This is a genomic window from Streptomyces pilosus, from assembly GCF_014649835.1.
GTDB classification, from domain to species: Bacteria; Actinomycetota; Actinomycetes; order Streptomycetales; family Streptomycetaceae; genus Streptomyces; species Streptomyces pilosus.
On record NZ_BMTU01000004.1, the window covers coordinates 57,672 to 282,324 of the forward strand.

Below are 224,653 nucleotides of genomic sequence, written 5' to 3' on the forward strand. Positions count from 1 at the left end.
GTTTCGACGCTCCCAACCGGCGCGCCTTCCTCGCCGACTGCCTGCGGGACCTCGACGCGTCGCTGCGCCGCCGCGGCGGCCGGCTGGTCGTGCGCTCGGGGCCGGTCGCCCGGGAGGTCCGCGCGGTCGCGGCCGAGTGCGGGGCCACCGAGGTGCACATGGCGGCGGGCGTCACGGCCTACGCGCGGCACCGCGAGGAGCGGCTGCGGGAACGGCTCGGCGACGGCGGCGTGGCCCTGCACGCGCACGAGGCGGTGATCACCGCCGTCGCCCCCGGCGCGGTGACACCCGCCGGCTCCGACCACTTCGCGGTGTTCACCCCCTACTTCCGCCGCTGGGACCGCGAGCCGCTCAGATCGCCCCTCCCGGCGCCCCGCGCCGTGCCCGTCCCCGAGGGGGTGCGCGGCCGGCCGCTGCCCGGACGCGAGGACGTGTCCGGCACGTCCCGGGGCCTCCCGGAGGGAGGGGAGACGGCGGGACGGGAGCGGTTCTCGCGCTGGCTGGAGGCGGGACTCGCCTCGTACGGGGACCGGCACGACGACCTGGCCGGTGACGGGACCTCCCGGCTGTCGCCGTACCTCCACTTCGGGGCCCTGTCGCCGGTGGAACTCGTCCACCGTGCCCGCCGGCGGGGCGGGCCGGGCGCGGAGGCCTTCGTGCGCCAGCTGTGCTGGCGGGACTTCCACCACCAGGTGCTGGCGGCGCGGCCCCGGGCGTCCGTGGCGGACTACCGCACGCGCCACGACCGCTGGCGCGACGAGGAGGACGCCGCCGACGACATCGCCGCCTGGCGGGAGGGACGTACGGGGTATCCGATCGTCGACGCCGCCATGCGCCAGCTGCGGCACGAGGGCTGGATGCACAACCGGGCGCGGCTGCTGGTGGCGAGCTTCCTGACCAAGACGCTCTACGTCGACTGGCGGATCGGCGCCCGGCACTTCCTGGACCTGCTCGTGGACGGCGACGTCGTCAACAACCAGCTCAACTGGCAGTGGGTGGCCGGCACCGGCACCGACACCCGTCCGCACCGGGTGCTCAACCCCCTCGTCCAGGCGAAGCGGTTCGATCCGGACGGCGCCTACGTGCGCCGCTGGGTGCCCGAGCTCGGACCGGTGGAGGGCACGGCGGTGCACGAGCCCTGGCGGCTCCCGGCGGAGCAGCGCGACGCGCTCGGCTACCCCGACCCGCTGATCGACCTCGCCGACGGGCTCGCGCGCTTCAAGCGGGCCCGCGGCCGTGACTGAGGGAGCCCGGCGCGCACACCGATGACGGAAGGGTGACATATCATCACCAAAGGGGCATCGCTGGGCCGCTGGGGTGAGTCGGTCCGGAAGCCCCGCCGTTCCGGGCAGACATCAGCGCATCCGCAACAGGGCACTCGGCGGAAGCACTGGTGTGCAGATAACCGATTGTGAGAAGGGGCCGCGCATGCTTGGACTGCCGCCGATCGTCGCCCTACCCGACGAACCGGCCGACGACCCCCTCACCGCGTCCGACGCCGCCGCCGGTGCCGCCGCCGTCCTCGAACAGGTCCTGGAGACGCGGCTGCGCGACTCCCGGGCCGTCGACGCGGTCTTCGCCCGGGACCTCGCCGACCGCGTGGGCGCGCTGGTCACGCGGGGCGGGAAGCGGCTGCGCACCGCCTTCGCGTTCTGCGGCTGGCGCGCGGCCGGCGGCACGGGCGACGCCACCGCCGTACTGCGCACCGGGGCCGCCCTCGAACTGCTCCAGGTGTGCGCCCTCGTGCACGACGACGTGATGGACGGATCACTGCGGCGCCGGGGAGGCCCGGCGCTGCACGTGGACATGGCCCGCGGTCACTGGGCGGCGGGCATGCACGGCTCCGCGGAGCGGTTCGGCTCCTCCTCCGCGGTGCTCGCCGGTGACCTCGCCCTGGCGTGGGCGGACGACCTGCTGACGGAGACCGCGCTCGGCAGCCCGCACGGCCGGCGTCTGCACGAGGAGTGGCGGGCGATGCGCACCGAGATGGTCGCCGGGCAGTACCGCGACCTGCACGCCCAGGCCACCCGTTCGTCGCACGTCGACGAGGCCCTGGACATCGCCACCCTGAAGAGCGCCCTGTACACCGTCGCCCGGCCCCTCGCCCTCGGCGGGTCGCTGGCCGGGGCCGGCGAGGGGACCCTGGACGCGCTGCGGGCGGCCGGCCGGAACGCCGGCCTGGCCTTCCAGCTCCGCGACGACCTCCTCGGCGCCTTCGGCGACCCGGCGCTGACCGGCAAGCCCGCCGACGACGACCTGCGTGCGCGCAAGCTCACCTACCTCCTGGCCGTCGCCCTGCGCCTCGCCGACGCCGCCGGGGACCACCACGCCGCCGCCACGCTCGCCCCGGACGCCGACCCGCGCTCGGACCGGGCGGTCGAGCGGATGCGGGCGGCGCTGGAGCGCACCGGTGCCCGGGAGGTGGTGGAGGCGAAGATCGTGGAGCTGACGGACCTGAGTGTGCGGCACTTCGAGCGCACGGGAGCCGCTCCCGCCGTCCGGCAGGAGTTCGCCGCGCTGGTCGCACGCGCCTCGGACGCGGCTCCGCGCCGTGCCGAGGGGGTCGCGTGAGGCGGGTGCCGGGGCCCACCGACCACGTGGTCGTGGTGGGTGCCGGTCTGTCCGGGCTGGCCTCGGCCCTGCACCTGCTGGGCGCGGGCCGCAGGGTCACGGTCGTCGAGCGGGACGACGGGCCGGGCGGCCGGGCCGGCCGCGTGCGGCTGGGCGGCTACCAGGTGGACACCGGGCCCACGGTGCTGACCATGCCGCACCTGGCCGACGAGGCGTTCGCGGCGGTCGGCGACAGCCTGTACCGCCGTGTCGAACTGACGGCACTGCACCCGGCCTACCGGGCGTCCTTCGCGGACGGCTCCTCCCTCGACGTGCACACCGACGGCGAGGCGATGGAGGCGGAGGTACGGCGTTTCGCCGGACCGGCGGAGGCGGCCGGATACCGCGACCTGCGGCAGTGGCTGGAGCGTCTGTACCGGGCGCAGATGGGCCGTTTCATCGACACGAACTTCGACAGTCCCTTCCAGCTGCTGCACCCGGACCTGGCCCGTCTGGCGGCGCTGGGCGGGTTCGGGCGGCTGGACGGCCGCATCGGCCGCTTCCTCTCCGACGACCGCCTGCGCCGTGTCTTCACCTTCCAGGCCCTGTACGCCGGGGTCGCGCCGGCCCAGGCGCTCGCGGCGTACGCGGTCATCGCGTACATGGACACCGTGGCCGGCGTCTGGTTCCCGAAGGGCGGCATGCACGCACTCCCCCGGGCGATGGCCGACGCGGCGGCCGACGCCGGCGCCGACCTGCGCTGGGGGGACGAGGTGAGCACGCTGGAGCGGTCGGCGGGCCGGGTGCGGGCCGTCCGGCTGGCCTCCGGCGAGCGGATCCCGTGTGACGCGGTGGTGCTGACCTGCGAACTGCCCACCGCGTACCGGCTGCTGGGACGCCGGCCCAGGCGTCCGGCACCGCTGCGCCACTCGCCGTCCGCGGTGATCCTGCACGCCGGGACCGACCGGACCTGGCCCCAGCTGGCGCACCACACCCTGTCCTTCGGCGCCTCCTGGGAGCGCACCTTCGACGAACTGACCCGCACGGGCGAGCTGATGAGCGACCCGTCGCTGCTGATCACCCGTCCGACCACGCACGACCCCGGCCTGGCACCGCCCGGCGGCCACCTCCACTACGTGCTCGCCCCCTGTCCGAACACGGCGGTCGGGCCCGGCGCCGCGGCCTGGCGGGATCTCGGCCCCCGCTACCGGGACAGCCTGGTCGGTGAAATGGAGCGCCGGGGCCTGACGGGGTTCGGGGACAGCGTGCGGGAGGAACTGCTGGTGACCCCGCTCGACTGGACGGCGCAGGGGCACGCGGCGGGCAGTCCCTTCTCGGTCGCCCACACCTTCGCCCAGACCGGCCCCTTCCGGCCGCGCAACCTCGTGCGGGAGGTGGAGAACGTGGTCCTGGCGGGCTGCGGGACCACCCCGGGCGTCGGCGTGCCCACCGTGCTCATCAGCGGCAAACTCGCCGCCGACCGTGTCACCGGGGGTGCCGCCCGGCGCCCCGCACCCGCGCGCACCCCCCTGACCACCGTGCCCGCGCCCTCCACCACCACCCCTACTCCGGCAGGTGCCGATGACGCGTCGTGAACTGGACGCGGCCGGGATCGGCGATCCCGCGCTGCGCGCCGCCTACAGCCGGTGCCGGCGGCTCAACGCCCGCCACGGCAGGACCTACTTCCTCGCCACCCGTCTGCTGCCGCTGGAGCACCGCTCGGCCGTGCACGCCCTGTACGGTTTCGCCCGCTGGGCCGACGACATCGTGGACGACCTCGACCGGCACCGCACGCCCGACGAACGCGACCGGCTGCTGCGCCGTCTGGAGCAGGACCTGGCCGACGGGCTGCGGACCGGCGGCGGGGACGAGCCGGTGGTCCGGGCCGTGGCCGACACCGCCCGCCGGTACGACATCGAGCACGAGCTGTTCGCCGACTTCCTGGCGTCGATGCGGGCCGACCTGACCGTCACCGACTACCCCACCTACGCCGACCTGCTGGGCTATGTGCGCGGTTCGGCCGAGGTGATCGGCCTGCAGATGCTGCCCGTGCTGGGCACGGTCGTGCCCCGGGAGGAGGCGGCGCCGCACGCGGCGGCCCTCGGTGTGGCCTTCCAGCTCACCAACTTCCTGCGGGACGTGGGCGAGGACCTCGACCGCGGCCGTGTCTACCTGCCCGGGGACCTGCTCGCCGCCCACGGCGTGGACCGGCCGCTCCTGGAGTGGAGCCGGCGCACCGGGCGCCACGACCCCCGGATCCGCGCGGCCTTCGTCGCGGCGGACGCCATGACGAGGGAGGTGTACCGGGAGGCGGAGCCGGGCATCGCCATGCTCGATCCGCGGGTACGTCCCTGCATCCGCACCGCGTTCACCCTGTACGGCGGCATCCTCGACGCGGTCGCGGCGCAGGACTACACCGTGCTGCACCGCCGCGCGGTGGTGTCCCGCCGGCGCCGGGCGGCGACGGCGGCGGCCGGTGCGCTGGGTGTGGCCGCCGCCCGGTGGGACGCCCGCGCCCCGCGCCGGACGGCGGCGGCGCCCGGGCCCGTGGTGCCGCGGAAGGGGACGGTGCGATGAGCGGGCGACGGGGCGGGGCCCGCTGGACCCCGCCGTTGCGGCGCCGGCGTTCCGGCCCGGACTGGGCGACGCAGACGCCGACCTGGCGCCAGGCCCGGCCGGCGCTGATCGCGGAGGCGCTCAAGCGCGCGTCCGCCCGCCCGTCGGGCAACTGGTTCGTGGTCGGCGCGTCCCGCGGCATCCGCGCCGCGGGGGGCCCGTACGGCAGGACGGTCGGGGGCACGGAGGTCGTGCTGTGGCGCTCCGACACCGGTGAGCTGCGCGCGGGACCGGGCGTGTGCCCGCATCTCGGCGCTCCCCTGCGGGACAGCCGGGTGGTGTGCGGCACGCTGGTCTGCCACTGGCACGGACTGGCCCTGGACGGCTCGCCGTACGCCGGATGGCAGCCGTTCCCGGTGCACGACGACGGCGTGCTGGTCTGGGTACGGCTGGACGAGGTGGGCGGCGAGGAACCCACCAGGAGTCCCGTGGTGCCCCCGCGGCCCGCGGCGGGCAGCGGGGTGGACGCCGTGTACACCGGGGTGGGGCGGTGTGAGCCGCAGGACGTGGTGGCCAACCGGCTCGATCCGTGGCACGGCTCGTGGTTCCACCCCTACTCGTTCGTCGACCTGACGGTGGCGCGCGAACCCGAGGGGGAGGAGGACGACGCCTTCGTCGTCGACGTCTCCTTCCGGGTGGCCGGGCGTCTCGTGGTGCCGGTGCGGGCCGAGTTCACCGCGCCGGAGCCGCGCACGGTCGTCATGCGCATCACCGACGGCGAGGGGGAGACGTCGGTGGTGGAGACCCACGCGACGCCGTTGACCGGTGCGGGCGCGGAACGGCCGAGGACTGCCGTGGTCGAGGCGGTCGTCGCCGCCTCCGGCCGGCGCGGCTTCGCCCTGGCCCGGTTCGCTGCCCCCGCGCTGCGCCCGCTGATGCGCCGGACGGCCGGGCGCCTGTGGCGCGACGACCTGGCCTACGCCGAGCGCCGCTGGGAGCTGCGCAGCACCGGACGCTTCCCCGGCTGATCCGCGCGGCCCGGGACCCGCGGCCCGGCGGCACCCGGTGGGGTGCGGCCGGGCCGCCGCCGGTCAGCGGGCCGGTCAGCGGGGAGAACGGTCACCGGCGAGCGCCCCGAGCGCGCGGAGCACCGGCGAACGGCCGGCCCGCGGCACGGTCCACAGCACCTGTCCCCGTACGCCCCGGTCGCCGAGGAGGGCGTTGGCCGCGAGGAAGCCGGTGGTGGCGGCCCGTTCCATGAGGGCGACCGGCAGGTCGCAGCGGATCGCGTCACCGGCCAGGACCAGCCACGGGTGCGGAGTGCGCACGGTGGGGCGCCGGGCGTGCGACCCGACCGGGAAGAGCGGGCAGTCCGCGCGCCACTCGTGCCGTGCGTCGACCACCCGCGCGTCCACGGTCTCCGGGTAGATCCGGTGCAGCCGGTCGACGAGCATGTCCTGCACCCGCTTGCGTTCCGCCCCGGGATCCACGGCGTAGGCGTGCAGCTCCACCACCGAGCCGCCGGTGCGGGCCGCCCAGCGCGCGGCCTCGCCCTCGTACCGCTCCAGGACGCTGATGTTGTCCAGGCCGTCGTAGCCGCTGGTGCCGAGGAAGCCGTGGCGGTCGGAGCGGACCGGGCGGTCCAGCCAGAGCCGGGAGACGAGGAACGGCGGGGCGGTGCGCAGGGCCGCGACGTCCTCGCGCCAGGCGGAGGTGCCCAGGGCGGGTGAGGCGTCGACGATCCGGCGCAGCCCCCCGGTGTCGGCGGCGAGCACCACCGCCTGGTGGCGGTCGGCGCCCGCCCCGGTGCGCACCTCCGCTCCCCCGCCGTCCAGCGGGGTGATCTCCCGGATCTCCGTCCCGGTGCGGACGTCGGCGCCGAGACGCCGGAGGTAGTCGCCGAGCGGCTCCCAGAGCGCCTGGGGGAAGGGCTCGTCCGGTACGTCGAAGAGCAGTCCCTCGGACGATCCGAGGAAGTAGATGTGGAACATCAGCAGCAGTTCGGCGGCGGACAGTTCGCGCGGGTCGGCGAAGAAGCTGCGCGAGAACACCTCGAAGGCGAGGTGGTGCGCGGCTTCGGGGAAGCGCACCCGCTCCAGGAAGTCGGTGGCGGAGACGTCGTCGAAGCGTTCGTACACCTCGGGCACGCGCACGTCGAGGAGCGGCAGCGCCGCCCGGGCGTCCAGGGCAGCGAGGTCCCGCCAGCCGAAGGTGGGGCTCAGGGCGACGAATCCGAGGGCGCTGAACGGCGGGGTCCGCGGGACGCGGGCGAAGCTGTCGGTCAGGCCCCCGCTGTGCCGCAGGGGGTAGTCGGGCATCGCGGTGAGCCGGGCGAGGGCGGGGTCGGTGCGGCGGAGCAGGCCGCGGAGGTTGTAGTACTGCCGGAAGAAGGCGTGGAAGCCGCGGGTCATGGTGACCGGCGAGCCGTCCGTGAGCCGGGTGGGGTGGCCGGCGAGCCGGCCGCCGAGGGACTCCTCCCGCTCGTAGAGGGTGACGCGGGCGCCGCGCTCGGCCAGCAGGGTGGCCGCGGCCAGACCGGCGATGCCGCCACCGACCACGCCGACGGACGGTTCCTCGCCGCGCCGGAACCGGGGCCCGCCGGGCGGGGGTGGGAGGATCTCGGCCCTGCGGTCGCGGCCCCGCCGCGCGGCTCCGCCGCCACGGGTGCTCACCGGCCGTACCCCTCGGCGGTGAGGGAGGGGCCGTGGGCGGCGCGGACGGCCCCCGGCTGCCGTCCGGCGACGGCGGCCGGGCCCGGAAGGGTCACGGGCGACGGGTCCGGAAGGGGCACGGGCGACGGGTCCGGTCCAGGGCGTGCGGGGCGCCGCGTGCCCACCGGGGCGTCCACGGCCGTGACGCGGGTCCGGGGCACGGCCGCGGGACGCGGTCCGGCCCCGGCGGCGCGCCCGGGGCCGGGGCCGTGCGGACCGGCCGGCCGGGAGGGGCGGGCCGGGCCCGGAGGGCCGCCGGTGCGGGGGGCGTGGGCGCGGGGGAGGGTCATCGGTGGTTCTCTCCGTTTCGAGCGGGGGGCCGGGAGCGGCGGGGCAGGAAGGGGACTTCGACCGCCGTGCGGAGCATGGGCAGCATGGGCGTGCGCAGTCCGATGCCCCACTCCTCCAGCGGTGTGGTGGTGCCGTCGAGGAAGCGCAGCAGACGCCGGGGCGGGACGCGGCGGAACAGGCCGGTGAAGAAGTCCGGTCCGTCGATCCGCCCGGTGTCCAGGGCGCGCAGCAGGACCGCGTCCATGGCCAGGGCCCGCCGCCCGTGGGGGGCGGGAAGCGCCCCGCGCCCCTCGCGCAGGGCGGCGGCGACGGCCCGGCTCTGCCGCTGCACCGCGGCGAAGGTGTAGCCGGTGGACGGACGGGTCGCGCCGCCCGCGGTCCCGATGCGGAAGACGGCCTTCCCCGCCCGGCGCGGGAAGCGGGCGTCGGTCATGGGGATGACGCCCTGCTCCGTCCGTTCCACGGTGAGCGCGCCGAGCCCGAGGACGTCGCGGCAGTAGTGGCCGAGCGCCGCCTCGTAGGCGTCGGTGGTCAGGACGGTGCGCGAGAACTCGGTGTACTCCACCAGCGCCCGGTCCGGGGCCAGCGGCAGGACGTAGCCGAAGGCGAGCCCGTGCGCGGGCTGGGGCACCCGGAAGTCCATCAGGTCGGCGACCCGGGGATCGAACCGTTCGGTGTCGGTGCGCACGAACCAGCCGCGGAAGTGCTGGAGCAGCTGGGTGCGGGCCGGTGGCAGGCCGCGCGGCGGCCGCGAGTCGAACACGTGCCGGGCGCGCAGGTGCAGCGGCCGGCCCGTGGGCAGCGTGCACCGGACCACCGCGCCCCCGGGCACGTCGTCCACCGAGTCCGCCGTCGCCCGCAGGAGACGGCCGCCCGGGGAACGGTCCAGCAGCGCGTGGACGTGCCCTTCGAACGCGGTGGAGCGCACCATGCGGTAGGTGAACGGGGCGGGGTCGACGGTGACCGCCCGGCCGTCGGCACCGTGGACGCGCAGCACGGGCCAGGAGGCGCAGACGACCTCGTCGAGGTCCCCGCCGCCCCGGTCCCAGTAGCACCAGGTCCGTTCGGCGGGGCGCAGCGGTCCGTCCGGCGGCTCGACCACGGTCACGGTGAGCGCGTCCGTCCCGGTCAGCCGGTGCGCGAGGCTCAGGCCTGCCGCGCCGCCGCCGAGGACGACCACGTCGGACTCCTCGGTCGCCGGCTCCGGCTCCGGCTCCGGGTCCGCCGCTCGGCGCTCAGGGCCGCTCACTTCCACGCTGCACTCCGGGGAGGGGTCGACGGGGCACTTCGGGTCGTCACTGCTTCGGGCCGACGGCCCGTCATGGATGCGCGGCGCGGTGACCGGTGCCGTGCTGTGCTCCCGGCCGTCCCAGGTCGGCGAGGACCTCCCGTGCGGCGCGGGTGCCCGACGCCAGGGCGCCCTGCACCGATCCGGTCGCCCTGTGGTCCCCGCACACGTACCGGCCGGGGCCGAAGCGGGTGGTGCGGCTCAGCGGCCAGGGCGGGAGCATCGCCGGGAGCGCGCCCTCGACGGTGTGCGCGGCGACCTGGCTCCAGCCGCTCGTGTCGGTGCCGTACAGGTCGGCCAGCCGGCGGCGCACCCGGTCCGCCGTGCCGGGCAGGTCCTCGCCCAGGACCGAGGTGGACACCAGAGCGGTGCCGCGCGGCGCGTAGGTGGGGGCGACCTCGCTGAGCACACAGGTGTTCAGGACCGCCCGGGTGCTGTCCGTCATCAGGGTCGGCTCCGCCAGCGGGGTGCGGTCCGTCGCGTGGTGGTAGGTGGTGACGGTGCGTCCGTCCGGGACGGGCAGGCCCGGCAGCAGGCGGCCCGCGGTCGCCGCGTCCGTGGCGACCACCACGGCGCCGGCCGCCAGCTCGCTGCCGTCCCCCAGCAGCACTCCCGCGTCGGTGACTTCGGCGACGGGCGTCTCCGGCCGCAGGACGCCGTCGGGCAGGTCGCCGGCGATGCGGGCGGGGACCGCGCCGATGCCCGCGGCGGGCAGGCACAGGGTTCCGCGGGCCATGGTCCGCCACACCAGGTGGAAGAAGCGCGCGGACGTCTCCAGACGGTCCTCGAGGAAGACCCCGGACAGGAACGGCCGCAGGACCCGCTCGATCACCTCGTCCGACAGGAGGGCACGGGACAGGGCCGCGGACGTCGGGCCGTCGGCGCGGCGTTTCAGAACGTCCGCGGGCGGCACCACGTCACGGGCGGTGAGCACGGCCAGCGCGGCCAGGTCACGGGCCGTCAGCCCCTTCCCCGGCAGCAGCGCGCGTGCCGCGCCGGGACTCCGGGTCGGGTCGGCGAGGCGCAGCGGCCCGCCCGGCGTGTGGGCGACCACGCCGGCGGTGAACGGCCGCAGACGCAGGCTTCTCAGGTCCAGGCGCCGTTTCACCTGCGGATAGGCGGTGTTGAAGACCTGGAAGCCGCGGTCCAGCAGGAACCCGTCCCGCCGGTCGGTGCGCATCCGGCCGCCCGGCCGGTCGGATCCCTCCAGCAGGGTCACCCGCAGTCCGGCGCGGCACAGGTCCAGCGCACAGGCCAGGCCGGCCAGGCCCGCGCCGACCACGACGGCGTCCGGTGTCCGGCGGTGTGCGTGGGTCATGCTGCTCCTCCTTCGGCGGCGGACCGCGGACGGGGACCGCCGGCCCAGCGGACCACGTTCCCCGGTCCGATGCCAGGCACCACGACCGGGTGCCCCGGACGACGGCGTCTCACCGGGCGACGACCGACTCCAGGGCGGTGACGGCCTCGGCGAGACCCGCGGGGCGCGCCACGCCGGCCACCGCCCGCCCCGCCCAGCCCGGGCCGAGGGTGAGGACGACCGGTTTGCGACGGGCCCCGCGCACCCCCCACTCCATGCCCGCCACGTGCTGGGCCAGCGGCCCGCTGGCGGTGGTGCGGGACTGGGCCCACAGCCCCACGGCGGCCGGTCCGGTCCTGCGCACCGCCGCGACGAGCGACTCGACCGGCAGGGCCCCACCGAACATCCGTACCGGGATGCCCCGTTCCGTCAGTGCGGCGGACAGCACCTCCAGCGCGAGCGTGTGCGTCTCCCCCGGTACGCAGGCGAGCACCGTGGTGGCGCCGGGGCGGTCGGCGACCGTGTCGGGCGCGACGCGGCGCAGCGCGCCGGAGACGTGCCAGGACAGGAAGTGCTCGACCTCGACGTACTTCTCGCCCGACGTCTCCCACTTGCGGCCGACGGCCTGCAGCGTGGGCACGATCACCTCGGTCCAGGCGGCGACCAGCCCGTGTTCGGTGATCGCGTCGAGCAGCAGCCGGTCCAGTGCGGCGGCGTCGAGCCGCAGGGCCGCGCGGGCGATGCCCTTGCACTCCTGGCGCGCGTCACCGAGCCGGAGCCCGCTGCCCGCCCGGCTGCGGGCCGGCGGACGCCGTGGCGTGACGGCCCGCGGACGGTCCGGTGCCGCCCCGGCCGGCTCCTCGCTGCGGGCCAGGCGCGCGGCCTCGGCCGGCGGGAGCCCGGTCGCCGTCAGCGCGCACATCCGCTCCAGGCGCGCCACGTCCGCCGCGGTCCAGCGCCGGTGCCGGCCGCCGGTGTGCGCGTCGGGGCCCAGCCCGTAGCGGCGGTCCCACGTGCGGACCGTGGTGGGGGCCACGCCCAGGCGCCTGGCGACCTCCCCGGTGGTCAGCCCGCCGCCCGGCGGGGTGTCCCCGCCGTCCTGGAGCCCGGTGCTCTCCGTCATCTCGCTCATGACCCCACTGTACGACGCACAAACGACGCATGTTGTCTGCGTCGTTTGTGCGTCCAACACTGGACGCACGCCCTCGGCAGGAGGAGTCAGGCCATGAGCACCCATACGCGACCCACCACCGCCCTTGTCCCACCCGTGGAGGAGACCCGGTACGAGGAGGAACTGGCCCGGGGACTCGTCGCCGCCGACGAGGAGGCGTTCGCCGCGATCTACCGGCGCTGGGGCTCACTCGTGCACACCATGGCCGCCCGGTCCCTCGGTGACGCCCACGAGGCGGACGACGTGACCCAGCAGGTCTTCATCGGCGCCTGGCGCGGACGGCACGGGTTCCGCCCCGAGCGGGGCCCGCTCGGCGCCTGGCTGGTCGGCATCACCCGCCGCAAGATCGTCGACGCGCTGGCGGCCCGGACCAGGCGCCTCTCCCTCGCCGACTCGGCCGCCCAGGGCACCGCACCCGCCGGACCGGCCCCGGGGGCACCCGACGAGGTGCTGGACCGGGTGCTGGTCGTCCAGGCCCTGTCCCGGCTGCCGCACGCCCAGCGCGAGGTGCTGTGCATGGCGTTCTACGAGGACCTGACCCAGGCCCAGATCGCGGAGCGCACCGGCGTACCGCTGGGAACCGTCAAGAGTCACGCCCGCCGCGGTCTGCACCGGCTGCGCCGGGTGATCGAACAGGGCCGGGCGACGGACGCGGCCGCGTGACCATGCCGGGGAAGCCGAGGAATTCGTGCCCCGGGCGCATCCGCCGCACCCGCCGGCCAGGAAACAGGACCGAGACTCCGCAGCGTGCGAAGACTCCTTCGAAAGGGATGATCCCCATGACCTCCCGGACCCCCCTCGTCATCGCCGCCTCGGCCGGTGCCTGCGCGCTCGCCCTCGGAGTGGCAGCACCCGCCGTGGCGGCCCCCGGCGCCGCTCAGGAGACGGCCATGGTGTCCGTCTTCCACGGCATCCCCGGGATGACGGTCGACGTCTACGCCAACGGCGACGAGCTGCTCAGCGACTTCAAGCCGGGCACGGTGACCGACCCGCAGTCCCTCGACGCCGGGACCTACGACATCCAGATCTTCGAGGCGGGCCAGAGCCCCGACGGCACGCCCGCCCTCGAGAAGGAGGTGAAGGTGCCCGAGGGCGGCAACGCCACGATCGCCGCCCACCTCTCCGCCGACGGCCAGCCCCGGCTGACGGCCTTCACCAACGACGTGTCCAAGGTCGACGCCGGCAAGTCGCGGCTGACGGTCCGCCATGTCGCCGCGGCGCCCGCCGTGGACGTACGGGCCGGTGGACAGCCCGTCTTCACGGGCCTGACCAACCCGAACCAGGACAGCGCGCCGGTCGACGCGGGCACGGTCGAGGCGGACGTCGTCCTCGCCGGGACGGACACCGTGGCCATCGGACCGGCCGACCTCGACCTCCAGGAGGGTACGAGCAACGTCGTGTACGCCTGGGGCAGCGCCGACGACAAGAACCTGGCCCTGGCGACCCAGACGTTCAGCGGCATGGAGTCGACCCCGAAGGGCGTGCACGCGGGCGGCAACGGCGCGGCCGTCGCGCCGAACGACTCCGACGCGTGGCTGGCCTGGACCGCCGCGACCGGAGCGGTCGCCGTGACCGGCGTCCTGGTGGCCCGCCGGATCGCGGGCCGGCGTGCCTGACACCGTGCGGCGCCCGGCCGTGGCGGCTGCCGCGCTGGCAACCGCCACGGCGGCCGTCCTCGGCGTCGTCCTTCTGCCGTCGGGGACCGAAGCGGCCCCGGCGGCCGGCTTCGGCGCCGCGCCGCCGGTGCGCACGGCCGCGGTCGCCACCGCGCCCGGTCCGGCGCGGCAGGGCACCGACCCGGTGCGGGAGGCACCGCCCGAGCGGGTCCGGGTGGCCGGCATCGGTCTCGACGCCCGGGTCGAGGCCGTCGGTGTGAACCCGGGGGGCGACATGACCGTCCCCGACGACCCCGCGGTGGCCGGCTGGTACCGCTACGGCCCGGCCCCCGGCAGTCCCCAGGGATCGGCCGTGCTCGTGGGGCACGTCGACAGCGACACGGGGGACCTGGGCGAGTTCGCCGCGCTCCGCGAGGTGTCCCGGGGCGAGACCGTCGAAGTGCGGCGGGCGGGGGCGGATCCCGCGGTCTACCGCGTCGTCGCGCGCACCACCGTCCCGAAGGACGAGCTGCCGCCGTCCGTCTTCAGCCGGACGGGCGCCCCGGTCCTCACGCTGATCACCTGCGCCCCGCCGTTCGAGCCCGAACGGGGAGGCTACACGGCGAACCTCGTCGTCACCGCGGAGCCGGTGAACGGCTGACGGCACCGTTGGTGAGTCCGACCAGGCCGTACCCGCCGCGGTACGGCACCCGAGACCCCGGAGGTCGCGGTGGACCATGTGGATCCGGCGCACTTGGTGGAACTGGCGCTCGGTCATGCGACCGGTGACGAGGACGACGCCGGCGCCTGGCGGCACATCGCCGTGTGCCCGCGCTGCCGGGAGGAGCTGAGGCGTACGGCCCGCGTGGTGAGGTCGGCGCGCGGCGCCGAGGGAGCGGACCTGCCGGCCGCTCCGCCCGACCGTGTCTGGCAGCGGATCGTCGGGGAACTGTCGCACGGGACCACCGCACCCCCGCGCCCCGGAGGGCGGTCCGCGGGCGGCACCGCGTGCGCGGGGCCGGGCACGCGGCCGCCCGGCACCGGCGGGTGGGCGGGGCTGCTCGCGCTCCTCCTCGTCGCCGGTGCCGTCCTGCTGCGCCGGTTCAGGAGCCGGCGTTCCGCAGCCGCGCCGCGAGGGACTCGACGGCCGCCGGGTTGCGGGGGCTCTCCACGAGGTCGGCGTGGTCGAGGACGACGATCCGGTCGTTCCTGACCGCGGAGACGTTCGCGAGCGGCTCGTAGGACTTGAGAAAGGCGCGCTTTCTGTTCCGCGGTGACGTCCCCCGCGTCGGGCCGTGCGCCTGGCGGGGTCGTGGGGGCGGCTCCGGGCGCGGTGCGCCGTCCACGGCGATCGTCGGGAGCTTCGCGACCGTGGGTGATCGGGTTCGCGGATCCCTCCCGGGGGATCCGCCCACCGTTGCGGGTCAGCGCCGGACTTCGACCTGACTTCCCCCACGAGGCGCTCGCGGCACTCGGCTGCGCCGGTCGTTCAGTCCCCGCCCTCGGGGGCCGGGTGCCCGCCGAGCGGGACGCGGTGGTGCGGGGGGGGGAGGGCTCCCCGGGAGATGGCAGCATGCGGCGTCCGCCTTCCCCGGGGTGTCCGCGCCCCGGGCGGTATGCTCGCCGCCGTGCCCGCGGCTCCCGGCCTCTCGTCGAGCCGTTCGACGACCGAGAGCAGTGAGAAGAACACCGTGACGACGTACGCCTACGAGAAGGACGGAGCGGCCATCTACCGCCAGTCCTTCGCCACCATCCGCGCGGAGGCGGACCTCGCGGGCCTGCCCGCCGACGTCAGCCGGGTCGCGGTCCGGATGATCCACGCCTGCGGCATGGTCGACCTCGTGCGCGACCTGTCCTTCTCCCCCGGTGTCGTCGCCCGCGCCCGCGAGGCGCTGCACGCCGGGGCGCCCGTCCTCTGCGACGTGCAGATGGTGGCCAGCGGTGTGACCCGCGGGCGGCTGCCCGCCGGCAACGACGTGCTGTGCACCCTCTCCGATCCGGCCGTGCCGGAGCTGGCGGCCGAGCTGGGCACCACCCGCAGCGCCGCGGCGGTGGAGCTGTGGCGCGACCGTCTCGACGGTGCCGTGGTCGCCGTCGGCAACGCGCCCACCGCGCTCTTCCGTCTCCTGGAGATGATCGGGGAGGGGGCTCCCCGTCCGGCGGCCGTCATCGGCGTTCCCGTCGGTTTCGTCGGCGCCGCCGAGTCGAAGGACGCGCTGGCCGCGCACCCGTCCGGGCTGGAGCACCTGGTGGTGCGGGGCCGCCGCGGCGGCAGCGCCATCGCCGCCGCCGCGGTCAACGCGATCGCGAGCGAGCAGGAGTGAACGGCGAGCCGTACGGGGTGAGGGAGCCGGGAGCGTCCCGCCGTCGTCCGGCGGCGTGAGCGGGACGTCGGTTCAGCCGCCGTCCGGGAGCGGCCGCCGCGCGTGCGCGTCCCGCACCCACCGGAGCGCCTGCTCGGGCCCGGCCACCGCGCGCACCCCCGCGGGAACCGGCGGCCGGCGCACCAGGACCACCGGCAGTCCCGCCTCGCGGGCGGCCGTCAGCTTCGGCGCGGTGGCCGCGCCTCCGCTGTCCTTGGTGACGAGGACGTCGATGCGATGGCGGCGCAGCACCTCCCGTTCCCCGTCGAGGGTGAACGGGCCGCGGTCGAGCAGCGTCTCCATGCGCGCCGGGTGCGGGCCCGCGGGGGCGTCCACGGACCGTACGAGGAACCACTGGTCGCGCAGCTCCGCGAAGGCCGCGAGGTCCTTCCTGCCGGTGGTCAGGAACACCCGCCGGCCCAGCCCGGGCAGCAGCGCCGCGGCCTCCTCCGGGGAGCCCGCCTCGTGCCAGCGGTCCCCCTCGACGGGCACCCAGCCGGGGCGGCGCAGCGCGAGCAGGGGAACATGGGCGGTGGCGGCGGCCCGCGCCGCGTTGTGGCTGATGGTGCCGGCGAAGGGATGGGTGGCGTCGATGAGCAGGTCCGCCCCGTGCTCGCGCAGCCAGCCGGCGAGCCCGTCGGCACCCCCGAAGCCGCCCACGCGCGCCTCGCCGGACGGCAGCCGGGGCGCGGCCACCCGGCCGGCCAGCGAGTTCGTCACGCGCAGCCCCGGCAGGGCGTCGGCGGCCAGCAGTTCCGCGAGACGGCGGGCTTCCGCCGTCCCGCCCAGGATCAGCACGTGCACGGCGGATCCGTTCCCTTCATCCGGTTCCCTCTTCCCGAGCGAGGCATGAGCAGCGAGGCCAAGGGCGGTCGCAGCGCCCAACTCAAGCACACCGGTCTGCGGCCCGGCTGGACCACCGGCGCCTGCGCGACCGCCGCCACGACAGCCGCGTACACCGCGCTGCTGACCGGCCGGTTCCCCGATCCGGTGACCATCGCGCTGCCCAAGGGGCAGACTCCGTCGTTCGCGCTCGCGGTGGAGGAGCTGACCGGCGCGTACGCCATGGCGGGCATCGTGAAGGACGCCGGTGACGATCCCGACGTCACGCACGGGGCGCTGGTCCGGGCGACGGTGCGGCGGCTGCCGGCCGGGAGCGGAGTCGTCTTCAGGGCGGGGCCGGGGGTGGGTACGGTCACCCGGCCCGGTCTGCCGCTGCCGGTGGGCGAACCCGCCGTCAATCCCGTCCCGCGGCAGATGATGCGCGACCACGTGGCCCGCGTCGCCGAGCGGTACGGAGGCACCGGGGACGTCGAGATCACCCTCGGCGTCGACCACGGCGAGGAGATCGCCCGCTCCACCTGGAACCCCCGGCTCGGCATCCTCGGCGGTCTGTCGATCCTCGGCACCACCGGGGTCGTCGTGCCCTACTCGTGCTCGGCGTGGATCGACTCGATCCGGCGCGGGGTGGACGTGGCGCGGGCGGCGGGCCGCACGCACGTCGCCGGGTGCACCGGCTCGACGTCGGAGAGGACGGTCGTCGCCGAGTACGGTCTGCCCGAGGACGCCCTGCTGGACATGGGTGACTTCGCGGGCGCCGTGCTGAAGTACGTGCGCCGTCACCCCGTGGACCGCCTGACCGTCTGCGGGGGTTTCGCCAAGCTCTCCAAGCTCGCGGCCGGCCACCTCGACCTGCACTCGGCCCGCTCGCAGGTCGACCGGGGGTTCCTCGCAGGACTGGCACGGCGCGGCGGCGCGGACGAGGCGCTGGCCGCCCGGGTCGCGGAGGCCGAGACCGGTCTCGCCGCGCTGCGGCTGTGCCGGGCGGCGGGGGTGCCGCTGGGCGACCTGGTCGCGGTGGCGGCGCGCGACGAGGCCCTGGCCGTGCTGCGCGGGGCGCCCGTCGCGGTGGACGTGATCTGCATCGACCGGGCGGGGGCGGTGGTGGGCCGCAGCGCGGTGGCCTGAGCAGCGGTCTCCCGGTGCCGGGCCCGGCACCTGATCAGGCCGGCGCGGAGGGCTTCTCGGCGGCCCACTGGGTCACGGGCATCGCCTGCCGCCACCCGGTGAAGCCGCCGACGGGCACGGCGTGCGTCACGGCCAGCCGCACCAGTTCACCGCCGTACCGGCGGTGGGCGTCGGCCAGCAGTGCCTCGGACTCCAGGGTCACGGTGTTGGCGACCAGCCGCCCGCCCGCGGGGAGCGCCTGCCAGCAGGCGTCCAGCAGTCCGGGTTCGGTGAGCCCGCCGCCGATGAACACGGCGTCCGGCCGGTCGAGTCCGGCGAGGACACCGGGCGCGGTGCCGGTCACCACCCGCAGCCCCGGCACACCGAGCCGGTCGGCGTTGCGGGTGATGCGTGCCGCCCGCCCGGGGTCGCGTTCGACGGAGACCGCCCTGCACGACGGGTGGGCGCGCATCCACTCCACGGCGACGGAACCGGAGCCCCCGCCGACGTCCCACAGCAGTTCGCCGGGGGCGGGGGCGAGCACACCGAGGGTGGCGGCGCGGACGTGCCGCTTGGTGAGCTGTCCGTCGTGCTCGTACGCCGCGTCCGGCAGCCCGGGCACGGCGCCGACGCGGAGGGCGCCGGGTGCGCGGCGGCAGTCGACGGCGACGACGTTGAGCGGGTCGCCCGGCGGGTACGGCACCGGCCAGTCGTCGGCGGTGACCGCCTCGGCCGTCCGCTCCCCGGCGCCGCCGAGCTGCTCCAGGACCCGTATCCGGCTCGGCCCGAAGCCCCGGTCGCGCAGCAGGGCGGCGACGTCGGCGGGGGTGGTGGCGTCCGCGCTGAGCACCAGCAGACGCCGGCCGTGGTGCAGGGCGGCGGCGAGGCGGGCGGTGGGACGGCCCACGAGCGTGACGACCTCGACGTCCTCCAGCGGCCAGCCGAGGCGGGCGCAGGCCAGGGAGACGGACGAGGGGTGCGGCAGCACGTGCACCGAGCCGGGGCCGAGGACCTCGGTGAGCGCGCGCCCGATGCCGTAGAACATGGGGTCGCCGCTGGCCAGCACGGCGATGCGGCGGCCGGCGTGCGCGGCGAGCACCCCGGGGACCGCGGGCCGCAGGGGCGAGGGCCAGGTCACCCGCTCCGCTCCGCACCCGGGCGGCAGCAGCGCCAGCTGGCGCGGGCCGCCGATCACGACCTGCGCGTCGAGCAGGGCGGCCCGCGAGGCGTCCGGGACGCCCTCCCACCCGTCGGCGCCGATCCCGACGACGGTCACGGCTGCGGTCGGGGTGGATCGGGCGGCATGCACGGCTCAGTACCTCGAGTTCGGAAGGATCTTCGGGAGGCACTGTACGGGGCGGTGGCGGGAGCGGTGCGGGTCGGGTGCGCGCCGTCGAGGTTGTCCGGAAAGCGCTTCGCTCATGTGGGGCCCGTGCTCGTACGGGCGTGCGGGACCGGGTCCACGGCCGCCACCCCGGCCCCTTCGGTGCTCCCGGCCCTCCCCGCGTTCTCCGCCTTCTCCGTGCCCTGCGTGCCCTCCTTGTTCTCCGTGTCCTCCATGCTCTCCGTGCTCTCCGTGCTCTCCGTGCTCTCCGTGCTCTCCGTGCTCTCGCCGAGGAAGCCGCCCGACTGGTGCCGCCACAGCTTGGCGTAGGCGCCGTCCGCCGCGAGGAGTTCCCCGTGGCTGCCCTGCTCGACGACGCGTCCGCGGTCGAGGACGACGAGGCGGTCCATGCCGGCGACGGTGCTCAGCCGGTGCGCGACCACGAGAGCGGTGCGCCCCTCCATCAGCCGCCACAGGGCGTCCTGGACGAGGAGTTCGCTCTCCGAGTCCAGGGCGCTCGTCGCCTCGTCGAGCAGCAGGACCGGGGCGTCGCGCAGGATCGCCCGGGCGAGGGCGACGCGCTGGCGCTGACCGCCCGACAGCTTGACGCCCCGCTCCCCCACCAGGGTGGCGAAGCCGTCGGGGAGCTGGCCGGCGAACTCCGTGACGTGCGCGGCCGCGGCCGCCGCGTGGATCTCCGCGTCGGTGGCGCCGGGCCGGGCGAAGGCGATGTTGTCTCGCAGGCTGCGGTGGAACATGGCGGGTTCCTGCGGGACGTAGGCGATCAGGGAGCGCAGGTCGCCCTGGCGCAGCCGACTGATGTCCTGCCCCCCGATGAGGATGCGTCCCGCGTCGATGTCCGACATCCGCAGCAGGAGCCGGGTGAGCGTGGTCTTGCCGCCGCCGGACCTGCCCACCAGCCCGACCCGGGCACCCGCGGGCACGTCCAGGTCGAGCCCCCGGAAGATGGGCTCCGCCCCCGCGTGGGCGAAGGTCACGGCCTCGAAGCGGACGCCGGTGTCGCGCGGCGCGAGCGGTTCGGGTTCCGCCGGGTCGAGCACGGTGGGTGGGTCGAGGAGCAGCTCCGTGAACTGCGCGGCCTCGGTCATCGAGCTCTCCAGACGCCGGTAGATCTGGTTGAACTCGAACATGATCTGGGTGGCGTTGGAGTAGTAGGTGAAGGCGACGACGATCTCCTCGACACCCTGGCCCGCGCCGCCGAAGGCGACGGCGACCAGCAGGCCCAGCACGTTGGTCAGCACGGACATGGGGGCGATCAGGACGTCGACGCGCAGGTTGCCGTAGTCCCAGGACCTCAGCATCAGGCGCCGGGAGTCGGCGACGCGGTCGCGGTGTTCGTCCGCCTCCCGTCGCTCGGCCGCGAACGCCCGGATGGTCTCCATGTTGGTGAGGCTGTCGGCGACGTGCCCGGAGACGCGGGCGATCGCCGCCTCGCGCTGGTCGACGAGCCGCTGCCGGCGGCGGATCAGCGGTGTCGCGGCCACCACGGTCAGCGCGATCATCAACAACAGGCCCGCGACCAGCATCGGTTCGTAGCTCCACAGCACCACGGCACCGAACGCCAGCGGCACGAGACTGCCCACGATCCGGTACGTCAGCGTGTCGACGAAGTCCTCGAACCGCTTGCCGAAGCTGAGCACCCGCTTGGTCAGGGAGCCGGCGAAGTTGTCGTGGAAGAACGCCGCGTCCTTGGCGAGGAGTTCGTCCATGCCGCTCACGTACAGGTGCTCCATGCCGAGGGCGTCCACACGGTTCAGGCAGTGCAGCCCGATCCGCCACAGCACCTCGGCGAGCAGCAGCACCGCACCGAAGGCCAGCACGTACGGCAGCGCCGAGTCGAGGGTGAGGCCCCCGTCGTCGGCGGCCTGGCCCGCCAGTTTGGCGATCAGCAGGGGGGCCACGTACCGGATGCCGATGTTGCCCACGGCCGGCAGCAGCAGGGCGGGCAGGGCGAGGGCGCGCAGGCGCAGGAGTTCACTGCCGTAACGTCGCAGTGCCAGGACGACCGCGCCCCTGCCCGGCGCCGGCCCGCTGGTGTCTGTTGTCCCCATCACACTCCCGGAGGTTCGGAGGCCGGAAGTCTCCCGTCCGTGACGCTCACCGGTCCACGCATTTACCGCGCACTGGCGAGAACCGGACACCGTCGCGTTCGCGTACGCAACGGGAACGGATGTGCGCCGGCACGGTGTCGTCGACACATGCGGCACGCCCGTATGCGTGAGTCGCGCGCACCGGTCCGGCGGAGGATCACGGCACCTTTTCGAACCGGTTCCGGTGACGGAGCGACCACACGGCGCAGATGTTCGATCATCGGCGGTCATCCCCGGAAACCCGTGCCCCCGGGAGCGGGCCGCCTGCCTACGGTGCCACCGCGGCCGAGAGCGAGGGGTGCTGCCGCGTCCGGCCGACGCAACCCACGATTCGACTGAAGAGGGAGACGTCCATGGCAACCGTGGAAGTGTCGCTGAAGGACATCATGACCGCCATCGAAGGGGCCGTCGGAGCGGCCCTCGTCGACTACTCCAGCGGCATGGCGCTGGGGACACTGGGCGGGGGGAAGGACCTGGACCTGACCGTCGCGGCGGCCGGCAACACGGACGTGATCCGCGCCAAGGTGCGCACGATGGAACTGCTCGGTCTGAGCGGCCAGATCGAGGACATCCTGATCACGCTCGAAACCCAGTACCACCTGATCCGGCTGGTCACCGGCCGCAGCGGCAACGGCCTGTTCCTGTACGTCGTCCTGGACAAGTCCCGCTCGAACCTGGCGATGGCCCGCCACCAGCTCAAGCGGATCGAGGAACAGCTGGAGGTATGACCGGTCCGCGGAACCGGCCGACGCATGCCCGTGATGTGAAGACTTCTTCAAGTCACCACATCAACATGGTCCCAAGCCATGGGCGTGCGCCGCGGCGAGCGAGAAGGATCGGTGGCGAGGAACGGCACATCGTGCGGCGGCGCGTCCTCGGGGCGCCGCCGCGCCTTGCAGAACATCCCCGATGCGGCAGGGAGCGCGCACCCATGCAAGTCCCCCTCTACCAGGTCAAGGCGGAGTTCTTCCGGATGCTGGGACACCCCGTCCGCATCAGGGTCCTGGAGCTGCTCCAGCACGGGCCCGTGCCGGTGCGGGACCTGCTCGCCGACATCGACATCGAACCGTCCAGCCTCTCCCAGCAGTTGGCCGTGCTCAGGAGGTCCGGCATCGTCGTCTCGGTCCGGGAGGGCTCCACCGTCCGCTACGCCCTCGCCGGCGGTGACGTCGCCGAACTGCTGCGCGCGGCGCGCCGGATCCTCACCGAGCTGCTGGCCGGGCAGAGCGAACTGCTGGCCGAACTGCGGCAGACGGACGCGCCGGTGCCGTCGGTACCGGCGGTGTCGTCAGCGCCTCGGGTGCCGTCGGTGCCCAGGAGCGGGCAGGGCTGAGCGCGCCCGCACGGGCGGGCCCGTCACAGGTCGCCGGGTGTGTCCAGGCCGGTCAGCGCGCCCACCGGGTCCACGTCGGGGGTGCCGCGGGGCCACCAGTCGTCCTGGCCCGCTTCGGACTCGTAGGCGTACCAGAGGTGGTCGCGGCCGAGGCGGAGCTGGACGTGGCCCCGGGGATGGGTGAGGCGGTTGCGCCAGGGCCGGAAGGCCGGGAGGTCGGCGGCCAGGAGGAGCGGGCGGGCGCGGTCGAAGCGGCCGGCCGGCGGGTCCCAGGAGTCCTCGAGGACGGCGAGGCCCGTGGAACCGCCCTGGCGCCAGGCGGCGACCGCGCGGGCCAGTTCGGCGGGGGTGCGGCCGACGGCCCGGGCCAGGGAGGTGTACAGCGCGCGGGTCGCGGCGGTCAGTCCGGAACCGGGGCGCGCGGCGGCGAGACGCACCGCGTCGTGCCACAGGGTGAGCCCGCCGACGGGGTCCCGTCCGGTGGTGAGCAGGGTGTGCGCGCGGGCGGCCGCGTCGGTGGCGAGCTGGTCCAGCGCGAACGGGTCGGGGCCGCCGGGGGAGGCGGGATAGACGGGCGGCTGCTCGGGGTGCGGCGGCATCGGCAACGGGGCGGGCAGCGGCGGGAGTTCGCGGTGGGCCAGCGCCTCGGTGGCGCGGACGCCGGGCAGGGGCTCGGGTTCCCTGTCCCGGGCGGCGCGGGCCGCGCGGGCGGCGCTCAGCCTCGACAGCGCGTCGATCACCTCGCGCTCACCGCGTCCGCGCAGCAGGAGCAGCACGAACGGATCGGCGTCGAGCAGCCGGGCGGTCTGGTAGCAGAGGGCCGCCGCGTGCTTGCAGGGGTGACCGGAGTCGGGGCAGCTGCACCGCGGGGCGAGGTCGCCGGGGCCGGGCAACAGGGGGACCCCGCAGTCGGCGAGGGACTGGGGCATCTCGTTGTCGAGCAGGGCCGCGATGTGTCCGGGCCGCTCGGCGGCGGCGTCCAGGAACCGCTCCCAGTCGGCGTCCCCGAACGTCCGCAGCCGCACCTGCACCCGGTAGGGCCGGGGCCGGCTGCCCCGTACGTACGCGAGGACCAGTCCCGGTGTGACGGTGATGGCGTCGACGTGTCCCTGCTCGGCGTACCCGCGTCCGCGGGCGAGCCGCGCGGCGTCCAGCGCGCCGTCCTCCAGCGCGGTGACCCACGCCCTGCCCCACCACGTCCCGGCGAAGCCCTCTCCGCCGTCGGTGCGCGGCGGGAACGCGGGGAAGGTGCGGCGCAGGTCGCCGTCGCGGGCGGGGGCGGCCATGGTGCGGGGCGTGGCGTACGGGGCGGGGGGCGTCTCCGGTGGGGCGGGCGGGGCAGGAGGAGTCGGAGCGGCGGCCGGGCTCTCCCGGCGGGGGCGCGCTTCGGACACCGGGTCCGGCCGCGCTTGGGACACCGGTTCCGGGCGTACCTGCGACACCGGTTCCGGGCGCGCTTCGGACACCGGGTCCGGCCGGGGCGTGTCCTCGTCGGCGGGCATGCGGAAGGCGTCGGCCAGTGCCGCGCGTACCTCACGGGCCCGCTCCTCGGCGACACGGTCGCCGCGCGTGGTGCGGGGAACGCGAGGTGCGGGCGCGGCGCGCCGCCGCGCGGACCCGCTCCGGTCCTCCGCCTGCGCACGGGCGCGCTCCGCCTCCGCGCGGGCCGAACGCAGGGCCTCCCGCGCGACGTCCCCGGGCCGCCGCCCCGCGCGACCGCCCTCGCCCTGACCGGTGCTCGCCGGGTCACCGGGCCCGGAGGAGGACCTCTCCCCTGCGGCCCCCGCACCGTGCGTGCCCACCTCCGGCAAGGGGCCGGACCCCGGGGAAGGTGGGCTCACGGAGCCGGTCGGCGCCGGGGTGGCCTCGGTCGCCGCGGCCCGCGCCGCCTCCCGCGCGGGCCGTTCGGCACGGGGTGGTCCGGGCCGTACGGCACCCCCGGCGTCATCCACCGCTTCGGCAGCGGCCGCGCCGCCGGACGTTTCCCCGGCAGGTCCCGCCTCGGCCGAAGCGGCGTGCGCCACTCCCCCGGTGGCCGGTGTCCCGGGCCGGGCAACGCCGGGCGGCTCGTCGTCGCGCTTCGCCCCCTCGGCGGGCAGGGCGCTGCCGGCGTCCGCCGAGGCGCCGGACGGGCCTGTCCCGCCGTCCTCCCCTGCCGTCGGCGCCTCCCCGGGCCCGGTTTCGCGGCGGGCGCGGCGGAGCGCCTCCCGGGCCGGGTCGCCCGGACGCCGTGACGGGTCGGCGGGCGGACCTGCCGGGCCGGCCGCCGGCTCGCGGGCCGCCCGGGCACGTGCCGCGCGCAGTGCCTCGCGGGCCTCGTCGGACGGGCGGGGGTTCATGCCGGCCTCCGCAGGGAGACGAGGGCGGACAGGTCGCGGTCGGAGAGCTCCGTGAGGGCCGATTCCCCCGAGCCGAGGATCGCGTCGGCGAGGGCCCGCTTGGACTCCAGCATGTCGGCGATCCGGTCCTCGACCGTGCCCTCGGTGACGAGACGGTGGACCTGGACGGGCTGGGTCTGGCCGATGCGGTAGGCGCGGTCCGTGGCCTGCTCCTCGACCGCCGGGTTCCACCAGCGGTCGAAGTGCACGACGTGGCCCGCCCGCGTGAGGTTCAGTCCGGTGCCCGCGGCCTTCAGGGACAGGACGAGGACCGGGGTCGCGCCGCTCTGGAAGCGGTCCACCATGCGCTCCCGCTCCGGCACCGGCGTACCGCCGTGGAGCAGGTCGACGGGGACCGCCCGCTCGGCGAGGTGCGCGGTGATCAGCCGGGCCATCCCCACGTACTGGGTGAACACGAGGGCCGAGCCGTCCTCGGCGAGCACCGTGTCCAGCAGCTCGTCCAGCAGGGCGAGCTTGCCGGAGCGGGCCGCCTGCCGGTCGCCCCCGGCACCCGCCCGCTCCTCCTTCAGGTACAGCGCCGGGTGGTCGCAGATCTGCTTCAGCGCGGTGAGCAGTTTCAGCACCAGTCCGCGGCGCCCCATGCCCTGCGCGGTCTCGATGGCGGCCATCGACTCGCGCACCACCGCCTCGTACAGCGCGGCCTGCTCACGGGTGAGCGGTACGGGGTGGTCGGTCTCCGTCTTCGGCGGCAGTTCGGGGACGATGCCGGGATCGGACTTCCTGCGCCGCAGGAGGAAGGGACGGACCAGGCGGGCGAGACGCTCGGCCGCCTCCTCGTCCTCGCCGGTCTCCACGGCGCGGGCGTGCCGGGCGCGGAAGGACTTCAGCGGGCCGAGGAGCCCGGGGGTCGTCCAGTCGAGGAGGGCCCACAGCTCGGAGAGGTTGTTCTCCACGGGTGTGCCGGTGAGGGCCACCCGGGCGGGCGCCGGGATGGTGCGCAGCGCCCTCGCGGTCGCGGAGTGCGGGTTCTTGACGTGCTGTGCCTCGTCGGCGACGACCATGCCCCAGGCGTGCCCGGCCAGGGCGGGCGCGGCGGAGCGCATGGTGCCGTAGGTGGTGAGGACGAACCCGCCGTCCGTCCCGTCCAGCGTGCGCTCGGGGCCGTGGAAGCGGCGCACGGGGACGCCGGGCGCGAACCGGGTGATCTCCCGCTGCCAGTTGCCGAGCAGTGAGGCGGGGCAGACCACGAGTGTCGGCTCGCTGCGGGCCCGCTTCAGGTGCAGCGCGATGAGGGTGATCGTCTTGCCGAGTCCCATGTCGTCGGCGAGGCAGCCGCCGAGGCCGAGGGAGGTCATGAGGTCGAGCCAGGCCAGGCCCCGGAGCTGGTAGTCGCGCAGGGTGGCGTCCAGTCCGGGCGGCGGCGCGGCGGGCCCTGTCCCGGCGGTCAGGCGGTCGCGGAGGGCGGCCAGGGCCCCGGTGGGCACCGCCTCGACCGTCTCGCCGTCGATCTCGGCGCGGCCGGTGAGGGCGACGGAGAGCGCGTCGACGGGGTCGAGCAGCCCGAGCTCCCGCTTGCGGGCCTTGCGGACGAGGGCGGGGTCGACCAGCACCCACTGGTCGCGCAGGCGGACGACGGGGCGGTGGGCCTCGGCCAGGGCGTCCATCTCGGTCTCGGTGAGCGGGTCGCCGCCGAGGGCGATCTGCCAGCCGAAGCGCAGCAGGTCCTCGCTCTCGAAGAATCCGGTGCCGTCGGTGGCCGAGCCGGGGGCCGGGCGGACCACCGCCGTGGCGGTGAGGTCCTGGGCGAGGTCCCGGGGCCAGTGCACGGCGACCCCGGCGGCGGCGAGCCGGGTGGCGGCCACGCCGAGCAGGTCGTTCAGCTCGTCCTCGGACAGGGCCAGTACGTCGGGCACGTCCTGGCCGCAGAGCCGGTCCAGCGGCGGCCAGACGCGGGCCGCGCGGCGCACGGCGAGAGCGGTGTCCACACGTGCGCGGGGGCCGAAGGCGTCGTCCGCGCCGCCCGTCCAGAGGGCGGCGGCGTCGGTGACCAGAGTCGGGTCGGCGAGGCTGTGCACCTGCACGACCGCCGCGCCCGCGCCCCGCGCGCCGCCCTCCTGCCCGCCCGCTCCCCCGCCGGCGTCGAAGAGGTCGTACGCGGACAGGTCGAGGCGCAGCGAGACGCGTACCCCGGCGTCCATCCCGGCGGCGACCTCGGCGGCCCAGTCGTGGGCGGCGGGCAGCCGCTGCGGGGGCCGCGCGGCGAACGGCAGGCCCGACGCGTACGGCGCGGCCGGGGTGCGGGGCAGGGTGTCGGCGACCGCGTCCAGGAAGGCGCGCACCAGGGCCTCGGGCCGGGGCAGCCGGAGCGGGCCGGGTCCGGGCAGCGGCACGGCGTGCCCCTCGTGGGGCAGGGCGGCGGCCACCGCGCGCAGGTGCGCCACGTCGTCCGGGTCGAGCGGGCCCGCCCGCCAGGCGTCGTGGCCGGTGGCGGTGAGGCCGGGGAGGAGCCGGCCGCGGGCCGTGAGCCGCAGCGCCTGCAGGGCGGCGGCGCCCCAGCAGGCGGTGGCCGGGTGGGCGGCGGGATCGTGCCGGGCGCGGACCAGCAGGGGCAGCGCCTCGTCGACGGAAAGGGCGAGGGCGGTGACCGGCCTGCGGCGCACCCCGGCGCCGTGCGGGCGGACGACGGTGAGGTCGGTGCGGTGCGCGGACGTGTCGCGCCCTTCGGGGGACGGCGGGAGGTCCGGCCCCTCGGGGTCGTAGAAGGCGACCCGCCCGTCGCGTGGGAGCGGCGCGGGCAGGAAGACGGCCGCGAGCCGGACGGGGACGTCCGCCGCGTGCGCGCCGCCGGGCCCGGTGGCCGTGTCCGGTCCCGCCGCCCGGGTCCGCCCGTCCATACGTCCTGCCACCTCCCGTCCGCGTGCCGGCCTGCGTCGTCTTCGACTCTACGGGCGTGGTACGACAACCCGCCCCGGCGGCCGGCGGGCGCGGGATCAGGGCACGGTGCGCGAGACGACGTACACCCTCGGGTAGCCGGGCTTGTCGTGGTTGACGACGACGTCGTGCGTGGGTGCCGGGTCCTCCTGCGCGTGGACCAGTCCGGACCAGGTGCCGGGACCGTCGAAGGTCCAGCCGGTGACCTCCCGGTCGCGCCGGCCGATGGTGAGGTCGCCCCGCTTCAGCTCGCTCTCCTGCACCCCGATGCCGGTGAGGAAGGCGCTCAGGCCCGCGTCGGTCGTCTCGAACTCGACGTAGAGGCGGCTGGTCTTCCAGTTGTTGGTCTCGTAGTAGGCGACCCACCAGGCCGGGTGCGGCAGGGGCACCTGGTAGATGCGGCGCTGGAGCTTGGACGGCCAGCCCTCGGTGAGGCCGGTCGCGGAGTACTTCGCCTCCTTGTCCTTGCCGCTGGCCCGGCTCTGGTTCGCCGAGATCACCAGATAGCCGGCCGGGACGCCGATGAGCAGCACGATGATCAGCAGGGTGAGTGCCCTGCGGCGGATCCGGTGGCGCCGGTCCTCGGCCGGGCCGGGTTCGCCCCGTACGCCCGGCTGCTGGGAGAGGTCACCGGTCACAGGGACTCCTGGGTGGTGCGGCGGGCCTCCGCGTACCGCTCGTAGCGCTCGTAGCGTTCGACCCGGCGGCGCTTGGCGCGGCGGAAGCGGCGGGCGACCAGACGGGCGAGGTCGGCGGCGCCGACCATGCCGGCCTCGGGGCCGAGCTGGGCGCGGACGATGTGGGCCTCGGGACGGTAGCCGCGGCCGGTGAGGTGGCGCTTGAAGGCGTCCCGCGCGGGCCCGATCAGCAGGTCGTCGGCGGCGGAGACGCCCCCGCCGATGACGAAGCACGACGGGTCGAGGGCGGCGGCGAGGTTGGCGATGCCGACGCCGAGCCACTGGCCGATGTCCTGGAGCAGTTCGATGCACATGGCGTCGCCCTCGCGGGCCAGCTCGGTGATCATCGGGCCGCTGATGTCGGCGATGTTCCCCTTGACGTGCTCGATGATCCCGTAGGCGACGGGCGAGTCGGCGGCGGCCAGCTCGCGTGCCTCGCGGACCAGCGCGTTGCCGGAGCTGTACTGCTCCCAGCAGCCGCGGTTGCCGCAGGGGCAGCGGTGTCCGCCGGGGACGACCTGCATGTGCCCGAACTCGCCGGCCACCCCGTACTTGCCGCGCTTGACCTGGCCGTCCTCCAGGATCGCGCCGCCGATGCCGGTGCCGAGGGTGATCATGACGAGGTGGTCCTCGCCGCGTCCGGCGCCGAAGCGCCACTCGGCCCAGGCGGCGGAGTTGGCGTCGTTGTCGACCAGGACCGGGACGGCGAGCCGGCCGGCGAGGCGGTCGCGCAGCGGCTCGTTGCGCCAGGACAGGTGGGGGGCGAACAGCACGCGGTTGCGGTCGGCGTCGACCCAGCCGGCCGCGCCGATGCCGACGGCGTGCACGTCGTGCCGGTCGGACAGGTCCAGCACCAGTTCGACGATGGTGTCCTCGACGACCTTCGGGCTCTTGGACTTGTCCGGGGTCTCCGTGCGGAGCCGCTCCAGGATGTTGCCGTCGGCGTCGACGACGCCCGCCATCACCTTGGTGCCGCCGATGTCGATGCCCACCGTCGGGACGCGGGGCGCCGTCAGGTGCGAGCGGCGCTCGCGGGTGCCGACGGTTCTCAGGACCGGGGCGCGGCGGGAGCCGATGGGGGCGGTGAAGTCGCGGTAGGTGCTCATCGTGTGCGATTGTGCCGCACCGGTGTGCTGAATGTGGTGCGGGGCAGGTGGGGGGTGGTGCGGATCATCGCCGGGTGCGGGCTCGCCGGCGCCGGTCGCGCGGTTCCCCGCGCCCCTGGGGCGCTGCGGGTTCCCGGCGTCGATCGCCGAGGTCGGTTTTCCTCCGTGAGCTGACGCCGGTCTGATTGTCCGGACATTGCGACGAAGGCGGCCCGCGCGGTCAGGACCGCACGAGGAGCTGGAACTCGAAGGAGTAGCGGTCGGGGCGGTAGGTGTGGGTGCCGAACTCCACGGCGCGGCCGGTGTCGTCGAAGGTGACGCGCTGCATGGTGAGCAGCGGGGCGCCGGTCCGCTCGCCCAGCCGCTCGGCCTCGGCGGCGGTGGCGGCCCGGGCGCCGATGGTCTGGCGGGCGCTGTGCAGGGTGATGCCGGCGGCCCGCATGAGCCGGTACAGGCCGGTGGCCTCGAGTTGTCCGGTGTCCAGGTCGAGCAGCCCCGGCGGCAGGTAGTTGCACAGGTACGCCATCGGCTCCCCGTGGGCGAGCCGCAGCCGTTCGATCCGGTGCACCTCGCTGTCCTCGGCCACGGCGAGCGCGGCGGCGACGTCGGCGGTCGCGGCGACGACGGTGTTGACCAGCACCCGGGTGGCCGGGCGCTGACCGGCCGACTCCAGGTCGTCGTAGAGGCTGCTGAGTTCCAGCGGGCGCTTGACCTGGCTGTGCACCACCTGGGTGCCGACCCCGCGGCGGCGGACGAGCAGGCCCTTGTCGACGAGCGACTGGATGGCCTGGCGGACGGTCGGCCGGGACAGACCGAGCCGCGCGGCGAGCTCGATCTCGTTGCCCAGCAGGGTGCCGGGCGTCAGCACGCCGCGCTCGATCGCGGACTCCAGCTGCTGGGACAGCTGGAAGTACAACGGCACGGGGGAGCCGCGGTCGACGCTCAGCTCCAGTTGTACGGTCGGGTCCACTTCTGGTTTCGGCACGGGCCGAGCGTAGCCGCGTGCGCTGTTGACGGGAAGTCGTGTAGTTCGGTTGTCCGGACATACGGATTGACAGGGGCCGGTGCGGGGCCCACCTTGATTCCATGCGCATCGGGGTCATCGGTACGGGCCGTATCGGCACCATCCACGCCCACACACTCAGCAGGCACCGCGACGTCGGCTCCCTGATCCTCACGGACGTGGATCCGGCCCGGGCCCAGGCCCTCGCCCACCGTCTCGGCGAGACGGCGGCACCCGGGGTGGACGAGATCTACACCTGGGGGGTGGACGCCGTGGTGATCACGGCGGCCACCTCCGCCCACGCCGACCTGATCGGCCGGGCGGCGCGCGCGGGACTGCCGGTGTTCTGCGAGAAGCCCGTCGCCCTGGACCTCGCGGGGACGTTACAGGCGATCACGGAGGTCGAGACCGCCGGGACGGTGCTGCAGATGGGCTTCCAGCGGCGGTTCGACGCCGGTTACACGGGCGCGCGTGAGGCGGTGCGCTCGGGCAGGCTCGGACGGCTGCACACGGTGCGGGCGATGACCAGTGACGCGGAGCCGCCGCCGGCCGGGTACCTGGCGCAGTCCGGCGGTCTGTACCGGGACACCCTGATCCACGACTTCGACATGCTGCGCTGGGTGACCGGCCGGGAGGTCGCCGACGTCTACGCCTGCGGTTCCGACGCCGGGCCCGCGATGTTCCGGGACGCCGGCGACGTCGACACGGGTGCGGCGCTGCTCACCCTGGACGACGGCACGCTCGCCACGGTCACCGCGACCCGGATGCACGGCGCCGGCTACGACGTGCGGATGGAGCTCGCCGGTGAGCGGGACCAGATCGCGGTCGGCCTGGACGACCGTACGCCGATCGCGTCCACGGAACCGACCGGACCGCCGGCCGCGGACAAGCCGTGGACGGGGTTCCTGGAGCGGTTCGGGGCCGCGTACGAGGCGGAGCTGATCGCGTTCGTCGAGGTGGTGCGGGGCGAGCGGGCCAATCCCTGCGACGGGCGTGAGGCCCTCCGGGCGCTGCTGATCGCGGAGGCCTGCGAGAAGTCCCGGCGGGAGCGCAGACCGGTCCGTCCGTCGGAGCTGCTGAGCGGGTCCCAGGAGGCGGCGCTGACCTGACGCGCCGACGCCGGCTCGGGGGGCCCGGACCGGCAGGACCGTCCCCTGGGCGACCGCGCACGGGGTCTCCGTGCCGTCCTCGGCGAGGATCGGGGTGACGGCGGGTCACGGTGTGTCGGTCTCCTCCATGAGACCGGCGTCGTGGGCCAGCAGGGCGATCTGCACCCGGTTGTCGAGGTCGAGCTTGGCCAGGATCCGGGAGACGTGGGCCTTGACGGTGGCGACGCTCAGGTAGAGCTCCGCGGCGATGTCGGCGTTGGCCAGGCCGCGGCCGACGGCGACGGCGACCTCGCGTTCACGGTCGCCGAGGCGAGCGACGCGCTCCCGCGCGTGCCTGCGCCGGGTGTCGCCGCCGGCTCCGGCCGCGTGCGCCATCAGCTGCCGGGTGACCGCGGGCGACAGCACCGGTTCGCCGGCCGCGACCCGGCGGACGGCGGCGACGATCTCGGCTGGCGGGGTGTCCTTGAGGACGAACCCGGCGGCCCCCGCGCGCAGCGCGCGCAGCACCTGCTCGTCCGCGTGGAAGGTGGTGAGCACCACGACCTGCGGGGCGTCCTCGCGGCGGCGCAGCGACTCGGTCGCGGTGAGACCGTCCACGGCCGGCATCCGGATGTCCATCAGGACGACGTCCGGGCGGTGCGGTCCACGAGCGCCCCCACCTCGCCGCCGTCGGCCGCCTCCCCGACGATCTCGATGTCGTCCGCGCCGCCCAGCATGAGGGACAGCCCGGCTCGCACCAGCGGGTCGTCGTCGACGAGGAGCAGTCTGATCGCGGTCATGGGCGGTACGTAATCACGTCGGCGCGGGACGGGGACACCGGGCCGCCCGGCCGGCCAGCGGAGCGGGTTCAGCCCCACGGCAGCCGCGCCCGTACCGCGAACCCTCCGTCGGGGCCGGGCCCGTGGTCCAGGGTGCCGCCCGTGAGGAGGGCCCGTTCGGCGAGGCCGATCAGGCCCTGACCGGCACCGGGGACGTGCGGTACGTCCCCCTCGGGCGCCGGATTGCGCACCGTCACGGTGAGTCCCTCCCCCGGCCCGCCGGTGACCGTCACGGTGACCTCCGTGCCGGGGGCGTGCTTGCGGGCGTTGGTCAATGCCTCCTGGGCGATCCGGTAGGCGGTGCGGCCGACGGAGGCGGGCACGGTGGCCGGGTCGGTGACCCGCTGCTCCAGCGTGACCCTCATGCCGGCCTCCCGGGACTCGGCGGCCAGTGCGGCGAGCGCGGCGAGCGTCGGCTGCGGCCGGCCCGTGTCCTCGGACTCGCCGGCCCGCAGCACGCCGATGATCTCCCGCAGGTCCTGGAGCGCCTCGTGGGCGCTCTCCCGGATCACACCGGCCGCCCGGGCGACCTCCTCGCGCGGTGCGTCGGGCCGGAACTCCAGCGCGCCCGCGTGCACGCTGAGCAGCGTCAGCCGGTGCGCCAGCACGTCGTGCATCTCCCGGGCGATGGCCTCCCGGGCGAGGCGCTGCGCCTGCTCGGCCCGCAGCCGCGCCTCCGTCTCGGCGCGCCGGGCGCGGTCCCTGAGGCTCAGCACGAGCTGCCGCTTGGAGCGGACGAACATGCCCCAGCCGACGATGGCGCCGGTGAGCACCACGAGGAGGACGACCGAGGCGAGGAACGGCAGGTCGGGATCGGGACGCCACCAGAAGTAGAGCGGGACGAGCGCCGTCTGGACCCCGGCCACCCAGGCCACGTAGCGGAAGGGCCGGTGCACGGCGAGCGTGAACAGGGCGATCACGGCCACCCCGCCGGAGGTCTCGGAGACGAAGCTCACGGGGACCATCACGGCGGCCAGCCCGAGCGGCCACCGCCGCCGCAGCCAGACCGCGCCGCAGGACAGCGCGCCGATCAGCTGGTCGGCGGCGACCAGTGCCGGGGAGAGGTGGGGGCTGTTGCTGAGCGTCTCCGCGCCGAGCAGACCCATCAGGACGGCCAGCAGGAAGCAGGCGAAGTCGACGATCCAGTCCCGCGCGGTACGCCGGGGCCGCCGGCCGGAGCGGCTCGCGTCGGGGTCGAGTTCGTGGAGGAGGGCGGACGGGAAGAACCATCGGCGCCCCGCGAACACCGGGGCGGTCTGCGCCGCCTTGTCACCAGTCACGGTCGGCCAATCTACGCACGCCGGCCGGGCGCGCGGTGCCGCGCGGGACGGATCCGCTACCGAAGTCGCGGCGGCGCAGACTTCCGTCGCGGCCGCCGGTGCGCCGCACCGTCCTCCGGCGGACCGGCTCCCACCCCGCGGCCGATGCGGAGGGAGTGGCCGCGGGACGAGGGTCGTCGGCATGAAGCAGACGCTGGAGGTCCTGGGGTTCCTCGCACTGGTGCAGGGCGTGGCCGGCCTGGTGACCGAGTTCACCGACTGGAACTGGGGGCTCGTGCACCGGTGGGGGTTCCTCGACGGTCGCGAGATCTACGCGAGCGTCGCCCTGCTGGTGCTGGCCGGCGCCCTGTTCGCTGCCGCCGGGAGCCGGAGGGCCCGCTGATCCCTCAGTTCCCTTCGCCGGTTCCCCGCACCACGGCGACCGGGCAGTGCGCGTGGTGCAGCAGGGCCTGGCTGACCGAACCGAGCAGCAGTCCGGTGAATCCGCCGCGCCCGCGCGCGCCGACGACGAGGAGCTGCGCGGACCGGCTGGCCCCGATCAGCTCCTCCCGCGCCCCGCCGCGCACCGTCCGGTGTTCGACCGCGACGTCCGGGTAGCGCTCCTGGAAGCCGGCGAGCGCCTCGGACAGCAGGCTCTCCTCCTCGCCCACCAGTGCGCCGGGCTCGCTCGCGTACGGCGCGGACGCCTCCTGCGGGGCGGGCAGCGGAGCGTTCCAGTCGGTCCAGGTGTGCAGCGCCACCAGGGGTGCCTTGCGCAGGGCGGCCTCGGCGAAGGCGAACTCCACCGCCCGCCGGCCGGCGGCCGAGCCGTCGACGCCCAGCACGATCGGGCCGTCGGCCCGTCCCTCCTCGCGCACCACCAGGACCGGGCAGCGGCCGTGCGCCGCCAGGTGGACCGCGGTCGAGCCCACCAGCAGGCCGACGAAGCCGCCCATGCCGCGGGTGCCGACCACCACCAGCCCGGCTCCGCGCGACTGCGCCTCGAGCACGGTGAGGGCGTCACCGGTCACCACGACCGGGTCGACGGTGACCTCGGGCGCCGTCTCGCGGGCGCGGTCGACGGCCTCGTCCATGAGCCGGTCGACCATGTTCCGCAGCCCGCCCTCCGGCGGCCCCATCGGGGACGGCCCCATCGGTACGTGCATGGCCGGCCAGACGCAGGCGTGCACCACCCGCAGTCCCGCCTTGCGCGACGCGGCCTCCCTCGCGGCGACCTCCACCGCGGCGAGACCCGACGCCGAACCGTCCACGCCCACGACCACGAGACCGCTCACCATGACTCCTCGATGTTCTCGTGCTTCCATTCCGTCTCTCACCCTCAGCATGGCCGCCGTGCCGCGGCGTCGTCTTGGGCCCTTCGGCCCTGTGGCCAGGGACGTTCCGGCCGGGTCGGGGGTGCGGCCGGAACGGGGCGGGCCCCTCGGCGCCGGCCGGTCCACGTCGACGTCCGTTCGCCGCCAGCGCGGGGGTGGCGGGCGGGCTGGGATGGACACATGACGCATCGGACGACACAGCACACGGAGAAGAACCTGCTCGGCAGGGTGGCCCTGGTCACCGGCGGCAGCCGCGGGATCGGCGCGGCGACGGCACTGAGGCTCGCGCGGGAGGGCGCGGACGTGGCGGTGACCTACGTGAACGGCAAGGAGGCGGCCGGGGACGTCGTACGGGCCGTGGAGGCGCTGGGGCGCCGCGCGGTGGCCGTACGGGCGGACGCCGGGGATCCGGAGGACGCGGCGGGGGCGGTGACGGTGGCCGCGCGGGAGCTGGGCGGGCTCGACGTCCTGGTGAACAACGCGGGTGTCGGGCTGCTCGGCCCGGTGGAGACCCTGACCCCCGCCGACGTCGACCGGGTGCTCGCGGTGAACGTGCGCGGGGTGTTCCTCACCTCCCGCGCGGCGGTCGCGGTCATGCCGCGCGGGGGGCGGATCATCACCGTCGGCACGTGCATGACCCAGCGGGTGCCCGGCCCCGGCGGGACGCTCTACGCGATGAGCAAGTCGGCGCTGGTGGGGCTGACGAAGGCGCTGGCCCGGGAGTTGGGTGAGCGGGGCATCACGGCGAACATCGTGCACCCGGGGCCCGTCGACACGGACATGAATCCGGCGGACGGGCCGTACGCGCCGGGTCAGGCGGCGATGACCGCGCTGGGCCGCTTCGGGACGGCGCAGGAGGTGGCGGAGACGATCGCCCACCTGGCGGGGGCGTCGTACGTCACCGGTGCGGAGTTCTCCGTGGACGGAGGGCACGCGGCGTGACACGGGTGTCGTCGCACCGGCGTCGCGGGGTGCCCCGACGGGGGTGAGCGGAGGGCGGTCACCTGTGCAGGGTGGCCGCGCCCGCTTCCGTCAGCGTGCCGAAGAGGCGCAGGCGGGAGATGCCGCCGTCGGGGTGGATGTCCAGGCGGGCGTGGGTGGCGGTGGCCGGTTCCGGGAGGACGAAGCGGTGGGCGGTGTCCGGCTGCAGCCGGGTCCGCGGCAGGATCTCCCGCCAGTCACCGTCCGCGCCGTCCCGGACCGACACCGACGCCCAGCCCGCGCTGTTGCCCTTCAGGTACGCCGTGTCGATCTCCAGGGCGCTGATCCGCGCCTGGGCGACCAGCACGTAGCGGATCCAGTCGTGGCCCCGGTCGCGGCGGCGCCGGGTCTCCCAGCCGTCGTCCATCTTCCGGGAGCGGCCGGGCTGGATGGTGTGGACGGCCGGTGAGTAGAAGCGGTCGGAGACGTCCTCGACCCGGCCGCCGTTCTCCAGGGCGACGACGTCGAAGGCGCCGAGCGCCGCCAGCCACGCCGGGTCCGGGACGACCTCGCCGTACACGCGCAGCCGGGCGACGCCCCCGTCGGGGTACTGCTTGAGGCGCAGGTGGGTGAGGCGTTCCTCCGCCGTGACGGCGAAGCCGTTGGCCGCGTGGCCGCCCACGGGGGTGCGCGGCACCAGCGTCGTCCACGTCACCTCGTCCGAGAGCAGCTCCTCGGGGGACGGGGCGCCCGCGACGGAGGTGCCCTCGACGGACACGGCCTGCGGGTGGTTGCCGCGGAAGTGGGCGGTGTCCACGACGACGCCGCGGACGATACCGGGCGCCCCCAGCCGGATCAGCGCCCAGTCGTGGTCCTCGTCCGCCGGCCAGGGGTGCTCGGCGGAGGTGCCGCGCCGGCGCCGGGTCTCCCAGCCGTCCATGACCTTGCCCTTGTGTCCGAAGAGTCCGGGGTCGAACACGGCGCGCCCGGGCAGCAGCAGGTTCTCGCGCTGGGCGAAGAACTCGTCGTTGGCGGCGACGACCCCGGCGCCGAGCCCGCGGTCGGCGAGGTCGACGTGGTGGGTGAAGGGGAAGTCGGCGGTGCGGTAGTCCGCGTACGGGTCACCGCCGCTGTACGGGCGCGCGTCGCCGGTGAATCTCTCGATCGCCGTCACGGTGGTCCGCTCCTGCCTCTCTCGATGTCGGTGTCGTGGTCAGGGGGAACGGGTGAGCAGCCGTCCCCGCGGCGCGGTGAACTCGCCGTCGGCCAGGATGCGCCGGCCGCGCAGCCAGGTGGACCTGACGACGCCGTACAGGGTTCTGCCCGTGTAGGCCGTCACGCGGTTGCGGTGCTGCAGCGCCGCGGGGTCGACGGTGAAGGTCTCGTCGGGGGCGAGGACGGCGAAGTCGGCGTCGCGCCCGGGTGCGACGGCGCCCTTGCGTGCGCCGAGGCCGGCGAGGCCGGCGGTGCGCGCCGACATCCAGCGCACGACGTCCTCCAGGCCGTGGCCGCGCCCGCGGGCCTCGGTCCAGACGGCCGGCAGGCTGAGCTGGAGGCCGGAGATGCCGCCCCAGGCGGTCGCGAAGTCGTCCGTCTTGAGGTCGGCGGTGGACGGGGAGTGGTCGGTGACGACGCAGTCGATGGTGCCGTCCGCCAGGGCCCGCCAGAGCAGCTCCCGGTTGGCGGCCTCGCGGATGGGCGGGCAGCACTTGAACTCGCTGGCGCCGTCCGGGACCTCCTCCGCGGTGAGGGTGAGGTAGTGGGGGCAGGTCTCGACCGTGACGCGTACGCCGTCGGCCCTGGCGGCGGCGATCACCGGCAGTGCGTCGCCGGAGGACAGGTGCAGGACGTGCACCCGTCCGTCCAGGTGCGCCGCCCGGTCGACGAGGTGGGCGACGGCGGTGTCCTCGGCGCGGCGCGGGCGGGAGGCGAGGAAGTCGGCGTACCTGGGTCCGCCGTGCCGCGGGGCGGCGGCGAGCTGGTGCGGGTCCTCGGCGTGCACGATCAGCAGTCCGTCGAAGGCGGCGATCTCCTCGAGTGAGCGGTCCAGTCGCTCCCGGTCGAGGTGCGGGAACTCGTCCACGCCGGAGGGCGACAGGAAGGCCTTGAAGCCGAAGACGCCGGCCTCGTGCAGGGGGCGCAGGTCGTGGACGTTGTCCGGCAGGGCTCCGCCCCAGAAGCCGACGTCGACGTGGACCCGGCCGGCGGCGGCCCGTTGCTTGGCGCGCAGGTGAGCGACGGTGGTGGTGGGCGGGAGGGAGTTGAGCGGCATGTCGATCAGGGTGGTGATGCCGCCGGCCGCCGCCGCGCGGGTGGCGGTCCAGAAGCCCTCCCACTCGCTGCGTCCGGGGTCGTTGACGTGCACGTGGGTGTCGACGAGGCCGGGCAGCAGGACGTCGTCGCCGAGGTCCTCCAGGCGGGCGCCGCCGGGGACGGGCGCGTCGTGCGCGGTGACGGCCGTGATGGTGCCGTGGGCGACCTCGACGGAGGCGGGCCGCGTCCCGTCGGGAGTGACGACGCGCGTCGAGCGCAGCACCAGTTCGGTGTCGGACACCCGGATCCTCCTGGACTTCCGCACGGGCTCGGGCACGGGGCACGGGCACGGGCACGGGCACGAACGATTTCAACGTTCTGTTGAAGGAGTGTTCCCCCCGGGTTCCACCCCGTCAAGGGCACACTGCCCGGCCGGACGGCCCTGCGGACACCGGGCCGGACGTTTCCACAAGGCAGAACGGCGGTCCCGCTGGACGGAACGCGGCCGCGCACCAGCAAGCGGGTTACCGGGCGCCGGGTAGGCTCTGCCCGTCCCGCCAGCCCCGAAAGGAACGCGCCGTGCCGACGTCCAGCGCCAGCACCACCGAGTCCGCCCGGTCCGCCGCCGGCGGCGGCGTGCAGTCCCTCGAGCGCGCCTTCGACCTGCTCGAACGGATGGCGGACGCGGGAGGCGAGGTCGGCCTCAGCGAGCTGTCCGCGAGCAGCGGACTGCCCCTGCCGACGATCCACCGTCTGATGCGCACCCTCGTCGCCTGCGGCTACGTACGCCAGCAGCCCAACCGCCGGTACGCGCTCGGCCCCCGTCTGATCCGGCTGGGCGAGTCCGCCTCCCGGCTGCTGGGCACCTGGGCGCGGCCGTACCTGGCCCGGCTGGTGGAGGAGACCGGGGAGACGGCGAACATGGCGCTGCTCGACGGGGACGAGGTCGTGTACGTGGCGCAGGTGCCGTCCAAGCACTCGATGCGGATGTTCACCGAGGTCGGGCGGCGCGTCCTGCCGCACACCACGGGCGTGGGCAAGGCCCTGCTGTCCGGCTTCCCGCCGGAGGAGGTGCGGGCGCTGCTCGGCCGTACCGGCATGCCGGCCGCCACCGACAGGACCATCACCACGCCGGAGGGCTTCCTCGCGGCCCTGGAGGAAGTGCGCCGCCAGGGCTACGCGATCGACGACAACGAGCAGGAGATCGGCGTCCGCTGCCTCGCGGTGCCGGTGCCGGACTCCCCCACGGCCGCCGCGATCTCCATCTCGGGTCCGGCCGGCCGGGTCACGGAGGCGGCGACGGAGCGGATCGTCCCGGTGCTCCGGCAGGTCGCCGTGGAGCTCTCGCAGGCCCTCGCCACCCCGGGCGCCGCGCCGACCGCCTGACGGCACGCGCGGCGCCCCCGCGCGGGGCGTGCGCCGCACCCCCGTGCGGGGCGTGCGTCACCCGCGTGGCGCCGGGCCGAACAGGTCCACCGCCTCCCGCAGTTCGCGCACGCCCGGCCCCAGGGCGCTGACCGAGCCGATGGCCCCGGCGACCAGCAGCAGGGAGCGGCGCAGCCGGGGGATGTCGGGGTGGTCGCCGGCGGCCAGGTCCGCCAGCGCGGCGAGTTCCTCCTCCGCGACATCCCGGTCCCGGAACTCCGCCGGGTGGGCGGCGAGTTGACGACGTAACCGGGCCACGGCGGAGCGCAGCCCCGCCACCCGTGGATCCACCTGACCGCCGGGCACACGCCTGCGCTCAACGCTCCGCAACACGATCCTCCCCCTCGCCTGCCGTCGCGCCTCCCCGGCGGCCTGCCCCAGCACCCCACCGCCGGTCGGTGCGCGCCAGTAAACGCCACCCCGGGGCCTTTGCGCCAGTCCGCTGCGTCATCGACTTGTTCCGGAGCGTGACAGCCATGGCCCGGGGCGCGACAGCCGCGGCCCGGGGCGCCCGTTCCCCGCGCCGCACCGGCGGCGCGCCCCGGGTGGGGTATGCAGGACCCATGACGGACGACGAGGACGGGATCGTGGGGATCCTGCTGGCGGCCGGGGGCGGACGGCGTCTCGGCGGACGCCCCAAGGCGCTGCTCCCCCACCGCGGGCGGCCACTGGTCGAGCACGCGGTGGGCGTGCTGCGCGCGGGCGGCTGCCCCCGGGTGCACGTGGTGCTCGGCGCCCGGGCGGACGAGGTGCGCGCCCGCGCCGCACTGCCCGGCTGCGTCCTCGTCGGCAATCCGGCGTGGGAGCGGGGCATGGGCGGTTCCCTGCGGGCCGGGCTGGACTCCCTGGCCGGCACGGGCGCGCGGGCCGCGCTGGTGCTCCTGGTCGACCAGCCCGGGATCGGGCCGGAGGCGGTGTCCCGGGTGCTCGGCGCGTACGAGTCGCCCGCGTCCCTCGCCTCCGCCGCCTACGACGGTGTGCGCGGTCACCCCGTCCTGTTCGGTGCCGCGCACTGGCCGGGGGTCGCCGCAGCCGCGACGGGCGACCGGGGTGCGCGCGCCTACCTGGGGGAACACGCGGACCGGGTCGTGCTCGTCGAGTGCGGTGACGTCGCCGAGGCGTACGACATCGACACCGAGGCGGATCTGGCGCACCTCGAGTGAAGCCTCATCGAGTGAGGCACCAGGACATTGAACTTCCACCATGAGGAAACTACTATCCACCGCCCAGGAGGCCCCGGGTCCGTCAGGGCGTCCCGCGCCGCCTCCGGGCCGTCCGGCACCCCGTGCCCCGCACGCCGAAGGAAGTGACAGCCGATGTCCGCTCCAGCGCCGTCCCCGCTGGTCATCGTCGACGCCGAGCCCCTGCCCCGGCAGGAGGAGGTCCTCACCGAGCCGGCGCTCGCCTTCTTGGCCGCACTGCACCGGCGGTTCACGCCCCGGCGTGACGAACTGCTGGCCCGCCGCGCGGAACGCCGCGCCGAGATCGCCCGCACCGGCACGCTCGGCTTCCTCCCGGAGACCGCCGCGATCCGCGCGGACGACTCCTGGCGGGTGGCGCCCGCCCCCGAGGCCCTCGACGACCGCCGTGTCGAGATCACCGGCCCCACCGACCGCAGGATGACCGTCAACGCCCTCAACTCCGGTGCGCGGGTGTGGCTGGCGGACTTCGAGGACGCCTCGTCGCCCACCTGGGAGAACGTGGTCACCGGCCAGCTCAGCCTGATCGACGCCCACACCCGGACCATCGACTTCACCGACCCGGTGTCCGGCAGGTCCTACGCCCTGCGACCCGACGGGGAACTGGCGACGGTCGTCGTGCGCCCGCGCGGCTGGCACCTGGACGAGCGGCACCTCACGGACCCGGACGGCACCCCGGTGCCCGGCGCGCTCGTCGACTTCGGCCTGTACTTCTTCCACAACGCCGAGCGGCTGGCCGAGCGCGGCAGGGGCCCGTACTTCTACCTCCCCAAGACGGAGTCCCACCTGGAGGCCCGGCTGTGGAACGAGGTCTTCGTCGTCGCCCAGGAGTACCTGGGCATCCCCCGCGGCACCGTCCGCGCCACCGTCCTGATCGAGACGATCACGGCCGCCTACGAGATGGAGGAGATCCTCTACGAACTGCGCGAGCACGCCTCGGGGCTGAACGCGGGCCGCTGGGACTACCTCTTCTCCCTCATCAAGAACTTCCGCGACGGCGGGCCGAAGTTCGTCCTCCCGGACCGCAACGCGGTCACCATGACGGCCCCCTTCATGCGCGCCTACACCGAACTCCTCGTACGCACCTGCCACAAGCGCGGGGCGCACGCCATCGGCGGCATGGCGGCCTTCATCCCCTCCCGCCGGGACCCGGAGGTCAACAAGGTCGCCTTCGAGAAGGTCCGCGCCGACAAGGACCGCGAGGCGGACGACGGCTTCGACGGCTCCTGGGTCGCCCACCCCGACCTGGTGCCGATCGCCATGGAGTCCTTCGACCGCGTGCTCGGCGACCGGCCGCACCAGAAGGACCGCCTCCGCGAGGACGTCGACGTCCGCGCCGAGGACCTCATCGCCGTCGACACCCTGGACGCCAGGCCGACGTACGCGGGTCTGGTCAACGCGGTGCAGGTCGGCATCCGCTACATCGAGGCCTGGCTGCGCGGACTGGGCGCGGTCGCCATCTTCCACCTGATGGAGGACGCCGCCACCGCGGAGATCTCCCGCTCCCAGATCTGGCAGTGGATCAACGCGGAGGTGGTCCTGGACAACGGCGAGCGGGTCACCGCCGAGCTGGTCCGCGAGGTCGCCGCCGGGGACCTCGCGGACATCCGCGCGGAGCTCGGCGAGGAGGCGTTCGCGGCGGGCGACTGGCAGCAGGCCCACGACCTGCTGCTGCAGGTCGCCCTGGACGAGGACTACGCCGACTTCCTCACCCTGCCGGCCTACGAGCGGCTCAGGGGCTGAGCCCCGCGGCCGGGCGGGGCGGCCCGCCGGGTCACCCGCCCGGGCGCGGCCGTCCGCCCAGGTGGACCGACCAGTCCTGTTCCGCCGCCGGCTTGCCGTGCAGGTCAGGGACGCGTTTGAGCCAGTCCGGCCGCCCCCGCCGGGTCCGCGCCGCCCGCCGGGCGTTCTCCTCGGCGAGTTCCCGCGCACCGGGGAAGTCGGTGGGCAGCCAGGACGCCGAGGACCGTACGCGCGCGTGCAGGTAGGCCACGTACGCGTCCCTGACCTCGTCGGGCGTGGCGAAGCGCGGGTCGCCGGCCAGCCAGTCGTCGGGCACCTCCGCGGCGACGGACCGCAGCAGCCCCTCGGTCACCTTCGGCGCCAGCTCCGCGTCCGCCGCCCGGACGTCGGGCCCGTACCGGCCGAGGGCGTGGTGCCGGAAGTCGTACGCCTTGGCGGGGTCGGAGCCCTCCCAGCGGTGGTGGAACACGAGCGCGGCACCGTGGTCGATGAGCCAGAGCCGCGGTGGCGCGACACCGAGCGTCGGCCACACCACCAGATTGGAACTGTGGACGGTCCGGTCCACGTTGACCGTCAGCGCGTCCAGCCAGACGATCCGCCCGGCCTCCAGCGGGTCCACGGGGAGGTCCCGGGCGACCTCCGGGGTGAAGTCCCGGGCCCCGGGCAGGTGGTCCATGCCGAGGTTGACCCCGGCGCTGGCGGCGTGCAGGTCCCGCACCTCCTGGTGCGGCTCGGTGTCCGCGACCGCCGGGTCGAAGTGCACCAGGACCAGCTCGGGGAAGCGCAGTCCGAGCGCCCGCGCCAGCTCCCCCACGATGACCTCGGCGACCAGCGCCTTGCGCCCCTGCGCCGACCCGGTGAACTTCACGACGTACGTGCCCAGGTCGTCGGCCTCGAACAGGCCGGGGACGGAACCGCCGGAGTGCAGGGGTTCGAGGTAGCGGACGGCGGTGACCTGCTTCAGCATGCTCCCGGTCCACCCCGTCCTCGTCCGGCGTCGAAAGGGGCATGGTAACCGGGCATGACGGGCGGACGGGCGGTCAGGCGGGGGGACCGGCCTCTTTCCGGCGGGCGTCGGGCGCGGTGTGCGCGGCGCGCGGCGGGTGCGCGGGCACGTACTCGGGGACGTAGTGCTCGCAGTCGGGGTTGTGGCAGGGGCCCGCGGTCCACTGCGGGACGTACATGCCGAAGGTCTTGTGCCGTTCCACGACGGTGTCCACCGGGTGCCGGCACGAGCCGCACACATGCCCGGCGGGCCGGTCCCCGTCGCGGTTCATCCGGTCGCTGCTCATATCAGCACTTTACGCCCGCTTTGCACTCTTCGTACAGGGGGCCGGTGCCGGTCACTCGTGCTCGGCCTTCTCCGGCGGGGGGCGCAGCACGCTGATCGTGACGGACGCGGCCAGCACGACGACGATGACGGCGAGGCTGACCAGCGACGGGATCTCGGGCACGGACGTGCTGATCGTCTTGTGGGCCGCCTGGAGGGTGAGCTTGACGCCGATGAAGGCGAGGATCAGGGCGAGGCCGACGCTGAGGTAGTGGAAGCGGTCCAGCAGGCCGGCGAGCATGAAGTACAGGGCGCGCAGGCCGAGGATGGCGAAGGCGTTGCTGGTGTAGACGATGAAGATGTCACTGCTGACGGCCAGGACGGCGGGCACGCTGTCGACGGCGAAGACGAGGTCGGCCGCCTCGATCGCGGCCACGACGGCCAGCAGCGGTGTCCCGACCCGTTTGCCGGCCTCCTTGACGAAGAAGTGCGGGCCCGCGTACTCGTCCTGGACGGGGATGACCTTGCGCAGCAGCCTGACCGCGAGGCTCTTGCCCGGGTCGAAGCTCTCGTCCTCACCCTTGAGGATCTTGTAGGTGCTCCAGAAGAGGATCGCCGCGAAGACGAACAGCACGGCGGTGAATTGGCTGACCACGGCCACACCGGCGGCCAGGAAGAGACCGCGGAAGACCAGGGCGCCCAGGACACCGAGGAACAGCACGCGGTGCTGGTAGGCCCTCGGCACCTTGAAGTAGCCGAAGATGAGGGCGAAGACGAACAGGTTGTCGACGGACAGGCTCTTCTCCAGCAGCCAGGCGGTGGTGTACTCCACCCCGGCGTCCGTGCCGACCACGAGGAAGACGACGCCTCCGAAGAGGAGAGCCAGCCCGATCCACAGCGCGCTCCAGGCGGCGGCCTCACGGAAGCCGATGACATGCGCCGAGCGGTGCGCCAGGAGATCGACCGCCAGCGACACCAGCACGGTGACACCGAACACCACCCACAGCCAGAACGGCACGTCATGCACAAGCACGCCTCCTCGGGCGCGGTCTGCCGGAAACGTCCTCTCAGAGTCTGGGGCATCCGGCGGGTTGCCGCCTGTTCGCCCTCATCCGGCGGCCAGCGGGCTGGGCAGCGGCCGGTAGCGGGCGTCGGCGCCGTCCGCCCCGGTCCAGCGCAGCAGGAGGTTGGTCTTGGCGGGGAGGGTCGGGGCGGCGAGGAGGGCGGGGATCTCGGGGAGGTCGTGGCGGGCCAGTTCGCGGCGGACGGCGGGCCAGGGGTCGAGGCCGGGGTGGTGGTCGGCCAGGGCGGCGGCGATCTCCATGAGGTGGTTGACGACCAGGCAGTACACCAGCCGCTCCCAGCCGTCCGCCCGGGACACCGTGGGCAGCGGCGCCGCCCCGGCGGCCCCCGGGAGGAGCTTGACGCCCTCGGCGTCCCGGAAGAGGGCCTGGACGGGCATGCCGTCCGGGCCGGTGGCGATCAGGGTGTTCTGGAGGTGGGCCTCCAGGACGACGCCGTGCTCGGCGAAGGCCGTCAGGGCCGGGGGCACCACGTGCTCCAGATATCTCTCCCACCACTGGGCCGGGTGGGGGGTGCGGGCGAGCGGGCTCCCGTCGAAGCCCTCGGCCAGCGCCGCCGCGAGGCAGGGGGTCGCACCCGGCACGACATGACCGCGCAGTCCGTCGCGCACGACGACGGCCAGTTGTTCGAAGGCGAAGTCCGCGGTGCGGTGACCCCGGTCGCTGAGCCAGGCGGGGGCCCCGGGGCCGTCGAAGGCGGCGAAGGCGCGGCGGACGGCCGTGTCGGTCCCGTGCAGTCTCCGCAGGTCGTGACGCCACAGCCGGCGGATGTCGTTGGTGATGCGCACATCGAGGCTGAACTTGAGGAACAGGTCGTCGCCGGGCGCGTACACCGTGCGGATCGCCGCGGTGGGCCACACCGGGGAGGTGGTCGTGCCCAGCTCGATGAGGCGGCCGTCGGCGAAGGCGGGGGCGAGGTCGCGGGCGGCGAGGCCGAGCTGCCAGGGGTGTGCGGGCAGCAGGCGGTAGCCCGGCGGGGCGGTGCCCAGGCGGTCGAGGGCGGCGGTGTCGCCGTCCTCCACCACCGTGTCCTCGCGCACGGCCAGCAGCGCCAGCGGGAAACGGGCGTGCGCCTCGGGCGCGTAGGGCAGCCAGCCGGCCGCGGGGCCGCCGCCCCTCGCCTTCGGGGCGGGGTGGTGGGGGTGGCCGGTGAGCAGGGACTGCTCGGAGCGCACGTAGGGGTCGTCGGGCGGGGCGGTCCGGGCGCGGGCGTCGAGCAGGGCGGCCACCGCGTCCCGGCTGTCGAGCATCTCGGCGGGCAGTTCACGGTTGGCCAGGCCGGTGTGCCGGCGCAGTTCCTCGGCGACGAGGGCGACCAGTCCGGGGTGGCCGAGGCGGTGCCAGGCGCCCGCGGTGAACACCTCGGGCGCCGCGGGGCGGCGGGTGCCCCGCACCCTCAGCAGCCGGCCCGTACCGGGGAGCCGGTACGTGCTGCGGGCGTGCGGGTCCCGGTCCGGTCCCGGCCCGGGCAGCGGCTCGGCCACCTCGCGCAGCAGGCAGTTCAGCAGCGGCACGGCCGCATGGGCGTCGGCCCGTGCGGCCGGGCCCGCGGGGCTCGCCGCGTGGTCGTCCGCGGGCGGGGGCATGAGGTCCACGCGTTCTGGTTCCCTACGGTCTGTACGGCGGAGACGATCAGTATGTCTGCCGCCGTCCCCCCGTTCGTCCCGTCCTGTACGTACCCGAGGAGACCGCCCGTGCACCGACCCCCGACCGCCGAGGCCGAGATCGCCGACGAGCTGGCCTCGGTACGGCCCGGTCTCGCCGCCGGGTACGCGGAAGGGCTCCCCGGTGCCCGCGCGGCCGTGCTGACCCGGCTGTGGCGCGGTCTCGCGCACGAGCCGCTGCCCTGGGTCACCCGGCGGGAACCGGGACGCGAGGGGCTCACGCTGCGCCTGGCGGACGGGCGCCGGCTGCACGGCCCGCGGGCCGACCCGTACACGACCGCCGGCCATGTCACGACCGTACGGCTGGACGGGGCGGCGTACGGCGACCCGGCGCGGCTGATGACGGAGCTGGCCGTACCGCACTCGGCGGTGTTCGCCGCCGAACTCGGGCACAGCGTCGCGTCGTTGGCGCTCTCGCGGGCGGGGCGGCATCGTCACCCGGAGGAGTGGCCGGCCCGGGACTGGGAGTGGGAGCAGCGGGTGACCGACGGACACCCCTTCCACCCCAACTGCCGTTCCCGGCCCGGATTCTCCGTGGCGGAGCAGCTCGCTTACGGGCCCGAGCACCGGCCGGTGGTGGAGCTGGAGCTGATGCCGGTGCCGGCCGGGGAGTGCCTGGTGACCGGGGAGTGGCCGCGGTGGCTGCGGGAGGCGGGACGGCTGCTCGTCCCGGTGCATCCGTGGCAGGCGGCCCACGTGCTGAAGCGGACGGGTGAGGGGCGGCTCGCGGCGCATCCGCTGATGGCGCTGCGCACCCTCGCGCTGCCGGACGGACCGCACGTCAAGACGGCGCTGAGCGCCCGGCTGACGTCCTCGGTGCGGGACATCTCGCTGGGTTCGGTCGCCGCGTCCGCGGTGCTGTCGGACTTCGGGGAGGCGGTGGCGGCGCGGACGGACGGACTGCTGCACATCACCCGCACCCGCGGCGCGGTGGCCGCCGGGTCGCCCGATCTCGCGGCGGTGCTGCGCGAGTCGCCGCGGGCTTACGCGGCGGACGGGGAGCGGGTGGTGCCGGTGGCGGCGCTGGCGACCACCGGACTGCCCCGCTCACCGGCCTGGTTGAGCCGCTTCACCGCGCTCGCCCTGACCGTCGGGCTGCGGCTGCTGGAGCTGGGGGTGGCGCTGGAGGCACACGGCCAGAACCTGCTCGTGGTGCTGTCGGAGGACGGGGACCCGGTGCGGCTGGTCTACCGCGACCTGGCCGATCTGCGGGTGGGCCCGGCGCGGCTGGCCCGGCACGGCGTCCCCCTTCCCGCGCTGCCCGAGCGCATGGTCACGGACGACGAACGCGTGCTGCGGCGCAAGCTGTTCGGCTCGCTGGTGGCGGGCGCGCTGGCGGGGACGGCGGGGTCCGGGCCGGCGCTGCGGGCGGCGCTGGAGAGCGTCGTGCGGGAGCTGCCGCGCACCCCGGACCTGGCCGCGCTGACCGGTGAGCCGCTGCCGGCGAAGGCGCTGACGCTGATGCGCCTGTCGCCGCGCACATCCGGGGACCAGTGGGCGGACCTTCCCAATCCGCTGCGCGACGACGCCTGGTGACACCCCGTTTTGGAACCCGGCACCCCTGATCAATAGGATCCGCCGATGATCAGAAGAAAACGGCCGGTGGCAGGCGCCTGCGCCCTGCTCGCCGCACTGACGGCCGGGCTCGCCTTCCCGGCCGGGGCGGCCGCCGACGAACCCGCGGGCCGGGACGCGCCCAAGGTCAATCTGCTCCTCGACGTGAGTGGCTCGATGCGGGCCAAGGACATCGACGGCCAGTCCCGGATGGCGGCGGCGAAGCAGGCGTTCAACGAGGTGCTGGACGCGACGCCGGAGGAGGTCGAACTGGGCATCCGGACGCTCGGCGCCGACTACGCCGGCGACGACCGCAAGGAGGGCTGCAAGGACACCGCGCAGCTCTACCCGGTCGGCCCCCTGGACCGCACCGAGGCCAAGACCGCGGTGGCCACCCTGGCGCCGACCGGCTGGACGCCCATCGGCCCGGCGCTGCTGAAGGCGGCCGACGACCTCGGAGGCGGCGACGGCTCCAAGCGCATCGTTCTGATCAGCGACGGCGAGGACACCTGCGCCCCGCTCGACCCGTGCGAGGTGGCCCGGGAGATCGCGGCCAAGGGCATCGGCCTGACCATCGACACCCTGGGCCTGGTGCCCAATGCCAAGCTCAGCCGGCAGCTCAGCTGCATCGCGGAGGCGACCGGCGGCACCTACGCCTCGGTCGAGCACCAGGACGAACTCACCGACCGGGTCAACGAACTGGTGGACCGGGCGGCCGAACCCGTGGTCACTCCGGTGGCCGTGCAGGGTGCCGACGCGTGCGCTAAGGCGCCCACGGTGGAGTCCGGCCTCTACACCGACCGCGAGGAGTTCGGTCAGCAGCGCTGGTACCGGGTGGAGCTGCTCGCCGGGCAGGAGCTGCGGGCCTCGGTGAGCGTGGCGGCGGACCGCGCGGTGCGGCCGGACCACGGCGTGCTGCTGCGGGCCGTCACGGTGCACGGCCGGGAGATCGTGCGGGGCGAGGCCGCGGGCAACGGCCGTACGGACGTCCTGTCCACCGGTCTGCGGTACCCGAAGCCCGAGCGGGACGACGACGACGGCGACAAGCCGGCCGCCGAGGTGGTGTGCCTGGCGGTGACCCACTCCTTCTCGGCGGACGCCGGGGTGAAGACCACCCCCGGTCTGCCGCTGGAACTGACCGTCGACGTCGTGGACGGCCCGGACGGCGCGAGCGACGTGGCGTCCTTCGGTCTCGGCCGGGGCTGGTGGCTGCTCGGCGCGCTGGTCGTGACCGGTTTCGTCGCCGGTCTGCTCTGGGGCTGGCTGTCCCGCTGGCGGTTCGCTGTCTGGAGGACCCACTGATGCGCGCGATACGTGTACTGGGCACGGCCCTGCTGACGCTCGGACTGGCCGCGGCCCCCGCTGCGGCCGACTCCTCGCCCTCGCCGGAGGCGTCCGGGGAGGCTGAGGGCCCCACCCGCGCGGGCACCTCGTTCCGTACCGCGACGGAGGTCGAGCAGGGGCTGACCGCCACCGCGCGCGCCTCCACGGGCGACTACCTGTACTGGTCCTTCCCCGCGGACGCCGGACAGCGCCCCACGGTGCGGGCGACGGTGAAGCTGCCGGAGAGCCACGCGGCCGAGACCTGGCAGGTCGACGTGTACGACGGTCTGCGCCGCCGCCAGGCCTGCCAGTACGGGGCGCAGACCCGCACAGCGGCCCCCGGCGCGCCCTCGGTGGAGCTGGAGTGCGTGCTGCGCACGGTCCGCGCCTGGTCGGAGCCGTGGGCCGACGACCCGCTGCCGGGCACGTACTACGTGCGGCTCACCGCGCTCAGGCTGTCGACGTCCGACCTGGGGCAGCCGGTCTCCGCCGAACTGCGGGTGGAGTCCCAGGACATGGGCGGCGCGGCGGCGGTGGACGGCACGCTGTCCGAACCGCTGGTGCCGGGCATCGCGATCCGTGCGGAGCAGGACCTGGCGGAGGACGACGACTCGCCCACCGCGGTCCTGGCCGGCCTGGAACCGGAGGACGGCTGGACGTCCGGCTGGTGGTCCGACCGCTGGATCTGGACCGCCGCGGGCGGCGCGCTGGCCGCGCTCGCCGGTGTCGCCGGCTACCGCCTGACGAGGGGTTCCGGGCGTCCGCCCGGAGTGCCGCCGACGGCGTGACACCCTCCCGGAAGGCCCGCCCCGTGCGGGCCTTCCGCCGTTCCCCTCACCCCTCCCGCAGCTCCTTGGCCAGCGGGGACCCACCCGTCACCTCGACCCGTCCGGCGCGGACGGCGTCGGTCAGGCTCAGCTCGCCGCGACCGACCGCCGTACAGGTGGCGGTGTCCAGGGACAGCCGCGCGTCGGGCTCCCCCGGGGCGGGGCCGTCCCCGTAGACGGGTCCGGCACCGGCACCGGCGTGCAGGTGGAACACCCCTTCGTCGAGCCGGACTTCGACGAGTCCCGTCGTGTCACCCAGGGCCCGCAGCAGGGGCAGCGCGAACCAGTGGGCGCGCACCGCGTCCGTGGGACGCCGATCCCCGAGTTCGGCCTCGCCCCAGGCGCCGAGGGCCTGGAGGACGGGGAGCAACGCGCCGCCGCGGGCGGTGAGTTCGTAGACGTAGGCCGCGCCGGGCGGGGGGAGGCGGCGGCGGGTGGCGAGACCGTCGCGTTCCATGTCCTTCAGCCGCGAGGCCAGCATGTCCGTGCTGACGCCCGGCAGGTCCGCGTGCAGGTCGGTGTAGCGCCGCGGGCCGGCGAGGAGTTCGCGGACGATCAGCAGGGTCCAGCGGTCGCCGACGGTGTCGAGCGCACGCGCGGCGGAACAGTACTGGTCGTAGCTTCGGCGTGGTGACATGCGACGCAGTCTAGACATGTTGTTGGACTTTCCAAGCTCCCACTTGGTAAAACCAAGCAACACCAGAATCCGGAGGGGCGCATGGAGTTCCGGCAGTCGAGCAAGCTCAGCGAGGTCTGTTACGAGATCCGCGGTCCGGTGATCGAGCACGCCGACGCGCTGGAGGAGGCGGGGCACAGTGTGCTGCGCCTGAACACCGGCAACCCGGCCCTGTTCGGCTTCGAGGCACCGGAGGAGATCCTCCAGGACATGATCCGGATGCTGCCCCGGGCGCACGGCTACACCGACTCCCGCGGTGTGCTCTCCGCCCGCCGCGCGGTCGCCCAGCGCTACCAGACGCTGGGCCTCGAGGTCGACGTGGACGACGTCTTCCTCGGCAACGGCGTCTCCGAGCTGGTCTCGATGGCCGTGCAGGCACTGCTGGAGGACGGCGACGAGATCCTCGTTCCCGCCCCGGACTTCCCCCTCTGGACGGCGGCGACCACCCTCGCCGGCGGCAAGGCGGTCCACTACCTGTGCGACGAACGGGCCGACTGGTACCCGGACCTGGACGACATGGCCGCGAAGATCACGGCCCGCACCAAGGCCGTGGTCATCATCAACCCCAACAACCCGACGGGCGCCGTCTACCCGAAGGAGGTCGTCGAGGGCATCCTCGACCTCGCCCGCCGCCACGGCCTGATGGTGCTGGCCGACGAGATCTACGACCAGATCCTCTACGACGACGCCGTGCACCACTCGGCCGCCGCGCTCGCCCCCGACCTGGTGGTCCTCACCTTCTGCGGCCTGTCCAAGACCTACCGCGTGGCGGGCTTCCGCTCCGGCTGGCTGGTGGTCACCGGCCCCAAGCAGCACGCCAGGGACTACCTGGAGGGCCTGACCATGCTGGCCTCCATGCGGCTGTGCGCCAACGCGCCCGCCCAGTACGCCATCCAGGCCGCCCTCGGCGGACGGCAGTCGATCCGTGAACTGACCGCGCCGGGCGGCAGGCTGCGCGAACAGCGGGACGTCGCCTGGGAGAAGCTGAACGAGATCCCCGGCGTGAGCTGTGTGAAACCCAGGGGCGCGCTGTACGCGTTCGCGCGCCTGGATCCGAAGGTGCACCGGATCCACGACGACGAGAGGTTCGTCCTCGACCTGCTGCTCCGGGAGAAGATCCAGGTGGTCCAGGGCACCGGCTTCAACTGGCCGTCCCCCGACCACTTCCGCATCCTCACCCTCCCCCACGCGGACGTCCTGGAGACGGCGATCGGCCGCATCGGCCGCTTCCTGAGCGGCTACCGGCAGTGAGGCGCCCGGGGGGAACCGACGGGACGGTGATCGCGTCGGATCAGGGCATGAGGGAACACAGAGCGGGCTGCTTCGGGCTGCTCCTGGCAGCCGCGGGCGCCGTCATGGCGGTGCTCGCCTGGGCACCGAAGGCACGGGTCAGCGTCCACGGCGGCTTCGAGGGCATGCACCGGGATCTGAGCGTCCTCTACGTCGACCTGCCCCTCATCGCCGCCGGCGGCGCGCTCGTCCCGCTCGCCGCCTGGCTGCTCGCCCTGCGTGCGCTGCGCCGCCCCTGGCTCGCGGCCCTGATCGCGGCGGGCGCCTTCGCACTCGGCGTCTGGGGCCTGCTCAGCTGGTGGATGCCCTATCGGCGACCCGAGTTCATGGGCTAGGGACACCGCCGGCGCCGGTACGCGGGGTCACGCGCCCCCGCGGTCCGGCTCCGTCCGGGTCGCGCCGCGCGGGGAACCGTGTGGCATCATCCGGGCCCAGGCCCTCACACCCCGTGAGTCGCCGGCGTTGGCCGAGAAGGCGCTGGGAGGAACCCGATGACCGACCGTCCGTCAGGGCACCGTCCCGCCTTCGCCCCCCATCAGGGGGCCGCCTCCCTCCCCCACCGGGGGGCCGCCTTCCTCCCCCACGCCCCCGGACGCCGATGAGCCGGCCGCCCACCGCCGCGCAGCGCCGTCTCGTCGAGGCCGCCGATCCCGTGACCGGGCGGCTCAAGGGGACGCCGGCGCAGCTCGCCGCGCTGGTGCGGCACGGGCTGGCGTTCCGTCACCCGAGGCCGCCGCACGACCACTTCCTGACCCCGGCCGGGCACCGGATCCGGGAGGCGGAACCGGAGGCCGGGCCGTCGGGTCCGCCCGCCACGGCCGGTGGGTTCGCGGCCCGGGCGGGCGGCGAGGAGACGGCGCCCGCGGACGGTCCCGCCCGGCTCCGGGAGGTGCGCGGCGCCTGGCAGGGCATGCTGGAGCTGCGCCGGATGACCAACCCCGACGGGGCGACGGACCGGCCCTGCGGCTGGGAGCGCTCGCATCTGGTGCGGGCCGCCGCGCTCGCCCTGGAGGCCGCCGGGCACCGCCCGGCCGGCGCGGACCCCGGGGACGGCGGTTACCGCGTGCGGGAGACCCCGCAGCCGGAGGCGGTCGCCGTGTACGAGCCGGACGGCGAGGCGCTGCGGGCCTGCGCGGCCACCCTGGAGCGGGCGGGCTGGCAGGCCGGGGAGTACACGGAGCCGAGGACGCGGGCACGCTATCTGCTGGCCTCGCCGCGGCGCGTGTGAGGCCCGTGCCAAGATCGGTGGGTCGGGCAGGGCAGTCGAACAGGCATGAAGGGGACAGCCGCGATGAGCGAGCCGTTTTCCGTCCGTGTGACCGTGCGCGGATACGAGACCGACGTGCAGGGCCACCTCAACCAGGCCGTGTACCTCAACTACGCCGAGCACGCGCGCTGGTCGCTGCTCCAGGCGGCCGGGATCACCCAGTCCGGCCTGATCTCCCAGGGCGTGGGACCGGTCGCCCTGGAGACCACCATCCGCTACCGGCGGGAACTGCTCGCCGGTGACGAGGCCGACGTGAGCTGCGCGTTCCTCTGGAGCGGCGGCAAGATCTTCACCATGGAGCAGACGATCACCCGGGCCGACGGCACCGTGGCCGCCGAGCTCACCGGCGTCGGCGGGCTGATGGACCTGAAACTGCGCAAGCTGGTGCCGCGTCCGGAGGACGTCTTCCGGGGCCTGGCGAAGGATCCGGCCCCGTTCGGGCTGTAGCCGGGGTTTCACTCTTTGAAAGTTTCCGCCGCCCGGATCCCAAGTTTCCAGGCCATCCGCTCCTACAGTGGACCAGACCACCAGCGAGGAACGAAGGCTCTTTACAGGCCCGGAATCTACGTGCGTAACTAATGACGCGCGCACGTCAAATGCGAGTCCCGCAGCACGGATCTGCCCAGGTGGCAGCGGCCGACGTCACCTCCTTCGCTCATCCCCACATGTGTCCAGGAGGCAGCCCCATGTTCTCTCTCCCCCGCCCCCCGCACGGCACCCGCAGACGCACCGTCACGGCACTCGGCGTCCTCGGTGCCGCCCTCGCCCTGACGGTCACCACCGTCGGCGGCGCGACGGCCGCACCCCGGCCGGACCGGGACCGCGTCACCGTCGAACCCGGCGAGGCGTACATGGGTGCGGGCGCCCGCGTCCACGGGGCCGTCCCCGCCGGTGAGCCGTCGCGGGGCGTCCTGGCCCCGACCGACGGCGTCCAGGGCATCGACGTCTCCCACTGGCAGGGCGCCATCAACTGGACCTCGGTACGCGGCTCCGGCATCCAGTTCGCCTGGATGAAGGCGACCGAGGGCACGGGCTACAAGGACCCGCGCTTCAACACCAACTACCCCGCCGCCCACGCCGCGGGCGTGATCCGCGGCGCGTACCACTTCGCCCTCCCCAACGCCTCCGGCGGCGCCACCCAGGCGAACTACTTCGCCACCAACGGCGGCGGGTGGTCACGCGACAACCTGACCCTCCCCGGCGTGCTGGACATCGAGCACAACCCCTACGGGGCCATGTGCTACGGCCTGTCCACCACGCAGATGCGCACCTGGATCAACGACTTCTACACCACCTACAAGGCGCGCACCAGCCGTGACGTCGTCATCTACACGACGGCGAGCTGGTGGAACACCTGCACCGGCAACTGGACCGGCATGTCCGCCAAGAGCCCGCTGTGGGTGGCGCACTGGACCTCCGCCTCCGCCCCGGCCCTCCCCAGCGGCTTCCCCACCTGGACGGTGTGGCAGTACACCAGCACCGGTTCGGTCGGCGGCGTCGCCGGTGACGTGGACCGCAACAAGTTCAACGGCTCCCGCGACCGGCTCCTGGCGCTCGCCAACAACACCTGACGGCACCGGGCCCGCCCCGCACACGCTCGGGGGAGCCGGCGGCGGTCCGCCGTCCGCTCCCCCGCGCCCGCTTCCCCCCACCTCTCCCCTCCGACGAGGAGCGACCGTGCACCCCGAGAACGCTTCACGACGCCGCCTGCTGATCGCCGGCGCGGCCGGTCTGGCCGCCGCCACCGCCCTGCCGGGCCTCGCGCACGCGCGGGGGACCGACGCCGTCGAGCCGGACATCGACTCCACCGCGGACTGGGGCGCACGCGCCCCGCGGGGCACGATCAGCCTCCTCCCGTACCGGCCGAGCAGGATCGTCGTCCACCACACGGTGAGCACCAACTCGAACGACTTCTCCCGCGCCCAGGCCCACGCGCACGCCCACTGGGTGCAGGACCTGCACCTGGACAAGAACCGCTGGGTGGACACCGGGTACCACTTCCTGGTCAGCCGGGGCGGCTGGATCACCGAGGGCCGGCACGGCAGCCTCCGGGCGCTGACCGGAGGCCGGAACTTCGTCCTCGGCTCCCACACCTCCGGACAGAACGACTACGCCGTCGGGATCGCGTGCGAGGGCGCCTACCACGCGGGCGCGGTACCGCCGGGCGCCCAGTGGGACGTCCTGGTGGCCCTCTGCGCGTACACCTGCGCGCGCTACGGCATCCCCTCCACACAGCTCTACGGCCACAAGGACTACGGCGCGACCCTCTGCCCGGGCGTGTACCACGACCTGCTCCCCCGGCTGCGGGAGGAAGTGGCGGCGGCCCGGGGGGCGCAGCCGTCCACGCGGACGGGGCTCAGGCCTCCGCGGTGATCCGGGACAGGCGACGGGCCTCCGCGCGGGTGGTGCGGGCCATCTCGTCCTCGTCGGCGGTGAGCAGGCGGCCGTTCTCGACGATCTGGCGGCCGTCGACGAAGGACGCGGTGACCGGGGCCGCCGCGCCGAGGACCAGCGCGGTCACCGGGTCGGCGATGGAGGCGTGGGCGAGGGTGTCCATCCGCCACAGCACCAGGTCGGCGAGCTTGCCCGGCTCCAGGGAGCCGATCTCCCCCGCGCGGCCCAGCACGCGGGCCCCGCCGTGGGTGCCCAGGCGCAGTGCCTGACGGGCGGTCAGGGCGGCCTCGCGGTGGGCGCCGAGACGGTTGACGAGGAGGGCGTTGCGCAGCTCGGTGTGGAGTTCGCCGGACTCGTTGGAGGCGGTGCCGTCCACGCCGAGGCCGACGGGGACACCGGCCGCGAGCATGTCGGGGACGCGGGCGATGCCCGCGGCGAGGCGGGCGTTGGAGGAGGGGCAGTGGGCGACGCCGGTCCCCGTACGGGCGAAGGCGGCGATGTCGGAGTCGTTCATGTGGACGCAGTGCGCCATCCACACGTCCTCGCCGAGCCAGCCGGTGGACGCGAAGTAGTCGGTCGGGCCCATGCCGAACAGCTCGTGGCAGAACTTCTCCTCCTCCACGGTCTCCGACCCGTGGGTGTGCAGCCGCACACCGAGACGGCGTGCCAGTTCGGCGCCCTCGCGCATCAGGTCGGTGGAGACGGAGAAGGGGGAGCAGGGGGCGACGGCGACCTGGGTCATGGCGCCGAAGGAGGCGTCGTGGTACCGCCGTACGGTCTCCTCGGTGGCGGCGAGGGCGTCGTCGAGGCTCTCGACGGCGAAGTCCGGGGGGAGCCCGCCGTCCTTCTCGCCGCGGTCCATGGAGCCGCGGGCGAGGGTGAAGCGGACCCCCATGTCGCGGGCGGCGGTGACGATCCCGGCCGACAGGTCGCCGGAGCCGCGGGGGAAGACGTAGTGGTGGTCCATGGCGGTGGTGACGCCGCCGCGGGCCATCATGGCGAGCGAGCCGCGGGCCGCGGCGCGCACCATCGGCTCGTCGATGCGCGCCCAGGTCGGGTAGAGCGCGACGAGCCAGTCGAACAGGTTGTGGTCGGTGGCCAGGCCCCGGGTGATCCACTGGTAGAAGTGGTGGTGGGTGTTGACCAGGCCGGGGGTCGCCAGGTGCCCGGTGGCGTCGATCCGCCGTGCGACGTCGCCGAGTCCCCCGGGGGCGGGGCCCGCGCCGAGCGTTTCGATGCGGTTGCCGGCGAGGACGAGGTGCCCGGACGCGTACTCGGTGCCGTCCGCGTCGACGGTCGCGATCGCGCAGTTCTCGATGACGATGCGCCGGTCTGCTGCCATGGTCCGTCCTTCTCGCTGCTGCTGCCGAAAGGGGGTGCGGTCAGGGGCTGGTGAGGTCCACCGGGATCCGCGCCTCGCAGCCCTCCCGCAGGACGGTGCCCTCGATCAGGCCGTAGGGCCGGTCGGCGGCGACGTACACGGCTCCGTCGGCGGTGTCGTTCTCCAGCCCGAACGGCTCCAGGTCCACCAGGAAGTGGTGGCTGTTGGGGAGGGAGAAGCGGACCTCGTCTATCTCTCCGCGGTGGTCGAGGACGCGGGCGCCCATCCGGTGGAGCGTCTGCTGGAGCGAGCGGGAGTAGGTCTCGGCGAAGGCCTCCAGCAGGTGCCGTCGGACCTGCTCGTAGGAGTCGTCCCAGTCGGGGGCCGGCTGGTCGTCGCCGGTCCAGTTGAACCGCCAGCGGCCGGAGACCGAGGTGGCGAGGATGCGGTCGTAGGCCTCCTCCAGCGTGGTGTACCTGTCCTTGACGTAGCCCCGGAACTCGGAGTCGGTGGAGTTCAGGACGGTCAGGTCCTTCAGGCCGGAGACCACCTCCCACCGTTCGCCGTCGTAGGTGATCTGCGTCAGGCGGGTCTCCTGGCCCTTGCGGACGAAGGAGTGTCCGGCCCTGCCGGCGTCGGGGACCGCGATGCGTTCCCAGGCGTACTCCTCGACGCGGACGCGGGCCCGGTGGATGGCGTCCTGGGAGGTGACGAAGTGGCGGGCGAGGTGGATGCCGAACTGCTCGGCCGACTCGACGCCGTGCTCCTTGGCGAAGGCGAACACGGTGTTCTTGGTGGTGTCGGTGGGCAGGACGTTCGCGTTCGATCCGGAGTAGTGGACCTCCTCCATGTCGCCGGAGAGGGCGATGGAGACGTTCAGGTCCTTGATGTGGTGGGTGGCGCCGTCCCGCGTGATCTTGACGACCCGGTTCTCGGCCTTGCCGTACTGGTTCTGTCCCAGGATCGTGGGCATGGTGTGCTAGCTCCCTCGGTAAACGGAGTAGCCGAACGGGCTGAGCAGCAGCGGCACGTGGTAGTGCTCGCCCGGGACGACGGCGAAGGTGACCGCCACCTCCGGGAAGAACGCTCCGGTGCCGCCGTCCCGGTCCGCGGGGGCGTCCTGCCGCGCGTCGGCCCGCCCCTCGGCGCCCCTGGCGTCGAAGTACGGCTCCACGGCGAAGTCCAGCCGTACGTGGGTGGTTCCCTCCGGCAGGGCCGGCAGGTCCGCGCACCGCCCGTCCGCGTCGGTGGCGGAGCCGCCGAGTCTCCGCCAGCCGGCCTCCCGGCCCGGGCGGGCGGAGAGGTGGACGGCGACGCCCCCGGCGGGGCGTCCGACGCTGGTGTCCAGGATGTGCGTGGACACGGAGGCGGTGGTGTCGGTGCTCATGTGCGTCAGTCCTCTTCGACGTCGACGAGGCGGGCCAGCCGGATGCGGTTGATCTTCCCCAGTTCGGTGCGGACGATCCCGCGCTCCTTCTCCGGCGCGTTGCCGAGGCGTTCCCGGACGGCGTCGCGCATCTGCTCGCCGGTCCGGCCGGTGGCACAGACGAGGAACACGTGGCCGAACCTCTCCTGGTAGGCCAGGTTCAGTTCGAGCATCTCGGCCCTCAGCTCGTCCGGGGCCGCGGCCATGCCGCTCTGCTCCCGCGCGGAGGCCCGGTCGCCGGGCCGGGGGCGGCCGATCGGCGGGTGCGCCGCCATCGCCTCGTCGAGGTCCGCGGCGGTCAGCCCGGCCGTGGCGGCGTCACTGGCGGCGTACAGCTCGTCGGCGGTGGCACAGGGGCGGGCGGCGAGCACCCGGCGGACCCAGGCGTCGGCGGCGCACACCTCGCGGAGTACGGCGAGCGCCGCGGGCTCCGCGAGGGCGTTGAACCGGGCCAGGCCCGGGGGCGTGGGTGTCGACGTCACGGGAGCCTCCGTGGCCGCGGACGGCCTGATGCTGCGAACGGGCGTGCCGACAGTGAACGCCGTCACGGACCACGCGTCAACAGTTTGTTGAAAAGTGGCGGGCGCGGAGGAGGACCCCGCCCGGGGAGGGTCAGGCGCCCTTGTCGCGGTTGAGGTAGTTGTAGACGGTGAAGCGGCTGACCCCCAGCGCGCTCGCCACGGTCTCCACGCCGTGCCGCACGGCGAAGGCCCCGCGCGCCTCCAGACCGCGCACGACCTCCTGTTTCGCCCTGCGGTCCAGGTCCGCCAGCGGCACGCCCCTGCGGCGTTCGAGGGCCGCGAGGATGTGGTCGAGGGAGTCGCCGAGCTGCGGCAGCCGCACGGCGACGACGGCGGCGCCCTCCCAGGAGAGCACGACGTCGTCGGTGCCCGCCTCGTCCGGCGGGAGCATCTCCCCGCCCATGGCGTCGACCAGCGGCTTGACCGCCGCGATGAAGGCGTCCTCGCCGGCGCCGGTCACCGGTCGTCCTCCCCGACCACGTTGACCTGCAGCGAGATGCGGGTGGCGCCGGCCGTCAGGCTCCGGCGCAGCAGCGCGTCCACGGCGGTGAGCACCGCGTCGGCGCCCCCCTCGCCGGTGTTGCCGAACGGGCCGACGTCCACCACGTCCAGTTCGGCCGCCTCGATCACCTGCCGGGCCACCACGGCGTGCGCGGGCGCCTCGTCCAGGTCGAAGGGCTCGGTCGTGAACTCCACTCTCAGTCGCACGGGGCCCAACCTAGCCGCTGCGGCGCGGGCGGGGGAGCCACGTCGCGCCCACCGCTCCCGGCCGCGGGCGGGCTTCCGGGGTGCGCGACGGCGCGCGGCGCAGCAGCCTGGAACCATGGCAGAACCGACGGAGCACCCCCACATCGTGGTGCACTCCCCCGCGCTGGACGGGTCCCGGCGGGTGACCTCGGGCGACGAGACACTGGGCCTCGCCACGCACGCCGACGACGTGGGCGAGATCCTCCGGCTGGCCGACCTGTACGTCACCGACGTCGAGGGGAGCGACCTCATCGAGTGGCAGGGCGGCGGCCCCGACGACTGGCCCGGACTGTCGGAGCACCACGAGCCGTGAGCACCGGTACGGCATCGGCCGTAGCCCGGCTACGGCACCCTCAAATCAACCTCTGAAGACGGCCCCGAAGGGCTTCGGCCGTCCCCGCCGAGGGGCACACTCCTCCCACACGGGGCCCGCCGGCACGGGGGCGGCGGGCCCCTGTCGACGGGGGGGGCCTGCCATGGCCGACACCGGGCGCGTCCGGGGGACGCCGCACGAGATCGCCCTGCTGGCCGGCGGCCCGCGCGCCGCGGTCACCGTCGCCGTCGTCGCCCTGCACCTGCGGGGCGCCGTCGAGGCGGGCGCGCCCGGCACGGTACGCGCGGTCGACGGCGAGGCGGGGCGGGCCCTGCCGCCGCTCCCGGCACCGGGAAGCGAGCCGGGGGCCCTCACGGGAGCGATGCGGGCGGCGTACCTGGAGAGCGCGGTGTACCACCGCCTGGCGGAGCCGTCCGCGATACGGGAGCTGGTCCGGGACCTGGACATCCGGTGGGCGGTGGCCGAGCTGCGCGTCGGGCTGGCGGAGGCGGGGATGCTGCGCTACCCGCTGCTGGGGTCCACCAGGGCGGCCCGGCGCCGGCTCCAGGTGCTGCGCAAGGCGTTCCCGCTGCCGGCGAGCAGGCGCGACCTGCCGGACGACGAGCGGCTGCTCGCCGTCGCCCTGCACGGCGAGACCGCGCTGCGGGTCCTCGTGCCCCGCTTCGCCCTCCGGGCGGGACTGACCGAGCGGGTGAGCCTCCGCCACCGGCGCCTGCTCCGCCACTCGCCCCGCGGTGACGCCTACGGCAGCGCCGGGCACCTCTCCTGCGGCGGCGGCTCCGGCGGGGGGTGCGGGGGCGGCGGCCCGGACTGAACCCGGCGGGCGCCGGCCGCCGGGTTCAGTCCGGGCAACCGCCGGACAACGGGGGCCTCGTGGAGGACGATGGGCAGCGCCTCGAGAACACGGGAGTGGGGTCATGCCCGAGAGCGTGCCGGTGCGCTGTCCCGCCTGTCGGCGCGCGCACCGCTTCACGGCACCGTCGTACCCCTGCGCCTGCGGTGCGCCCGTCGCGCCGCCGCTGGACCTCGACGGGGTGCCCGGCACCGTCGGCCACCGCGCCTGGCGGGAGGAGTGGATCACCCTGCGCTGCGGCTGCTGCGGGCTGCGCGGTGAGTGGCCCCGGCCGGAACTGGGCTGCCCGTGCGGCACCGTGCTGCGGATCCCGGTGGCGGGCCCGGAAGCCGCCGCCGTCCTCACCGGCCGGCCCGCGCGCCCCGCCTTCCGCCCGGTGCCGATCCGCACCGCCCGGGACGCGGTCACGGCCGCCGTGCTGCATCTGCGGCGCCTCGGCCACGAGGACGTCCGGCGCGCGGACCAGCGGCCCCCGTCCGGCATCGGGCTGGCGGGCCGGGGCGTGCTGGCCCACGTGGACCCGTCGGACCGGCCGGCGACCCCGCGGGACGTGGAGTGCCTGTGGCTGACGGCGATGACGGAGTCGTCGGCGTGTCTGCACTTCTCCCTCGCCGGGTACGCCGAGGAGGCCCGGGCCCGCGCCGACACCCTGGGCGTCCCGCTGTTCCTGCTCGGCCTCGACGGCGCCGCGCGGCCGGTGAACGCCGCCGCCGACGCGCTGGACGCCGACGGGGCGTGAAATCCCGGCGACGCGGCCGCCGCCGGCGCCCGATACTCGGCGGATGCGCATCCGTCCCGCCGCCCCAGGCGACCTGCCCGCCCTCCAGGAGATCGAACGGGCGGCCGGCGCGCCGTTCCGCGACCTCGGCATGCCGGAGGTCGCCGACGACGCTCCCCCCGCGCTGGACACGCTGGAGCGCCACCGGCGGGCGCACCGCTGCTGGGTCGCGGTCGAGGACGGGCGCGAGGACCGCCCCGTCGCCTATCTGATCGCCGAACCGGTGGACGGCGCGCTCCACGTCGAGCAGGTCTCCGTCCACCCGGCCGCGGCCCGCCGGGGCGTGGGCCGTGCCCTGCTCGCCCGTGCCGCGGACCGGGCGCGCGCCGACGGCCTGACCGCGCTGACGCTGACCACGTTCGCCGAGGTCCCGTGGAACGCCCCGTACTACGCGCGGCTGGGTTTCCGCACCCTCTCCGAGGCCGAACTCACGCCGGGGCTGCGGCGGATCCGCGCCGAGGAGGCCGCGCACGGTCTCGACCGGTGGCCGCGCGTGTGCATGCGCGCCGCCGTCCCGCCCGCCGGCCGGGGCGGCGCGGAGCTGCCGGAACGGCGGCCGGACGCACAGGTCCCGCCGGGCCCGGAGCCGGGCTCCGGTCAGGACTACCGGAGGCAGGTGCGCTGACCGGCACCGCGGCGGCGGCACCGGGGGGCCGTCGGACCGGTGCCGTCGGCGTGCGGCGGGGGCCCGGTCAGCGGAGGTCCTCCTCGCGGTACTCGCCGGTGGAGCCCGCCGCCGTGGCCTCGCGCAGCGCGATGCGCCGGATCTTGCCGGAGACGGTCTTGGGCAGCTCGCCGAACTCCAGCCGGCGGATCCGCTTGTACGGGGCGAGCACCGAGCGGGAGTGCTCGAAGATCACCTTCGCGGTGTCCGGGCCGGGCTCCCAGCCCTCCGCGAGCACGACGTACGCCTTGGGCACGGCCAGCCGCAGCTCGTCCGGGGCGGGGACGACCGCCGCCTCGGCGACCGCCGCGTGCTCCAGCAGGGCGCTCTCCAGCTCGAAGGGGCTGATCTTGTAGTCACTGGCCTTGAAGACGTCGTCGCTGCGCCCGACGTACGTCAGGTACCCGTCCTCGTCGCGCGCGCCGATGTCACCCGTGCGGTAGTAGCCGCCGGACATCACCTCCGCCGTGCGGTCCGGGTCCCCGTGGTAGCCGGTCATCAGGCCCACCGGCCGGCCGGAGAGGTCGAGGGCGATCTCTCCCTCGGCGGCGCCGGGCGCGCCCGTGACCGGGTCGAGGAGTTCGACGCGGTAGCCGGGGCCGGGGCGGCCCATGGAGCCGGGCTTGAGGACCTGGCCGGGACTGTTGGACACCTGCACGGCCGTCTCGGTCTGCCCGAAGCCGTCCCGGACGGTGACGCCCCAGGCGCTCCTGACCTGCTCGATGACCTCGGGGTTGAGCGGCTCGCCGGCGGCGACGACCTCGCGCGGCGGGGTGCGCAGCCGGCCGAGGTCGGCCTGGACCAGCATGCGCCACACCGTGGGCGGGGCGCAGAAGGTGGTGACGCCCGCCTTGTCCATCTCCGCCATCAGCCGGGGCGCGTCGAAGCGGGTGTAGTTGTGCAGGAAGACGGTGGCCTCGGCGTTCCACGGGGCGAAGAGGTTGGACCAGGCGTGCTTGGCCCAGCCGGGCGAGGAGATGTTGAGGTGCACGTCGCCGGGGAGCAGACCGATCCAGTACATGGTCGCCAGGTGCCCGACCGGGTACGAGGTGTGGGTGTGCTCGACCAGCTTGGGCCGGGCGGTGGTACCGGAGGTGAAGTACAGCATCAGCGGATCGTCGGCGAGGGTCGGCCCGTCGGGCGTGAACCGCTCGGCGGCGGCACGGGTGTCGGCGTACGGCAGCCAGCTCCCGCCGGCTCCCTCCCCTACGGCGATCCGGGTGTAGTCGCCGGGGACCTCGTCGAACTTCGCGGTGTCCGCGGCGCGCGCGATCACGTGCGCCAAGCCGCCCCGGTCGACCCGGTCCCGCAGATCGGCGGGGCCGAGCAGCGGGGTGGCCGGGACGACGACGGCGCGCAGCTTCATCGCGGCGAGGGCGGTCTCCCACAGCTCGGCCTGGTTGCCGAGCATGACCAGCACCCGGTCCCCGGCGGTCACGCCCCGCTGCCGCAGCCAGGTGGCGACCTGGTCGGAGCGGCGGGAGAGCGCGGCGAAGCTCAGCCGGGTCTCGTCGCCGTTCTCCTCCACGAGGTGCAGGGCGGTGCGGTCGCTGCCGTCCGCGATCACGTCGAACCAGTCGAGCGCCCAGTTGAACCGGTCGAACCGGGGCCAGGCGAAGTCACGATAGGCGGTGGTGTAGTCCTCCCGGTGTTCCAGCAGGAAGTCCCGGGCCCTGCGGAACGCGTCCGTCCCCGTTGTCATGTCTCCTCCTCGTGCCCGACCATGGCCGGGCGGCTCCCGGTCATCGTGCATTCCGTGACCCTGGTCTCACCACCCCCGGACGGGCGGAGTGCGTCGCGCGGACGCCGCATGGGAGGGGCGAACAGGTGAACGCCGACCCGACGAGGGCGGGGGCGGGCGGCGGCCGCGGCCCGGCGGGCGGGGTGGTTGCCCCGGTTTCGAGCGGTGATGACCCGTACTGGGCATTACCAGGGGTACATGTTTGGATTTATCGTTGCCGCGCCCGCTGTAATTTGCCTCACTGCACCGTCCGTCCGGAATTAAGGAGCCTGTTGCCTAATATTGGCCAGGACACGCCACACGGAGGGGAGCGGTGACCGTGCGACGGGACTTCAAGGAGTCTGCCAGGTACCGCCCCGACCTGGTCATCGGCAGGGAGGAGCTGTTCTCCGACGCGCGGGAGCAGCTCGCCCGAGGGGGCAGCGTGCTGCTCCACGGGCCCGCCGGAATAGGAAAGTCGACCGTGCTGCGGGCACTCGCGGCGGAAAACGCCGGGGCGGCGCGCACCGTGCTGCGCTGTTCGGCCACCGAGTCCGAATCCCATCTTCCGTTCCTGGCGCTGGCCGACCTGTTCGGCCTGGTCCTCGACGAGGTGGCCCCCCGGCTGCCCGCCGCCCAGCGCACCGCCCTGGAGTCGGCGCTCACCGGACGCGGCGAGTCCACCCTCCAGCGGGACGGGCTCGCGCTGCGGCTCGCGGTGCTGTCCACGCTGCGCGCGCTGGCCGACGAGGGGCCGGTCCTGGTCGTCGCCGACGACCTTCAGTGGCTGGATCCGGCCAGCGCCGAGCTGCTCGGCTTCGCCGCGCGGCGGCTGGGCGACAGCCCGGTCCGGATGCTGTGCGCGGTGCGCACGGACGGCGAGGAGTACGACCGTCACCTGCGCGCCTGCCCGCCGGACACGCTCGCGGTGCGGCTCGGCCCGTTCTCCCGCACGCAGGTCTCCGCGCTGCTGGACCACCGCGGCTACACCGGCCTGTCCCGCTCCACAGTGCGTGACATCCACCGCACCAGTGCGGGCAACCCGCTGTTCGCGCTGGAGCTGGGCCGCGCCCTCGCGGAGAGTTCCGCCCGGCCCCGCCCGGGCGAGCCGCTGCCGGTGCCGACGTCGCTGCGGGCGCTGGTGCTGAGCCGGCTGGAGATGCTGTCGGACGAGGCGCGCCGCACCCTGCTCGTGGCGAGCGCGGGTGCCCGCCCCACGCTGGCGCTGCTGCACGCGGCCGGCCGGGACAACGCCGAGGCCGAGACGGCCCAGGCCGCCGCCCTGGGACTGCTGGCGACGGACCCGGAGGAGCCGGCCGTACGGTTCGCCCATCCGCTGATCTCGGCCGCCCTGTACGCGGAGGCGCCCGCGCAGGAGCGGCGGGCCGTGCACGCGGCGCTGTCCACGGCGGCGTCCGACCCCATCGAGCGGGCCCGCCACCTGGCGCTGGCCGCGACCGGCGCCGACCCGGAGGTCGCGGCCCGGCTCGCGGAGGCCGCCGCGCTCGCCCGGGACCGCGGTGCGCCGTCGGTCGCCGCCTCGCTCGGGCTGCTCGCCGCCCGGCACACCCCGGCCGACGGCGAGCCGGGCCCGGACGAGCGGCGGCTCCAGGCCGCCGAGGACGCGATCACCGCGGGCGAGGCCGACCTGGCCCGGGACATAGCCAGGGAGGTGCTGACCCGGGCGACGGTGCCGGCGGAGCGGGTGCGGGCCTGGATGGTGGTCATCGAGGCCGCCGGGCAGGCGCTCGGCGAGGTCGACGCCGTCTTCCCGCAGGTGCTGGCCGACGCCGGCGAGGACCCCCGGCTGCTCGCACTGGTCCACTACCAGCTGGCCTGGCGCGAGGTGGTGGTGGACGGCGACTTCGCCAAGTCCCGCCAGGAGGCCGCCCACGCGGCGGAGCTGGCCGCCCGCGGCGGCGACCGGCGCACCGAACTGATGGCGCTGGCCTTCCAGTCGTCCACCGAGACGCTGATGGGCCACCCGGACGCCCCCCGGACGATCCAGCGGGCGCTCCAGGAACCGCAGGACCCCGATGTGGCCTCCCACCACAACGGCGCCGCGATGGCGCGGTTCCGCTGGCTGCTGATGAGCGACCAGTTGCCCGAGGCCCGTACGGCCATCACCGCGCTGCTGCGGGAGGCGCGGCGGCGCGGCATGGTCGAGAGCGAGGTGCACTTCTCGCGGCTGCTCGCCGACACCGAACTGCGCTTCGGGCACTGCGGGCGGGCCCTGGACGTGGCCGGGGAGAGCCTGCGGCTGGCCCGTGACTCCGGCATCGGCGAGAGCGCCTCGGCCATGCTCGCCTCGCTCGCGGAGGCGTCGGGCGGTGACGTGGACCGGGCACTGGCGCTGGCCCGCGAGTCCGCGGACCACGCCGAGGTGGACGGCGACCAGTTGTACCTCTCGCTGTCCCTGGCGGCCCTGGGCTACGCCCAGTTGGTGGCCGGGGACGCGCAGGCGGCCGTGCGGTCGCTGCGCCGGGTGCGGGAGCTGGAGCACGCCATGGGCATCAGCGACCCCGCGCGGGGCCGCTGGCAGGGCGACCTCGCCGAGGCGCTGGTGCGGATCGGGGAGCCCGGCGAGGCGCAGGAGCTCATCAACGTCACCCGGGTGCACGCGGTGCGGCTGAACCGGGCGAGCGTGCTGGCGGTGCTGGACCGCGCGGAGGCCCTGGTGCGCGCCGCGCGCGGTGAACACCAGGCGGCTCAGGCCCAGTTGTTGTCGGCGCAGGACCGGCTCGCCAGGCTGGGCCACGGTCTGGAGGAGGCCCGGGCCGCGTTCGCGCTGGCCCGGCTGCGCTCCCGGAACCCGGGGCCGGGCGGGTACGAGGAGGCGGCCCGGCTGTTCCGGCGCTGCCGCGCGCTGCCCTGGCTGCGTCAGGTGGACAAGGCCGTGGCCGCCGGCCCCGCGGAGGCGGAGCCCGTGCCGGCCGCCACTCCGGCCGTGCTGGACGGGCTCGCCGCGATGGAGCGCCAGGTCGCCGCGCTGGTCATGGAGGGCGCCACCAACCGGGAGATCGCCGGCCGGCTGTTCATCAGCGTGAAGACGGTGGAGGCGACGCTCACCCGCGTCTACCGCAAGCTGGGCATACGGTCCCGGGTGGACATCGTGCGGCTGGCGGCGGGCCGCCGCTCGACCTGACGTCCCCTTCCCGGGGAGGGGACCGAGGGTTTTCCCTGCCCCGCATCGCTTAGGGGGTTCCCTCATTGGGAGGGCTCGCGCCGCGGTCGTAGCGTGAACGCCGTGCCGCCCGCCGGGCACACGGAGGCCGGAGCCCCCGGGCTCGACCTCCAGACCCGCGCGACCCCCCACCGGCAACCCCGTGAGGAGACCCATGTCAGGGCTCGCCCGCGCACCACAGGCAGCCGCCGTGACCGCCCCGGCCGCCTCCTTCGCCCCGCGGCCGACGCGCGGGGCCCGCTCTCCGCGCCACCGCGTTCCCGGCCGCCGGGCGAGCGTTCCCACGAGTTCCTGAGTACCCCTCAGGTCGCAGGCCAGGGGGCGTTGCGGGCTTCCACGAGCAGCCCGCAACGCCCCCTCTCCATGTCCGGCGTCAGCCGCGGACCGTCCCGAAGCGGATGTCGCGGGCCGTGTCCGGGTGCATCACCCGCAGCATCCGCTCGGCCTCCGCCGTGACCTCCTCCCGCCGCGCCCGGCCGAGCGGGGCGAACGGTTCGACGACGAGGGCGTCGGCGTCCAGCCGCCACAGTCCCGCCAGGAACCCGTCGACGAGGAGCGTGCGGTGGGCGACGTTGCCGTTCCAGCTGCGGCCCCGGTACTCGGCCGGTACGACGCGGGTGCGGTCGGCGTGGGAGAGGAGCAGATTGTCGAACTCGGGCAGGAAGCGGGGCGGGGCCGGGGTGTCCGGGTCGGGACGGGGTGCGTCCGGGAGGTCGAAGAGCTCGGTGCCGCCCTCGTCCCGGAAGGTGACGAGCCGGGGACGCAGCCGTTCGAAGGCCTCGCGCAGCCGGGTCAGTCCGGACCAGGTCTGCATGTCCTTCACGGACGCGGGTCCGAAGGCGGCGAGGTAGCGCAGCACCGTGTCGTCGGGCGTCACGGGAGCCGGTTCGGCGGGACGGCCCAGCCAGTGCTCGGCGGTGGTCAGCACGACCTGCCCGCTGTGCCCCCACAGTCCGCGCGGGGTGATCTGCACGAGGGGCAGCCGGCAGCGGGCGGCGATGGCCAGGGCCTGCGGGTCGGCGTCCGGCCACTCGGCCAGCAGGGCCTCGCGCAGCTGTCCCATCGTGCGCGGTTCGGTCTCGACGAGCTCACGGGCGAGGGTGGCGAGCCGGTCCAGGTCGACGCCGGTGAGGCCCGCGCGGAACTGGTGCACCTCGCGGTCACGGGCGGGCTGCACGAGGGGCCGCAGGGTGAGGCAGTCGCGGGCGGTGTGGGTGTGGATCGTCGAGCGCATGGTGACGATGCGGACGACCTCGCGGTCGGCCATCGGCCGGGACAGCGCCTCGGGGGTGAAGTCGTCGAGGCGGGCGGCGAGCGCGTAGTAGGGCGGCTTGACGTTCTGCGCCTGGAGGCCCAGCAGATGGGCGGTGGCGTCCACGGCGGACATCGGGGAGCGGCGCAGCAGCAGCTGCCGCTCCAGCGTGGCCCGGTTGAGGGCCCGGACTCCGAGCACGCCGGCCGACGGGGTGGCGCTCCGCTTGGTCTTCGTCATACCGGCACGTTAGCGGGGCTTGCGGCCAGGTCCTGTCCGCGATGCCGGAACACGTACGCCCATTCGGGACATCCCGCGGCCGGGAGTAACGCCGCGGCGGCCGGACGGCGCTGTCCTCTACGGGCCCGTGCCTCCGTCCCGGTCGTCGCCGGACGGACGGACCGCGCCCGGCACGTCTCCCCCACACAGAAGGACAGGCACTCCGTGACATCCCCTCCCCCCGCCACAGATGATCTGCCGGTCTACGACGGTCTGGTCCGCGAACGCGGTGACGTCGTGGCCGAGGTGCGCGAGGTCGCCGAGCGGGCCCTGGACCAGGCCCGGCGCGGCCTGGCCGGTCACCCCGGCTCCTCCCCCGGCCCGCTCCGGGAGCGGGCGGGGCGCTGAACCCGCGCGGCCCGCGGCCCGGCCGGTTGCGTCGCGCCGGAGCGGGGCACTCGGGGCCGCGTGGACGAACGAGAACGCTCCGGGCCGGGAAGGGTCCTGCTGACCGGGTGGTTCAGCTTCCGCGACGGCGAGGCCACCGCCGGTGACGTGCTGGCGCTGCGCCGGGTGGAGGAGGTACTGCGGGGCTCCGGGACGACGTACGACGTCGCCTGGAGCCCCGGCTTCCTGCCGGACGCGCTGCACCTGGACGCCGTACGGCCCCGTGACTACTCGCATCTGGTCTTCGTGTGCGGGCCGCTGCACGGACCGCAGATCGAGGAACTGCACCGGCGCTTCGCGCACTGCGTGCGGATCGCCGTGGGGACGTCGGTGGTCGACCCGGCGGACCCGGCGGCGACCGGTTTCCACAGCGTGTTGGCGCGGGACGCGCCGGGCCGCGCGCCGTCCGAGGACCTGGCGGCCCGCGCCCCGGCGGTGCCCGCGCGGCCCGTGGTCGGGGTGATCCTCACCCACGGGCAGCAGGAGTACGGGGAGCAGCGGCGGCACGGGCAGGTCGCGGACGCGGTGACCCGCTGGCTGGCCGGGAAGGACTGTGCCCGGCTGGAGCTGGAGACCCGGCTGGACACCCGTGACTGGCATCTGAGCGCGACGCCCGCGCAGGTGCAGTCCGTACTGGCGCGCCTCGACCTCGTGGTCACCGACCGGCTGCACGGGCTGGTGCTCGCGCTGCGGGTCGGCACACCCGTGCTGGCGGTGGACCCGGTGGCGGGCGGCGCCAAGGTGAGCGCGCAGGCCCGGGCGTGCGGCTGGCCGGCGCTGCTGGCGGCGGAGCAGGTGGACGAGCGCCGGCTGGAGCGCTGGTGGGACTGGTGCCTGACCTCGGGGCGGGTGGCCGCGCGGCAGGTCCGTGACGCGTTCCGGGACGGCCGGGCGCCGGACGGGGCGGACCGTCTGCTGGAGGTGCTGGCACCGCACACCTCCGCCGGTTAGCCGCGGGGCCCGTCGGGCACTCAGGCGTCCCGCGGCCGTCGCGGCCCTCGCGGCCGTCGCGGTCCTCCCGGTCGTCCCCAGAAGGAGAGACGGTGTCGCCCGCTCGGCTTTCCGCACACGAACAGCGCGTCCTCGACGGCATCGAGCGGGTCCTGCGCCGCGACCGCCGGCTCGACCGGCGGTTGCGCACCATGACCGTCCACCCGGGCCCCGGCGTGCGCGGCCTCGTGTGCTGCCGCCCCCGCGGGCGGACCGTCGCCGTCCTCCTCGCGGTCTCCGTCACGCTGATGGTGACGGCGATCGCCACCTCGGCGCCGTGGGCGATCTGCTCCTTCGCCGTCCTGTGGCCGTTCACGCTCTTCGCGGCGGTCCGGCTGCTGTGCCGGTGGTCCGGCGGCTGACCGTCCGGGCCCGCGGCGCGCGGCCGGCCTGTGGAGCGGCGGCACGGGCCGGCCGGTGGAGCGGCGGCGCGGGTCAGCCGGTGGAGCGGCGGCGCGGGCCGGCCGGTGGAGCGGCGGCGCGGGTCAGCCGGTGTAGCGGCGGGCCGTGGAGCCGCGCTGGGAGGGTTCCAGCAGACGCAGCCTGGACTCCACCTCGTGGGGCAGGACGCGGCGTTCGCGCAGGACCCAGGGCAGGGCCGCGGCCGCCTCGGCGAAGGCGAGCAGGGAGACCGTGTCGCGCGGCACGGTGCGCGCCAGGTTCAGGGTGCGGCGCAGCGCGGGCCCGGCCGGGCGGCGCAGCCAGGTGAACCACAGGGTGTTGCGGATGCCGTGCCTGCGGCGCAGGGTGGGGTCCCGCGCCGTGGAGGCCTGGTGGTGGACCGTCAGCGCCTCGGCGTAGGTCAGCCACCAGCCGTCGGCCGCGAGGTCGGCGGCCAGCAGTTCCTCCTCGCCGCCCAGCCAGAGCCTCGGGTGGAAGCCGCCGGCGGTGCGGAAGGCGTCGGTGCGCAGCACGGTCGCGGCGGCCAGGAACGAGCCGAGCGCCGGGCCGGGCAGCCAGGACGGGCGGGGCAGGGGCGAGTCGCGCAGCTCGCGGACGATCGGGTCCTCGGTGCCGTCGGGTTCGACGATGATCCGCGCGGTGACCGTGCCGAGCGCCGGGTGCCGGTCGAGCAGGTCGGCGGCGCCGGCCAGGGAGCCGGGCGACCACCAGGAGTCGTCGTCGCAGAAGGCGACGTAGGGGGTGCGGACCTCGCGCACGGCCAGATTGCGGCCCACGGCGCCGAGGTTGCGGCCGGGCCGCAGCAGCCGCATGCCGGGGTGGTGGCGGGCGACGGCCTCGGCGGTGCCGTCGGTGGAGCCGTTGTCGGTGACGATCACCCGCGGCTTCTCGGGGAGCCGGGCGAGGTGGCCGAGGGTGCGCAGGAGTTCGGGACGCCGGTTGTGGGTGATGACGACGACGGTGGTGCGCGGGTCGGTCATGCGGTCGTCCCCTCCAGGAGTCGGGCGGCCCGCTCCACCTGCGGGGGAAGGGGCCTGCGCTCGCGCAGGGCGGCCGGCAGCCGGACCAGGACCTCGCGCAGGGCACGCCGTGCGTGCCGGTCGCCGCGGGCGTCCGCGGCGAGGGCCCCGGTGCGGGCGAGGGCGTAGGGGACGGGGCGGCGCAGCCAGGCGGTCAGCGTCGCGTTGCGGAGCTGGAGCACGGGACGGCCTTCGCGGGGTGCGGGGGACGGGTGGTGGTGGGCGACGACCTCGGGGCAGTGGGTGACGCCCCAGCCGCGCGCGGCGAGGTCGTAGGCGAGCAGCGTCTCCTCGCCGGCGAAGAACAGCAGGCGGTGGAATCCGCCGGCGTCGAGGTAGGCGTCGCGGCGGACGACGGCGCCGCAGGCGAGGAAGCCGAGCACCTGGGTGCCGGGGAGGTCGGTGGCCGGGCCGAGCGGTGAGCCGGCGAGGACGTCGTTGAGCGGGTCGGGGGTCTCGGCCGGGCCGACGAGCGTCCGGGCGGCGATCAGGCCGAGCCGGGGATGCGCGTCGAACAGTTCGGCCGCCCGGCCGAGGGATCCGGGCGCCCACCAGGAGTCGTCGTCGCTGAACGCCACGTACGGGGTGGTGAGGGCGCGGGCGCCGTGGTTGCGGGCCAGGGCGCCGTGGTTCACGGGGAGCGCCAGGAGGCGCACCTCGGGGAAGTCGCGGGCGACCATCTCCCGGGTTCCGTCGGTGGAGGCGTTGTCGGCGACCAGGATCTCGGGCCGCTCGGGCAGTTCCAGCAGCCGCCGCAGGGTGCCGGCGAGCCGGTCGCGGCGGTCGCGGGTGGCGATGACGACGCCGAGGGGGCGGTGGCCGGTCATGGGGTGCTCCCCTCGGGCAGGCGGGTCAGGGCGTGGAGGACCTCGTCGGGGGTGATGCGCAGGAGGGCCGGGCCGGGGCGGTCGCCGTGGGGGTCGCCCGGCGGGCCGTGCCACAGCGCGGTGTGGCGCGGCAGCGCGGGCGGCCCCCACTGGCTGGGCGGGACCGGGCCGAACAGGGTGACGGTCGGGGTGGCGTGGGCGACCGCGAGGTGGGCGATGCCGGTGTCGCCGCTGACGACGGCGCGGGCGCCCGCGACGAGGGCGGAGAGCCGGGCGAGGGGGAGGCCGCCGGCGAAGACGTCGGTGTCGGGCAGCGACGCCCGTTTGGCCAGGCGGGCCACCAGGTCGTCCTCGGCCGCTCCGCCGGTGACCACGACGCGCCGGCCTCGGGCGCGCAGGGCGGTCGCGACGGCGGCGTACCGCTCGACCGGCCAGCAGCGGGCGGGGGAGCCGGCGCCGGGGTGCAGGACGACCGCGCCGGGAGCGGGTGACGCGGTGGGCGGGCGGGGCAGCAGCAGATCGGTGGGGTCGGCGTCGATGCCGTACCAGCGCAGCAGCCGGCACCAGCGGTCCCGCTCGTGTTCGCCGGCGTACCAGACGGGACCCGCGATGTCCGGGGTCCCGGGATGGGCGAACGCCAGCAGCCGCGGGGGGCGCAGGGCCTGCAGCAGGCGGTGGCTGGGGGGTCCGTTGCCGTGCAGGTCGACGGCGACGTCCGGGGGCGGGCCGGTCCAGTCGAGGGTGCGCGGTACGGCACGGGAGGGCGCGGAGGCGGGCAGCAGCCGGTCGACGGCTCCGGAGGCCTCGGCGACCGGCGCGAGCGCGGCGGGGGCGGCGAGGACGAGCTCGTGGCGGGGGTGGGCCCGGCGCAGCGCCCGCAGGGCGGGGACGCCGGCCAGCAGGTCCCCGAGACCGAGGGCGCGCAGGACGAGCAGGCGCGCCGGGGGCGCGGGGGCGCCGGTCCGGGCCTCCGTGGCGGACCCCGTGCGGCCGCTCACCGCAGGACCTCCACGAGTTTGTCGACGGCGGCGACGACGTCGTACGCGGTGACCTCCTCCAGGCACGGGTGGCCCGGCACGGGGCACTGCCGGGCCCTGGTGCCGGCGCAGGGTGCCCGCTGGTCGCCGAGGAGGACGCAGGGCACGCCGTAGGGGCGCCAGCGTTCGGCGGGGACGACCGGGGAGAACAGGGACACCACCGGGGTGCCGACGGCGGCGGCGAGGTGGGCGGGGCCGGTGTTGCCGGTGACCACGCAGTCGGCCCCGGCGAGCACCCCGGCCAGTTCGGCGGCTCCGGTGCGGCCGCCGAGGTCGACGGCACGGCCGCCGGCCACGTACGCGGTCAGTTCCCGCTCCCCCGCGCCGCCGGTGACCACGACCCTGCGCCCGGCGGCGGCGAGGGCGCGCACCGTCTGCGCGCACCGGCCGGGGCTCCAGGCGCGGGCGGGCACGCTGGCGCCCGGGTGGAGGACGACGTATCCGCCGGGGCCGGTCAGTGCCCCGGTGGGGGGCGGCGGGAGGACCCGCAGCCGCGTGTCGCCGGGCCGGGGGAAGCCGGCGGCCGCGGCGAGGTCGAGGGCGGCCTCGGCCTCATGGGCCTGCGGGGCGCGCTGGTGCCGCACGTCGAGGAGGGAGCCCGGGTAGTCCTCGCTGTCGGCCGCGATGAAGCGGACCCCGGCCAGGCGCAGCAGCAGGGCGGTGGGCAGGGGCGACTGGTGGAAGGAGGTGAGGACGAGCGCGGTGTCGGCGTCGACGGCGGAGATCAGCGACTCGACCGCCGCGCGGCTGACCGCGGGCGGCTGGAACCCGGTCCAGGGGGACTCCCAGACCAGCACCTCGTCGACGCCGGGCAGCAGCCGGGCGGCGGGTTCCCCGTGCGGTCCGCAGAGCAGGGTGACGTGGCGGGCCCGGGCGGCGACGGCCCGCACGGCGGGCCCCGCGAGCAGCACGTCGCCGAAGCTGTCGAGCCGGGTGACGAGGGCCTTCACGTGGCCCTCCCCCGCGGCTCGGCGTCTCCGGTCCGGTGGCCGGTCCCGCCCCGGGCGGACGCCGCGGTGCTCAGGTCGCCGCCGCCCTCCGTGACGGGCACCGCCCGCTGCGGGGCCGGACCGGAGATCCGGGTGGCCGCGGGCGGTGTGCCGTCGCGGGCGCCGGGGCCGGAGGGGGGTGGCGTGAGGGGGGCACGGCCCCAGGGCGGGGTGTCGAGGACGAGGCGGACCGCTGCCGGGAGGTCCGGGGCGACGTGGGGGGCCGCGGCCGTCTCCTCGGGACGGGTCTGCGGGGTGGGGACGAGGATGCCGTGGGCGCCGGCCCGGCGGGCGGCCTCCATGTCGGCACCGATGTCGCCGATGACGACGCAGTCGGCCGGGGCCGCCCCGATCCGGCCCGCCGCCCAGAGCACCATGCCCGGCCGGGGTTTGCGGCAGGGGCAGCCGTCGTCGGGGCCGTGCGGACACAGGGCCCACACGTCGAACGGGCCGAGCAGTTCGTCGACGCGCCGGTTGACGCGGTGGGCGTCGGCCTCGGTGAGGAGCCCGCGGGCGATGCCGGACTGGTTGGTGACCACGCCGGTGCGGATGCCGCGGGCGCGCAGGGCGTCGAGCGCCGCGCGGGCGCCGTCGACGGGCCGGACGCGGGCGGGGTCGGCGTTGTAGGGGACGTCGTGGACCAGGGTGCCGTCGCGGTCGAAGAGGACCGCGTTCACCGGGCTCACCGGGTCCCCGCCGGCCGGGCGGGGGTGCGGCGGTGGCGCCAGGCCCCGGCCAGCCGGTGCCAGGTCGCCGCGGGCGGTATGGCCACGCTGGTGGCCAGCACCGTGGTCACCTCGTCGGGGGTGCGCGGTCCCGGGCCGATGCGGGCGCGGGCGAACTCGGCGGTTCCCGCGGCCCAGCCGAGCGCGCAGACGGTGGCCGCCCGGCGGTGGCCGGTCGCGCCGAGCACGCAGGCGGCGGTGCCGGCGGCGGTGATCGCGGCGTGCCGGCGGATGCGGCCGCGCGGTGCGACCGCCTTGTCCCACCAGTCCGGTCCGTGCAGGCGGCACATCAGGGCGTCGTCGGCGTTGCCCCGCTGCTGCACCACCGACGCCCAGCGGGAGGCCGGGCGTACGGGGCGCAGGGTGGTGCGGTGGCCCCGGCGGATGCGCCAGCCCGTGTCGAGGAGGCGCAGCGCGAGGTCGGCGTCCTCGTGGAAGGGCCGGGCGAAGCGTTCGTCGAATCCGCCGGCCCGCTTCAGCGCCTCGGCGCGGTAGGCCATGTCGGCGGTGGTCCAGCGGGCCCGGGCGAGCCCGTCCTTGCCGCGTTCCCAGTCGGTGGGGCGGCGCCCGCCGGGCATCGGCACGGTGATGACGCCCTGGACGCCGGCGGTGTCGGGGGACGCCTCCGCGAGGTCCCGCACCAGTTCGGCGCACCAGCGCGGCCCGACCTGGACGTCGTCGTGGAGGAACGCGACCCAGGGGGCGGTGACGGCGCGCAGCCCGCGGTTGCGCGCTGCGGCGGGCCCGCGGCCGTCGCCGGCCAGGACGGTGGTGCGCTCCCGCAGGTCGCCGAGGACGCCCAGCGCGTGACCCATCACGTCCGGGGAGGGCAGGGGTCCGGGCCGGTCGTCGACGAGGACGATCTCGTCGGGACGCGGTCCGATCGCCGCGGCCAGCGCGGCGAGGCAGTCGGGGAGGGTGTCCCGCACCAGGGTGGGGATCACGACGGCGTACGACGTCACGCGGACGCCCTCCCCCGGACTCTGGTACCAAGGCTGCGCATCGGGGCTGTGCTCCGTCCACGAGAGGCCTGCGGACTACCGGGACGCGAGTGCCGCATTCGCGGTTGTCTCAAACACTTGGACCCAGCTTGTCCCATTACGGACGGAACCGTGGACTTTTCGGCGTCGATTCAGGTCACCGCCGCCCGCTCGCGTGACGACTCTCACATCCACCGCGTCACCCCACGGAGGGCACACGAAAGGGACTATACATCTCACGTATAGACAAAATGTACAGTCCGGCCATGCCTTTTCTGACCAGGAAGATGAGAAGACCGGCGGCCGCGTTCCGGGGGGCGTCGGCACTGGCCGCGGTCGCGGCGCTGACACTGCCGCTGAGCGGCTGCGCACGGCTGGAGACCACCGCTCCCAGCGCCGTCCGCACCACCGACGTCCAGGCCCGCTTCGGCACCGTCGACTGCCGTGAGGCCAAGTGCATCGCGCTCACCTTCGACGCCGGCCCCGGCGAGAACTCCGCGCGGCTGCTGGACATCCTGAAGGACGAGCAGGTGCCGGCGACCTTCTTCCTCCTGGGCGAGCGGCACATCGACACCTACCCGGAGCTGGTGCGGCGGATGGCCGACGAGGGTCACGAGGTGGCCAGTCACACCTGGACCCACCGCATCCTGACGGAGCTGGAACCGGACGAGATACGCGAGGAACTCCAACGCACCAACGAGGAGATAGAGCGCCTCACCGGCCGCCGCCCCACCCTGATGCGCCCGCCCCAGGGCCGTACGAACGACACCGTGCAGGCCATCAGCCGCGAACTGGGCCTGTCGGAGGTCCTGTGGAGCGTGACGGCCAAGGACTACCGGACCACCGACTCGGACCTGATCACCCGCCGTGTCCTCGCCCAGGCCTCGCGCGACGGCATCATCCTGCTCCACGACATCTACGACGGGACCGTCCCCGCCGTGCCGGGCATCATCGACGCGCTGAAGAAGCGGGGCTACGTGTTCGTGACGGTGCCGCAGCTCCTCGCGCCGGGCCGGGCCGAGCCGGGGAAGGTGTACCGGTGACCCTCACGGGCCGCTGGGCCGTACGGGTGAGCCGTCCCGCGGGAGACCGCCGGGCGGCCGGGGTTTCCTAGGATTCTCCCGTGGCCACCTTCCAGCTTCAGCGCACGGCGCCCCTCCCCCTCGACGAGGCCTGGCGCAGGCTCACGACGTGGCCCCGCCACGGCGACGTGGTGCCGATGACCCGGGTCACGGTGACCACTCCCCCTCCCACCGGTGAGGGCACGCTCTTCGTCGCCCGCACGGGTCTGGGCCCGCTCTCCTTCGACGACCCGATGGAAGTGACGGTGTGGCGGCCGCCCGCGGGCGACTCGCCGGGGCTGTGCCGCCTGGAGAAGCGGGGCCGCCTCGTCACCGGCTGGGCGGAGATCGAGGTGCGGCCGGGTCCCGGCGGCCGGGCGCGGGTGGTGTGGCGGGAGGACATCCGGGTCCGCTTCCTGCCCGCCTTCGGCGACGCCGCCCTGGCCCGCGCCGGCCGCCACGTCTTCGGCCGCGCGGTGAACCGGCTGCTCCGGCGGGCGTGAGCCGGGACGGCGGTCACGGCGCCACGGGCGGGTGTTTGGGCACGCCCGGGTCGTCGTGGTGGATCGGGGTGTGGGCGCCGGTGAGCGGGATCCCGCTGCCGCCCCGGCGGTCGGCGACGATCTCCGCGGCGATGGACAGGGCCGTCTCCTCCGGCGTGCGGGCGCCGAGGTCCAGGCCGATGGGCGATCTGAGACGGGCCAGCTCCCGCTCGGTGACGCCGGCCTCGCGCAGCCGGGCGCCGCGGTCCAGGTGGGTGCGGCGGGAGCCCATCGCGCCGACGTAGGCCACCGGCAGGCGCAGGGCGAGCTGCAGCAGCGGTACGTCGAACTTGGCGTCGTGGGTCAGGACGCACAGGACCGTACGGGCGTCGACGGACGTGCGCTCCAGGTATGTGTGCGGCCACTCGACGACGATCTCGTCGGCCTCGGGGAAGCGGGCCCTGGTGGCGAACACGGGGCGCGCGTCGCACACGGTGACGTGGTGGCCGAGGAACTTGCCGGCCCGCACCAGCGCCGACGCGAAGTCGATCGCACCGAAGACGATCATCCGGGGCGGGGGGACGGCGGACTCGACCAGAACGGTGAGCGGGGCCCCGCAGCGCGAGCCCCGCTCCCCGATCTCCAGGGTGCCGGTGCGGCCGGCGTCCAGGAGGGCGCCCGCCTCGGCGGCCACCGTGCGGTCCAGTTCCGGGTGGGCGCCGAAGCCGCCCCCGGACGAGCCGTCGGGGCACACCGTGAGGGCGCGGCCCCTCAGCTCCGCCGGACCGCTCACGATCCGCGCCACCGCCACCGCCTCCCCCCGCGCCGCCGCGGCCAGGGCGGACGCCAGCACCGGGCGGGCGGGATCCGCCGCCCGCACCGGCATGACCAGGACGTCGACGACTCCGCCGCAGGTCAGGCCGACGGCGAAGGCGTCCTCGTCGCTGTAGCCGAAGCGTTCCAGGACGGGTTCGCCGTCCCTCAGGGCCTGCTCGCACAGGTCGTAGACCGCGCCCTCCACGCAGCCGCCGGAGACCGAGCCGACGGCCGTGCCGTCGGTGTCGACCGCGAGCGCGGCGCCCGGGGGGCGGGGCGCGCTGCCGCCGACCGCCACCACGGTGGCGACCGCGAAGTCACGGCCCTGCCCCACCCACCGGTCCAGTTCCTCGGCGATGTCCAGCATGTCTCGGTCTCCTCGGCTCCGGTTGCACGGGGGAAGCACGACTGCCCGCCGGCGGCGCGGTCACCCCGTGCCCGTGAGATGTTCCGGGCGGACCGGGGTCCTGTCGAGTGCCAGGCCCGTGGCGTCGCGGATGGCCGCCAGGACCGCCGGGGTGGACGACAGGGTGGGTGCCTCGCCGACGCCGCGCAGGCCGTACGGGGCGTGGTCGTCGGCGAGTTCGAGCAGGTCGACGGGGATGGTCGGGGTGTCGAGGATGGTGGGGATCAGGTAGTCCGTGAAGGACGGGTTGCGCACCTTGGCGGTCCCCGAGTCGACGAGGATCTCCTCCATGACGGCCATGCCGAGGCCCTGGGTGGTGCCCCCCTGGATCTGGCCGATCACGGACAGCGGGTTGAGCGCCTTGCCGACGTCCTGCGCGCAGGCCAGTTCGACGACCTTGACCAGACCCAGCTCGGTGTCGACCTCGACGACGGCACGGTGCGCGGCGAAGGAGTACTGCACATGCCCGTTGCCCTGGCCGGTGCGCGGGTCGAAGGGCTCGGTCGGCCGGTGCCGCCACTCCTCCTCGACCTCCACGGCCTCCTCGCCGAGGACGTCCGCCAGGCCAGCGAGGACCTCGCCGCCGTCGGTGACGACCTTGCCGTCCTCCAGGAGCAGTTCGGCGGTCGCCCAGGCCGGGTGGTACGACCCGAACCGGCGCCGGCCGAGCTCCAGCACCCGCTCACGGACCAGCTCGCAGGCGTTCCTGACCGCGCCGCCGGTGACGTAGGTCTGCCGGGACGCCGAGGTCGAACCGGCCGAGCCCACGCGGGTGTCGGCGGGATGGATGGTCACCCGGGCGACGCCCAGTTCGGTACGCGCGATCTGCGCGTGGACGGTGATGCCGCCCTGGCCGACCTCCGCCATCGCGGTGTGCACGGTGGCGACCGGCTCACCGCCCACGACCTCCATGCGGACGCGGGCGGTGGAGTAGTCGTCGAAGCCCTCGGAGAAGCCGACGTTCTTGATGCCGACCGCGTAGCCGACACCCCGGACGACGCCCTCGCCGTGCGTGGTGTTGGACAGTCCGCCCGGGAGCTGGCGCACGTCGGCGCCCTCGCTGGACTCCCACTGGCGCTCCGGCGGCATGGGCATCGCCTTGACGCGCCGCAGCAGTTCGGCGACCGGCGCCGGGGAGTCGACGCGCTGCCCGGTGGGCAGGAGCGTGCCCTGCTCCATGGCGTTGAGCTGCCGGAACTCCACCGGGTCCATGCCGAGCCGGGCCGCCAGTCTGTCCATCTGCGCCTCGTAGGCGAAGCATGCCTGGACGGCGCCGAAGCCGCGCATGGCGCCGCAGGGCGGGTTGTTGGTGTAGAGGGCGACGGCCTCGATGTCGACGTCGTCGACGACGTACGGGCCGATGCCGAGCGAGGCCGCGTTGCCGACCACGGCCGGGGAGGCGGAGGCGTAGGCGCCGCCGTCGAGGACGATGCGGCACCTGACGTGGGTGAGGCGGCCGTCCGCCGTGGCGCCGTGCTCGTAGCGCAGCCTGGCCGGGTGGCGGTGGACGTGGCCGAAGAAGGACTCGAACCGGTTGTAGACGATCTTGACGGGTTTGCCGGTGCGCAGGGCCAGCAGGCAGGCGTGGATCTGCATGGACAGGTCCTCGCGCCCGCCGAACGCGCCGCCGACGCCGGCCAGGGTCATCCGCACCCTGTCCTCGGGCAGGCCGAGCACGGGGGCGATCTGGCGCAGGTCGGAGTGGAGCCACTGGGTGGCGATGTAGAGGTGGACGCCGCCGTCCTCCTCGGGGACGGCGAGGCCGGACTCGGGGCCGAGGAAGGCCTGGTCCTGCATGCCGAAGGTGTACTCGCCCTCGACGATCACGTCGGCGCGGCGGCGGGCCTCCCCGACGTCGCCGCGCACGATGGGCTGGCGGTGGACGATGTTGGGGTGCGGGACGTGTCCCGCGTGGCCGTCGTCGCGGTTCTCGTGGACGAGGACCGCGCCGGGGGCGGTGGCGGTGGCCTCGTCGGTGACGACCGGGAGTTCGCGGTAGTCCACCTTGATCTTGGCGGCGGCGCGGCGCGCGGTCTCCGGGTGGTCGGCGGCGACGATCGCGACCGGTTCGCCGTGGTGGCGGACCTTGCCGTGCGCGAGGACCGGGGTGTCCCGGATCTCCAGGCCGTAGTGCCTCACGTCGGTGGGCAGGTCGTCGTAGGTCAGTACGGCGTACACACCGGGGGTGGCCAGGGCCTCGCCCGTGTCGATCGACAGGATCTCGGCGTGCGCGAAGGTGGAGCGGAGGATGTGCCCCCAGAGCATGTCCTCGTGCCACATGTCGGAGGAGTACGCGAACTCGCCGGTGACCTTGAGGGTGCCGTCCGGGCGGAGGGTGGACTCGCCGATGCCGCCCCTGGTCCCCGAGCCCTGCGTGAGCCTGGTGGGTACGCCGTTCGTGGGCATGGTCAGACCCCCTCGGACCGGCGGGCGGCCGCGAGGCGGACCGCGTCCATGATCTTCTCGTATCCGGTGCAGCGGCACAGGTTGCCCGACAGCGCCTCGCGGATGTCCGCGTCGTCCGGGTCGGGGTTGCGCTCCAGCATCTCGTCGGCGGCGACCAGCAGCCCGGGGGTGCAGAAGCCGCACTGCACGGCTCCGGCGTCGATGAACGCCTGCTGGACGGGCGAGAGTCCGCCCCCTTCGCCGGTCCGCGAGTCGGAGCCGTGGGCCTGCCACTCCTGTGCCTCGTCCAGGGAGGTGCCGCGGGCGCCGGTGCCGCGGGAGCGCTGCCGGGCGAAGTCCGCCAGGCCCTCCACGGTGACGACGTCGCGGCCCTGGACCTGGCCGGCGGCGACGAGACACGCGCACACGGGCACGCCGTCGAGCCGCACGGTGCACGAGCCGCACTCGCCCTGCTCGCAGGCGTTCTTGGAACCGGGCAGGCCGAGCCGCTCGCGCAGCACGTACAGCAGGGACTCGCCCTCCCAGACGTCGTCGGCCTCCTGGCGGCGTCCGTTGACGGTGAAGTCGATGCGCATTACGCGGCTCCCTCCGTGGTGCGGCGGGCGCCGCGGTACGACTCCCAGGTCCAGGTCAGGGTGCGGCGGGCCATGACGCCGACCGCGTGGCGGCGGTAGCCCGCGGTGCCGCGCACGTCGTCGATGGGGTTGCAGGCGGCGGCGCACAGATCGGCGAACCGCTTGGCGAGCGACGGGGTGATGACCTTCCCGCTGTCCCAGAAGCCGCCCTCCTCCAGGGCCGCGTCCAGGAACTCCTCGGCGGCCCGCGCCCGGACCGGTGTCGGGGCGGCCGAACCGATCCCCGTGCGTACCGTCCGGGTCTCCGGGTGGAGGGCCAGCCCGAAGGCGCACACGGCGATCACCATGGCGTTGCGGGTGCCGACCTTGGAGAACTGCTGCGGGCCGTCGGCCTTCCTGATGTGGACGGCGCGGATCAGCTCGTCGGGCGCCAGCGCGTTGCGCTTCACGCCGGTGTAGAACGCGTCGATCGGGATGCGGCGCGACCCGCGCACCGACTCGGCCTCGACCTCGGCACCGGCCGCGAGCAGGGCCGGGTGGGCGTCACCGGCCGGGGAGGCGGTGCCGAGGTTGCCGCCGACGCCGCCCCGGTTGCGGATCTGCGGGGAGGCGACGGTGTGCGCGGCGAGGGCGAGCCCCGGCAGTTCGGCACGGAGGTGCTCCATGATCCGGGAGTACGGGACGGAGGCGCCGAGCCGTACGCTGTCCGCGCCGACCTCCCATTCCTCGAGGTCGCGGATGCGGTTCAGGTCCATGAGGTACTCGGGCCGGCGGTGGTCGAAGTTGATCTCGACCATCACGTCGGTGCCGCCCGCGATCGGCACAGCGGCGGGGTGCTCGGCCTTCGCGGCGAGCGCCTCCTCCCAGCTGGCGGGGCGAAGGAAGTCCATGACCGGCTCTTTTCCTCGTCTCGTGGGGCGTACAGATGGAGCCAATCCGTGTGCGGCGGTCCCGGCTCGTAGATGCGGTGTTCACGCTGCGTGGGCCCAGTACACCGCCGCGTGCTCCGCATGGGTCAGTCACGGAAACCATGAAGGAGTTGGCTGGCCAGCGCAGGCATCTTGTAGATTCATATGAAAGGAGGCCTTCCGTAACCTCCTCCTCTTCCTCCGGAAACGGGGGGCACCGTCCGGGGACCGGCCGACACGCTGATCAGCCAGGCCGCGGACCCCGTCGGACGTTCCTCCGGCGGTTCCGCACAGACATCGAGACAGAGAACGGCGGCGACGAGAATGCGGCTGCGCGCACTGCTGGACACCGACGCGCTGGGCCTGAAGCTGCTCGGCGGCGAGGAGGAGCTGGACCGCGGTGTGCGGGGCGTGATGACCACCGACCTGAGGGACCCCAGCCGCTACCTCTCCGGCGGCGAGCTGGTCCTCACGGGCCTGGCCTGGCGCCGGGACGCCGCCGACTCCGAGCCGTTCGTACGGCTGCTGGTGCAGGCGGGGGTGGCCGCGCTCGCGGCCGGCGAGGCCGAGCTGGGCGATGTGCCGGAGGACCTGGTGGCGGCCTGCGCCCGGCACCGGCTGCCGCTGTTCGCGGTGCACGAGTCGGTGGCCTTCGCGACCATCACCGAGCACGTCGTCCGGCAGGTCTCCGGCGAGCGCGCCGGGGACCTCGCGGCCGTCGTGGACCGGCACCGGCGGATGATGACGTCCGGCCCGGCGGGCGGCGGCCCCGACGTGGTGCTCGACCTGCTCGGCTCCGACCTGGACCTGCGGGCCTGGCTGCTGTCGCCCACCGGCCGGCTGATCGCGGGGTCGCGGGCCGCCGGGGCGCCGGGGGACGGGCCGGCGCTGCCCGCGGACGTGTGCGCGCGGCTCGCCGCGGAGCAGCAGGCGGCCGCCCGCACCGGCCGGCTCGGACCGCACCGGGTGACGCTCGGGCAGACCACGTACAGCGTGTTCCCCGTGCGGGGCAGCGGGCGCGCCGCGGGGGACGCCCGGGACGTGCGCGGGAAGGTGCTGTCCGACTGGCTGCTGGCCGTCGAGGCGGACGCCGGGGACTGGGCCGAGGAGCGGCTGGACCTGCTGCACGGCGTGACCCAGCTGATCGCCGTGGAACGGGACCGCCGGGACGCGGCCCGCACGGTGAGACGCCGGCTCGCGCAGGAGGTGCTGGAACTGGTCCAGGCGGGTGCCGCGCCCGCCGAGATCGCCGCACGGCTGCGGGTGGCCGCGCCGGTGCTGCTGCCCGGGCTGGGAACGGCACCGCACTGGCAGGTCGTGGTGGCCCGCGTCGACTGGGACGGCGGCGAGACCGACGGCGGCCCGGTGGCCCAGGCCCTGCTGGAGGAGATCCTGGTCGACCCCGCCGCGACGGGGACCGAGCACGCCGACCGCATCGCGGTGGCGCACACCGGGGACGAGGCGGTCGCGCTGGTGCCGCTGCCCGCGGTGAGCGGTGACGACGGCCACCCGGGTACGGGGGTGCTCGCCGAGACCCTGCTGGAGACGGTGCGCGACCCGCTCACGGCCGGCCTGGACGGCGACGGCCGGCTCACCCTCGGCGTCTCCGCCGCCGTGCACTCCGCGGAGGGGCTGCGCGGCGCGCTGGAGGAGGCACGGCACGCCCGGCGCGTGGCCGCGGCCCGCAAGGGCCGGGTCTGCGCGGCCGGCCACCAGGAACTCGCCTCGCACGTCCTGCTGCTCCCCTTCGTCCCCGACGACGTGCGCCGCGCCTTCACCGCCCGGCTCCTGGACCCCCTGCGCGCGTACGACCGCCGGCACCGTGCCGAGCTGATCCCCACCCTGGAGGCGTTCCTCGACTGCGACGGCTCCTGGACCCGCTGTGCCTCCCGCCTCCACCTGCACGTCAACACGCTGCGCTACCGCGTCGGACGCATCGAGCAGTTGACGGGCCGCGACCTCTCCCGGCTGGAGGACAAGCTGGACTTCTTCCTTGCCCTGCGCATGAGTTGAGCTGAAGAGGACGCGTCCGGGCGGTTCGGACCCGCGAGCCATGACTTTGTGAAATCCTTCACCCACCCTCTTGGCCGGGCCGTGCGGTTCGTGCTGAGATGCGGCCACCACTCAACAGCTCGATGGCGTGCTCGGGGAGGGCAACGTGGCGCATACCGCCATGTCCGGTGACGGAACGACCGCCGATGACGATCCTCTCCAGACGGCGGTGTGGCGGTTGCGCTCCCGTGCCTGCTGGGCCGACGCCGCCGCGCTGCTCGCCCCCGCCACCCCGGACACGGCACTGCAGCGGGCTTCGCTGCTGGTCGAGCGGTGTCTCTACACCGAGGCGGGGTGGGAGGAGGCCGAGGACGCCCTGCGTACGGCCGAGGCACTGGCGGACAGCGACGACGAGCGCGGGGCGGCCGCTTGTGAGCGCGGGTACTTGGCGTACGCGGCCACGCTGTTCCGGGTGCGCGACCGGGCCGACGAGGCGCGGGCCGCGCTCGGACGGGCGGCGGCGCTGATCGCGCCCGGAGCGCCTGGGCGGGCACTGCTGGACTTCCGGCGCGGGCTGATCGCGGAGAACCTCACCCGTTCCCCCCAGGCGGCGCGGGCCGCCTACCGCCGCGCCCACGCGGGCGCCACCGCGCACGCCGACCCGCTGCTGCTGTCGGCCACCTGGCGCCACCTCGCCGGACTCGCCCTGCGGGAGGGGGAGTTGGCGGAGGCCAGGCAGGGCTTCGCCGAATCACTCCGCATCCGGGAGGAGTTGGGCTACCTCGTCGGGACCGCCCCCGCGCTGGTCTCCCTCGCCGAGACGGAGACCGAACCGGAGGCCTCCCGCCTGCGCGAGGAGGCCCGCCGCCTCTTCCGCCTCCTCGGCGGCGTCCCCACCTGGCTGACCACCCAACTGGCCCCGCCCACCCCAGGAGCGGCAACGGCATAGCCACAACCCGCCCCCCACTCGACGACGAGCCCCCGCCCCCCAGCCGGCCCGCCCGTCCGCCACTCGGCGACGAGCCCCCCAGCCCGTCCGGCGTTTGAGGACGAGGCCCGTTCAGGGCCGAAGGGGGGTCCGGGGGCACAGCCCCCGGGGACGGGACGGGAAGGGGCGGCGGGGGCGAAGAACCCGGCACCACCCCGCACGCGCCCCCCTCACCCCGCCCCGCTGAAGTGCTCCCCCACCAGCGCCCGCACCACCTCCAGATCACCCGCGATCAACGCGTCCAGCAGCGCCGTGTGCTCGTGCGCGTCCGCGACCAGCTCCCCCCGGCGCCCCCGCCCACCGGCCCCGGCGCCCGCTGCGCCCCCCACCAGCGGCCACTGGGCCCGCCGATGAAGGTCCTCGGCGATCCGCACCAACTGCTCGTTCCCCGCCAGAGCGAGCACCGCACGGTGAAACGCCCGGTCGGCCTCCGCGTACGTTGCCCGGCACCCGGAGGACGCCGCCCGCACCGTCGCCTCCGCCAGCGGCCGCAGTTCGGCCCACCGCTCCGCCGGAACCGTACGGGCCAGCCGCAGCATCACCGGCATCTCGATCAGCGCCCGCACCTCCGCGAGCTCCGCCAGTTCCCGCGCCCCGCGCTCGACGACCCGGAACCCCCTGTTGGGCACGACCTCGACCGCGCCCTCCAGCGTCAGCTGCTGCATGGCCTCCCGGACGGGCGTCGCGGAGACACCGAACCGCTCGCCCAGCACCGGCGCCGAGTACACCTCACCGGGACGCAGCTCACCCCTCACCAGCGCGGTGCGCAGCGCGTCCAGGACCTGTCCGCGCACGGAGGACCGCTGCACGGCCGCCCGGGGGCGGGGTGGGGCGAGAGGCGGAACCGCCGGCTCACCGTGGGTGTGCTCACCCCGCGCGGCACCGTCCCGCGCGCCACCGCCGCCCGGCCCGCCCCTCCCAGCGCCCGCCTGCCGCTCACCCGGCCGGTCACCCAGCCGGTCACCCGGCCGCGCCGCCGTCGCCCGCTGGACGGGAACCCGCGGGGGCCGCGCCTGCGCCGCCCCCTCCACGGGGCCCTGCGTGTCCTGCTTCACCAGGTCCTCCTGCGGACGTGTCGGTACTTGCGGCCATTACGGCGGGTTGTCGCCTCACCGTCAAGCACGATAGGCGCACCGGACACCAGTTCACATCCCGGAGATCTTCGGTAAGGTGAGGCTTACCTTTTTTGATCCGGCTCCACGAGACGTGAAGGGTGGCCCCATGCCTGTGCCCGGTTCGGCCGTCGCGGACGCGTACGCCCGCCTGGCGGAGGCCTTCCCCGCGCTGGCCGTCACCGAACTCGGCGCGGACGAGGAGGCCCCGCGGGGCGGCGGCTGGGTCGCCGCGTCCGATCTCGCCGAGGGCGGAAGCGCCCTGGAGACCTTCCTGACCTGGGACGACACCCAGGTCCTGCGGGACTACGGCCGGCAGGCCCGCCCGGACGTGATCGCCAGCTTCGGCCTGCACCGCTACGCCTGGCCCGCCTGCCTGCTGATCACCGTCCCGTGGTTCCTGCACCGCCGGGTGCCGCGCTACCCCGTGACGCACGTCTCGTTCGACCGTACGGCCACCGGCCTCGCCGTCGGCCGCATGGCCGTCCGGCCCGACGGGTTCGCCTGCCTGCCCGACGACCCGGTCGCGGCACTGCCCGGCGCCCGGGTGGTGCCCGACGAGGAGGCGCTGCGCGCGGAGGTGCGTGCGGCGGTCGCCCAGCACCTGGAGCCCGTCCTGACCGGTTTCGGGCCCCGGATGCGCCGGCGCGGCCGCGCCCTGTGGGGCATGGCGACCGACGAGATCGTCGAGAGCCTGTGGTACATCGCCCAGCTGCTCGGCGAGGAGGAGCGCGGACTGCGCGAGCTGGAGCAGCTGCTGCCGGGAGCGACCCAGCCGTACGTCGGCGCGGCGGCCTTCCGCCGGCCGGCCGGACCGGACGCGGAGCGGGAGCGCGCCACCCGGGACCGGGTCAGCTGCTGCATGTTCTACACCCTGCGCCCCGCGGACATCTGCGCCACCTGCCCCCGCACCTGCGGCAGGGAAGGCACCACCGAGCGGGCCACCGCCCTGGTGGCGCAGGCGAGTTGACGTCGCGTCGGACACCGGCACCCGCCTGCGGGCCGTAGGATCGCCCCCGCGAGCCCTCGCTCGCCCCCGCGGAGGTCACGGGTGATTCACAATTCCCTCACCCGTCGCGGGAAGTGTCCACGGAACCACCCGTACGGGTAATGTTATTCGAACTCAACTCCCGCCCCTCATGCGGCAGTTCGAGCAGATCGCCGCCCCGTGCACCCCCCTCGCACTTCCTTGGCGGCCTCTTGCCCCGAAACACCCTGAGGGCCGCTGGGATTGGGCCACTATGGCGGGCGTTACGCCCTATCCCAATGCAAGGGACCCCTAGATGAGACTGACCGACATATCGCTGAACTGGCTGCTTCCGGGCGCCGTGCTGCTCCTCGGCATGCTGGCGGCGGTGGCGGTGCTGGCGCGCGGGAAGCGCTCCTCGGTCAAGGACACGAGCGCGGACGACTCGTGGGAGCGCAGCGAGGAGCGTCGCCGGCGCAAGGAGGCCGTCTACGGCACCGTCTCCTACGTTCTGCTGTTCTGCTGTGCGGCGGTCGCCGCCGCACTCTCCTTCCACGGTCTGGTCGGCTTCGGCGAGCAGAACCTCGGCCTGTCCGGCGGCTGGCAGTACCTCGTCCCCTTCGGTCTGGACGGCGCGGCGATGTTCTGCTCGGTGCTCGCCGTGCGCGAGGCGAGTCACGGTGACGCGGCGCTCGGCTCGCGCATACTCGTGTGGACGTTCGCCTTCGCCGCGGCCTGGTTCAACTGGGTCCACGCCCCCCGGGGCATCGGCCACGCGGGCGCCCCGCACTTCTTCGCGGGCATGTCCCTGTCGGCGGCGGTCCTGTTCGACCGCGCGCTGAAGCAGACCCGGCGGGCCGCGCTGCGCGAGCAGGGCCTGGTCCCGCGTCCGCTCCCGCAGATCCGTATCGTGCGCTGGCTGCGCGCCCCCCGGGAGACCTACCGTGCCTGGTCGCTGATGCTGCTCGAGGGCGTGCGCAGTCTGGAGGAGGCGGTCGAGGAGGTCCGTGAGGACAAGGCCCGCAAGGACGAGGCGAAGCAGCGCCGGCGGGACCAGCAGCGGCTGGAGCGGGCCCGGCTGAAGGCGATCAGCCGCGGTCACCGGGGTCTGCCCGGCCGGGGCGGCGGTGGGCGGGAGCTGGAGACGGCGACCGTGGAGCGGGAAGCCGACATGGTCTCCGCGGAGCCTGCCATATCGGCGTCGGAGGCCCTGCCCGTCCGCGCGCGTCACTCCCTGCAGCCGGTACGCACCGGTGGCGCTGACCCGCTGACCGTCGACCTCACCGCCGAGGACGACACCCAGGCGCTGCCGCGCCTGGACTCGCTGGAGCGCAAACTCAAGGATCTGGAGCAGCAGTTCGGCTGACGTCGCTCGCCGGACCGACGGGGGTGCGGCCCGCCCGGGGCCGCACCCCCGCTTCGCGTCGGTGACCCTTCAGGCGGCGTCCGTCTCGAGTTCGAACCAGACGGACTTGCCCACGTCGTGCTTCCTGACGCCCCACTCGTCGGCGAGGGACTCGACCAGCACCAGACCCCGGCCGTTCGTGCCCTCGTGCGCGTCCGGCAGGCGCGGCCGGGGATCCCGGGCCACGAAGTCCCGTACCTCGACCCGCAGTCCACGGGGTCCGACGGTGGCCGTCAGCACCGCCCCGTCGTCGGTGTGGACCAGCGCGTTGGTGACGAGTTCGCTGGTGAGGAGCTCCGCGACCGCGGACCGTTCCGGTGTGCCCCAGTGCGCGAGCAGTTCGCGCAGCGCCCTGCGGGACTCCGGCACCGCCCGCAGATCCGCCCGTCCCAGTGTGCGCCTCAGCTGAGCCGCCGAAGCCTTACTCTTCATGGCCCCCGCCCGCGTGCCGATGTCGGTTCCCCCTGCTGCTCGAACGCGTTCACGGGAATCATTGCCCGGTCACCCGCGCGGCAGTCATACCGCTCGTCGACGAACCGTTGTTGGCCGAAGTGCAGTGGCCACGTATGCGTGCGGGGCCGTCCTCCCGACCCCCGTGGCGAGAGGACGACCCCGGTGTCACACGGTGGTCGTGGTGGACGTGCGGGCTCAGTACAGCTTGTCGACCGCCTTCTTGGCCGTCTTCTTGAAGGCCCCGACCGGCGCGTCGCCGAAGTCGCCCATCTGCCCCCAGCCGACGACCGTCACCGTCCTGCCGTCCCGTCCCACGGACAGCAGGTGGACGTCGGAGGCGCCCCAGGATGCCTCGGTGTGCAGTCCGTGCACCGTCGCGCCCTCCTCGACCGGCAGCGTGCCGTAGAAGCGGCCCTCGGCCTCGACCTCCGGGTCCGCCGCCTCGATCCGGTCGGCGCAGGAACGGATCTCCTTGTCGAGCAGGGCGGCCAGCGCCTTGCCCTTGGCGGCGGAACCGGTGACGACGGTGACCTGGACGGCGCCCGTGTCGAGGTCGGTGTGGAAGGCGCGGTGCCGGTAGTCGTAGGCCGGTACGCCCTCGCCGAGGCAGTACGCGAGCTCCACCGGGAAGCCGTCGGTGACCGGGCCCGCGGTCCAGGCGGACGAGGGGTGCGCAGGCAGCTCGGAGGCGGAGAGGAACTTGGGCGGGGTGGCCTTCGGCGCGGCGCCGGCCGGCGCGGTGAGTACGGTGCCGGCCGCGAGCGCGGCGACGGTGAGCGCGGCGAGTGCGGTGGCCCGGGTGCGGATGGGCATGGGTGTCCCCCGTGAGGTGTGCGTGATGGAAGGTCGGAGCCGTGCGCCGGGACGGCCGGGTCGGTCGTCCGGCGGCCGTCGGGGCGGTGCCAAGAGCATCCGCCGCGGCCCGAGGCGGACGCAAGCGGCGTCGCCGGATTCGGCGGCATGGAACCATCCCAGCCCCTCCGACGTGCAGGTACAGGGGATGCCTGGGACGCCGTCCCGGGGCCCGGTTCGGGGTCGGAGCGAGTGCGGGGTGACGGTGTCGGTGTCGGCACAGGACGACGTGGCGGAATTCGCGGCGCTGCTGCGGGGGCTGAAGGAACGCACGGACCGCAGCTACGGCTCGCTGGCCCGCCGCCTGAACATGAACACCTCGACGTTGCACCGCTATTGCGCGGGCGACGCGGTCCCCGTCGACTTCGCCCCCGTGGAGCGCTTCGCCGCCCTGTGCGGCGCGTCGGCCGAGGAACGCCTCGACCTCCACCGTCACTGGCTGCGCGCGCTGGAAGCCCGCCGGCGCCCCCACGACACGGCCGGCCCGGCGGGCGCGGACCCGGATACCGGCCCGGCTTCGGACCCCGGCCCGGATGCGTCCGCCCGTCCGGATCCGGCCCGTGGTGACGCCGGCGGCGATCCGGTCCGTCCGTCCGGGCGGGCCGACGGGTCCGGGTCGCCGTCCGCCGGCGTCCACGCGGGTGCTCAGCCGGCCGGTGCGGGCGTCGTGAACGGCCCCCCGCCGCCGGGGGCGGAGGGCCGGCGGCCCTGGTACCGGCGGCGGAAGCGGGTGGCCGTCGCCCTGGCCGCCGTGTGCGCGCTGCTGGCGACCGTGGGGAGCCTGTCCGCGTTGCCGGAGGACCGGGAGACCAGCGCCTCGGGGGGACGGAGCACGGGGGCACCCCCGGCCACCCCCACGGCGACCGGTCCCGCGGCCCCGCCCCGCGACTCCCCCTCAACCCCCACGGGGTCCGCCGCCCCCTCCACGCCCCCCGGGGCCGGCCCCACCTCGGCCGACGGCCGGCGCGCCCCCTCCGCACCGCCGGAGTCCGGGCGGCGGGCGACCGCCGGACCGCCGCCCCTCACCTGGTCCGCCGACTCGCACGCGTGGGAGTACGGGTGCGGTCACGACTACGTCGTCGCCAGGCCCCCCGGGCAGGTCCCTCCGCCCCCGGCCCCGCAGGACGCCCGCACCTGGGCGGGGACGCAGGCGGCCGTGCACGGGGGCGAGACGAGGGTGGAGCTGTCGGTGCAGGGAACGTCCCAGGCGGCCGTCGTCCTCACCGCGCTGCGGGTGCGGGTGGCCGGCCGCGCCGGACCCGCGGCCGGGAACGCCTACGCCATGGACGACGAGGGCTGCGGCGGCGCGCTCACCCCCCGGTACTTCGACGTGGACCTGGACAAGGACCGGCCCCTCGCCCGTGCGGTCGCCGGGAACGACGCCGGTACGCCGGTCCCGGCCGTGAGGCTGCCCTACCGCGTCTCCGCGAGCGACCCGGAGGTACTGGTGGTCACCGCCAGGACCGCGCGCTGCGACTGCCGCTGGTACCTGGAGCTGGACTGGGCCTCGCAGGGCCGCACCGGCACGGTCCGCGTCGACGACCGCGGGCGGCCCTTCCGCACCAGCGGCATCGAGGGCCTGCCCCACTACGCGTACGACACCTCCGCGCGCGAGTGGCGGCCGCGCGCCCAGTGAGCCGGCGTCACGGCCGGGGCACGTTGCGCAGGTTCGAGCGGGCCATCTGCACCATCCGGCCGACCCCGCCGTCCAGCACGATCTTGGAGGCGGACAGGGCGAACCCGGTCACCATCTCCTTGCTGATCTTCGGCGGGATGGACAGCGCGTTGGGGTCGGTGACGACGTCGACGAGGGCCGGACCCTTGTGCTTGAACGCCGACTTCAGCGCCCCGGCGAGGTCCTTCGGCTTCTCCACCCGCACCCCGTAGGCGCCGCAGGCGCGGGCGACCGCGGCGAAGTCGGGGTTCTTCATCGCCGTGCCGTGCGAGGGCAGGCCCGCGACCAGCATCTCCAACTCCACCATGCTGAGCGAGGAGTTGTTGAACAGGACCACCTTCACCGGCAGGTCGTACTGCACGAGGGTGAGGAAGTCGCCCATCAGCATGGTGAATCCGCCGTCGCCGGACATCGACACGACCTGCCGGCCCCGGTCGGTGAACTGCGCCCCGATCGCCATCGGCAGCGCGTTGGCCATCGAGCCGTGGGAGAAGGAACCGATCACCCGGCGGCGGCCGTTGGGCGAGATGTAGCGGGCCGCCCAGACGTTGCACATGCCGGTGTCGACGGTGAACACCGCGTCGTCGTCGGCCATCTCGTCCAGTACGGAGGCCACGTACTCGGGGTGGATCGGCACGTGCTTCTCCACCTTGCGGGTGTACGCCTTCACCACCCCCTCCAGCGCCTCGGCGTGCTTCTTCAGCATGCGGTCGAGGAACCTGCGGTCGTCCTTGGCGCGGACCCTGGGCGTCAGACAGCGCAGGGTCTCCTTCACGTCCCCCCAGACCGCGAGGTCCAGCTTGGAGCGCCGGCCGAGGATCTCGGGCCGCACGTCGACCTGGACGATCTTCACGTCGTCACCGGGGAGGAAGGCGTTGTACGGGAAGTCGGTGCCGAGCAGGATCAGCAGGTCGCACTCGTGGGTGGCCTCGTACGCGGCGCCGTAGCCGAGCAGCCCGCTCATGCCGACGTCGTACGGATTGTCGTACTGGATCCATTCCTTGCCGCGCAGGGCGTGCCCGACCGGGGCCTTGATCTTCCCGGCGAACTCCATGACCTCCGCGTGCGCGCCCTTCGTCCCGGCGCCGCAGAACAGGGTGACCTTCCCGGCCCGGTCGATCATGTCGACGAGGCGGTCGATCTCGTCGTCGCCGGGGCGGACCGTGGGGCGGGAGGTGACCAGGGCGGTCTCGGGGGCCTGGTCAGGGGCGGGCTCGTCGGCGAGGTCGCCGGGGAGGGAGACGACGCTGACGCCGGAGCGGCCGACCGCGTGCTGGATGGCGGTGTCCAGCAGCCGGGGCATCTGCTTCGGGCTGGAGATCAGCTCGCTGTAGTGGCTGCACTCGCGGAACAGCTGGTCGGGGTGGGTCTCCTGGAAGTAGCCGAGGCCGATCTCGCTGGAGGGGATGTGCGAGGCGAGGGCGAGGACCGGCGCCATGGAGCGGTGGGCGTCGTAGAGACCGTTGATGAGGTGCAGGTTGCCGGGGCCGCAGGAGCCGGCGCAGGCGGCGAGTTTGCCGGTGACCTGCGCCTCGGCGCCGGCGGCGAAGGCGGCGGTCTCCTCGTGCCGGACGTGGATCCAGTCGATGGCGGAGTTGCGGCGCACGGCGTCCACGACCGGGTTGAGACTGTCCCCGACGACGCCGTAGAGGCGTTTGACTCCCGCGCGGGTGAGGATGTCGACGAACTGTTCCGCGATGTTCTGTTTGGCCATGGGTTCCGTCTGCCCCTCCGGTGCCGAAGATGCCTGACGGGTTCCATCAAGTCACACCGGGCGCGCTCACGCCTCCCACACGGCGACGGCCGTACGGTCGTCGGCGTAGCCCTTGACCCGTACCTGGGTGTCGGCGAGGAAGGCGGCGAGGCCGGGCGGTTCGGGGCGGTTCCACCGGCCGGCCAGGTGGGCGCGGAGTTCCGCCTCGCCCCGCATCGGGTCGGCGAGGCCGGTGCCGCACATCAGCAGGGTGTCACCCGGCCGGGCTACGGAGGTGCGGAAGCGGAAGGGTTCGCGGGGCGGCTCGGGGGCGGGCTCGTACGGGCTCGGGGGCGTGGGGATGCCCAGGTCCATGGTGAGGCGGTCGCCGTCGGGGGTCTCGGAGGGCGGTGAGCCGAAACCGAGCACGGGTTCGCCCCTGGCCTCGGCGACCTCGGGCTCGATGTCCTGCCACTCGCCGTCCCGCAGCCGGAACAGCCCGCCGGGGCCGACGCCGAAGAAGACCCGGGTGCGGCACTCGGGGTCGGCGGGCAGCAGGAGAACGCGCAGGGTGGCCGCGTGGGCGTCGGGTTCGAGGCCCCGTTCGGCGGCGGCGGCGCGGAGCCCGCCGAGGCTGCGGTCGGTGAGCCGGTGCAGGCCCGACTTGAGTTCGCCGCGCCGGGCGGCCCTCAGGTCGTCGACGAGGCGGGCGTGGCTGCGCCCCACCTCGCGGCCGATCCGGCGGCAGGCCTCGGCGGCGGCCAGATGGGCCCCGGGTGCGGCACGGGTGCCGGTCGCCAGGGCCACGAGGAGCAGTGCCCGCTCGCCCGTGCCGAACCGGGCGGTCAGCAGGGCGTCGCGGCGGGACTCGCCCCGGTAGCGCGCGGAGTCCCCGCGTACGGAGGTGGCGCGCAGGGTGCAGGCGCCGTACCGGGCACCCTCCAGCACGGTGTCCGGCACCAGGCCGTCCAGCTCGTCGGGGTCGGCCTCGGGGAGGGCGGTGGGTTCGGCGTCGTAGGTCGGCGGCCGGGAGCCGACGTGGCCGCGGGAGGGGGGTGCCGGGAGCGGTGCGACGCGCGGGTCGGCCGGGGGCGGTGCCGCTCCGGGCACCGGGATGACGCCGTCGGCGGCGGGGCCCTGTTCGTCGGCGGCCGAGGCGGGGAAGGGCGTCCACGTGCCGAAGGCCATGGGCGGCAGGGGCGGAGCCGCGTCCTGCGGGCCGCCCGTTCCCGGCCGGCCGGTCCTGAGGGGGCCGCCCCGGGAGGCGTCCGCGCCCCGGCCGGGCGGGGCGCCGGGGCCCAGCGGGGCCTCCCGTCCCGGCTCCTGCCGGGCGTTCCGGCCCGCGCCGGACGGACCGCCCGGGCCCTGCCCGGTGTCCCACCCGGAGCTCCGCGGCGCATCCCCGCCCACGGCCTGCCCGGCGTCCCGGTCCGCGTCGGGCGGGGTGGCCCCGCCGGGCCGCTGCGGGCTGCCGCGGTCCGCGTCCCGCGGGGCGTGGGCGGCGGGTGGGCGGTGGGGTTTCGGGGGGAAGGTCGCCGGGGGCGCGGGGGTGGCCGGCGGGGGCTCCCACGGGGCGCGGGACGGCGGGGCGTGCCGGGGCGGGGGGACCCTCGTCGTGGGCGGCGGGGCCGGCCGGGCGCCGTCCAGCGCGCCGGACGCCGAGGCGAAACGGTCGTCGAGGGAATCGGGCGCCGGCGCCGGACCCGTGTCGTCGGCGGCGTCGTCGTAGAGCTGCGCCCACCAGTCGTCCTCAGGACCGGTGGGCCTTCCCCCCTGCTGACTCATGCCCCCAATTCTCGCCCCCGCGGGCCGGATGAAAACGGCGCATCCGGAAAATCCCCGCCCGTGGACGCGCGCCGGGGGGCCGCCCGGGTGAAGGGCGGGACGGCTGCGCGGCAGGAGACGGGGTGGGCCGCCGGCGGGGGCCCGGCCGCCCGCTGTGCGCCGGTCCCCCGCCTCCTGCACCCTGGACAGATGGGAGCGTGGGACCTCCTGCTGGCCGGACTGGTGCTCCTGCTCGGCCTGTGCGGAGTGCTGCTGCCAGGGGTGCCCGGGTCGTGGCTGGTGTGGGCCGCGGTCCTGTGGTGGGCGCTGAAGGACCCCCGGCCCGTCGCGTGGTGGGTGTGCGTGGGGGCGACCGCGGTGCTGCTGCTGTCGCAGGTGGTGCGCTGGGCCCTGCCGCCGCGCCGGCTCCGCGCGGGCGGCGCCGACGCGCGGATGCTGGCGTACGGGGGCTGCGGCTCGTTCCTGGGGTTCGTGCTGCTGCCCGTGGTCGGCGCGGTGCCGGGTTTCCTCGGCGGGATCTACCTCCACGAGCGGCTCCGGCTGGGCCGTCGCGGCGAGGCGGTCGCGGCGACGCGCACGGCGATGCGGTCGGGCGGCTGGAGCCTGCTGACGGAGCTTTTCGCCTGCCAGCTGATCGCCGCGGCCTGGCTGGGGGCGGTGTTCTGGGGCTGACGGAACGGACCCGCTCAGGGCCGCAGCACCCCCTCGTGGGTCAGCAGCCGCACCTTGCGCTCCAGGCCGCCCGCGTAGCCGGTGAGGGAGCCGTCGGCGCCGATCACCCGGTGGCAGGGGCGGACGATGAGCAGCGGGTTGGCGCCGATCGCGCCGCCCACGGCGCGTACGGCGGGCCGGGTCGCGCCGATCCGCGCCGCGATCTCGCCGTAGGAGACGGTCGCCCCGTAGGGGACGTCGTCGAGGGCGGCCCACACCTTCTCCCGGAAGGGTGTGCCGACGGCGCGCAGGGCCAGCCGGAACTCCGTGCGCTCCCCGGCGAAGTACGCGGCGAGCTGCCCGGTGGCCTCCCGGAACGGCCCCGCGTCGCGCCGCCAGCCGTCGAGCACGGTGCGCCCGCCCTTCTGGCCGGGCACGGAGAGCGAGGTCAGCTCGCCGGTCGGGGCGGCGGTCAGCAGCAGCCGGCCGACGGGGCTGTCGACCTCCGTCCAGTACGTCACGGTCTCCATGATCACTCCAACTCCCCTGCGGCACGCAGGTGGTTCAGGGCGTACGAGCGCCAGGGGCGCCAGTCGTCGGGGACGTCCGGGCCGGGCGGGGCCACGTCCGGGTCGCCCAGGGCACGGGTGCGGATCGCCGCGATCGTACGGTCGTCGAGGCCGGGGACGGCGGCGAGGGCGTCCCGGGCCGCGTCCCGGTCGGCGCCGGGACCGAGGCGTACGGTGCCGTCGGCGAGGGCGGCGGTGAGCGCGCCCAGGGTGCCGTCCGGCTCCGCCCCGGCGAGCACTCCGGGTTCGGGGAACAGGTGGGTGAGGCTGCCGCAGGGCGCGTCGAGCCGCTTGCCGTAGCGCCGGACCAGCTCCGCGGCCTCCTCGGGGCCGACCAGGGCGCGCACCGCCAGTTCGTCGGCGTCGGCGGCTCCCGGCGAGCGCAGTCCGGGCCGGGCGGCGACCAGCGGGGCGAGCCGGGCGTCGGCGCCGAGGCGTTCGTCGACGGCGTACGGGTCGGCGTCCAGGTCGAACAGCCGCCGCAGCCGCTGGACGGCGGTGGTCAGGTCGCGCGGGTCGGTGAGGTGGAGCCTGGCGTCCAGCCAGCCTCCGGCGTGGGCGCCGGAACCGGTGTGCGTGCGCTCCCCGACGGCGGCGATGCCGGTGCCGTGCGGGAGCCGCAGGGTGCGCCGGTAGGTGCGGGCGCCGGGGGTGCCGCCGACCTCCTCGACGCCCCGGACGGCCTCGCGCTCCAGCAGGTCGAAGACGGGCCCCGCCCGGTAGGGGCCGCGGTGGGCGAGACGCAGGGGGATCCCGGCGGACGGGGTGCCGCCGCGGGCCCGACCCCGGCGGGACGGCGCGGCGGCGCGCAGGGCGCTGGGCGTGCCGGCGTACACGGCGCGCACGGTGTCGTTGAACTGCCGCACGCTGGCGAATCCGGCGGCGAAGGCGATCTCGGTGACCGGCAGGCCGGTGGTCTGCAGCAGCACCCGCGCGGCGTGCGCCCGCTGGGCGCGGGCGAGTGCGACGGGTCCGGCGCCGAGCTCGCCGGTGAGCTGGCGCTGCACCTGGCGGGTGCTGTAGCCGAGCCGGGCGGCGAGCCCGGCGACGCCCTCGCGGTCGACGACGCCGTCGGCGATCAGCCGTACGGCCCGGCCCACGACGTCGGCCCGGACGTTCCACTCGGCGGAGCCGGGCACGGCGTCCGGGCGGCACCGCCGGCAGGCCCGGAATCCGGAGCCCTGCGCGGCGGCGGCGGTCGGGAAGAACCGCACGTTGGGCCGTTTGGGGGTGACGGCGGGGCAGCTGGGCCGGCAGTAGATGCCGGTCGTCGTCACGGCGAAGAAGAACACCCCGTCGAACCGGGCGTCCCGGCTGCGCACCGCCTCGTACCTGCTGTCGTCGTCCTTCACACCCTCCAGTCTCCGCCGGCCGGGGAGTCCCGGCTGGCGGAAATCGGACACGGCGGTGGGTTACCGGAAACGGCCGCGCTTGGCCTCCATCGCCGCCTTGCCGATGGCGCCCTTGCGCTTCCAGTCCTTGCGGATCTCCGCGCGCAGCCGGGCGTCAGTCTTGGCGACGATGTACTGGTTCTCCCGCAGCAGCTTGCGGTAGCTGTCCAGGCGGCGCTGCGGCAGCCCACCGGTCTCGACGGCTTCGAGGACCGCGCAGCCGGGCTCGCTCTCGTGGGCGCAGTCGTGGAAGCGACAGTTCCCGGCGAGTTCCTCGATCTCGGAGAACACCTGGCCGACGCCGGTTCCGGCGTCCCACAGCCCGACGCCCCGCAGCCCCGGGGTGTCGATGAGGACTCCCCCGCCGGGCAGGGCCAGCAGGTTGCGGGTGGTCGTGGTGTGGCGGCCCTTGCCGTCGACGTCCCGGATCTCCCGGACGTCCATCACGTCCTCGCCGAGGAGCGCGTTGGCCAGGGTGGACTTGCCGGCGCCGGACTGTCCGAGCAGCACCGTGGTGCCGCCGGCGGTGATCGCGGCGAGCACGTCGAGTCCCTCGCCGTCCCTGGCGCTGACGGTGAGCACCGGCACGCCCGGGGCGCTGGTCTCCACGTCGTGGACGAGGTGTCCCCGGGTGACGGCGTCCGGTACCAGGTCGGCCTTGGTGAGGACGACCACCGGCTGTGCCCCGGACTCCCAGGCGAGCGCGAGGAAGCGTTCGATCCTGGCGAGGTCGAGTTCGGCGGCGAGGGAGACGGCGACGACGGCGTGGTCGACGTTGGCGGCGAGGATCTGCCCCTCGGACCGCTTGGAGGAGGTGGAGCGCACGAAGGCGGTACGGCGGGGCAGGTACGCGCGTACGTAGCGGGGGTTCCCGCCGGGTTCGACGGCGACCCAGTCGCCCGTGCACACGACCCGCAGGGGGTCGTGCGGGGTGACGAAGGCGGTGTCGGCGCGCAGCAGCCCGCCGGCGGTGACGACGTCGCACTGGCCGCGGTCGACGCGGACCACGCGTCCGGCGAGGAGACCTTCGGCCTCGTACGGGGCGAACGCGTCCGCCCAGGCGTCGTCCCAGCCGTACGGAGCGAGCGCGGTGGAGACGGATGAGGAGGGGAGGGAACTCAAGGGGGTGACCCTTCGGGTGGGTCGTGGCCCCGGCGGCCGCGCGGGCGCGGGCAGAAGGAGTGAGTCAGCCGGTGGCCACGGAGGTGGACGTGACGGAATCCTGGATGCGGGCAGCGCCCGGCACAGTGACAGCCATCGGTCGACACCTCCTCACTCCGTGAACGTTCCGGTACGACGGCGCGGGGCCGTCGTGCGGTCTGTGGGTCACAGTAGCCCGCGACCGTCCCCGCCCGTCAACCTGTTTTTCCGGGCGCCCCGCGTCACGCCGTCACGCAGGTGCGGCCGTTGAGGGTGAAGGCGGTCGGCGGGGTGTTGGTGCCGCGCCAGGAGGCGAGGAAGCCGAACGCGAGTTTCCCGCCGGCGGCGACCGTCCTGTTGTAGTCGGCGGCGGTGGCGGTGACGCGGGAGCCGTCCTGGTGTGCCGAGGCGTCCCATGCCTGGGTGACGCGCTGGCCGTCCGCGAAGGTGAAGCCGACCTGCCAGGAGTCGAGCGGCTGCGGCGCGGTCACGGTGACGGTGGCCTGGAAGCCGTCCGGCCACTGGTTGACGAGGTCGTAGTGGACCCGGCAGGGGGCGGGGCCGCCGCGGGCGGCGGTGGTCTCGGGCGCGGCGGTGGCGGACGAGGTGCCCTGGGGTTCCGGGTCGGGGTGCTTCCCCTCCGGGGTGTGCTCGGGGGTGCGCCCGGCGGACGGGTCCGGGGAGCCGGGGGCGGTGTCGTCCGGCCCGGCGGTGGGGGCGGGGGGCAGGGAGGGGCCGGAGTCGGCCGCCGGCGGGCGGTCGGTGTCGGGGCGGGCGGCGCTCTCGGCGGCGCCGTCCCCGAACGGCATCAGGGAGACCGCGAGCGCGAGGAGGGAGACGAGGGCGGCGGCGGCCAGCAGCCCGTGCCGGGCGACCCGGGCCCTGCCGTCGCCGTGGGCGGGGTCGTCGGTGTCGGGCAGGTCCGGGCGGCCGGCTCCGAGCCGCACCTCGGCGGCGCGGCGGCGGCGTTCCAGGTAGGCGAGGCCGCCCCAGCCGATCACCCCGCCGGCCAGTGCTCCGGGCAGGCCGCCGCCGTGCAGCCGCAGACAGGCGGCGGCCTCGGCGCACGGCTGGCAGGTGGCGAGGTGCCGGGAGAGGTCGCCGGGGGTGTCGGCGGCGGGCGAGCGGGTGACGGCGTCGAGGAGCCGGGCGTAGCTGCGGCACTCGGCGTCCAGCGGGGAGTCGAGGTGGTTGCGGTGGCAGCGGTCGCGGAACAGGCGGCCGACCTGGGCGAGTTCGTCGGCCGCCGTGTCGGGGTCGAGGCCGAGCCGGCGGGCGACCAGGGGCAGCGGCAGGGCCTCCACCTCGGCCAGCCACAGCAGTTCGGCGTCCGCCTGCTGGAGGTCGCGCAGTCCGCGTACGGCGACGGGGCGCTGCAGCGGCGGCCCGGTGTAGCGGGCGGCCTGCCCGGAGTGCAGCCACAGCCGGAGGTCGGGGTCGAGCTTGTGCCCCTGTCCGGCTTCCTCCCAGGCGGCCGCGGTGGTGCGGACGGCGGTCAGCAGCAGGGGTATCCGGGGCAGCCGGGAGGAACGCCGGCCGGTGCCGCGCGGGGAGCCGGTCTCCGCGGCGCGGAGTTCTCCTGTGCCCCGGGTGAAGGCCTCGCGGGCCAGTTCCGCGGCGGCGGCGGAGCCCGCCGTGCACAGGTCGGCGTAGGAGAGCACCGCGTCCCAGCACTCGGTGAACAGTGCCACCTCGGTGGCGTCCTGGGGGCTCGGCAGGTCGGGCATGAGACTCCTGCATCCACGAACGAGGTCAACTCGCCTTATTGGCAGTGGAGTTGGGGGAACCTCGCGGAGGTGGACGAGAGCTTTTCACGTGCTCGCCACAACTGACAAGCGCTGTCTTCACTTTCCGTGGCCGCGCGGCAACCCCTCGCGTGGACAATACGCAAGGAAGGCCGGAACGTCTCGGTTCCGGCCTTCCCGATCCCTCTTCGACGGCCGTTCGACGGCCGCCGGTGTCTCAGGCGGTCTCCGCGGGCTCCCGCGCGGGGAGGCTGTCCATGAAGGAACTGACCGAGAACACCGCCTGGCCGGGTCCGGACGGCCCGTAGCCGGGGGGCGAGGAGAGACCGAAGTCCTCCATGGTCTGCCGGTAGGCCTGGAGCAGCCGGATGTGGTACTCCAGCGGCGCGCCCTGCGGGTTGGCCTTGCCGAGCGGCGTGGTGGGCTCCGGGCACCAGGTGGTGAAGCGGGGCGTGATGCCGTGCGACATGAAGAAGCGCAGCCCCTCGGTGGTGGAGGCGATGGCCTCGTCGACCGTCTTGAAGCCGAACGGCTCGGCCATCTCCACGCCCGCCACGAAGTTGGGGATCACGTTGCGCGCGCCGAAGACGTCCGCGGAGTCCAGGACGCGCCGGTGCCACTCGTCACGCCCGACGTAGCGCTCCTTGCCCGGGCAGAAGATCTTGAAGAGGTACTCGTCCCACACCTCGTAGTTGGGGTGGTAGATCTGCACCCCGTAGTCCTTGAAGCGCCGCACGTCGTCCTTGGGCAGCGCCTGCGCGACGACCTTGCCGATCCAGCGGCCGGGGAAGCGCTCCTCGATGGCCTTGGCGTAGTGGCCGTAGAAGTCGGCCTCGTCGCGTCCGGAGACGGTGCTGGTGATGGCGCCGCCGGTCAGCGTGTAGGCGGTGGAGGCCTTCGCCGTGTCGTACCGGTCGATGATCTCCAGGGCCTCCAGCACCTCCTCGACGTCCTTCACCCCGGTGTAGGGCCGGCCTGCCGCCTTGTGCTGGCGCCAGTTGTGATTGATGTCGCAGTACTGGCACTCCTCCTTGGCGCCGAAGTACTGGCAGACCCGGAAGACCGTCAGGTAGATGAGGTAGCCCCACTGGATGGTGGGGGCGACCTCCATGACGGACTTCCCGTTGGAGAGGGTGTGCCGGTAGTACTCGGGCATGGGCGGCACGCCGACGTCGGAGATCCGCCTGCCGTCGAGGTAGAGGCCGAGCACGCCGTGCTCGTCGGCGGCGACCCGGTAGGGGGAGGCCGGGTTCACCCGCACCGACACCACCGTGCGGCGCAGGTCGTATGGGCCGCCCGTGAGGATGATCTCCTCCGGCGGGCGCCGCAGCGCGGCCTCGCCCAGCTCCGGCAGGGTGCCGTGGTCGAAGGAGAAGATGAAGTACGACTTCGGCTTGACCTCGCCGCTCTCGTTGTCGCTGAGCGCGGACGGGTCGAAGGCCACACCGCCGCGCAGCAGGTCCTCCTTGAAGACGGCCTCGCGCGGCACGTGCGGGAACCGCTCCATCAGATCCTCGACCAGCGCGGTACGGCTGCCCATCCCGTGTTCTCCTCCCGGTTCGGACGTACGACTCCTCACGGTATGCCCCCGGCCGGACATCCGTGGGGGCGGGTCCCCCCACATGGCGTGGGTCACTCCCGGGATAGGTTCCGACCGGGGCCGCGGTCCGGCCCCGGGGCCGGGAAGGACGAGGGATGACAGAGAGCGTCACCAACTGGGCGGGCAACATCACCTACGCCGCGAAGGCGCTGCACCGCCCGCCCACCCCGGACGCGCTGCGCGCGCTGGTGGCGGGGAGCTCCCGGGTACGGGTCCTGGGCAGCGGGCACTCCTTCAACGCGATCGCCGAGGCCGGCGCGGACGGCGTGCTGCTCTCCCTCGACGCGCTGCCCCCGCGCGTCGAGGTGGACACCGCGGCCCGCACGGTGCGGGTCGGGGGCGGGGTGCGCTACGCGGAGCTGGCCCGGGAGGTGCACCGGCACGGGCTGGCGCTGGCGAACATGGCGTCGCTCCCGCACATCTCGGTGGCCGGGTCGGTCGCCACCGGCACCCACGGCTCCGGGGTGGGCAACGGTCCGCTCGCCTCGTCGGTGCGCGCGGTGGAGCTGGTCCTGGCGGACGGTTCGACGGTGACCCTGGCGCGGGGCGACGGGCGGTTCGGCGGCGCGGTCACCTCGCTGGGCGCGCTCGGTGTGGTCACCGCGCTCACCCTGGACCTGGAGCCGGCGTTCGAGGTGGAGCAGTACGTGTTCACCGAGCTGGCCCCGGAGGGGCTGGACGAGGCCGCGTTCGAGGCGGTGATGTCGGCGGCGTACAGCGTGAGCCTGTTCACCGACTGGCGGGCGCCGGGCTTCCGTCAGGTGTGGGTGAAGCGGCGCACCGACCAGCCGCTGCCGGACTTCCCCTGGGCCCCTGCCGCCGCCGGGAAGATGCACCCGGTGCCGGGGATGCCGGCGGTGAACTGCACGGAGCAGTTCGGGGTGCCGGGGCCCTGGCACGAGCGACTGCCGCACTTCCGGGCGGAGTTCACGCCGAGCAGCGGTGCCGAGCTCCAGTCGGAGTACCTGGTGCCGGGCGGATCGGCCGTGGACGCGCTGCGGGCGCTGGACGCGGTCCGGGAGAGCGTCGCCCCGGTGCTGCAGACCTGCGAGGTGCGTACCGTCGCCGCCGACGAGCAGTGGCTCGGTCCTTCGTACGGCCGGGACACGGTGGCCTTGCACTTCACCTGGGTCGAGGACACGCGCGCGGTGCTGCCCGTGGTGACCCGGGTGGAGGAGGCACTGGCCCCGTTCGGCGCCCGGCCGCACTGGGGGAAGGTGTTCACCGTGCCGGCGGCCCGGCTGCACGCCCTGTACCCGCGGCTGCACGACTTCCGGGCGCTCGTGCGCGACCTGGACCCGGCCGGCACGTTCACCAACGCCTTCGTCCGGGACGTCCTCGGCGACTGAACCCGAGGGGCCGGGCCCGCTCCCCCGGTACTGCCGGCCGGGCTCAGTGGTCCGGGCAGCAGGGCGTGGGGTCCGGGGCCTCGAACGGCACGAGGGTGTCGCTCCGGGCGGGCATGGCGGCGAGGACGAGTTCGTCGCGCTGCCACTGCGGCCGTACGTGGCCGCGGGTCACCACGCGCGTGTCCGGCCCGGGCGGCCCGGGCGTGCCCAGCACCGTCACGCGGGCGATCGCGGAGCCGGCGAGCAGCTCCGCGACGGTCAGCGTGCCGGTGAGGGCGCCGACCCCCGGGTAGAGCACCGCGCGGCCCACCTGGTCGGGCAGACCCGGGGCGAGGTCGCCGTACCCCGCGAGCCGCTCCCGGAGGGTGTCCGGGAGCGGCCGCGCGGGCCGGGACAGGGACACGACGACGCGCGGACGGTCGTCGCGTACGAGGTGGGTGCAGCCGAACACGTCCTCGGGGAGGTCCAGTTCGGCCGCCATCCGGTGCAGCAGGCGGTCGGCGTCGAGCAGGTCCCCGATGCCCGCGTCCACGGTGAGGGCGTACGGCGTCATGACGGCAGGACCCACACCGGGTTGGAGTAGAACCACAGGTCGCGCCACGGGTCGGCGTCGCCGACGACGTCGAGGGCGGGGCCCGCCGGGTCGACCTCCGCGCCCATCGCGCCGACGGCGGTCCGGTTGCCGTCGGTACCGCGCAGCCGGACGTACACCGGGCGGTCGACGCGGCCGAGGTCGAAGGTGACGCGGACGGTGCCGGCCGACTTGCCGACGTCGTAGGACCGGGCGACCTTCGCGGTGGGCGCGGTGAACGTGTCCCTGTCGGCGACCGGACCGGTCACGTCGCCCCGGATGACGTCCACGCGGGCGAGCTTCGGGGTGAACCCGGCCCAGTTGTTGCCGCCGGCGAGGGCGATGTCGGCGGTCAGCGTGACCCTGGTGCCCCTGCGCACGTGCAGGGCGCCGCCGAGGGTGGCCCAGCGGCCGCCGCCGGAGACCCGCACGTCGAGGCCGCTGACGAGCCGGCCGTGGTCGACCCAGATGCGGCCGGCGCGGATGCCGTCCATGACGGCGGCGTAGGAGAAGCCGTCGGCGCCGACGTGGGTGCGGCTGTACTGGCCGGGCCAGTAGTCGTTCTCGGTGAGGTCGATCCGTCCGGCGTAGACCGGGTCGTCGTAGCGGCCGTTGGCGTTGAAGTCGCCGCCGCCGCGGGCGGCGGTGTCGCCGTACACCTGGTGGGAGTCGGAGTTGGCGGTGATCCACCAGGGGCGGCCCTCGGCCAGGAGGCTGTCCCACAGGCCGCCGACGGTGGCGGTCATCCAGTCGAAGCCGCCCCAGGTGCGATAGCTCTCCAGCGGGTAGCCGGCGAAGGAGTTGGCACTCGGCCCGCCGTCGTAGATGCCGCGGGCCCCGCCCGGGCCGAGGGGCCCCGGCAGACCGCCCGCCTGGTGGCCGGGGGCGCCCTCGAAACCGACGGCGATCTGCCGGTCACCGGTGCCGGTCGCGTCGCGCCAGGCGCGGATCTCGTGCGGGGAGTCGATGCCCTTGCGCGCGGGGTGGTTGGCGAGCATCAGGGCGTCCTTGACCTTGCGCCGCCGGACCTGCTCGGCGAGGAAGTCCAGGCCGGCGACGGCCAGCGCCTCGTTGGCCGGGGTGGAGGCGGTGGCGCCCTTGACGCCGCCGTCGTAGTCGGTCTCGAACTGCTTGAGGACGGCGACCTCGCCCGGGCCGGGGTGGACGAAGACGGTGCCGTGCTCGGCGGCCGGGATGTTCCACTCCAGGCCCTGGAAGACGAGGGTGTCCCCGTACGCGTCGCGGGCCTCGCGGATGTCCGGGTTGACCCGGTCCACGCCGATCCTGGCGTGGGTGCTGCCGCCGTGGTCGGTGATGACCAGCCAGTCCATCCCGTACCGGGCGCCCTGGCGGACCTGGTCGAGGACGCGGTACTTGCCATCGCTGCTGTACTGGGTGTGGATGTGGTGATCACCCGCGAGCCAGAGGAAGCCCCCGCCCCTGCCGCTGCCGCGGCGGCTGCCGGCCGCCGCGTGGGCCGGGGCGGCCGCACCGGCCCCGGTGGAGAGGACGGTGCCGGCCGCGAGCCCCGCGCCGAGCAGCCCGGCCCGGCGCAGCAGCGTGCGGCGGGACCTCTGCTCGGGGTTCAGCGCCTCGTCGGGCACGGACGTGTCGAAGGCGGCGGGCAGGGGCGCCGTCGCCTCGTGCCGGTGGTCGTGATCGTGTCCGTGGTGGTGCGGTCCGTGTGCGTGCCCGTGCCCGTGCCCGTGCCCCATGATGTGCCTGCCTCCTCGACGCCGCGGCGCGAGCACGCCGCGACTGGAGGATCAGGGCACCGCGTGAACGCCGGACGACCCGTGAGTGAGCGTCACATGCCCCCGACACGACGGCTCGCCCCGGCCCCGCGACGGGCCGCGCCGGCGGGCGGCGGGGACGGTCACGAGAGGTCCCCCACGGCGTCGGCGTAGTAGACGGACTCCTGGACGTGGCGGGCGAGTTCGCGGAAGCTCCAGCCCTCGCCGGGCGAGTCGTCGAGCTGTTCGGCGGTGAGCGCGTCGAGGCGGACGGCCCAGACGCGGGCGAGACGGGTGAGGCGGCTGCGGGCCTCGTCGAGGTCCTGCGGGGTGAAGGGGGCGAGGTCGGCACCGGTGGTGATGGTGGAGGCGTGCCAGTGGTCGGGCTGCGGCCGTTCACCGGCGAGACGCGCCTCCATCTCCGCGAGGTGGTCGATGAGGTGGTCGGTGACACGGCGGATCGCCTTGTGCGGGGTGTGGACCCGGCCGTCGGCGTGCACGGGTTCGCCGTTCCAGCGGGTCCAGGTGGCGGCCAGCGCGAGGACGTGGTCGACCATGCCGGTGACGGTCGCGGAAGGGGTGCCGGCCTGCGTGCTTTCGTTCATGCGGTCACGTTAGGAGCGGGACGCTTCGGTGACGGCCGAAGTGTGGGCCGCCGGGGCGGGCGGGACGCGGGCCTCCGGGCTGCGGGGCGGGCGGGGCGTGGGCCTCCGGGCTGCGGGGCGGGCGCCGGTGCCTGCGGGGTGCCGCGCCCGGACTGCCGCCGCGCCGGTTCCCTGAGAGGATCGCGCCATGGCACAGGAAAGCGGGAGCGGCCCCCGGGTGGTGACGGTCATGGGCGGCACGGGTACCGGCAGGGCCGGGGCCGGTGTCCTGCCGGCGGCCGTCGTCACGATGTCCTCCGGCGTGCCGCTCACCGAACCCGGCCGGTGGCCCTCGCGGGACCGGATCGGGGCGTGGGCGCGGGCGGCGGCGCCGGGGATCGTCTGCGCGCATCTCACGGGTGACCGCGCGCTGATCGAGGGGCGGCCGGCACGCGGGCCCGGGCACGGCGTGCGCCGGGAGCACCTGGGCTGCTGGCCGGCCGGGCCGGAGCCGCTGGAGCCGGACGAGGCGGGTGTCACGGTGGACGTGCCGGGCACCCCCGCGGAGACCACCGGCCGTGTCGTGGACGCGCTGCGCGCCCCAAAGCGGTCCGCCGCTCCGGAGCGGTCCGCCGCCCCGCGGTAGACCCCAGCCGGCCGACCCGGGGACACGAGATGCCCGACCGTCACAGGGACGCGCGGGAGCGACGGCAGCGGCTGCTGCGGTGGCTGCCCGCAGCGGTGATCGGGTGCGCGGTCGTCATCGACGTCTTCGTCCCCACGAGCGTCAACGTCTTCCCCCTGCTCGCGGCCGCCCCGGGAGTGGCCGCGCCCCTGCTCTCCCTGCGCGGGACGATCGCCACCGGGGTGGCGGCGAACCTCGCGGGGCTGGTCCTGGTCGAGGTCGAGAGGGAACCCGCCCGGGGCGACCTCGTCCCGTTCACCAGTCTGGTGCTCCTCACCGTCGTCGCGGCGGTCCTCAACGTGCTGCTGGCACGCGACCGGCGACAGCTGAGGACGAGCCGTGAGGTGGCCGCCGCCGTGCAGCGCGCCGTCCTCCCGGATCCGCCCCGGCGGGTGGGGCGGCTGTCCGTGGCCTCCCGCTACGAGGTCGCCCACGAGGAGGCCGCCATCGGCGGGGACCTCTTCGCCGTCCACGAGACGCCGCACGGCGTCCGGATCCTCCTCGCCGACGTGCGCGGCAAGGGGCTCCAGGCGGTCCGTACGGTCAACGTCCTGCTCGGCGCCTTCCGCGAGGCCTGCGACCACCAGCCGGACCTGCCCGGCGTGGTCCGGCAGCTGGAGAACCGCGTCCAGGAGGGCGCCGCGCGGGCGACCGGGGCGGAGGCCGAGGCGTTCGCCACCGCGGTCGTCGCGGAGCTTCCCCCGGGCCGGTCCGAACTGCGGGTCGCCAACCGGGGTCACGAGCCGCCGCTGCTGGTGCACGCCGGCACGGCACGCGCGCTGGAGCCGGCCGTGCCGGCGCTGCCCCTGGGCCTGGGCCTCCTCGGCGGCGACGGCGTTCCGGTCGACCGGTTCGACCTGCCCGTCGGCGCCACCCTGGTGCTGTTCACCGACGGCATCGACGAGGCCCGCGACGAGCGGGGCGCCTTCTTCGATCCCGCGCCGGTGCTCTCCCGGCCCCTCCCGCCGGATCCGGAGACGGTGCTCGACACCCTCCTCACCGCCGCCCTCCGGCACACCGGCGGACACCTGCACGACGACGCGGCCCTCCTCGCCGTCACCCGGCTCGAGTGAGCGCCCGCGGGTCGGGTGCGAGCCCGTCCCCGCGCACCGTCCTCCCGGCCCGCCGTGCGCCCCGCAGCGGGCCGCTCACCCCCTACACCGCCAGGGGCGCGAAGTCGGCCATCCTGTCGCCCTCCGGCTGGACGACGCCGTACGCCCCCTCCGGGACGGCGTTCCAGGCGCCGGGGAGGTCTCCCAGGGGTTCGGAGACGATCAGGCGGGTCTCGTCGGAGAGGCCGCGCAGGAAGCCCAGGTCCGGGTGGAGCGAGCGCAGGGTCTCCACGCGGGTGCTGTAGAAGAGCGAGCGGGACCGCTTCTGGCTGGAGTAGCGGAACGCCCACAGCCGCACGCCGTCGGTCACCGCGACCGTCATCTGGAGCGGGTACTCCACGCCGTGCGCCCGCCCGGTGCGTTCCACCAGGCCGGCCATCCGGGCGACGGCGCCCGGGGGGTCGTCCTCCAGGCCGAAGGTGAGCGCCAGGTAGAACATCATCTCGGAGTCCGTGGACCCCTCGATGTCGGCGAACAGCCCCGGGTCGACGGACATCGCGAGGTCGCGCCGGATCAGGTGGAAGCCCTCGATCGCGCCGTTGTGCATCCACATCCAGGGGCCGTGGCGGAACGGATGGCAGTTGGTCTGCTGCACCGCCGTCCCGGTGGAGGCCCGGATGTGCCCGAAGAACAGCGGTGAGACGACGTGCCGGGCGATCTCCCGCAGGTTGCGGTCGCTCCAGGCGGGCCCGATGTCACGGACGACCGCCGGACTGTCGCTGTCCGGCCCGTACCAGCCGACGCCGAACCCGTCGCCGTTGGTCGTCTCGACGCCCATCTTGGCGTGCAGGCTCTGGTCGATCAGCGAGTGAGCCGGCTTGTAGAGGATGGTGTCGAGCATGATCGGAGTGCCCGAGTAGGCCAGCCAACGGCACATGTCCACCGCCTTCCCGGCCCCGCCGCCACGGCATGGGCGGGGCCCGCTGTCCCGGCGGGTACCCAGCCGGCCGGGTCGGACGCGAATCGGCGGCCCCTCCGGGACGGTCCGGCACCGACGCGGTGCCGGACCGTCCGGGGCCGCCGGGATCCTGCTCAGCGCCCGGACCGGGAGCCCGAACGCGGCGCGCACAGCGCCCAGATGATGAAGCCAGAGAAGGCGATCATCACCACGGACCAGACCGGGTAGTACGGCAGGGAGAGGAAGTTGGCGATGATCAGCAGACCGGCGATCGCCACTCCGGCGACACGGGCCCACATGGCTCCCCGCACCAGGCCGAGACTGACGAGCACGGCGAGCACGCCGAGCGCCAGGTGGGTCCAGCCCCAGGCCGTCAGGTCGAACTGGAAGACGTAGTCCTGCGTCGTGACGAAGACGTCGTCCTCGGCGATGCCCATGACGCCCCGGAGGATGTCGAGCACTCCCACGATCATGAGCGAGACGGCGGCGAAGACCGTGAGGCCCTCGGCCCACTGCCGCTTGGCGGTCTGCCCGTGCGCGCCGGTCGCGCCGTGTCCCGGGTGTGTGGCTGTCATTCCGGTACCTCGATTCGCTTCGTACGGTCGGCGGCGTCAGCGGCCCGGGGACGAGGCGTACGGCTTGGCGTGCTCCGCCCGGCCGTGGCCGCTGAGGACCAGTTCCTTGGCCCTGCGGAACTCGTCCTCCGAGATGTCGCCGCGGGCCTTGATCTCGGACAGCCGGGCCAGTTCGTCCACGCTGCTGGTGGGTCCGGCCGTGCCCTTGGCGGTCTCACGGACGTAACTGTCGAACGCGTCCTGCTGGGCGCGCGCCTGCGCGATCTCGCGGCGTCCCATGTTCTTGCCCCGGGCGATGACGTAGACGAGGACGCCAAGGAAGGGCAGGACGATCGTGAACGCCAGCCAGCCGGCCTTGCCCCAGCCGCTCAGGGCGTCGTCGCGGAAGATGTCCATGACGACCCGGAAGAGCAGGATGAACCACATGATCCACAGGAAGAACACCAGCAGGGTCCAGAAGGCGCTCAGCAGCGGATAGTCGTACGCGAGGTAGGTCGCCCCACTCATCTCGTCCTCCGTTCCGGGCCGTTCGTGCCCGAGGTTTCTCGCGTGGTGTGCCGACTTCAGCGTGGGCGCGGCGGCCGGGCTCCGCCTCACCCGGGGCGGGTGAAGTGCCCGCGGCGCCGGCCGGGTGGCTCAGCCGGTGCGGGCGGGGCCGCGTGGGGTGCCCGTGACGCCGGCCCGGGACAGGGCGGAGCGCCAGGCGAGGGCGACGGCCGCCTCGACGAGTCCGAGGAGGACGAGCCACAGGCCCAGGAGCCGGGTCAGTGCCCGGGCCGACTCGGCGGGCAGCGCCAGGACGACGATGCCGGCCACGACGGCGAGCAGCGCGGCGCCGATGACGACACCGCGGTGCGGCAGGTCCCGCGAGGCAAGGGCGGTGAAGAGGGTGAGCATCCCGGACACCAGCCAGACCACCCCGACGATCAGGGAGAGGGCGGCGACGGTCTGCAGCGGGTTGCGCAGGCACAGCACTCCGGCCGGCACGAACAGCACGGCCAGCAGGAGACCGGGCAGCCGTTCCCCCTGTTCGTCGCGGCCGAAGACGCCGACGAACCGGATGACCCCGGTCACCAGCAGGTACAGGCCGACGAGTACGGCGAGGACGTGCAGCGTGGTGTCCGGCCACACCAGCACGACGACGCCCGGCACCAGGGTGGCGGCCGCGGAGGCGAGCATCCACTGCCACGAGCGTCCGAGTGCCGCCAGGATCTCGGCGGGGCCGCCGGGCAGGGGCCCGGGACCGGCTCCGGACGCCGTGCCTCGTGTCACGGACATGGCTCCTCCTCCCTCACGGGCGCCTCACGGGGGCGCCCCGCGGGCCACGACCAGCGTCGCGCTCCCGCCCCGTCGCGGGGTCACCCCCGACGGGTGATCCGGCGGCCGCGGGGGCACGATGGGAGGGCGGCGGGCAGTCGTCGCCCGCGGTCGGCGGTGCAGGCGGGAGAACAGCGATGACCGTACCGAGTTCGTCCGGCGCCTTCCCGTCCCCGGCCGAGCGGGCCGCGCACGGCAGGAGCGTGCGCAAGCGCGTCCCCCGTTCGTCCCACGGCTCCTTCCAGGCCGCCCCGGGCCGGCGGGACCCCGTCGACGTGATCGAGCGGCAGTCCGCGACCCGGCTGCCCGAGCTGGTGCCGGTCCGCCACGGCCGGATGCTCGAGTCCCCGTTCCGGTTCTACCGGGGAGCGGCGGCCGTCATGGCGGGCGACCTCGGTGCCCTCCCGGACACCGGTCTGCGGGTGCAGCTGTGCGGTGACGCCCATCTGCTCAACTTCCGGCTGCTGGCCTCGCCGGAGCGCCGTCTCGTCTTCGACATCAACGACTTCGACGAGACCCACGCCGGCCCCTTCGAGTGGGACGTCAAACGGCTGGCGGCCAGCGTCGCCATCGCCGGGCGGGCCAACGGCTTCCCGGCCGGGGCGCAGAACCGGGCGGTCCGCGCCTGTGTGGAGGCGTACCGGCGGCGCATGCGCGAGTTCGCCGGGATGCGCACCCTCGACATCTGGTACGCGCAGGACGACGCCGACCGGCTGCGGGAACTGATGGCCTCGTCGATGGACCGCGAGGCCCGGCGCCGTACCGCCGAGGCGACCGGCAAGGCCCGCACCCGCACTCACCTCCAGGCCTTCGCCAAGCTCACCCGCCCCTCGGCCGAGGGGCGGCGCATCGCCGCCGACCCCCCGCTGATCACGCCGCTGCGGGACCTGCTGGACGATCCCGCAGCCGAGGAGAGGGCCCTGCGCGAGGTCCTCGGCGGCTACGCGGGCTCGCTGTCGTCGGAGCGCCGGCACCTGCTGGGGCGCTACCACCTGGTCGACGTCGCCCGGAAAGTGGTGGGCGTCGGCAGTGTCGGCACCCGCTGCTGGATCGTGCTCCTGCTGGGAAGGGACGACGACGATCCCCTGCTGCTGCAGGCCAAGGAGGCGCAGGAGTCGGTGCTCGCCCCGTACACCGGCGGCGAACGCCACGACAACCAGGGCCGCCGGGTGGTGGCGGGGCAGCGGCTCATCCAGACGACCAGCGACATCCTGCTCGGCTGGACGCACGCGGCGGGCCTCGACGGCCGGCCCCGGGACTTCTACGTGCGGCAGCTGCGCGACTGGAAGGGCATCGCCCGCCCGGAGACCATGGACCCGGAGCTGATGGCGCTGTTCGCGCGGCTGTGCGGGGCGAGCCTGGCGCGCGCCCACGCCCGCTCGGGTGATCCCGTCGCCATCGCCGCCTACCTGGGCCGCGGTGACCGCTTCGACCGGGCGCTCGCCGGGTTCGCCCGGGACTACGCGGACCGCAACGAGCGGGACTTCGAGGCGCTGGGCGCGGCCGTCCGGTCGGGGCGGCTGCGGGCCGAGAGCCGGTGACCGGCCGGCCGCCGGGCCGTCACTCCGGTACCTGGCGCATCTCCAGCACCCGCAGGCCCAGGGACTGGCAGCGGGCCAGCAGCCCGTAGAAGTGCGCGTCGTCGACGACGTGCCCGAAGAGCAGGGTCTGCCCGGACATCGTCACGTGGTCGAGTTCCGGGAACACCCTGATCAGCGGTTCCGAGAGATGTCCCTCGACACGGATCTCGTAGCGCATGAGCTGCTCCCCGGATGGCCTTGGCTCGCTCGGGCCGCACACCCCCGTACCTGCGATGGTCCGCCTCGGGGCGCCGGGAGGGTTCACCCCGTACAGGTGAGAGAGACGGGAGTGAGGCCCTCTCCGCCCGCCGGGCTCAGTGCTTCAGCCAGAGCTTGCAGGAGAGGACGACGAGGCCGAGCACGAGGTTCACCAGGGCGGACCAGACGATCAGCCGCCGTCCGGCCCCGGCCCGGCGGGACGCAGCCACCGACCAGCCCACCTGGCCCGCCACGGCGACGGACAGGGCGAACCACTGGGTGGCCTGCACCCCGAGGCCGAGCACGGGGCTGACGGCCACCGCGACCGCCGGAGGTACGGCGGCCTTCACGACGGTCCACTCCTCCCGGCACACCCGCCACAGGACATGCCGGTCCGGTCTGTGCCGCGCCAGCCCTTCCCCGAACAGCTGTGCGTGCACGTGGGCGATCCAGAACACCCCGCCGGTCAGCAACAGCAGCAGCACCAGCTCCACCCGCGGGAACGAGCCGAGCGTGCCCGCGCCGACGATCACCGAGGCGGCGAGCAGGGATCCGTAGACGCCGCCCGTGTAGTCGGCGTGCGCCCTGCGGGCGGCGGCCCGCGGGGGCGGGTGCGCGGCGGCGCGGCCGGCGTCGGACATCACGGCTCCCTCCGGCTGCCCCGGCCGGGACCGGGCGCCGGGCCCGGAAGGCCGGGGGTGACCAGGAAGCTCGCGAGGGCGATGCCACCGGTGGCGAGGATCGCCGCCTTCAGCCCGTCGAGCTGCGCCGCAGCGTAGGAGTCCGTCACGGCGTCCACCTCCTGCGGTGGCAGTCCGGCGCGGACGGCGGCCTCGCGCACCTGGGCGGTGGGGACGAAGGTGACTCCGGCCTGGAGGGCGATGCCGACCTGCTGCCTGGCCTCCTGGGACAGCCGGGCGTCGTCCTCCACCTGCGCGGTGAAGGCGTGCGCCAGGGAGCCGACGAGCAGCGACCCGATCAGCGCGGTGCCGAGGGCGGAACCCAGGTTCTGGGCCGTGTACTGGAGTCCGCCGGCCTCGCTGCGCTCCTCCTCCCCCGCGGCGGACTGGACGACGTTGCCGAGCTGCGAGGCGAACAGGCCCATGCCCACGCCCAGCAGGGCCATCGCCCCGGCGAACTGCGCGTCGTCGATGACCGGGTCGATCGTGGCGAGCAGCCACACGACGGCCGCCGCGACCGTGACCAGCGCCAGCCGGACGATCCTGCGCGGGCCCGCCAGGCGTCCCAGCCGGGCGGCGCCCAGCGAGGTCAGGAGCATGGTCGCGGACACCGGCAGCAGCCTGAGCCCCGTCTCGAAGGCGTCGAAGCCCTGGACGACCTGGAGGTACAGCGGGATGGTGAAGAACAGCCCCAGCAGGATCAGGTTCTGGCTCACCAGCGACATCAGGCCGGAGCCCACTGCGGGCCGGCGCAGCAGGGACAGGTGCACCAGCGGTTCGTCACCGCGCCGGTCCCGGTGGTGCTCCCACCGGCGGAAGGCAGCGAGGACGGCCACCCCGGCACCGATCACGAACAGCGTCGGCGCGAACCCGAGGACGGTGAAGGGCGGGTTGCGCGGCTGCACCCAGCCCCAGGTGCCGCTCTGCAGCACGCCGAGCACACCGAGCGCCAGGCCCGCCGCGGAGAGCACGGCACCGACCCCGTCCAGCCGGGGGCGCGCCCCCGTCCTGGGTGCCTCGGTGATCGCGCCGCGCAGCAGGAGGATCGCCAGCACGACCACGACCTCGCCCGCGAAGACCAGCCGCCAGGTGAGGTACGTGGTCACCCAGCCGCCGAGCAGGGGGCCCACGGCGATCCCGGCGCCGGCCAGTCCGCCGACGACGCCGTAGGCGACGGCCCGGTCCCGGCCGCGGTAGGACTCGGCGACGAGCGCCGCCATCGCGGGCAGCACCAGGGCGGCGCCGAGCCCCTCGATGACGGACCAGCCGAGGACCAGCACCCACAGGGTGGGCGCGACGGCGGTGAGCGCCGAGCCGGTGGCGTAGAGGACCAGACCGCCGAGGAAGACGCGCCGCCGTCCGAGGATGTCCCCCAGCCGCCCGCCGATGATCATGAAGGCCGCCATGACCAGCGCGTACAGCGTGATGACGGCCTGGATCGCGGTGACCTCGGTGTCGAAGTCGTCGACGAGGCGGCTGATGGAGACGTTCATGACCGAGGTGTCGAGGACCATCAGGAACTGCGCGGTCCCCAGGACGACCAGCGCCCGCCAGTGCGTCACGGCATCTCCCTCGTCACAGCAGATCCAGGTCGCGGGCGCGGCGCACCGCCTCGTTGCGGCGGTTGACCGACAGCTTGCGGTAGACGCTCTTCAGGTGGGTCTTGACGGTGTTCACCGACACGTACAGGTCGGCGGCGATCTCCTCGGTCGACATCGTCATCGCCAGCCGGCGCAGCACGTCGTGCTCGCGCCCGCTGAGTTCCTCGACGACCGGTGGCGGCGTCCCCGGCCGGCGCGGGGCGGGACCGGTGCCGGGCGTGAGCCGGTGACGGGTCGTCCCGTCCAGGTACGGCCGTATCCACGGCCCGGCCTCGCGGAAGGGCCGGCGCAGCCGCTCCCCCCGCGCCTGGGCCAGCGCCCGGGCGACGAGCCGCCGCGCGGTCGCGCCGTCCCCGGCCTCGTGCGCCGCCTGTGCCCGCACCAGCGCGGCCCGGACGGTCACCGCGGGGCCGGCCCGTTCCTCCGGACGCACCCGGTCGAGCAGGCGTACGGCCTCGGCGGCCCGTCCGGTGGCGAGGTGGAGCCGCGCGGCACCCACCGCGCACGCCACCTGCTCGTCGGGCACCTCCGCCAGGAGTCCCTCGGCCGTCCGCGTCCGGCCCTCGGCGAGGTGCGCGGCTGCCGCGACGAGCGCCGCCTCCCCGCGCGCCCACGGCGAGGCCGCCTCGGCCGGCACCTCCGCCTCCACCGCCTTGAGCGCGGCCTGCGTCTCACCCCGCGCCAGCAGCAGACGCGCGGACGTCAGGGCGCGGCCGGCCTGCAGCACGGGGTCCCGCATCGCCGGGTGCGCCCCGGCCGACGTGTCGAGCAGCGCCTGCGCCTGCCCCAGTTCGTCGCGGTCCACGGCGACGGCGGCCAGGACCAGCCGTTCGACTCCCGACCCGGACGGCCGGGGCAGCCCGAACCGCTCCGTCTCGGCGAGCGCCTCGCGGGCCCTGTGCTCGGCGCCGGCCAGCCAGCCGTCCAGGTAGTCGATCAGGGCGAGCCTGCCCAGCGAGTCCTCACGCGGGAGCGCGGTGGCCGCGCCCGGTGCGGTGTCCGCCACCGCCGTCAGGGCGGCCCGCGCTTCCTCGAAGTGCCCGGCCCACAGCCGCGCCGACCCCAGGTGGTCCAGCAGCAGCGCGGTGAGTTCCGGATGCCGGTCCAGCAGCCCCTCGGGGACCGCTCCCCACAGTTCCCCGGCCGCCCGCGCCGCCTCCTCCGCACGGTCCGGGGCGCCGGCCATCCGGGCGGCGAGCGCCTCCAGCAGGGCGCAGGTCAGCCGCACGGCCGCCTCGTCCGGCGTGCCGTCGTACTCCCCCAGCTCGCGCTGCGCGCGACGCAGATGGGTCAGCCCCGCGTCCAGTTCGCACCGGGCCAGCCGGCCGGCGGCCCGCACCAGCTCGGGGGCGGGACCGGCGCCCTCCCGCCCCATCCGGGCGAACAGCCCGGTCACCGCGTCGGCGCGCAACCCCGTGAAGAACTGCCCGATGGCGAGGTCGTCGACCAGGGCACCGGCGGTGAACTCCCAGTCGTCGGCGGCGGCCCCGTGCCCGAGCGCCTCCGCGAGGGCCCCGGAGCGCCGCAGCCACGCGGCGGCCCGCAGGTGCAGCTCGGCTTCCCGGCCGGGCCGCCGCATCCGCAGGTGGGCGCGGAGGATCTCCGCGAACAGGGGGTGGAGGCGGTACAGGCCGTGCCCGACGTGTTCGACGAACGCGTTGTCGCGGCTCAGCCGCGCCAGCACGCCCTCGGCGTCGTCGCGCCCGGTGACCGCGTCGGCCAGGGCGGGGGAGAACCGGTCGAGCACGCTCACCCGCAGCAGCAGCTCCTGGGTGCCGGCGTCCTGCCTTTTCAGCACCTCCGCCAGGAGGAAGTCGGCGATGGCGCTCCGGTCCGCCTCGAACTCCGCCAGGTACGCCTCCGGGTCCGTGCTCTGCCCCGCCGCCAGCGCGGACAGCCGCAGTCCGGCGGCCCAGCCCCGGGTGCGCTCCACGAGTCCGCGCACCGCGGCCGGGGGCAGCCGCAGCCCGTGCAGCTCCATCAGCCGGGCCGCCTCCTGCGGGGTGAACGCCAGCTCGGCGTCCCTGATCTCCGTCAGCTCGCCGGCGGCCCGGTAGCGGTGCAGGGGCAGCAGCGGTTCGGTGCGGGTGACGAGGACCAGCCGCAGTCCCGGCCCCGCGTGGCGCAGGACGAACTCCAGCTGTTCGGCGATCTCCGGGGAGGTGACCCGGTCGAACTCGTCGAGCACGACGACCACGGGCCGCTCCCGGGCGTTCAGTTCGGCGGCGAGCCGGGCCCGGAGGGTGGGGCTGAGCCGGCCCGCGTCCGCCGGGAACCCGATGTCCGCGGACGGCGGGACACCGGCGACGCGCAGGGCCTGCATCAGGTACGCCCAGAACATCCCCGGCGCGTCCCCGGCCGCGTCGGTGGTGAGCCAGGCGACCGGCAGTCCGCCCGGCCGGTCCAGACCGCGCACCCAGTCGGCGACCAGCAGGCTCTTCCCGGCCCCGGCCGCCCCGTTGACCATGGTCAGCGGGGTGCACAGGGCGTCGTCCAGGTGCCGGGTCAGCCGCGGGCGCGGCAGGAACGTCACGGGGCGCGCGGGGACGGCGAACCTGGTCCGCAGGAACGGGTCGCCGTGCGGGTCGGCGAACCGTCTCCGCGAGGCCGCCTCCGTGTCCCGTCCGTCGGCTTCTGTCACGGCACCCACCGCCCCTGCTCTCTCCGGCCACGGCTGTGCTCCCTTCAGCATCCCAGCAGTGCCCCGGAACGGCGCGCCGTGACCGGCGCGCGCATTACCGTCGGGGCCATGAGCACCCGCACCACGCCGTCCCTGGCCGGGGCACTGGCCGGCGGCCGCACCGTCGTCCTCGACGGCGGCCTGTCGAACCAGCTCGCCTCGGCGGGGCACGACCTGAGCGACGAGCTGTGGTCCGCCCGGCTGCTCGCCGAGGACCCGGAGGCGGTGACCGGAGCGCACCGCGCCTACTTCGAGGCGGGCGCGGACGTGGCGATCACGGCGAGTTACCAGGCGACGTTCGAGGGGTTCGCGCGGCGCGGCATCGGCCGGGACGAGGCGGCCTCCCTGCTCACGCTGAGCGTGCAGTGCGCCCGCGCGGCGGCCGGGCGGGTGGGGGCGTCCCGTCCGCTCTGGGTGGCGGCCTCGGTCGGCCCGTACGGGGCGATGCTCGCGGACGGCTCCGAGTACCGGGGCCGGTACGGCCTGTCCGTCGCGGAGCTGGAACGCTTCCACCGCCCCCGCATGGAGGTCCTGGCGGCCGCGGCCCCGGACGTGCTGGCCCTGGAGACGATCCCCGACACGGACGAGGCCGAGGCGCTGCTGCGCGCGCTGCGCGGGCTCGGCACACCGGCCTGGCTGTCGTACTCGGCGGCCGGCGGCCGCACCCGCGCGGGCCGGCCGCTGGAGGAAGCCTTCGCCCTGGCCGCGCGGGCGGACGAGGTGATCGCGGTCGGTGTGAACTGCTGCACGCCCGAGGACGCCGACCACGCCGTCGCCCTCGCCGCCCGCGTCACCGGCAAGCCGGTCGTGGTCTACCCCAACAGCGGGGAGCGGTGGGACGCCGGGGCGCGGACGTGGACCGGCCGGCCGACGTTCACCGCCTCCCGCGCCGCGGGGTGGCGCGCGGCGGGGGCCCGGCTGATCGGCGGGTGCTGCCGGGTGGGGCCGGGGACGGTCGCGTCGGTGGCGGAGGTGCTCCGGCCGTCGTAGCGCCCTCGCCCCCCGTCAGCGGCCGGTGTCGTCCGGCCCGTCCGGCCGGTCCGCTTCTTCCGCCCCGTCCGCGCCGTCGGGCCCGTGGGGCCGGTGGGGTCCGTCCGCGCCGTCGGGCCCGTCCGCGCCGGCCGGACCGGGCACGCCGAGCAGGAGCAGGGTCACGTCGTCGTCGTGGTCGTCCGGGGCGGTGATGAAGGTGCGGATCAGCAGGTCCGCCACCCGGTCCAGGACCTCCGGGCCGGCGCGGACACCCGTCAGGGCCATCCCGGCGGTACGGGCGAGAACGTCGATCCGCGCCTCGATGTCGGTGCCGGGCTGTTCGACCAGCCCGTCGGTGTACAGGACGAGGACGCTGCCCGGCGGCAGCGGCACGGTGGACTCCTCGAACGGCAGCCCGACCCCGCCCGGGTCGTTGACCCCGAGGGGCACGCCGACCGGTGTCCCCAGCCGCCCGGGGGGCCCGCCGGGCGGCAGGACGACGACGGGCAGATGGCCCGCCGAGCAGACGGTGACCTCGCACGCGTCCTGGTCCAGGATCAGGTAGAGGCAGGTTACGAGCTGGCCGGCCAGGTCGCCGACGAAGACGTCCAGTGCGGTCATCAGCCGGCTTGGCGCCGCGCCCGTACCGGCCAGCGCGTGGGAGGCGGCGCGCAGCTGCCCCATGACGGCCGCCGCCTCCAGCCCCCGGCCCATCACGTCGCCGATGATGACGCCGGTGCGGCGGCCGCCGAGGGGGATGATGTCGAACCAGTCGCCGCCGACCCCGGGGTCCTGCACGGACGCCAGGTACCGGTACGCGCTGGGCAGGTGGGCCAGGGTGGGCGGCTCCCCCATCAGACTGTGCTGGAGGGTGTAGGCGATGTGCCGCTGCTGCTCGTAGCGCTCGGCGCGCACGGCCTCCGCCCGCCTGCGCTCGCTGATGTCCCGCACGGACAGCACGGCCAGGGTCTCCTCCTCGGTCTGGAGGCTGCTGACGCTGACCTCCACGGGGAAGGCGGAGCCGTCGGCGCGCAGCCCCTGAAGGTTCCGGTCCACGACCGCCGGCTGCGGGTCGCGCCGCCGCAGGTAGGCGCCGAGGAGGGCACCCTGCCGGCGGCGCCGCGAGGCGGGCGCCAGGTCGACGACCCGGGTGCCGACGAGGTCGTCCGGCAGTCGGCCGAACACGTGCTCCACCTGGGCGTTGGCCATGACGACGGTGCCGCTGCCGTCCGTGATGAGCGTGGCGTCGGGCGCCGACTCCAGCAGCGCCCGGAACCGCCGGTGCGCCCGCTGCACCTCGCGCTGCGCGGCGACGCGTTCGGTGATGTCGGTGATCACACCGCACACGGCGTAGGGGGCGCCGGCCGCGTCGTTGAGCGGGAACAGGGTGGTCAGGAACTCCCCCGGGCCGTCCGGCAGGGTGAGCGTCTCCTCCCGCTGCACCGGGGCGCCCCCGGCCAGCATCGCCAGGTCGGCGTCCCGCGCGTGACGGCCGAGACCGGCCGGCAGGACGTCCAGGTCGCGGCGGCCCAGCACCTGGTCGCGGGCCACCCCCACGATCGCCGCGAACGTCGTGTTGACCGCCAGGAAGCGGCCCTCCAGATCCTTGATGAACACCGCCGCCGGCGTGTGGTCCATGAAGTCCTGCAGCAGTTCGTTCTGGCGCACCTGCCAGGCGAGACGGCCGTGGGCCACCTCGACCCGGCGGCCCACCGTCAGGGCCGCGAAGATCACCGCGGTGAGGGCGGCCACATGGCCCCACACCAGCAGGGCGATGCCCAGCCTCGGTCCGAACATCTCCGCGTTCTCGCCCGCCAGGACGGCCCAGCCCAGCAGGGGCGGCGCGACCACGGCGGCGACGAGCAGCCGGCGGCCCAGCGCGCCCGTCGTGCCCGCGTTCATGAGGAGCCCGGTCAGCCCCTCGTCCGGCCGGGCCAGAAAGGCGGCCGCGCCCAGGAGGGCCAGGGCAGGCGCGGTGTGCAGGGCCATGCCCGTGTAGGCGCCGAACCGCTCCAGCTCGGGCACCTCGTACGCGGCCCCGTACAGCCGCAGCATGCCGAGGGCGCCGACCACCAGCCCCATGACCTGGCTGATCCACGCGGGCAGCCGCCGCGTGCTCGCGCACAGGGACGCCACGCCGGCGAGCGTCACGGCCGCGGCCGTGTTCGGCGCCATCCGCCCGGCCACCCTCGTCTGCACGTCCGCGGTGTCGTCCTCGAACAGCAGCTCGTCGATGCCGAGGCGGGTGCCGAGGGCGTACTCCGCCAGAGTGAGCGCCCCGAGCACCAGGGCCAGGACAGCCGCCGCGCGGGCCGCCCCGGCCGCCCACGGGTTGTGGACCGGGCCGCGGGCGACGAGGAACAGCGAGACCCCCAGCGCCACGACGGCCACGGCGGCGTTCGCCTTCATGGACGTGGCGACCCCGGGCAGCACGCTCTTCAGCACGTCGACGTCGAAGACCCACCCGGTCAGGCCCACCAGGCCCAGAACGGCGGCGAGCAGGGCCATCACCCCGGCCGCCGCACGGACGGAAGCCACAGCGGGCGGGTGGAACGGCAGGCCGTCGGCGCGCTCCGTTCCCCGCACACCGGCCGGCCCGGAAGCGTGCTGCTGTCTCGTCACCGCGTTCTCGTCCCTGACGGATGGCACACCCACCGCATCAATCGGCACACACCATGCTAAAGAACGCGGGAGGCGCGAGCATGCGCCCGGCGCGGAGGGTCCGCGCCCGGGCCGTTCACCCGGTACGAAGTCACAGCATCGCGTCGGCGGGAGGACCGTCCGGGCGGGGACCGAACCGCGCGGAAGCGTCGCGTGACGGCACGGCGGTGAGGGCGAACTCGCACCACACGACCTTGCCCGGGCTCCTCTCCCCCACCCCCCACCTGTCCGCCAGCCCGGCCACGAGCAGCAACCCGCGCCCGCTCTCGTCGGGCTCGTCGGGCGCACCGCGCGGGACGGCAGGCACGCCTCCCCCGCTGTCGTGCACCTCCACACGGACGCTGTCGGCGTACGGCAGCAGCCTCAGCAGAAGGCCCCGGCCGGGCGGTACTCCGTGCAGCAGGGCGTTGGTCGCCAGTTCACTGACGCACAGCAGCACGTCGTCGATCCGCGACGCGTGCACGCCCCAGTCCTCCAGCACCCGCCGTGCGAACGCCCGCGCACCGGGCACGGAACGCCGCTCACGGCGGAAGAGGCGCTCACGGGGGCAGGGGACCTGGAGTGGGGGTGAAGTTTCCTGATTCACGGGACGAGACTCACGCTCCGTGTCCACCATGGAACAGTCCGCGCACCCGTACGGCCCGACTGTACGGATGCGCGACGGTGAACGTACGCGCACGGCTGGGGAGTTCCGCCTCATGGGCACCACGACACGGAGAAACGCCTCGGCGATGAGGATGGTGGGCGCGCTGCTCGCCCTGTACCGCCAGTCCGCCGGCCACACCCAGAAGTCCCTGGGCGAGCGCTTCGTCATCGGCGAGCAGCAGATCGCCTCCATCGAACAGGGCAGACGCCCGTTGAAGCCCGACCTCGCCGAGCAGCTCGACGACCTCCTCGACACGAAGGGCGCCCTGTCGGTCGCGCTCAGCCGGATGCCGGAGGTGGACCTGGTGCCGCTGTGGGCGGAGGAGTACCTGGACCGGGAGCGGGAGGCGATCGCGATCTCCGTGTACGGAAGCCTCGCCGTACCGGGCCAGCTGCAAACCGAGGCGTACGCCCGGGCCGTCTTCCGCAGCCGGGTCCCTGTCTACGACGAGGAGGAGATCGAGCAACTCGTCGCCTCGCGCATGCAGCGTCAGGACATCCTGCGACGCAAAGTGCCGCCCACCACCAGCTTCGTCGTCTGGGAGGCTGTGCTCAGGGATCGTCTGGGCGGGAGGGACGTGTACGTGGAGCAACTGAGGAAGCTGCGCGAATACGCCGACGTACCCGGGATCACCGTCCAGGTGCTGCCTCTTGGCCGCACGTCTCACGCCGGGCTGGACGGCCCCTTCGTCCTCCTGGAAACCCCCGAGCATCAGCGGGTCGCCTACATGGAAACCCACCGAGGCAGTCAACTGATCGCCGATCCGGACGGGGTGGGGATCCTCACACAGAAGTATGCGATGCTGCGCACCCAGGCCCTCAACACCGAGGATACGAGGGACCTGCTGGACCGGCTTCGGGGAGAGGCATGACTGGCACCGCACTTGAGTGGTTCAAGTCGAGTTACAGCGGCAGCGAAGGCGGCGAATGCCTCGAAGTCGCCACCCAGCCCGCCGCCGTCCACATCCGCGACTCCAAGACCCCGGACGCTCCCCACCTCACCGTCACCCCTGAGGCCTGGGCGGCCTTCCTCTCCGTACCGTCGACGGAGTAACGGCACGCGCGCGTGACGACCACGGGGTGAACCTGAGCAAGCTGCGGGCGCTCGCCAAGCGGCTGAGGACGCAGCAGGAGCTCGCGCGTGAGCTGTGGGCGACGGAGGACACCGCCGCGCGGCTGCTGGCGCTGCTGGTGTGCCGGCCCAGGGCGTCCGGTGGTCGCCGCCGCGGGCTGGGCGCTGACCACCGAGCGGGTGGCGAAGAAGCCCGAGGGCCTCGACCTGGCGGGGCTGCTCGACGTCGTCGAGTCGGAGATGAAGGACGCCCCGGACCGTCTCCAGTGGGCGATGAACCACTGCCTCGCGCAGATCGGGATCGACCACTCCGAGTACCGCGCCCGGGTGATCGGCATCGGTGAGCGGCTGGAGGTGCTCAAGGACTACCCGACGTCCCCGGGCTGTACGTCCCCGTTCGCGCCGGTGTGGATCGGCGAGATGGTCAGCCGGCAGCAGGGCGCGTAGGCGCCGGGGGCGGCACGGGCGGGAAAAGCGATGGCGCGGCCGGGCCCGCCCCGTCGAGCATGGGCCCATGAGCGACGCACCCGCGCGATGGACCGAGGCCACCGTCCACCCCGACATGTGGGCCGACCCCGACACCGACCCCCGCAACAACGACGGCCCCGCCCCGGACGGTGAGCTCGCGACGCTGGTGGACGTGCTGACGAACTACCGGCTGACCCTGCGGATGAAGTGCGAGGGGCTGGACGCGGAGCAGTTGGCGCGGCGGTCGGTGCCGCCGTCGACGATGTCGCTGCTCGGGCTGGTGCGGCACCTCGCCGAGGCGGAGCGGGACTGGCGCAACTGGATCACCGACGGGGAGCCGCTGCCGAAGCTGTACGGCAGGCGCGACGGGGACTTCGACGGGGCGGTCGGCGACCCGGCCGTGGTCGAGGCCGCGTACACGGACCTGGAGCGTGAACAGGCGGCGACGGACTCCGCATTGGACGGGCACGCGGACCTCGGGGTGCGGCTGGGGAAGGAAGGGATCGCGGTGCGGGAGCTGCTGGTGCACCGGATCGAGGAGTACGCGCGTCACTGCGGGCACGCGGACCTGCTGCGCGAGTGCGTCGACGGGCGGGTCGGGCAGTAACGGGCCCCGCCCGCGGGTCAGTCGCGGCGCAGGGCGCCCGTGCGGCGCAGCCGGCGGATGACCGAGCGGAGCTCGGGGGGCTGGGCGTCGGCGGGGGCCTCGGGGGCGCTCCACAGGGCGAGTTCGCGATCGCGGGGGCCGTGGACGGTGCGCGGGGCACCGTCCCCGAACACCCGCACCGGGTGCCGGTCGTCCCACCGTTCCCACCCGGGGGAGCCGTCGGTGACGAACCGTACCCAGGCGCCGTGCATCGCGTCCGACAGGTCCTGCGGCGCGCCGTCGCCGGCGAGCTTGCGGGCGTCGGGCTCGTCGCCGCTGTCGAAGACGAAGCCCAGTTCCAGGGCGTGGCAGGCGCCCATGCCGGGGCGCCGCGAGGGCCAGGCGAACTCGTAGACGTAGGACGGCTCGTCGCGGCCGTCGGCGAGGCGGTGCAGCGGGGCGCGCAGCAGGTGGTCGGTGACCATCTGGCCGACGGTCTCGGCGGGACCGGCGCCGGGGTGCAGGGTGCGGTAGCCGCGTGGGACCTCGCTGCCGCAGTGGCAGCGGGCCATCGCACCGGCCAGGGCGACCGTGCCGAGGCGGTCGACGCGTTCCAGGAGGCCGCCGGGGACCAGCCAGAGGCGGTACTCGTCGCGGGTCCAGCCGGTCAGGAGACCGACGCCGGGGGCGGCGCCGCCGGTGAGGGCGTCCAGGGGGTCGCGCGGGACGAGGTCGCCGTCGACGACGACACCGAAGGCGGGACCGCCCAGAACGGGGCTGCTGCGGCGGCCGATGTCGGCCTGCACGCGGAGCAGCAGCTCACGGTCGACGGCGGCGAACGCCTCGGCGGTGGCGGGTGTCTTCAGGCGGGCCGCCATGCGGCGGACCATGCGCCGCACCTTGTCGCGGTCCGTGCCCTCCGGCGGGCCGCTCTGCAGGACCGCGCGGCGGACCAGGCCCTGGGCCTGCGGGGCGGCGACGAGGGCGCCCGCGCTGATGGCCCCGGCGGACTGGCCGCCGAGGGTGACACGGCCGGGGTCGCCGCCGAAGGCGGCTATCGCGTCGTGGACCCACCGCAGGGCGGCCAGCTGGTCGCGCAGGCCGGGGTTGGCGGGGGCGTCCGGGAAGAGGCCGTAGCCCTCGACGCCCAGACGGTAGTTGAGGGACACGAAGACGACGCCGTCGCGGGCGAAGGTGCCGCCGTCGTAGACGGGGACCGCCGAGGAGCCCCTGGTCAGGGCACCGCCGTGGAGCCACACCAGGACGGGGAGCCGGGCGTCGGGGGACGGGTCCGGGGTCCACACGTTCAGGTTGAGGCAGTCGTCGCCGGGGATCTCCGGGTCCGAGAGGTACTGGGCGAAGGCCTCGGAGTACGGGGGTTTCGGTGCCGTCGGGCCGAAGGCGCCGGCGTCGCGCACGCCGTCCCAGGGCTCCGGGGGGACGGGCGGGCGGAAGCGGCGGGGACCGAAGGGGGGCGCCGCGTAGGGGATGCCCCGGAACACGGCGGCGTCCCTCTCCCAGCGGCCGCGCACGGCACCGTACGGCGTCCTGATCACGGGATCCATCCGGTCCGCCGTCATGTGCCCACCAGCCCTTCACCGCGCCGCGTTCACGCGCCGGCCCCTGGGGCCCGGCGGTCTGCCACCGGGCGCACCGACCACCACAAGAGCACCACACCGCTCAGCGGTATTCCTGTCGTTCGTGGAGGTTCTTCCCGCCCCGGGCTACCGGATCTACAGTAGGAAGCGCTTTCTATGCAGGTGCTGTCCGTTCGGTGGAGGGTGGGATGTCCCGATGGCCCGTTCGGGTGGTGCCGGGATGACGGCGGGGCCGACGCTGGCCGTCGTGGCCCGCGAGGCGGGTGTGTCCGTGCCGACCGCGTCCAAGGTCGTCAACGGCCGTGAGGACGTGGCCCCGGAGACCCGTCGCCGCGTCACCGAGGCCCTGGACCGGCTCGGCTACATCAGGCGGCCCCGGTTCGACGGGGCCCGTTCCCCGCGCCTGGTCGACCTGGTGGTGCACTCCCTCGGGGACTCGGCGTCGGGCGCGGTCCTGCACGGCGCCGAGGAGGCGGCACACGACGCCGGACTGGAGATCGTCGTGTCGGCGGCCCTCACCCGGGACCGGGCCGGGCGCCCGGAGCGGGAGCGGGCCTGGCTGGACAAGCTGGTGCTGCGCGGGTCGGCGGGGGTGCTGTTCCATCTGGTGGAGCCGGCCGGGCCGCAGTACGCCTGGCTGGAGCAGCACCGTGTCCCCTTCGCGCTGATCGACCCGGTGCACGAGCCGCCGCCGGGCGCGGTCTCGGTGGGCGGGGCGAACTGGCAGGGCGGGGTGACGGCGACCGAGCACCTGCTGTCCCTGGGCCACGAGCGCGTCGCCGTCATCGCCGGCCGCCGGCGCACGATGCCCGGGGCCGCACGCGTCGCCGGCTACCGCTCGGCCCTGGCCGCGGCCGGGCTGAGCCACCGCCCGGAGTACGTGCGGCACACCGGGCCCGACGAGACCGCCGCCCGCCGCCGGATGCGGGAACTCCTCGATCTGCCGGAGCCGCCCACGGCCGTCTTCCTCTGCTCGGACCGGATGGCGTTCGGGGTGTACGAGGCGCTGGCCGAGCGGGGCCTGCGGGTGCCGGAGGACATGAGCGTGGTCGGCTTCGACGACCTCCCCGAGGCGCGCTGGCCGGCCCCGGCGCTGACCACCGTCCGCCAGCCGCTGGCGGAGATGGCGGCGACGGCCCTGCGGCTGCTGCTGCGCATGAAGGACGGCCACCGTCCCGAGAGCACCCGCACGGAGCTGTCGACCCGGCTGGTGGAACGCGCCTCCACGGCTCCTCCCGGTTCGCGTCCGGGCGGTCGAGGCTGAGGGGCGGCGCCCGGCCGGACACGGCGTGACACAGCTCACGGAGGCAGACGGCCGGATCTTGGAATGCGCGGCCCGCCGTGCTTGCTGCCTCCCTTGTGGGCGCGCTCCGCCCATGGGCCTGCCCTCTTCCGGGGGTCGCCGGGCAACGGTGCTCAGCGCGACCGGCCACGAGCGCCGGGGACGACCTCGGTCCTTCCCCTCCCTCGATCCGGCCCGCTGTCTTCGAAAGGTTCCACCGCACCATGCCCCTGGCTCTGCTGGCCCTGGCCGTCGTCGCGTTCGGCCTCGGCACGACCGAGTTCGCCACCATGGGGCTGCTGCCCCAGATCGCCGACGGGGTCGGCGTCTCCGTACCGGACGCCGGCAACCTCGTCTCCGCCTACGCGCTCGGTGTCGTCATCGGCGCACCGGTGCTGACGGGCATCGGTGCGCGCATGCCCCACAAGCGGCTGCTGCTGCTCCTGACCGGGCTGTTCGTCGTCGGCAACGTGGCGTCCGCGCTCGCGCCCACCTACGGCACGCTCTTCGGCGCGCGCTTCCTGACGGGGCTGCCGCACGGGGCGCTGTTCGGCGTGGGTGCCGTCGTGGCCTCCCGGCTGGTCGCCCCCGACCGGGCCGCGCGCGCCGTCTCGAAGATGTTCCTCGGACTCACCGTCGCGAACATCGTCGGCGTCCCGGCCGGCACGGCCCTCGGCCAGCAGCTGGGCTGGCGGTCCGCCTTCCTCGCGATCGCCGTCATCGGGCTCGCCGCCCTCGCCGCGCTGGCCCTCTTCGTCCCCCACCAGCCCCGCGCCGGACAGTCCGGCATCCGCCACGAGCTGCGGGCGATGGGCAACCGGCAGGTCGCCATCGGCCTGGCCGTCGCCGTGGTCGGCTTCGGCGGCTTCTTCGCCGTCTACAGCTACCTGGTGCCGATCCTGACCAACGTGACGGGCATCTCCGAGTCCTCGACCACGCTGGTGCTCGCGCTCTACGGCGTCGGCATGACGCTCGGCACGCTGGTCGCGGGCCCGCTCACGGACCGTGCCCTGCGGCCGACCCTGTACGCGGGCCTCGCCCTGCTCGCCGCGGCACTGGTGACGTTCTCCTTCACCGTGCACAGCACCTGGCCCGCCCTGGTGACGATCACCTTCATCGGCGCGCTGGGCTCCCTCATCACCACGCCGGTCCAGATGCTGCTCATGGCGAAGGCGAAGGACGCCCCGACGATGGCGGCGGCCTCCAACCACTCCGCCTTCAACCTGGCCAACGCGGGCGGCGCGTGGCTGGGCGGTCTCGCCCTCTCGGCGGGCTGGGGCTGGACCTCCCCCGCCCTGGTCGGCGCCGTCCTCGCCGTGGCCGGCCTCGGCCTCGCCCTGACGGGCGGCCTGCTGAACCGGGGCGAGGGCCGCTCCGAGGTGATCACCTCGTCCGACGGGACTCCCGCGGGGGCCGGCCGGGTCACGGCGGGGTACCACTCGGACTGACCGCGCTCACGCCGACCCGGCCGCCCAGCCGATCCCGCCGCGCAGGTGGGCGCGGAAGGCGGGGTCGGCGTAGGCGTCGGCGGCATGGCCGAGCGCGGTGTAGAACACCCGCCCCGCGCCCTGCTCCCGGCACCACGCCAGGGGGTGGTCGGAGCCCATCCCGCCGCCCTCGTACGACGACTCGTCGGCGGAGACGAGGACCCGCACGGCGGGACGCGGGCTGGTGCGGAAGTCGTACCACTCGTCGGTGAACTCCCACACGGCCGGCAGGTGCCGGGTCGCCGGGTGGCCCCGGTCCTCGACGACGGCGCGGCCCGGCTGGAGGGCCGGGTGGCGGTCGAAGCGGGCGCCGAGCAGTTCGCCGTAGTACGGCCAGTCGTACTCCGTGCAGGCGGCGGCGTGCACCCCGGCGAACCCGCCGCCCCCGTCCACGTACGCCGCGAGCCGCTCGCGTCCGGCCGGGGTGAGGACCTCGCCGCTGGTGGAGAGGAACACCACGGCCGCGTAACCGTCGAGCGGCCGCTCGAGGACGGCCGGGTCCTCGGTGGCGTCGACGTCGAAGACACCGAGCCCGCGCAGGGCGGCGACACCGGCGGGGATGGAGTCGTGCCGGTAGTCGGCGGTGCGGGTGTACACGAGGAGGGCGGTGCGGGCGGGGGCGGTCATGCGCGAGAGCCTATGCGGCGGTCCGCCCCGGTCCGCCCGCCCCGCCCCGCCCAGCGAGGCCGTCCCGCCGGGGGCGTGTCCGATTCCTTCAAGACCGCCGCGCCGGGGCGGCCCTACGGTGGACCGCATGAGTGCACGATTCGATGCCATCGGGATGGTCGTCTCGGACATGGCGGCCTCCGTCGCCTTCTACCGGCGGCTGGGGTTCGCCTTCCCCGAGGGGGCCGAGACGCAGGGACACGTGGAGGCCGGACTGCCGGGCGGGCTGCGGTTCATGATGGACACGGAGGAGGTGGTCCGGTCGTTCCACACCGAGTGGCGGCCGCCGGCGGGCGAGGGCAGGACCTCCCTGGCGCTGCGCTGCGACAGTCCGGCGGACGTCGACGCGCTGTTCGGGGAGATGACCGCAGCCGGCAGCCGGTTCGAACTGAAGCCGTTCGACGCGGTGTGGGGGCAGCGCTACGCCGTCCTCCTCGACCCGGACGGAAACGGCGTGGACCTGTTCGCTCCGCTACCCGCGGCCGAGTAGGCGGCCCAGCGGCAGCCCCGTCAAGTCCCGTACGTCGCGGGCCAGGTGGGGCTGGTCGGCGTAGCCGGCGCGGGCGGCCGTCTCGGCGAAGGGGACGCCCGCGCGGGCGAGGTCGAGGGCGCGGCGCATGCGCAGGATGCGGGCCAGCGTCTTGGGCCCGTAACCGAAGGCCGCGAGGGAGCGGCGGTGCAACTGGCGTGCGGTCAGGCCCAGTTCGTCGGCGGTCGTGGCGACCGGGCGGCCCGCGGCGAGGGCGGCCGCGAGACGGCTGAGCAGGGGGTCCGGCGGGGCGGTGTCCGCCGCCCGGCGCAGGGCGAGGCCCTCCAGTCCGTGCGCCGGGTCGGCCGCGGCGTCGACCCGGGCGGTGAGACGCCGTACGTCCGCGGCGGGCCACAGGTCGGCCAGGGCGACGCGGCGGTCGCGCAGTTCGTGGGCGGGGACGCCCAGCAGGGCGGGCGCGGTGCCGGGAGGGAAGCGGATGCCCGCCCAGGCGCTCGGCTCTCCCCCAGTGAGGTGGGCACGGGTGTCGGGGCCGGCGACCAGCAGGCGTCCCTCGTGCCAGAGCAGGTCCATGCAGCCGTCGGGCAGCACCCTGCCCTGCCCGTCCCGGGACGGGGTGTTGGTCCACACGACCGCTCCCGTCAGCCGCGACGCCCGCTCCCTGTACACGTCGCCCAGGCTACGCCGCCCCGGACCGCCACTCCTGCGGGCTGACCCCGTAGGCCCGCTTGAAGGCGGTGGAGAGGGCGAAGGCGCTGCCGTAACCGACCTGGCGGGCGAGCGCGCCGATGGTGTCGTCGGTGTCGCGCAGGCGGTCCGCGGCGAGGGCGAGGCGCCAGCCGGTGAGGTAGGCCATCGGGGGTTCGCCGACGAGCCGGGTGAAGCGGCGGGCCAGGGCGGCGCGCGAGACGCCCGCCTTCGCGGCCAGGCCGGCGACCGTCCACGGGTGGGCGGGGTCGTCCTGGAGCAGGCGCACGGCCGGGCCGACGACGGGGTCGGACAGGGCCGCGTACCAGGCGGGCGGCTCCGCCTCCGGCCGGTCGAACCAGGCGCGCAGCGCGGCGATGACCAGCAGGTCGAGCAGCCGGTCCAGGACGACCTCCTGCCCGGGGGCCTCCCGCACGATCTCCCGCATGAGGAAGGGCAGCAGCGGGCAGTCCCACACGTCGGAGGTGAGGGAGAGCAGCGGCGGCAGCGCGTCCAGCAGGCGGCCGCCGATCTCGCCGCGCATCCGGTAGGTGCCGATCAGCATCACCGTGCCGCCGTCGGGGCGGTCGCCCCAGGTGCGCACGCCGAGGTCCATGACACCGTTCAGGGGGCGGCCGTCGGGGTAGTGGCACTCGCCGCCGGGGAGGATCAGCGCCTGCGGGGCGGTCCCGGGGGCGTCGGCGCAGGTGTACGGGTCGGGGCCGCGCGCGACGGCGAGGTCGCCGGGGCGCAGCCGCAGCGCCTCCCCGCCGTCCGGCACGATCCACGCGTCGCCGCGGACGAGGAGCATCACCGTCAGCGGGGCGCGGTCCTCCACACGGACCGCCCACGGCGGGTCGAAACATGCCCGGATCATGAACGCGCCACGGGCCCTGGGGCCCTCCAGCAGGCCGGTGAGTACGTCCATGCGGTCAGCGTAGACGCGGGCGTATGGGAGTGAGCCGCTCGGCGATGGTCCGGGTACGGGGTACGGCGGTTGACTCGGGGCATGACGGACGAAGTGAAGAGGACTAAGGACACGACCCTGGTCGTCACGGGCGCTTCCGGACGCACCGGAAGCCGGGTGGCGCGGGCCGCGGAGGCGGCGGGGGCGACGGTGCGGGCGGCGTCGCGGGCGACCGGGTTCGACTGGACGGACCGGTCGACGTGGGAGCGGGCCCTGCGCGGGGCGGACGCCGCGTATCTGGCGCACCCGGTGGACGTGGGGGCTCCCGGGACCGCGGAGGCGGTCGGGGAGCTGGCCCGGATGGCGGTGGGGCTGGGGGTGCGGCGGCTGGTGCTGCTGTCCGCGCGCGGCGAGGACCGGGCGCTGCCCACCGAGGAGGCACTGCGCGCGTCGGGCGCGGAGTGGACGGTCGTACGGGCCGCCTGGTTCGCGCAGAACTTCAGCGAGGGGCCGCTGGCGGACGAGCTGCGCCGCGGCGAGCTGGTGTTCCCGGCGGGTGAGGTGGCGGAGCCGTTCGTGGACGTGCGGGACATCGCGGAGGTGGTGGTGGCCGCGGTGGGGGACGGGGAGCGGTACGCGGGGCGGACGCTCACCGTGACCGGACCCCGGCTGCTGACCTGGCGGGAGGCGGTGGCGGAGATCGCGGCGGCCACGGGGCGGACACTGACGTACCGGCCGGTGCCGGCGCACGACTACGGCGAGGCCCTGGTGGGGTTCGGGGTGCCGGCGGAGGAGGCGGCGTTCCTCACCGGGCTGTTCGGGACGCTGCTCGACGGACGGAACGCACACCTGGAGGACGGGGTGCGGCAGGTGCTGGGGCGGGAGCCGCGGGACTTCTCCGCTTTCGTGGCCGAGGAGGCGGCGGCGGGGGTGTGGAAGGCGTGAGCGGACGCGGGGTCCGGGGCGGTGCCGGGTCGATGCGCCCCCGCCGCCCCTTCCCGTCCCGTCCCGGACCCGGGGCGCCGCCCCGGACCCCGCTCCTCCGGCGCGGGAGGGACCGGTTTCCGGTCCCTCCCGCGCGGCCTACTTGTCGCCAGGGGGCGGGGCTTCGCCGTTCTTCGGATGAGGGGTCTTCGCCTGGGTGCGCAGGCGGGCGGTGACGTCCTCCGGGGGCAGGAAACGGGACCAGCGCTCGGGGAACTCGGAGGGCATGTCGGGGTCGGCCTCGCCCGCCGTGGCGGCGGTGCGGGCGACGTACTCGGCGACCTGCGCCTGCCGCAGCCGCTCGTTGGCCTCGCGCGCGGCGGCGGTCGCGGCGGCCGGCCAGACCCGGTCGATGGCCGCGTTGACGGCCGCGCCGACCAGCACCGCGAACGCGGACACGCCGATCCACAGCAGCACGGCGACGGGGGCGGCCAGGGAGCCGTAGATGGTGGGGCCCTCGACGGTGTTGGTCAGGTAGATCCGCAGCAGGAAGCTGCCCAGCACCCACATGCCGAGGGCGACCAGCGCGCCGGGCACGTCCTCGATCCACGGGGACCGCACGGGTACGGAGACGTGGTAGAGGGTGGTGAGGAAGACGATCGACAGCAGGATCACGACCGGCCAGTACAGGATCTGCACGAGCGTCGTCGACCAGGGCACGATCTCCACCACCGCGTCCGGTCCCGCGACCATCAGCGGCAGCGCGATCGAGCCGATCAGCAGGGCCACGATGAACAGCAGGAAGGCCAGCAGCCGGGTCTTCACGATGCCCCGGACGCCGTCGAGGCCGTACATGACGGTGATGGTCTCGATGAAGACGTTCACCGCGCGAGAACCCGACCACACGGCGATCAGGAAGCCGAGGGAGATGACGTCCGGCCGGCCGCCCTTCGTCACGTCCCGCAGGATCGGTTCCGCGATCTGGCTCACGCCGCGGTCGGAGAGCACCGTGCGGGAGGCGTCGAGCAGGTTGCGCTGCAGGCTCTGGATGGTGTCGGCGCCGGTCCACGCGTCGACGTAGCCGAGCAGGCCGATCATGCTGAGCAGCAGCGGGGGCACCGACAGCAGCGTGAAGAACGCGGCCTCGGCCGCCAGGCCCAGGATGCGGTACTCCATGCAGGAATTGACGGTGTCCTTCAGCAGCAGCCAGGCGGTCCTGCGTTTGGAGACGTTCCGGTAGAGGGCCCGGGCCCGGTGGAGGCGGCCGGAGGGCTCGTCTGGGGGTTCACTTGCTGGCTGCACGTCCTAAAGGTATCCGTCACGCCTGGTCGCACTCATCCAGAGGCCAGGTCACCGGGTGAGGGCGCACGGCCTCGGGGTACGTTCGGGACATGGCAGGCAGCACGCACTCCGTGACCAACCAGGCTCCCCCGCTCGTGCAGTACGACGTCTACGGCGCCGACCGGGCCCTGGCGGAGGCGGTCGAGCGGCACCTGTCCGCCGACGTGCTGGAGGAGGGGCGCTCGGAACTGTCCGCGCTGGGCCGGGCGGTCGGGTCGGCGCAGCTGCAGGAGTGGGGGGTGCAGGCCAACGAGAACCCGCCCCGGCTGCGCACCCACGACCGCTACGGTCACCGGATCGACGAGGTCGACTTCCACCCCGCCTGGCACCGGCTGCTCGGCAAGGGCGTCTCGGCCGGACTCACGGCGGCGTGGGGGCGGCCGGGCGGACACGTGCGGCGGGCCGCGGCGTTCCTGATGTGGACGCAGGCGGAGGCCGGCAACGGGTGCCCGCTGTCGATGACCCACGCGGCGGTGCCGGCGCTGCGCGCCGACCCGGCGCTGGCGGCGGAGTGGGAGCCCCGGCTGACGTCGACGGTCTACGACCGTGCCCTGCGGCCGGCCGGCCTGAAGCCCGGCGCGCTGTTCGGGATGGGCATGACGGAGAAGCAGGGCGGCAGCGACGTACGGGCGAACACGACGGTCGCGCGGCCGCTGGCCGAGGACGGCGCGTACGAGCTGACCGGGCACAAGTGGTTCTGCTCGGCGCCCATGTCGGACGCGTTCCTGGTGCTGGCGCAGGCCCCCGGCGGGCTCACCTGCTTCCTGTTGCCGCGGGTGCTGCAGGACGGCACGCGCAACGTGTTCCTCATCCAGCGGCTCAAGGACAAGCTGGGCAACCGGTCCAACGCGTCCGCCGAGGTCGAGTTCGACGGGACGTGGGCCCGCCGGGTCGGGGACGAGGGGGCCGGGGTGCGCACCGTCATCGGGATGGTGGCGGCGACCCGGCTGGACTGCGTGCTGGGCTCGGCGGGGCTGATGCGGCAGGCCGTGGCGCAGGCGGTGCACCACTGCGCGCACCGTGCGGCGTTCGGCCGCACGCTCGTCGACCAGCCGCTGATGCGCAACGTGCTGGCCGATCTGGCCGTGGAGTCGGAGGCGGCGACCACGCTGGCGCTGCGGCTGGCGGCGGCGTACGACGACGGCGGCGAGCAGGAGCGGGCGCTGCTGCGGATCGCGGTGCCGGCGGCGAAGTACTGGGTGACCAAGCGGTGCGCGCCCGTCGCGATCGAGGCGGCCGAGTGCCTGGGCGGCAACGGGTACGTGGAGGAGTCGGGCATGCCCCGGCTGGTGCGGGAGTCGCCGCTGAACTCGATCTGGGAGGGCGCCGGCAACGTGCAGGCGCTGGACGTGCTGCGGGCGCTGCGCCGGGAGCCGGCGGCGCTGGACGCCTACCTGAGGGAGGTCGGGCGGGCGCGCGGGGCGGACCACCGGCTGGACGCGGCGATCAAGGACCTGCTGACGGAACTGTCCGACCTGGAGGGCGTCGAGGCGCGGGCGCGGCGGCTGGTGGAGCGGCTGGCGCTGGTGCTCCAGGGATCACTGCTGGTGCGGTACGCGCCGCCGGCGGTGGCGGACGCCTTCTGCGCGGGACGGCTGGGCGGCGACGCGGGCGCGGCGTTCGGGACGCTGCCGCACACCCTGGACCTGGCGTCATTGGTGGAGCGGGCCCGGCCGGTGTCCTGAGCGCGCGACGCGGGGGTGGTGCTGCGCCGACACGGCACCACCCCCGCCGCACGGGCCCCTTGAGAGCCGTGGACGCCGCTCGGGACGGCGTCGCTCAATGTTCAATCAGGGCCCGGCCGTCCACCAGGGTTGCAGGGGGTTGCAACGTACTGGTCCCCTTCCCGTACCGGGCGTCCGCGCCCGGGGACAGACGGCAGTATGGGTCCGACAGGTTTTCTTCCGGGAGGTCCGGTGGCGCTCTCGCCCATGGACGTGACGCAGTTGGCCGCCGTCGACTCGGCGCGCGCGGCACGGGTCCTCGACGAGGTGCGTTCCGCCGCGTTGTCCGGCCGGCGCGCGCCGGTGGCCCCCCGCCCGGTGATCAGGCAGTCCTGGGAGCGGGTGCTGCGCAGCGGGGTGGACCCGGACCACGGCGTCCGCAGCGGGCTGCTGTCCCACGAGGAGGTGCAGCGGCGGCGGGCGTCGTCGACGCTGCGGCACGTGCTGCCGGTCCTGCGGGAGGGACTGCTGTCGGTCGCGGACGTCGCGCACCACATCATGGTGGTGGCCGACGAGGAGGGCCGGGTGCTGTGGCGGGAGGGCAGCCCGCCGGTGCTGCGCAAGGCGGACGGGCTGGGCTTCGAGATCGGCGCGGACTGGCGCGAGGACGTCGTCGGCACCAACGGGGTGGGCACCCCGGCGGTGACCGGGCGTCCCGTGCAGGTGTTCGCCGCGGAGCACTTCGTACGGTCGCACTCCTCCTGGACGTGTGCCGGGGCCCCGATCACCGACCCCCGGGACGGGCGGCTGATCGGCGTGGTCGACGTCAGCGGGCCGCTGGAGACGATGCACCCGGCGACGCTGGCGTGGGTCGACTCGGTGGCGAAGCTGGCCGAGGCGCGGCTGCGGGAGAGGCACGTGCGGTCGCTGGAGCGGCTGCGCGCGGTGGCGGCACCGGTGCTGGCGCGCACCACCGGGCGCGCGCTGGTGGTGGACCGGCACGGGTGGACGGCGGCGGTGACGGGCATGCCGCACACCGAGCGGCTGGCGCTGCCCACGTCGGTGTCGGCGGGCACCCGGTGGCTGCCGGCACTGGGCCGGTGCTCGCTGGAGCCGCTGGCCGGGGGCTGGCTGGTGCGGGCCGCGGACGAGCCGCTGACCCGTGCCGGGACGCGGATCGTGCTGGATCTGCGCCGGCCGCGCCACCGGTCGGTGGAGGTGTCCGGCGGCGCGGGCTCCTGGGTCCGTGAACTGAGCCCGCGGCACGCCGGGTTGCTGTACCTGCTGGCCGTGCACCGGGCCGGCCGCAGTGCGGCGGCGCTGGCCGGGGACCTCTTCGGCGATCCCGCCCGCACGGTGACGGTGCGGGCGGAGATCTCCCGCATCCGGCGCTACCTGGGCGGTCTGCTGGACCACCGCCCGTACCGCTTCGCGGAGAACACGGAGGTCGACGTGCTCCTCCCGGACGACCCCCTCGACCTCCCGGACCTCCTCGCCCGCTCCGCGGCCCCGGCGCGCGACGGCTCCCGTACACGTGCCGCGGGGCCGCGCGAACACCCCTGACGAGCCGGAACGCCCCCGTCGCCGCCCGGAACGGGCACGGATCGGGCTCAATTGCGGGGTCTTCGTGCTGCGCGGCGGCCGGCTGCCGTAGCATCCCGGTACGGGCCACCCCATCTGCTCCTCGGTCAACCCGCGGATCACCGGACGCAGTTGGCTCGCCCCGGGAGGACGTTATGGGACATCGCGGCAGACACCGCCGGCGCAGACGGGGCAGGGCGCTGCGGGCCGGGCTCGCCGGGACGGCGCTCGCGCTGACCGCGGCCGCCACCCTGATCAGCGCTTCGCAGGCCACCGACGCCGACGACCCCGGGGCGCTGAAGCCGCTGACCGCGGCCTCCGAGACCGCGCCGCTGCGACTGACCGAGGAAAGCGTTCCGGGCGACACGCTCGGCCGTCTCACCGCGGGCATGGGCCCGCCCGTCGGGGTGGGTGACGTCCTCGCCGATCCCGACGGCGCGCTGCGCGACGCGGCGGACTGTCCGGACGACGACCGGCGTGCCCTGCCCGTCGAGCCCGCCGCGACGCGGGCGTACTGCTGGCCGGGCCAGGAGACCGACGGGTGGCGGGCCGGCGCGGTCACCACCTCGGGGGACGCGGACGAGGACGGCCGCTGGGGCGAGAACCGGGTGATCCTCTCGGGGTGGACCAGGGCCGCGGGCACGGCGGCGGAGCAGGGACTCGCCCGGGTCGCCTTCGTCAACGCCGGTGACGCCGGCGAACTCCGCTACACCTGGGCGCTGCTCGCCGTCCCGGTGGACGGCGGCCGCGACTACCGCGGGCTGGGCTCCACCGTGTCGGGCATGGTCTGGTACCAGGACAAGCTGCTGGTCACGACCGGCCGGGGCGAGGGCGGCGCGCTGTACGTGTACGACCTGGACCGGGTACAGCGGGCGACCGTGGAGGGCACGTCCGTCGGCCGGGTGCCCGGCGGCTGGTCGGCGGCCGGGGCGCGGTACGTCCTCCCGGCGGTCGCCTCCTACCGGACGGCCGGCGCCGGCGCGCCCCAGCCCGGCGGCATCGCCCTGGACCGCAGCACCGCGCCGGACAGCCTGGTCGCGCACGAGGCGACGCCCGCGGACGAGGACGGGCCGACCCGGCTGTGGCGGTACGCGTTCAGCGCCCGGCCGGAGCGGAGCGGGCTGCTCGACGCGGACCCGGTGGCGGTCTACGAGACCGAACTGACCCATGTGCGCAGTGTGCTGGCGCACCGGTCGGGCTGGTACCTGGGCCGGATGACCGGGACGCCGGACGAGCGCGGCACGCTGTGGCGGCAGGACACGGAGGGGGCGAGCCCCACCCGCTGCGGGGCGGACGAGACGCACCGCTGCTGGAGCGGCGAGGCGACGTCCCTGTCCTACTGGCAGGAGACCGGCGACGTGTGGTCGCAGTCCGGGCGGATGCTGTTCGCGCTGCCGCTGGCCTCGGTGGACCGGTCCCTCGACGACTAGGGCCGTCCGCGGCCCGTCCGCCGGACCGTCCGCCGGCGCGTCCCCGTCCGCCGGCACGTCCCCGCCCGCGCGGTGATCAGGCGTTCGACAGACCTGCGCACCGGATGGTTCCCTTTCGGACATGACGACCATCGCCGTGACCACCTGGTCCCTGGAGCAGACCGCGCCCGCCGATCTCCGTCCGGCCGCCGCGCCCGAGGGGGACGTGCGGGTGGTCCGCTCCGAGGTGCCCTCGCCCGAGTTCAGCCGCTTCCTGTACGCCTCCGTCGGCGGTGACATCCGCTGGACCGACCGGCTGGGCTGGACGTACGCGCAGTGGACCGAGCACCTGGACCGCCCCGGGGTGGAGACGTGGGTCGCCTACGACCGCGGCACGCCCGCCGGGTACGTCGAGCTGGAGGCGCAGCGGGACGGCGTCGTCGAGATCGTCTACTTCGGCCTGATCCCCGCCTTCCGGGGGCGCCGCATCGGCGGACACCTGCTGTCCCTCGGCACGGCGCGCGCCTGGGACCTGGCCGAGCGGCACCCGGGGCTGAAGCCGACGCGGCGGGTGTGGCTGCACACGTGCAGCAAGGACGGCGAACACGCCATGGACAACTACCTGCGCCGGGGCTTCACCCTCTTCGACACCAAGGTCGAGAACGAGCCGGAGGTGGCCACGCCCGGTCCGTGGCCCGGCGCCCACCCGGCCTGACCAGCGCCGGCGCGACCGCTCGCGGCCGCCTGTGACCAAGGACACCCTTGTCTCGCACTGCGAGACAAGGGTGTCCGCACTTTGGACGAAGCTGGACTGTGTTCAGATCTCCGTGCCACGCTTCCGTCATGTTCGGAACTGGAATCGCCTTGGTGAGTCGGCGGCACGTCGACCTCGGCCGCATGTCCAGCGCCATCTGTCCGGCGCGCTGAGAGCACCCGGCACCGCCCGGCATCCCCTCCTCGCCGCACCCCTCGCGCAACGACGCGCACGTGCATCCGTGCGCCCTCGTGCGCAGGTCAGAGCGTCCCTCCGCCGCCCGACCACCGCCCCTCACCGACGGCGCTGCGCGCCGACACCACCCGTCGCTGTCCCGAAGGACGTATCAACCATGGCCGCCACCCCACAGAAGCCCGCCGCCGCGACCCCCCGCCGCAAGGTGAGCCGTCACCGCGGCGAGGGCCAGTGGGCCGTGGGGCACCTGACCCCGCTCAACGGCAATGAGCAGTTCAAGAAGGACGACGACGGTCTCAATGTGCGGACACGCATTGAGACGATCTACTCCAAGCGCGGCTTCGACTCGATCGACCCCAACGACCTGCGGGGCCGGATGCGTTGGTGGGGTCTCTACACCCAGCGCAAGCCCGGGATCGACGGCGGCAAGACCGCGATCCTGGAGCCGGAGGAGCTGGACGACAGCTACTTCATGCTGCGGGTGCGCATCGACGGCGGCGCGCTGACGACCCGGCAGCTCCGGGTGATCGGCGAGGTCTCGCAGGAGTTCGCGCGCGGCACCGCCGACATCACCGACCGGCAGAACGTCCAGTACCACTGGATCCGCATCGAGGACGTGCCCGCGATCTGGGAGCGCCTGGAGGGCGTCGGCCTGTCCACGGTCACCGCCTGCGGCGACACCCCGCGCGTGATGATCGCCTCCCCCGTCGCCGGCATCGCCGAGGACGAGATCATCGACGGCACCCCGGCGCTGGAGGAGATGAAGCGCCGCGTCCTGAACAACAAGGCGTACTCGAACCTGCCCCGCAAGTTCAAGACGGCCATCTCCGGCTCCCCCGTCCTCGACGTGGTGCACGAGATCAACGACGTGGCGTTCGTCGGCGTCCGTCACCCCGAGCACGGGCCGGGCTTCGACCTCTGGGTCGGCGGCGGCCTGTCCACCAACCCCAAGCTCGGTGTGCGGCTGGGCACCTGGGTGCCGATCGAGGACGTGCCCGATGTCTACGAGGGCGTCCTGTCGATCTTCCGCGACTACGGATACCGCCGGCTGCGCACCCGCGCCCGGCTGAAGTTCCTGGTCGCCGACTGGGGCGCGGAGAAGTTCCGGCAGGTGCTGGAGGACGAGTACCTGAAGCGCAGGCTCACCGACGGGCCCGCGCCCGAGCAGCCGGTGCAGCAGTGGCGCGACCACATCGGTGTGCACCGCCAGAAGGACGGCCGCTACTACGTCGGGTTCGCGCCACGTGTCGGCCGCGTCGACGGCACCACCCTCACCAAGATCGCGGACCTCGCCGAGGCCCACGGCTCGGGCCGGGTGCGGACCACCGTCGAACAGAAGATGATCATCCTCGACGTGGAGGAGGGCCGGGTCGACTCCCTCGTGGAGTCCCTGGAGGCGCTGGACCTCAGCGCGCGGCCCTCGCCCTTCCGGCGCGGCACCATGGCCTGCACCGGCATCGAGTTCTGCAAGCTCGCCATCGTCGAGACCAAGGCGCGCGGCGCCTCACTGATCGACGAACTCGAGCGCCGCCTCCCGGACTTCGACGAGCCGATCACCATCAACCTCAACGGCTGCCCGAACGCCTGCGCCCGCATCCAGGTGGCGGACATCGGTCTCAAGGGACAGCTGATGCTCGACGAGCGCGGCGAGCAGGTCGAGGGGTACCAGGTGCACCTCGGCGGCGCGCTCGGCCTGGAGGCCGGGTTCGGGCGCAAGGTCCGCGGTCTCAAGGTCACGGCGGACGAACTGCCCGACTACATCGAGCGGGTGCTGGGGCGTTTCCGGGACGAGCGCGAGGACGGCGAGCGCTTCGCGGCCTGGGTCGGCCGCGCGTCCGAAGAGGCCCTGTCGTGAGCGAGCGCGCGGCGCCGTTCCACTGCCCGTACTGCGGCGAGGAGGACCTGCGTCCGGGGGAGCAAGGGCACGGGGCCTGGGAATGCGGCGGATGCAACCGAGCCTTTCAGCTGAAGTTCCTCGGGCTGCTCGCCCGGGGCCTTGAGCGATCCGACACGGGAGGGGACCGGACATGACGACTGCTCAGCACAGGCGCACCGCCGAGGAGTTGAAGGCACTGGCCGAGCAGGCGGGCCGTGATCTGGAGGACGCCTCGGCGTCGGACATCCTCCGGTGGGCCGCCGAGACCTTCGGCAGGCGCTTCTGTGTGACCTCCTCGATGGAGGACGCGGTGGTCGCCCACCTCGCCTCCCGGGTGATGCCCGGCGTCGACGTGGTCTTCCTCGACACCGGCTACCACTTCCCGGAGACCATCGGCACCCGGGACGCGGTCGAGGCGGTGATGGACGTCAACCTCATCACACTGACCCCGCGGCAGACGGTCGCCGAGCAGGACGCCGAGTACGGCCCGAGGCTGCACGACCGTGACCCCGACCTGTGCTGCAGGCTGCGCAAGGTGCTGCCGCTGGAGGAAGGCCTGAAGGACTACGCGGCCTGGGCGACCGGCCTGCGCCGCGACGAGTCCCCGACCCGGGCGAACACCCCGGTCGTCGGCTGGGACGAGAAGCGGCAGAAGGTGAAGGTCTCCCCCATCGCCCGCTGGACCCAGGACGACGTGGACGCCTACGTCGCCGAGCACGGCGTCCTCACCAACCCGCTGCTGACGGACGGTTACGCCTCCGTGGGCTGCGCCCCCTGCACCCGCCGGGTGCTGGAGGGCGAGGACGCGCGCGCCGGCCGCTGGGCGGGCCGCGCCAAGACCGAGTGCGGGCTGCACGGCTGACCATGACCGCGCCTTCGACGAACCAGGAGAATCACGTGACGACCGGAGCCACCGTCTGGCTCACGGGTCTGCCGAGCGCCGGCAAGACCACCATCGCCCACGAGCTGGCCGCCCGGCTGCGCGAGCGGGGCCGGCGGGTCGAGGTGCTCGACGGCGACGAGATCCGCGAGTTCCTCTCGGCGGGCCTCGGCTTCAGCCGCGAGGACCGGCACACCAACGTGCAGCGCATCGGCTTCGTCGCCGAACTGCTCGCCCGCAACGGCGTCACCGCGCTGGTCCCGGTGATCGCCCCGTACGCGGACAGCCGGGACGCGGTCCGCAAGCGGCACGGGGCGAACGGCACGCCGTACGTCGAGGTGCACGTGGCGACCCCGGTCGAGGTGTGCTCCGTACGCGACGTGAAGGGCCTCTACGCCAAGCAGGCCGCGGGCGAACTCACCGGGCTCACCGGTGTGGACGACCCGTACGAGGAGCCCGAGACGCCCGATCTGCGGATCGAGTCGCAGAACCAGACCGTGCAGGAGTCCGCGGCGTCGGTGGACGCCCTGCTCAGCGAAAGGGGACTGGCATGACGGCCGTCGCCACTGTCCGGGAGGGGACGGACAGCCCGTACGCCCTCTCGCACCTGGACGCCCTCGAGTCCGAGGCGGTGCACATCTTCCGCGAGGTGGCGGGCGAGTTCGAGAAGCCGGTGATCCTGTTCTCCGGCGGCAAGGACTCCATCCTGATGCTGCACCTGGCGCTGAAGGCGTTCACCCCGGCGCCCGTCCCGTTCTCGCTGCTGCACGTGGACACCGGGCACAACTTCCCCGAGGTGCTCGACTACCGGGACCGCACGGTCGCCCGGCACGGGCTGCGGCTGCACGTCGCCTCCGTGCAGGACTACATCGACCGGGGGGTGCTCAAGGAGCGCCCGGACGGCACCCGCAACCCGCTGCAGACCCTGCCGCTCACCGACAAAATCCAGAGCGAGCGGTTCGACGCGGTGTTCGGCGGCGGGCGCCGCGACGAGGAGAAGGCCCGCGCGAAGGAGCGGGTGTTCTCGCTGCGTGACGAGTTCTCCCAGTGGGACCCGCGCCGCCAGCGCCCCGAGCTGTGGAACCTGTACAACGGCCGGCACGCCCCCGGTGAGCACGTCCGCGTGTTCCCGCTGTCCAACTGGACCGAGCTGGACGTGTGGCAGTACATCGCCCGCGAGGGCATCGAACTGCCCGAGATCTACTACGCGCACGAGCGGGAGGTCTTCGCCCGGGCCGGCATGTGGCTGACCGCCGGCGAGTGGGGCGGCCCCAAGGACGGCGAGCGGGTCGAGAAGCGGCTCGTGCGCTACCGCACCGTGGGCGACATGTCCTGCACCGGCGCGGTGGACTCCGACGCCGACACCATCGAGAAGGTGATCGCCGAGATCGCCGCCTCCCGGCTCACCGAACGCGGTGCCACCCGCGCCGACGACAAGCTCTCCGAGGCCGCGATGGAAGACCGCAAGCGCGAGGGGTACTTCTAGAGATGAGCACCATCACCACCGAGGAGCTCGCGGCCACCACGCTGCTGCGGTTCGCCACCGCCGGTTCCGTCGACGACGGCAAGTCCACCCTGGTGGGCCGGCTGCTGCACGACTCCAAGTCGGTCCTCACCGACCAGCTGGAGGCCGTGCAGCGGGCGTCGGCGAGCCGGGGCCAGGAGGCGCCCGACCTCGCGCTGCTCACCGACGGCCTGCGGGCCGAGCGGGAGCAGGGCATCACCATCGACGTGGCCTACCGCTACTTCGCCACGCCCCGGCGGCGGTTCATCCTCGCCGACACCCCGGGCCACGTGCAGTACACGCGGAACATGGTCACCGGCGCCTCCACCGCCGAGCTGACGGTGATCCTGGTCGACGCCCGCAACGGTGTCGTCGAACAGACCCGCCGGCACGCCGCGATCGCCGCGCTGCTGCGCGTCCCGCACGTGGTGCTCGCCGTCAACAAGATGGACCTGGTCGACTACCGGGAGTCCGTGTTCGCCGCCATCGCCGAGGAGTTCACGGCGTACGCGACCGAGCTGGGCGTCCCCGAGGTCACCGCGATCCCGATCTCGGCGCTCGTCGGCGACAACGTGGTGGAGCCGTCCGCGCACATGGACTGGTACGGCGGCCCGACGGTGCTGGAGCACCTGGAGACGGTCCCGGTCAGCCACGACCTGGCGCACTGCCACGCGCGGCTGCCCGTGCAGTACGTGATCCGGCCGCAGAGCGCCGAGCACCCGGACTACCGCGGTTACGCCGGCCAGATCGCCGCCGGCACCTTCCGGGTGGGGGACCCGGTGACCGTGCTGCCGTCCGGGCGGACGACGACGGTCAGCGGGATAGACCTGCTGGGCGAACCCGTGGACGTCGCCTGGACCCCGCAGTCGGTGACGCTGCTGCTCGCCGACGACATCGACATCTCCCGCGGTGACCTGATCGTCCCCAGCAAGGACGCGCCCGCCACCTCGCAGGACGTCGAGGCCACCGTCTGCCACGTCGCCGACCAGCCGCTGACCGTCGGCCACCGGGTCCTGCTCAAGCACGGCACGCGCACGGTCAAGGCGATCGTGAAGGACATCCCGGCCCGTCTCACGCTGGACGACCTGTCCCTGCACCCGCACCCGGGCCGGCTCGTCGCCAACGACATCGGCCGGGTGAAGATCCGTACCGCCGAGCCGCTGCCCGCGGACTCCTACGCGGACTCCCGGCGCACCGGCTCGTTCATCCTCATCGACCCCAGCGACGGCACCACGCTCACCGCGGGCATGGTCGGCGAGTCGTTCGCCGCGCCGGAGCCGGTCAAGGACGAGGCCGAGGACGACGGGTGGAACTTCTGACCATGAACTCCACCGATGTCTACTCCACGTTCGCGAAGGAGGGCGGCCGCGTCGGCAGCGGTGTTCTCGGCAGCGGGCAGGGCGGGGTCGACCGATGTGTGCGCTGACGTACGCGCACCGCTCGCGCGCCCTCACCCCCCACCGCCGTAGACGAAAACCTGCCGACTTCCCGGCCACGGCCTGAGAGACCGTGACCGCCGGGCCTCCGAGAGGAACACCTCCCGTGCCTGCCACATCCGCCCTGCGCCGTACCTTCGCGGTGATAGCCGCGCTCCCGCTGCTCACCCTGGCCGCCTGCGGCTACGGGTCCGAGGCCGACGACGACAGCTCCGCGAAGGTCGCCGCCGGGGCGAAGAAGATCGACGGACTCGACTCCGTCCGGATCGGCTACTTCGGCAACCTCACCCACGGCACCGCCCTCGTGGGGAACAGGAAGGGCTTGTTCCAGAAGGAACTCGGCGCGACCAAGGCCACCTACGCGACCTTCAACGCGGGGCCGTCGGAGATCGAGGCGCTCAACTCCGGTTCCATCGACATCGGCTTCATCGGCCCCTCCCCCGCCATCAACGGCTACACCAAGTCCGGCGGCAAGAACCTGCGGATCATCGGCGGTTCCGCGTCCGGCGGGGTCAAGCTCGTGGTGAACCCGGACAAGGTGAAGTCCCTGAAGGACGTCAGGGGCAAGCGGATCGCGACCCCGCAGCTCGGCAACACCCAGGACGTCGCGTTCCTCAACTGGGTGGCCGAGCAGGGCTGGAAGGTCGACGCGCAGAGCGGCAAGGGTGACGTCACCGTCGTCCGCAGCGACAACAAGGTCACCCCGGACGCGTTCAGGGCCGGGTCGCTGGACGGCGCGTGGGTACCGGAGCCGACCGCCTCCAAGCTGGTCGCCGAGGGCGGCAAGGTGCTGCTGGACGAGGCGTCCCTGTGGCCGGACGAGAAGTTCGTGATCACGAACATCATCGTGCGCCAGGAGTTCCTGAAGGAGCACCCGAAGGCCGTCGAGGCGGTGCTGAAGGCGTCCGTCGAGACCAACAAGTGGATCAACGCCAACCCGGACGAGGCGAAGGCCGTCGCCAACGAGCAGCTGGAGGCCGACTCGGGCAAGGCGCTGCCCGCCGAGGTGCTCGACCCGGCGTGGAAGTCGATCACGTTCACCGACGACCCGCTGGCCGCGACGCTCGACGCGCAGGCGGAGCACGCCGTCAAGGCGGGCCTGCTGGAGAAGCCCGACCTGAACGGCATCTACGACCTGACGCCGCTCAACACGGTCCTGAAGGCCGCCGGTGCGCCGGCCGTCGACGACGCCGGACTCGGCGCCGAGTAAGTCCGGATCCCGAAGAGTTCCCAGGAGGTGACGACCATGGCCACGACCCTCGCCAAGGCCGCCGACGGCACCGAGGCGGCCACGCACGCCGCCCGCATCGAGCATGTCTCGAAGTCGTTCGCGGGCCCCGCCGGGCAACAGCTCGTGCTGGACGACATCACCCTCGATGTCGCGCCCGGTGAGTTCGTCACCCTCCTGGGTGCCTCGGGCTGCGGTAAGTCCACGCTGCTCAACCTGGTCGCGGGGCTGGACCGCCCCACGTCCGGCGCGATCAGCACGGACGGCCGGCCGGCGCTGATGTTCCAGGAACACGCGCTGTTCCCGTGGCTGACCGCGGGCAAGAACATCGAACTCGCCCTGAAGCTGCGGGGCGTCGCGAAGGACGAGCGCCGCGGCCGGGCCGAGGAACTGCTCGGGCTGGTCCGCCTGAAGGGCGCGCACGGCAAGCGGGTGCACGAGCTGTCCGGCGGCATGCGGCAGCGGGTGGCGCTGGCCCGGGCGATCGCCCAGGAGAGCAAACTGCTGCTGATGGACGAGCCGTTCGCGGCGCTGGACGCCATCACGCGGGACGTGCTGCACGACGAGCTGACCAGGATCTGGCGCGAGACACAGCTGTCCGTCCTGTTCGTCACGCACAACGTGCGCGAAGCGGTCCGGCTCGCGCAGCGGGTGGTGCTGCTGTCCTCCCGTCCGGGCCGGATCGCCCGTGAGTGGACCGTGGACATCCCGCATCCGCGCCGTATCGAGGACACCGCCGTGGCGGAACTGTCCGTCGAGATCACCGAAGAACTCCGTGGGGAGATCCGCCGTCATGGCCAGCACTGAGACGACCGCGCAGGACCGGGACGGGGGCGACCTCGCCGGTCTGGAGGCGGGCCTCGACGCACTGGAGACGGTGCAGACCGGACGCAAGCCGTTCCGGCAGACCTTCGTGGAGAAGATCCTGCCGCCGGTCCTCGCCATCGCCCTGGTGCTGGCGGTGTGGCAGGCCCTGGTCTCCTTCGGGATCGTCGACGATCCGACCAAGCTGCCCTCACCCGGCGCCGTGTGGGGGGTCCTCCAGGACGCCTGGCTCAAGGGCGAGCTGCTCGGCTACATCTGGACCAGTGTGTCGCGCGGTCTGCTCGGCTTCTTCTTCGCGCTGCTGATCGGCACCCCGCTGGGACTCCTGGTGGCGCGGGTGAGGTTCGTGCGCGCGGCGATCGGGCCGATCCTGTCCGGTCTGCAGTCGCTGCCGTCGGTGGCGTGGGTGCCGCCGGCGGTGATCTGGCTGGGGCTGAACAACCAGATGATGTACGCCGTCATCCTGCTGGGCGCGGTCCCCTCCATCGCCAACGGCCTGGTCTCCGGCGTCGACCAGGTGCCTCCGCTGTTCCTGCGGGCCGGCCGCACGCTGGGCGCGACCGGGCTGAAGGGCACCTGGCACATCGTGCTGCCGGCCGCGCTGCCGGGCTACGTGGCCGGTCTGAAGCAGGGCTGGGCGTTTTCCTGGCGCTCGCTGATGGCCGCGGAGATCATCGCGTCCTTCCCCGATCTCGGCGTCGGTCTGGGCCAGTTGCTGGAGAACGGCCGCAACGCCAGCGACATGGCCATGGTCTTCGAGGCCATCCTGCTGATCCTGACCGTCGGTATCGCCATCGACCTGCTGATCTTCAGTCCGCTGGAGCGGTGGGTGCTGCGCAGCCGCGGTCTGCTGGTGAAGGGCTGAGGCGCGCCGTGCACCGTCCGGTACTGCTCGTCGTCGCCCACGGCAGCCGCGATCCGCGGCACGCCGCCACCGTGCACGACCTGGTGCGGCGGGTCAGGTCGCTGCGGCCGGGACTGCGCGTGGAGACCGGTTTCCTGGACTTCAACGTCCCCTCCGTGCAGGGGGTGCTGGAGTCCCTGGACGCCGAGGGGGTCCGTGAGGTGGTGGCCCTTCCGCTGCTGCTGACCCGCGCCTTCCACGCCAAGTCGGACATCCCGGCGGTGCTGGCCGCGGCCCCGCCGCGGCTGCGGATCCGCCAGGCCGACGTGCTGGGCCCGTCCCCGCTGCTGCTCGCGGCCCTGGAGCGCCGGCTGTACGAGGCGGGCCTGACGCCCGCCGACAAGTCCTCGACCGGGGTCGTGCTGGCCTCGGCGGGGTCCTCCGACCCGGAGGCGATCGCAGTGATCGCAGAAATCGCGCGGGAGTGGCGGCACACCGGTTGGTGCGCCGTGCGGCCTGCGTTCGCCTCCGCATCCCTTCCCCGCACCGAGCAGGCGGTCCGCGAGCTGCGCGCCCTGGGCTGCGCACGCGTCGCCGTCGCCCCGTACGTCCTGGCTCCCGGCCGTCTCCCGGACCGGATCGCCCGCGGCGCGGACCGGGCGGACGTGCTCGCGGACGTACTGGGTCCCGCGCCCGAGGTGGCGCGGGTGCTGCTGGAGCGGTACGACGCGGCGCGGGCGCCGCTGCTCACGGCGGTCGGCGCCTGACCGGCGGGCCGTGCCGGGGCCCGGGCCGCACCGCGCCGGTGTCCCGGCCGGTCAGTCGCCGGTGAGTTCCACCAGCTTCGTCACCGTGTTCCAGTTGCGGGTGGTGGCGACGACGCCCCGGGTGAGGCGTGGCTTGGCGAGCTGCTCGGCGAGCCTGGAGCGGCCGAGGCCGTCCGGGGCGTAGAGGTAGAGGGCGCGGTCGCCGAGGCTGAACTCCTCGGGCCGGTGGGCGGCGGCGTCGATCCCGGCGAAGCGGTCGGGCGTGACGGGCGCGGAGAAGTAGGTGACGTGGAGCTGCTTCGGCTCCAGCTCGCCGGCCGGGTACGGGCAGGCCTCGACGACGGCCTTCAGATAGGCGTGGTCGCGGACGATCACGTCCACGGCGAAACCGAAGTGGCGTTCGATCGCCGTGGAGAGCTCGGCGGCCAGTGACTCCTCGTCCCCGTGGCCGGAGGCGAAGACCGCCTGGCCGCTCTGGAGGTGGGTGCGCACGCCGTCGTGGCCGAGGCCCGCCATGAGGGTACGCAGTTCGGCCATCGGGACTTTCCTGCTGCCGCCCACGTTGATGCCGCGCAGCAGCGCCGCGTATCTCGTCGCCATGCCCCCACGATAGGACGGCCGGGGCCCGACCCTGATCTCCGTCCCCCACATGTCCGGGTACGTGTAGGGGGCGGCTGTCCTCCGCAGTGGGGAGGACGGGAACGCCGACGGGATGACTCCGCTCCCCAGAGCCTCACCGGACAGCACGACGAGACGCGCTTACGCGGCCCCTACCTTCGAAAGGGTCAGGTGGCGGCAGGGGGCCGCTGCCGAACACGAGGGAGCGAGCCCGTCATGGGGAACGGAGATTCGCGGGTACGGGGCCTCGCCGCCCGGGCCGGCGGCTGGAGCGCCCGGCACCGCTGGGCGGCCGTCGGCATCTGGGTGCTGTTCGTCGTGCTGGCGATGGGGCTCGGCTCGGCCGCGGGCCGCGTCGACGTCGGCGACAGCGATCAGCTCAAGGGGGAGACCAGCACCGCCGCCCGCATCGTCGAGGACGCCGGCATCGAGGAGCCGGCCAGTGAGACCGTGCTCGTCCAGGCGAAGGGCGACGGCCTCACGGCCACGGACGAGGAGTTCCGGTCGGCGGTCACCGCGGTGGTCACGGCCGTCGGGAAGACGGGCGAGGTCACCGCGGTCACCTCGCCGTACGAGAGCGACACCATCTCGGAGGACGGGCGCAGCGCGCTGGTCCAGTTCGACATGCGCGGCGACTCCGACACCGCGGGTGAGCGGGTCGAGCCGGTGCTGGAGGCCGTGGCGGAGGTGCAGAAGGACCACGGCTCGCTGCGGATCGAGGAGATCGGCGGCGCGAGCATGATGAAGACGTTCGACGACGCGTTCGGCGACGACTTCAAGAAGGCCGAGTACTCGGCGGTGCCGGTGGCGCTCGGCATCCTGCTGATCGCGTTCGGCGCGCTGGTGGCGGCGCTGCTGCCGGTCGCGCTGGCGATCACCGCGATCATGGCGACGATGGGTCTGATGGGCCTGGTCAGCCACCTCCAGCCGATGAGCGAGACCGCGAACTCGGTGATGCTGCTGGTGGGTCTGGCCGTCGGTGTCGACTACTGCCTGTTCTACCTGCGCCGAGAGCGGGAGGAGCGGGCGGCCGGGCGGGACGCGCAGACGGCGCTGCGGATCGCCGCGGCGACCAGTGGCCGGGCGATCGTCGTCTCCGGTGTCACCGTGTGCGTGGCCATGGCGGGCATGCTCTTCACCGGCCTGGCCGAGTTCGAGGCGATGGGTCTGGCCTCGCTGATGGTCGTGGCGGTCGCCATGGTCGGGTCCGTGACGGTGCTCCCGGCGCTGCTGTCGCTGCTGGGTGAGCGGGTCGAGAAGGGCAGGCTGCCGTTCCTGCGCAGGCGGCGCGCGAACGGCGGCAACGACAGCCGGTTCTGGACCGCCGTGCTCAAGCGGGTGCTCGCCAGGCCGCTGACGGCGGCCCTGGTGGCGACCGGTGCGCTGCTCGCCGTCGCCGCTCCGGCGATCGGCATGAAGACGCAGAACCTCACCCTGGACCAGGAGTTCGGTGACTCGCTGCCGATCGTGCAGACGTACAACCGGGTCAACGAGGCGTTCCCGGGCGGCTCGGAGCCGGCCGAGGTGGTCGTCAGGGCGGACGACATCAACGCCCCCGAGGTGAAGGCCGCGCTGGCCGACTTCCGTGAGCAGGCGGTCGCTTCGGGCGCCTCCCGCGGCCCGGTCGAGATCAAGCTGCACGACGAGCAGAACATCGCCTTCGTCCACGTCCCGCTGGTGGGCGGCTCCGACCAGGACAAGGCGGGCGCGAGCCTGGACACGCTGCGCGACGAGGTGCGGCCGGCCACGCTCGGCCGGGTGGACGGTGTCGAGGCGCCGATCACCGGGCAGGTCGCCGGTTCCAAGGACTTCAACGACCAGCTGGTCGGGTCCGTGGTCCCGGTCTTCGTCTTCGTGATCGTCTTCGCCTTCCTGCTGATGCTGCTGTCGTTCCGCTCGCTGACGGTCGCGATCACCTCGATCGTGCTCAACCTGCTGTCGGTGGGCGCCGCTTACGGCATCCTCGTGGCGGTCTTCCAGCACGGCTGGGGCGCCTCCCTGGTGGGCGCGGAGGGCGTCGGCGCGATCATCACCTGGCTGCCGCTGTTCCTGTTCGTGATCCTCTTCGGGCTGTCGATGGACTACCACGTGTTCGTGGTGTCCCGGATCCGCGAGGCACGGATGCGGGGCCGCACCACGCGGGACGCGATCCAGCACGGCGTCGTCACCACGGCGGGTGTGGTCACCAGCGCCGCGGTCATCATGGTCGCCGTGTTCGGCATCTTCGGGACGCTGTCCATGCAGTCCATGAAGCAGATGGGCGTCGGCCTGGCGGCGGCGGTGCTGATCGACGCGACGATCATCCGGGGCGTGCTGCTCCCCGCGGTGATGGCGCTGCTGGGCGAGCGCAACTGGTACCTGCCGAAGTGGCTGCACCGGATGCCCGACCTGACCCACGACGAGTCGCCGGACGCGGTGGCGGCAGCGGCGCCGGAGGCCCGCGACGACAAGGGTGAGCCCGTACCGGTGTGATCCGGTGAGGCACCGGGGGCCCGGCGGTACTCCGCCGGGCCCTTCCGCGTGCGCGCCGGCCGGGCGCCGGCCGGGCCCTCGGACACCGGCGTGCGCACGGGCCGAGGCACCCGCCGCGCCCTGGGGGGACCCAGCGGGTGCCCGGGGCGCCGCCGGACGCTCCGGGCACCGGCGTACGCACGGGCCCGAGCACCCGCCGGGCCCCGGGGGCACCAGCGGACGCTCCGGGCGCGCGCGGGCGCGACCGTCCGCGGCGGGGTCAGCGCCGCCCGGGCAGTTCCGCCTCGATCAGGTCGGCCGCGCGGCGCGTGCCGCCCTCCCGCGCCATGTCCGCGGCGACGTCCTTCAGCCGCCGGGCCACCTCCGGGTCGTCGACCAGGGCGAGGGCGGCCGTCCTCAGCACCTCCGCGGTCGCCTCCCCGGCCGGGACGTGCCGGGCCACGCCCAGCCCCTGCAGCATGTCCGCGTTGCCGAACTGGTCCACCGCCTGCGGCACGGCGATCATCGGCGTGGCCGTCGCGAGCCCCTCCTGGCTGCCGCCGGCGCCCGCGTGGGTGACGAACAGATCGGCCTGCCGGAGGACCGCGAGCTGCGGCACCCAGGAGCGCACCTCGACGTTGTCCGGTACGTCCCCCAGTTCGGCGGGGTCGACGTGCCTGCCGACCTGGAGCACCAGGTGCCAGCGGGGGAGACCGGCGAACGCCCGCACGCACTCCCGGTAGAAGGCCGGCTGCTTGGTGAAGGACGATCCCAGCGACACCAGCACGACCTTCTCCGCGCCGGCCGGCCGCTGCCAGCCGCCCTCCGCGGCGCGGTCGCCCTGGCAGGCGCCCACGAAGGAGTGCACGCTCTCGTCCACCCGGTCGGCGTTCGGCTGGAGCGCCTTGGGGATCAGCACGATCGAGCGGGCGGGACGGCCGGTGAAGTCGTCGGGGTGCCGCGTGATCCCGTTCTCCTCCAGCCAGGCGTGGAAGCGTGCGTAGTAGGCCCGCCCCCGCTCGGTCCTCCTCGGTTCCTCCCACATCGGCTCGGCGACCTCCTTCTCGTACCCGTCCCAGGCGACGAGGTTGGGCGAGAGGGAGACGGCGGGCACGCCCCAGCGGTGGGCCAGCACGCGCGCCGGGTAGGAGGTGATGTCGTGCAGGACGAGGTCGGGGGTGTCGCCCTCGTACGCCTCGATGAGCTGCGGGAGCGCCTGGACGGCGTCGGCGAGGAACGGCTCCACGTTGTCCAGCAGGGTGGTGCCCCAGGCCTCGGGGTCGTCGTCGGGGCCCGGCAGCGTGGAGTTCCACGGTTTCGGTTCGGCGCCCGTCTCGGCGACCTTGGCGGCGAAGAGGGGCGGGACGGCGTAGGTCACCCGGTGACCGCGCGCCACGAGCTCGCGGATCACCTCGAGGCTCGGGTTCACGTGCCCGTGGGCGGCGATGGAGAACATGGCGATGTGCGCGGGAGCGGTCATACCGCGACCATAGACGAGACGAGACGTCTCGTGCAACTCGTTTGCGGTCACAGGGCCGGCACCGCGTGCAGCCGCAGCCACCGCTCGCCACCTGACCCACCGGCACCCCGGGATCCGGGCGCGCCGCCCGGAACGCGGCGTCCACCCGCCGCCGGGGATGCGTCCGGCGCGGCGAGGCGTGCAGCGAGCCGCCGACCCCGGAGAAGCCCGGGTCCACTCGGGCGCGCTCAGCGCTGGTAGCGGGCGAGGACCAGGTTGCCGTCCTTCTCCAGCCGCTCGCGCAGCTCGGCCAGGCCGATCGCGCCGCTGTAGTACTCCTGGAGGGCCGGGGTGGCCACCTTGTCCTTCCACTCGGGGTAGCCGCGCACGGTCTGCGCGGGTGCGGGACGCAGGTGGCCGGCGAGCGCGGTGCCGGTGGCCCACCCGTGTTCGGCGGTGTGCAGGGCCGGGTCGGCGAGGGCCCGGCGGCCGGTGGGCAGCATCCAGTCGCCGAGGGCGAGGCGGACCGTGTTCTCCGGCTGGAGCAGGAAGTCGAGGAAGGCGACGGCCTCCTTCTTGTGCGGGCAGTCCTCGGCGACGGAGAGCGTCTGCGGGCTGACACCCTGGGTGAGTCCGTCCGCTCCGGCCGGGGCGGGCAGCACCTGCCAGTCGAAGCCCTCGGGGGCCTGCTGGGCGATCTGCTGCCGGTAGGAGAAACCGAGCGGCACCATCGCGTACTTCCCGGCGAACAGGCCGGGAAGGGTGTCGGAGCCGCCGCTGCCGAGCGTGGTGGGCGAGGCGCTGCGGTCGGTGTTCACCTGCTCGTGGACGGTGCGCGGGACGACCTCGTCACCCTCCTCGAAGCGCACGGTCACCTTGCCGTCGGGGCCCCGGTGGAAGAGCTGCCCGCCGGCGGAGAGGGACAGGTTGAGCGTGGCGGACACGGGGTCCCTGAGCGGCCAGGCCACCCCGTACCTTCCCCCGCCGCTGAGCCGCTTCGTCACCTGCCGGAACTCCTCCCAGGTCCACGGGTGTTCCGGGGTCGGTACGCGGACTCCCGACTCCTTCAGCCGGTTCGCGTCCGCGACGAGCACGCGCGGCTCCTGGAGGAACGGGACGCCGTAGAGCCCGTCGCCGAAGGTGACGGTCTCCCAGCTGCCGGGCGGGATGTCGGACCTCAGCCGCTCGGGGAGCAGGTGGGTCAGGTCGGCCAGGTGGCCGCCGTAGGCGAAGTCGGCGAGGTCGTCGGCGGCGTCGTGGACGATGTCGGGGGCCTCGCCGCCCTCGAAGGAGGTGAGCAGCTGGTCGTGGACGCTGTCCCAGCTGCCCTGGACGTACTCCACGCGGACGTCCGGGTGGCGGGCGTTCCACTCCTCGACCAGTTCCCTGGTTGCCGCCACCGACTCGTCCTGCCAGGCCAGGGACTGGAAGCGCAGGACGATCCGGCCGTCGTCGCCGCCGCCGGAGGAACAGCCCGCCAGGAGCAGGACGACGGCGAGGGCCGCCGCCAGGATCCTCGTCCGCATCAGCTCTTCACCGCCCCGGCGAGCATGCCGCCCGTGATCCGCCGCTGGATGATCGCGAAGACGACCAGGGAGGGCAGCGTCGCGAGGAACGCGGCGGCCGCCAGCGGACCGAGGTCGGCGACGCCCTCGGCCCCGATGAAGTGCGTGAGGATCACCGGAAGGGTCTGCTTCTCCGGCGACTTGAGCAGGACGAGGGCGAAGAAGAACTCGTTCCACGCGGTGACGAACGCGAACAGCGCGGTCGCCACGATCCCCGGCGCGAGGAGCGGTCCGGTCACCGACAGCAGGATCCGCAGCCGCCCGGCCCCGTCGACGGCCGCCGCCTCCTCCAGTTCGGCCGGTACGGCGCGGACGTACCCGGTGAGCATCCACAGGGCGAAGGGCAGCGTCCAGACGACGTACACCAGCACCAGTCCGGGGAGCGAGTCGATCAGGCGCAGGTTCTTCAGCACCAGGAACAGCGGGACGATCAGCAGGACGAACGGGAACGCCTGGCTGACCACCACCCAGCCGGCGGCGGCCTTGGCGAGCGCGGTGCGGTGCCGGGCCGTCACGTAGGCGGTCGGGGTGGCGACGACGACGGCGACGACCGCCGCCGCGAGCGCGGCGAGCAGGGAGTTGAGCGCGGCCCGCAGCAGCGGCTGTTCGCCGAAGGCCTGCCGGAAGTTGGCGAGGGTGGGGTCCCGGGGGATCCAGGTCGGGTGCAGGGCGGCCAGCTCGGCCGGGGGCTTGAAGGCGGTGGAGACCAGCCAGAGGAACGGGAAGGCCAGGAACACCAGGTACGCGAGCAGCGCGGCGTACTGTCCGGCGCGGGCGGCGGCGGAGGTCCTCATGCCGTGTCACCCGCCCGGAGCCGGCCGGCGAGGAAGACGGCCAGCGCGACCGAGATCGCGGCGACCATGACACAGCCCATCGCCGCGGCGTAGCCGAACTGGCCGTAGCGGAAGGCCTCCTCGTAGGCGAACAGCATGGGCAGCCGGGTCCGCCCGCCGGGTCCGCCGTTGGTCAGCACGTAGACCAGGGCGAAGGAGTTGAAGTTCCAGATCAGGTTGAGCGCGGTGATGGCGAGGGCGACGGGGCGGAGGGCGGGCCAGGTGACCGTGCGGAAGCGGCGCCAGGCGCCGGCGCCGTCCACGGCCGCCGCCTCGTGCAGCTCGCGCGGGGTGTTCTGCAGCCCGGCGAGGAGCGCCACCGTGGTCTGGGGCATGCCGGCCCACACGCCGACGACGATCACCGCGGGCAGGGCGGTGGCGAGCCCGCTGAGCCAGTCCCGGCCGTCGCCCAGGCCGAGGTCGCGCAGCGTCTCGTTGAGGAGGCCGGCGTCCGGGTTGTAGACGATCCGCCACATGATGCCGACGACCACCTCGGGCATCGCCCACGGGACGATCGCGAGGGCGCGGGCGAGCGGGCGCAGCCTCAGATCCCGGTCGAGCAGCAGGGCCAGGCCGAGGGCCAGCAGGAACTGCGGCACCGTCACCCCGACCGCCCAGACCAGGCCGATGCGGAACGACTCCCAGAACAGGGTGTCCTGCAGGAGGTCCCGGAAGTTGAGCGTGCCGATCCACCGGGTGGGCTCGGTGCGGCCGGACTGGGCGTCGGTGAAGGCCAGCAGGATGCCGTGGAGCAGCGGGCCGACGCTGAGGACGAGGATCGGGATCAGCGCGGGCAGCACCAGGAACCACGGACCGTGGTCGACGGCGCGGCCCCGTGCGCGCTTCGGGCCGGGCGCGCGGGGCGCGCGGGGCCCGGGTCTCCTCGCCTCGGTCACCGGTGTCAAGCGATCAGCCCCTTTGCGCGGCGCGGGTGGGCCCGGTCATGGTCGTGAAGGCGGTCTGCCTCGTCAAGGCACCGCGCACACCGCCCCACCTGTGGCAATGCGAGACTGACCGGCGGATGGCCGGAACCCGGCGGTCGGACGCGGACGGACATGGAGGGGACGAATGGACGAGGCACGGGCGCGGGAGGTGCTCGCGGCGGCCGGGGTGCTGCCCGGCGGGGCACGGGACGCGCGGCTCCTCGCCCTCGGCGAGAACGCGGTGTTCGCCGCCGGTGGGCTGGCCGTCAAGGTCGGCCGCGATCCCGAGCTGCTGGAGCGGGCCCGGCGGGAACTGGACGTCGCGCGGTGGCTGGCGGCGGAGGGCGTGCCCGCGGTGCGGGCGGCCGAGCCCGAGGCGCTGCTGGTGGAGGGGCACCCGGTGACCGTGTGGCACCGGCTGCCGGAGGCGGTGCGGCCGACGGAGCCGGCGGATCTGGCCGGACTGCTGCGGCAGGTCCACGCGCTGCCCGCTCCGCCCTTCGCCCTGCCGCCCCGCGACCTGCTGGGCGGCGTGGAACGCTGGCTGCGCCTGGCGGGCGACACGGTCGATCCGGCGGACGCGGCCTATCTGCGCGAGCGGCGCGACGGCTTCGCCGCGGCCGCGGCGGCGCTGACGCCGGAGCTGCCGCCGGGGCCCGTCCACGGTGACGCGCTGCCCCGCAACGTGCACGTCGGGCCGGACGGACCGGTGCTGATCGACCTGGAGACCTTCTCGGCGGACCTGCGCGAGCACGACCTGGTGGTGATGGCGCTCTCCCACGACCGCTACGGGTTGCCGGACGAGGCGTACGCCTCCTTCACCGGGACCTACGGCTGGGACGTGCGCGCCTGGGAGGGGTGTTCGGTGCTGCGGGGCGCGCGGGAGACCGCCAGCTGCGCCTGGGTCGCCCAGCACGCGCCGGGCAACCCCAGGGCCCTGGCGGAGTTCGAACGCCGGGTGGCGTCGCTGCGGGACGGCGACGAGACGGTCCGCTGGTACCCCTTCTGAGGCCGTGCCGGACGGCTCAGACCCGCTCCCCCGCCGGCTGCCGCAGCGGCCAGGTGCCGTCGACCACCGCGCCCGCGTCGCCCTTGCGGCGCAGGAACTCCTGGAAGTCCGCCGCCCAGGCCGCGTACCACTCGATCTGCCGGCGGTGCAGTTCCGCCGGTCCGAGGGCCGCGACCTTGGGGTGGCGGCCGGCTATCGCGCAGGCCAGCCGGGCCGCGGCGAGGGCGTCGGCGGTCGCGTCGTGCGCCGTGTCGAGGACGACCCCATACTCCGCGCAGACCGCTTCGAGGTTGCGCTTGCCGCGCCGGTAGCGGTCGACGGAGCGGTCGATGGTGTACGGGTCGATGACCGGTGCGGGGTCCGTGCCGCCCAGCCGGTCCCGCAGGGACGGCAGCCCGTGGCGCCGCAGTTCCGCGGAGAGCAGGGTGAGGTCGAAGGCGGCGTTGTAGGCGACGACCGGGACGCCCGTCTTCCAGTAGGCCGTGAGGACACCGGCGATGGCGTCGGCGACCTGGTCGGCGGGGCGGCCCTCGGCGGCCGCCCGCTCGGTACTGATGCCGTGCACCGCCACCGCGTCCTCGGGGATCGGCACGCCCGGGTCGGCCAGCCACTCGCGGCGGCCCATCGGCTCCCCCGCCCTGACCTCGATCACGGCACCCGTCACGATGCGTGCCTCGCGCGGGTCGGTCCCCGTCGTCTCCAGGTCGAAGCCGATCAGCAGCTCCCGGTGCCAGCCCATGGGCTGCCCCCCTTCTGTGTGGTGCGTTCCCCCAGTGATCTCCACCCTGCCACGCGCCACTGACAATCAGAGGGTCGCATTCCGCTTGGCGGTCGCGGCGAATCCCCGCATCCGGCCCGGGAAGGGGGAGTTCACGACACAGGCCGCGAATCCGCCCACATCAGCTCGAACTCCTCACGGTAGGTGGGGAAGAGTCCACCCTCCTCGACCTCGCCCGGCTTGACCACCTTCGTCCCGTTGCGCAGCACCAGCACGGGCGCCTCCATCCCCCGGGCGCGCCGCAGGTGGTTCTGCACGACCGCGACGCCGTCCGACCCGTCGCCGTCCACCAGGTAGGCGGTGCAGCGGGGCGTCTCGTCGTAGACCTGGATCTCGAAGGCGCCCGGGTCACGCAGCCGGGACCGGACCCGCCGCATGTGGAGGATGTTCATCTCGACGGCGCGGCCGAGCTCGCCGCGCTTGATGCCGAGTTCGCGCTCGCGGCGCTTGACCGCGCTGGAGGCCGGGTTCAGGAACAGCAGGCGCACCCGGCAGCCGGACTCGGCGAGCCGGACCAGACGGCGCCCCGAGAAGTTCTGCACCAGCAGGTTGAGCCCGATGCCGATGGCGTCCAGGCGGCGGGCCCCGCCGAAGATGTCCTCGGCCGGGAACCGGCGCAGCAGCCGCACCCGGTCGGGGTGGACGGCGACCACGTCGGCGTACCGGTCACCGACCAGGTCCTCCACCGCGTCGACGGGCAGCCGGCGCGCCGACGGCACGTCGCCGCCCGCGCCGAGCATCTCCAGCAGCCGCGCGGAGGCCCGCTCCGCCTGGTTCAGCACCGCCTCGGACAGCGCCCGGTTGCGGGAGACCACGTTGCGGGTGACCTCCAGCTCGTCCAGGGCCAGTTCCACGTCCCTGCGGTCGTCGAAGTACGGCGCGAAGCAGGGCCAGTGCTGGACCATCAGCTCGCGCAGCTGCGGCAGCGTGAGGAAGGACAGCACGTTGTCGTCGGCCGGGTCGAGCAGATAGCCCTTGCGGCGGCTGACCTCGCGCACGGCGACCGCGCGCTGCACCCACTCCTGCCCGGCGGGCCCGGCCGCGGCCACCACCCAGTCGTCGCCGTGCACCGGCTCGTAGACGGGGCGCAGCACGGCGGCGACGACCGAGCGCAGCCGCTGCTCCACCAGGTTCAGCCAGATGTAGGCGCGGCCGGCCCGCTGCGCGCGGGTGCGCACCTCGCGCCAGGCGTCCGCGTCCCAGTCCAGCTCCGGCCCGATCGAACCCGCGTCCATCGGCCGCGCCAGGGACACCGCACCGGGCGGGACGTCCGTGGAGCTGCTCCCCTCGTGACCCTCGTCACCAGGGGGCAGTTCCAGCCCTCCCGACCCCACCCGCGCACCGCCTTCCGCTCCCCCGAGCACTCCCGTCCCGACGATCAAGGAGAGTACTCCGCCAGTGGCACACGGTGCAGCCCGATGGGCCGGGTCGTTTCCCAACTTCCCGTATCCGCGCGATCGTTCCGTCCGTCCGGCGCGCGGGAGTGAGCGGATTCATAGCGAGTCCGGCGTGTGCGCGGTCGTGGGCGGCCGGGTGTGGGTAGAAGGTTGTTCCCGCCTTTCGGGGAGACACGGGAACACTCGGAGCCAAGGCGCCCCACCGGCGCCGTACACCTGAAAGAGTCGCATCCATGCAGGTCTGGCCTGGCGAGGCGTATCCGCTCGGTGCCACGTACGACGGCGCCGGAACGAACTTCGCGGTCTTCACGGAGGCCGCGGACCGAGTAGAGCTGTGTCTGCTGCACGACGACGGCTCGGAGACCGCGATCGAACTGCGCGAGAGCGACGCGTTCGTGCGGCACGCGTACGTGCCCGGGATCATGCCCGGGCAGCGGTACGGGTTCCGTGTGCACGGACCGTACGCGCCCGAGCGGGGGCTGCGGTGCAACTCCGCGAAGCTGCTGCTCGACCCGTACGCGCGGGCGATCAGCGGGTCGGTGCAGTGGGGTGAGGAGGTCTACGGCTACCACTTCGACGACCCCGAACGGCGCAACGACCTCGACTCGGCGCCGCACACGATGACGTCGGTCGTGGTCAACCCGTACTTCGACTGGGGCGACGACCGGCTCCCCCGTACGGAGTACCACCACACGGTGATCTACGAGGCGCACGTCAAGGGGCTGACGATGCGCCATCCGGGGCTGCCGGAGGAACTGCGCGGCACCTACGCGGGCCTCGCGCACCCCGCGGTGATCGAGCACCTGACCGAACTGGGCGTGACGGCGCTGGAGCTGATGCCGGTGCACCAGTTCGTCAACGACCACCGCCTGGTGGACATGGGCCTGAACAACTACTGGGGCTACAACACCATCGGCTTCTTCGCCCCGCACAACGCCTACGCCTCGTGGGGCGACCGGGGCCAGCAGGTGCTGGAGTTCAAGTCGGCGGTGAAGGCGCTGCACGAGGCGGGCATCGAGGTGATCCTCGACGTGGTCTACAACCACACCGCCGAGGGCAACCACCTGGGCCCCACCCTGTCCTTCAAGGGCATCGACAACCCGTCCTACTACCGGCTCACCGACGACCGCCGCTACTACATGGACACCACGGGCACCGGCAACTCCCTGCTCATGCGGTCCCCGCACGTGCTGCAGATGATCATGGACTCGCTGCGGTACTGGGTCACCGAGATGCACGTCGACGGGTTCCGCTTCGACCTCGCGGCGACCCTCGCACGGCAGTTCCACGAGGTGGACCGGCTGTCGTCGTTCTTCGACCTGGTGCAGCAGGACCCGGTCGTCTCCCAGGTGAAACTGATCGCCGAACCCTGGGACGTGGGCGAGGGCGGCTACCAGGTGGGCAACTTCCCGCCGCTGTGGACCGAGTGGAACGGCAAGTACCGCGACACCGTGCGGGACCTGTGGCGGGGCGAGCCGCGCACGCTCGCGGAGTTCGCCTCCCGGCTGACCGGCTCCTCCGACCTGTACCAGGACGACGGGCGGCGGCCGCTGGCCTCGATCAACTTCGTGACCTGCCACGACGGCTTCACCCTGCACGACCTGGTGTCCTACAACGACAAGCGCAACGACGCCAACGGCGAGGACAACCGGGACGGGGAGAGCCACAACCGGTCCTGGAACTGCGGGGCCGAGGGCGAGACCGACGACCCGGAAGTGCTGCGGCTGCGCGCCCGGCAGATGCGCAACTTCATCGCCACGCTGATGCTCTCCCAGGGCGTGCCGATGATCAGCCACGGAGACGAGGTGGCCCGCACCCAGCGCGGCAACAACAACGCCTACTGCCAGGACAACGAGCTGGCCTGGCTCGACTGGCCCGGCTCCGGGGACGGGGAGGACGGCGAGGAGGACCCGCGCGGGCGGATGCTGGAGTTCACCCGCGCCATGGTCTGGCTGCGCAAGGACCACCCGGTCTTCCGCCGGCGCCGCTTCTTCCACGGGCGGCCGGTGGAGGGCACCCACGACGACCTGTCCGACATCGCCTGGTTCACCCCCGAGGGCGCGGAGATGACCCAGCGGGACTGGGACTCCGCGCGGGCGTCGGCACTGACGGTGTTCCTCAACGGCAACGCGATCTCCGAGCCGGGGCAGCGGGGCGAGCGGATCACCGACGACTCGTTCCTGCTGATGTTCAACGCCTCCCCCAAGCCGCTGGACTTCGTGGTGCCCGTCGACCACGGCAAGCAGTGGCAGGTGGTCGTCGACACCGCGCGCGCGGAGGGCGTGCCGCCGGGGACCGGACCGAAGGTGTCGGCCGGCACCCGCCTGACCCTGGCCGACCGCAGCATGACGGTGCTGCAGCGGCCGGCGTGACGGCCGGTACGGCGCCGTCCGGGGTCACCCGTCCGGGCGACGGGTGACCCGGTGACGCGGGCGATGACACGAAAGGCGGCCACGCGGGTACGTAAGCTCCCATGACCCCTAGGCGACCTGACCCGGCGGTGCCCACGGCCACGTACCGGCTGCAGCTGCAGCCCGGCTTCCCGTTCCGAGCGGCGGCGGACGCGGTGCCGTACGTGGCCTCGCTCGGCGTCTCCCATCTGCATCTGTCGCCCGTCCTGGAGGCCGTGCCCGGCTCGGCGCACGGCTACGACGTGGTGGACCACACGCGTGTGCGCGAGGAGCTCGGCGGCGAGGAGGGGCTGCGGGAGCTGGCCCGCACCGCGCGCGAGCACGGGCTGGGACTGGTCCTGGACATCGTCCCCAACCACATGGCGATGTCCCCGCGCCACAACCGCGCCCTGTGGGAGGTGCTGCGCGACGGCCCCTCCTCGCGCTACGCGCGGTGGTTCGACATCGACTGGGAGGCCCAGGGCGGGCAGGTGCTGCTGCCGGTGCTCGGCGGGCCGCTCGGCACGGTGGCCGGCGACCTGAAGACGGACGGCGACGTGCTGCGCTACCACGACCACGCCTTCCCGCTGCGGGAGGGCACCGCGGGGCTGCCGCTGCCGCGGCTGCTCGACGCCCAGTGGTACCGGCCCGTGTGGTGGCGCCTGGCCCGCACCGAACTGAACTACCGGCGGTTCTTCAGCATCTCCGAGCTGATCGGGGTCCGGGTGGAGGACCCGGAGGTGTTCGAGGCGACCCACGCGAAGATCTTCGAGCTGCTCCGGGAGGGGGTGGTCGACGGGCTGCGCGTCGACCACCCCGACGGCCTCGCCGACCCCGACGACTACCTGCGCCGGCTGCACGAGGCCACCGGCGGCCGGTGGACGGTGGTGGAGAAGATCCTCGCCGACGGTGAGCCGCTGCCGGCCTCCTGGCCGGTGGCCGGCACCACCGGCTACGACGCCCTGCGGCACGTGGACGGCCTGTTCACCGACCCGGCCGGGTTCGGCGAGCTGCTCGGCCAGTACCGGAGCTTCGCCGCCCCGCAGCCGGACCGGGGCGGGGACTGGGACGCCACGGTGCGGCGGGCCGCGTACAAGGTCCTCACGCACGAACTGGCGACCGAGACGGACCGGCTCACCCGGGTGGCGGCCCGGCTGTGCGCGACCGCCGCGGAGACCGGGCTGCGCGACCGCGCGCCGTGGGCGCTGCGCACCGCCCTGCGCGAGCTGCTGGTGCGGATGGAGGTCTACCGCCCGTACGAGTCCGCCGACGCGGCGGCGGTGGTCACCGAGGAGGCCGCCGCCGAGGCCCGGCCGGCCTTCACGGTCCCCGAGGAGGCCGGGGCGGTGGACGTCGTACGGGACCTGGTGCTCGGGCGGTACGGGGACGGGCCGGCGCACGTGGAGTTCCGTACGCGGTTCGCGCAGACGTCCTCGGCGCTGCGGGCCAAGTCCGTCGAGGACACCGCGTTCTACCGGTACGTGCCGCTGCTGTCGGCGACGGAGGTGGGCGGGAACCCCGGCGACCCTGCGGTCTCCCCGGAGCGGTTCCACGCGTACTGCGCGCGCGTGCAGCGCGACTGGCCGGCCACCGGCACGGTCCTGTCGACGCACGACGCCAAGCGCAGCGCCGACGTGCGCGCGGCGCTGCACGTGCTCACCGAGTGCCCGGAGCGCTGGGCCGACCTCCTCACCGAGGTGACGCGCGGGGGCGAGGGCGTGCCGGACGCCCAGCTGGCGTGGGCGGCCTGGCAGACGGTGTTCGGGCTGGGGCCCGCGGAGGAGGAGCGGGTGCGGGAGGCACTGCTGAAGCACGTGCGCGAGGCGGGCCTGCACACCGCCTGGACGGAGCAGGAGCCCGCGTACGAGGAGGCGGTGGCCCGGTTCGTGGCGGCGGGGCCGTGCGGGGAGCCCGGCGAGCGGGTGGCGGCGCTGCGCGCGGCCCTGGAGCCGCACGTCCGGGCCAACGTGCTGGGCACCGCCCTGGTCCATCTGACGATGCCCGGGGTGCCGGACGTCTACCAGGGCACGGAGCGGGAGTACCGGGCCCTGGTCGACCCGGACAACCGGCGCCCCGTGCGGTTCGCCGCCGACGGGAGCGACAAGGAGGCGGTGACCCGGGCGGCGCTGGGGCTGCGGGCGCGGCGGCCGGACGTCTTCGGCGACACGGCGACGTACGAGCCGCTGGCCGCCGAGGGTCCCGCGGCGGCCCACTGCACCGCCTTCACGCGCTCCGGCGAGGTGCTCACGGCGGTGACTCGGCTGTCGCTCCGCCTGACGCGGGAGGGCGGCTGGCGCGACACCGTGCTGCCGCTCCCGCCGGGACGGTGGGCCGACGTGCTGGAGCCGGGACGGGAGCTCCGCGGGCGGGTGCCCGCGGACGAGCTCTTCGCGCGCCTGCCCGTGGCACTCCTGGAGCGTCTCCCGGACTGACCCCGCGCCGGCACCGGCCGCCGCACCGCCGGCCGGTGCCGCCCCGACGGGGTCGCGGCGGCTTGCCGTATCGTCTTCATGGCACATCGAATGAGTGTCTGATGGGGAAGACGTGAATACAGAGAGCAACATACGCCTGCTGGTCGACACCCTGACCGGGCAGCGCGAGGAGTTCCTCGCCCAGTGGACCCGGACCGTCGGCGAGGACCTGCGCGGCAGGCTGAGCACGGCCGAACTCGGCCGGGAGCTGGCGGAACTGTACGACGCCGTCCTCACCGCCGTGGGCACCGGTTCCCTGGACAGCCGCGGCGAGCAGTTCGCGGAGACCCGCAGTCTGCTGGTCGAGCTGTCCCGCGACCGCGCCCGGCAGGGTTTCACACCCACCGAGACGGTCCGCAGCGTCTTCGCCCTGAAGGAGGTCCTGGAACCCTCCCTCACCGGGGACGCCGAGAGCGCGCGCGCCTATCTCCAGTTCGGCCGCCTGCTCGACGACCTCGGCATGCTGACCAGCGAAGCGTACCTGCGCACCCGTGAGGAGATCATCTCCTCCCAGGCCGAGCAGCTCCTGGAGCTGTCGACGCCGGTGGTCAAGCTGTGGGACGGCGTGGTGGGCGTCCCCCTGGTGGGCACCCTCGACAGCGCCCGCACCCAGGTCGTCATGGAGAAGCTGCTGCAGACCCTCGTCGACACCGACTCCACGCACGCCATCATCGACATCACCGGTGTGCCGACCGTCGACACCCAGGTCGCGCAGCACCTGCTGAAGACGGTGGTCGCGGCGCGCATGATGGGCGCCCAGTGCACCATCTCGGGCATCCGGCCGCAGATCGCCCAGACGATCGTGGCGCTCGGCATCGAGTTCGGCGACATCCCCACCAACGCCTCGCTGTCGGACGCGCTGCGCCAGGCGCTGAAGGAAGTGGCGCTGGACGCCGAGGACGACGTACGGGGTCTCCTGTGACCGACCGCGTCCCCGTCCTCAAGATCGGCGAGGTCCTCCTGGTCTCCATCCAGACCGACCTGGACGACCAGATGGTGCTCGATCTCCAGGACGACCTGTCCAACCGCATCGTCGCGACCGGCGCCAAGGGCGTCGTGATCGACATCTCCGCGCTGGAGATCGTCGACTCGTTCGTCGGGCGGATGCTGGCCCACAACGCGGCCGTCTCACGCATCCTCGGCGCCGAGACGATCGTCGTCGGCATGCGGCCCGCGGTCGCGATGACCCTCGTCGAGCTCGGGCTGTCCATGAGCGGCGTGCGCACCGCCCTCAACCTGGAGCGCGGGCTCAAGCTGCTGCGGCGCATCGCCGCAGGCCGCGCATGAAGGACTACGCGGCCGACACTGCCTCGCTCGAGACCGTCCCGGTCTCCACCAGCGGTGACGTGGTCAGCATGCGGCAGACGGTGCGCATCCTCGCCCAGCGCAACGGCCTGTCCCTGGTGCACCAGACCAAGCTCGTCACGGCCGCGAGCGAGCTCGGGCGGAACATGCTGGTGTACGGCGGGGGCGGAGTCGTCCGCGCGGCGCCGGTGCTCGACGCCGGCCGGCCGGGCGTCTTCGTGGAGTTCCGGGACAAGGGCCCGGGCATCGCGGACCTCGACCTGGCGCTGACCGACGGCTGGACGTCGGGCAACGGCATGGGACTCGGCCTCAGCGGCGCCAAGCGGCTCGTGGACGAGTTCGACATCGAGTCCGGTCCTTCCGGCACCACCGTGCGCATCGTGAAGTGGGCCAAGTGAACGGCCTCGTCGTCGAGGCCGGTGACGTGCACTGGCTGCGCGCGGACGTGGCGCTGGCCGCCGCCGCCCGCCGCCAGGCCGCCCAGCTCTCCCGCCGGCTCGGCTTCCCGGAGGACCGGGTGGCACGGGTCGAGCTGTGCGTGACGGAGATGGCGACCAATCTCCTCAAGCACGCCCACGACGGCTCGCTGGCCCTGCGGGTGGTCCGCCCCGCCGGCCGGGCCGCCGTGGAGTGCCTGTCCCTGGACAGCGGGCCCGGCATCCACGACCTCCCGAGGGCCCTGGTGGACGGCACGTCCACCGCGGGCAGCCTCGGCATCGGCCTGGGTGCCATCGGCCGCCTCGCCGACGCCCACGGTCTCCACTCCCTGCACGGCCGGGGCACGGTCGTGCTGGCGCGGTTCTGGGACGAAGGGCCGGCACCGGTACCGGGTCCGGTCGTGGCCGGTGGCCTGACCCGTCCGATCAGCGGCGAGCAGATGTGCGGCGACACCTGGGCCGTGCGGGCGGCGGGCGACCACGGACCCGGCGCCCTGCTGCTGATGATGTGCGACGGACTCGGCCACGGTCCCCTGGCGGCCCGGGCCGCCGAGCGGGCCGCCGGCGCCTTCCGCGACAGCGCCCGCACGAGCCCGGTCGACGTCCTCCAGGAGGTGCACCAGCAGCTGCGCGGCACGCGCGGCGCGGCCGTCGCGGTCGCCCTCATCGACGTCGCCGCCCGGCGCGTCCGGCTGAGCGGGAGCGGCAACGTGACGTCGGTGGTGGTGACCGCGGACGCCCGGCACGGCCTGCCGTCCATGCCCGGCATCGTGGGGGTGCAGATGGGCCGGCCGCGCGTCTTCGAGTCCGACTTCCCGCCCGGGGCCTGTCTGGTCATGCACACCGACGGCCTCAGCGACCGGTGGCGCCCCGCCGACTTCCCCGGGCTGTTCGCCCAGGACCCGGTCGTGACCGCCGCGCAGATCCTCAACCAGGCGGCGGTCCGCAGGGACGACGCCGGTGTCGTGGTCGCCTCGCACGGACAGCGATGACCGCCGGGGCCTCCCTCCACGAACTGGCCACCGTGCTGCTCTCGGAGGAAAGTGACGTGGTCACGCTGCGCAGGTGCACCCAGGCCGCCTGCCGGGCGGCGGGCCTGGCGGGCAGTCCGCTGGTCCGGCTGACCACCGTGGTGAGCGAGGCCGGGGAACACCTGAAGGGCGCCTCGGACCTGACCGCGCACCTGTGCCTGGAGGAGCACGACGGGGTGCGCCTGTCGGTGCACTTCACCTGGCGGAAGGAGCACCGGCCGCCCGTGACCCTGCTGACCGCCGCCTCCCGCCTGCTGGACGACAGCCGGCTGCTGCTCTCCGACGGGGACGGCCCGCACCGGCTGGTCCTCGCCCAGCGCCTTCGCGCCCCGGCGGCGTCCGCCGCCGGGCTGGCCGAGGAGGTGCGCGGGGCGCTGGCCGGCGTGGACACCGCGGCCGATCTGATCGAGGCCCTGCGGACCCAGAACCGTCACCTGCTGGCGTCGCTGGAGGAGTCCGAGCGGCAGCAGCAGGAGCTGCAACGGCTCAACGCGGAACTGGAGGACACCAACGCCGGCGTCCTCGCGCTCTACACCGAGCTGGCCGGCGAGCTGGAGGAGACCAACAGCGGGGTCGTCGCCCTCTACGCGGAGCTGGAGGACAAGACCCGCCAGCTGGAACTGGCCGACGCCTACAAGACCCGCTTCTGGGCCAACGTCAGCCACGAGCTGCGCTCCCCCGTGAACTCCGTCATCGCCCTCGCCCAGCTGCTCCTGGACACGGCGGCGGACCCGCTCTCCCCCGAGCAGCGTCAGCAGGTGGCCATGGTGCACGCGTCCGGCACCACCCTGCTGGCCCTCGTCGACGAGCTCCTCGACGTCGCCAAGGCCGAGTCCGGCCGGCTGGAGCCGCACCTCGCCGAGGTGGACGTGCGCTCGCTGCTGCACCAGCTGCGCGGCATGCTGCAGAGCACCGCGCAGCCCGGGGTCGACCTGCGCATCCCCGACGAGGTGCCGGTCGGCACGCTCGTCACCGACGAGGTCATGCTGGCCCGGGTCCTGCGGAACGTGCTGTCGAACGCGCTGAAGTTCACCTGCGACGGCTCGGTCGTCCTGGACGTCACGGGGTCGGACCGCGAGGACGGCGCCCGCGTCGTCTTCTCCGTGCAGGACACGGGTGTCGGCATACCGGCCCCCGACATCGAGCGCGTGTTCGAGGAGTTCTACCAGGTGCGCGGACCGCACCAGCGGGGGCGGCCCGGTACCGGCCTCGGGCTGCCCTACGCCCGCAAACTGACCGAACTCCTCGGCGGCACCCTGACGCTGGACAGCGAGGCGGGCCGCGGCACCCGGGTGACCGTCGGCATCCCGGCCCGTCCCGCCCGGCCCGCGGCTCAGCAGCCGGCGGTGAGCGGCCGCGGCCCGGCGCGCTCCGTCCTGATCGTCGACGACGACCCGGCCTTCGTGACCGCCTTCCGGGCCATGGTGAAGGACTCGGCCGAGACGGTCACCGCGATCACCGACAGCGCCGAGGCCGTCGCGGCCGTCGCCCGGGTGCGGCCCGACGCGGTGTTCCTCGACCTCGACATGCCCGGCCAGGACGGCTACGAGGTCAGACGGCTGCTGGCCGGCACCCCGTCCACGGCCGGCGTCCCCGTGATCGTCCTGACGGCGCTGGAAGCCGATGCCATCGAACTCCCGCGCCTGGAGGGCGCCCGTGCGGTGCTGAACAAGTCGCGCGTGACCGCCTCCGTCCTCGCGGACACCCTGCGGGACCTGCGCACCGCCCCGCCCACGGGGCGGACCATAATCGCCGACCAGTCGAAGCCGTCCACGGCCAAGGAACACCCATGACCCTCCCCCTCGACGCGGACAACCGTCCGGCGCACATCCTGGTGGTGGACGACGCCCCCACCACCCGCTACGTCCTCGCCACCACCCTGCGCAGGGCCGGTCACGAGGTCGTCGAGGCCGAGGACGGCACCGGCGCGCTCGAACTGCTCGACCGGCCGGGCGGCCCCCTGCCCGAGCTCGCCATCGTCGACGTCCGGCTGCCCGACATGACCGGTTTCGAGGTCTGCGAGCGCATCAAGGGCAATCCGGCCACGGCCGCCGTCCCGGTGATCAACATCTCCGCCTCCGCGATCACCGTCGACGACCGGGCCCAGGGCCTCTACCGCGGGGCCGACGCCTATCTGGTCGAGCCCATCGCCCCCGACGAACTGCTCGCGACCGTCCTCGCCAACCTGCGCTACGCCCGGGCCCGCCGCCGCGCGGAGCTCCTCGCCGACCGCCTGAGCCTGCTGAACCGCACCACGCTGGCGCTGTACAGCGCCGCGGACGCGCACGAGCTGGCCGGGGTCGTGGCCGAGGGGGCGGCGACCCTGCTCCGCTGCGAGGCGGCGGCCTTCCTGACCGCTCCCGAGGGCGGCGTACTGGTGGCCCACACCTGGCAGGACCCGGACGCCCCGGCGGCCGGCGGGGGACCGGTGGTGCACGCGGTCCCGGCCTTGCCGCACCCCGGCGAGGACCCCGCCCGGACCCGTCAGAGTCCGCCGGCCGCGTTCGAGCCCCCCTGTCTGCCCCCGCACCTGAAGGACCCGGAGGGCCGGCGCACCGCGCTGGGCCGCGCCAAAGCCCATCGCCCGCCCATCGCCGTGCTCACCCCGGCGGACGCGGTCGCCACGCCCGACGACGAGCAGCTGCTCGACCAGCTCCTCCAGGCCGGCGCGCTGGCACTGGAGGCCCTGCGCAGCTACAGCGAGGAACACGCCCTCGCGCTCACCCTCCAGCGCAGCTTCCTGCCCGAGAGCCTGCCGGAGACCCCGTACGCCGACCTGGCCGTGCGCTACCTGCCCGCCGGCCAGCACACCGAGATCGGCGGCGACTTCTACGAGGCCGTCGACACGCCGGAGGGACTGGTCGTGGCGGTGGGCGACGTGGCCGGCCACTCGCTGGACGCGGCCATGGTGATGGGCCAGGTCCGGCACGCCCTGCGGGCCTACGCGGTGGAGGGTCACCCGCCCGAGGTGATCCTCGAACGGCTCGACCACCTGCTGACGTCCGTCGAACCCGGCGCCACGGTGACCCTGTGCATCGTCCTGATCGAGTCCGGCGACACCCTCCGCGTCGCGAACGCCGGACATCTGCCCCCGCTGGTGCGGAACCCGGACGGCTCGACCTTCTACATCGACGAGCACGGGCCGCTGCTCGGCCTCGGCCTGCCGCACCCGCCGGCCCACCGGGTCGCGGTGACGCCCGGCTCGCTGCTCCTGCTGGTCACCGACGGCCTGGTGGAGCGCCGTCACGTCAATCTGCAGGACTCCCTGCGGACCCTGGCCTCGGTGGTCGGCCGGACCACCAGCGATCCCGAGGAAGCCTGCACCCAGCTGCTGGAACGCCTGCCGGCGGACGGCAGCGACGACGTGGCCCTGATGGCGGTACGGCTGACCGGCACCCGGAGCCGACCGGCCGGCCCGCACGCGCGGTGACGGCCCTCCGGCGCGCCTCCGGGCGCCCCTGGAGGGCTCCCCCGCCGCGCCCTTGACACCGTTCTCCGGCCGTGGGGTACTGCGCAGTGCGGTGCGGATTCAGGTGGTGACGGGGGGTGGGTCCGCTGCGGGAGTCACGCTATCCGACGGTGGCCGAACTGGTACTTTCCGCCCGGGCGCTGGCCGTGGAGCGGCCCGGGCTGTGTGGACTGCGGCAGGTGGGGGTCTCCCGCGCGGGGCGGCCCCTGCACCTGCTGTCCGTGGGGCGCGCCCCACGGGCCGTGCTCGTGGTGGCCGGTGCGCACGCCAACGAACCGGCCGCCGGGGGGACCCTGCTGGCGCTGGCCCGGCGGGCGGTCCGGGAGCGGGAGCTGCGCGACGGCGTGTCGTGGCACTTCCTGCTCTGCGCGGACCCGGACGGGGCGAGCCTGCACGTGACCCCGGCCCCGCGCAGTCTGTACGACTACCACCTGGGCTTCTTCCGCCCCGCGGGTCCGGAGCAGCCCGAGTGGGCGCCGTCGGTGCTGCCCCCCGACCGGCTGCCGCCGGAGACCCTGGCCCTGACGGGGGTCATCGACGAGCTGCGGCCCTTCCTCCAGGTGTCCCTGCACGGCACCGATCTCGGCGGCAGCTGGGTGCAGTTGACGAGGGACGTCCCCGGGCTGGCCGAGCCGTTCGCCAAGTCCGCGGCGCAGCTGCACATTCCGGTGGAGACGGGCGCGTCGGACGCGGCGGGCTGGCCGGCGTCCGGTCCCGGGGTGCACGTGATGCCGGCGGCGGAGGCCGGGCGGGCCTATCCGAGCCTGACCGACGACGCCCGGCACAGCACCTGGTACCACGCGCACCGGTACGGCGGGATGACCGCGGTGATCGAGGTGCCGATGTGGGCGAGCGACCTGGTCGACGACCCCGCTCCGCACCCTGCTCCGGACGCGGCGATCCACCGCCTCGCGGAGCGGCTGCTGGCGGACGCGGCCGAGGTACGGCGTGCCCTGGGCGGGACGGACACGGGGGCGGGGCCGGGTGGGGCCGGCGGTCCGCTGCTGCGGGCGGCTGTCTGGGGCCTCGAGCTGGTGCCGGGACTGGCCGACGACCTGGTCCGCACCCCGCCCGCCGACGGGACGCGGGCCTATGTGGGGAGCGTGGACGCGTTCGCGCGCCGGGTGCCGCTCCGGGCGGCGGCGATGCTGCGGCGGGCGCTCACGGCGACGGACGCGGGGGCTGCGGGGCGGCTGGAGCGGTTGGTGGCACACTGGAGCGACGCGTTCGCCGCGCGGTTCCGGGCCCGGTGGGTGCCGGTGGAGCACCAGGTCGAGCACCAGTCCCGCACGGTGGTGGCGGCGGCCCGCCACAGTCGGGAACAGGCCCCGTAGCCCCCGCGTCCGAGCGGGGGCCACGGGCCCGGGTCAGGGGGTGTCCAGGGCGAAGACCGCGCCGGTCCGGGCGGTCAGGGTGCAGGAGTTCGGGAAGGTCGCGGTGTAGTCGATCTGCCTCCCGCGCCACGAGCCGCTCGCCCGTGCCGTCACCGGCGCGTAGACCATCGGGCAGAACACCTCCTTCGCCGGGATGTTCTCGATGCGCCCGTCCACCGCGTCCAGTTCCGCGCAGGCGTCCGCGGCACGCCGGTGCCCGCGCGGCGGGTCGCAGCTCAGCAGGGTGCCGCCGGCCGCCGTGGACGGCTGCTCTCCGTGGCTGACCGTCAGCAGCAGCCGGCTGTCGGGGACGGGAGCGGTGGGGTGCTCCGTACCGGTCGCCCGTGCGGGCGCCGCGCAGGCGAGCAGGACCAGGGCGGCGGCCAGCCCCGCCCGCAGCGTTCTCACTGAGGTGTGCGTCATGCCCGATGCATCGGCACGGCGGCCCCCGAACCCCACCCCGCTCACCCGAACGGGAGCGTACGGGCCCGGCCGTGCGGCGGGCGCGGACACGGTGCGGACGACCCGCGGGCCGCTCCGGTCAGTTCGCCGCGAGCCGGTAGGTGATCCGGCCGAAGCCGATCTGGTCGCCCTCGCGGACGACGGCCGCGCCGACCACCCGACGCCCGTTCACCGTGGTGCCGTTGGTCGAGCCGAGGTCGCGCAGCACCCACAGTCCGCCCTGGTGGCGGAGCTCGGCGTGGACGCGGGAGACCGTCTCGTGGCTGATCCGCAGTCCGCTGGCGGGATCGCGCCCTATGCGCAGCGGGTGTCCCGACACCGGGTACGGCAGCAGCAGTTTGGGCAGCTTCTCGGCCTGCCAGGCGCGGCGCAGCCGCACGCCGAACCCGGACACCGCCTCCACGGAGCCGAACACCACGCGTGCGAGACGGTTTTCCCTCGGGAGGTCCGCGGTGAGCGCGGCCAGCTCGTCGGACCGGCGCGCGACCAGGGCGAGTTCCATGCGCCGGACGAACGTGTCGTGGGACAGCCGCCCCCTGACGACCCCGTCCCGCAGCACGTTCAGCGCCTTGTCGCGCTCCGCGTCGGACAGCCGCGCGGGATACGTGTGGAACTCGAAGGACGACGTCACGCTGCCGATTGTCGGTCAGCGACGGGCCGGCTGTCCAGAATCCGGGGAAACGGCCGGCTCGCGGGCGCACCGGACGACACCTGCCGCGGAAGGGGAAATCCCCCGGCGAATCGATCTCCGATGGCGCACGATGGACGGGCTACATCACGGTGAGCAGACGAAGGGGAACCGTCCGTGCAGTTCGAGGTGTGGGCACCGCAGGCCGGCAGAGTGACGCTCCAGTGCGACGGAGTGGGGAGCGCGCTGCGGCGCGATCCCGAACGGGAGGGGTGGTGGCGGGGGGAGGCCGACGCGGGGGACGGCTCCCGGTACGGTTTCGCGCTGGACGACGGGCCGGTCCTGCCCGATCCGCGCTCGCGGCGGCAGCCCGACGGACCGGACGGACCGAGTGCCGTCGTGGACCACGACCGGTTCGCCTGGAGCGCGTCCTGGTCCGGGCGCCCGCTGCCCGGCGCGGTGCTGTACGAGCTGCACGTGGGCACGTACACCCGGGAGGGCACCTTCGACGCGGCCGCCGAACGGCTCGGTCATCTGGCGGACCTGGGCGTGACGCACGTGGAGCTGATGCCCGTGTGCCCGTTCCCGGGCCGGCACGGCTGGGGCTACGAGGGTGTCTCGCTGTGGGCGGTGCACGAGCCGTACGGCGGTCCCGAGGGGCTGAAACGGTTCGTCGACCGGGCGCACGCGCTGGGCCTCGGTGTGGTCCTGGACGTCGTGCACAACCACCTCGGGCCCTCCGGCAACTACCTGCCGCGGTTCGGCCCGTACTTCACCGACACCCATCACACCCCGTGGGGCGCGGCGGTCAATCTGGACGCGCCCGGCTCCGACGAGGTGCGCGCCTACCTCCTGGAGAGCGCGCTGGCGTGGCTGCGGGACTACCGGATCGACGGGCTGCGGCTGGACGCGGTGCACGCGCTGGTGGACACGCGCGCCCGGCACTTCCTGGAGGAACTGTCCCTGGCGGTGGACGCCCTGGCCGCCGACACGGGCCGGCCGCTGTTCCTGATCGCCGAGTCGGACCTGAACGACCCGCGGGTGGTCACCCCGCGCGAGACCGGCGGCCTCGGCATCCACGCGCAGTGGAACGACGACTTCCACCACGCCCTGCACACCGCGCTGACCGGTGAATCGCGGGGCTACTACGAGGACTTCGCGCGGGCCCCGTTCGCGGCCCTGGCCAAGACGCTCACCGGCGGGTTCTTCCACGACGGCACCTACTCGAGTTTCCGGGGTAGGCACCACGGCCGTCCGCTGGACCGCACCCGGGTGGCCGGGCACCGGCTCCTCGGGTACAGCCAGACCCACGACCAGGTGGGCAATCGCGCCCAGGGGGACCGGCTGGCCTCGCTCGTCTCCCCCGGGCTGCTGGCCTGCGCGGCGGCTCTCACCCTGACCGCCCCCTTCACGCCGATGCTGTTCATGGGCGAGGAGTGGGCGGCGGGCACACCGTGGCAGTTCTTCACCGACCACACCGATCCGGAGCTGGCCAGGGCGGTGAGCGAGGGACGGCGGCGGGAGTTCGCCTCGCACGGCTGGGCGGAGGAGGACGTGCCCGACCCGCAGGACCCCGCCACCCGGGACCGTTCCTGCCTGGACTGGTCGGAACCGGAGCGCGATCCGCACGCGCGGGTGCTGGCCTGGTACCGGCTGCTCGTCGCCGTGCGCCACGCGCAGCCGGACCTCATCGACCCGGACCTGGGCGACACCAAGGTGGCCTACGACGAGGAGCAGCGCTGGCTCGCCTTCCGGCGGGGTGACGTGCGGGTGGCCGTGAACCTCGGGGACCGGCCGGCGGCCGTCCCCCTCGGTGTCCCGGGCGCGCGCGTCCTGGCCGCGTGGGAGCCCGTGGAGACGCCGGGCGCGGACGGGGTGCTGCGGCTGCCCGCGGAGTCGGCCGTGGTGCTGCTCCAGGAGTGAGCGGACAGGCCCTTCAGGGGGTGTCGTCGCCGCCGAGATCCGTCACGCGCTCCAGCATGATCGGTTCCCAGGCGCGCCGGAGCCTGAGGCGCGGGGGCCGCAGCGGCGGGGCGGCGGGGCGGCCGGCCAGCGCCTCGGCGAGCTGGACGAGGGCGTCGCAGCGGGCCAGCCACAGGCCGCGCAGACAGGGGCGGGCGCCGTAGCCGGCGAGGGTGGCGGCCCGCACCGCGGCGGGGGCTCCGACGGCGAGCGCGAGGCCGGCGATGTCCTCGGCCGGGTCGCCGACCACCGCCGCGTCCCAGCCGAGGACCCCCCGCACCCGGCCGTCCGCGCCGACCACGAGGTGCCTGCCGGTGAGGGCGTGATGGACGAGGACCGCCGTGCCGGACTGGGCGGCGAGCTGCACCGCGGCGGGCGGGGTGAGCCGGCGCAGGCGTACCGGGTCGAACTCGTCGGCGGCGGCGAGCCGTTCGGCGGCCTCTGCGGCGACCCGGCGCAGCGCCTCCAGCGACCGCGGGGACACGCGCGGCACCCCGATCGTCTCCGCCTGCCGTGCCGGCACCTCGCGCAGCCCCGTGAGCAGCCCCGCCAGGTCGGTCTCGCCGACGGCGGAAACGGTGTGCTCCTCCGCGGTGCCGCCGGGCAGCCCGGTGTCGAGGGTGCAGAGCAGGCCGGGCGCCCACTCCCCCTGCGCCACCGCGGCCGGCAGGGCGACCGGGACGTGCGGGCGGACCAGGTCGCGCAGTCGCGTCTCGCGGCGCCGGCGGGCACTCTCCTCGCGGTCCCGGGCGAGGCGCAGCACGTGGCGGGCGCCCACCCACCAGGTGGCGGCGCCCTCGGTGACGGGCCGCACGTCGGGTCCGGTGCCGGGGGCCGTGCCGCCCGCCGCCCCGCCGTCCCCGAGCAGGGAACGGGCCAGTCGGCGGACGGTGTCCGCGGTGGGTGTCGGTGCCTGGGTCATGGTCGCGCCGTTGCCGTTCGGGGAGGCAGGAAGGGGGCGGAAGGGGGCCGTTCAGTCGACGGTGACCATCTCCCGCGCGGTGTTGTTCAACCGCCGTCCGCCGTCCCCGGTCACGGTCACGATGTCCTCGATCCGCACGCCGAACCGGCCGGGCAGGTAGACGCCGGGCTCCACGGAGAAGCACATGCCGGGGACGAGTGGCTGTTCCTCCCCCTCGATCATGTACGGCGGTTCGTGCGTGGTGACGCCGATCCCGTGCCCGGTGCGGTGGATGAAGTACTCCCCGTACCCCGCGTCGGCGATGACGGCGCGGGCGGCCCGGTCGACGTCCTGGCAGGCGGCCCCCGGCCGTACCGCGCTAAAGCCCGCCTCCTGGGCCTCGCGCACCAGGTCGTGCACCCGGCGTTCCTCGTCGGTGGGTTCGCCGACGTGGACGGTGCGGGAGGTGTCGGAGCCGTAGCCGTCCTTCAGGCCGCCGAAGTCGAGCACGACCATGTCGCCGCGTTCGATGACGCGGTCGCCGATCTCGTGGTGCGGATTGGCGCCGTTGGGCCCGGAGGCGACGATGGTGAAGTCGACCTGCGAGTGCCCGAAGCGGCGCAGCAGCGCGGCGAGGTCGGCCGCGACGTCGGTCTCCCTGCGGCCGGCGAAGGGGACCTTCCTGATCTCCTCGAAGGCCGCGTCGGCGGCCGCGCCCGCGGCGGCCAGGAGGTCCAGTTCGGCGGCGTCCTTCACGGCGCGCAGCATCGGCAGGGCCTCCGTGAGGGAGGCGTACGAGGTGCCGGGCAGGGCCCGCTGGAGGCCGAGCAGGTGCATGGCCCACGCGTTGTCGCTGACGCCGAACCGGCCGTCCGCGTCCAGCAGGGCGGCGGTGACGGCGTAGGGGTCCTTGCCGTCGGTCCAGTCGCGCAGGGTGATCGCGGGGGCGCCGGGGGCGTGCTCGGCGTCCGGGGCCTCCAGGGTGGGGACGACCAGCACGGGTTCCCGGCCTGCGGCCAGGACCAGCAGGGTGAGGCGCTCGGTGACCGCGGTGGGGGTGTAGCCGGTGAGCCAGACCAGGTCGGGGCCGGGAGCCACGAGCAGTCCGGCGAGACCGGCCCCGGCGGCCTGCCGCGCCGCCCGGTCCATGCGGGCCCGGTAGTCGTCGGCGGTGAAGGGCGCGGGTGCGGTGCCGGTCATCCGGTGGCCTCCCAGGGCGGACGTCGGGGCTACGGGCAGCATCCTGCCCGCCGGGCGGGGGCGGCGCGAGCCGATTGCCGGTGTTCGCCGCACGCCCCGCGCCAGCTAATGGGAAGGCGTTGTCCAGCCATTACATCCCGTGCTTGGATCACACGTGTTCCCGCACGTTGCCGAGGAGGCCCACGACCGTGCTCGTACTCGCACACATCAGCGACCTACATCTGGACGGAACCCGGCGGGCGACCGAACGCGCCCGGCGGGTGCGTGACCGGCTGTGGGAGCTGCCGGAGCCGCCGGACGCGCTGCTGGTGACCGGGGACATCGCGGACCACGGCACGGAGGCCGAGTACGAGGAGGCCGCCCGCCTGCTCGGGCTGCGCGACGGGGGCGCCCCGTTCCCGGTGCTGACCTGCCCGGGGAACCACGACAGCAGGGCCCCGTACCGGGAGGCCCTGCTCGGCCGGCCCGCCGCCGACGGGCCGGTGAACAGCGCGCACGTGCTGGACGGCGGTGCCGTGCTGATGTGCGACTCGAGCATCCCCGGCCGTGACGAGGGTGAGCTGGACGCGGAGACCCTCGCCTGGATCGAGTCGACGCTCGACGGGCTCGACGGGGGTCTCCCCGTGCTGCTCGCCTTCCACCACCCGCCGGTCCCCCTGCACCACCCCCTCCCCGACTCCTACCCCCTGCGCGGCGCGGAACGGCTGGCCGGCCTGCTGGCGCGCCGCCCCCGGATCGCCGGGCTGATCACCGGTCACGCGCACACCCCGGCCGCCACCACCTTCGCGGGCCGCCCGGTCGTCGTGGGGCCGGGGGTGACCTGGACGCTCCGGCTGCCCTGGGAGGGCGAGCCGGTCGCCGACCGGGACGCGCCGGTCGGTCTCGCCTTCCACGTCCTGGACGACGGGGGCCGGCTCACCAGCCACTTCCGCGTGGTCATGTGACGATTCCGGGGACGGCCGTGAGCCGCTGGACGGCGCCCTCGCGGTGGCGCACCGTCAGTTCCACCTCGTCGCCCGGGCGGGCCCGGGCGACGGCGCGGGCCAGGTCGGCGGCCGAGTCGACGCGGGTGCCGCCGAAGGCGAGGAGCACGTCGCCCCGGACCAGACCGGCCGAGAACCCGGGGCCCGGTTCGTGCACACCGACGACCCGGGCGCCCGGCCCCCGGCCGTCGGCCACCTCCACTCCGAGCCGGGCGACGACGGGCGCGGGCGCCGCCCCCGGCCCGGGCGGCACGAGGGGCCGCGACGGCACGGACGGGCCGGACACGGAAGCCGCCCCCGGTGCCCGCTCCGGGCCGCCGGTCCGGCCCGCCCCCACGACCGAGACGCCCATCGCGCCCAGCCCGACGCCGGACAGCACCAGCAGCGCTCCGGCCAGGGCGCCGAGCAGCACGGCCGTCAGCCGCCGCCCCCGACGCCGGCCCGCGTGCTGTCCGGACGCACCGACGGACTCCGCCCGGCCCGCCGGGCCGCCGGGACCGTCCCCTCCCGTCCTGTTCCCGGGCATCGGCCGGGGCCGCAGGGCCGGTTGTTCCATGGTTCGCCTCCGGCGGAAGGGGCCCGGACCTCAGGTGAGGACCGGCAGCGCGGGCGCGCGGCACGGGAGGAAGCCGTGGACCCGGCCGGACAGGTACTCGTCCTTGTACCGCGGTACGTTCCGGTGCCAGTTGAGGATGCCCGCCATCCAGTTCTGCAGGTCCGTCACATACCCCTGCATGATCGACCGCGCCTCCTCCGACAGCCCGAAGTCGTCGTACACGGTCGGCAGTTCGTGTTCCGCGACGTGCTGGAACTGGCGCATGCGCTGGTTCATCAGGTCCTGCACCACCGGCAGCGCGGTCGGATAGTCGACGCCGAAGAAGTTCTGCACGACCAGGACCGCGTTGTGGATCTCGCCCTCGAACTCGATCTCCTTCTGGTAGGAGAAGACGTCGTTGAGCAGGCAGGCGTAGTCGATGGCCGCGTTCTCCAGGGACCGCACGGGGCCGCTGCGGTAGACCTCGGGCGGGACCGCCGGTCCGTGACCGGCGCGGCAGAGCCCCAGGGTCAGGTCGGAGCCGAAGGTGGCGCGCCGCATCTCCAGGTAGTCCACCGGGTCCGGGACCCGGTTCAGGATCTGGTTGGACAGCTCCCACACCCATGCCTCGGTCATCACCTCGACCGCCGACTTCAGGGGACGGCGCTCGTCGGGTGTCATACCGGCCGTCGTGCGCGCCCACAGGTCGGTCAGGGAGCGTTCCATGGCGTTGGCGGGCGGCGGCACCGGGCCGTCGTCGAGGGGCATGCAGGCGGCGAGGCGGGCCGTGGTGAGCCGGGCGGCGGCCAGGTCGCGGCGGTGGCCGTACACGAGCGGGTAGTAGTCGTCGCCGTAGGTGCCGAAGGCCAGCCAGTCGGAGGCGAGGTCGAGTTGTTCCTGGGTGGCGTCCGGGTCCAGGCCCGCCGCGCACAACGGCAGGTCGCAGCCGGCCAGTCTGTCCTCGTCCCAGACGCCCTCGCTGAGGATGCCCATCCGCCGTGACCACTCCAGCAGGTGCCGGCGCGATCCGTCGAGCGCCGGGCTGAGCCGCAGCGGGAAGGGCATCTCGATCTCGGGGATCAGCGACGGACCGACCTTCGGGAACGGCACCTGGGTGTGGGCCCGCCAGCGCCGGGCTCCGGTGGTGGCGAGCAGCGCGCCCACGCCGGCGGCGGACGTCCCCGGGCCGGACAGCGCCTGCCAGGGCGCGCCGGACCGCGCGCCCTCGTTCATGTACCGGCTGGAGCGCAGGTGCCATTCGTGGCCGCCGGACTGCCAGTCCTGGAGTCCCTTCGCGTACGCGGCCACCGCCGCGACCTGGTCCGGGGTGAGGCCCTTCTCCAGCGCGACGGCGGGCACCTCGGTGAAGGCGGTGTGCTCGAACTGGTGCAGGCGCGAGGTGAGGACGTCGTTGACGAGCTCGGCGGCCTCCTGGGTGGTGCAGCCGAAGAAGGTCTCCAGGACGAGCACGCCGTTGCTGAGTTCGCCCTCGTCCTCGACCTCCCGCTGGTAGGAGAACAGGTCGTTGCGCAGGTGCACGGCGTCGGAGAACGTCTCCATCAGCACCCTGAGCGGCCGCGTCCCGGCGACGGCGGCGGGCACCTCGGCCGTCGCGTACTCCACCAGCCCCGCCGACCAGGGGGCGCCGCCGACCTTGCGGCGCATCTCGATGTACTCGACGGGGTTGGCGATCCGCCCCTCGTTGATGTTGGACAGCTCCCACAGGGACTCGTTGAGGAGGTGCTCGGTGGCGACGGCGAACCGGCGGCGCCAGTCGGCGGACATCGCCGGCACGGTGCGTGCCCACAGGTCGGCGAGGCCCGCCTCGACCGGGTTCCGCGGCTCGGGGACGGGCGTGCCCGGCTCGACCGGCATGAAGAGCGGCAGCCGGTCCAGGTGGGCCTTCCCGGCGCCGCGGTCCTGGGTGCGTTTGTACATCTCCAGGAAGTGGTCGTCGAAGAAGAAGACCCACACGTACCAGTCGGTGACGAGCGAGAGGGCGGGTCCGTCGCAGTCGGGGTGGGTGTAGGCGCAGAGCAGTCCGTAGTCGTGCGCGTCGAGATCGGCCTGCTCCCAGACCCCGCTGCCCTCCAGCATGCCCATCCGGCGCGCCCACACCGTCGAGTGGGCGCGGGCCTCCTCCAGGTGCGGGTTGAGCCGCGCGGGGTGCGGCAGGTAGAAGTGCGGGAGTTCGAACGGCTGCGTCATGGCCCGGAGCTACCCGTGGCCCGGTGACGGCATCCTCCGGCCGGGACGTGATCACACCATCGCGTGAACCCTCCCCCGTTCGGGAGTCACGGGGCTCAGGTCCGTACCTGGATCAGCGCATGGGTGCCGGCGGTGCGCCAGCGCTGCCCCTCGGCGGCCGTCAGCGCCGCCTCGGTACCGGCGTCCAGTCCGGTGATCACATCGGACTTCAGGGTGCGCAGGGCGGCGACCGGTCCGGGGAAGTACCGGGTGAGGTCGGCGAACGGCGTGGTCGGGGGCCAGTACCGGTCCCCCACGAGACGGCGGTAGTTGAGGTCGCCCTTGACGACGGTGACGGTGGCGGCGGCGAAGTCGGCGCGGAGGTCGTCCGGCATGTCGGCGTAGGGCAGCGGCGCGCAGGAGAAGGGATGCGTCCGCAGGGCGAGCCGGCCGTCGCCGAGGGCGGCCCACAGGTCGCGCCCGTACGCGGCCGCCGCCCCTCCGGCGCCGGTGAGCCGGCGCACCGCGTCGACCAGGTCGGCGGTGGTGGCGTCGGAGACGTAGTACGGGTACGGCTTGAGGTGCAGCACCGCGCGGCGGATGCGGCCGTGCGCGAGCAGATGGGCGATGAGCAGCAGGTCCGGGACGAGTTCACGGCCGGCGTTGTCGGCGACCAGGCACAGGGTGGCCGCGGAGGACGCGCCGAGCAGCGGCCACAGGCGCTCGCTGTCGTCGGCCACCAGCGCGGACACGGCGGCGCTCCGGCCGGCCCCCTCGGCGGACAGCCGGAAGCCGAGGTCGGCGCGGTTGCCCCACAGGGAGCCGTGCAGCAGGGCGAGGGCCTGTTCGTCCTCGGGGCGGCCCGCGAGGTCGTCGAGCGCGGCCAGTTCCTCGTCCGTGGCGGGCGAGTCGAGTTCGGCCCGCTTGGAGGGGCGGAACGGGTCGACGCCCTGCCAGGGGCCGGGGCCGAAGTAGCCCACGGCGTCCAGCAGCCGGCGGTAGAAGAAGCTCTCGGACCACAGCCAGGGCACGTCGAACCAGGAGCGGCCGGTGTAGGTGTCCATGCCCCAGGCACGCCAGCGCTCCCGGTCGTGGGCGTCCGCGGGGAGCGGCGCGACGACGCCCTCGGCGCACTCGGCCAGCAGGGCGTCGAGGGCGCGGTGCCGGGCGGGTCCGTACGGGAAGGCCTCGCGCACCTGCCGGACGATCGCGGGGTGCCGCTCGGCCAGCACGCCGTGCGGGAAGGTGCCGGGCTCGTCGGCGACGATCACGGGGGCGGCGGGGATGTCGGACATGCGGATCACCGTAACGCGCGCCCGCCGCCGCGCGCCGGACGTCACACCGGCGCGATCTCCCGCTCCAGCCGGGCGGCCAGGGAGAGGTAGCGGGCGCGGCGGGTCACCGGGACCAGGCCGCGGATGAGGATCTGCCACATCTCCGCCGTCCGGCGGGGCTGCCGGGCGACGGACTCCCGGGAACGGCCGACGACGCGCGTCCCGACGAAGAAGCAGACGAGGGAGTGGGCCACGACGTCGATGTCGACGTCGGGGTGGACGTCGGCCTCCTTCACGGCGCCGAGGAGCCGGGCCGTGACGATGTCCAGCCACTCGGTGAACGGGTGGCTGAGCGGCGGGCGCGGGCGGGTGCCGCCGGTGGCGAGCCGCAGTCCGGCCCGCAGCACGGGGTCCTCGGCGGACATCCTGGCTATGCAGAAGGTGAGGCGCATCAGCGCCTCCAGGGAGGTGTGGCCCCGGATCTCGGTGTCCCGGGCCAGCCGGCGGCTGGTCGCCGACTGGAGCTCCAGGATGGCGTGGGCCAGGTCCTCCTTGGCGGCGAAGTGGAAGTACAGGGCGCCCTTGGTGACCCGGGCGTGCTCCACGATGTCGCTGAGACTGGTCGATTCGTATCCCTGCCGGTCGAACAGCTCGGCGGCGGCCGTGATGATCGTCGCGCGGGTCTGCTCGGCGCGTACCTGCCTCGCCATCGCCTGTACTCCTGAGCCGGAAAGGAACGGGTCATGCCGTTTGTTTTAACGCCGCGTACACGATATCTCACCCTGCGGCTACTCCACCACGCGGGAAGGCGACCGCAGTTGGGGCACATCCGGCAAAACAAACGGGCTCTGCGAAAGAAAACGGCGCGCCCGGTATCTAAGTGTGGCAGGCGGCGGCACAAAAGAGAACGGCGGGCCGACCGGTGCCCCATCCGCACCGGCCGGCCCGCCTGTCTGTGAGGGCGGCCCGGGAGGTCCGCCGCCGGCCGTCGCTCCGGCCGTGCCGCGCGGCACGGCATGCCGCGCCCGCGCCGGACCTCACCCCCGCGGCGCCGGACTCACCCGCCGTCCAAGCGGAAGGAGCCGTTCGATGTGCCGCGTGAGGTCGAACGATAGGCAGCCCGCGAGCCGGGCGGATACGGGGGAAACCCTCGATCGGCCCGGGAACCCACCCTCGGTGTACGGCGGTTGACCGGGTACGTGAGGCTGTGCCCCGCATCGGTACGGGGGTGCGCGCCGGGAGCGCCCACCCTCACGGTTCATCACAATGCGGCAGCATCACCTCACTTCACGTGGCCCTTCACTTGACGACCAGCGGTCGCACAGGGTTGGCTCCGGCCCAGCGAGAGTCACCCGGCCGGCCAACGCCACCCGCGGCGGCCGTCCGTGCTCTCCCCTGCTCTTGCTCGGCCGTACAGCGAGGTCCGCACTCCTCATGAACACGTCTTTTCCGTCCCGCCGCTTCCCGCGACACCGCGCGGCGGTCCTGGCAGCCGCCGTCGGCCTGCTGGTCAGCGGCTGCTCCGCCCTCGGGACGTCCGGCGACTCCGCGGACGCGGACGGCGCGAGCGGGGCGGGCACGGGGCGGATGAAGGTCACGATGGTCACCCACGGCAGCGAGGACGACGCCTTCTGGGACCGGGTGCGCAAGGGCGCCGAGGCGGCGGCGGCCAAGGACGGCGTCGAGCTGACGTACGTGAGCGACCCGGACCCCGCCGGCCAGGCCGAACTCGTCCGCGAGGCGGTCCGTGACGGCGCCGACGGCATCGCGCTGACGCTGGCCAAGCCGCAGGCCATGAGGGGCCCGGTGAACGAGGCGCGGTCCGCGGACATCCCGGTGGTCGGGCTGAACTCCGGGATAGACGCCTGGAAACCGGCCGGGCTGCTCGCGTTCTTCGGCCAGGACGAGAGCGTGGCCGGCCGGGCCGTGGGCGAGAAGCTGAACGAGCTGAAGGCCGGGCACACCCTGTGCCTCGTCCACGAACGGGGCAACGTCGGCCTGGAGGCGCGCTGCGCCGGTGTGCGCAAGACGTTCGGCGGGAAGACCGAGAACCTCTACGTCGACGGCACCGACATGCGGGCCGTCACCGGCATCCTCACCGCGAAGCTGCGGCAGGAACCGACCATCGACCAGGTCGTCGCCAACGGGGCGGACTTCGCGCTCACCGCGGTCGAGGCGGCCGCGGCCGCGGGCAGCGACGCCGACGTCGCCACCTTCGACCTCAACAAGGACCTGGTGGACGCCGTGCGCGGCGGCAACGTGCAGTTCGCCGTCGACCAGCAGCCCTACCTCCAGGGCTATCTCGCCGTGGACGCGCTGTGGCTGTACCGGAGCAACGGCAACACCAGCGGCGGCGGGGTCGCGCCGGTGCTGACCGGGCCCGCGTTCGTCTCGAAGGCCAACGCGGACTCCGTCGCCGAGTTCGCCGCCGGCGGAACCCGCTGACGGGCCCCGTGCGTACCTCCCCCGACACCCGACCGCTCTAGGACCACGATGTCTCCTCGGACAGGTGCCCGGCGCCGTCTCGGCTCCATCCGGCTCTCGCTCTTCCTCCTCGCCCTGGTGCCCAGCGTCACCCTCGCGGGCATGTGGGGCCTGACCACCATCCAGATGTTCTCGGAGGGACTCGAACTGCGGTCCCAGACCGAACTGAGCCGGTCCACCGGCGCGATGGGCACGCACGCCACTCTGGCGCTGCAGAAGGAACGCCGGCTGACCGCCGCGTGGCTGGCCGAGCCGCGCGGCTCGCGGACCGCCCTCGAGGCCCAGCGCGAGCGGACGGACGCGGCGGTGGCGCAACTGGCCGGGCAGGCGGACGCGATCGCCGAGGCGCCGGCGCGCGTCTCGGACCGGCTGTACTCGGTCCTCGGTTCGGTGGGCAGCCTGGAGTACTACCGGGACCAGGTGGACGACCCCAGCGACATCACGGCCGAGGAGGCGCTGGAGCAGTACACCTCGATCATCGACGACCAGATCCACGCCTTCCAGGAGCTCTCCCAGGTAGACGACGGGGACCTGACCTCGCAGGCCCAGCCGCTGATCGCACTGGAGCACGCGGCCGAGCTGGTCTCCCGGGAGGACGCCCACCTCACCCTCGCCTGGCCGTCCGGGCGTCTGGACGGCGAGAGCTGGAGCGCCTTCGCGGAGCTGGTCCACACCCGCCGCTGGCTGGTCGAGGACCAGATCGTGCCCTCCCTGAGCGGCAGCACCAAGACCCAGACCGAACGCATCCTGCAGAGCCCCGAGTGGCGCGCCCTGGAGGCGGTCGAGGACCAGGTGCTGGTCACCGCGGCGGAGGGCGAGGACCGCAGCGTCGACCTGCCGGACCTGCGGGCACGCTGGGACGAGGCCATGGACAAGGTCTCCCCGCAGTACGCCTCGATGATCCGCCACCAGACCGACGCGCTGCTCACCCGCAGTGCCGACGAGGCGCGCAGCCTCCTGGTGACGGCCGCCTCCCTGAGCGCCGCCGGACTGCTCGCGCTGCTGCTGTGCGTGGGCCTGTCCTGGCGCATCACCCGCTCGCTGTCCCGCCGGCTGCGCGGTCTGCGGATGGCCACCCTGGGACTGGCCGAGGAGCGGCTGCCCGACGTGGTGGCCCGGCTGGAGCGCGGCGAGAAGGTCGACGCGGAGTCGGCGACCACCCCGCTGGACTACGGGCACGACGAACTGGGCCAGGTCGCCAGCGCGTTCAACACCGCGCAGCGCACCGCCGTGCACACCGCGGTCGAACTCGCCGACACCCGGCGGGGCTTCCAGAAGGTCATCCTCGGCATCGCCCGGCAGAGCCAGAACCTGGTCAATCTCCAGCTCAGCAAGCTCGACGCGCTGGAGCGCCGGCACACCGACCCCGAGGTCCTCAAGGGGCTGTACGAACTGGATTCGGTGGCCAGCCAGTTGCGCCGCTACGAGGAGAACCTCGTCATCGTCAGCGGGGAGCGCCCCGGGCGTACCTGGAGCGAGCCGGTCGCGCTGATCGACATCGTGCGCAGCGCCGTCGGGGAGGTCGCCGAGTACCAGCGGGTGGAGGTGCTCACCGAGGAGGAGGTGTCGCTCGCCCCGCCGGCGGTTGCCGACGTCATCCACCTGCTGGCCGAGCTGATCGACAACGCGACCGTGTACTCGCCGGCGCCCAGCCCCGTCGGGGTGCGGGCGGCGATGGTCGCCAAGGGGCTCGCCGTCGAGGTCGAGGACCGGGGCCTCGGTCTGTCGGAGGACGACTACGCCTCCCTGAACGCCCAGTTGGCCCGGCCCCCGCAGTTCGACGTGGTGGCGCTCGCCGACGACCTCCGGCTGGGCATGTTCGTGATCTCGCAGCTCGCGCACCGGCACGGCATCGCCGTCACCCTGCGCCCGTCCCCGTACGGCGGGACGACGGCGATCGTGCTGATCCCGCACGAGATCGTGGTGCGCGACGAGCCGGACGGCAGCGGCGGCCGGGACGACGCGGGCCCGGAGCACGCGGGCGGCACGGCGGACGACGCGCCCGGCAGGACCGCCGCCGGCCCGCAGGCCGCCGCGCCCCGGCCGGTCACCGCCGTACGGGCCGTCCCCGCGCAGGCGGCCGGCCCGGCGCCCGCCCCCCGTGCCGACGGGCTCACCCCGCTCCCCCGCCGGGTGCCGCAGACCAGCCTGGCCGCCGAACTGCGCGAGGAGTCCGTGCCGGACACCACCGGGGACCCCGGTGACGACTTCACCGCGGAACGCGCCGCGTCCTCCCTCGCCGGCTTCCAGCGCGGCACCAGCCAGGCACGCGACGGCGACCCGGACGACGCCGGCGAGACCGTACCGGCGCACGTGCCCGCCGCCCCCGCCGAGCCTCCCGCTCCGCCCGCCGACAGCCGACCGTCGACCGCTCACGAAGGAACTCCGACATGACACGCCCCGCCCCCGCCACCCACACCCAGCTGGACCAGCTGCTGACCGGACTCGTGGAACGGGTCGCCGACGTGAACCAGGCCGTGGTGCTGTCCGAGGACGGACTGGTGGTCAGCAAGTCCACCGGCTTCCTGCGCGACGACGCCGAGCGCCTCGCGGCGACCGCGTCCGGTCTGATGAGCCTCAGCAAGGGCGTCAGCATGGACTTCCGCGGCGGGCCCGTGCGGCAGGCGCTCATCGAGATGGCCCAGAGCTACCTGATCCTCACCTCGGCCGGCCCCGGCGCCCACCTCGTGGTGCTGACCGGGCCGAACGCGGACGTCGGGGTGGTGGCCTACCAGATGAACATGCTGGTCAAGAAGATCGGCGAGCACCTCAGCGCGCCGCCGCGGGAGGCCGCGGGGCCCGCCGTCGACCCCGGCGTGTGAGGTGGGCGGAAGCGACTCGGCGGGGCGGCTGGTACGGCCGTTCACCCTGACCGGTGGCCGGACCCGGCCCAGCCGCGCCGACTTCACGCTCATCACCACGGTGACGGCGGTGGATCCGCAGCCCGCGGACGCGGCCCGGCCGCAGCCCGAGCACCTGCGGATCCTCCGGCTGTGCGCCGAGCCGGTCGCCGTCGCCGAGGTCGCCGCGCGGCTGGACCTTCCGGTCAGCGTCGTCGTCATCATGCTCTGCGACCTGCTGGAGGCGGGCCGGATCACCGCCCGTCCGCCGCACCCCGTCACCCGCACCACCCCGGACCTGGACCTGCTGCAGAAAGTGAGGGAGGGCCTTGGCCGGCTCTGACACCACCGCTCAGGCGTCCGCCGACCGTCCGTCACCGGACACGGTCAAGATCCTGATCGCCGGTGGCTTCGGCGTGGGCAAGACCACCATGGTCGGCTCGGTCAGCGAGATCGCCCCGCTGCGCACCGAGGAACCGCTGACCATGGCGGGGCTGGACGTCGACGACCTGGACGGCGTCGAGCAGAAACGTGCCACCACGGTCGCCATGGACTTCGGCCGGATCACCGTCTCCGACGACCTCGTGCTCTACCTCTTCGGTACGCCGGGGCAGCAGCGGTTCTGGTTCATGTGGAACGACCTGGCGCTCGGCGCGCTGGGCGCGGTGGTCCTGGTCGACGTGCGCCGGCCCAAGTCCAGTTTCGCCGCGATCGACTTCTTCGAACGCCGGGGCATACCGTTCGTGGTCGCCGCCAACGGCTTCCACGGCGAGCACCCGTATCCGGCGGAGGACATCCGGGAGGCGCTGACGCTGCCGGAGGGCGTGCCGGTGCTGCTGTGCGACGCGCGGGAGCGGGAGTCGAGCAGGGACGTGCTGATCGCGCTGATCGACCGGCTGATAGCCCAGGCGGCCCCCGCGCGGTGAACCGCCCGCGGGATGCGGCCGGACGGCCGCACCCCGGGGGGACGGCGGTCAGTCCAGTCCGGCCGACTTCAGCCAGGCCCTGGCCACGTCCAGCGGGTCCTTCTTCTCCAGCTGGATCTGGGCGTCGAGGTCCAGGAGGGTCTCGGTGTCCAGCTTCGCCGACACGGCGTTGAGCGCGTCGACGCCCTCCTGGGGGAGCGCGTCCTTGTGGACCAGCGGGGTGACGTTGGCGAATCCGAAGAGGTTCTCGGGGTCCTTCAGGACGACGAACTTCTCCTTCACGATGGTCGGGTCCGTGGTGAAGACGTCCGCGGCCTGGACCTCGTTGCCGGTGAGCGCGGCCTGGGTCAGCGGGCCGCCGGCGTCGAGCGCCTTGAACGACTTGAACTTCAGTCCGTAGACGGTCTCCAGGCCCTTCAGCCCCTGCTGCCTGGTCTGGAACTCGGGCGAGCCGCCGATCACCAGGTCCGGTGCGGTCTCCTTGAGGTCGGCGAGGGTGGACTCGGCGGTGAGGCCGTACTTCTTCGCGGTCTCCGCGTTGAGGCTGACCGAGTCCTTGTTCTCGGCCGGTGAGGACTCCAGCAGCGTCAGCTTCTTGTCCAGCTTGGCCTTGACGGCCTCGTTCACCGCCTCCGCCGACTCCTGCCCGGCCTTGGGGTCGAGGTAGGCGAGGAGGGAGCCGTTGTACTCGGGCAGGACCGTGATGGAGCCGTTCTTCATCAGGCCGTACGTCGTCTCACGGCTGCCGATGTTGTGCTTGTAGCTGACCTTGAGGCCCTTGGCGCGCAGCGCCTCGCCGTAGATGTCGGCGAGCAGGGTGCTCTCGGCGAAGTTGTTGGAGCCGACGACGACGGTGCCCGCCTCGGCCTTCTCGCCCGCCAGGGGGTTGTCGGGTTCGTCGTCGGAGGAACAGCCCGCGAGCAGGGCCACCGCGGCGGTGAGCGCGACGGCCGCCGCGCCGGTGTGCCTCGTCCTGTACCTGCTTCTCTTCGCGGTGAAAGTCATTCGCCGATCCAATCCAGCCGTTTTACGGTCAGTCAAGAACGTGATGGTCACGGTTTGTCACACGGGTGGGGGCCGGGGTTCAGCGCCTGCGCACGCCGGGTGAGACCGCCAGCCGTCCCGCCGCCCAGAACAGGGCGAGGGTGAGGAGCGCGAGGAACGCGACGAGGGTGGCGCCGCCGACCACCTTCTCGTAGTCGCGCTGGTAGAGGCCGTCGATGATGTACCGGCCGAGACCGCCGAGACTGACGTACGCGGCGATGGTGGCCGTGGACACGATCTGGATGGCGGCGGAGCGCATCCCGCTGAGGATCAGCGGGAGGGCGACGGGCACTTCGACCCGGAAGAGGATCCGCGACTCGTGCATGCCCATGCCCCGGGCGGCGTCCACCGGGGCGGGGTCGACGGAGCGGACCGCCTCGTAGGTGGTCACCAGGATCGGCGGGACCGCCAGGACGACCAGCGGGATCATCACGGGCAGCAGGCCGAAGCCGATCAGCAGGACGGCCAGCACCAGCAGGCCGAAACTGGGCAGCGCGCGGGCCGCGTTGGCGAGGAAGGCGAGCGCGTTCCCGCCGCGTCCGGTGTGGCCGGTGAGCAGGCCGACGGGCAGGCCGATCGCGGCGGCGACCGCGAGGGCCAGCACCGAGTACTGCACGTGCTCCCAGAAGCGCCGCGGGATGCCGTCGTAGCCCTGCCAGTGGGCACCGTCGCTGAAGAAGGCGTTGACGAAGTCGAGGACGTTCACCGGACCGCGCCCTCCGGGGTGATCTCCGCCCGCCGCGCGGCGGGCTTCGGCCGGGTGGTGCCGCCCCGCGGCATCCACGGGGTGAGCAGCGTCCGCAGCAGGACCAGCAGCGCGTCGCACGCGATCGCCAGGGCCGCCATGGTGAGCACGGCGTTGACCGCGAGTTCGGGGCGGTCGTACTTCTGCGCGGCCGCGAGCAGGTTACCGAGGGCGCCCTGGTTGCCGATCAGGGCACCGACGCTCACCAGGGAGATGCTGGAGGCGGTGGCGACCCGCAGTCCGGCGATGACGGCGGGCGCGGCGATCGGCAACTGCACCTGGACGTAGCGCCGTACGGGGCCGAAGCCCATGGCGGTGGCGGCGGCGAGGGTCTCGTCCGGCACCGAGCGCACACCGTCGACGATCGCCGGGACCAGCACCACGAGGCTGTAGAGGGCCAGCGGGATCATCACGGTGAGTTCGGTCTGGCCGGTGTAGTCGATGAGGACGACGAAGAACGCCAGGGACGGGATGGCGTAGAGGACGGTCGTCACCCCGAGCACGGGCGGGTAGAGCCAGCGGAAGCGGCCGCACAGCAGCGCGAGCGGCAGCGCGAGGAGCAGGCCGGCGGCGACCGGCAGCAGCGCCTCCCGCATGTGCACCCCGATCAGGCCGGTCCAGCTGTGCTGGAGGTCGCTGGGGATGTCGAAGAAGCCGCTCATCCGGCGACCTTCTCGTCCTCGGCGCGGCCGGCCGTCCCGGCACCGCCGGCCGTGTGGGCGGCCGTGTGGGCGGCCCTGATCGCCTCGCCGATGGTCTGCTGGGAAACGACTCCGGTCACCCGTCCGTCGCCGTCGACGGCGACCGCCCAGCCGGTGGGCGAGAGCACCGCGGAGTCGAGCGCGGTCCGCAGCGAGTCGACGCCCGGCACGAACGGCCGCCCGTACGGCAGCAGCCGGTCGGTCCCGACGTCCCCGCCGGTCAGCTCCTCGCGCGCGGCCCAGCCGAGCGGGCGCCCCTCGGCGTCGGTCACGAGGAGGTGGGGCGCCGCGGTGGCGGCGATGCGCTCGGCGGTCGCGCCGGCGGGGATCACGGCGTCGGTGGCCGGCTCCAGCGCGGCGGAGGGGAAGAAGGACAGCCGGCGGATGCCGCGGTCGGCGCCGAGGAAGTCCTCCACGAAGCCGTCCGCGGGCCGGCTCAGCAGCTCGGCGGGCGGCGCGTACTGGGCGAGCCGGCCGCCCTCGCGCAGGACGGCGACCATGGTGCCGAGCTTGATCGCCTCGTCGATGTCGTGGGTGACGAAGACGATGGTCTTGCCCAGCTCGTCCTGGATCCGCAGGAGTTCGTCCTGGAGCCCCTTGCGCACCACGGGGTCGACGGCGGAGAACGGCTCGTCCATCAGCAGCACCGGCGGGTCCGCGGCGAGCGCCCGCGCCACGCCGACGCGCTGCTGCTGGCCGCCGGAGAGCTGGTACGGGTACCTCCCGGCCAGCGAGGGGTCCAGTCCCACCCGCTCCATCAGCTCCGCCGCCCGGTCCCGGGCCCGCTGCTTGCCCCAGCCGAGCAGGCGGGGCACGGTGGCGATGTTGTCCGCGATGGTGCGGTGCTGGAAGAGGCCGGCGTTCTGGATGACGTACCCCATGGACCGGCGCAGGGTGGTCACCGGCTGCCGCCGGCTGTCCTCACCGTCGATCAGGATCGTGCCCTCGGTGGGTTCGACCATCCGGTTGATCATCCGGAGGGTGGTCGTCTTGCCGCATCCCGAGGGCCCGACGAGAACGGTGATCGAGCGGTCGGGGATGTCCAGCGACAGCCGGTCGACCGCCACCGTGCCGTCCGGGTACCGCTTCGTGACTGAATCGATCCGTATCAAGACGCCGATGCCCTTCGGGTGGCGGAAGTTTCTGACCGGGTTCGCGCACTCTGTCGCCGGTGAGTGTAAACGGCACCACCGACAGAACCCCGGAACCCCGCCCCCGGGCCGACCGGCCACGGGCTACGCCGCCACCTGCCCCGATCCGTCCGCGGGAAACCCCGGGGTCCGCAGCACCCGGCGGTCCGCGGTCACCGCGAACAGCTCGCAGCCGGGCAGCGCGGCGGCCCACGGGACGCCGTCCGCCCCCAGGGCGAAGGCCGCCGTCGCCACCGCGTCCGCCTCGGTGAGGGTGGGGGCGGTGACGGTCAGGCTCAGCAGGCCGGTGGACGGGCGGCCGGTGCGGCCGTCGAGGATGTGGTCGCCGCGTGCGTAGCGTGCGGAGGTGGCGACCGCGCCGTCGGTGAGGGGCACCACGGCGCACAGCCGGCCGGCGTGCTCCGGGTGCCGCACGCCCACCCGCCACGGCCCGCCGGCGGCCACCACGTCACCGCCGGCGTTGAGGCAGAACCGGCGTGCCCCGGCGGCCCGGAGCAGTTCCGCGCCCTTCTGCACCGACCAGCCCTTCACCACCGCGCAGGGGTCGAGGCGCCGGCCGGGCAGCCGCACGTCGAAGGCGCCGCCGGTGGCGGTCCGGTACCTCTCACCGAGGCCGAGGACCTCGGTCAGGTGAGGGCTGAGGCGATCGGGGTCCAGCTCGCCCCGGTCGAGCCGGCACACCTCGCTGTCCTCGCGGAACGGGCTGAAGCGGGCGTCCACTTCCCGCAGCCAGGCGAAGAGTCCGTCGGCCGCGGCGGCGGGGAAGTCCTCGTCGTCGACGCGCAGGGACACCGGGAAACCCATGACGTGTTCGACGCGGCGCACGTCAGGAGCCCTGCGCGTCGAGGGCGGCCTGCAGCGACTCCCGGTAGCCGTCGCTGGTGACGGTGGCCCCGGAGACCGTGTCGACGTCGGCGCTCTGCGCTTCGAGGGTCTCCTCGATGAGGGTGGGCACGGCGGCCGTGGTCTGCGGGTGGTCCGGCTGCCGGAGCATCCGCACGCCGGTGATGCGGTCGCCGTCGAGGGTGACCTCGACCTGGACGGCGCCCTTCTCGGTGTCGACGGACGGCCCCGCGACGACCCGGGTGGTACCTCCCGGGACGGTGGACACCGTGGGGGCCGGCGCGGGCGCGGCGGTGGCCGGCGCCTCGTCGGCGGGGGCGTGGCGCCAGACGGGGACCAGTCCGGCGACGGTCAGGATCAGGACGGGCAGGGCTCGCTTCACGGGTTTCTCCTCGTTCGCCGGGGGTGCGTCAGCCGGCCAGGCTGAAGCGCTCGTGGTGGATCTGCCGGCGGGGAACGCCCAGTTCGCGCAGGGACCGCAGGACGGCGGCGGTCATGCCGGGAGGGCCGCAGACGTAGACGTCCCGGTCGGTGAGGTCGGGCACGAGGCGGGCGAGTTCGGCGGGGGCGAGCCGGTCCGGGACGGGCGGGCCGGTGATCAGGTGCAGTTCGGCGCCCCTGGCGAGGGCGAGGCGGCGCAGTTCGTCGTGGAGCACGGCGTCGGCCTCCGCGGTGACGCGGTACAGGACGACGGCGTGGCCGTGCAGTTCCTCCAGCAGGGCGCGGATCGGGGTGACGCCGACGCCGCCCGCGACGAGCAGGACGTCGGGACGGGTGCGGTGCAGGGCGGTGAAGGCACCGTACGGGCCCTCCGCGAAGACGCGCGTGCCGGGCCTCAGCCCGCGCAGCGCCGCGCTGCCGTCGCCGGCGGCCTTGACGGTGAGCCGGAGGCCGCGGCCGTCGGGCGCGGCGGACAGCGAGTAGGGGTTGGCCTGCCACCAGCGGTCCCGGGTCAGGAAGCGCCAGAGGAAGAACTGGCCGGCGCGGGCGGGCAGTCGGTGCAGGTCGCGGCCGGTGATGTGCACCGACACGACGTGGTCGTTCTCCGGGACGACGGCGGTGACCCGCAGCCGGTGGCGCCGGTTGCGCCACAGCGGCAGGACCACCCGTCCGGCGAGCACCGCGGTGAGCGCGGCGCCCCACAGTCCGTACCAGTAGGCCGTCGCGGCGGTCGAGGCGGTGAAGGTGGAGCCGGCGGCGACCTGGTGGGTGAAGGCCAGCACCACGGCGACGTAGGTGTACAGGTGGATGAAGTGCCAGGTCTCGTAGGCGAGGCGGCGCCGGGCGCGGCGGGCGGAGACGGCACCGACGACGAGGAGCAGCGCCAGCGCGACGACCGCGCGCAGCACGCCCTCGACGGTCTCGGCGAGGTCGACGAGCTGGTCCACCGGGTCCAGGGAGGACATCCCGGCGTACCCGCAGGTGATGAAGACGGCGTGCGCGAGGAGCGTCCACAGCAGTGCGAAGCCGGTCCAGCGGTGCCACAGGGTGAGCCGGTCCATGCCGATCCTGCGGTCCAGCCAGGGCAGCCGGGCCACCAGCAGCAGCTGGAAGGCCATCAGCAGGGCGCCGTACAGGCCGGTGAGACGGCCCAGCAGGACGAGGGCGTCGGCGCCGAAGCCCGCCCGGACGAAGAGGACGGCCACCACCACCGCGTTCGCCGCGAGCAGCCCGTACAGGCCGGCGCGCGCCACCGTGCCCGGGCGTCGCCTCGCGGTGGGGGGTGCGGGAGGCGTTTGGACAGCTGTCACGCCGGAAACTCCTTGATCGGGTCCTGGGACACCGAGCCTGGTCGGAGACGCTGTCGATCCGCTGTCGGTCAACTTTCAAGTTTTTATCGATCGGGACGCGGATCCGCACCGCCCTCCTGCCCGGGGGACGGGTGCCGCAGTATGGGCGGGTGGAAAAAGTACGACTCCTCGTCGTGGACGACGATCCGCCGATAGCCGACCTGGTGGCGACGGTCGCCCGGTACGAGGGCTGGGAGGCGGTCACCGCCAACTCCGGCGAGGAGGCGCTGCGCCGCGCCGCCGAGTTCCGCCCGGACATCGTGGTGCTGGACCTGATGCTGCCGGACGTCGACGGTTTCGGCGTCCTGGACCGGCTGCGGCGCTCCGGGGCGATGGTCCCGGTGGTGTTCCTGACCGCCCGGGACGGGGTCGCGGACCGGGTGGCGGGGCTGACCCGGGGCGGGGACGACTACCTGGTCAAACCGTTCGCCGTGGAGGAGCTGATGGCGCGGCTGCGCACGGTGCTGCGGCGCAGTGCCGGGCCGGGGTACCCGCGGTCGGTGCTGCGGGTGGCGGACCTGACGATGGACGAGGACACCCGTGAGGTGCGGCGCGGGGAGCGGCTGCTGTCGCTGACGCCGACGGAGTACGAGGTGCTGCGCTACCTGATGCGCCGCTCGCCGACGGTACTGACCAAGGCGCAGATCCTGGACCACGTGTGGGAGTACGGCTTCGGGGGCCGCTCCAACGTGGTGGAGCTGGTGGTCAGCCGGCTGCGGCGCAAGCTGGACGACACCGGTGAGCCGCTGATCCGGACCGTGCGGGGCTTCGGGTACGTGATCCGGCAGGCCGCCGAGTGACCGCGTCCCCGCGGCGCCTGCGGGACACGTACCGGAGGATGCGGCTGGGCACCCGGCTGACGCTGGGGCTCGGGGTGCTGTCGCTCGCGGTGTTCGCGGTCGTCGGCACGGCCCTCACCACGTTCATGCACGACTACCTGGAGCGGCAGCTCGGCGACCAGCTGAAGCTGATCCAGACCGTGCAGGCCAAGGACGCGGCGGCGCACGGCACGGTCAGGCGGAAGCCGTACTACGGCTGGTACACGGCGGTGTACGACGTCTCCGGCGACGCGGTCACGCTGCGCAGGCCCTCCGACGTGCCGGACGACACCCGGGCGATGGCGGACCTCGCGCGGGCGATGGCGCACTCCGGCACCGAGCTGACGCGCACCGCGCGGATCGACGGGGAGGGCACCTACCGGCTGCGCGGCTGCGAGGTGGAACCGGGGGTGGTGCTGGTGAGCGCGGCACCCGTGAAGGACGTCGAGGAGACCGTCGAGCAGCTGATCACGGTGCAGGTCGTGGTGTTCGCGCTCGCGCTGACGGCGCTGGTGGTGTCCGGGCGGCGGATGCTGCGGCGCGGCCTGGAGCCGCTGAGCGCCATGGCACACACCGCGCACGGCATCGCCTCGCACGACCTGAGCGAGTCGGCGTCCCGGCTGCCGCTGCGCGCGGACGGGCGGGACGGCGGACGGGAGGTGGCGGAGCTGCGGTCCGCGTTCAACGCGATGCTGGAGCACATCGACGACTCCCTCGCGGTGCGTGCCGAGGCGGAGTCGCGGCTGCGCCGGTTCGTCGCGGACGCCTCGCACGAACTGCGCACCCCGCTGATGTCGGTGCGCGGGTACGCGGACCTGTTCCAGTACGCCGCCGCCAACGAGCCCGCCGAACGCGAGCGCCATCTGGCGCGGTTGCGGGCGGAGGCCGCCCGGATGGGGGTGCTGCTCGACGACCTGCTGCTGCTGGCGCGGCTGGACGAGGGGGAGGTGGAGGCGCCGCTGCGGCCGGCCCGGACGGATCTGGCGGAACTGGTGCGGCAGGCCGCCGACGCGTTCCGCGCGGGGCACCCGGGCCATCCGCTGACGGTGACGGCCGGGGCGGCTCCGCCGCCGCTGCGGCTGGATCCGCAGCGCATCCGGCAGGTGCTGGACAACCTGCTGACCAACGCCGCGGTGCACACCCCGGCCGGCACCCCGGTGTCGGTGGGGATCTCGGTGACCGGCGACCGGGTGCTGGTGCGGGTGAGCGACGCGGGCCCCGGCGTCCCGGCGGAGGACCGGGAGCGGGTCTTCGACCGCTTCTACCGGGTCGACAAGGCACGCAGCCGCGACCGGGGCGGCAGCGGACTGGGCCTCGCGGTCGCCCGGTCCCTGGTGCGGGCACACGGCGGCGACATCGAACTGGGCAGCGAACCGGGCGCGACGGTCTTCACCGTACGGCTCCCCCTGGACGGCGCCGCCTGACGGATGTCCGGACCGCGGGCGGAACCGTCGACCCACCGCGGGCCGCCGGCCCGGGCCCGGCCGGTGCCGGCCGGGCGGCGTCACGCCGCGTCGTGACCGACTCCCCCGGCTGCGGGCCGGATCGGCGGCCGGTTCTCCGGGAAGGGCCGCGGCGGCGGGTCCGTCGGGACACCGCGCCGGCGGCCGGGGAGCCGCCGGACCACCGGTCAGCCGTCCGTGGCGGGGAGGGTCACCTCGAAGCGGCAGCCGCCGGTGACGTTGCGGACGGTGGTGCTGCCGCGGTGGGCCTCGACGATGCCGCGGACGATGGCGAGGCCGAGGCCCGCGCCGGCCGGCGGGGTGCGGGCGTGGCTGCCGCGCCAGCCGGTGTCGAAGACGCGGGGCAGGTCCTCCTCGGGGATGCCGCCGCAGCCGTCCGTCACCGACAGCACCACGCCCTCGGACGAGCGCCGCGCGGCGACCGCCACGGTCCCGTCGGCCGGGGTCCGGCGGATGGCGTTGACCAGCAGGTTGCCCAGGACCCGGCTCATCTCCCGCCCGTCCACCTCCACCGGCAGCGGCTCCACCCCGTCGCCGACGAGCCGCACGCCGTGTTCGCGGGCGAGCGGGTCCGCGCCGGCGAGGGCGTCGCCGACGAGGTCGTACAGGGAGACCCGGGACGGCGAGAGGGCGAGCGCGCCGGCGTGGATGCGGGAGAGTTCGAAGAGGTCGCCGACCATGTCGTTCAGGCGCTCCACCTCGGTGCGGATCTGCCGCAGGTAGCGGTCGGGGTCGGCGGCGACCCCGTCCTCCAGCGCCTCGGCCATCGCGCGCAGTCCGGCGAGCGGGGTGCGCAGATCGTGGGAGATCCAGGCGACGAGCTCCCGCCGGGAGGACTCCAGCGCCCGCTCACGGCCGCGTGACGCGGCGAGCCGGGCGCTGGTGGCCTCCAGTTCGCGGCTGAGCGCGGCGAGTTCCGCGGTGGCCGGGCCCTCGGGTGCGGCGAAGTCGCCGCCGTCGCCGAACGAGCGGGCGGCGAGGGTGAGTTCGCGGCTGCGGGCGACGACCCAGCGGCCCAGCAGCAGCGCGGTGACCACGGAGACCACGGCGGCCATGGCGACGACGGTGGTCACCACCCTCAGATCGTGCGCCGAGAGGAACATCGCCCGGGCGACGGCCAGCGTCCCGGCGAGCATCGCCGTCACGGCGACCCCCGCCACCACCGCGAGGTGCGCGGCGAGCGACCTGCGCCGGATCAGCAGCAGCACGCACGCGCCGAGCAGACCGGCCGCGGCGGCGCCGAGGAACGCGAACAGCGCGATGAGCGGCGTGTCCCGCACGGTCACGCCTCCCCGGGACCGGCGGTGGCCTCGAAGCGGTAGCCGACGCCCCACACCGTCCGGATCAGCCGGGGCCGTGCCGGATCGTCCTCGACCTTGCCGCGCAGCCGCCGTACGTGGACGGTCACGGTGGACAGGTCGCCGAAGTCCCAGCCCCACACCTCCCGCATCAGCTCCTCCCGCCCGTACGCCTGTCCGGGGTGCCCCAGGAAGAAGACGAGGAGGTCGAACTCACGCACGGTCAGAGCGAGTTCGTCGCCGTGCTTGGTGGCCCTGCGGGACGCGGGGTCGAGGGAGAGGCCGGCGGCCCGCAGCAGACCGGAGGCGGCGGCCGGCGCGCGGCGCGTGCGGCGCAGTACGGACTCGACGCGCAGCACGAGTTCGCGGGGGCTGAAGGGTTTGGTGACGTAGTCGTCGGCGCCCACCTCCAGGCCGAGGATGCGGTCGTCCTCGTCGCCGCGGGCGGTGAGCATGATGACCGGCACGGGTCCGTGGCCGCGCATCCGGCGGCACACCTCCAGACCGTCCATGCCGGGCAGCATGAGGTCGAGGACGACCAGGTCGGGCCGGTTCGCCGCCGCGCGGTCGAGCGCCTCCGGGCCGTCACCGGCCCGGTCGACGACGTATCCGGCGCGGTCGAGATAGCCCGCGACGATCTCGGCGACGGTCGGGTCGTCGTCCACGACGAGGACCCGGGCCCCGGCCTCGCCGTGCGGTGGTGGCTGCTCCATGCGGGTCAGCCTCGCACCCCGCGCGCGCGGCCGGGACATCCCGGGCGGCGGCGTTCGTGTTCCGTAAGGAGCCGCCGCCCGGGATGTCCGTTTCGCGCTCGCGGGTGCGAGCCGTGACCACCGCCGGGCGGGGCTCGCCCCGCCGCTCAGCCCTCGGCGGGCCGGAGCCGCAGCGAGATGCTGTTGATGCAGTAGCGCTGGTCCGTGGGCGTCGGGTAGCCCTCGCCCTCGAAGACGTGCCCCAGGTGCGAACCGCAGCGCGCGCAGCGGACCTCGGTGCGCACCATGCCGTGCGAGCGGTCCTCGATCAGCTCCACGGCCTCGCTGTCCCTCGGGTCGTAGAAGGACGGCCAGCCGCAGTGCGACTCGAACTTGGTGCCCGAGGTGAACAGCTCGGCGCCGCAGGCGCGGCAGGAGTAGACGCCCTCGGTGCTGGTGTCGGTGTACTCACCGGTGAAGGCCGGTTCCGTGCCCGCCTGGCGCAGCACCGCGTACTCGGCCGGCGACAGTTCCGCGCGCCACTGCTCGTCCGGCTTCTCCACGTCGTACGGCATGAGCTTCCAGCTCCTTACTTCGGCAGACGGTCCAGGATGCGCGGGCCGAGGTCGGTGACGTCGCCCGCTCCCATGGTGAGAACGAGGTCACCGGGCCCCGCCATTCCCGCGACCACCCCGGGGACGTCCGCCTGGTCGTGGACGGCCGTCACGTCGGCTCCGGCCGCCCGGGCCGCCTCGATGATCAGCTCGCTGGTGACACCGGGGACCGGGTCCTCGCGGGCCGGGTAGATGTCCAGCACCACGGAGGCGTCGGCCAGGGTCAGCGCCTGGCCCATCTCCTTGCCCAGCTCGCGGGTGCGGGAGAACAGGTGGGGCTGGAAGACGACGAGGATGCGGGCGTCGCCGACGGCGGCCCGCATGGCCTCCAGGTCGGCGGTCATCTCGGTCGGGTGGTGCGCGTAGGAGTCGACGACCTGGACGCCGGCGGCCTCGCCCTTGAGCTGCAGGCGCCGCTTCACCCCGGTGTAGGCGGCCAGCGCGGGCGCCATCTCGGCGGCCGGGATGCCGAGCGCGGCTCCCGCGGCGAGCGCGGCGACCGCGTTGTGCGCGTAGTGCCGGCCGGGGACCGAGACGGTGAAGGTGAGGGGGGCGCCGTCGAACTCGACGGTCACCTCGCTCCTCAGCCCCTGCGGTACGACGGACAGCACCCGCACGTCGGCGTCGGCCGCCTCGCCGTACGTCACCGTCCGCACCGAGCCGTCCAGCCGGCGGGTCAGCTCGCGGGCGCCCTCGTGGTCCGCGGAGATCACCAGCGTGCCGCCGGGCACGATCCGGCCGACGAACGTCTCGAAGGACTCGTGGATCTCCTCCATGGACGCGTAGTTGGCGTGGTGGTCCAGCTCCACGTTGAGGATGATCGCGACCTCGGGGGCGTACTTGTGGAAGCTGCGGTCCGACTCGTCGGCCTCGGCGACGAAGATCTCGCCCGCGCCGTGCGTCGCGTTGGAGCCGGGGGCGTCCAGGTCGCCGCCGATCGCGTACGACGGCTCGCGGCCCAGCTCGCCGAGGGTGACGGCCAGCATGGAGGTGGTGGTGGTCTTGCCGTGGGTGCCGGCCACCGCGATCGGCCGCAGGCCGTCCATCAGGGCGGCGAGGGCGTCGGAGCGGTGCACCACCGGGATGCCCAGCTCGGCCGCCCGGAGCAGCTCCGGGTTGTCCTCGCGGATGGCGGAGGAGACGACCACGCAGCTGGCGTCGTCGGCGAGGTGCGCGGCGGCGTGGCCGACGTGCACGGTGGCGCCGAAGGAGCGCAGCGCCTCCGCGGTCGGGGAGTCCTTGGCGTCGCTGCCGGCCACCTTCGCGCCCCGCTGGGCGAGGATCTTGGCGATGCCCGACATCCCGGCGCCGCCGATGCCGATGAAGTGCGGTCGGTCCATGGCGGTAGGAAGGCCGGGTGCCATGCGTGTTCTCCCAGTGGTGCGACGAGCGGGGACGGCGGTCTTCGCGCTCCCGCGGGCGAGCCGGGAGAGCGCCGCCCCAGCCTAAGCCTTGCTGTGGGAGAAGAGTTTCAGCACCGGCACACCGACCTTGTGCCGGGCCCGGGAGGCCCAGTCGCGGTGGAAGAACTCCTCCACGTAGTGCGGGTCGGTCAGCACGATCACCTCGTCCGCCCCGGTCTCCTCCACCATGGTCCTCAGCGCGTCCAGCGGGTGGTTCTCGATGAGCCGTCCGTCCGCCGTGTCGCCGGTGGCGCGCAGGGCCTGGAGGGAGACGTCCAGGGCGCGCTGCCCCATGCTCTTGGCCTCCTCGCCCTCGGGGGTCTCGTGCTCGCGGACGGCCTCGTCGAGTTCACCGAGGGCGACGTCGTCGATGGCTCTCAGCAGCCGGTCGGCCTGCTCGCCGCGCGGTTGGAGGAGCACGTGGAAGGAGACCGGCTCGTCACCGTGCAAGGTGGTGACGAACTCCACGTCCGCGGACGTCAGGGCCTTCTCGATCATCAGTACGCTTGTGAACACGGTGCGCCCCTTCTCCTCGGAGGGCCCTCGGGCCCTCTTCGCTCCGGGGGCCGAGCCGGGCCCCGCGGAAACCATCCTGCCCCGTGATCGCACGGGTACTGCCGGATTCATCCTCGCCCCGCTCGGCGGTGGGCGGACGAGTCGGTTCCGCCGATCGCCGGACCGGTGGTCACCGACGGGCGCCGTCCCGGCATCCCTCCCCCGCCCTTCCCGGTCCCTTCCGGGCGGGCGGTCAGCTCCGCCGGTACCGCGTGAACAGGAATCCGTCTTCTTCCAACATCGAGTTCAGCGTGAAACGCCGCGGAAGTGTCACTGACGGTCCACCGGCAATGCGCTGAGCGTCACCCGCGGTGAGCATCGGGGAGACGGTCAGACAGAGCTCGTCCAGCACCCCGGCGGCCACCATCTGGCCCAGCAGGCGCGGCCCGCCCTCGGTCAGCAGCCGGGTGTGGCCGAGCTCCGCGAGCGCCCGCACCGCCCGCGCGGGATCCACTCCGGCGCCCTCCCCGGCGACCACCACCCGGGCGCCGGCCCGCTCGGCGGCGGCGACGCGGTCGGGGGCGGCCCCGGCGCCGGTCAGGACCAGGGTGGGCAGCAGGGGGGAGGTGAACAGGGGCAGGGAGAAGTCCAGCTCCAGGCTCGCCGTCACCACCGCGATCACGGCCGCCGGACCCTGCCCGGCCGCTTCCCGGGCGGCGGCGAACTCGGCCCGCGCGCGCGCCGGACGGTAGCCCTCCTGCCGTACCGTCTCCGCGCCGACGACGACCACGTCCGCGAGGGCCCGCAGCACGCCGAAGATCCGCATGTCGGCGGGGCAGGAGATGGGCTGCGAGCGGCCGTCGTGCTGGGCCGCGCCGTCGAGGGTGGACACCATGTTGGCCCGCAGCCACGGCTCGCGGCCGCCGGGCCCCGGCCCGGGGTAGGCGTACGCGGCGGCCAGTTCGGCCAGGCTCCACTCACGGCCGTCCGCCCCGCCCGGAGCTGCTGTTTCGTCGGTCACGTCGGTCAGGGGGAACAGGCGTCGCATGACGGGCAGTCTTCCACGCCCCGTAGCATGGGGGACCGTGTCGTCCTCCTCCCCCGCCTCCCGTCCCGGTCCGATGGCCGACGTGGCCCCGCTGTCCCTGTGCGCCCGTGAGCCGCACGTCCCCGCGGACCGTCTGGTCGCCGAGATGGTGCCGCCGCCGCGGTTCGACTCGGTGCGCTTCGGCACCTACATACCGGACCCGGACCAGCCCAGCCAGACCGAGGCCGTGGGCGTCCTGGAGGGTTTCGCGGCGGGTCTCGGCGGTGCTCCGGCCGGTGAGCCGGGCCGGCGCAGGCTGTTCGGCTTCGGCAGGGCGCCGAAGAAGGCCCCGGCGGGCCCGCGCGGCGTCTACCTCGACGGCGGCTACGGCGTCGGCAAGACCCATCTGCTGGCGTCCCTGTGGCACGCCACCCCGGCGGAGCCCTCGCTGAAGGCGTTCGGCACCTTCGTGGAGCTGACCAACCTGGTCGGCGCCCTGGGCTTCCAGCAGACGGTGAAGACCCTCTCCGGGCACCGGCTGCTCTGCATCGACGAGTTCGAGCTGGACGACCCGGGCGACACCGTGCTCGTCTCCACCCTGCTCGGCCGGCTGGTGGAGGCCGGGGTCGCGCTCGCCGCCACCTCGAACACCCTGCCCGGCAAGCTCGGCGAGGGCCGGTTCGCGGCCGCCGACTTCCTGCGGGAGATCCAGGGCCTGTCGGCCCATTTCCGCGCCCTGCGCATCGACGGCGAGGACTACCGCCACCGCGGCCTGCCCGAGGCGCCGGCCCCCTACTCCGACGAGGTGGTGACCAGGGCCGCCCGGGCCACCGAGGGTGCCTCGCTGGACGCCTTCCCGGACCTGCTGGACCACCTGGCGAGGGTGCACCCCAGCCGCTACGGCGCCCTGACCGACGGCCTGCGCGCGGTGTGCCTCACCGGGGTGGGCCCGGTGCCGGACCAGTCGACCGCGCTGCGTCTGGTGGTCCTCGCGGACCGGCTCTACGACCGTGAGGTGCCCGTCCTCGCGTCCGGACTGCCGTTCGACCGGCTGTTCAGCGAGGAGATGCTGAAGGGCGGCTACCGCAAGAAGTACTTCCGGGCGATCTCGCGGCTCACCGCGCTGGCCCGCGACGCGAAACGGCTCACCGACCTCCCGTAGGACGGGTGTGCGACCACCGAGCGAATCGCCGTCGGCCAAGGGCACGTTCGCGCCACGGCACGCCGTCTTTTCAGGCGCCCTCCGCCACGGAGCACCGAGTTGACCCTGCAAATGACTTTGCGGGGTTAACGTGTTTCTTGACCAGTCGTTGACCAAGCGTTGGCCTGTCGAAGAGGTGCGAACCACCTCGGGGGACGCGCGTGACACGAGGTCGGGCGACCGTGGCCGCACCCCGGACCCCCGTCGTCGCCCCGCCCTGCGGCGCTTCTTCGCGTTCCCGGCCGGTCTTCGCATCCGCATACACACTTCGTGAAGCAAGGGCCACGGGTCGGCTCCACGCGTCGGGAGCGACAGGCCCGTGTCCGCCCCGGACCCCCCGCTCCTCGAACGCCGGAGAGGCCGCGTCACCACCCCTCCGGCGCCGGAGACGCGTCCCCACACGCGCCAGGAGGCACCGCCGTATGCAGCCCCTCGTCGACAGCTGCCGCACCTCGGGAGAACCACCCGGCGTCCCGTCCGGCACCGTCCCGCCGGCGGACGGCTACGCGCCGGAGGCGCCGTGAGCACGCCCCCGTCCCGGTTCCCCCATCTGAGGCAGGACTTCGCCGCCTCGCTCGTCGTCTTCCTCGTCGCCCTCCCGCTGTGTGTGGGTGTCGCCGTCGCCTCCGGCGTCCCGGCCGAACTCGGCCTGGTGACCGGCATCGTGGGCGGCCTGGTCACCGGAATGCTGCCGGGCAGCAGCCTCCAGGTGTCCGGGCCGGCCGCCGGACTGACCGTGCTGGTCTTCGAGGCGGTCGACACCTACGGGCTGCCCGCGCTCGGCGTGATCGTGCTGGCCACCGGAGTGCTCCAGCTCGTCATGGGCGCCCTGCGGCTCGGGCGCTGGTTCCGCGCGATGTCGCTCTCGGTGATCGAGGGCATGCTGGCCGGCATCGGCCTGGTCCTGATCGCCGGTCAGCTCTACGCGGCGGCCGGGCTGGAGGCGCCCGACAGCGGCCTCGGCAAGGTCGTCGGTCTGCCCGGGGCGGCCGTGGACGCGCTCGGCAGCACCGAGGCGCTCGCCTCGGCGGGGGTCGCCGCCGGCACCGTCGCGGTGATGGTGCTCTGGCGCCGGATGCCGCGGCCGGCGGGCGCCGTGCCGGGGGCGCTCACCGCCGTCCTGCTCGCGACGGCCGTCACGCTCGCCTTCGGCATGCCCGTCGCGACGGTCGAGGTGCGGGGCCTGTTCGACTCCGTCCAGCCGCCCGGCGCGGACGCCTTCGGTGCTCTGGCGGGCATCGGCTTCCTCGGCACGATCCTCGCCTTCGCGCTGATCTCCTCCGCCGAGAGCCTGTTCAGCGCGGCGGCCGTGGACCGGCTGCACACCGGCCCACCCACCCGGTACAACAGGGAACTGATGGCGCAGGGCGCGGGCAACACGGTCTGCGGCCTGCTCGGCGCGCTGCCGATGACCGCGGTCATCGTGCGCAGTTCCGCCAACGTCCGGGCGGGCGCCAGGACCAAGGCGTCCCGGGTGCTGCACGGCGTGTGGCTGCTGCTGTTCGCCGCGCTGCTGCCGTCCGCGCTGGCCCTCATCCCCCTGCCCGCGCTGGCCGGCATCCTGATCCACGCGGGCTGGAAGCTGATCCCGTTCCGCGGGCTCGGCGCGCTGTGGCGGGCGCACCGGGGCGAGGCGCTGGTCCTCGTGGTCACCGCGGTGTCGATCGTCACGGTGAACATGTTCGAGGGCGTGCTGATCGGGCTCGCCCTGTCCGTGGCCAAGACCGCCTGGGAAGCCTCGCACTCCCGGGTCGAGGTCAGGGACGAGGGGGCTGGACCCGTCCGGGTGTACCTGTCGGGCAACGCGACGTTCCTGCGCCTGCCGAGGATCCTGGACGTCCTGGAGTCCCTACCGCGGGACCGCCCCGTGGAACTGGACCTCACCGGCCTCCACCACCTCGACCACGCCTGCCGCACGGCGCTCGGGCACTGGGCCGAACGCCACGGCGCCACCGGCACACCGCCGGTGAAGCTCACCGACGGCACACCGGACGAGGGCAGTACCGCGGTGACCGTCCCGTAGCGGCGGCGGGATGGCGGAGCCGCGCCGCCCGCTGCCCCGGCCCGGGGGACACGTGCGACACGCGTGGTTCCCGGGACCCGCACCAGGTGATAGACACGGCCGGGTCACAGTTCCTGTCCGCCAGCAGGAAGGTTTCCCCCATGTCCGAAACCGTGCCCACGCCCCCCTCCCCCACGACGCGCCGTCAGCTCCTCGCCCGCACCGGTGCCGCGGGCATCGGCATCGCCTTCTCCGGCGCCCTCTCCGAACTCTTCACCGGGACCGCCGCCGCGGGGAACCTCGGCCACGGCGGCTACGGCCCGCTCGTCCCGGACCCCGACGGCCTGCTCGACCTGCCGAAGGGGTTCCGGTACAGGGTCCTCTCCCGCGAGGGCGACCCCCTGCGCTCGGGCGAGGGACCGGTGCCCTCCAACCACGACGGCATGGCGGCGTTCGCCGGCCGGCACGGCCGGGTCCACCTGGTCCGCAACCACGAGAACCGGGCCACCGGAAGAGTCCCCGTCCCGGTGATCGAGGGCCTGACCTACGACCCGGAGGGCAAGGGCGGCTGTACGGCCCTGACCCTGGACCACCGCGGCAGCGTGCTGTCGGAACGGGTCGCGATCGCGGGGACGGCCGTCAACTGCGCGGGCGGCCCCACCCCCTGGGACACCTGGCTGACCTGCGAGGAGACCGAGGACAAGGCGGGCACCAACGGCTACACCAAGGACCACGGCTTCATCTTCGAGGTCGACGGCGCCGACCCGCGCCGCACCGGCGCCGTCCCGCTGACCGCGATGGGCCGCTTCCAGCACGAGGCGATCGCCGTGGACCCGAAGCGGGGGGTGGTCTACGAGACCGAGGACGCCTTCGACCGGCCCTTCGGCCTGTTCTACCGCTTCCTGCCGAGGAAACCCCTGGGCGGCACCGGTTCCCTGCGGGCGGGCGGCCGGCTCCAGGCGATGCGGGTGCCGGGGGTGCCCGACCTGTCCTCCATCCGGGAGACGGGAGCCCGCTTCGACGGCATCGAGTGGGTCGACGTACCGGACCCGCTGGCCGCCGGGACGCCGATCCGCTTCCAGGACTTCGGCCCCCGTGGCATCACCCACGCGCAGAAGCTCGAGGGCTGCTACTGGGGCGGCCGCTCGGTCTACTTCGTCTCGTCCTACGCCCGCAGCTCCGAGGGGTCCGCCGGTGACCACTACGGTCAGATCTGGCGCTACGACCCGGACCGCCGCCGCCTCACCCTGGTGATCGTCTTCGGCCCGGACACGGACGTCCGGCTGCCCGGCGAGTCGCCGGACAACATCTGCCTCGCGCCCGGTGGCGGACTGATGGTGTGCGAGGACGGCGGCGGCGCCCAGCACGTCTACGGCGTCACGCGCCGGGGTGAGGTCTACGCGGTGGCCCGCAACCGCCAGAACGTGGGCACTCCCGAGGATCCGGAGTGGGGCGAGTTCGCCGGGGTCGCCTTCTCCCCGGACGGCGACACGATGTACGTCAACTGCTACGCCCCCGGCACGACGTTCGCGGTGACGGGCCCCTGGCGCGGGTGACCGCCGCGGCGTGCCGGGACGGGGGGCGGTCCGACCGCCCCCCGTCCCGGCGAGCGTTCAGTCCGCGAGGAGCGCGTCCATCTGGCCGACGGACTGGCTCAGCCCCTCCACCATGCCCATCTCGGCCAGCCGCTCCATCTGCTCCCGGGTGTCGAAGACGGAACGCAGTTCCATCCGCGTACCGCCGTCGTGCTCGGTGAGCGTCACGCGTACCGAGGTGGTGGGCATCTCGGGATCCGGCGCGCCGTCCCGGTCGGAGAAGCCGTCGGTGAACTCCAGGGCGGTCGGCGGGGTGACGGAGGAGATCCGCCACCAGCCGCCGAACTTCTCGCCCTCCGGGCCGGTCATGTAGTACGTCACGCCGCCGCCCGGCGTCAGGTCGTGCTCCTCGAACGTCGCCGGGTAGCTCGGCGGGCCCCACCAGCGCTCCAGCTGCCGCGGGTCGGCCCACAGCCGCCACACCCGCTCCACCGGGGCGGTGAAGTCGGCGACGAGCGTGAGGGTGAGGGTGTCGACGTCCTTGTCGACGCTGGTGACCGTCATCTGTCCGTTCCTTCCGTCGTTGTCCCGTCGCGGGCCGGGGTCACGGGCCCGGTGGTCGCGCCGGCGTCCCGCGCCAGCAGACCGGACATCCGGTCCACCCGGGCCCGCCAGGCCGACTCCAGTTCGTCGAGGGCCTGCCGCGCCCGGCGCACCGCGTCGGGCTCGGTCCGCACGAGCTGCTCCCGTCCGCGTCGCTCCTTGGTGACCAGACCGGCCCGCTCCAGCACCGTGACGTGTTTCTGCACCGCGGCGAAGCTCATCGGGTAGGCCGCGGCCAGACGTGACACGGACAGCTCACCCCGGACGCAGCGGCGGAGTATGTCGCGCCGCGTCGCGTCGGCCAGGGCGTGGAACAACCGGTCCACGGTCTCCGCGGACTCGTCCGCCATCCCATCTACAACCATTTGGTTGTACGTTAGTCCCGTCCCGCCCCTCCCGCAAGAGGAGCACCCCGGGTCACTGAACGGGGCGCCGCGGGGTACCCGGCGCCGCATGACGGAGAAGCAGCAGACCGGCGACTCGTACTGGCTCCGCACCGCACCGGACGGGCGGCATCCCGCACTGTCCGGCGACCTCGAGGTCGACGTGGCCGTGATCGGCGCGGGCATCGCGGGGCTGTGCACGGCGTGGGAGCTGACCCGGGCCGGCCGCAGCGTCGCGGTGCTGGAGGCCGGCCGGGTCGCGGCGGGCGTCACCGGGCACACCTCGGCGAAGGTCACCGCCCAGCACACCCTGATCTACGACAAGCTGCGCCGCACCCGCGGCAGCGAGGGCGCGCGGCTGTACGCCCGGTCGCAGTCCGAGGCGATCGAGCACACGGCGGACGTGGTCGCCGAGCTGGGCGTCGACTGCGAGTGGGAGCGGCGCAGCGCGTACACCTTCGTGCGGGACGGCAGCGGGGTGGAGGAGCTGCGCGCGGAGGCGCGGGCCGCGCGGGAGGCGGGGCTGCCGGCCTCGTTCGTGACCGGGACCGGCCTGCCGTTCCCGGTGGCGGGCGCCGTCGAGGTGACCGGGCAGGTCCAGTTCCATCCGCGCAAGTACCTGCTGGCCCTCGCCCGGGACATCGTGGCGCGCGGCGGGCGCATCCACGAGGACACGACGGTGGTCGGCCTGGAGGAGGGCACGCCGTGCCGGCTGTCGACGTCGACCGGGGCCACGGTGACGGCCCGCGACGTCGTCGTCGCCACCCACTACCCCGTGTTCGACCGGGCGCTGCTGTTCACCCGGCTGTCGTCACGGCGCGAGCTGGTGGTCGCCGGGCCGATCCCGGCGGGCCAGGATCCGGAGGGCATGTACATCACCCAGGAGGAGAACACGCGCTCGGTCCGCACCGCCCCCTACGGCGAGGACGGCAGCCGGCGCCTGCTCGTGGTCACCGGCGAGCACTTCACCCCCGGCACGGGTGATCCCCGGGCCGGATTCGACCGGCTCTCCGCCTGGGCCCGCGAGCACTTCCCCGGGGTGGAGCTCACGTACTCCTGGGCGACCCAGGACAACGACCCCACGGACACCGTGCCGCTGGTCGGTCCGCTGCACCCGGGCGCGCGGCACACCTACGTGGCCACCGGTTTCGGCGGGTGGGGCATGAGCGGAGGCATGATGGCGGGCCTGCTGCTGACCGCGCAGATCACCGGTGAGAAGTGCGAGTGGAGCGGCCTGTACGACCCGCGCCGCCTGGCCTCCACGGTGCGCGAGGCGCCGTCGTTCCTCAAGCACCAGGCGCAGGTGGCCATGCACTTCGTCGGCGACCGGCTGCGCCCGTCCCCGCCGGTGGAGGCGCTGCCGCCGGGCGAGGGAGCGGTGGTGCGGGTCGACGGCGGACGGCTCGCGGTGTACCGCGACGACGAGGGAAGCCTGCACGCCGTCTCGGCCCGCTGCACCCACATGGGCTGCCTGGTCGACTTCAACGCCGCCGAGCGCGCCTGGGAGTGCCCGTGCCACGGCTCCCGCTTCGACACGGACGGCAAGGTCGTCCAGGGACCGGCGACGCGGCCGCTGGAGCGGCGGGACATCTGAGACCCGGACCGGCCGGGCCGCCGGGCGGGTGACACCCCGCCGGGTCCCCGGACGGGCCGCCAGGATCCCCTCAAAACGTCTCATACCGTCATGCGGTGATCACACTTACCCGTCGGGTGGCCGCCCTGTGCGTGGCGGCCACCGCGCTCACCGCCTGCGCCACCGTCCAGCCCGCCCGGCAGCCGCCCCGCCCCGCGCCCTCGGCCTCCCCCGCCGCCCCGGCGACGCCCACCCTCGCCCCCGGCCCCGCCGGACTGACGCCGGTCTTCGACCACGGCCCGCGCGGCGGCGAGCGGACGGTCGCCCTCACCTTCGACGCCGACATGACCGCCGACCAGGGCCCGAGGGCGGCGGCGGGCGAGCGGTTCGACCACCCGGAGCTCGTCGCCGCCCTGCGCGCGCTGAAGGTGCCGGCCACGGTCTTCATGACCGGCCGCTGGGCCGAGGAGTACCCGGACCAGGCCCGCTCCATCGGCCGGGACCCGCTCTTCGAGGTCGCCAACCACTCCTACAGCCACTACGCCTTCACCGGCGACTGCTACGGCCTGCCGGCCGTCGCCGCGGACCGGATGCGGGCGGACGTGGAGCGGGCGTACGCGGTGTTCCGGAAGGTGGGGGTGCCGGATCCGATGCCGTACTTCCGCTTCCCCGGTGGCTGCTACGACCGCCGGGCGCTGAAGGCGCTCGTCCCGGCCGGTGTCACGGCCGTGCAGTGGGACGTGGTCGGCGGCGACGCGTTCGCCGCGGACGCGGACGCGGTGGCGCGGCAGGTGCTGGACGGCGTGCGCCCGGGTTCGGTGGTGGTCCTGCACTGCACGCGCAGCGCGGCCCCGGCGACGGAACGGGCCGTGCGTGCGATCGTGCCGGAGCTGCGCCGCCAGGGCTACCGCTTCGTGAAGGTCTCCGAGCTGATCGCGGCCGCCGGCGGGCGCGGCTGAACGTCCTACCCTGGACCCATGAGCGACACCGACCACGACTACTGCCTGATCGACGTGTCCAGGCCGCCGAAGGCCGACGGTCCGCCGTACGCGGAGTGCGTGCTGTGCCGGGAGCCGACGGAGTACCCGGAGTCGTACAAGGGCGTCACGCTGTGCCCGGTCTGCGAATGGCGCGAGGCGGAGCGCACGTCCTGCTCGGGCTGACGGCGCCCCCGCGCGGCTTGGCACACTTGACCCCGTGAGCACCGACACGCCTTCCGCCGACAGCCCCTTCCGCCCCGACCCGGACGCCCGCGACCGGGCGCCCCAGTTCGTGCTGCCCCTCGTGGTCCGCATCGAACGGGCCGCGCCCCCGGCCCGTACGGACGCCCTGGAGACGGCGGCCCGCGCGGTCCTGGTGATGCTGTCCGACGAGCGCTCGGCGGGCGAGGGCGAGTGGGCACGGGCGGTGCGCGACTGGCAGGACGGCCGCATCCGCAAGGTGGTGCGCCGGGCGCGCGGCGCGGAGTGGCGCCGCGCCGAGGCGCTCCCCGGCATCACGGTCACCGGCAAGTCCGCCGAGGTCCGTGTCTTCCCGCCGGTCCCCCTGGACGGCTGGCCCAAGGACCTGGCGCGCCTCCAGGTCTCCGGCACCGACCTCGACGACCCCGATCCGGTTCCCCCGGCCGATCCCGGCACACCCGTCCTCTGGTTCAACCCCGGCCTCGACATGTCGGCCGGCAAGGCGATGGCCCAGGCGGGCCACGGCGCACAGCTGGCCTGGCTGGCGCTCACCCCCGGGGCCCGGGCCGGCTGGCGGGCCGCCGGCTTCCCCCTGGCCGTACGCACCGCCGCCCCCTCCCGCTGGCCCGCGCTGACCGCCGGCGGCCTGCCCACGGTCCGCGACGCCGGCTTCACGGAGATCGCCCCGGGCTCGTGCACGGTGGTGGCGGAGCACCCGGCGCTGCGGTGACCTGACGGGGCCCGGGGCGGTGACCTGACGGGCTCGGGGCCCGGGGCGGCGGCCGGGCCGTCCCGGGATTCCGGGGTCCGCCCGGATTCCCGCGGGGTTTCCAGGACCTGCCCGCACGCATCTTGCCGTGCTCATGACCGGCGGTGTACCAATGGGAGCGCGGAACTTGAATGTTGTTCAGGTTTCGCGCCGCCGGGGGGCCGAGCGAGCCGGAGGAGCAGCGGATGTCCGCGGAACGTCGTCCCGTGCACAGCAGCCGTCGCAGCGTTCTGCGGGCGGGCGCCCTGACCGGCCTGGGGCTGGCGGGTGCGCAGCTCGCGGTCCCGGGCCGCGCCGGCGCCGCCCCCGGCACCGGTTTCCTCGTCGGCCGGGGACTGGCCGACGCCACCGGCGAGGTGGCCGAGGTCGGCCTGATGGGGTACGGCCGGTTCGACCAGCAGGCGGCGGGGCTCCACACCCGGCTGCGGGCGCGGGCGTTCGTGGTGGCCGACCGGGCGAGCGGACGGCGGGTCATGCTGATCGTCGCCGACTCCCCGATGATCTTCCACAGCGTGCATCAGGCGGTGCTGCGCCGGCTCGCCGGGGCGTACGGCGATCTCTACACCGAGCAGAACGTGCTCGTCACCGCCACCCACACCCACGCCGGGCCCGGCGGCTACTCGCACCACCTGCTCTACAACACGACCACGTTCGGTTTCCACCGCAAGACCTTCGAGGCGGTGGCGGACGGTCTCTTCGAGGCCGCGCAGCGGGCCCACGACGACCTGGCGCCGTCCGAACTCGTCCTCAGCCACGGCACGCTGACCGGCGCCAGCGTCAACCGCTCACGGTCCGCCTTCGACCGCAACCCGAAGGCCGACCGCGACCACTTCCCGGACGCCGTCGACACGCACACCACCCTGCTCCGGGTGGAACGGGCCGGGCGTGCGGTGGGGGCCGTCAACTGGTTCCCGGTGCACAGCACCAGCATGTCCGGGGACAACCGGCTCGTCAGCGCGGACAACAAGGGCTACGCGGCCTACCACTGGGAGCGCGAGGTCCACGGCGTCGACTACCTGGCCGACGGCTCCCCGGCGTTCGTCTCCGCCTTCGCCCAGACGAACAGCGGCGACATGTCGCCCAACCTGGACCTGCGGCCGCCCACCACACCCGAGGACTTCGCGCACACCCGCGCGAACGGACTGCGGCAGTTCGAGGCCGCTGCGGCCCAGTTGCCGGAGCCCGGTGTCCGGCTCACCGGACCGGTCGACTCCCGGCTGGTGTACGTGGACCTCTCCGACGTCACCGTAGGCCCCGAGTTCACCGGTGACGGACGCACCCACCGCACGTCCAAGCCGTGCGTCGGCGCGTCCATGGCGGCCGGCAGCCTGGAGGACGGGCCGGCCTTCCCCGGCTTCGAGGAGGGGGACAACCCCTTCTGGGACGCGATCTCCGACTCCGTGATCTACACGGTGTCACCGGAGTTGAGGCAGGCGCAGGCACCCAAGGACGTCTTCGTGCCGATCGGGGAGATGAACCGCGTCTACCCGTGGGTGCAGGAGCGGGTGCCGGTGATGCTGGTCCGTATCGGCCGCCTCCATCTGATCGGCATCCCGGGCGAGGTCACCGTCTGCGCGGGCCTGCGGCTGCGGCGGACGGTCGCCGCGATCGTGGGCGCTGACCTCGACGACGTCCTGGTCGCCGGGTACGCGAACTCCTACTTCCACTACGTGACCACTCCCGAGGAGTACGACGCGCAGCAGTACGAGGGCGGCAGCACGCTCTTCGGCCGCTGGCAGCTCCCGGCGCTCCAGCAGACCGCGGCGGCGCTGGCCACCTCGCTGCGCGACGGAACGGAGCTGCCGCTGGGCCCGAAGGCGCCGGACCTGTCGGGCAAGGCGCTCTCCCTCCAGCCGGGCGTGGTGCTGGACGCGCCGCCGCTGCTGCGGAAGTTCGGGGACGTACTGGTGCCGCCGCGGGAGAGCCACCGCGCCGGTGAGCGGGCCGAGACCGTGTTCGCGGGCGCCCACCCGGGCAACGACCTGCACCGCGGGGACACCTACCTGGAGATCCAGCGCCGGGACTCCGGCGGCACCTGGCGCACCGTCGCAGACGACGGCGACTGGCAGACCCGCTTCCACTGGGCGCGCGACGGAGTCGCCGCGTCCAGGGTCACCCTCACCTGGGACATCCCCCAGGGCACTCCCCCGGGCACCTACCGCATGGTCTACCACGGCGACGCGCGGAGCCTCACCGGCACGATCACCCCGTTCACGGGCACCTCGCCGGCGTTCACGGTGCGCTGACCCGGTCCACCCCGCGCTGCCGAGGCGGCGCCGCGTCCTCAGCCCTGGGGATCCTGCGGCTTGGCGTCGACCTCGCGCAGATTGCGGTCGGTGAGTCCGGTGCGTGCCTCCGTGCGATGGCCGCGGGCGACGTAGTCCCGCACGACCGCCTCGATCGCGTCCTGCGGCGAACCGATCCCCGCGAGGACCATCACCTCCACCACGAGTTCCGCGTCCAGACCGATGTTGACCTTCGCCACCGCACCCGCCCCTCGTCGTGTCCCGCCCGTACTGTACGGGGGCCGGCCCCGGGAGGACCACGCCCGTGTGCCGGGCGAGCGGCGCCGGCCGAGGGGGGTCCGCAACCTCAAATGTTGCTCTGAAGGCCGGCCCCGCGGGGTTCGGGGGCGAGCCGCGGGGCCATACCCCCCACACGTCCCGGCACGGGGCGTGAGGGGGCCGGCGGGGAGTGCCGGGCGGAGGAGGGGACGGGGATGGATCTGAGGCTGGGGACCGGAATCGGGTGGCGGCCGGAGATCGCGGACACGGTGGAGGGGATGCCGGGGATCGACTGGGTCGAGGTGGTCGCCGAGAACGTCTGTCCCGGCCATCTGCCCGAGTCGCTGCTGCGGCTGCGCCGGCGCGGGGTGACGGTGGTGCCGCACGGGGTCTCGCTGGGGCTCGGCGGGGCCGAGCGGCCCGACGAGGGACGGCTGGCCGCCCTCGCCGAACGGGCCGAAGCGCTCCGCTCGCCGCTCGTCACCGAGCACATCGCGTTCGTACGGGCCGGCGGGGCGCCGACCGCCTCCCCGCCGATCGAGGCCGGGCATCTGCTGCCCGTGCCGCGCACCCGTGACGCCCTGGACGTGCTCTGCGAGAACGTCCGGATCGCCCAGGACGCGCTGCCCGTGCCCCTCGCCGTGGAGAACATCGCCGCGCTCATCTCGTGGCCCGGCGAGGAGATGACCGAGGGACAGTTCCTCTACGAGCTGGCCGACCGCACCGGCGTACGGCTGCTCATCGACGTCGCCAACCTGCACACCAACCACGTCAACCGGGGCGAGGACCCGGCCCGGGCACTCGCCGAACTGCCCCTGGAGGCCATCGCCTATGTCCACGTCGCGGGCGGGTTCGAGCGGGACGGCGTGTGGCACGACAGTCACGCGCACCCCGTCCCGCAGCCGGTGCTGGACGTCCTCACCGACCTCGCCTCCCGCGTGTCCCCGCCCGGGGTGCTGCTGGAGCGTGACGAGAACTTCCCGGACGCGGCGGAGACGGAGCGGGAGTTGACCGCGATCCGGGACGCGGTCGTCAAGGGGTCGGAGAGCAGGCAGGCTTCTCCGGCCGCGCCCGCCGGCGCCCGGCCCGCGTCGCGGCGGGGCTCCGTCGACGCGGCGCGGCAGCGGCTCGCCCTCGCGCAGACCGCCGTGCTCTCCGCGCTGGTCGCCGGGACACCCGTGCCGGAGGGGTTCGACCGGGGGCGGATGGCGGTGCAGGCGCGGGCGCTCGCCGCCAAGCGGGCCGACGTCGTCGCCAAGGTCGCGCCCGAACTGCCGGTGCTCCTCGGGGAGGGGTACCGGCCGGCCTTCCTGGCGTACGCGCGGACGCGGCCGATGACCGGCGGCTACCGGCGGGACGCGATGGACTTCGTGGAGGAACTGCTCCTCGCCCGGCGGCCGGAGGACGCGCGGGCGCGGCGCGAGCTGCGGGAGTGGTGGCGGGAACGGTCGGGGCCCGCACCCCGGTCGGGCAGGCCGGCGGTGCGGCTGGTGCGGGCCACGCGACGGGTGCTGCTGCGGCGCTGAACCGCGCCGGCGCCGCGCGGCCGCGCGGCCGCGCACACCCGAGCGGAACGTCACATACCGACAACACTGCGTCCGGATCGTGAACAGGGCATGGTGTTCCCGCGACCGTGTCGCTTACAAACAACTCATGTTCTGGGTCCCGCTCCTGCTCCTGGCCTGGGCCGTCGCCGGTGTGGCGGGCCTGCGGCTGTGTCTGTCCGCCGTGCGCGGCGCCGCCGCGTCCACCGGCGGTCGCGGCGCCGCGGAGGGGCGCGGTCTGACGCTGTACGAGGCCGCCTTCCTGTCCGGCGGTCCCGGCCGGGTCGCCGACGTCACGCTCGTCGCGATGGCGCGTCAGCGGCGGCTGCTGCTGGCGCACACCGGCTGGGCGACGGTCGTCGACCCGCGCGGGCGGGACGACATGGAGCGCTCGGTCCTCGGGGCCATAGGGCCGGGGGGACAGTCGCCCATCGCCCCGGTGCGGGCGGCCGCGGCGACCGCGGATCCCGTGCGCGGGATCGCGGAGCGGCTGGTCGGCGCAGGTCTGGCGGTGCCGGACGGTGCCGGCACGACCGTCGCGGACGCGGTGCGGCAGGTGCGGCTCGCCGCGGCGGCCGTGGCCGGGCTGGCGGTGACCGCGCTGCTCATGCCGGTCCCGTCGGACGTGCCGCGCCACCTGGTCGCCCTGTGGTTCGCGCTGCCGCTGATCCTCACCCTCGGCTGCCTGGCCATCGCGCGGTTCGAGGCCCACCCCTACTCGCGCTGGGCCTCCCCCGCGGGTCAGCGGCTGCTGGGCGCGCTGCCCCGGGAGGCCGGCGGCGGGGACGACCGCGCGTACCTCACCTCCGTCGCGGTACGCGGCGTCCACGCGGTGGGCGAGCCGGAACTGCGTGCCGCCTTCGCGCACCGCGAACCGCGTCCGGGGCACTGACGACACACCCGGCGAAGGGTGCTTGCGGTGCTTGCCTCACACCCCCGCCACCCGAAACATCCCTTTTGTCGCCGTTGTGCACCGAAGGGATCGCCGATGAGAACCGCCGCCGTCCATGTGGCCGCCGGGTCCATGCTCCTCACCGCCCTGGCCGCCGCCCCGGCCGGCGCCGGGACCGACGCAGCGCCCCTCGCGGCCGAGCTGCGCGGCACCGTGGTGGCCGCCGCCCGCGCCGCCGACCGGGGCATCGACTTCGGCGCCTGCCCCGCCGCGCAGCAGCTTCCGGGCACCGTCCGCTGCGGCACGGTCCGTGTCCCGCTCGACTACGCCCGCCCGGACGGCGCGCAGCTCGAACTCGCCGTCAGCCGGGTCCGGGCCACCGGGAAGGACCCGGACGACGGCAGGCGCGGGGTGCCGCGGCAGGGCTCCCTGGTCCACAACCCGGGCGGGCCGGGCGCCGACGGCACGTACTTCCCGATGATGGGCGCGCTCCCCGAGTGGAAGCGCATCGCGGCGGCCTACGACCTGGTCGGCTACGCCCCGCGCGGAGTCGGCCGCTCGGCGCCGCTGTCCTGCGCGGACCCGGAGACGTTCCAGGAGGCCCCCACCGACGCGCCGGCCCACCCCTCGGCCGGGCACAAGCGCGAGCGGATCGAACGGGCGAAGGCGCAGGCGCGCGGCTGCGCCGAGCGGACCGGGGACTCCCTGCGCCACTTCCACTCGCTGAACAACGCTCGCGACCTGGACGTCCTGCGCGCCGCCCTCGGCGAGAACCGGCTGACGTTCCTGGGCTCGTCGTACGGCACGTACCTCGGGGCGCTGTACGCCACGCTGTTCCCCTCGCACGTGCGGCGGATGGTGTTCGACGCGGCGGTGAACCCGGCGCCGGAGCAGGTCTGGTACCGCAACAACCTCGACCAGTCGGCGGCGTTCGAGGACCGCTGGGCGGACTTCCGGGCGTGGGCCGCCCGGCACCACGACGTGTACGGCCTCGGCGACGACGCCCGCGCGGTGCAGGCGAGTTACGAGAAGGCGCGGACCCGGCTGGCGAAGGAACCGGCGGGCGGGAAGGTGGGCCCGGAGCAGTTGCAGGCGGCACTGCTCCGGGCCGCGTACTACGACGACCTCTGGCCGCACCGCGCGCGGGCGCTGTCGGCGTACCTGAAGGGCGACCCCGGGCCGCTGGTCGAACAGGCGCAGACCTATCCGGAGGCGGCGGCGGAGGCGGAGAACGCGCGGGCGGTGTACCTCGCCGTGGAGTGCAACGACGCGCCCTGGCCGGCCGACTGGGCGGTGTGGGACCGGGACAACACCCGGCTCGCGCGCCGGGCGCCCTTCGAGACCTGGGCCAACGTGTGGACGAATCTGCCCTGCGCCTACTGGGAGGGGCCCCGGCAGCGGCCGCTGGACGTGCGTGCGGGGCGCGGCGAGCTGCCGCCCACGCTGATCCTGGCCGCCGAGCGGGACGCGGCCGCCCCCTACGACGGCGCCCTGGAACTGCACCGGCGGCTGGCCGGTTCGGCGCTGGTGACCGAGCGGGACGCCGGCAGCCACGGCATCGCGGGCGGCCCCAACGCCTGTGTGAACGGGCACCTGGAGGCGTACCTGCTGCGGGGCCGGGTCCCGGGACGGCACGCCTCCTGCGCCCCGCACCCGGAGCCGGAGCCGGGGCCGCGGACCCGGCCGGTGGAACGGCCGGGACCGCGCTAGACACCCGTCCGGGACCGCGTCCGCGCGCCACCCGGACGGCGCCCGTGGGCCCGCCCGGCGGGCAGGCCCATGGGCGGTCAGGCCAGGCCCGCGACCAGGTCGGCGACGTCCTTGCGGCGGCCCGTGTAGAACGGCACCTCCTCGCGGACGTGCATCCGGGCCTCCGAGCCGCGCAGGTGGCGCATCAGGTCGACGATGCGGTCCAGTTCGTCGGCCTCGAAGGCGAGGATCCACTCGTAGTCGCCGAGCGAGAAGGAGGCGACCGTGTTGGCGCGCACGTCGGGGTAGCCGCGGGCCATCTTGCCGTGGTCGGCGAGCATGCGCCGGCGGTCCTCGTCGGGCAGCAGGTACCAGTCGTAGGAGCGCACGAAGGGGTAGACGCTCACGTAGTTGCGGGGCGTCTCGTCGGCGAGGAACGCCGGGATGTGCGAGCGGTTGAACTCGGCGGGGCGGTGCAGCGCCATGTTCGACCAGACCGGCTCGAGCGCGCGGCCGAGCCGGGTGCGGCGGAAGAGGTTGTACGCCTCCTGGAGCCGGTCGGCGGTCTCCGCGTGCCACCAGATCATGAGGTCGGCGTCCGCGCGCAGACCCGACACGTCGTAGGTGCCGCGGATCGTGACGTCCTTGGCGGCGAGCTGGTCGAACAGCTCCTGGACCTCTTCGGCGTACCCGGCGCGGTCCTCGGGCAGCACGTCCTTCAGCTTGAACACCGACCAGAGGGTGTAGCGGATGACCTCGTTGAGGTCCTTGGCCAGCTTGCCCTTGTTGGGGATGCGGTCGGGGGTGGTGGCGTCGTCACTCATGGGCCTCATTCTCCTGCTCCGCCGTGGAGGCTTTGCACCGGGTGGGCGGTGAGCTGCTGCACACCGCGCAGGTCACCGTGGATCTGGTCGGCGGCGGCGTACGCGCTCGCGATGCACGCGGGGACGCCGACACCGTCGTAGGCCGCGCCGCACACGGCGAGCCCGGCGAGGCCCGCGAGGTGTGCGCGGACCCGGCCCACGCGCGCGTGGTGGCCGACGGGGTACTGGGGCAGGCCGTCCTGCCAGCGGGTCACGCGGGTGGCGACCGGGGCGGCGGTCAGGCCGGTGGCCGCCTTCAGGTCGTGGCGGGAGACCTCCACGAGGCCGGCGTCGTCACGGTCGAGGATCTCCGTCTCGCCGTGGCGGCCCACCGAGGTGCGCAGCACGACCAGGTCCGGGTTCTCCCCGGCGATCCAGCCCCACTTGTGGGAGGCGAAGGTGGACGCCTTGATGGTGTGCCCGTCGACGGGCGGCACCAGGAAGCCGCTGCCCTGGGGAAGGTCGGTCTCCGCGCGGCGGTAGGCGAGGGTGATCAGCGCCATGGAGGCGTACTCCACACCGGCGAGTTCGGCGGCGGCGCCGGGCGCCTCGGCGCGCAGCAGGGCGGCGGCGGCCGGCGCGGGCACGGCGACGACGACCGCGTCGGCGCGCAGCACCCGCTCGCCGGCGACGACCCGCCAGCCGCCCTCCGGTTCACGGCGCAGTCCGGTGACGGGCGTGCCGGTCAGGATCTCGGCGCCGCGGGCCCGCACGGACTCGGCGACGGCGAGCGGGAGGGTGCCCACTCCCCCGGCGATGCCCATGAACACCGGACCGCTCTGCCCGGCCGCGGCGGCCTTCGCCTGGACCGCCCGGACGCCCTCGGTCAGGGAGGTGTGGGTGCGGGCGGCCTCGAACAGCTGCGGGACCGCCGCGCGCATCGAGATGCGGTACGCGTCGCCCGCGTACACCCCGCCGAGCAAGGGCTCCACGAGACGGTCGACGACCTCGCGGCCGAGGCGCTCCGCCACGTAGGCGCCGATCGCCACGTCGTCGCCGACCTCGGTACGGGGCAGGTCGGCGTCCCGTTCGATCCGGGCGAGCCCTTCGTCGGAGAGCACGCCGGCGAGGGCGGCGGCGGTGCCCGGCACACCCATGACGTGGCCCTTGGGCATGGGGCGCAGGGCGCCGCGGGTCCACAGCGCGGCGGAGGCGGTGGCCGGTGGCTGGAGCCGGTCGGCGAGGCCCACCTCGCGGGCCAGACCGACCGCCTCGGGGCGGCGGGCCAGCAGCGACTCCGCGCCCAGGTCGACGCGGGCGCCCGCGATCTCTCCGGGCAGCAGCTTGCCGCCGACCCGGTCCGAGGCCTCCAGGACGGTGACCCGCGCGCCGCGCCCCAGCAGCCGGTGCGCGGCGGCCAGCCCGGCGATCCCGGCCCCGACGACGACGACCCGCGGCCCGTCGCCCGCATGTGATCCGCTCATGCCTCCACCTTCTCAGACGGCGCCGGCGCTCCCGCCAGGGCCATGTGGCCCCGCCGAGTCCCTACCGTGACCGCATCGGGACCGTCCGGCACCAACGTTTCGCCCCCGCACCGCGTCGAAGGAGCGTCAGTCATCACGACGCAGGGGGAGTTACACATGCGCACACGACGGTCCGTACGACCCGCACAGGCGCTGGCCGGGGTCCTGCTGGCGGCGGCCCTCACGGTCACCGGGTGCAGTGGTGCGGGCGGCGACTCGGGCGGTTCCATGGCCGACGACAAGGCCGCCGTGGCGCCGGAGCGGGGCCAGGGGGCCGCGCGGGACGAGGGCGCCGGGGACGCCGGCGCCGAGCAGGGCGCCCCGGGCGGCTCGGCGGACGGTGCCCCGGCTGCCACGCCGAAGGTCACCGCGAACCACGTCATCCGCACCGCCTCGCTGACCGTGCGGGTGAAGGACGTGCCCGAGGCGCTGGACGAGGCCCGTACGGCGACCGAGAACGCGGGCGGGTACGTCGGTGAGGAGACCACCCGCCGGGACGCGGAGGGACACGAGCACACACGCGCGGTGCTGCGCGTGCCCGTCGCCGGGTACGCGGAGGTCCTCGCCGGTCTCGAGGGGGTGGGCGAGCTGGTCGAGCGGCGCGCGAAGGCGGAGGACGTCACCGGGCAGGTGGTCGACGTGGACAGCCGCGTCGCGTCGCAGCGGGCCAGCGTGGCCCGGGTCCGCGAGCTGATGGACCGGGCGACGAAACTGAGCGACGTGGTCACCCTGGAGGGCGAACTGAGCGTCCGTCAGGCGGACCTGGAGTCCTTGCTGGCGCAGCAGGCGTCCCTGAAGGACCGTACGAGCCTGGCGACGATCACGCTGTCCCTGTCCGGGGCGCCGTCGGAACAGGGCGGGAAGGACGACGAGGGTCCCGGATTCCTGGACGCCCTCGCCGGGGGATGGGAGGCGTTCGTGACCGTGCTGCGCTGGCTGACGGTGGCGATCGGCGCGGTCCTGCCGTTCGCGGCCCTGGCGGCACTGCTGGTCCTGCTGTGGGTGCGGGCCGTCCGCCCCCTGCTGCGGCGGCGCCGTCCGGCCGGGGACGCGGGCCCGCTCCCCGCTCCCTTCCGGCCGGGTGGCGGGCAGGGGAACGGGCCGAACTGAAGGGTCCCGGGCTCCTCGGCGGTCCCTCGCCGTAGCGTGTTCGCATGGACAAGAGCGATGCGCGTGGTGCGAGGGAACGTCTCGTCGTGATCGGTGGCGACGCCGCGGGGATGTCCGCGGCGTCCCAGGCCCGCCGCCTGAGGGGGCCGCACGAGCTGGAGATCGTGGCGTTCGAACGCGGCAGCTTCACCTCGTTCTCGGCGTGCGGCATCCCCTACTGGGTGAGCGGGGACGTCCCCGACCGGGACCGGCTGATCGCGCGCACCGCCGAGGAGCACCGCGCGCGGGACATCGACCTGCGGCTGCGCACCGAGGTCACGGAGATCGACACCGACCGCCGGCGGGTGCGCGCGCGTGACGTGGAGTCCGGCGCCGAGTCCTGGACGTCGTACGACAAGCTGGTGATCGCCACCGGTGCGCGGCCGATCCGCCCTGAGCTGCCCGGCATGGACGCCCCCGGGGTGCACGGGGTGCAGACCCTGGACGACGGGCAGGCCCTGCTGGACACGCTGCGGGTGACGCGCGGCCGCCGCGCGGTGGTGGTCGGCGCCGGCTACATCGGCGTGGAGATGGCCGAGGCGATGATCAAGCGCGGCTACGAGGTGACGGTCGTCAACCGCGGCAAGGAGCCCATGGCGACCCTCGACCCGGACATGGGGCGCCTGGTGCGCCGGGCCATGGAGGGCATGGGCATCACCATGGTCAACGACGCCGAGGTCACCGGACTGCCGACGGGTGACGACGGCCGGGTGCGCGCGGTCGCCACGGAGAGCGCCGAGTACCCCGCCGACGTCGTCGTCCTCGGTATCGGCGTGCGGCCGGAGACGGCCCTCGCCCGGGCGGCCGGGCTTCCCCTCGGGGACTCCGGCGGGCTGCTCACCGACCGATCCATGCGGGTGCGCGGGCACGAGGACATCTGGGCGGGCGGCGACTGCGTCGAGGTGCTCGACCTGGTCTCCGGGCAGCAGCGGCACATCCCGCTGGGCACGCACGCCAACAAGCACGGCCAGATCATCGGGGCCAACGCCGGCGGCGGTTACGCCACCTTCCCGGGCGTGGTCGGCACGGCGGTCAGCAAGGTGTGCGACCTGGAGATCGCGCGCACCGGGCTCCGGGAGAAGGACGCCCGCCGGGCGGGTCTGCGGTTCGAGTCGGTCACCATCGAGTCGACCAGCCGCGCCGGCTACTACCCGGACGCCTCGCCCATGACGGTGAAGATGCTCGCCGAACTGCGCACGGGCCGGCTCCTCGGCGTGCAGATCGTCGGCCGTGAGGGCGCGGGCAAACGGGTCGACATCGCGGCGGTCGCCCTCACGGCCGGTATGACCGTGGACGGGATGACGGCCCTGGACCTCGGCTACGCACCGCCGTTCTCCCCCGTCTGGGACCCGGTCCTGGTGGCGGCCCGCAAGGCGTCGGCGAAGATCGGGGGAACCGGGTAAGGGGGCGGTGCGGCACCCCGCCGGTTCACCCGGTCCCGTTGATCCTCTCGATCGCCTGCCGCGCCTGCTCCGCCGGCGGCCGGGACGGCAACGAGGACACCGACGAGACGGAGGGCATCGAGGCGCCCGACGGCACGGGCGGCGGCTGTTCCCCCGCCGGCTTCGCGTGCGCGGCGGCCCGCGCGGAGCGCAGGCGGTGGCTCACCGCCTCGTCCAGCGTCACCGGCCGCTGCATCTGGGAGGCGAGCCGCCCCGCCTCCTGGCCGAGCCGGGCGACGTCCTCCCAGGGGAGGCGCACCACCAGCGTCAGCTCGGCCTCGCCGTCGGGCAGCGCCTGCATCGCGGGACTCACTCGGTCGTTCATCGCCACCATCCTCACCTCGGCCCCGCGGCGCCTTCCCCGCGCCGCGGACGTCGGGGAGTCATACGTACGCCTGTGCGGCCGCGTTCAGCCGGGCCGCGGATTCGCCCGGCCCCTTCCGGGCACCTGTGCGACGTGGTCAT

General features: G+C 74.5%; 206 protein-coding genes and 4 pseudogenes (2 of these 210 only partly in view). 105 read left to right on the forward strand and 105 right to left on the reverse strand.

The genetic code is table 11. The features are described from left to right. From IE118_RS11395 to IE118_RS11415, 5 genes are all read left to right on the forward strand, one after another. Window positions 1–1,244, forward strand: partial view of a cryptochrome/photolyase family protein gene (locus tag IE118_RS11395; RefSeq protein ID WP_189557677.1) — the 3' portion only. The gene continues 130 nt to the left of window position 1, outside the view; only the last 1,244 of its 1,374 coding nucleotides appear in the window; its start codon lies beyond the left edge, outside the window; the stop codon is at window positions 1,242–1,244. Between the two features lie 184 nt (window positions 1,245–1,428). Next, window positions 1,429–2,571: a polyprenyl synthetase family protein gene (locus IE118_RS11400; RefSeq protein WP_189557678.1), complete on the forward strand. Its 1,143-nt coding sequence runs from the start codon at window positions 1,429–1,431 to the stop codon at window positions 2,569–2,571. Next, a complete protein-coding gene (crtI, locus tag IE118_RS11405) occupies window positions 2,568–4,145 on the forward strand; it encodes a phytoene desaturase family protein (RefSeq protein WP_189557679.1) in 1,578 nt (525 codons plus the stop codon). Before IE118_RS11400 ends, crtI begins: the two co-directional genes overlap by 4 nt. Continuing rightward, entirely contained in the window at window positions 4,132–5,127 is a 996-nt protein-coding gene (locus IE118_RS11410; protein ID WP_189557680.1) for a phytoene/squalene synthase family protein, read from the forward strand. The genes crtI and IE118_RS11410 overlap by 14 nt, the downstream gene beginning before the upstream one ends. Further along, window positions 5,124–6,134, forward strand: coding sequence for a DUF5914 domain-containing protein (locus tag IE118_RS11415; protein WP_189557681.1), 1,011 nt, complete (start codon window positions 5,124–5,126; stop codon window positions 6,132–6,134). The genes IE118_RS11410 and IE118_RS11415 overlap by 4 nt, the downstream gene beginning before the upstream one ends. Window positions 6,135–6,209: 75 nt before the next feature. Here IE118_RS11415 and IE118_RS11420 read toward each other — a convergent pair whose 3' ends face one another. The 4 genes from IE118_RS11420 to IE118_RS11435 all read right to left on the reverse strand — a co-directional run bounded on the left by IE118_RS11420 (window position 6,210) and on the right by IE118_RS11435 (window position 11,825). Continuing rightward, the gene (locus tag IE118_RS11420) at window positions 6,210–7,778 is read right to left on the reverse strand and encodes an FAD-dependent oxidoreductase (protein WP_189557682.1); all 1,569 of its coding nucleotides are present in this window, start codon (window positions 7,776–7,778) and stop codon (window positions 6,210–6,212) included. 325 nt (window positions 7,779–8,103) lie between these two features. After that, window positions 8,104–9,288 (reverse strand): lycopene cyclase family protein, encoded by a 1,185-nt coding sequence (locus tag IE118_RS11425; RefSeq protein WP_189558141.1) that lies wholly within the window; start codon window positions 9,286–9,288, stop codon window positions 8,104–8,106. Window positions 9,289–9,427: 139 nt separating this feature from the next. After that, window positions 9,428–10,714: an NAD(P)/FAD-dependent oxidoreductase gene (locus tag IE118_RS11430; RefSeq protein ID WP_189557683.1), complete on the reverse strand. Its 1,287-nt coding sequence runs from the start codon at window positions 10,712–10,714 to the stop codon at window positions 9,428–9,430. Between the two features lie 109 nt (window positions 10,715–10,823). Next, window positions 10,824–11,825 (reverse strand): MerR family transcriptional regulator, encoded by a 1,002-nt coding sequence (locus IE118_RS11435; RefSeq protein ID WP_229846773.1) that lies wholly within the window; start codon window positions 11,823–11,825, stop codon window positions 10,824–10,826. A 93-nt stretch (window positions 11,826–11,918) separates the two neighbouring features. Between IE118_RS11435 and IE118_RS11440 the strand changes: the two genes are divergently transcribed. From IE118_RS11440 to IE118_RS11450, 3 genes are all read left to right on the forward strand, one after another. Beyond that, entirely contained in the window at window positions 11,919–12,527 is a 609-nt protein-coding gene (locus tag IE118_RS11440) for an RNA polymerase sigma factor (protein WP_189557684.1), read from the forward strand. A 116-nt stretch (window positions 12,528–12,643) separates the two neighbouring features. Then, window positions 12,644–13,480 carry a DUF4397 domain-containing protein gene (locus tag IE118_RS11445; protein ID WP_189557685.1) on the forward strand — a complete coding sequence of 279 codons (837 nt, stop codon included), beginning with the start codon at window positions 12,644–12,646 and terminating at the stop codon, window positions 13,478–13,480. Continuing rightward, complete coding sequence (locus tag IE118_RS11450; RefSeq protein ID WP_229846774.1) at window positions 13,473–14,120, forward strand: class F sortase; 648 nt, start codon at window positions 13,473–13,475, stop codon at window positions 14,118–14,120. Before IE118_RS11445 ends, IE118_RS11450 begins: the two co-directional genes overlap by 8 nt. 442 nt (window positions 14,121–14,562) lie before the next feature. Here the strand turns inward: IE118_RS11450 and IE118_RS11455 are convergent. Then, a pseudogene (locus IE118_RS11455) lies at window positions 14,563–14,721 on the reverse strand (ABC transporter substrate-binding protein); the annotation flags it as partial. 429 nt (window positions 14,722–15,150) lie between these two features. Here IE118_RS11455 and IE118_RS11460 point away from each other — a divergent pair. Beyond that, complete coding sequence (locus IE118_RS11460) at window positions 15,151–15,783, forward strand: precorrin-8X methylmutase (RefSeq protein ID WP_189558144.1); 633 nt, start codon at window positions 15,151–15,153, stop codon at window positions 15,781–15,783. 72 nt (window positions 15,784–15,855) lie between these two features. On the opposite strand, the gene IE118_RS11465 is transcribed toward IE118_RS11460, so the two are convergent. Then, window positions 15,856–16,626, reverse strand: coding sequence for a cobalt-precorrin-6A reductase (locus tag IE118_RS11465; protein WP_189557686.1), 771 nt, complete (start codon window positions 16,624–16,626; stop codon window positions 15,856–15,858). A gap of 45 nt (window positions 16,627–16,671) precedes the next feature. Here IE118_RS11465 and IE118_RS11470 point away from each other — a divergent pair, with 45 nt between their 5' ends. Beyond that, window positions 16,672–17,790 (forward strand): cobalt-precorrin-5B (C(1))-methyltransferase, encoded by a 1,119-nt coding sequence (locus IE118_RS11470; RefSeq protein ID WP_189557687.1) that lies wholly within the window; start codon window positions 16,672–16,674, stop codon window positions 17,788–17,790. 34 nt (window positions 17,791–17,824) lie between these two features. Here IE118_RS11470 and cbiE read toward each other — a convergent pair whose 3' ends face one another. Beyond that, window positions 17,825–19,045: a precorrin-6y C5,15-methyltransferase (decarboxylating) subunit CbiE gene (gene cbiE / locus IE118_RS11475; protein ID WP_189558145.1), complete on the reverse strand. Its 1,221-nt coding sequence runs from the start codon at window positions 19,043–19,045 to the stop codon at window positions 17,825–17,827. Between the two features lie 143 nt (window positions 19,046–19,188). Next, the gene (locus IE118_RS11480) at window positions 19,189–21,165 is read right to left on the reverse strand and encodes an ABC transporter ATP-binding protein (protein WP_229846775.1); all 1,977 of its coding nucleotides are present in this window, start codon (window positions 21,163–21,165) and stop codon (window positions 19,189–19,191) included. 392 nt (window positions 21,166–21,557) lie between these two features. On the opposite strand from IE118_RS11480, the gene IE118_RS11485 reads away from it, so the two are divergent. After that, complete coding sequence (locus IE118_RS11485) at window positions 21,558–21,932, forward strand: roadblock/LC7 domain-containing protein (RefSeq protein ID WP_189557688.1); 375 nt, start codon at window positions 21,558–21,560, stop codon at window positions 21,930–21,932. Window positions 21,933–22,135: 203 nt separating this feature from the next. Further along, the gene (locus tag IE118_RS11490; RefSeq protein ID WP_189557689.1) at window positions 22,136–22,537 is read left to right on the forward strand and encodes an ArsR/SmtB family transcription factor; all 402 of its coding nucleotides are present in this window, start codon (window positions 22,136–22,138) and stop codon (window positions 22,535–22,537) included. A gap of 23 nt (window positions 22,538–22,560) precedes the next feature. Here IE118_RS11490 and IE118_RS11495 read toward each other — a convergent pair whose 3' ends face one another. The 5 genes from IE118_RS11495 to IE118_RS11515 all read right to left on the reverse strand — a co-directional run bounded on the left by IE118_RS11495 (window position 22,561) and on the right by IE118_RS11515 (window position 30,560). Beyond that, window positions 22,561–24,876: an SWIM zinc finger family protein gene (locus tag IE118_RS11495; RefSeq protein ID WP_189557690.1), complete on the reverse strand. Its 2,316-nt coding sequence runs from the start codon at window positions 24,874–24,876 to the stop codon at window positions 22,561–22,563. Next, window positions 24,873–27,770 carry an SCO1167/SCO6262 family helicase gene (locus IE118_RS11500; protein ID WP_189557691.1) on the reverse strand — a complete coding sequence of 966 codons (2,898 nt, stop codon included), beginning with the start codon at window positions 27,768–27,770 and terminating at the stop codon, window positions 24,873–24,875. The genes IE118_RS11495 and IE118_RS11500 overlap by 4 nt, the downstream gene beginning before the upstream one ends. Window positions 27,771–27,866: 96 nt before the next feature. After that, window positions 27,867–28,445, reverse strand: a complete 579-nt coding sequence (locus tag IE118_RS11505) for a sugar kinase (RefSeq protein WP_189557692.1) — start codon at window positions 28,443–28,445, stop codon at window positions 27,867–27,869. Further along, window positions 28,442–29,590 carry an ROK family glucokinase gene (locus tag IE118_RS11510; protein ID WP_189557693.1) on the reverse strand — a complete coding sequence of 383 codons (1,149 nt, stop codon included), beginning with the start codon at window positions 29,588–29,590 and terminating at the stop codon, window positions 28,442–28,444. Before IE118_RS11510 ends, IE118_RS11505 begins: the two co-directional genes overlap by 4 nt. Window positions 29,591–29,810: 220 nt before the next feature. After that, entirely contained in the window at window positions 29,811–30,560 is a 750-nt protein-coding gene (locus IE118_RS11515; protein ID WP_189558146.1) for a GntR family transcriptional regulator, read from the reverse strand. A gap of 116 nt (window positions 30,561–30,676) precedes the next feature. Between IE118_RS11515 and IE118_RS11520 the strand changes: the two genes are divergently transcribed. Then, window positions 30,677–31,702: a Gfo/Idh/MocA family protein gene (locus tag IE118_RS11520; protein WP_189557694.1), complete on the forward strand. Its 1,026-nt coding sequence runs from the start codon at window positions 30,677–30,679 to the stop codon at window positions 31,700–31,702. A gap of 105 nt (window positions 31,703–31,807) precedes the next feature. Here IE118_RS11520 and IE118_RS11525 read toward each other — a convergent pair. Both IE118_RS11525 and IE118_RS11530 read right to left on the reverse strand, forming a co-directional pair. Continuing rightward, window positions 31,808–32,481, reverse strand: a pseudogene (locus IE118_RS11525) (response regulator). Between the two features lie 68 nt (window positions 32,482–32,549). Further along, window positions 32,550–33,800, reverse strand: a complete 1,251-nt coding sequence (locus IE118_RS11530; RefSeq protein WP_189557695.1) for a sensor histidine kinase — start codon at window positions 33,798–33,800, stop codon at window positions 32,550–32,552. Window positions 33,801–33,981: 181 nt separating this feature from the next. On the opposite strand from IE118_RS11530, the gene IE118_RS11535 reads away from it, so the two are divergent. After that, the gene (locus tag IE118_RS11535; RefSeq protein WP_189557696.1) at window positions 33,982–34,182 is read left to right on the forward strand and encodes a hypothetical protein; all 201 of its coding nucleotides are present in this window, start codon (window positions 33,982–33,984) and stop codon (window positions 34,180–34,182) included. Window positions 34,183–34,186: 4 nt separating this feature from the next. Here IE118_RS11535 and IE118_RS11540 read toward each other — a convergent pair whose 3' ends face one another. Continuing rightward, window positions 34,187–35,074: a universal stress protein gene (locus tag IE118_RS11540; protein WP_189558147.1), complete on the reverse strand. Its 888-nt coding sequence runs from the start codon at window positions 35,072–35,074 to the stop codon at window positions 34,187–34,189. A 219-nt stretch (window positions 35,075–35,293) separates the two neighbouring features. On the opposite strand from IE118_RS11540, the gene IE118_RS11545 reads away from it, so the two are divergent. Next, complete coding sequence (locus IE118_RS11545; RefSeq protein ID WP_189557697.1) at window positions 35,294–36,055, forward strand: SDR family oxidoreductase; 762 nt, start codon at window positions 35,294–35,296, stop codon at window positions 36,053–36,055. A gap of 58 nt (window positions 36,056–36,113) precedes the next feature. On the opposite strand, the gene alc is transcribed toward IE118_RS11545, so the two are convergent. Beyond that, a complete protein-coding gene (gene alc, locus IE118_RS11550; protein ID WP_189557698.1) occupies window positions 36,114–37,208 on the reverse strand; it encodes an allantoicase in 1,095 nt (364 codons plus the stop codon). Window positions 37,209–37,247: 39 nt separating this feature from the next. Continuing rightward, complete coding sequence (gene allB, locus IE118_RS11555; RefSeq protein ID WP_189557699.1) at window positions 37,248–38,588, reverse strand: allantoinase AllB; 1,341 nt, start codon at window positions 38,586–38,588, stop codon at window positions 37,248–37,250. A gap of 278 nt (window positions 38,589–38,866) precedes the next feature. On the opposite strand from allB, the gene IE118_RS11560 reads away from it, so the two are divergent. Next, window positions 38,867–39,673, forward strand: coding sequence for an IclR family transcriptional regulator (locus IE118_RS11560; RefSeq protein ID WP_189557700.1), 807 nt, complete (start codon window positions 38,867–38,869; stop codon window positions 39,671–39,673). Window positions 39,674–39,730: 57 nt separating this feature from the next. Here the strand turns inward: IE118_RS11560 and IE118_RS11565 are convergent, their stop codons facing one another. After that, window positions 39,731–40,045: a DUF5955 family protein gene (locus tag IE118_RS11565; protein ID WP_189557701.1), complete on the reverse strand. Its 315-nt coding sequence runs from the start codon at window positions 40,043–40,045 to the stop codon at window positions 39,731–39,733. Between the two features lie 230 nt (window positions 40,046–40,275). Here IE118_RS11565 and IE118_RS11570 point away from each other — a divergent pair, with 230 nt between their 5' ends. Both IE118_RS11570 and aceB read left to right on the forward strand, forming a co-directional pair. Next, the gene (locus IE118_RS11570) at window positions 40,276–40,875 is read left to right on the forward strand and encodes a nucleotidyltransferase family protein (RefSeq protein WP_189557702.1); all 600 of its coding nucleotides are present in this window, start codon (window positions 40,276–40,278) and stop codon (window positions 40,873–40,875) included. A gap of 153 nt (window positions 40,876–41,028) precedes the next feature. Next, window positions 41,029–42,654, forward strand: a complete 1,626-nt coding sequence (gene aceB, locus IE118_RS11575; RefSeq protein ID WP_189557703.1) for a malate synthase A — start codon at window positions 41,029–41,031, stop codon at window positions 42,652–42,654. Window positions 42,655–42,685: 31 nt separating this feature from the next. Here aceB and IE118_RS11580 read toward each other — a convergent pair whose 3' ends face one another. From IE118_RS11580 to IE118_RS11595, 4 genes are all read right to left on the reverse strand, one after another. Continuing rightward, complete coding sequence (locus IE118_RS11580; RefSeq protein WP_189557704.1) at window positions 42,686–43,621, reverse strand: HipA family kinase; 936 nt, start codon at window positions 43,619–43,621, stop codon at window positions 42,686–42,688. A gap of 73 nt (window positions 43,622–43,694) precedes the next feature. Then, window positions 43,695–43,946 carry a hypothetical protein gene (locus IE118_RS11585; RefSeq protein WP_189558174.1) on the reverse strand — a complete coding sequence of 84 codons (252 nt, stop codon included), beginning with the start codon at window positions 43,944–43,946 and terminating at the stop codon, window positions 43,695–43,697. A 51-nt stretch (window positions 43,947–43,997) separates the two neighbouring features. Next, a complete protein-coding gene (locus tag IE118_RS11590; protein ID WP_189558148.1) occupies window positions 43,998–44,951 on the reverse strand; it encodes a TerC family protein in 954 nt (317 codons plus the stop codon). Between the two features lie 81 nt (window positions 44,952–45,032). Then, a complete protein-coding gene (locus tag IE118_RS11595) occupies window positions 45,033–46,592 on the reverse strand; it encodes an IucA/IucC family protein (protein WP_189558149.1) in 1,560 nt (519 codons plus the stop codon). A gap of 108 nt (window positions 46,593–46,700) precedes the next feature. Between IE118_RS11595 and IE118_RS11600 the strand changes: the two genes are divergently transcribed. The 3 genes from IE118_RS11600 to IE118_RS11610 are packed head-to-tail and all read left to right on the forward strand — an operon-like array spanning window position 46,701 to window position 50,335. Next, the gene (locus IE118_RS11600) at window positions 46,701–48,206 is read left to right on the forward strand and encodes an IucA/IucC family protein (RefSeq protein WP_189557705.1); all 1,506 of its coding nucleotides are present in this window, start codon (window positions 46,701–46,703) and stop codon (window positions 48,204–48,206) included. A gap of 45 nt (window positions 48,207–48,251) precedes the next feature. Next, a complete protein-coding gene (locus IE118_RS11605) occupies window positions 48,252–49,526 on the forward strand; it encodes a VWA domain-containing protein (RefSeq protein ID WP_189557706.1) in 1,275 nt (424 codons plus the stop codon). Further along, entirely contained in the window at window positions 49,526–50,335 is an 810-nt protein-coding gene (locus IE118_RS11610; RefSeq protein ID WP_189557707.1) for a hypothetical protein, read from the forward strand. Before IE118_RS11605 ends, IE118_RS11610 begins: the two co-directional genes overlap by 1 nt. Before the next feature lie 46 nt (window positions 50,336–50,381). Here IE118_RS11610 and IE118_RS11615 read toward each other — a convergent pair whose 3' ends face one another. After that, window positions 50,382–51,011: a winged helix-turn-helix transcriptional regulator gene (locus IE118_RS11615; RefSeq protein ID WP_189557708.1), complete on the reverse strand. Its 630-nt coding sequence runs from the start codon at window positions 51,009–51,011 to the stop codon at window positions 50,382–50,384. An 81-nt stretch (window positions 51,012–51,092) separates the two neighbouring features. Here IE118_RS11615 and IE118_RS11620 point away from each other — a divergent pair, with 81 nt between their 5' ends. The 6 genes from IE118_RS11620 to IE118_RS11645 all read left to right on the forward strand — a co-directional run bounded on the left by IE118_RS11620 (window position 51,093) and on the right by IE118_RS11645 (window position 55,980). After that, entirely contained in the window at window positions 51,093–52,301 is a 1,209-nt protein-coding gene (locus tag IE118_RS11620; protein ID WP_189557709.1) for a pyridoxal phosphate-dependent aminotransferase, read from the forward strand. A gap of 47 nt (window positions 52,302–52,348) precedes the next feature. After that, a complete protein-coding gene (locus IE118_RS11625) occupies window positions 52,349–52,675 on the forward strand; it encodes a hypothetical protein (RefSeq protein WP_189557710.1) in 327 nt (108 codons plus the stop codon). A 263-nt stretch (window positions 52,676–52,938) separates the two neighbouring features. Further along, window positions 52,939–53,568, forward strand: coding sequence for a hypothetical protein (locus tag IE118_RS11630; protein WP_189557711.1), 630 nt, complete (start codon window positions 52,939–52,941; stop codon window positions 53,566–53,568). A 63-nt stretch (window positions 53,569–53,631) separates the two neighbouring features. Further along, window positions 53,632–54,054 (forward strand): acyl-CoA thioesterase, encoded by a 423-nt coding sequence (locus IE118_RS11635; RefSeq protein ID WP_189557712.1) that lies wholly within the window; start codon window positions 53,632–53,634, stop codon window positions 54,052–54,054. 239 nt (window positions 54,055–54,293) lie between these two features. After that, window positions 54,294–55,178, forward strand: a complete 885-nt coding sequence (locus IE118_RS11640) for a lysozyme (protein ID WP_189557713.1) — start codon at window positions 54,294–54,296, stop codon at window positions 55,176–55,178. Window positions 55,179–55,284: 106 nt separating this feature from the next. Further along, a complete protein-coding gene (locus IE118_RS11645; RefSeq protein WP_189557714.1) occupies window positions 55,285–55,980 on the forward strand; it encodes a peptidoglycan recognition protein family protein in 696 nt (231 codons plus the stop codon). Here IE118_RS11645 and IE118_RS11650 read toward each other — a convergent pair. The 6 genes from IE118_RS11650 to IE118_RS11675 form a co-directional block, all read right to left on the reverse strand. Further along, window positions 55,964–57,343: an 8-oxoguanine deaminase gene (locus IE118_RS11650; RefSeq protein WP_189557715.1), complete on the reverse strand. Its 1,380-nt coding sequence runs from the start codon at window positions 57,341–57,343 to the stop codon at window positions 55,964–55,966. The genes IE118_RS11645 and IE118_RS11650 overlap by 17 nt on opposite strands. A gap of 40 nt (window positions 57,344–57,383) precedes the next feature. Continuing rightward, window positions 57,384–58,295 carry a factor-independent urate hydroxylase gene (gene pucL, locus IE118_RS11655; protein ID WP_189557716.1) on the reverse strand — a complete coding sequence of 304 codons (912 nt, stop codon included), beginning with the start codon at window positions 58,293–58,295 and terminating at the stop codon, window positions 57,384–57,386. Window positions 58,296–58,301: 6 nt separating this feature from the next. Continuing rightward, on the reverse strand, window positions 58,302–58,709 hold the full coding sequence (gene uraH / locus IE118_RS11660; protein ID WP_189557717.1) for a hydroxyisourate hydrolase: 408 nt from the start codon (window positions 58,707–58,709) through the stop codon (window positions 58,302–58,304). Between the two features lie 5 nt (window positions 58,710–58,714). After that, complete coding sequence (gene uraD, locus IE118_RS11665; protein WP_189557718.1) at window positions 58,715–59,230, reverse strand: 2-oxo-4-hydroxy-4-carboxy-5-ureidoimidazoline decarboxylase; 516 nt, start codon at window positions 59,228–59,230, stop codon at window positions 58,715–58,717. Between the two features lie 130 nt (window positions 59,231–59,360). Continuing rightward, window positions 59,361–59,729: a helix-turn-helix domain-containing protein gene (locus tag IE118_RS11670; protein WP_189557719.1), complete on the reverse strand. Its 369-nt coding sequence runs from the start codon at window positions 59,727–59,729 to the stop codon at window positions 59,361–59,363. Further along, a complete protein-coding gene (locus IE118_RS11675; protein WP_189557720.1) occupies window positions 59,726–59,977 on the reverse strand; it encodes a YkoF family thiamine-binding protein in 252 nt (83 codons plus the stop codon). The genes IE118_RS11670 and IE118_RS11675 overlap by 4 nt, the downstream gene beginning before the upstream one ends. 115 nt (window positions 59,978–60,092) lie before the next feature. Here IE118_RS11675 and IE118_RS11680 point away from each other — a divergent pair, with 115 nt between their 5' ends. From IE118_RS11680 to IE118_RS11695, 4 genes are all read left to right on the forward strand, one after another. Beyond that, on the forward strand, window positions 60,093–60,329 hold the full coding sequence (locus IE118_RS11680) for a hypothetical protein (protein ID WP_189557721.1): 237 nt from the start codon (window positions 60,093–60,095) through the stop codon (window positions 60,327–60,329). A gap of 163 nt (window positions 60,330–60,492) precedes the next feature. After that, window positions 60,493–61,164 carry a TIGR04222 domain-containing membrane protein gene (locus IE118_RS11685; protein ID WP_189557722.1) on the forward strand — a complete coding sequence of 224 codons (672 nt, stop codon included), beginning with the start codon at window positions 60,493–60,495 and terminating at the stop codon, window positions 61,162–61,164. A gap of 103 nt (window positions 61,165–61,267) precedes the next feature. Next, window positions 61,268–61,942 carry a hypothetical protein gene (locus IE118_RS11690; RefSeq protein ID WP_189557723.1) on the forward strand — a complete coding sequence of 225 codons (675 nt, stop codon included), beginning with the start codon at window positions 61,268–61,270 and terminating at the stop codon, window positions 61,940–61,942. 43 nt (window positions 61,943–61,985) lie between these two features. Beyond that, window positions 61,986–62,606 (forward strand): GNAT family N-acetyltransferase, encoded by a 621-nt coding sequence (locus IE118_RS11695; RefSeq protein ID WP_189557724.1) that lies wholly within the window; start codon window positions 61,986–61,988, stop codon window positions 62,604–62,606. 67 nt (window positions 62,607–62,673) lie between these two features. Here the strand turns inward: IE118_RS11695 and IE118_RS11700 are convergent, their stop codons facing one another. Next, window positions 62,674–64,347 (reverse strand): AMP-binding protein, encoded by a 1,674-nt coding sequence (locus tag IE118_RS11700; protein WP_189557725.1) that lies wholly within the window; start codon window positions 64,345–64,347, stop codon window positions 62,674–62,676. A gap of 352 nt (window positions 64,348–64,699) precedes the next feature. On the opposite strand from IE118_RS11700, the gene IE118_RS11705 reads away from it, so the two are divergent. Then, window positions 64,700–67,510 carry an ATP-binding protein gene (locus tag IE118_RS11705; RefSeq protein WP_189557726.1) on the forward strand — a complete coding sequence of 937 codons (2,811 nt, stop codon included), beginning with the start codon at window positions 64,700–64,702 and terminating at the stop codon, window positions 67,508–67,510. 412 nt (window positions 67,511–67,922) lie between these two features. Here IE118_RS11705 and IE118_RS11710 read toward each other — a convergent pair whose 3' ends face one another. Continuing rightward, window positions 67,923–69,041: a winged helix DNA-binding domain-containing protein gene (locus tag IE118_RS11710; RefSeq protein ID WP_189557727.1), complete on the reverse strand. Its 1,119-nt coding sequence runs from the start codon at window positions 69,039–69,041 to the stop codon at window positions 67,923–67,925. 204 nt (window positions 69,042–69,245) lie between these two features. Here IE118_RS11710 and IE118_RS11715 point away from each other — a divergent pair, with 204 nt between their 5' ends. The 3 genes from IE118_RS11715 to IE118_RS11725 all read left to right on the forward strand — a co-directional run bounded on the left by IE118_RS11715 (window position 69,246) and on the right by IE118_RS11725 (window position 70,819). Beyond that, window positions 69,246–69,428 carry a hypothetical protein gene (locus tag IE118_RS11715; protein WP_189557728.1) on the forward strand — a complete coding sequence of 61 codons (183 nt, stop codon included), beginning with the start codon at window positions 69,246–69,248 and terminating at the stop codon, window positions 69,426–69,428. Between the two features lie 60 nt (window positions 69,429–69,488). Continuing rightward, complete coding sequence (locus IE118_RS11720) at window positions 69,489–70,418, forward strand: polysaccharide pyruvyl transferase family protein (RefSeq protein ID WP_189557729.1); 930 nt, start codon at window positions 69,489–69,491, stop codon at window positions 70,416–70,418. A gap of 92 nt (window positions 70,419–70,510) precedes the next feature. Then, complete coding sequence (locus IE118_RS11725) at window positions 70,511–70,819, forward strand: DUF3040 domain-containing protein (RefSeq protein ID WP_189557730.1); 309 nt, start codon at window positions 70,511–70,513, stop codon at window positions 70,817–70,819. A 123-nt stretch (window positions 70,820–70,942) separates the two neighbouring features. Here IE118_RS11725 and IE118_RS11730 read toward each other — a convergent pair whose 3' ends face one another. The 6 genes from IE118_RS11730 to IE118_RS11755 are packed head-to-tail and all read right to left on the reverse strand — an operon-like array spanning window position 70,943 to window position 76,418. After that, window positions 70,943–71,839 (reverse strand): glycosyltransferase family 2 protein, encoded by an 897-nt coding sequence (locus tag IE118_RS11730; protein ID WP_189557731.1) that lies wholly within the window; start codon window positions 71,837–71,839, stop codon window positions 70,943–70,945. Next, the gene (locus IE118_RS11735; protein WP_189557732.1) at window positions 71,836–72,705 is read right to left on the reverse strand and encodes a glycosyltransferase family 2 protein; all 870 of its coding nucleotides are present in this window, start codon (window positions 72,703–72,705) and stop codon (window positions 71,836–71,838) included. The genes IE118_RS11730 and IE118_RS11735 overlap by 4 nt, the downstream gene beginning before the upstream one ends. Further along, the gene (locus IE118_RS11740) at window positions 72,702–73,703 is read right to left on the reverse strand and encodes a glycosyltransferase family 9 protein (protein ID WP_189557733.1); all 1,002 of its coding nucleotides are present in this window, start codon (window positions 73,701–73,703) and stop codon (window positions 72,702–72,704) included. The genes IE118_RS11735 and IE118_RS11740 overlap by 4 nt, the downstream gene beginning before the upstream one ends. Then, window positions 73,700–74,692: a glycosyltransferase family 9 protein gene (locus IE118_RS11745; protein ID WP_189557734.1), complete on the reverse strand. Its 993-nt coding sequence runs from the start codon at window positions 74,690–74,692 to the stop codon at window positions 73,700–73,702. The genes IE118_RS11740 and IE118_RS11745 overlap by 4 nt, the downstream gene beginning before the upstream one ends. After that, a complete protein-coding gene (locus IE118_RS11750; RefSeq protein WP_229846776.1) occupies window positions 74,689–75,417 on the reverse strand; it encodes a D-glycero-alpha-D-manno-heptose-1,7-bisphosphate 7-phosphatase in 729 nt (242 codons plus the stop codon). The genes IE118_RS11745 and IE118_RS11750 overlap by 4 nt, the downstream gene beginning before the upstream one ends. Next, window positions 75,414–76,418 carry a glycosyltransferase family 2 protein gene (locus tag IE118_RS11755; protein WP_189557735.1) on the reverse strand — a complete coding sequence of 335 codons (1,005 nt, stop codon included), beginning with the start codon at window positions 76,416–76,418 and terminating at the stop codon, window positions 75,414–75,416. The genes IE118_RS11750 and IE118_RS11755 overlap by 4 nt, the downstream gene beginning before the upstream one ends. A gap of 284 nt (window positions 76,419–76,702) precedes the next feature. Here IE118_RS11755 and IE118_RS11760 point away from each other — a divergent pair, with 284 nt between their 5' ends. Together IE118_RS11760 and IE118_RS11765 are read left to right on the forward strand one after the other, a co-directional pair. After that, a complete protein-coding gene (locus tag IE118_RS11760; protein WP_373303179.1) occupies window positions 76,703–77,479 on the forward strand; it encodes a polysaccharide deacetylase family protein in 777 nt (258 codons plus the stop codon). Window positions 77,480–77,559: 80 nt separating this feature from the next. Then, entirely contained in the window at window positions 77,560–78,000 is a 441-nt protein-coding gene (locus tag IE118_RS11765) for an SRPBCC family protein (RefSeq protein ID WP_189557736.1), read from the forward strand. Between the two features lie 13 nt (window positions 78,001–78,013). On the opposite strand, the gene IE118_RS11770 is transcribed toward IE118_RS11765, so the two are convergent. From IE118_RS11770 to IE118_RS11785, 4 genes are read right to left on the reverse strand one after another with little or no spacing between them, the layout of a single operon-like run. Beyond that, complete coding sequence (locus IE118_RS11770; protein WP_189557737.1) at window positions 78,014–79,162, reverse strand: XdhC family protein; 1,149 nt, start codon at window positions 79,160–79,162, stop codon at window positions 78,014–78,016. A 60-nt stretch (window positions 79,163–79,222) separates the two neighbouring features. Then, window positions 79,223–81,607: a xanthine dehydrogenase family protein molybdopterin-binding subunit gene (locus IE118_RS11775; protein ID WP_189557738.1), complete on the reverse strand. Its 2,385-nt coding sequence runs from the start codon at window positions 81,605–81,607 to the stop codon at window positions 79,223–79,225. A 2-nt stretch (window positions 81,608–81,609) separates the two neighbouring features. After that, window positions 81,610–82,182, reverse strand: a complete 573-nt coding sequence (locus IE118_RS11780; RefSeq protein ID WP_189557739.1) for a (2Fe-2S)-binding protein — start codon at window positions 82,180–82,182, stop codon at window positions 81,610–81,612. Next, a complete protein-coding gene (locus tag IE118_RS11785) occupies window positions 82,182–83,072 on the reverse strand; it encodes an FAD binding domain-containing protein (RefSeq protein ID WP_189557740.1) in 891 nt (296 codons plus the stop codon). Before IE118_RS11785 ends, IE118_RS11780 begins: the two co-directional genes overlap by 1 nt. A 342-nt stretch (window positions 83,073–83,414) precedes the next feature. On the opposite strand from IE118_RS11785, the gene IE118_RS11790 reads away from it, so the two are divergent. Both IE118_RS11790 and IE118_RS11795 read left to right on the forward strand, forming a co-directional pair. Beyond that, window positions 83,415–85,103: a PucR family transcriptional regulator gene (locus IE118_RS11790; protein WP_189557741.1), complete on the forward strand. Its 1,689-nt coding sequence runs from the start codon at window positions 83,415–83,417 to the stop codon at window positions 85,101–85,103. A gap of 160 nt (window positions 85,104–85,263) precedes the next feature. Next, complete coding sequence (locus tag IE118_RS11795; protein WP_189558151.1) at window positions 85,264–86,031, forward strand: hypothetical protein; 768 nt, start codon at window positions 85,264–85,266, stop codon at window positions 86,029–86,031. 209 nt (window positions 86,032–86,240) lie between these two features. Here the strand turns inward: IE118_RS11795 and IE118_RS11800 are convergent, their stop codons facing one another. Next, window positions 86,241–87,125, reverse strand: coding sequence for a GntR family transcriptional regulator (locus IE118_RS11800; RefSeq protein ID WP_373298302.1), 885 nt, complete (start codon window positions 87,123–87,125; stop codon window positions 86,241–86,243). Window positions 87,126–87,291: 166 nt separating this feature from the next. Here IE118_RS11800 and IE118_RS11805 point away from each other — a divergent pair, with 166 nt between their 5' ends. Both IE118_RS11805 and IE118_RS11810 read left to right on the forward strand, forming a co-directional pair. Then, window positions 87,292–88,152 (forward strand): (2Fe-2S)-binding protein, encoded by an 861-nt coding sequence (locus tag IE118_RS11805; protein ID WP_189557742.1) that lies wholly within the window; start codon window positions 87,292–87,294, stop codon window positions 88,150–88,152. 313 nt (window positions 88,153–88,465) lie between these two features. Continuing rightward, window positions 88,466–89,515, forward strand: coding sequence for a DUF2637 domain-containing protein (locus IE118_RS11810; protein ID WP_189557743.1), 1,050 nt, complete (start codon window positions 88,466–88,468; stop codon window positions 89,513–89,515). Window positions 89,516–89,584: 69 nt separating this feature from the next. Here IE118_RS11810 and IE118_RS11815 read toward each other — a convergent pair whose 3' ends face one another. Together IE118_RS11815 and IE118_RS11820 are read right to left on the reverse strand one after the other, a co-directional pair. Beyond that, window positions 89,585–89,986: an ATP-binding protein gene (locus IE118_RS11815; RefSeq protein ID WP_189557744.1), complete on the reverse strand. Its 402-nt coding sequence runs from the start codon at window positions 89,984–89,986 to the stop codon at window positions 89,585–89,587. Window positions 89,987–90,202: 216 nt separating this feature from the next. Further along, a complete protein-coding gene (locus IE118_RS11820) occupies window positions 90,203–90,820 on the reverse strand; it encodes a hypothetical protein (protein WP_189557745.1) in 618 nt (205 codons plus the stop codon). 250 nt (window positions 90,821–91,070) lie between these two features. Here IE118_RS11820 and IE118_RS11825 point away from each other — a divergent pair, with 250 nt between their 5' ends. Continuing rightward, window positions 91,071–92,495: a transcriptional regulator gene (locus IE118_RS11825; protein ID WP_229846777.1), complete on the forward strand. Its 1,425-nt coding sequence runs from the start codon at window positions 91,071–91,073 to the stop codon at window positions 92,493–92,495. Window positions 92,496–92,502: 7 nt separating this feature from the next. On the opposite strand, the gene IE118_RS11830 is transcribed toward IE118_RS11825, so the two are convergent. Continuing rightward, window positions 92,503–94,248 (reverse strand): pyruvate dehydrogenase, encoded by a 1,746-nt coding sequence (locus IE118_RS11830; RefSeq protein ID WP_189557747.1) that lies wholly within the window; start codon window positions 94,246–94,248, stop codon window positions 92,503–92,505. Window positions 94,249–94,314: 66 nt separating this feature from the next. Then, entirely contained in the window at window positions 94,315–96,012 is a 1,698-nt protein-coding gene (locus IE118_RS11835; protein ID WP_189557748.1) for a protein phosphatase 2C domain-containing protein, read from the reverse strand. Window positions 96,013–96,201: 189 nt separating this feature from the next. On the opposite strand from IE118_RS11835, the gene IE118_RS11840 reads away from it, so the two are divergent. Then, window positions 96,202–96,684, forward strand: coding sequence for a DUF456 domain-containing protein (locus tag IE118_RS11840; protein ID WP_189557749.1), 483 nt, complete (start codon window positions 96,202–96,204; stop codon window positions 96,682–96,684). A gap of 14 nt (window positions 96,685–96,698) precedes the next feature. On the opposite strand, the gene IE118_RS11845 is transcribed toward IE118_RS11840, so the two are convergent. The 5 genes from IE118_RS11845 to IE118_RS11865 form a co-directional block, all read right to left on the reverse strand. Then, complete coding sequence (locus tag IE118_RS11845) at window positions 96,699–97,193, reverse strand: methylated-DNA--[protein]-cysteine S-methyltransferase (protein ID WP_189557750.1); 495 nt, start codon at window positions 97,191–97,193, stop codon at window positions 96,699–96,701. Window positions 97,194–97,195: 2 nt separating this feature from the next. After that, window positions 97,196–98,584: an AlkA N-terminal domain-containing protein gene (locus IE118_RS11850; protein ID WP_189557751.1), complete on the reverse strand. Its 1,389-nt coding sequence runs from the start codon at window positions 98,582–98,584 to the stop codon at window positions 97,196–97,198. 60 nt (window positions 98,585–98,644) lie between these two features. Then, window positions 98,645–99,745 carry a ribosome small subunit-dependent GTPase A gene (gene rsgA / locus IE118_RS11855; protein ID WP_189557752.1) on the reverse strand — a complete coding sequence of 367 codons (1,101 nt, stop codon included), beginning with the start codon at window positions 99,743–99,745 and terminating at the stop codon, window positions 98,645–98,647. Between the two features lie 260 nt (window positions 99,746–100,005). Continuing rightward, window positions 100,006–101,490, reverse strand: a complete 1,485-nt coding sequence (locus IE118_RS11860; RefSeq protein ID WP_189557753.1) for a cellulose-binding domain-containing protein — start codon at window positions 101,488–101,490, stop codon at window positions 100,006–100,008. 235 nt (window positions 101,491–101,725) lie between these two features. Continuing rightward, window positions 101,726–103,048 (reverse strand): radical SAM protein, encoded by a 1,323-nt coding sequence (locus IE118_RS11865; protein ID WP_189557754.1) that lies wholly within the window; start codon window positions 103,046–103,048, stop codon window positions 101,726–101,728. 155 nt (window positions 103,049–103,203) lie between these two features. Here IE118_RS11865 and IE118_RS11870 point away from each other — a divergent pair, with 155 nt between their 5' ends. Then, window positions 103,204–104,457, forward strand: coding sequence for an FAD-binding protein (locus IE118_RS11870; protein WP_189557755.1), 1,254 nt, complete (start codon window positions 103,204–103,206; stop codon window positions 104,455–104,457). Between the two features lie 43 nt (window positions 104,458–104,500). Here IE118_RS11870 and IE118_RS11875 read toward each other — a convergent pair whose 3' ends face one another. The 3 genes from IE118_RS11875 to IE118_RS11885 form a co-directional block, all read right to left on the reverse strand. Continuing rightward, window positions 104,501–105,010, reverse strand: a complete 510-nt coding sequence (locus tag IE118_RS11875) for a hypothetical protein (RefSeq protein ID WP_189557756.1) — start codon at window positions 105,008–105,010, stop codon at window positions 104,501–104,503. Further along, the gene (locus tag IE118_RS11880) at window positions 105,007–106,743 is read right to left on the reverse strand and encodes a PHP domain-containing protein (RefSeq protein WP_189557757.1); all 1,737 of its coding nucleotides are present in this window, start codon (window positions 106,741–106,743) and stop codon (window positions 105,007–105,009) included. Before IE118_RS11880 ends, IE118_RS11875 begins: the two co-directional genes overlap by 4 nt. A 161-nt stretch (window positions 106,744–106,904) precedes the next feature. Beyond that, window positions 106,905–107,366, reverse strand: a complete 462-nt coding sequence (locus tag IE118_RS11885; protein ID WP_189557758.1) for a hypothetical protein — start codon at window positions 107,364–107,366, stop codon at window positions 106,905–106,907. Window positions 107,367–107,553: 187 nt separating this feature from the next. Between IE118_RS11885 and IE118_RS11890 the strand changes: the two genes are divergently transcribed. Then, window positions 107,554–107,991 (forward strand): gluconokinase, encoded by a 438-nt coding sequence (locus tag IE118_RS11890; RefSeq protein ID WP_189557759.1) that lies wholly within the window; start codon window positions 107,554–107,556, stop codon window positions 107,989–107,991. Window positions 107,992–108,020: 29 nt separating this feature from the next. After that, window positions 108,021–109,103 carry a PP2C family protein-serine/threonine phosphatase gene (locus tag IE118_RS11895; protein WP_189557760.1) on the forward strand — a complete coding sequence of 361 codons (1,083 nt, stop codon included), beginning with the start codon at window positions 108,021–108,023 and terminating at the stop codon, window positions 109,101–109,103. An 82-nt stretch (window positions 109,104–109,185) separates the two neighbouring features. Here IE118_RS11895 and IE118_RS11900 read toward each other — a convergent pair whose 3' ends face one another. The 4 genes from IE118_RS11900 to IE118_RS11915 all read right to left on the reverse strand — a co-directional run bounded on the left by IE118_RS11900 (window position 109,186) and on the right by IE118_RS11915 (window position 111,893). Beyond that, a complete protein-coding gene (locus IE118_RS11900; RefSeq protein ID WP_189557761.1) occupies window positions 109,186–110,019 on the reverse strand; it encodes a class II glutamine amidotransferase in 834 nt (277 codons plus the stop codon). Between the two features lie 155 nt (window positions 110,020–110,174). Continuing rightward, a complete protein-coding gene (locus tag IE118_RS11905; protein ID WP_189557762.1) occupies window positions 110,175–110,615 on the reverse strand; it encodes a DUF7144 family membrane protein in 441 nt (146 codons plus the stop codon). 36 nt (window positions 110,616–110,651) lie between these two features. Then, complete coding sequence (locus IE118_RS11910) at window positions 110,652–111,122, reverse strand: SHOCT domain-containing protein (protein WP_189557763.1); 471 nt, start codon at window positions 111,120–111,122, stop codon at window positions 110,652–110,654. Between the two features lie 129 nt (window positions 111,123–111,251). Beyond that, a complete protein-coding gene (locus IE118_RS11915) occupies window positions 111,252–111,893 on the reverse strand; it encodes an HdeD family acid-resistance protein (RefSeq protein WP_189557764.1) in 642 nt (213 codons plus the stop codon). Window positions 111,894–112,069: 176 nt separating this feature from the next. Between IE118_RS11915 and IE118_RS11920 the strand changes: the two genes are divergently transcribed. After that, window positions 112,070–113,473, forward strand: a complete 1,404-nt coding sequence (locus tag IE118_RS11920) for a DUF2252 domain-containing protein (RefSeq protein ID WP_189557765.1) — start codon at window positions 112,070–112,072, stop codon at window positions 113,471–113,473. A 19-nt stretch (window positions 113,474–113,492) separates the two neighbouring features. Here the strand turns inward: IE118_RS11920 and IE118_RS11925 are convergent, their stop codons facing one another. The 4 genes from IE118_RS11925 to IE118_RS11940 all read right to left on the reverse strand — a co-directional run bounded on the left by IE118_RS11925 (window position 113,493) and on the right by IE118_RS11940 (window position 118,683). Beyond that, complete coding sequence (locus tag IE118_RS11925) at window positions 113,493–113,690, reverse strand: DUF8691 family protein (protein ID WP_189557766.1); 198 nt, start codon at window positions 113,688–113,690, stop codon at window positions 113,493–113,495. A gap of 136 nt (window positions 113,691–113,826) precedes the next feature. After that, window positions 113,827–114,351, reverse strand: coding sequence for a hypothetical protein (locus IE118_RS11930; protein WP_189557767.1), 525 nt, complete (start codon window positions 114,349–114,351; stop codon window positions 113,827–113,829). Further along, a complete protein-coding gene (locus IE118_RS11935; protein ID WP_189557768.1) occupies window positions 114,351–115,952 on the reverse strand; it encodes an MFS transporter in 1,602 nt (533 codons plus the stop codon). Before IE118_RS11935 ends, IE118_RS11930 begins: the two co-directional genes overlap by 1 nt. 13 nt (window positions 115,953–115,965) lie before the next feature. Next, window positions 115,966–118,683, reverse strand: a complete 2,718-nt coding sequence (locus tag IE118_RS11940) for a helix-turn-helix transcriptional regulator (protein ID WP_189557769.1) — start codon at window positions 118,681–118,683, stop codon at window positions 115,966–115,968. 57 nt (window positions 118,684–118,740) lie between these two features. Here IE118_RS11940 and mmuM point away from each other — a divergent pair, with 57 nt between their 5' ends. Beyond that, entirely contained in the window at window positions 118,741–119,661 is a 921-nt protein-coding gene (gene mmuM / locus IE118_RS11945; protein ID WP_189557770.1) for a homocysteine S-methyltransferase, read from the forward strand. A gap of 15 nt (window positions 119,662–119,676) precedes the next feature. On the opposite strand, the gene IE118_RS11950 is transcribed toward mmuM, so the two are convergent. Together IE118_RS11950 and IE118_RS11955 are read right to left on the reverse strand one after the other, a co-directional pair. Beyond that, on the reverse strand, window positions 119,677–122,265 hold the full coding sequence (locus IE118_RS11950) for a SpoIIE family protein phosphatase (protein WP_189557771.1): 2,589 nt from the start codon (window positions 122,263–122,265) through the stop codon (window positions 119,677–119,679). A gap of 130 nt (window positions 122,266–122,395) precedes the next feature. Continuing rightward, window positions 122,396–122,920, reverse strand: a complete 525-nt coding sequence (locus IE118_RS11955; protein ID WP_189557772.1) for an ATP-binding protein — start codon at window positions 122,918–122,920, stop codon at window positions 122,396–122,398. Between the two features lie 82 nt (window positions 122,921–123,002). On the opposite strand from IE118_RS11955, the gene IE118_RS11960 reads away from it, so the two are divergent. The 4 genes and pseudogenes from IE118_RS11960 (at window position 123,003) to IE118_RS11975 (ending at window position 125,096) form a co-directional block, all read left to right on the forward strand. Next, window positions 123,003–123,821 carry a helix-turn-helix domain-containing protein gene (locus IE118_RS11960; protein ID WP_229846779.1) on the forward strand — a complete coding sequence of 273 codons (819 nt, stop codon included), beginning with the start codon at window positions 123,003–123,005 and terminating at the stop codon, window positions 123,819–123,821. Beyond that, complete coding sequence (locus IE118_RS11965; RefSeq protein WP_189557773.1) at window positions 123,818–124,003, forward strand: DUF397 domain-containing protein; 186 nt, start codon at window positions 123,818–123,820, stop codon at window positions 124,001–124,003. Before IE118_RS11960 ends, IE118_RS11965 begins: the two co-directional genes overlap by 4 nt. Then, window positions 123,967–124,468, forward strand: a pseudogene (locus IE118_RS11970) (DNA alkylation repair protein). The gene IE118_RS11965 and the pseudogene IE118_RS11970 overlap by 37 nt, the downstream one beginning before the upstream one ends. Before the next feature lie 67 nt (window positions 124,469–124,535). Continuing rightward, a complete protein-coding gene (locus tag IE118_RS11975) occupies window positions 124,536–125,096 on the forward strand; it encodes a DinB family protein (RefSeq protein ID WP_189557774.1) in 561 nt (186 codons plus the stop codon). 17 nt (window positions 125,097–125,113) lie between these two features. On the opposite strand, the gene IE118_RS11980 is transcribed toward IE118_RS11975, so the two are convergent. Next, window positions 125,114–126,655: a carboxylesterase/lipase family protein gene (locus tag IE118_RS11980; RefSeq protein WP_189557775.1), complete on the reverse strand. Its 1,542-nt coding sequence runs from the start codon at window positions 126,653–126,655 to the stop codon at window positions 125,114–125,116. 214 nt (window positions 126,656–126,869) lie between these two features. Between IE118_RS11980 and IE118_RS11985 the strand changes: the two genes are divergently transcribed. Next, window positions 126,870–127,937, forward strand: coding sequence for a LacI family DNA-binding transcriptional regulator (locus tag IE118_RS11985; protein WP_189557776.1), 1,068 nt, complete (start codon window positions 126,870–126,872; stop codon window positions 127,935–127,937). 242 nt (window positions 127,938–128,179) lie between these two features. Then, complete coding sequence (locus tag IE118_RS11990) at window positions 128,180–129,403, forward strand: MFS transporter (RefSeq protein ID WP_189557777.1); 1,224 nt, start codon at window positions 128,180–128,182, stop codon at window positions 129,401–129,403. A gap of 6 nt (window positions 129,404–129,409) precedes the next feature. On the opposite strand, the gene IE118_RS11995 is transcribed toward IE118_RS11990, so the two are convergent. Continuing rightward, window positions 129,410–130,069: a ThuA domain-containing protein gene (locus tag IE118_RS11995; RefSeq protein WP_189557778.1), complete on the reverse strand. Its 660-nt coding sequence runs from the start codon at window positions 130,067–130,069 to the stop codon at window positions 129,410–129,412. Window positions 130,070–130,196: 127 nt separating this feature from the next. Here IE118_RS11995 and IE118_RS12000 point away from each other — a divergent pair, with 127 nt between their 5' ends. Then, window positions 130,197–130,598 (forward strand): VOC family protein, encoded by a 402-nt coding sequence (locus IE118_RS12000; protein ID WP_189557779.1) that lies wholly within the window; start codon window positions 130,197–130,199, stop codon window positions 130,596–130,598. Here the strand turns inward: IE118_RS12000 and IE118_RS12005 are convergent. Both IE118_RS12005 and IE118_RS12010 read right to left on the reverse strand, forming a co-directional pair. Further along, window positions 130,581–131,267 carry a helix-turn-helix domain-containing protein gene (locus IE118_RS12005; protein ID WP_189557780.1) on the reverse strand — a complete coding sequence of 229 codons (687 nt, stop codon included), beginning with the start codon at window positions 131,265–131,267 and terminating at the stop codon, window positions 130,581–130,583. The two genes, IE118_RS12000 and IE118_RS12005, sit on opposite strands and share 18 nt — an antisense overlap. Window positions 131,268–131,277: 10 nt before the next feature. After that, on the reverse strand, window positions 131,278–132,213 hold the full coding sequence (locus tag IE118_RS12010) for an AraC family transcriptional regulator (protein WP_189557781.1): 936 nt from the start codon (window positions 132,211–132,213) through the stop codon (window positions 131,278–131,280). Between the two features lie 81 nt (window positions 132,214–132,294). On the opposite strand from IE118_RS12010, the gene IE118_RS12015 reads away from it, so the two are divergent. Beyond that, window positions 132,295–133,137: an NmrA family NAD(P)-binding protein gene (locus IE118_RS12015; protein WP_189557782.1), complete on the forward strand. Its 843-nt coding sequence runs from the start codon at window positions 132,295–132,297 to the stop codon at window positions 133,135–133,137. Window positions 133,138–133,275: 138 nt separating this feature from the next. On the opposite strand, the gene IE118_RS12020 is transcribed toward IE118_RS12015, so the two are convergent. Beyond that, a complete protein-coding gene (locus tag IE118_RS12020) occupies window positions 133,276–134,418 on the reverse strand; it encodes a YihY/virulence factor BrkB family protein (RefSeq protein ID WP_189557783.1) in 1,143 nt (380 codons plus the stop codon). 89 nt (window positions 134,419–134,507) lie between these two features. On the opposite strand from IE118_RS12020, the gene IE118_RS12025 reads away from it, so the two are divergent. From IE118_RS12025 to IE118_RS12090, 15 genes are all read left to right on the forward strand, one after another. Beyond that, on the forward strand, window positions 134,508–136,142 hold the full coding sequence (locus tag IE118_RS12025; RefSeq protein WP_189557784.1) for an acyl-CoA dehydrogenase family protein: 1,635 nt from the start codon (window positions 134,508–134,510) through the stop codon (window positions 136,140–136,142). A gap of 246 nt (window positions 136,143–136,388) precedes the next feature. Beyond that, on the forward strand, window positions 136,389–137,684 hold the full coding sequence (locus tag IE118_RS12030; RefSeq protein ID WP_189558154.1) for a GAF domain-containing protein: 1,296 nt from the start codon (window positions 136,389–136,391) through the stop codon (window positions 137,682–137,684). A 173-nt stretch (window positions 137,685–137,857) separates the two neighbouring features. Beyond that, window positions 137,858–139,132, forward strand: coding sequence for a hypothetical protein (locus IE118_RS12035; RefSeq protein ID WP_189557785.1), 1,275 nt, complete (start codon window positions 137,858–137,860; stop codon window positions 139,130–139,132). A 121-nt stretch (window positions 139,133–139,253) separates the two neighbouring features. Next, on the forward strand, window positions 139,254–139,826 hold the full coding sequence (locus IE118_RS12040; RefSeq protein ID WP_189557786.1) for a GNAT family N-acetyltransferase: 573 nt from the start codon (window positions 139,254–139,256) through the stop codon (window positions 139,824–139,826). 128 nt (window positions 139,827–139,954) lie between these two features. Further along, on the forward strand, window positions 139,955–140,038 hold the full coding sequence (locus IE118_RS34725; RefSeq protein WP_351804716.1) for a putative leader peptide: 84 nt from the start codon (window positions 139,955–139,957) through the stop codon (window positions 140,036–140,038). Between the two features lie 179 nt (window positions 140,039–140,217). Continuing rightward, entirely contained in the window at window positions 140,218–141,915 is a 1,698-nt protein-coding gene (locus tag IE118_RS12045) for a nitrite/sulfite reductase (RefSeq protein ID WP_189557787.1), read from the forward strand. Next, entirely contained in the window at window positions 141,912–142,091 is a 180-nt protein-coding gene (locus tag IE118_RS34035; protein ID WP_229846780.1) for a hypothetical protein, read from the forward strand. The genes IE118_RS12045 and IE118_RS34035 overlap by 4 nt, the downstream gene beginning before the upstream one ends. Then, a complete protein-coding gene (locus tag IE118_RS12050) occupies window positions 142,088–142,798 on the forward strand; it encodes a phosphoadenylyl-sulfate reductase (protein ID WP_189557788.1) in 711 nt (236 codons plus the stop codon). The genes IE118_RS34035 and IE118_RS12050 overlap by 4 nt, the downstream gene beginning before the upstream one ends. 2 nt (window positions 142,799–142,800) lie before the next feature. Continuing rightward, a complete protein-coding gene (gene cysC / locus IE118_RS12055; protein WP_189557789.1) occupies window positions 142,801–143,370 on the forward strand; it encodes an adenylyl-sulfate kinase in 570 nt (189 codons plus the stop codon). Beyond that, window positions 143,367–144,302: a sulfate adenylyltransferase subunit CysD gene (gene cysD, locus IE118_RS12060; RefSeq protein WP_189557790.1), complete on the forward strand. Its 936-nt coding sequence runs from the start codon at window positions 143,367–143,369 to the stop codon at window positions 144,300–144,302. Before cysC ends, cysD begins: the two co-directional genes overlap by 4 nt. A gap of 2 nt (window positions 144,303–144,304) precedes the next feature. Continuing rightward, complete coding sequence (locus IE118_RS12065; protein WP_189557791.1) at window positions 144,305–145,639, forward strand: sulfate adenylyltransferase subunit 1; 1,335 nt, start codon at window positions 144,305–144,307, stop codon at window positions 145,637–145,639. A 223-nt stretch (window positions 145,640–145,862) separates the two neighbouring features. Beyond that, window positions 145,863–146,966, forward strand: a complete 1,104-nt coding sequence (locus IE118_RS12075; RefSeq protein WP_189557793.1) for an aliphatic sulfonate ABC transporter substrate-binding protein — start codon at window positions 145,863–145,865, stop codon at window positions 146,964–146,966. A gap of 36 nt (window positions 146,967–147,002) precedes the next feature. Beyond that, on the forward strand, window positions 147,003–147,791 hold the full coding sequence (locus IE118_RS12080) for an ABC transporter ATP-binding protein (RefSeq protein ID WP_189557794.1): 789 nt from the start codon (window positions 147,003–147,005) through the stop codon (window positions 147,789–147,791). Further along, a complete protein-coding gene (locus tag IE118_RS12085; RefSeq protein WP_189557795.1) occupies window positions 147,778–148,674 on the forward strand; it encodes an ABC transporter permease in 897 nt (298 codons plus the stop codon). The genes IE118_RS12080 and IE118_RS12085 overlap by 14 nt, the downstream gene beginning before the upstream one ends. A gap of 8 nt (window positions 148,675–148,682) precedes the next feature. Next, window positions 148,683–149,420 carry a sirohydrochlorin chelatase gene (locus tag IE118_RS12090; protein ID WP_189557796.1) on the forward strand — a complete coding sequence of 246 codons (738 nt, stop codon included), beginning with the start codon at window positions 148,683–148,685 and terminating at the stop codon, window positions 149,418–149,420. A gap of 51 nt (window positions 149,421–149,471) precedes the next feature. On the opposite strand, the gene IE118_RS12095 is transcribed toward IE118_RS12090, so the two are convergent. Beyond that, window positions 149,472–150,020 (reverse strand): DUF1697 domain-containing protein, encoded by a 549-nt coding sequence (locus IE118_RS12095; protein ID WP_189557797.1) that lies wholly within the window; start codon window positions 150,018–150,020, stop codon window positions 149,472–149,474. A 234-nt stretch (window positions 150,021–150,254) separates the two neighbouring features. Here IE118_RS12095 and IE118_RS12100 point away from each other — a divergent pair, with 234 nt between their 5' ends. Next, window positions 150,255–152,510, forward strand: coding sequence for an MMPL family transporter (locus tag IE118_RS12100; RefSeq protein ID WP_189557798.1), 2,256 nt, complete (start codon window positions 150,255–150,257; stop codon window positions 152,508–152,510). A 259-nt stretch (window positions 152,511–152,769) separates the two neighbouring features. On the opposite strand, the gene mgt is transcribed toward IE118_RS12100, so the two are convergent. The 5 genes and pseudogenes from mgt to IE118_RS12120 all read right to left on the reverse strand — a co-directional run bounded on the left by mgt (window position 152,770) and on the right by IE118_RS12120 (window position 157,251). Continuing rightward, a complete protein-coding gene (gene mgt / locus IE118_RS12105; RefSeq protein ID WP_189557799.1) occupies window positions 152,770–154,020 on the reverse strand; it encodes a macrolide-inactivating glycosyltransferase in 1,251 nt (416 codons plus the stop codon). Beyond that, window positions 154,017–154,186 (reverse strand): annotated as a pseudogene (locus tag IE118_RS34730) (ErmE/ErmH/ErmO/ErmR family 23S rRNA (adenine(2058)-N(6))-methyltransferase); the annotation flags it as partial. The pseudogene IE118_RS34730 and the gene mgt, both read right to left, overlap by 4 nt. Window positions 154,187–154,196: 10 nt before the next feature. Continuing rightward, window positions 154,197–155,474: an ABC transporter substrate-binding protein gene (locus IE118_RS12110; RefSeq protein ID WP_189557800.1), complete on the reverse strand. Its 1,278-nt coding sequence runs from the start codon at window positions 155,472–155,474 to the stop codon at window positions 154,197–154,199. Then, window positions 155,474–156,307: a carbohydrate ABC transporter permease gene (locus IE118_RS12115; protein WP_189557801.1), complete on the reverse strand. Its 834-nt coding sequence runs from the start codon at window positions 156,305–156,307 to the stop codon at window positions 155,474–155,476. The genes IE118_RS12110 and IE118_RS12115 overlap by 1 nt, the downstream gene beginning before the upstream one ends. Then, entirely contained in the window at window positions 156,304–157,251 is a 948-nt protein-coding gene (locus IE118_RS12120; RefSeq protein ID WP_189557802.1) for a carbohydrate ABC transporter permease, read from the reverse strand. The genes IE118_RS12115 and IE118_RS12120 overlap by 4 nt, the downstream gene beginning before the upstream one ends. Before the next feature lie 163 nt (window positions 157,252–157,414). Between IE118_RS12120 and IE118_RS12125 the strand changes: the two genes are divergently transcribed. Beyond that, on the forward strand, window positions 157,415–158,278 hold the full coding sequence (locus tag IE118_RS12125; protein ID WP_189557803.1) for a phosphotransferase: 864 nt from the start codon (window positions 157,415–157,417) through the stop codon (window positions 158,276–158,278). Between the two features lie 16 nt (window positions 158,279–158,294). On the opposite strand, the gene IE118_RS12130 is transcribed toward IE118_RS12125, so the two are convergent. Together IE118_RS12130 and IE118_RS12135 are read right to left on the reverse strand one after the other, a co-directional pair. Next, window positions 158,295–159,017, reverse strand: a complete 723-nt coding sequence (locus tag IE118_RS12130; protein WP_189557804.1) for a 3'-5' exonuclease — start codon at window positions 159,015–159,017, stop codon at window positions 158,295–158,297. A 131-nt stretch (window positions 159,018–159,148) separates the two neighbouring features. Next, window positions 159,149–160,390 (reverse strand): DUF5919 domain-containing protein, encoded by a 1,242-nt coding sequence (locus IE118_RS12135; protein WP_189558155.1) that lies wholly within the window; start codon window positions 160,388–160,390, stop codon window positions 159,149–159,151. A gap of 296 nt (window positions 160,391–160,686) precedes the next feature. Between IE118_RS12135 and glgX the strand changes: the two genes are divergently transcribed. The 9 genes from glgX (at window position 160,687) to IE118_RS12180 (ending at window position 172,890) form a co-directional block, all read left to right on the forward strand. Further along, the gene (gene glgX / locus IE118_RS12140; protein WP_189557805.1) at window positions 160,687–162,825 is read left to right on the forward strand and encodes a glycogen debranching protein GlgX; all 2,139 of its coding nucleotides are present in this window, start codon (window positions 160,687–160,689) and stop codon (window positions 162,823–162,825) included. 101 nt (window positions 162,826–162,926) lie between these two features. After that, window positions 162,927–165,275, forward strand: a complete 2,349-nt coding sequence (treY, locus tag IE118_RS12145) for a malto-oligosyltrehalose synthase (protein WP_189557806.1) — start codon at window positions 162,927–162,929, stop codon at window positions 165,273–165,275. A gap of 112 nt (window positions 165,276–165,387) precedes the next feature. Then, window positions 165,388–166,236, forward strand: coding sequence for an STAS domain-containing protein (locus IE118_RS12150; RefSeq protein ID WP_189557807.1), 849 nt, complete (start codon window positions 165,388–165,390; stop codon window positions 166,234–166,236). Beyond that, window positions 166,233–166,601: an STAS domain-containing protein gene (locus IE118_RS12155; protein ID WP_189557808.1), complete on the forward strand. Its 369-nt coding sequence runs from the start codon at window positions 166,233–166,235 to the stop codon at window positions 166,599–166,601. The genes IE118_RS12150 and IE118_RS12155 overlap by 4 nt, the downstream gene beginning before the upstream one ends. After that, entirely contained in the window at window positions 166,598–167,017 is a 420-nt protein-coding gene (locus tag IE118_RS12160; protein WP_189557809.1) for an anti-sigma regulatory factor, read from the forward strand. Before IE118_RS12155 ends, IE118_RS12160 begins: the two co-directional genes overlap by 4 nt. Continuing rightward, window positions 167,005–168,048, forward strand: a complete 1,044-nt coding sequence (locus tag IE118_RS12165; protein WP_189557810.1) for an ATP-binding SpoIIE family protein phosphatase — start codon at window positions 167,005–167,007, stop codon at window positions 168,046–168,048. The genes IE118_RS12160 and IE118_RS12165 overlap by 13 nt, the downstream gene beginning before the upstream one ends. Continuing rightward, window positions 168,045–169,880 carry an ATP-binding response regulator gene (locus IE118_RS12170; protein WP_189557811.1) on the forward strand — a complete coding sequence of 612 codons (1,836 nt, stop codon included), beginning with the start codon at window positions 168,045–168,047 and terminating at the stop codon, window positions 169,878–169,880. Before IE118_RS12165 ends, IE118_RS12170 begins: the two co-directional genes overlap by 4 nt. Further along, window positions 169,877–171,517 (forward strand): fused response regulator/phosphatase, encoded by a 1,641-nt coding sequence (locus tag IE118_RS12175; protein WP_189557812.1) that lies wholly within the window; start codon window positions 169,877–169,879, stop codon window positions 171,515–171,517. The genes IE118_RS12170 and IE118_RS12175 overlap by 4 nt, the downstream gene beginning before the upstream one ends. A gap of 149 nt (window positions 171,518–171,666) precedes the next feature. Continuing rightward, window positions 171,667–172,890, forward strand: a complete 1,224-nt coding sequence (locus IE118_RS12180) for a M14 family zinc carboxypeptidase (protein ID WP_373298294.1) — start codon at window positions 171,667–171,669, stop codon at window positions 172,888–172,890. A gap of 33 nt (window positions 172,891–172,923) precedes the next feature. Here IE118_RS12180 and IE118_RS12185 read toward each other — a convergent pair whose 3' ends face one another. Next, window positions 172,924–173,352, reverse strand: coding sequence for an SSI family serine proteinase inhibitor (locus tag IE118_RS12185; RefSeq protein WP_189557814.1), 429 nt, complete (start codon window positions 173,350–173,352; stop codon window positions 172,924–172,926). 118 nt (window positions 173,353–173,470) lie between these two features. Beyond that, window positions 173,471–174,022 (reverse strand): FHA domain-containing protein, encoded by a 552-nt coding sequence (locus IE118_RS12190; RefSeq protein WP_189557815.1) that lies wholly within the window; start codon window positions 174,020–174,022, stop codon window positions 173,471–173,473. 174 nt (window positions 174,023–174,196) lie between these two features. Here IE118_RS12190 and treZ point away from each other — a divergent pair, with 174 nt between their 5' ends. Then, complete coding sequence (treZ, locus tag IE118_RS12195; protein WP_189557816.1) at window positions 174,197–175,942, forward strand: malto-oligosyltrehalose trehalohydrolase; 1,746 nt, start codon at window positions 174,197–174,199, stop codon at window positions 175,940–175,942. Between the two features lie 13 nt (window positions 175,943–175,955). On the opposite strand, the gene IE118_RS12200 is transcribed toward treZ, so the two are convergent. Together IE118_RS12200 and IE118_RS12205 are read right to left on the reverse strand one after the other, a co-directional pair. Then, a complete protein-coding gene (locus tag IE118_RS12200) occupies window positions 175,956–176,903 on the reverse strand; it encodes an aminoglycoside phosphotransferase family protein (RefSeq protein WP_189557817.1) in 948 nt (315 codons plus the stop codon). Between the two features lie 51 nt (window positions 176,904–176,954). Next, a complete protein-coding gene (locus IE118_RS12205) occupies window positions 176,955–178,082 on the reverse strand; it encodes an aminopeptidase P family protein (RefSeq protein WP_189557818.1) in 1,128 nt (375 codons plus the stop codon). 188 nt (window positions 178,083–178,270) lie between these two features. Between IE118_RS12205 and IE118_RS12210 the strand changes: the two genes are divergently transcribed. Continuing rightward, window positions 178,271–179,026: a metallophosphoesterase gene (locus IE118_RS12210; protein ID WP_189557819.1), complete on the forward strand. Its 756-nt coding sequence runs from the start codon at window positions 178,271–178,273 to the stop codon at window positions 179,024–179,026. Here the strand turns inward: IE118_RS12210 and IE118_RS12215 are convergent. The 4 genes from IE118_RS12215 to IE118_RS12230 form a co-directional block, all read right to left on the reverse strand. After that, the gene (locus IE118_RS12215) at window positions 179,019–179,621 is read right to left on the reverse strand and encodes a PDZ domain-containing protein (protein WP_189557820.1); all 603 of its coding nucleotides are present in this window, start codon (window positions 179,619–179,621) and stop codon (window positions 179,019–179,021) included. The genes IE118_RS12210 and IE118_RS12215 overlap by 8 nt on opposite strands. Window positions 179,622–179,651: 30 nt before the next feature. Beyond that, window positions 179,652–181,808, reverse strand: a complete 2,157-nt coding sequence (gene cyc2 / locus IE118_RS12220) for a germacradienol/geosmin synthase Cyc2 (protein ID WP_189557821.1) — start codon at window positions 181,806–181,808, stop codon at window positions 179,652–179,654. Window positions 181,809–181,903: 95 nt separating this feature from the next. Continuing rightward, entirely contained in the window at window positions 181,904–183,082 is a 1,179-nt protein-coding gene (locus IE118_RS12225) for a damage-control phosphatase ARMT1 family protein (protein WP_189557822.1), read from the reverse strand. 41 nt (window positions 183,083–183,123) lie between these two features. Next, window positions 183,124–183,771, reverse strand: a complete 648-nt coding sequence (locus IE118_RS12230; RefSeq protein WP_189557823.1) for a ScbR family autoregulator-binding transcription factor — start codon at window positions 183,769–183,771, stop codon at window positions 183,124–183,126. Window positions 183,772–184,495: 724 nt separating this feature from the next. Between IE118_RS12230 and IE118_RS12235 the strand changes: the two genes are divergently transcribed. From IE118_RS12235 to IE118_RS12255, 5 genes are read left to right on the forward strand one after another with little or no spacing between them, the layout of a single operon-like run. Beyond that, the gene (locus IE118_RS12235) at window positions 184,496–185,506 is read left to right on the forward strand and encodes a substrate-binding domain-containing protein (RefSeq protein ID WP_189557824.1); all 1,011 of its coding nucleotides are present in this window, start codon (window positions 184,496–184,498) and stop codon (window positions 185,504–185,506) included. 48 nt (window positions 185,507–185,554) lie between these two features. Beyond that, entirely contained in the window at window positions 185,555–187,939 is a 2,385-nt protein-coding gene (locus IE118_RS12240) for a sensor histidine kinase (protein ID WP_189557825.1), read from the forward strand. Continuing rightward, the gene (locus tag IE118_RS12245; RefSeq protein ID WP_189557826.1) at window positions 187,936–188,367 is read left to right on the forward strand and encodes a roadblock/LC7 domain-containing protein; all 432 of its coding nucleotides are present in this window, start codon (window positions 187,936–187,938) and stop codon (window positions 188,365–188,367) included. The genes IE118_RS12240 and IE118_RS12245 overlap by 4 nt, the downstream gene beginning before the upstream one ends. 1 nt (window position 188,368) lies before the next feature. Next, window positions 188,369–188,728: a DUF742 domain-containing protein gene (locus IE118_RS12250; protein WP_189557827.1), complete on the forward strand. Its 360-nt coding sequence runs from the start codon at window positions 188,369–188,371 to the stop codon at window positions 188,726–188,728. Next, entirely contained in the window at window positions 188,715–189,311 is a 597-nt protein-coding gene (locus IE118_RS12255; protein WP_189557828.1) for a GTP-binding protein, read from the forward strand. The genes IE118_RS12250 and IE118_RS12255 overlap by 14 nt, the downstream gene beginning before the upstream one ends. Before the next feature lie 48 nt (window positions 189,312–189,359). Here the strand turns inward: IE118_RS12255 and IE118_RS12260 are convergent, their stop codons facing one another. The 7 genes from IE118_RS12260 to IE118_RS12290 form a co-directional block, all read right to left on the reverse strand. After that, window positions 189,360–190,316, reverse strand: coding sequence for an ABC transporter substrate-binding protein (locus tag IE118_RS12260; protein WP_189557829.1), 957 nt, complete (start codon window positions 190,314–190,316; stop codon window positions 189,360–189,362). Between the two features lie 79 nt (window positions 190,317–190,395). Beyond that, window positions 190,396–191,061 carry an ABC transporter permease gene (locus IE118_RS12265; protein WP_189557830.1) on the reverse strand — a complete coding sequence of 222 codons (666 nt, stop codon included), beginning with the start codon at window positions 191,059–191,061 and terminating at the stop codon, window positions 190,396–190,398. Continuing rightward, window positions 191,058–191,762, reverse strand: coding sequence for an ABC transporter permease (locus IE118_RS12270; protein WP_189557831.1), 705 nt, complete (start codon window positions 191,760–191,762; stop codon window positions 191,058–191,060). Before IE118_RS12270 ends, IE118_RS12265 begins: the two co-directional genes overlap by 4 nt. Further along, a complete protein-coding gene (locus IE118_RS12275; protein ID WP_189557832.1) occupies window positions 191,759–192,913 on the reverse strand; it encodes an ABC transporter ATP-binding protein in 1,155 nt (384 codons plus the stop codon). The genes IE118_RS12270 and IE118_RS12275 overlap by 4 nt, the downstream gene beginning before the upstream one ends. A gap of 123 nt (window positions 192,914–193,036) precedes the next feature. Then, window positions 193,037–193,777 (reverse strand): FAD:protein FMN transferase, encoded by a 741-nt coding sequence (locus tag IE118_RS12280; protein WP_229846781.1) that lies wholly within the window; start codon window positions 193,775–193,777, stop codon window positions 193,037–193,039. Window position 193,778: 1 nt separating this feature from the next. Continuing rightward, complete coding sequence (locus IE118_RS12285; RefSeq protein WP_189557833.1) at window positions 193,779–194,177, reverse strand: FMN-binding protein; 399 nt, start codon at window positions 194,175–194,177, stop codon at window positions 193,779–193,781. A gap of 28 nt (window positions 194,178–194,205) precedes the next feature. Continuing rightward, the gene (locus tag IE118_RS12290) at window positions 194,206–195,546 is read right to left on the reverse strand and encodes a ferredoxin reductase family protein (protein WP_189557834.1); all 1,341 of its coding nucleotides are present in this window, start codon (window positions 195,544–195,546) and stop codon (window positions 194,206–194,208) included. A 149-nt stretch (window positions 195,547–195,695) separates the two neighbouring features. Between IE118_RS12290 and IE118_RS12295 the strand changes: the two genes are divergently transcribed. After that, a complete protein-coding gene (locus IE118_RS12295) occupies window positions 195,696–196,385 on the forward strand; it encodes a response regulator transcription factor (RefSeq protein ID WP_189557835.1) in 690 nt (229 codons plus the stop codon). 38 nt (window positions 196,386–196,423) lie between these two features. After that, entirely contained in the window at window positions 196,424–197,827 is a 1,404-nt protein-coding gene (locus IE118_RS12300; protein WP_189557836.1) for a sensor histidine kinase, read from the forward strand. A gap of 206 nt (window positions 197,828–198,033) precedes the next feature. Here IE118_RS12300 and IE118_RS12305 read toward each other — a convergent pair whose 3' ends face one another. The 6 genes from IE118_RS12305 to IE118_RS12330 form a co-directional block, all read right to left on the reverse strand. After that, window positions 198,034–199,146 (reverse strand): sensor histidine kinase, encoded by a 1,113-nt coding sequence (locus tag IE118_RS12305; protein WP_189557837.1) that lies wholly within the window; start codon window positions 199,144–199,146, stop codon window positions 198,034–198,036. Between the two features lie 2 nt (window positions 199,147–199,148). Continuing rightward, window positions 199,149–199,877, reverse strand: a complete 729-nt coding sequence (locus IE118_RS12310; protein WP_189557838.1) for a response regulator transcription factor — start codon at window positions 199,875–199,877, stop codon at window positions 199,149–199,151. Window positions 199,878–200,023: 146 nt separating this feature from the next. Next, on the reverse strand, window positions 200,024–200,431 hold the full coding sequence (msrB, locus tag IE118_RS12315; RefSeq protein ID WP_189557839.1) for a peptide-methionine (R)-S-oxide reductase MsrB: 408 nt from the start codon (window positions 200,429–200,431) through the stop codon (window positions 200,024–200,026). A gap of 14 nt (window positions 200,432–200,445) precedes the next feature. Further along, window positions 200,446–201,834: a UDP-N-acetylmuramate--L-alanine ligase gene (gene murC / locus IE118_RS12320; RefSeq protein WP_189557840.1), complete on the reverse strand. Its 1,389-nt coding sequence runs from the start codon at window positions 201,832–201,834 to the stop codon at window positions 200,446–200,448. Between the two features lie 81 nt (window positions 201,835–201,915). Further along, the gene (locus IE118_RS12325; protein ID WP_189557841.1) at window positions 201,916–202,389 is read right to left on the reverse strand and encodes an indole-3-glycerol phosphate synthase; all 474 of its coding nucleotides are present in this window, start codon (window positions 202,387–202,389) and stop codon (window positions 201,916–201,918) included. Between the two features lie 232 nt (window positions 202,390–202,621). Beyond that, a complete protein-coding gene (locus IE118_RS12330) occupies window positions 202,622–203,416 on the reverse strand; it encodes a pyrimidine reductase family protein (protein WP_189557842.1) in 795 nt (264 codons plus the stop codon). Between the two features lie 73 nt (window positions 203,417–203,489). Here IE118_RS12330 and zapE point away from each other — a divergent pair, with 73 nt between their 5' ends. The 3 genes from zapE (at window position 203,490) to IE118_RS12345 (ending at window position 208,154) form a co-directional block, all read left to right on the forward strand. Then, on the forward strand, window positions 203,490–204,557 hold the full coding sequence (gene zapE, locus IE118_RS12335) for a cell division protein ZapE (RefSeq protein ID WP_189558157.1): 1,068 nt from the start codon (window positions 203,490–203,492) through the stop codon (window positions 204,555–204,557). 559 nt (window positions 204,558–205,116) lie between these two features. Continuing rightward, on the forward strand, window positions 205,117–206,619 hold the full coding sequence (locus IE118_RS12340) for a SulP family inorganic anion transporter (RefSeq protein WP_189557843.1): 1,503 nt from the start codon (window positions 205,117–205,119) through the stop codon (window positions 206,617–206,619). Window positions 206,620–206,759: 140 nt separating this feature from the next. Continuing rightward, on the forward strand, window positions 206,760–208,154 hold the full coding sequence (locus IE118_RS12345) for an alkaline phosphatase PhoX (protein WP_189557844.1): 1,395 nt from the start codon (window positions 206,760–206,762) through the stop codon (window positions 208,152–208,154). 57 nt (window positions 208,155–208,211) lie between these two features. Here the strand turns inward: IE118_RS12345 and IE118_RS12350 are convergent, their stop codons facing one another. Next, window positions 208,212–208,697 (reverse strand): SRPBCC family protein, encoded by a 486-nt coding sequence (locus IE118_RS12350; protein ID WP_189557845.1) that lies wholly within the window; start codon window positions 208,695–208,697, stop codon window positions 208,212–208,214. Next, entirely contained in the window at window positions 208,694–209,101 is a 408-nt protein-coding gene (locus IE118_RS12355) for an ArsR/SmtB family transcription factor (RefSeq protein WP_229846782.1), read from the reverse strand. The genes IE118_RS12350 and IE118_RS12355 overlap by 4 nt, the downstream gene beginning before the upstream one ends. 88 nt (window positions 209,102–209,189) lie before the next feature. Between IE118_RS12355 and IE118_RS12360 the strand changes: the two genes are divergently transcribed. The 5 genes from IE118_RS12360 (at window position 209,190) to IE118_RS12380 (ending at window position 214,888) form a co-directional block, all read left to right on the forward strand. Beyond that, the gene (locus IE118_RS12360; RefSeq protein ID WP_189557846.1) at window positions 209,190–210,713 is read left to right on the forward strand and encodes an FAD-dependent oxidoreductase; all 1,524 of its coding nucleotides are present in this window, start codon (window positions 209,190–209,192) and stop codon (window positions 210,711–210,713) included. Window positions 210,714–210,808: 95 nt separating this feature from the next. Next, on the forward strand, window positions 210,809–211,651 hold the full coding sequence (locus IE118_RS12365) for a polysaccharide deacetylase family protein (RefSeq protein ID WP_189557847.1): 843 nt from the start codon (window positions 210,809–210,811) through the stop codon (window positions 211,649–211,651). A gap of 18 nt (window positions 211,652–211,669) precedes the next feature. Further along, window positions 211,670–211,855: a hypothetical protein gene (locus IE118_RS12370; RefSeq protein WP_189557848.1), complete on the forward strand. Its 186-nt coding sequence runs from the start codon at window positions 211,670–211,672 to the stop codon at window positions 211,853–211,855. Between the two features lie 34 nt (window positions 211,856–211,889). Then, entirely contained in the window at window positions 211,890–212,603 is a 714-nt protein-coding gene (locus IE118_RS12375) for an aminoacyl-tRNA hydrolase (protein ID WP_189557849.1), read from the forward strand. 224 nt (window positions 212,604–212,827) lie between these two features. Then, entirely contained in the window at window positions 212,828–214,888 is a 2,061-nt protein-coding gene (locus IE118_RS12380; protein ID WP_189557850.1) for a neutral/alkaline ceramidase, read from the forward strand. A 38-nt stretch (window positions 214,889–214,926) separates the two neighbouring features. Here IE118_RS12380 and IE118_RS12385 read toward each other — a convergent pair whose 3' ends face one another. Further along, window positions 214,927–215,127 carry a type II toxin-antitoxin system VapB family antitoxin gene (locus IE118_RS12385; protein WP_189557851.1) on the reverse strand — a complete coding sequence of 67 codons (201 nt, stop codon included), beginning with the start codon at window positions 215,125–215,127 and terminating at the stop codon, window positions 214,927–214,929. A 234-nt stretch (window positions 215,128–215,361) separates the two neighbouring features. On the opposite strand from IE118_RS12385, the gene IE118_RS12390 reads away from it, so the two are divergent. The 3 genes from IE118_RS12390 (at window position 215,362) to IE118_RS12400 (ending at window position 219,292) form a co-directional block, all read left to right on the forward strand. After that, window positions 215,362–216,672 (forward strand): MbnB/TglH/ChrH family RiPP precursor modification enzyme, encoded by a 1,311-nt coding sequence (locus IE118_RS12390; protein WP_189557852.1) that lies wholly within the window; start codon window positions 215,362–215,364, stop codon window positions 216,670–216,672. A 127-nt stretch (window positions 216,673–216,799) separates the two neighbouring features. Next, window positions 216,800–217,582 carry a TIGR04222 domain-containing membrane protein gene (locus tag IE118_RS12395; protein WP_189557853.1) on the forward strand — a complete coding sequence of 261 codons (783 nt, stop codon included), beginning with the start codon at window positions 216,800–216,802 and terminating at the stop codon, window positions 217,580–217,582. 96 nt (window positions 217,583–217,678) lie between these two features. Next, window positions 217,679–219,292 carry an alpha/beta hydrolase gene (locus IE118_RS12400; protein WP_189557854.1) on the forward strand — a complete coding sequence of 538 codons (1,614 nt, stop codon included), beginning with the start codon at window positions 217,679–217,681 and terminating at the stop codon, window positions 219,290–219,292. A gap of 77 nt (window positions 219,293–219,369) precedes the next feature. Here IE118_RS12400 and hemQ read toward each other — a convergent pair whose 3' ends face one another. Together hemQ and hemG are read right to left on the reverse strand one after the other, a co-directional pair. Continuing rightward, window positions 219,370–220,095 carry a hydrogen peroxide-dependent heme synthase gene (hemQ, locus tag IE118_RS12405; protein ID WP_189557855.1) on the reverse strand — a complete coding sequence of 242 codons (726 nt, stop codon included), beginning with the start codon at window positions 220,093–220,095 and terminating at the stop codon, window positions 219,370–219,372. 5 nt (window positions 220,096–220,100) lie between these two features. Beyond that, complete coding sequence (hemG, locus tag IE118_RS12410; RefSeq protein WP_189557856.1) at window positions 220,101–221,558, reverse strand: protoporphyrinogen oxidase; 1,458 nt, start codon at window positions 221,556–221,558, stop codon at window positions 220,101–220,103. 156 nt (window positions 221,559–221,714) lie between these two features. On the opposite strand from hemG, the gene IE118_RS12415 reads away from it, so the two are divergent. Beyond that, window positions 221,715–222,707 (forward strand): DUF4349 domain-containing protein, encoded by a 993-nt coding sequence (locus tag IE118_RS12415; RefSeq protein WP_189557857.1) that lies wholly within the window; start codon window positions 221,715–221,717, stop codon window positions 222,705–222,707. Between the two features lie 44 nt (window positions 222,708–222,751). Further along, window positions 222,752–224,149: an FAD-dependent oxidoreductase gene (locus tag IE118_RS12420; protein WP_189557858.1), complete on the forward strand. Its 1,398-nt coding sequence runs from the start codon at window positions 222,752–222,754 to the stop codon at window positions 224,147–224,149. 25 nt (window positions 224,150–224,174) lie between these two features. Here IE118_RS12420 and IE118_RS12425 read toward each other — a convergent pair whose 3' ends face one another. Then, window positions 224,175–224,513, reverse strand: a complete 339-nt coding sequence (locus IE118_RS12425; RefSeq protein ID WP_189557859.1) for a hypothetical protein — start codon at window positions 224,511–224,513, stop codon at window positions 224,175–224,177. Between the two features lie 132 nt (window positions 224,514–224,645). Between IE118_RS12425 and IE118_RS12430 the strand changes: the two genes are divergently transcribed. Continuing rightward, window positions 224,646–224,653, forward strand: the start of a protein-coding gene (locus IE118_RS12430) for a rhomboid family intramembrane serine protease (protein WP_189557860.1). It continues 814 nt past the right edge of the window; 8 of the gene's 822 nt are visible here — the first part of the coding sequence; it begins with the start codon at window positions 224,646–224,648; the stop codon falls past the right edge of the window.

What these genes read in the sequence shown, in the direction of transcription:
- IE118_RS11400 (WP_189557678.1), top strand. Translation starts at nt 1,429, where the DNA reads ATGCTTGGACTGCCGCCGATCGTCGCCCTACCCGACGAACCGGCCGAC.
- IE118_RS11410 (WP_189557680.1), top strand. Translation starts at nt 4,132, where the DNA reads ATGACGCGTCGTGAACTGGACGCGGCCGGGATCGGCGATCCCGCGCTG.
- IE118_RS11415 (WP_189557681.1), top strand. Translation starts at nt 5,124, where the DNA reads ATGAGCGGGCGACGGGGCGGGGCCCGCTGGACCCCGCCGTTGCGGCGC.
- IE118_RS11430 (WP_189557683.1), bottom strand. Translation starts at nt 10,714, where the DNA reads ATGACCCACGCACACCGCCGGACACCGGACGCCGTCGTGGTCGGCGCG.
- IE118_RS11435 (WP_229846773.1), bottom strand. Translation starts at nt 11,825, where the DNA reads ATGAGCGAGATGACGGAGAGCACCGGGCTCCAGGACGGCGGGGACACC.
- IE118_RS11440 (WP_189557684.1), top strand. Translation starts at nt 11,919, where the DNA reads ATGAGCACCCATACGCGACCCACCACCGCCCTTGTCCCACCCGTGGAG.
- IE118_RS11445 (WP_189557685.1), top strand. Translation starts at nt 12,644, where the DNA reads ATGACCTCCCGGACCCCCCTCGTCATCGCCGCCTCGGCCGGTGCCTGC.
- IE118_RS11470 (WP_189557687.1), top strand. Translation starts at nt 16,672, where the DNA reads ATGAGCAGCGAGGCCAAGGGCGGTCGCAGCGCCCAACTCAAGCACACC.
- IE118_RS11480 (WP_229846775.1), bottom strand. Translation starts at nt 21,165, where the DNA reads ATGGGGACAACAGACACCAGCGGGCCGGCGCCGGGCAGGGGCGCGGTC.
- IE118_RS11485 (WP_189557688.1), top strand. Translation starts at nt 21,558, where the DNA reads ATGGCAACCGTGGAAGTGTCGCTGAAGGACATCATGACCGCCATCGAA.
- IE118_RS11490 (WP_189557689.1), top strand. Translation starts at nt 22,136, where the DNA reads ATGCAAGTCCCCCTCTACCAGGTCAAGGCGGAGTTCTTCCGGATGCTG.
- IE118_RS11495 (WP_189557690.1), bottom strand. Translation starts at nt 24,876, where the DNA reads ATGAACCCCCGCCCGTCCGACGAGGCCCGCGAGGCACTGCGCGCGGCA.
- IE118_RS11500 (WP_189557691.1), bottom strand. Translation starts at nt 27,770, where the DNA reads ATGGACGGGCGGACCCGGGCGGCGGGACCGGACACGGCCACCGGGCCC.
- IE118_RS11510 (WP_189557693.1), bottom strand. Translation starts at nt 29,590, where the DNA reads ATGAGCACCTACCGCGACTTCACCGCCCCCATCGGCTCCCGCCGCGCC.
- IE118_RS11520 (WP_189557694.1), top strand. Translation starts at nt 30,677, where the DNA reads ATGCGCATCGGGGTCATCGGTACGGGCCGTATCGGCACCATCCACGCC.
- IE118_RS11535 (WP_189557696.1), top strand. Translation starts at nt 33,982, where the DNA reads ATGAAGCAGACGCTGGAGGTCCTGGGGTTCCTCGCACTGGTGCAGGGC.
- IE118_RS11545 (WP_189557697.1), top strand. Translation starts at nt 35,294, where the DNA reads ATGACGCATCGGACGACACAGCACACGGAGAAGAACCTGCTCGGCAGG.
- IE118_RS11570 (WP_189557702.1), top strand. Translation starts at nt 40,276, where the DNA reads ATGACGGACGACGAGGACGGGATCGTGGGGATCCTGCTGGCGGCCGGG.
- aceB (WP_189557703.1), top strand. Translation starts at nt 41,029, where the DNA reads ATGTCCGCTCCAGCGCCGTCCCCGCTGGTCATCGTCGACGCCGAGCCC.
- IE118_RS11580 (WP_189557704.1), bottom strand. Translation starts at nt 43,621, where the DNA reads ATGCTGAAGCAGGTCACCGCCGTCCGCTACCTCGAACCCCTGCACTCC.
- IE118_RS11585 (WP_189558174.1), bottom strand. Translation starts at nt 43,946, where the DNA reads ATGAGCAGCGACCGGATGAACCGCGACGGGGACCGGCCCGCCGGGCAT.
- IE118_RS11595 (WP_189558149.1), bottom strand. Translation starts at nt 46,592, where the DNA reads ATGCCCCCGCCCGCGGACGACCACGCGGCGAGCCCCGCGGGCCCGGCC.
- IE118_RS11605 (WP_189557706.1), top strand. Translation starts at nt 48,252, where the DNA reads ATGATCAGAAGAAAACGGCCGGTGGCAGGCGCCTGCGCCCTGCTCGCC.
- IE118_RS11610 (WP_189557707.1), top strand. Translation starts at nt 49,526, where the DNA reads ATGCGCGCGATACGTGTACTGGGCACGGCCCTGCTGACGCTCGGACTG.
- IE118_RS11615 (WP_189557708.1), bottom strand. Translation starts at nt 51,011, where the DNA reads ATGTCACCACGCCGAAGCTACGACCAGTACTGTTCCGCCGCGCGTGCG.
- IE118_RS11620 (WP_189557709.1), top strand. Translation starts at nt 51,093, where the DNA reads ATGGAGTTCCGGCAGTCGAGCAAGCTCAGCGAGGTCTGTTACGAGATC.
- IE118_RS11625 (WP_189557710.1), top strand. Translation starts at nt 52,349, where the DNA reads ATGAGGGAACACAGAGCGGGCTGCTTCGGGCTGCTCCTGGCAGCCGCG.
- IE118_RS11630 (WP_189557711.1), top strand. Translation starts at nt 52,939, where the DNA reads ATGAGCCGGCCGCCCACCGCCGCGCAGCGCCGTCTCGTCGAGGCCGCC.
- IE118_RS11635 (WP_189557712.1), top strand. Translation starts at nt 53,632, where the DNA reads ATGAGCGAGCCGTTTTCCGTCCGTGTGACCGTGCGCGGATACGAGACC.
- IE118_RS11640 (WP_189557713.1), top strand. Translation starts at nt 54,294, where the DNA reads ATGTTCTCTCTCCCCCGCCCCCCGCACGGCACCCGCAGACGCACCGTC.
- IE118_RS11650 (WP_189557715.1), bottom strand. Translation starts at nt 57,343, where the DNA reads ATGGCAGCAGACCGGCGCATCGTCATCGAGAACTGCGCGATCGCGACC.
- pucL (WP_189557716.1), bottom strand. Translation starts at nt 58,295, where the DNA reads ATGCCCACGATCCTGGGACAGAACCAGTACGGCAAGGCCGAGAACCGG.
- uraH (WP_189557717.1), bottom strand. Translation starts at nt 58,709, where the DNA reads ATGAGCACCGACACCACCGCCTCCGTGTCCACGCACATCCTGGACACC.
- IE118_RS11680 (WP_189557721.1), top strand. Translation starts at nt 60,093, where the DNA reads ATGGCAGAACCGACGGAGCACCCCCACATCGTGGTGCACTCCCCCGCG.
- IE118_RS11685 (WP_189557722.1), top strand. Translation starts at nt 60,493, where the DNA reads ATGGCCGACACCGGGCGCGTCCGGGGGACGCCGCACGAGATCGCCCTG.
- IE118_RS11690 (WP_189557723.1), top strand. Translation starts at nt 61,268, where the DNA reads ATGCCCGAGAGCGTGCCGGTGCGCTGTCCCGCCTGTCGGCGCGCGCAC.
- IE118_RS11695 (WP_189557724.1), top strand. Translation starts at nt 61,986, where the DNA reads ATGCGCATCCGTCCCGCCGCCCCAGGCGACCTGCCCGCCCTCCAGGAG.
- IE118_RS11700 (WP_189557725.1), bottom strand. Translation starts at nt 64,347, where the DNA reads ATGACAACGGGGACGGACGCGTTCCGCAGGGCCCGGGACTTCCTGCTG.
- IE118_RS11710 (WP_189557727.1), bottom strand. Translation starts at nt 69,041, where the DNA reads ATGACGAAGACCAAGCGGAGCGCCACCCCGTCGGCCGGCGTGCTCGGA.
- IE118_RS11730 (WP_189557731.1), bottom strand. Translation starts at nt 71,839, where the DNA reads ATGACCGACCCGCGCACCACCGTCGTCGTCATCACCCACAACCGGCGT.
- IE118_RS11735 (WP_189557732.1), bottom strand. Translation starts at nt 72,705, where the DNA reads ATGACCGGCCACCGCCCCCTCGGCGTCGTCATCGCCACCCGCGACCGC.
- IE118_RS11760 (WP_373303179.1), top strand. Translation starts at nt 76,703, where the DNA reads ATGCCTTTTCTGACCAGGAAGATGAGAAGACCGGCGGCCGCGTTCCGG.
- IE118_RS11770 (WP_189557737.1), bottom strand. Translation starts at nt 79,162, where the DNA reads ATGCTGGACATCGCCGAGGAACTGGACCGGTGGGTGGGGCAGGGCCGT.
- IE118_RS11775 (WP_189557738.1), bottom strand. Translation starts at nt 81,607, where the DNA reads ATGCCCACGAACGGCGTACCCACCAGGCTCACGCAGGGCTCGGGGACC.
- IE118_RS11780 (WP_189557739.1), bottom strand. Translation starts at nt 82,182, where the DNA reads ATGCGCATCGACTTCACCGTCAACGGACGCCGCCAGGAGGCCGACGAC.
- IE118_RS11785 (WP_189557740.1), bottom strand. Translation starts at nt 83,072, where the DNA reads ATGGACTTCCTTCGCCCCGCCAGCTGGGAGGAGGCGCTCGCCGCGAAG.
- IE118_RS11790 (WP_189557741.1), top strand. Translation starts at nt 83,415, where the DNA reads ATGCGGCTGCGCGCACTGCTGGACACCGACGCGCTGGGCCTGAAGCTG.
- IE118_RS11795 (WP_189558151.1), top strand. Translation starts at nt 85,264, where the DNA reads ATGTCCGGTGACGGAACGACCGCCGATGACGATCCTCTCCAGACGGCG.
- IE118_RS11805 (WP_189557742.1), top strand. Translation starts at nt 87,292, where the DNA reads ATGCCTGTGCCCGGTTCGGCCGTCGCGGACGCGTACGCCCGCCTGGCG.
- IE118_RS11810 (WP_189557743.1), top strand. Translation starts at nt 88,466, where the DNA reads ATGAGACTGACCGACATATCGCTGAACTGGCTGCTTCCGGGCGCCGTG.
- IE118_RS11815 (WP_189557744.1), bottom strand. Translation starts at nt 89,986, where the DNA reads ATGAAGAGTAAGGCTTCGGCGGCTCAGCTGAGGCGCACACTGGGACGG.
- IE118_RS11820 (WP_189557745.1), bottom strand. Translation starts at nt 90,820, where the DNA reads ATGCCCATCCGCACCCGGGCCACCGCACTCGCCGCGCTCACCGTCGCC.
- IE118_RS11830 (WP_189557747.1), bottom strand. Translation starts at nt 94,248, where the DNA reads ATGGCCAAACAGAACATCGCGGAACAGTTCGTCGACATCCTCACCCGC.
- IE118_RS11835 (WP_189557748.1), bottom strand. Translation starts at nt 96,012, where the DNA reads ATGAGTCAGCAGGGGGGAAGGCCCACCGGTCCTGAGGACGACTGGTGG.
- IE118_RS11840 (WP_189557749.1), top strand. Translation starts at nt 96,202, where the DNA reads ATGGGAGCGTGGGACCTCCTGCTGGCCGGACTGGTGCTCCTGCTCGGC.
- IE118_RS11845 (WP_189557750.1), bottom strand. Translation starts at nt 97,193, where the DNA reads ATGGAGACCGTGACGTACTGGACGGAGGTCGACAGCCCCGTCGGCCGG.
- IE118_RS11860 (WP_189557753.1), bottom strand. Translation starts at nt 101,490, where the DNA reads ATGCCCGACCTGCCGAGCCCCCAGGACGCCACCGAGGTGGCACTGTTC.
- IE118_RS11865 (WP_189557754.1), bottom strand. Translation starts at nt 103,048, where the DNA reads ATGGGCAGCCGTACCGCGCTGGTCGAGGATCTGATGGAGCGGTTCCCG.
- IE118_RS11870 (WP_189557755.1), top strand. Translation starts at nt 103,204, where the DNA reads ATGACAGAGAGCGTCACCAACTGGGCGGGCAACATCACCTACGCCGCG.
- IE118_RS11875 (WP_189557756.1), bottom strand. Translation starts at nt 105,010, where the DNA reads ATGACGCCGTACGCCCTCACCGTGGACGCGGGCATCGGGGACCTGCTC.
- IE118_RS11880 (WP_189557757.1), bottom strand. Translation starts at nt 106,743, where the DNA reads ATGGGGCACGGGCACGGGCACGGGCACGCACACGGACCGCACCACCAC.
- IE118_RS11885 (WP_189557758.1), bottom strand. Translation starts at nt 107,366, where the DNA reads ATGAACGAAAGCACGCAGGCCGGCACCCCTTCCGCGACCGTCACCGGC.
- IE118_RS11890 (WP_189557759.1), top strand. Translation starts at nt 107,554, where the DNA reads ATGGCACAGGAAAGCGGGAGCGGCCCCCGGGTGGTGACGGTCATGGGC.
- IE118_RS11895 (WP_189557760.1), top strand. Translation starts at nt 108,021, where the DNA reads ATGCCCGACCGTCACAGGGACGCGCGGGAGCGACGGCAGCGGCTGCTG.
- IE118_RS11900 (WP_189557761.1), bottom strand. Translation starts at nt 110,019, where the DNA reads ATGTGCCGTTGGCTGGCCTACTCGGGCACTCCGATCATGCTCGACACC.
- IE118_RS11905 (WP_189557762.1), bottom strand. Translation starts at nt 110,615, where the DNA reads ATGACAGCCACACACCCGGGACACGGCGCGACCGGCGCGCACGGGCAG.
- IE118_RS11910 (WP_189557763.1), bottom strand. Translation starts at nt 111,122, where the DNA reads ATGAGTGGGGCGACCTACCTCGCGTACGACTATCCGCTGCTGAGCGCC.
- IE118_RS11915 (WP_189557764.1), bottom strand. Translation starts at nt 111,893, where the DNA reads ATGTCCGTGACACGAGGCACGGCGTCCGGAGCCGGTCCCGGGCCCCTG.
- IE118_RS11920 (WP_189557765.1), top strand. Translation starts at nt 112,070, where the DNA reads ATGACCGTACCGAGTTCGTCCGGCGCCTTCCCGTCCCCGGCCGAGCGG.
- IE118_RS11925 (WP_189557766.1), bottom strand. Translation starts at nt 113,690, where the DNA reads ATGCGCTACGAGATCCGTGTCGAGGGACATCTCTCGGAACCGCTGATC.
- IE118_RS11930 (WP_189557767.1), bottom strand. Translation starts at nt 114,351, where the DNA reads ATGTCCGACGCCGGCCGCGCCGCCGCGCACCCGCCCCCGCGGGCCGCC.
- IE118_RS11940 (WP_189557769.1), bottom strand. Translation starts at nt 118,683, where the DNA reads ATGCTGAAGGGAGCACAGCCGTGGCCGGAGAGAGCAGGGGCGGTGGGT.
- mmuM (WP_189557770.1), top strand. Translation starts at nt 118,741, where the DNA reads ATGAGCACCCGCACCACGCCGTCCCTGGCCGGGGCACTGGCCGGCGGC.
- IE118_RS11955 (WP_189557772.1), bottom strand. Translation starts at nt 122,920, where the DNA reads ATGGTGGACACGGAGCGTGAGTCTCGTCCCGTGAATCAGGAAACTTCA.
- IE118_RS11960 (WP_229846779.1), top strand. Translation starts at nt 123,003, where the DNA reads ATGGGCACCACGACACGGAGAAACGCCTCGGCGATGAGGATGGTGGGC.
- IE118_RS11965 (WP_189557773.1), top strand. Translation starts at nt 123,818, where the DNA reads ATGACTGGCACCGCACTTGAGTGGTTCAAGTCGAGTTACAGCGGCAGC.
- IE118_RS11975 (WP_189557774.1), top strand. Translation starts at nt 124,536, where the DNA reads ATGAGCGACGCACCCGCGCGATGGACCGAGGCCACCGTCCACCCCGAC.
- IE118_RS11980 (WP_189557775.1), bottom strand. Translation starts at nt 126,655, where the DNA reads ATGACGGCGGACCGGATGGATCCCGTGATCAGGACGCCGTACGGTGCC.
- IE118_RS11985 (WP_189557776.1), top strand. Translation starts at nt 126,870, where the DNA reads ATGGCCCGTTCGGGTGGTGCCGGGATGACGGCGGGGCCGACGCTGGCC.
- IE118_RS11990 (WP_189557777.1), top strand. Translation starts at nt 128,180, where the DNA reads ATGCCCCTGGCTCTGCTGGCCCTGGCCGTCGTCGCGTTCGGCCTCGGC.
- IE118_RS11995 (WP_189557778.1), bottom strand. Translation starts at nt 130,069, where the DNA reads ATGACCGCCCCCGCCCGCACCGCCCTCCTCGTGTACACCCGCACCGCC.
- IE118_RS12000 (WP_189557779.1), top strand. Translation starts at nt 130,197, where the DNA reads ATGAGTGCACGATTCGATGCCATCGGGATGGTCGTCTCGGACATGGCG.
- IE118_RS12010 (WP_189557781.1), bottom strand. Translation starts at nt 132,213, where the DNA reads ATGGACGTACTCACCGGCCTGCTGGAGGGCCCCAGGGCCCGTGGCGCG.
- IE118_RS12015 (WP_189557782.1), top strand. Translation starts at nt 132,295, where the DNA reads ATGACGGACGAAGTGAAGAGGACTAAGGACACGACCCTGGTCGTCACG.
- IE118_RS12025 (WP_189557784.1), top strand. Translation starts at nt 134,508, where the DNA reads ATGGCAGGCAGCACGCACTCCGTGACCAACCAGGCTCCCCCGCTCGTG.
- IE118_RS12030 (WP_189558154.1), top strand. Translation starts at nt 136,389, where the DNA reads ATGGACGTGACGCAGTTGGCCGCCGTCGACTCGGCGCGCGCGGCACGG.
- IE118_RS12035 (WP_189557785.1), top strand. Translation starts at nt 137,858, where the DNA reads ATGGGACATCGCGGCAGACACCGCCGGCGCAGACGGGGCAGGGCGCTG.
- IE118_RS12040 (WP_189557786.1), top strand. Translation starts at nt 139,254, where the DNA reads ATGACGACCATCGCCGTGACCACCTGGTCCCTGGAGCAGACCGCGCCC.
- IE118_RS34725 (WP_351804716.1), top strand. Translation starts at nt 139,955, where the DNA reads ATGTTCGGAACTGGAATCGCCTTGGTGAGTCGGCGGCACGTCGACCTC.
- IE118_RS12045 (WP_189557787.1), top strand. Translation starts at nt 140,218, where the DNA reads ATGGCCGCCACCCCACAGAAGCCCGCCGCCGCGACCCCCCGCCGCAAG.
- IE118_RS12050 (WP_189557788.1), top strand. Translation starts at nt 142,088, where the DNA reads ATGACGACTGCTCAGCACAGGCGCACCGCCGAGGAGTTGAAGGCACTG.
- cysC (WP_189557789.1), top strand. Translation starts at nt 142,801, where the DNA reads ATGACCGCGCCTTCGACGAACCAGGAGAATCACGTGACGACCGGAGCC.
- cysD (WP_189557790.1), top strand. Translation starts at nt 143,367, where the DNA reads ATGACGGCCGTCGCCACTGTCCGGGAGGGGACGGACAGCCCGTACGCC.
- IE118_RS12065 (WP_189557791.1), top strand. Translation starts at nt 144,305, where the DNA reads ATGAGCACCATCACCACCGAGGAGCTCGCGGCCACCACGCTGCTGCGG.
- IE118_RS12080 (WP_189557794.1), top strand. Translation starts at nt 147,003, where the DNA reads ATGGCCACGACCCTCGCCAAGGCCGCCGACGGCACCGAGGCGGCCACG.
- IE118_RS12085 (WP_189557795.1), top strand. Translation starts at nt 147,778, where the DNA reads ATGGCCAGCACTGAGACGACCGCGCAGGACCGGGACGGGGGCGACCTC.
- IE118_RS12095 (WP_189557797.1), bottom strand. Translation starts at nt 150,020, where the DNA reads ATGGCGACGAGATACGCGGCGCTGCTGCGCGGCATCAACGTGGGCGGC.
- IE118_RS12100 (WP_189557798.1), top strand. Translation starts at nt 150,255, where the DNA reads ATGGGGAACGGAGATTCGCGGGTACGGGGCCTCGCCGCCCGGGCCGGC.
- IE118_RS12110 (WP_189557800.1), bottom strand. Translation starts at nt 155,474, where the DNA reads ATGCGGACGAGGATCCTGGCGGCGGCCCTCGCCGTCGTCCTGCTCCTG.
- IE118_RS12115 (WP_189557801.1), bottom strand. Translation starts at nt 156,307, where the DNA reads ATGAGGACCTCCGCCGCCGCCCGCGCCGGACAGTACGCCGCGCTGCTC.
- IE118_RS12125 (WP_189557803.1), top strand. Translation starts at nt 157,415, where the DNA reads ATGGACGAGGCACGGGCGCGGGAGGTGCTCGCGGCGGCCGGGGTGCTG.
- IE118_RS12130 (WP_189557804.1), bottom strand. Translation starts at nt 159,017, where the DNA reads ATGGGCTGGCACCGGGAGCTGCTGATCGGCTTCGACCTGGAGACGACG.
- glgX (WP_189557805.1), top strand. Translation starts at nt 160,687, where the DNA reads ATGCAGGTCTGGCCTGGCGAGGCGTATCCGCTCGGTGCCACGTACGAC.
- treY (WP_189557806.1), top strand. Translation starts at nt 162,927, where the DNA reads ATGACCCCTAGGCGACCTGACCCGGCGGTGCCCACGGCCACGTACCGG.
- IE118_RS12160 (WP_189557809.1), top strand. Translation starts at nt 166,598, where the DNA reads ATGAAGGACTACGCGGCCGACACTGCCTCGCTCGAGACCGTCCCGGTC.
- IE118_RS12170 (WP_189557811.1), top strand. Translation starts at nt 168,045, where the DNA reads ATGACCGCCGGGGCCTCCCTCCACGAACTGGCCACCGTGCTGCTCTCG.
- IE118_RS12175 (WP_189557812.1), top strand. Translation starts at nt 169,877, where the DNA reads ATGACCCTCCCCCTCGACGCGGACAACCGTCCGGCGCACATCCTGGTG.
- IE118_RS12185 (WP_189557814.1), bottom strand. Translation starts at nt 173,352, where the DNA reads ATGACGCACACCTCAGTGAGAACGCTGCGGGCGGGGCTGGCCGCCGCC.
- IE118_RS12200 (WP_189557817.1), bottom strand. Translation starts at nt 176,903, where the DNA reads ATGACCCAGGCACCGACACCCACCGCGGACACCGTCCGCCGACTGGCC.
- IE118_RS12205 (WP_189557818.1), bottom strand. Translation starts at nt 178,082, where the DNA reads ATGACCGGCACCGCACCCGCGCCCTTCACCGCCGACGACTACCGGGCC.
- IE118_RS12215 (WP_189557820.1), bottom strand. Translation starts at nt 179,621, where the DNA reads ATGGAACAACCGGCCCTGCGGCCCCGGCCGATGCCCGGGAACAGGACG.
- cyc2 (WP_189557821.1), bottom strand. Translation starts at nt 181,808, where the DNA reads ATGACGCAGCCGTTCGAACTCCCGCACTTCTACCTGCCGCACCCCGCG.
- IE118_RS12225 (WP_189557822.1), bottom strand. Translation starts at nt 183,082, where the DNA reads ATGTCCGACATCCCCGCCGCCCCCGTGATCGTCGCCGACGAGCCCGGC.
- IE118_RS12230 (WP_189557823.1), bottom strand. Translation starts at nt 183,771, where the DNA reads ATGGCGAGGCAGGTACGCGCCGAGCAGACCCGCGCGACGATCATCACG.
- IE118_RS12235 (WP_189557824.1), top strand. Translation starts at nt 184,496, where the DNA reads ATGAACACGTCTTTTCCGTCCCGCCGCTTCCCGCGACACCGCGCGGCG.
- IE118_RS12240 (WP_189557825.1), top strand. Translation starts at nt 185,555, where the DNA reads ATGTCTCCTCGGACAGGTGCCCGGCGCCGTCTCGGCTCCATCCGGCTC.
- IE118_RS12245 (WP_189557826.1), top strand. Translation starts at nt 187,936, where the DNA reads ATGACACGCCCCGCCCCCGCCACCCACACCCAGCTGGACCAGCTGCTG.
- IE118_RS12260 (WP_189557829.1), bottom strand. Translation starts at nt 190,316, where the DNA reads ATGACTTTCACCGCGAAGAGAAGCAGGTACAGGACGAGGCACACCGGC.
- IE118_RS12270 (WP_189557831.1), bottom strand. Translation starts at nt 191,762, where the DNA reads ATGAGCGGCTTCTTCGACATCCCCAGCGACCTCCAGCACAGCTGGACC.
- IE118_RS12300 (WP_189557836.1), top strand. Translation starts at nt 196,424, where the DNA reads ATGCGGCTGGGCACCCGGCTGACGCTGGGGCTCGGGGTGCTGTCGCTC.
- IE118_RS12310 (WP_189557838.1), bottom strand. Translation starts at nt 199,877, where the DNA reads ATGGAGCAGCCACCACCGCACGGCGAGGCCGGGGCCCGGGTCCTCGTC.
- msrB (WP_189557839.1), bottom strand. Translation starts at nt 200,431, where the DNA reads ATGCCGTACGACGTGGAGAAGCCGGACGAGCAGTGGCGCGCGGAACTG.
- murC (WP_189557840.1), bottom strand. Translation starts at nt 201,834, where the DNA reads ATGGCACCCGGCCTTCCTACCGCCATGGACCGACCGCACTTCATCGGC.
- IE118_RS12330 (WP_189557842.1), bottom strand. Translation starts at nt 203,416, where the DNA reads ATGCGACGCCTGTTCCCCCTGACCGACGTGACCGACGAAACAGCAGCT.
- zapE (WP_189558157.1), top strand. Translation starts at nt 203,490, where the DNA reads ATGGCCGACGTGGCCCCGCTGTCCCTGTGCGCCCGTGAGCCGCACGTC.
- IE118_RS12345 (WP_189557844.1), top strand. Translation starts at nt 206,760, where the DNA reads ATGTCCGAAACCGTGCCCACGCCCCCCTCCCCCACGACGCGCCGTCAG.
- IE118_RS12350 (WP_189557845.1), bottom strand. Translation starts at nt 208,697, where the DNA reads ATGACGGTCACCAGCGTCGACAAGGACGTCGACACCCTCACCCTCACG.
- IE118_RS12355 (WP_229846782.1), bottom strand. Translation starts at nt 209,101, where the DNA reads ATGGTTGTAGATGGGATGGCGGACGAGTCCGCGGAGACCGTGGACCGG.
- IE118_RS12360 (WP_189557846.1), top strand. Translation starts at nt 209,190, where the DNA reads ATGACGGAGAAGCAGCAGACCGGCGACTCGTACTGGCTCCGCACCGCA.
- IE118_RS12370 (WP_189557848.1), top strand. Translation starts at nt 211,670, where the DNA reads ATGAGCGACACCGACCACGACTACTGCCTGATCGACGTGTCCAGGCCG.
- IE118_RS12380 (WP_189557850.1), top strand. Translation starts at nt 212,828, where the DNA reads ATGTCCGCGGAACGTCGTCCCGTGCACAGCAGCCGTCGCAGCGTTCTG.
- IE118_RS12390 (WP_189557852.1), top strand. Translation starts at nt 215,362, where the DNA reads ATGGATCTGAGGCTGGGGACCGGAATCGGGTGGCGGCCGGAGATCGCG.
- IE118_RS12395 (WP_189557853.1), top strand. Translation starts at nt 216,800, where the DNA reads ATGTTCTGGGTCCCGCTCCTGCTCCTGGCCTGGGCCGTCGCCGGTGTG.
- IE118_RS12400 (WP_189557854.1), top strand. Translation starts at nt 217,679, where the DNA reads ATGAGAACCGCCGCCGTCCATGTGGCCGCCGGGTCCATGCTCCTCACC.
- hemQ (WP_189557855.1), bottom strand. Translation starts at nt 220,095, where the DNA reads ATGAGTGACGACGCCACCACCCCCGACCGCATCCCCAACAAGGGCAAG.
- hemG (WP_189557856.1), bottom strand. Translation starts at nt 221,558, where the DNA reads ATGAGCGGATCACATGCGGGCGACGGGCCGCGGGTCGTCGTCGTCGGG.
- IE118_RS12415 (WP_189557857.1), top strand. Translation starts at nt 221,715, where the DNA reads ATGCGCACACGACGGTCCGTACGACCCGCACAGGCGCTGGCCGGGGTC.
- IE118_RS12420 (WP_189557858.1), top strand. Translation starts at nt 222,752, where the DNA reads ATGGACAAGAGCGATGCGCGTGGTGCGAGGGAACGTCTCGTCGTGATC.
- IE118_RS12425 (WP_189557859.1), bottom strand. Translation starts at nt 224,513, where the DNA reads ATGAACGACCGAGTGAGTCCCGCGATGCAGGCGCTGCCCGACGGCGAG.